Annotated in this window: 166 protein-coding genes, 1 tRNA gene, 2 rRNA genes, 1 other RNA gene and 1 pseudogene (1 of these 171 cut by a window edge); 97 read left to right on the top strand and 74 right to left on the bottom strand. The window is 65.4% G+C overall.

Annotated features, from left to right (window positions below; all coding sequences use genetic code 11):
* Positions 1-1762 (top strand): 23S ribosomal RNA (locus VZ068_RS19205) (it extends 1119 nt beyond the left edge of the window).
* Positions 1763-1889: 127 nt separating this feature from the next.
* A 5S ribosomal RNA gene (gene rrf, locus VZ068_RS19200) occupies positions 1890-2004 on the top strand.
* 697 nt (positions 2005-2701) lie between these two features.
* Here rrf and putA read toward each other — a convergent pair.
* Complete coding sequence (putA, locus tag VZ068_RS19195) at positions 2702-5902, bottom strand: bifunctional proline dehydrogenase/L-glutamate gamma-semialdehyde dehydrogenase PutA (protein WP_349656191.1); 3201 nt, start codon at positions 5900-5902, stop codon at positions 2702-2704.
* 278 nt (positions 5903-6180) lie between these two features.
* On the opposite strand from putA, the gene VZ068_RS19190 reads away from it, so the two are divergent.
* The 6 genes from VZ068_RS19190 to VZ068_RS19165 are packed head-to-tail and all read left to right on the top strand — an operon-like array spanning position 6181 to position 10927.
* Positions 6181-6657, top strand: coding sequence for a DUF2244 domain-containing protein (locus VZ068_RS19190; RefSeq protein ID WP_170068618.1), 477 nt, complete (start codon positions 6181-6183; stop codon positions 6655-6657).
* Positions 6658-6673: 16 nt separating this feature from the next.
* Positions 6674-7621, top strand: a complete 948-nt coding sequence (gene coxB / locus VZ068_RS19185; protein ID WP_259163717.1) for a cytochrome c oxidase subunit II — start codon at positions 6674-6676, stop codon at positions 7619-7621.
* Positions 7622-7662: 41 nt separating this feature from the next.
* Positions 7663-9267 (top strand): cytochrome c oxidase subunit I, encoded by a 1605-nt coding sequence (gene ctaD, locus VZ068_RS19180; protein ID WP_349656190.1) that lies wholly within the window; start codon positions 7663-7665, stop codon positions 9265-9267.
* Complete coding sequence (locus tag VZ068_RS19175; RefSeq protein ID WP_349656189.1) at positions 9248-9421, top strand: hypothetical protein; 174 nt, start codon at positions 9248-9250, stop codon at positions 9419-9421. Before ctaD ends, VZ068_RS19175 begins: the two co-directional genes overlap by 20 nt.
* Positions 9418-10014, top strand: a complete 597-nt coding sequence (locus VZ068_RS19170) for a cytochrome c oxidase assembly protein (RefSeq protein ID WP_349656188.1) — start codon at positions 9418-9420, stop codon at positions 10012-10014. The genes VZ068_RS19175 and VZ068_RS19170 overlap by 4 nt, the downstream gene beginning before the upstream one ends.
* Before the next feature lie 37 nt (positions 10015-10051).
* Positions 10052-10927: a cytochrome c oxidase subunit 3 gene (locus VZ068_RS19165; RefSeq protein WP_046964241.1), complete on the top strand. Its 876-nt coding sequence runs from the start codon at positions 10052-10054 to the stop codon at positions 10925-10927.
* 98 nt (positions 10928-11025) lie between these two features.
* Here VZ068_RS19165 and VZ068_RS19160 read toward each other — a convergent pair whose 3' ends face one another.
* Positions 11026-11244: a twin transmembrane helix small protein gene (locus tag VZ068_RS19160; protein ID WP_005996896.1), complete on the bottom strand. Its 219-nt coding sequence runs from the start codon at positions 11242-11244 to the stop codon at positions 11026-11028.
* A 60-nt stretch (positions 11245-11304) separates the two neighbouring features.
* Here VZ068_RS19160 and VZ068_RS19155 point away from each other — a divergent pair, with 60 nt between their 5' ends.
* From VZ068_RS19155 to cyoE, 4 genes are read left to right on the top strand one after another with little or no spacing between them, the layout of a single operon-like run.
* The gene (locus tag VZ068_RS19155) at positions 11305-12030 is read left to right on the top strand and encodes an SURF1 family protein (protein ID WP_259156940.1); all 726 of its coding nucleotides are present in this window, start codon (positions 11305-11307) and stop codon (positions 12028-12030) included.
* A 27-nt stretch (positions 12031-12057) separates the two neighbouring features.
* On the top strand, positions 12058-12633 hold the full coding sequence (locus VZ068_RS19150; protein ID WP_349656187.1) for a hypothetical protein: 576 nt from the start codon (positions 12058-12060) through the stop codon (positions 12631-12633).
* Between the two features lie 10 nt (positions 12634-12643).
* Positions 12644-13807, top strand: a complete 1164-nt coding sequence (locus VZ068_RS19145; protein WP_259163687.1) for a COX15/CtaA family protein — start codon at positions 12644-12646, stop codon at positions 13805-13807.
* A 2-nt stretch (positions 13808-13809) separates the two neighbouring features.
* On the top strand, positions 13810-14706 hold the full coding sequence (gene cyoE / locus VZ068_RS19140; protein ID WP_046964245.1) for a heme o synthase: 897 nt from the start codon (positions 13810-13812) through the stop codon (positions 14704-14706).
* 247 nt (positions 14707-14953) lie between these two features.
* Here cyoE and VZ068_RS19135 read toward each other — a convergent pair whose 3' ends face one another.
* From VZ068_RS19135 to rpsU, 7 genes are all read right to left on the bottom strand, one after another.
* Complete coding sequence (locus tag VZ068_RS19135; RefSeq protein WP_349656186.1) at positions 14954-16534, bottom strand: thioredoxin family protein; 1581 nt, start codon at positions 16532-16534, stop codon at positions 14954-14956.
* Positions 16535-16702: 168 nt separating this feature from the next.
* Positions 16703-17749, bottom strand: coding sequence for a bile acid:sodium symporter family protein (locus VZ068_RS19130; RefSeq protein WP_259156934.1), 1047 nt, complete (start codon positions 17747-17749; stop codon positions 16703-16705).
* Between the two features lie 64 nt (positions 17750-17813).
* Positions 17814-18311 carry a sulfur transferase domain-containing protein gene (locus tag VZ068_RS19125; RefSeq protein WP_259163685.1) on the bottom strand — a complete coding sequence of 166 codons (498 nt, stop codon included), beginning with the start codon at positions 18309-18311 and terminating at the stop codon, positions 17814-17816.
* Positions 18311-20059 carry a DNA primase gene (dnaG, locus tag VZ068_RS19120; RefSeq protein ID WP_349656185.1) on the bottom strand — a complete coding sequence of 583 codons (1749 nt, stop codon included), beginning with the start codon at positions 20057-20059 and terminating at the stop codon, positions 18311-18313. Before dnaG ends, VZ068_RS19125 begins: the two co-directional genes overlap by 1 nt.
* 82 nt (positions 20060-20141) lie before the next feature.
* Positions 20142-21185 carry a YihY/virulence factor BrkB family protein gene (locus VZ068_RS19115; RefSeq protein WP_259163673.1) on the bottom strand — a complete coding sequence of 348 codons (1044 nt, stop codon included), beginning with the start codon at positions 21183-21185 and terminating at the stop codon, positions 20142-20144.
* A gap of 311 nt (positions 21186-21496) precedes the next feature.
* Positions 21497-21943, bottom strand: a complete 447-nt coding sequence (locus VZ068_RS19110; protein ID WP_126946494.1) for a GatB/YqeY domain-containing protein — start codon at positions 21941-21943, stop codon at positions 21497-21499.
* 240 nt (positions 21944-22183) lie between these two features.
* Positions 22184-22399 (bottom strand): 30S ribosomal protein S21, encoded by a 216-nt coding sequence (rpsU, locus tag VZ068_RS19105; protein WP_002808376.1) that lies wholly within the window; start codon positions 22397-22399, stop codon positions 22184-22186.
* Between the two features lie 278 nt (positions 22400-22677).
* On the opposite strand from rpsU, the gene tsaD reads away from it, so the two are divergent.
* The 3 genes from tsaD to VZ068_RS19090 all read left to right on the top strand — a co-directional run bounded on the left by tsaD (position 22678) and on the right by VZ068_RS19090 (position 26570).
* Positions 22678-23736: a tRNA (adenosine(37)-N6)-threonylcarbamoyltransferase complex transferase subunit TsaD gene (tsaD, locus tag VZ068_RS19100; protein ID WP_349656184.1), complete on the top strand. Its 1059-nt coding sequence runs from the start codon at positions 22678-22680 to the stop codon at positions 23734-23736.
* A gap of 93 nt (positions 23737-23829) precedes the next feature.
* Complete coding sequence (folB, locus tag VZ068_RS19095; protein ID WP_259163662.1) at positions 23830-24186, top strand: dihydroneopterin aldolase; 357 nt, start codon at positions 23830-23832, stop codon at positions 24184-24186.
* A 212-nt stretch (positions 24187-24398) separates the two neighbouring features.
* Positions 24399-26570 carry a glycoside hydrolase family 3 N-terminal domain-containing protein gene (locus VZ068_RS19090; RefSeq protein ID WP_259156903.1) on the top strand — a complete coding sequence of 724 codons (2172 nt, stop codon included), beginning with the start codon at positions 24399-24401 and terminating at the stop codon, positions 26568-26570.
* 431 nt (positions 26571-27001) lie between these two features.
* Here the strand turns inward: VZ068_RS19090 and VZ068_RS19085 are convergent, their stop codons facing one another.
* A complete protein-coding gene (locus tag VZ068_RS19085; RefSeq protein ID WP_259156902.1) occupies positions 27002-28180 on the bottom strand; it encodes a PQQ-dependent sugar dehydrogenase in 1179 nt (392 codons plus the stop codon).
* 182 nt (positions 28181-28362) lie between these two features.
* Here VZ068_RS19085 and yiaA point away from each other — a divergent pair, with 182 nt between their 5' ends.
* Positions 28363-28797 carry an inner membrane protein YiaA gene (yiaA, locus tag VZ068_RS19080; RefSeq protein ID WP_349656183.1) on the top strand — a complete coding sequence of 145 codons (435 nt, stop codon included), beginning with the start codon at positions 28363-28365 and terminating at the stop codon, positions 28795-28797.
* Positions 28798-28847: 50 nt separating this feature from the next.
* Here the strand turns inward: yiaA and VZ068_RS19075 are convergent, their stop codons facing one another.
* The 6 genes from VZ068_RS19075 to VZ068_RS19050 all read right to left on the bottom strand — a co-directional run bounded on the left by VZ068_RS19075 (position 28848) and on the right by VZ068_RS19050 (position 34808).
* Positions 28848-29180 (bottom strand): hypothetical protein, encoded by a 333-nt coding sequence (locus VZ068_RS19075; RefSeq protein ID WP_259156900.1) that lies wholly within the window; start codon positions 29178-29180, stop codon positions 28848-28850.
* 162 nt (positions 29181-29342) lie between these two features.
* A complete protein-coding gene (locus VZ068_RS19070) occupies positions 29343-29840 on the bottom strand; it encodes a hypothetical protein (RefSeq protein WP_259163642.1) in 498 nt (165 codons plus the stop codon).
* A gap of 86 nt (positions 29841-29926) precedes the next feature.
* A complete protein-coding gene (locus VZ068_RS19065; RefSeq protein WP_349656182.1) occupies positions 29927-31234 on the bottom strand; it encodes an APC family permease in 1308 nt (435 codons plus the stop codon).
* Positions 31231-32007, bottom strand: coding sequence for a L,D-transpeptidase family protein (locus VZ068_RS19060; protein ID WP_349656181.1), 777 nt, complete (start codon positions 32005-32007; stop codon positions 31231-31233). The genes VZ068_RS19065 and VZ068_RS19060 overlap by 4 nt, the downstream gene beginning before the upstream one ends.
* 300 nt (positions 32008-32307) lie before the next feature.
* The gene (locus VZ068_RS19055) at positions 32308-33405 is read right to left on the bottom strand and encodes a dipeptide epimerase (protein ID WP_349656180.1); all 1098 of its coding nucleotides are present in this window, start codon (positions 33403-33405) and stop codon (positions 32308-32310) included.
* The gene (locus VZ068_RS19050) at positions 33402-34808 is read right to left on the bottom strand and encodes an SH3 domain-containing protein (protein WP_349656179.1); all 1407 of its coding nucleotides are present in this window, start codon (positions 34806-34808) and stop codon (positions 33402-33404) included. The genes VZ068_RS19055 and VZ068_RS19050 overlap by 4 nt, the downstream gene beginning before the upstream one ends.
* 478 nt (positions 34809-35286) lie before the next feature.
* On the opposite strand from VZ068_RS19050, the gene VZ068_RS19045 reads away from it, so the two are divergent.
* The 12 genes from VZ068_RS19045 to VZ068_RS18990 all read left to right on the top strand — a co-directional run bounded on the left by VZ068_RS19045 (position 35287) and on the right by VZ068_RS18990 (position 45630).
* The gene (locus tag VZ068_RS19045) at positions 35287-36087 is read left to right on the top strand and encodes an N-acetylmuramoyl-L-alanine amidase (RefSeq protein WP_349656178.1); all 801 of its coding nucleotides are present in this window, start codon (positions 35287-35289) and stop codon (positions 36085-36087) included.
* 166 nt (positions 36088-36253) lie between these two features.
* A complete protein-coding gene (locus VZ068_RS19040; protein WP_349656177.1) occupies positions 36254-37171 on the top strand; it encodes a hypothetical protein in 918 nt (305 codons plus the stop codon).
* A 108-nt stretch (positions 37172-37279) separates the two neighbouring features.
* A complete protein-coding gene (locus VZ068_RS19035; RefSeq protein WP_349656176.1) occupies positions 37280-37831 on the top strand; it encodes a lysozyme inhibitor LprI family protein in 552 nt (183 codons plus the stop codon).
* Between the two features lie 56 nt (positions 37832-37887).
* Positions 37888-39243, top strand: coding sequence for a peptidoglycan-binding domain-containing protein (locus VZ068_RS19030; protein WP_349656175.1), 1356 nt, complete (start codon positions 37888-37890; stop codon positions 39241-39243).
* Between the two features lie 588 nt (positions 39244-39831).
* Positions 39832-40503 carry a M15 family metallopeptidase gene (locus VZ068_RS19025; protein ID WP_349656174.1) on the top strand — a complete coding sequence of 224 codons (672 nt, stop codon included), beginning with the start codon at positions 39832-39834 and terminating at the stop codon, positions 40501-40503.
* 133 nt (positions 40504-40636) lie between these two features.
* Positions 40637-40831, top strand: a complete 195-nt coding sequence (locus tag VZ068_RS19020; RefSeq protein ID WP_259156890.1) for a CPXCG motif-containing cysteine-rich protein — start codon at positions 40637-40639, stop codon at positions 40829-40831.
* Positions 40832-41021: 190 nt separating this feature from the next.
* Complete coding sequence (locus VZ068_RS19015; protein WP_259156889.1) at positions 41022-41399, top strand: hypothetical protein; 378 nt, start codon at positions 41022-41024, stop codon at positions 41397-41399.
* Between the two features lie 224 nt (positions 41400-41623).
* Complete coding sequence (locus VZ068_RS19010) at positions 41624-41983, top strand: EF-hand domain-containing protein (protein ID WP_259156888.1); 360 nt, start codon at positions 41624-41626, stop codon at positions 41981-41983.
* Between the two features lie 200 nt (positions 41984-42183).
* Positions 42184-42621: an EF-hand domain-containing protein gene (locus tag VZ068_RS19005; RefSeq protein ID WP_349656173.1), complete on the top strand. Its 438-nt coding sequence runs from the start codon at positions 42184-42186 to the stop codon at positions 42619-42621.
* A gap of 36 nt (positions 42622-42657) precedes the next feature.
* Positions 42658-43413: an HAD family hydrolase gene (locus VZ068_RS19000; protein WP_349656172.1), complete on the top strand. Its 756-nt coding sequence runs from the start codon at positions 42658-42660 to the stop codon at positions 43411-43413.
* An 80-nt stretch (positions 43414-43493) separates the two neighbouring features.
* Positions 43494-44111 carry a hypothetical protein gene (locus VZ068_RS18995; protein WP_349656171.1) on the top strand — a complete coding sequence of 206 codons (618 nt, stop codon included), beginning with the start codon at positions 43494-43496 and terminating at the stop codon, positions 44109-44111.
* A 151-nt stretch (positions 44112-44262) separates the two neighbouring features.
* Positions 44263-45630 (top strand): VOC family protein, encoded by a 1368-nt coding sequence (locus VZ068_RS18990; protein WP_259156999.1) that lies wholly within the window; start codon positions 44263-44265, stop codon positions 45628-45630.
* Positions 45631-46829: 1199 nt separating this feature from the next.
* On the opposite strand, the gene VZ068_RS18985 is transcribed toward VZ068_RS18990, so the two are convergent.
* The 3 genes from VZ068_RS18985 to VZ068_RS18975 form a co-directional block, all read right to left on the bottom strand.
* Complete coding sequence (locus VZ068_RS18985) at positions 46830-49970, bottom strand: efflux RND transporter permease subunit (RefSeq protein ID WP_349656170.1); 3141 nt, start codon at positions 49968-49970, stop codon at positions 46830-46832.
* Between the two features lie 133 nt (positions 49971-50103).
* Positions 50104-53352 carry an efflux RND transporter permease subunit gene (locus VZ068_RS18980; protein WP_349656169.1) on the bottom strand — a complete coding sequence of 1083 codons (3249 nt, stop codon included), beginning with the start codon at positions 53350-53352 and terminating at the stop codon, positions 50104-50106.
* A 94-nt stretch (positions 53353-53446) separates the two neighbouring features.
* The gene (locus VZ068_RS18975) at positions 53447-54685 is read right to left on the bottom strand and encodes an efflux RND transporter periplasmic adaptor subunit (RefSeq protein WP_349656168.1); all 1239 of its coding nucleotides are present in this window, start codon (positions 54683-54685) and stop codon (positions 53447-53449) included.
* Positions 54686-54942: 257 nt separating this feature from the next.
* Here VZ068_RS18975 and VZ068_RS18970 point away from each other — a divergent pair, with 257 nt between their 5' ends.
* The 5 genes from VZ068_RS18970 (at position 54943) to VZ068_RS18950 (ending at position 60917) form a co-directional block, all read left to right on the top strand.
* On the top strand, positions 54943-56259 hold the full coding sequence (locus tag VZ068_RS18970) for a M20 family metallopeptidase (protein ID WP_349656167.1): 1317 nt from the start codon (positions 54943-54945) through the stop codon (positions 56257-56259).
* A gap of 173 nt (positions 56260-56432) precedes the next feature.
* On the top strand, positions 56433-57248 hold the full coding sequence (gene queF, locus VZ068_RS18965) for an NADPH-dependent 7-cyano-7-deazaguanine reductase QueF (protein ID WP_349656166.1): 816 nt from the start codon (positions 56433-56435) through the stop codon (positions 57246-57248).
* A 103-nt stretch (positions 57249-57351) separates the two neighbouring features.
* Positions 57352-57645: a LysM peptidoglycan-binding domain-containing protein gene (locus VZ068_RS18960; RefSeq protein ID WP_349656165.1), complete on the top strand. Its 294-nt coding sequence runs from the start codon at positions 57352-57354 to the stop codon at positions 57643-57645.
* A gap of 118 nt (positions 57646-57763) precedes the next feature.
* The gene (locus VZ068_RS18955) at positions 57764-58318 is read left to right on the top strand and encodes a hypothetical protein (protein WP_349656164.1); all 555 of its coding nucleotides are present in this window, start codon (positions 57764-57766) and stop codon (positions 58316-58318) included.
* A gap of 367 nt (positions 58319-58685) precedes the next feature.
* Positions 58686-60917: an NADP-dependent isocitrate dehydrogenase gene (locus tag VZ068_RS18950; protein WP_349656163.1), complete on the top strand. Its 2232-nt coding sequence runs from the start codon at positions 58686-58688 to the stop codon at positions 60915-60917.
* Between the two features lie 79 nt (positions 60918-60996).
* Here the strand turns inward: VZ068_RS18950 and VZ068_RS18945 are convergent, their stop codons facing one another.
* Positions 60997-61245, bottom strand: coding sequence for a hypothetical protein (locus VZ068_RS18945; RefSeq protein WP_259163555.1), 249 nt, complete (start codon positions 61243-61245; stop codon positions 60997-60999).
* 102 nt (positions 61246-61347) lie between these two features.
* Between VZ068_RS18945 and VZ068_RS18940 the strand changes: the two genes are divergently transcribed.
* The 3 genes from VZ068_RS18940 to VZ068_RS18930 are packed head-to-tail and all read left to right on the top strand — an operon-like array spanning position 61348 to position 64978.
* Positions 61348-62310 carry a LysR substrate-binding domain-containing protein gene (locus VZ068_RS18940; protein ID WP_259163553.1) on the top strand — a complete coding sequence of 321 codons (963 nt, stop codon included), beginning with the start codon at positions 61348-61350 and terminating at the stop codon, positions 62308-62310.
* Positions 62307-64046 (top strand): bifunctional isocitrate dehydrogenase kinase/phosphatase, encoded by a 1740-nt coding sequence (aceK, locus tag VZ068_RS18935; protein ID WP_349656162.1) that lies wholly within the window; start codon positions 62307-62309, stop codon positions 64044-64046. The genes VZ068_RS18940 and aceK overlap by 4 nt, the downstream gene beginning before the upstream one ends.
* Positions 64047-64105: 59 nt before the next feature.
* Positions 64106-64978, top strand: a complete 873-nt coding sequence (locus tag VZ068_RS18930) for a hypothetical protein (protein ID WP_349656161.1) — start codon at positions 64106-64108, stop codon at positions 64976-64978.
* A gap of 241 nt (positions 64979-65219) precedes the next feature.
* On the opposite strand, the gene rho is transcribed toward VZ068_RS18930, so the two are convergent.
* Both rho and trxA read right to left on the bottom strand, forming a co-directional pair.
* Positions 65220-67061 carry a transcription termination factor Rho gene (gene rho / locus VZ068_RS18925; protein ID WP_349656160.1) on the bottom strand — a complete coding sequence of 614 codons (1842 nt, stop codon included), beginning with the start codon at positions 67059-67061 and terminating at the stop codon, positions 65220-65222.
* A gap of 217 nt (positions 67062-67278) precedes the next feature.
* The gene (trxA, locus tag VZ068_RS18920; protein WP_046964286.1) at positions 67279-67620 is read right to left on the bottom strand and encodes a thioredoxin TrxA; all 342 of its coding nucleotides are present in this window, start codon (positions 67618-67620) and stop codon (positions 67279-67281) included.
* Positions 67621-67817: 197 nt separating this feature from the next.
* On the opposite strand from trxA, the gene rhlB reads away from it, so the two are divergent.
* From rhlB to rpoH, 6 genes are all read left to right on the top strand, one after another.
* Positions 67818-69533: an ATP-dependent RNA helicase RhlB gene (gene rhlB, locus VZ068_RS18915; protein ID WP_349656159.1), complete on the top strand. Its 1716-nt coding sequence runs from the start codon at positions 67818-67820 to the stop codon at positions 69531-69533.
* Positions 69534-69608: 75 nt separating this feature from the next.
* Positions 69609-70295, top strand: a complete 687-nt coding sequence (gene ftsE, locus VZ068_RS18910; RefSeq protein WP_016903688.1) for a cell division ATP-binding protein FtsE — start codon at positions 69609-69611, stop codon at positions 70293-70295.
* Positions 70292-71242, top strand: coding sequence for a permease-like cell division protein FtsX (ftsX, locus tag VZ068_RS18905; RefSeq protein WP_349656158.1), 951 nt, complete (start codon positions 70292-70294; stop codon positions 71240-71242). The genes ftsE and ftsX overlap by 4 nt, the downstream gene beginning before the upstream one ends.
* An 8-nt stretch (positions 71243-71250) precedes the next feature.
* Positions 71251-72093 (top strand): response regulator, encoded by an 843-nt coding sequence (locus VZ068_RS18900; protein WP_259156868.1) that lies wholly within the window; start codon positions 71251-71253, stop codon positions 72091-72093.
* A complete protein-coding gene (ung, locus tag VZ068_RS18895; protein WP_349656157.1) occupies positions 72090-72815 on the top strand; it encodes a uracil-DNA glycosylase in 726 nt (241 codons plus the stop codon). The genes VZ068_RS18900 and ung overlap by 4 nt, the downstream gene beginning before the upstream one ends.
* Before the next feature lie 199 nt (positions 72816-73014).
* Complete coding sequence (gene rpoH, locus VZ068_RS18890) at positions 73015-73890, top strand: RNA polymerase sigma factor RpoH (RefSeq protein ID WP_259156866.1); 876 nt, start codon at positions 73015-73017, stop codon at positions 73888-73890.
* A gap of 106 nt (positions 73891-73996) precedes the next feature.
* Here rpoH and VZ068_RS18885 read toward each other — a convergent pair.
* Both VZ068_RS18885 and VZ068_RS18880 read right to left on the bottom strand, forming a co-directional pair.
* Positions 73997-74610 (bottom strand): annotated as a pseudogene (locus tag VZ068_RS18885) (trimeric intracellular cation channel family protein).
* A gap of 52 nt (positions 74611-74662) precedes the next feature.
* On the bottom strand, positions 74663-75955 hold the full coding sequence (locus VZ068_RS18880) for an NAD(P)/FAD-dependent oxidoreductase (RefSeq protein ID WP_349656156.1): 1293 nt from the start codon (positions 75953-75955) through the stop codon (positions 74663-74665).
* Positions 75956-76074: 119 nt separating this feature from the next.
* Between VZ068_RS18880 and VZ068_RS18875 the strand changes: the two genes are divergently transcribed.
* Genes VZ068_RS18875 through VZ068_RS18865 form a run of 3 tightly spaced genes read left to right on the top strand, consistent with a single transcriptional unit; the run spans position 76075 to position 78130 of the window.
* A complete protein-coding gene (locus VZ068_RS18875) occupies positions 76075-76647 on the top strand; it encodes a hypothetical protein (RefSeq protein WP_349656155.1) in 573 nt (190 codons plus the stop codon).
* Positions 76644-77477 (top strand): NYN domain-containing protein, encoded by an 834-nt coding sequence (locus VZ068_RS18870; RefSeq protein WP_259156862.1) that lies wholly within the window; start codon positions 76644-76646, stop codon positions 77475-77477. Before VZ068_RS18875 ends, VZ068_RS18870 begins: the two co-directional genes overlap by 4 nt.
* Positions 77478-77479: 2 nt before the next feature.
* A complete protein-coding gene (locus VZ068_RS18865; protein WP_349656154.1) occupies positions 77480-78130 on the top strand; it encodes a glutathione S-transferase in 651 nt (216 codons plus the stop codon).
* A 556-nt stretch (positions 78131-78686) separates the two neighbouring features.
* Here VZ068_RS18865 and VZ068_RS18860 read toward each other — a convergent pair.
* The gene (locus VZ068_RS18860; RefSeq protein ID WP_349656153.1) at positions 78687-80909 is read right to left on the bottom strand and encodes a primosomal protein N'; all 2223 of its coding nucleotides are present in this window, start codon (positions 80907-80909) and stop codon (positions 78687-78689) included.
* A 459-nt stretch (positions 80910-81368) separates the two neighbouring features.
* On the opposite strand from VZ068_RS18860, the gene VZ068_RS18855 reads away from it, so the two are divergent.
* Complete coding sequence (locus VZ068_RS18855) at positions 81369-82400, top strand: hypothetical protein (protein WP_349656152.1); 1032 nt, start codon at positions 81369-81371, stop codon at positions 82398-82400.
* Positions 82387-82977, top strand: a complete 591-nt coding sequence (locus VZ068_RS18850) for a DUF3106 domain-containing protein (RefSeq protein WP_259156858.1) — start codon at positions 82387-82389, stop codon at positions 82975-82977. The genes VZ068_RS18855 and VZ068_RS18850 overlap by 14 nt, the downstream gene beginning before the upstream one ends.
* Before the next feature lie 124 nt (positions 82978-83101).
* Here the strand turns inward: VZ068_RS18850 and VZ068_RS18845 are convergent, their stop codons facing one another.
* The gene (locus tag VZ068_RS18845) at positions 83102-84265 is read right to left on the bottom strand and encodes a DUF3667 domain-containing protein (RefSeq protein ID WP_349656151.1); all 1164 of its coding nucleotides are present in this window, start codon (positions 84263-84265) and stop codon (positions 83102-83104) included.
* Between the two features lie 272 nt (positions 84266-84537).
* Between VZ068_RS18845 and VZ068_RS18840 the strand changes: the two genes are divergently transcribed.
* Together VZ068_RS18840 and sppA are read left to right on the top strand one after the other, a co-directional pair.
* Positions 84538-85914 carry an MATE family efflux transporter gene (locus VZ068_RS18840; protein WP_259156856.1) on the top strand — a complete coding sequence of 459 codons (1377 nt, stop codon included), beginning with the start codon at positions 84538-84540 and terminating at the stop codon, positions 85912-85914.
* A 94-nt stretch (positions 85915-86008) separates the two neighbouring features.
* Complete coding sequence (gene sppA, locus VZ068_RS18835) at positions 86009-87910, top strand: signal peptide peptidase SppA (protein WP_259156855.1); 1902 nt, start codon at positions 86009-86011, stop codon at positions 87908-87910.
* Between the two features lie 277 nt (positions 87911-88187).
* Here the strand turns inward: sppA and VZ068_RS18830 are convergent, their stop codons facing one another.
* The gene (locus tag VZ068_RS18830; protein ID WP_259156854.1) at positions 88188-88403 is read right to left on the bottom strand and encodes a hypothetical protein; all 216 of its coding nucleotides are present in this window, start codon (positions 88401-88403) and stop codon (positions 88188-88190) included.
* Between the two features lie 107 nt (positions 88404-88510).
* Here VZ068_RS18830 and VZ068_RS18825 point away from each other — a divergent pair, with 107 nt between their 5' ends.
* Complete coding sequence (locus VZ068_RS18825) at positions 88511-89287, top strand: SDR family oxidoreductase (protein ID WP_259156853.1); 777 nt, start codon at positions 88511-88513, stop codon at positions 89285-89287.
* Positions 89288-89500: 213 nt separating this feature from the next.
* On the opposite strand, the gene VZ068_RS18820 is transcribed toward VZ068_RS18825, so the two are convergent.
* The 9 genes from VZ068_RS18820 to VZ068_RS18780 all read right to left on the bottom strand — a co-directional run bounded on the left by VZ068_RS18820 (position 89501) and on the right by VZ068_RS18780 (position 99503).
* Positions 89501-90136: a DUF4124 domain-containing protein gene (locus VZ068_RS18820; protein ID WP_349657756.1), complete on the bottom strand. Its 636-nt coding sequence runs from the start codon at positions 90134-90136 to the stop codon at positions 89501-89503.
* A 14-nt stretch (positions 90137-90150) separates the two neighbouring features.
* Positions 90151-90909 carry a DUF4124 domain-containing protein gene (locus VZ068_RS18815; protein ID WP_259156851.1) on the bottom strand — a complete coding sequence of 253 codons (759 nt, stop codon included), beginning with the start codon at positions 90907-90909 and terminating at the stop codon, positions 90151-90153.
* Positions 90910-91335: 426 nt separating this feature from the next.
* Positions 91336-91899 (bottom strand): Sua5/YciO/YrdC/YwlC family protein, encoded by a 564-nt coding sequence (locus VZ068_RS18810; protein WP_349656150.1) that lies wholly within the window; start codon positions 91897-91899, stop codon positions 91336-91338.
* 8 nt (positions 91900-91907) lie between these two features.
* Positions 91908-94421, bottom strand: a complete 2514-nt coding sequence (locus VZ068_RS18805; protein WP_349656149.1) for a DNA topoisomerase I — start codon at positions 94419-94421, stop codon at positions 91908-91910.
* Positions 94422-94602: 181 nt separating this feature from the next.
* Positions 94603-95823, bottom strand: a complete 1221-nt coding sequence (locus VZ068_RS18800; protein WP_349657755.1) for an RDD family protein — start codon at positions 95821-95823, stop codon at positions 94603-94605.
* Between the two features lie 40 nt (positions 95824-95863).
* Positions 95864-96601 carry a pilin gene (locus tag VZ068_RS18795; protein ID WP_349656148.1) on the bottom strand — a complete coding sequence of 246 codons (738 nt, stop codon included), beginning with the start codon at positions 96599-96601 and terminating at the stop codon, positions 95864-95866.
* A 40-nt stretch (positions 96602-96641) separates the two neighbouring features.
* Positions 96642-97115 (bottom strand): DUF494 family protein, encoded by a 474-nt coding sequence (locus VZ068_RS18790; RefSeq protein ID WP_003484452.1) that lies wholly within the window; start codon positions 97113-97115, stop codon positions 96642-96644.
* Between the two features lie 43 nt (positions 97116-97158).
* Positions 97159-98295, bottom strand: coding sequence for a DNA-processing protein DprA (dprA, locus tag VZ068_RS18785; RefSeq protein ID WP_349656147.1), 1137 nt, complete (start codon positions 98293-98295; stop codon positions 97159-97161).
* A gap of 71 nt (positions 98296-98366) precedes the next feature.
* Positions 98367-99503, bottom strand: coding sequence for a LysM peptidoglycan-binding domain-containing protein (locus tag VZ068_RS18780; protein WP_259163426.1), 1137 nt, complete (start codon positions 99501-99503; stop codon positions 98367-98369).
* Positions 99504-99634: 131 nt separating this feature from the next.
* On the opposite strand from VZ068_RS18780, the gene def reads away from it, so the two are divergent.
* From def to VZ068_RS18755, 5 genes are all read left to right on the top strand, one after another.
* Positions 99635-100147 carry a peptide deformylase gene (gene def, locus VZ068_RS18775; RefSeq protein ID WP_259156844.1) on the top strand — a complete coding sequence of 171 codons (513 nt, stop codon included), beginning with the start codon at positions 99635-99637 and terminating at the stop codon, positions 100145-100147.
* Between the two features lie 395 nt (positions 100148-100542).
* Entirely contained in the window at positions 100543-101466 is a 924-nt protein-coding gene (gene fmt, locus VZ068_RS18770) for a methionyl-tRNA formyltransferase (RefSeq protein WP_259156843.1), read from the top strand.
* Positions 101466-102776: a 16S rRNA (cytosine(967)-C(5))-methyltransferase RsmB gene (gene rsmB, locus VZ068_RS18765; RefSeq protein WP_349656146.1), complete on the top strand. Its 1311-nt coding sequence runs from the start codon at positions 101466-101468 to the stop codon at positions 102774-102776. Before fmt ends, rsmB begins: the two co-directional genes overlap by 1 nt.
* A 49-nt stretch (positions 102777-102825) precedes the next feature.
* Positions 102826-104547: a glycosyltransferase family 39 protein gene (locus tag VZ068_RS18760; RefSeq protein WP_349656145.1), complete on the top strand. Its 1722-nt coding sequence runs from the start codon at positions 102826-102828 to the stop codon at positions 104545-104547.
* Positions 104548-104699: 152 nt separating this feature from the next.
* A complete protein-coding gene (locus tag VZ068_RS18755; protein WP_349656144.1) occupies positions 104700-105980 on the top strand; it encodes an O-antigen ligase in 1281 nt (426 codons plus the stop codon).
* Positions 105981-106153: 173 nt separating this feature from the next.
* Here the strand turns inward: VZ068_RS18755 and VZ068_RS18750 are convergent, their stop codons facing one another.
* Entirely contained in the window at positions 106154-106984 is an 831-nt protein-coding gene (locus VZ068_RS18750; protein WP_349656143.1) for a glycosyltransferase family 2 protein, read from the bottom strand.
* Between VZ068_RS18750 and VZ068_RS18745 the strand changes: the two genes are divergently transcribed.
* Positions 106985-108043, top strand: coding sequence for a CDP-glycerol glycerophosphotransferase family protein (locus VZ068_RS18745; RefSeq protein ID WP_349656142.1), 1059 nt, complete (start codon positions 106985-106987; stop codon positions 108041-108043).
* Between the two features lie 68 nt (positions 108044-108111).
* Here the strand turns inward: VZ068_RS18745 and VZ068_RS18740 are convergent, their stop codons facing one another.
* The 3 genes from VZ068_RS18740 to ribA all read right to left on the bottom strand — a co-directional run bounded on the left by VZ068_RS18740 (position 108112) and on the right by ribA (position 111645).
* Positions 108112-109614 (bottom strand): PH domain-containing protein, encoded by a 1503-nt coding sequence (locus VZ068_RS18740; protein ID WP_349656141.1) that lies wholly within the window; start codon positions 109612-109614, stop codon positions 108112-108114.
* Positions 109611-110210 carry a PH domain-containing protein gene (locus VZ068_RS18735; protein WP_349656140.1) on the bottom strand — a complete coding sequence of 200 codons (600 nt, stop codon included), beginning with the start codon at positions 110208-110210 and terminating at the stop codon, positions 109611-109613. Before VZ068_RS18735 ends, VZ068_RS18740 begins: the two co-directional genes overlap by 4 nt.
* 301 nt (positions 110211-110511) lie before the next feature.
* Positions 110512-111645 carry a GTP cyclohydrolase II RibA gene (gene ribA / locus VZ068_RS18730; RefSeq protein ID WP_349656139.1) on the bottom strand — a complete coding sequence of 378 codons (1134 nt, stop codon included), beginning with the start codon at positions 111643-111645 and terminating at the stop codon, positions 110512-110514.
* A 241-nt stretch (positions 111646-111886) separates the two neighbouring features.
* Between ribA and VZ068_RS18725 the strand changes: the two genes are divergently transcribed.
* A complete protein-coding gene (locus VZ068_RS18725) occupies positions 111887-112408 on the top strand; it encodes a GNAT family N-acetyltransferase (RefSeq protein ID WP_259156834.1) in 522 nt (173 codons plus the stop codon).
* A 48-nt stretch (positions 112409-112456) separates the two neighbouring features.
* Here the strand turns inward: VZ068_RS18725 and VZ068_RS18720 are convergent, their stop codons facing one another.
* On the bottom strand, positions 112457-113473 hold the full coding sequence (locus VZ068_RS18720; RefSeq protein WP_349656138.1) for a lauroyl acyltransferase: 1017 nt from the start codon (positions 113471-113473) through the stop codon (positions 112457-112459).
* On the opposite strand from VZ068_RS18720, the gene dtd reads away from it, so the two are divergent.
* From dtd to VZ068_RS18700, 4 genes are all read left to right on the top strand, one after another.
* Positions 113472-113912 carry a D-aminoacyl-tRNA deacylase gene (dtd, locus tag VZ068_RS18715; protein WP_349656137.1) on the top strand — a complete coding sequence of 147 codons (441 nt, stop codon included), beginning with the start codon at positions 113472-113474 and terminating at the stop codon, positions 113910-113912. The two genes, VZ068_RS18720 and dtd, sit on opposite strands and share 2 nt — an antisense overlap.
* Positions 113913-114020: 108 nt before the next feature.
* Positions 114021-115895, top strand: coding sequence for an RNA polymerase sigma factor RpoD (gene rpoD / locus VZ068_RS18710; protein ID WP_016902493.1), 1875 nt, complete (start codon positions 114021-114023; stop codon positions 115893-115895).
* 175 nt (positions 115896-116070) lie between these two features.
* The gene (locus VZ068_RS18705; RefSeq protein WP_349656136.1) at positions 116071-116394 is read left to right on the top strand and encodes a DUF6566 family protein; all 324 of its coding nucleotides are present in this window, start codon (positions 116071-116073) and stop codon (positions 116392-116394) included.
* A gap of 114 nt (positions 116395-116508) precedes the next feature.
* Positions 116509-116584: transfer RNA gene (locus VZ068_RS18700), tRNA-Ile, on the top strand.
* A gap of 127 nt (positions 116585-116711) precedes the next feature.
* Here the strand turns inward: VZ068_RS18700 and VZ068_RS18695 are convergent.
* The 4 genes from VZ068_RS18695 to VZ068_RS18680 form a co-directional block, all read right to left on the bottom strand.
* On the bottom strand, positions 116712-116930 hold the full coding sequence (locus VZ068_RS18695; protein ID WP_349656135.1) for a hypothetical protein: 219 nt from the start codon (positions 116928-116930) through the stop codon (positions 116712-116714).
* A 176-nt stretch (positions 116931-117106) separates the two neighbouring features.
* Complete coding sequence (locus tag VZ068_RS18690; RefSeq protein WP_349656134.1) at positions 117107-118627, bottom strand: protein kinase; 1521 nt, start codon at positions 118625-118627, stop codon at positions 117107-117109.
* A 93-nt stretch (positions 118628-118720) separates the two neighbouring features.
* Complete coding sequence (locus tag VZ068_RS18685; RefSeq protein WP_349656133.1) at positions 118721-121561, bottom strand: XVIPCD domain-containing protein; 2841 nt, start codon at positions 121559-121561, stop codon at positions 118721-118723.
* A gap of 44 nt (positions 121562-121605) precedes the next feature.
* Entirely contained in the window at positions 121606-122268 is a 663-nt protein-coding gene (locus tag VZ068_RS18680; RefSeq protein WP_349656132.1) for a DUF1629 domain-containing protein, read from the bottom strand.
* Between the two features lie 820 nt (positions 122269-123088).
* On the opposite strand from VZ068_RS18680, the gene VZ068_RS18675 reads away from it, so the two are divergent.
* The gene (locus VZ068_RS18675; protein ID WP_349656131.1) at positions 123089-123811 is read left to right on the top strand and encodes a DUF5677 domain-containing protein; all 723 of its coding nucleotides are present in this window, start codon (positions 123089-123091) and stop codon (positions 123809-123811) included.
* Positions 123812-124072: 261 nt separating this feature from the next.
* Here VZ068_RS18675 and VZ068_RS18670 read toward each other — a convergent pair whose 3' ends face one another.
* The 3 genes from VZ068_RS18670 to VZ068_RS18660 form a co-directional block, all read right to left on the bottom strand.
* The gene (locus tag VZ068_RS18670) at positions 124073-124351 is read right to left on the bottom strand and encodes a hypothetical protein (RefSeq protein WP_349656130.1); all 279 of its coding nucleotides are present in this window, start codon (positions 124349-124351) and stop codon (positions 124073-124075) included.
* On the bottom strand, positions 124348-124566 hold the full coding sequence (locus VZ068_RS18665; protein ID WP_349656129.1) for a hypothetical protein: 219 nt from the start codon (positions 124564-124566) through the stop codon (positions 124348-124350). Before VZ068_RS18665 ends, VZ068_RS18670 begins: the two co-directional genes overlap by 4 nt.
* A gap of 349 nt (positions 124567-124915) precedes the next feature.
* Positions 124916-125758, bottom strand: coding sequence for an NAD(P)/FAD-dependent oxidoreductase (locus VZ068_RS18660; protein WP_349657754.1), 843 nt, complete (start codon positions 125756-125758; stop codon positions 124916-124918).
* Here VZ068_RS18660 and VZ068_RS18655 point away from each other — a divergent pair.
* Both VZ068_RS18655 and VZ068_RS18650 read left to right on the top strand, forming a co-directional pair.
* Positions 125663-126601 carry a TetR/AcrR family transcriptional regulator gene (locus tag VZ068_RS18655; protein WP_349656128.1) on the top strand — a complete coding sequence of 313 codons (939 nt, stop codon included), beginning with the start codon at positions 125663-125665 and terminating at the stop codon, positions 126599-126601. The genes VZ068_RS18660 and VZ068_RS18655 overlap by 96 nt on opposite strands.
* Before the next feature lie 205 nt (positions 126602-126806).
* Positions 126807-127067, top strand: a complete 261-nt coding sequence (locus VZ068_RS18650; RefSeq protein WP_349656127.1) for a LysR substrate-binding domain-containing protein — start codon at positions 126807-126809, stop codon at positions 127065-127067.
* A 38-nt stretch (positions 127068-127105) separates the two neighbouring features.
* On the opposite strand, the gene VZ068_RS18645 is transcribed toward VZ068_RS18650, so the two are convergent.
* Positions 127106-127993: an NmrA family NAD(P)-binding protein gene (locus VZ068_RS18645; protein ID WP_349656126.1), complete on the bottom strand. Its 888-nt coding sequence runs from the start codon at positions 127991-127993 to the stop codon at positions 127106-127108.
* A gap of 119 nt (positions 127994-128112) precedes the next feature.
* Here VZ068_RS18645 and VZ068_RS18640 point away from each other — a divergent pair, with 119 nt between their 5' ends.
* The 6 genes from VZ068_RS18640 to VZ068_RS18615 all read left to right on the top strand — a co-directional run bounded on the left by VZ068_RS18640 (position 128113) and on the right by VZ068_RS18615 (position 132005).
* Entirely contained in the window at positions 128113-129105 is a 993-nt protein-coding gene (locus VZ068_RS18640; RefSeq protein ID WP_349656125.1) for a GlxA family transcriptional regulator, read from the top strand.
* A gap of 149 nt (positions 129106-129254) precedes the next feature.
* The gene (locus VZ068_RS18635; RefSeq protein WP_349656124.1) at positions 129255-129800 is read left to right on the top strand and encodes a cysteine hydrolase family protein; all 546 of its coding nucleotides are present in this window, start codon (positions 129255-129257) and stop codon (positions 129798-129800) included.
* A gap of 203 nt (positions 129801-130003) precedes the next feature.
* Positions 130004-130432 (top strand): DUF2946 family protein, encoded by a 429-nt coding sequence (locus tag VZ068_RS18630; protein ID WP_349656123.1) that lies wholly within the window; start codon positions 130004-130006, stop codon positions 130430-130432.
* A gap of 62 nt (positions 130433-130494) precedes the next feature.
* Positions 130495-130710, top strand: a complete 216-nt coding sequence (locus VZ068_RS18625; protein WP_349656122.1) for a hypothetical protein — start codon at positions 130495-130497, stop codon at positions 130708-130710.
* A gap of 44 nt (positions 130711-130754) precedes the next feature.
* Positions 130755-131357 (top strand): SCO family protein, encoded by a 603-nt coding sequence (locus VZ068_RS18620; RefSeq protein WP_259163295.1) that lies wholly within the window; start codon positions 130755-130757, stop codon positions 131355-131357.
* Between the two features lie 99 nt (positions 131358-131456).
* Positions 131457-132005, top strand: a complete 549-nt coding sequence (locus VZ068_RS18615) for a copper chaperone PCu(A)C (RefSeq protein WP_349656121.1) — start codon at positions 131457-131459, stop codon at positions 132003-132005.
* 4 nt (positions 132006-132009) lie between these two features.
* Here the strand turns inward: VZ068_RS18615 and VZ068_RS18610 are convergent.
* A non-coding RNA gene (locus tag VZ068_RS18610) (sX9 sRNA) lies at positions 132010-132085 on the bottom strand.
* Positions 132086-132310: 225 nt separating this feature from the next.
* On the opposite strand from VZ068_RS18610, the gene VZ068_RS18605 reads away from it, so the two are divergent.
* The 3 genes from VZ068_RS18605 (at position 132311) to map (ending at position 133886) form a co-directional block, all read left to right on the top strand.
* On the top strand, positions 132311-132631 hold the full coding sequence (locus VZ068_RS18605; protein WP_349656120.1) for a helix-turn-helix domain-containing protein: 321 nt from the start codon (positions 132311-132313) through the stop codon (positions 132629-132631).
* A gap of 254 nt (positions 132632-132885) precedes the next feature.
* Positions 132886-133113, top strand: coding sequence for a ParD-like family protein (locus VZ068_RS18600; RefSeq protein WP_349656119.1), 228 nt, complete (start codon positions 132886-132888; stop codon positions 133111-133113).
* Positions 133110-133886: a type I methionyl aminopeptidase gene (map, locus tag VZ068_RS18595; protein ID WP_349656118.1), complete on the top strand. Its 777-nt coding sequence runs from the start codon at positions 133110-133112 to the stop codon at positions 133884-133886. The genes VZ068_RS18600 and map overlap by 4 nt, the downstream gene beginning before the upstream one ends.
* Positions 133887-133916: 30 nt before the next feature.
* On the opposite strand, the gene VZ068_RS18590 is transcribed toward map, so the two are convergent.
* Positions 133917-134465 (bottom strand): hypothetical protein, encoded by a 549-nt coding sequence (locus VZ068_RS18590; RefSeq protein ID WP_349656117.1) that lies wholly within the window; start codon positions 134463-134465, stop codon positions 133917-133919.
* 238 nt (positions 134466-134703) lie between these two features.
* On the opposite strand from VZ068_RS18590, the gene VZ068_RS18585 reads away from it, so the two are divergent.
* Positions 134704-136503 carry a chloride channel protein gene (locus tag VZ068_RS18585; RefSeq protein WP_349656116.1) on the top strand — a complete coding sequence of 600 codons (1800 nt, stop codon included), beginning with the start codon at positions 134704-134706 and terminating at the stop codon, positions 136501-136503.
* Between the two features lie 627 nt (positions 136504-137130).
* Here the strand turns inward: VZ068_RS18585 and VZ068_RS18580 are convergent.
* Complete coding sequence (locus VZ068_RS18580) at positions 137131-137355, bottom strand: hypothetical protein (RefSeq protein WP_349656115.1); 225 nt, start codon at positions 137353-137355, stop codon at positions 137131-137133.
* A 308-nt stretch (positions 137356-137663) separates the two neighbouring features.
* On the opposite strand from VZ068_RS18580, the gene VZ068_RS18575 reads away from it, so the two are divergent.
* From VZ068_RS18575 to VZ068_RS18565, 3 genes are all read left to right on the top strand, one after another.
* Positions 137664-137828, top strand: a complete 165-nt coding sequence (locus VZ068_RS18575) for a hypothetical protein (RefSeq protein WP_259156803.1) — start codon at positions 137664-137666, stop codon at positions 137826-137828.
* A gap of 290 nt (positions 137829-138118) precedes the next feature.
* Positions 138119-138349 (top strand): DUF1653 domain-containing protein, encoded by a 231-nt coding sequence (locus VZ068_RS18570; RefSeq protein WP_349656114.1) that lies wholly within the window; start codon positions 138119-138121, stop codon positions 138347-138349.
* Between the two features lie 49 nt (positions 138350-138398).
* Positions 138399-138734, top strand: coding sequence for a hypothetical protein (locus VZ068_RS18565; protein ID WP_259156799.1), 336 nt, complete (start codon positions 138399-138401; stop codon positions 138732-138734).
* Positions 138735-138944: 210 nt separating this feature from the next.
* Here VZ068_RS18565 and VZ068_RS18560 read toward each other — a convergent pair whose 3' ends face one another.
* The 5 genes from VZ068_RS18560 to VZ068_RS18540 form a co-directional block, all read right to left on the bottom strand.
* Positions 138945-139682, bottom strand: a complete 738-nt coding sequence (locus tag VZ068_RS18560; RefSeq protein ID WP_259156798.1) for a DNA/RNA non-specific endonuclease — start codon at positions 139680-139682, stop codon at positions 138945-138947.
* A 570-nt stretch (positions 139683-140252) separates the two neighbouring features.
* Positions 140253-142385, bottom strand: coding sequence for a methyl-accepting chemotaxis protein (locus VZ068_RS18555; RefSeq protein WP_349656113.1), 2133 nt, complete (start codon positions 142383-142385; stop codon positions 140253-140255).
* Positions 142382-142810 (bottom strand): phosphate ABC transporter substrate-binding protein, encoded by a 429-nt coding sequence (locus VZ068_RS18550; protein WP_259156795.1) that lies wholly within the window; start codon positions 142808-142810, stop codon positions 142382-142384. The genes VZ068_RS18555 and VZ068_RS18550 overlap by 4 nt, the downstream gene beginning before the upstream one ends.
* A 10-nt stretch (positions 142811-142820) precedes the next feature.
* A complete protein-coding gene (locus VZ068_RS18545) occupies positions 142821-143990 on the bottom strand; it encodes a hypothetical protein (RefSeq protein ID WP_259156794.1) in 1170 nt (389 codons plus the stop codon).
* 512 nt (positions 143991-144502) lie between these two features.
* The gene (locus VZ068_RS18540) at positions 144503-144904 is read right to left on the bottom strand and encodes a Rid family hydrolase (protein WP_349656112.1); all 402 of its coding nucleotides are present in this window, start codon (positions 144902-144904) and stop codon (positions 144503-144505) included.
* Positions 144905-145028: 124 nt separating this feature from the next.
* On the opposite strand from VZ068_RS18540, the gene VZ068_RS18535 reads away from it, so the two are divergent.
* Positions 145029-145955, top strand: a complete 927-nt coding sequence (locus tag VZ068_RS18535) for a LysR family transcriptional regulator (protein ID WP_259156792.1) — start codon at positions 145029-145031, stop codon at positions 145953-145955.
* Between the two features lie 64 nt (positions 145956-146019).
* On the opposite strand, the gene VZ068_RS18530 is transcribed toward VZ068_RS18535, so the two are convergent.
* On the bottom strand, positions 146020-147882 hold the full coding sequence (locus VZ068_RS18530; protein WP_349656111.1) for a M14 family metallopeptidase: 1863 nt from the start codon (positions 147880-147882) through the stop codon (positions 146020-146022).
* Positions 147883-148187: 305 nt separating this feature from the next.
* Between VZ068_RS18530 and VZ068_RS18525 the strand changes: the two genes are divergently transcribed.
* The 4 genes from VZ068_RS18525 to VZ068_RS18510 all read left to right on the top strand — a co-directional run bounded on the left by VZ068_RS18525 (position 148188) and on the right by VZ068_RS18510 (position 152242).
* Positions 148188-148664: a hotdog fold domain-containing protein gene (locus tag VZ068_RS18525; RefSeq protein ID WP_259164096.1), complete on the top strand. Its 477-nt coding sequence runs from the start codon at positions 148188-148190 to the stop codon at positions 148662-148664.
* Between the two features lie 113 nt (positions 148665-148777).
* Positions 148778-149518, top strand: a complete 741-nt coding sequence (locus tag VZ068_RS18520) for an ATP-binding cassette domain-containing protein (RefSeq protein ID WP_259164094.1) — start codon at positions 148778-148780, stop codon at positions 149516-149518.
* Positions 149519-149528: 10 nt separating this feature from the next.
* Positions 149529-150965, top strand: coding sequence for a DUF3526 domain-containing protein (locus VZ068_RS18515; protein WP_349656110.1), 1437 nt, complete (start codon positions 149529-149531; stop codon positions 150963-150965).
* Positions 150965-152242 carry a DUF3526 domain-containing protein gene (locus tag VZ068_RS18510; RefSeq protein WP_349656109.1) on the top strand — a complete coding sequence of 426 codons (1278 nt, stop codon included), beginning with the start codon at positions 150965-150967 and terminating at the stop codon, positions 152240-152242. Before VZ068_RS18515 ends, VZ068_RS18510 begins: the two co-directional genes overlap by 1 nt.
* 345 nt (positions 152243-152587) lie before the next feature.
* Here VZ068_RS18510 and VZ068_RS18505 read toward each other — a convergent pair whose 3' ends face one another.
* From VZ068_RS18505 to VZ068_RS18490, 4 genes are read right to left on the bottom strand one after another with little or no spacing between them, the layout of a single operon-like run.
* On the bottom strand, positions 152588-153244 hold the full coding sequence (locus VZ068_RS18505) for a DUF2894 domain-containing protein (RefSeq protein ID WP_349656108.1): 657 nt from the start codon (positions 153242-153244) through the stop codon (positions 152588-152590).
* Positions 153241-153906 (bottom strand): OmpA family protein, encoded by a 666-nt coding sequence (locus VZ068_RS18500; RefSeq protein ID WP_349656107.1) that lies wholly within the window; start codon positions 153904-153906, stop codon positions 153241-153243. Before VZ068_RS18500 ends, VZ068_RS18505 begins: the two co-directional genes overlap by 4 nt.
* Complete coding sequence (locus VZ068_RS18495) at positions 153903-156560, bottom strand: DUF802 domain-containing protein (RefSeq protein ID WP_349656106.1); 2658 nt, start codon at positions 156558-156560, stop codon at positions 153903-153905. The genes VZ068_RS18500 and VZ068_RS18495 overlap by 4 nt, the downstream gene beginning before the upstream one ends.
* Before the next feature lie 10 nt (positions 156561-156570).
* A complete protein-coding gene (locus tag VZ068_RS18490) occupies positions 156571-157308 on the bottom strand; it encodes a DUF3348 domain-containing protein (protein WP_259163238.1) in 738 nt (245 codons plus the stop codon).
* Between the two features lie 417 nt (positions 157309-157725).
* Here VZ068_RS18490 and paoC point away from each other — a divergent pair, with 417 nt between their 5' ends.
* The 3 genes from paoC (at position 157726) to VZ068_RS18475 (ending at position 161254) form a co-directional block, all read left to right on the top strand.
* Positions 157726-159939, top strand: coding sequence for an aldehyde oxidoreductase molybdenum-binding subunit PaoC (gene paoC, locus VZ068_RS18485; protein ID WP_349656105.1), 2214 nt, complete (start codon positions 157726-157728; stop codon positions 159937-159939).
* A gap of 478 nt (positions 159940-160417) precedes the next feature.
* Positions 160418-160630, top strand: coding sequence for a hypothetical protein (locus tag VZ068_RS18480; protein WP_259163236.1), 213 nt, complete (start codon positions 160418-160420; stop codon positions 160628-160630).
* A 306-nt stretch (positions 160631-160936) separates the two neighbouring features.
* Positions 160937-161254 carry a hypothetical protein gene (locus tag VZ068_RS18475; protein ID WP_259156778.1) on the top strand — a complete coding sequence of 106 codons (318 nt, stop codon included), beginning with the start codon at positions 160937-160939 and terminating at the stop codon, positions 161252-161254.
* A 242-nt stretch (positions 161255-161496) separates the two neighbouring features.
* Here VZ068_RS18475 and VZ068_RS18470 read toward each other — a convergent pair whose 3' ends face one another.
* On the bottom strand, positions 161497-161712 hold the full coding sequence (locus VZ068_RS18470; RefSeq protein WP_349656104.1) for a hypothetical protein: 216 nt from the start codon (positions 161710-161712) through the stop codon (positions 161497-161499).
* A gap of 9 nt (positions 161713-161721) precedes the next feature.
* The gene (locus VZ068_RS18465; RefSeq protein WP_046965021.1) at positions 161722-161973 is read right to left on the bottom strand and encodes a YkgJ family cysteine cluster protein; all 252 of its coding nucleotides are present in this window, start codon (positions 161971-161973) and stop codon (positions 161722-161724) included.
* Between the two features lie 471 nt (positions 161974-162444).
* On the opposite strand from VZ068_RS18465, the gene VZ068_RS18460 reads away from it, so the two are divergent.
* The gene (locus tag VZ068_RS18460; protein WP_259163231.1) at positions 162445-162603 is read left to right on the top strand and encodes a hypothetical protein; all 159 of its coding nucleotides are present in this window, start codon (positions 162445-162447) and stop codon (positions 162601-162603) included.
* Between the two features lie 87 nt (positions 162604-162690).
* Here VZ068_RS18460 and VZ068_RS18455 read toward each other — a convergent pair whose 3' ends face one another.
* Positions 162691-163854 (bottom strand): zinc-dependent alcohol dehydrogenase, encoded by a 1164-nt coding sequence (locus VZ068_RS18455; protein WP_259156775.1) that lies wholly within the window; start codon positions 163852-163854, stop codon positions 162691-162693.
* 255 nt (positions 163855-164109) lie between these two features.
* Between VZ068_RS18455 and VZ068_RS18450 the strand changes: the two genes are divergently transcribed.
* On the top strand, positions 164110-164742 hold the full coding sequence (locus VZ068_RS18450; protein ID WP_349656103.1) for a DUF4142 domain-containing protein: 633 nt from the start codon (positions 164110-164112) through the stop codon (positions 164740-164742).
* 521 nt (positions 164743-165263) lie between these two features.
* Here the strand turns inward: VZ068_RS18450 and VZ068_RS18445 are convergent.
* Complete coding sequence (locus VZ068_RS18445; RefSeq protein WP_259156773.1) at positions 165264-166130, bottom strand: SDR family oxidoreductase; 867 nt, start codon at positions 166128-166130, stop codon at positions 165264-165266.
* A gap of 126 nt (positions 166131-166256) precedes the next feature.
* The gene (locus tag VZ068_RS18440; protein ID WP_349657794.1) at positions 166257-166454 is read right to left on the bottom strand and encodes a hypothetical protein; all 198 of its coding nucleotides are present in this window, start codon (positions 166452-166454) and stop codon (positions 166257-166259) included.
* A gap of 214 nt (positions 166455-166668) precedes the next feature.
* On the opposite strand from VZ068_RS18440, the gene VZ068_RS18435 reads away from it, so the two are divergent.
* Entirely contained in the window at positions 166669-166854 is a 186-nt protein-coding gene (locus VZ068_RS18435) for a hypothetical protein (RefSeq protein WP_259156772.1), read from the top strand.
* Positions 166855-166972: 118 nt separating this feature from the next.
* Here the strand turns inward: VZ068_RS18435 and cydB are convergent, their stop codons facing one another.
* From cydB to VZ068_RS18420, 3 genes are all read right to left on the bottom strand, one after another.
* Positions 166973-167995 carry a cytochrome d ubiquinol oxidase subunit II gene (gene cydB, locus VZ068_RS18430; protein WP_259156771.1) on the bottom strand — a complete coding sequence of 341 codons (1023 nt, stop codon included), beginning with the start codon at positions 167993-167995 and terminating at the stop codon, positions 166973-166975.
* Entirely contained in the window at positions 167986-169395 is a 1410-nt protein-coding gene (locus VZ068_RS18425) for a cytochrome ubiquinol oxidase subunit I (RefSeq protein WP_349656102.1), read from the bottom strand. Before VZ068_RS18425 ends, cydB begins: the two co-directional genes overlap by 10 nt.
* A 286-nt stretch (positions 169396-169681) precedes the next feature.
* Positions 169682-169963 (bottom strand): hypothetical protein, encoded by a 282-nt coding sequence (locus VZ068_RS18420; RefSeq protein WP_259156769.1) that lies wholly within the window; start codon positions 169961-169963, stop codon positions 169682-169684.
* 535 nt (positions 169964-170498) lie between these two features.
* Between VZ068_RS18420 and VZ068_RS18415 the strand changes: the two genes are divergently transcribed.
* Both VZ068_RS18415 and VZ068_RS18410 read left to right on the top strand, forming a co-directional pair.
* On the top strand, positions 170499-171779 hold the full coding sequence (locus tag VZ068_RS18415; RefSeq protein ID WP_259156768.1) for a sigma-54 dependent transcriptional regulator: 1281 nt from the start codon (positions 170499-170501) through the stop codon (positions 171777-171779).
* Entirely contained in the window at positions 171779-172024 is a 246-nt protein-coding gene (locus VZ068_RS18410) for a hypothetical protein (protein WP_349657793.1), read from the top strand. Before VZ068_RS18415 ends, VZ068_RS18410 begins: the two co-directional genes overlap by 1 nt.
* 107 nt (positions 172025-172131) lie before the next feature.
* Here VZ068_RS18410 and VZ068_RS18405 read toward each other — a convergent pair whose 3' ends face one another.
* Both VZ068_RS18405 and VZ068_RS18400 read right to left on the bottom strand, forming a co-directional pair.
* The gene (locus VZ068_RS18405) at positions 172132-173031 is read right to left on the bottom strand and encodes a manganese catalase family protein (RefSeq protein WP_259156763.1); all 900 of its coding nucleotides are present in this window, start codon (positions 173029-173031) and stop codon (positions 172132-172134) included.
* Between the two features lie 127 nt (positions 173032-173158).
* Complete coding sequence (locus VZ068_RS18400; RefSeq protein ID WP_259156760.1) at positions 173159-173665, bottom strand: ferritin-like domain-containing protein; 507 nt, start codon at positions 173663-173665, stop codon at positions 173159-173161.
* 503 nt (positions 173666-174168) lie between these two features.
* On the opposite strand from VZ068_RS18400, the gene VZ068_RS18395 reads away from it, so the two are divergent.
* Positions 174169-174363, top strand: coding sequence for a hypothetical protein (locus VZ068_RS18395; RefSeq protein WP_259163216.1), 195 nt, complete (start codon positions 174169-174171; stop codon positions 174361-174363).
* A gap of 45 nt (positions 174364-174408) precedes the next feature.
* On the opposite strand, the gene VZ068_RS18390 is transcribed toward VZ068_RS18395, so the two are convergent.
* Positions 174409-175617, bottom strand: a complete 1209-nt coding sequence (locus VZ068_RS18390; RefSeq protein ID WP_349656101.1) for an FAD-dependent oxidoreductase — start codon at positions 175615-175617, stop codon at positions 174409-174411.
* Between the two features lie 339 nt (positions 175618-175956).
* On the opposite strand from VZ068_RS18390, the gene VZ068_RS18385 reads away from it, so the two are divergent.
* The 5 genes from VZ068_RS18385 to VZ068_RS18365 all read left to right on the top strand — a co-directional run bounded on the left by VZ068_RS18385 (position 175957) and on the right by VZ068_RS18365 (position 180540).
* Positions 175957-177252, top strand: coding sequence for a histidine kinase (locus VZ068_RS18385; protein WP_349656100.1), 1296 nt, complete (start codon positions 175957-175959; stop codon positions 177250-177252).
* The gene (locus tag VZ068_RS18380; protein WP_259156754.1) at positions 177249-178025 is read left to right on the top strand and encodes a LytTR family DNA-binding domain-containing protein; all 777 of its coding nucleotides are present in this window, start codon (positions 177249-177251) and stop codon (positions 178023-178025) included. Before VZ068_RS18385 ends, VZ068_RS18380 begins: the two co-directional genes overlap by 4 nt.
* Before the next feature lie 47 nt (positions 178026-178072).
* Entirely contained in the window at positions 178073-178444 is a 372-nt protein-coding gene (locus tag VZ068_RS18375; protein ID WP_259156753.1) for a hypothetical protein, read from the top strand.
* Positions 178445-178624: 180 nt separating this feature from the next.
* Entirely contained in the window at positions 178625-180220 is a 1596-nt protein-coding gene (locus VZ068_RS18370; RefSeq protein ID WP_259156752.1) for an APC family permease, read from the top strand.
* Between the two features lie 29 nt (positions 180221-180249).
* Complete coding sequence (locus VZ068_RS18365; protein WP_349656099.1) at positions 180250-180540, top strand: hypothetical protein; 291 nt, start codon at positions 180250-180252, stop codon at positions 180538-180540.
* A 203-nt stretch (positions 180541-180743) separates the two neighbouring features.
* Here VZ068_RS18365 and VZ068_RS18360 read toward each other — a convergent pair whose 3' ends face one another.
* A complete protein-coding gene (locus VZ068_RS18360) occupies positions 180744-181343 on the bottom strand; it encodes a hypothetical protein (RefSeq protein ID WP_259156750.1) in 600 nt (199 codons plus the stop codon).
* A gap of 582 nt (positions 181344-181925) precedes the next feature.
* Between VZ068_RS18360 and VZ068_RS18355 the strand changes: the two genes are divergently transcribed.
* The gene (locus tag VZ068_RS18355) at positions 181926-182852 is read left to right on the top strand and encodes an oxygenase MpaB family protein (RefSeq protein WP_259156748.1); all 927 of its coding nucleotides are present in this window, start codon (positions 181926-181928) and stop codon (positions 182850-182852) included.
* Positions 182853-183094 lie beyond the last annotated feature (242 nt).

Below are 183094 nucleotides of genomic sequence, written 5' to 3'. Positions count from 1 at the left end.
GCTAAGCAGTGAACCGAAGCTTGGGGTGCATAAAACTTGTTTTATGCGCGGTAGAGGAGCGTTCCGTAAGCCTGCGAAGGTGGATTGAGAAGTCTGCTGGAGGTATCGGAAGTGCGAATGCTGACATGAGTAACGATAATGCGGGTGAAAAGCCCGCACGCCGAAAGCCCAAGGTTTCCTTGCGCAACGTTAATCGACGCAGGGTTAGTCGGTCCCTAAGGCGAGGGCGAAAGCCGTAGTCGATGGGAAGCAGGTTAATATTCCTGCACCTCGCGTGAGTGCGATGGAGGGACGGAGAAGGTTAGGTGTACCGGGCGTTGGTTGTCCCGGGGAAAGGCGGTAGGTTTGGATCTTTGGCAAATCCGGGATCCTTTAAGACCGAGCACCGAGACGAGCCTTTATGGCGAAGTCACTGATACCACGCTTCCAGGAAAAGCTCCTAAGCTTCAGCTCACGAAGACCGTACCGTAAACCGACACAGGTGGGTAGGATGAGAATTCTCAGGCGCTTGAGAGAACTCGGGTGAAGGAACTAGGCAACATGGCACCGTAACTTCGGGAGAAGGTGCACCCTTTTTGGTGGCTCATGCGAGCTATAGCTGAAGAGGGTCGCAGAAACCAGGCCGCTGCGACTGTTTATCAAAAACACAGCACTCTGCAAACACGAAAGTGGACGTATAGGGTGTGACGCCTGCCCGGTGCTGGAAGGTTAATTGATGGGGTCAGCCGCAAGGCGAAGCTCTTGATCGAAGCCCCAGTAAACGGCGGCCGTAACTATAACGGTCCTAAGGTAGCGAAATTCCTTGTCGGGTAAGTTCCGACCTGCACGAATGGCGTAACGACAGCGGCGCTGTCTCCACCCGAGACTCAGTGAAATTGAAATCGCTGTGAAGATGCAGCGTTCCCGTGGCAAGACGGAAAGACCCCGTGAACCTTTACTATAGCTTTACACTGAACGTTGAGTTCGTCTGTGTAGGATAGGTGGGAGGCTATGAAACTGTGGCGCTAGCTGCAGTGGAGCCATCCTTGAAATACCACCCTGTCGTGCTTGACGTTCTAACCTAGATCCGTTATCCGGATCAGGGACCGTGTATGGTGGGTAGTTTGACTGGGGCGGTCTCCTCCTAAAGAGTAACGGAGGAGCACGAAGGTACGCTCAGCGCGGTCGGACATCGCGCACTGTGTGCAAAGGCATAAGCGTGCTTGACTGCAAGATCGACGGATCAAGCAGGTACGAAAGTAGGTCTTAGTGATCCGGTGGTTCTGTATGGAAGGGCCATCGCTCAACGGATAAAAGGTACTCCGGGGATAACAGGCTGATACCGCCCAAGAGTTCATATCGACGGCGGTGTTTGGCACCTCGATGTCGGCTCATCACATCCTGGGGCTGTAGTCGGTCCCAAGGGTATGGCTGTTCGCCATTTAAAGTGGTACGCGAGCTGGGTTCAGAACGTCGTGAGACAGTTCGGTCCCTATCTGCCATGGGCGTTGGAAGTTTGAGAGGGGCTGCTCCTAGTACGAGAGGACCGGAGTGGACGAACCTCTGGTGTTCCGGTTGTCACGCCAGTGGCATTGCCGGGTAGCTATGTTCGGAAGCGATAACCGCTGAAAGCATCTAAGCGGGAAGCGCGCCTCAAGATGAGACTTCCCGGGGCACAAGCCCCCTAAAGGAACCATATAGACTATGTGGTTGATAGGTCAGGTGTGTAAGTACAGCAATGTATTGAGCTAACTGATACTAATGATCCGTGCGGCTTGACCATATAACCTCAAGTTGCCTTGGTCCCAACGAACGTTGGTAGATCACCAAACGCAAGCTACGTCACAAGTTAACTATGCGAGACTGGGCGCCTTAATCCGTTTCTTGGATGGCGACGCTCCAACCGTCTCCCTGGTGAAATTAGCGCTGTGGAACCACCCGATCCCATCCCGAACTCGGAAGTGAAACGCAGCTGCGCCGATGGTAGTGTGGCTCAAGCCATGCGAGAGTAGGTCATCGCCAGGGGCTTTACCCGAAACCCTCAGTCCAACTGGACTGAGGGTTTCTTTTGCCCAAAATTCGCTACGCAACCGCCGACAACGCAGCGCCGGATGCTTGCCACCGGATGAGCCAGGGACCATGTCAGGACGCGCGCCTCGCGCTTGCTGAAGCAGGACGCGATAGCAAAGCCGAAACGTCTGAATGTCACCGCAGAACCCGGGCCGTCAAGGCGCACGCGGAGCATGGCACCGATACCAAGACACCCGCTTCGCTGGGGGGGCCGACTTCTTTGGTGCTGCATGGGCATCCTCCTTGCACTGATGATTGCAAGACATCTGTTTATCGATTGGCTTGTGTAGTAGAAGTACCTGTGATGGTGCTGGCGTCCTGCTTATAGATCGGCACGAGGAGTTCGGGTCGCCGGCTAGTGTCGGAAGATGGACCTTGGTTGCACTCCAATGCAGGTGCCCCCCCCTGCGACCATCAGGGGGCCCTGCGGCTATCAGTTCCTACGACTCGTCAAGATCGAAGTGAACCCGGTGCCTGGCCTATTCTTCGCCATGCTGCTCACCGAGACTGCGTTCGATACGCACGTGCTTGGCCACATCACTTATCGCCTTCGCACGAGGCATTAGCAGGGCACAAGCCAACAAAAACCCCGCGTGAGCGGGGTTTTGTTGGTCCAATTGACCGCACTATGACGTCTGCATCAAAGCGAGGGTCAGTCGCCCAGTGTCAGGAGGGAGGCATTTCCGCCTGCGGCGGTCGTGTTGACGGTGACGACCTTCTCGGTGGCGAAGCGCAGCAGGTAGTGCGGACCGCCGGCTTTCGGGCCGGTGCCTGACAGGCCCTGGCCGCCGAAGGGTTGTACGCCGACGACCGCGCCGATCTGGTTACGGTTGACATAGACGTTGCCAACCGCAACGCGCGCGGTGATGCGATCGATGGTCTCGTCGATGCGCGAATGCACGCCCAGCGTCAGGCCGTAGCCAGTAGCGTTGATCTGGTCGATGACGGCGTCGAGTTGGTCGGCTTTCCAGCGAATGACATGCAGCACGGGGCCGAAGACCTCCCGTTGCAGCTGGCTCAGCGAGGTCAGTTCATAAGCGCGCGGGGCGAAGAAGCTGCCCTGCGCGGCGCCCTCTTCCAGCTGGGTGGTTCCGATCAAACGCGCTTCGCGATCCATGCGCGCTGCATGATCGTCGAGGATCTTGAGCGCATCTGCATCGATTACTGGGCCAACGTCAATCGAGAGCAGGCCAGGATCGCCAACCTTCAGCTCGCCCATTGCACCGGCGAGCATGGTCATAACCTTGTCGGCGATGTCGTCCTGGACGAACAACACGCGTGCCGCCGAGCAGCGCTGTCCGGCGGAGATGAAGGCACTGGAAATTGCATCCTTCACCACGGCTTCGGGCAGCGATGAGGAGTCGGCGATGAAGGCGTTCTGGCCACCGGTCTCGGCGATCAGCACGCCGATAGCGGCGTCGCGCGCGGCCAGGGTGCGGTTGATGATGCGTGCGGTTTCGGTGGAGCCGGTGAACGCCACACCCGCCACGCGCGGATCGTTGGTCAGTGCAGCGCCCACGGTAGCGCCATCGCCGGGCAGGAATTGCACGGCAGCCTCCGGTACGCCCGCCTCGTGCAGCAGCTTCACCGCTGCGTAGCCGATCAGATTGGTCTGCTCGGCGGGCTTGGCGATCACGCTGTTGCCGGCAGCGAGCGCGGCGGCGACCTGGCCGAGGAAAATCGCCAACGGGAAATTCCAGGGACTGATGCACACGAACACACCACGGCCATGCAGCTGCAGCTCGTTGGATTCGCCGGTCGGGCCGGGCAGGCGCTCGGGCGCGCCGAACTGGGCGCGTGCCTGGCCGGCGTAGTAGCGCAGGAAGTCGACCGCCTCGCGCACTTCGGCCACGGCGTCGGGCAGGGTCTTGCCGGCCTCCTTGACGCAGATGGCCATGAACTCGGGCATGCGCGCTTCGAGCAGGTCGGCGGCATGCTCCAGGATGGTGGCGCGGCTCGCCGCCGGAGTGCGGTTCCAGCCCGGTTGGGCTGCAGCCGCCGAGGCGAGCGCCTTCTGCACCGTCGCCGGATCGGCCGCTTGCCAATGGCCAACGGTCTCGCGGCGATCGGCCGGGTTCAGCACTGCTTGGCTCGGCGTGCCGATCACCGCACCCGGTACCAGCGGCGCCGCCTTCCATGGTTTGACGGCGGCATTGAGTTGCTCGGCCAGCTGCCGCAGATCGTTGTCGTTGGCGAGATTGGCGCCCATGGAGTTTTTCCTGTTCTGGTTCTGGCTGCGCAACAGGTCGGTCGGCAGCGGGATCTTGGGATGCGGGATGGAAGCGAACGACGACACCGCCTCGACCGGATCGCGAATCAGGTCTTCGATGGCGACGTCCTCATCGGTGATGCGATTGACGAAGCTGGAGTTGGCGCCGTTTTCGAGCAGGCGACGCACCAGGTAGGGCAGCAGATCTTCGTGCGAACCCACCGGTGCATACACGCGGCATGGCAAGCCCAGACGATCGGCGGGAATCACCTCGGCATACAGGTCATCGCCCATGCCGTGCAATTTCTGGTGCTCGTAGGTCTTGCCGGCAGAGATCGCGCGTACCGCGGCGATGGTCTGCGCGTTGTGAGTGGCGAACATCGGATACAGCGCGTCGCTGTGCGCAAACATGCGCCGTGCGCAGGCCAGGTAGGACACATCGGTGTTCTGCTTGCGCGTAAACACCGGATAGCCGGGATGACCTTCGATCTGTGCGCGTTTGATTTCCGCATCCCAGTACGCGCCCTTGACCAGGCGCACCGGGATGCGACGCCCGACGCGCCGCGCCAGGTCGGCCAGGAAATCGATCGTGTAAGGCGTGCGCTTCTGATAAGCCTGCACTGCCAGCCCGTACCCTTCCCAGCCATCGAGCGACGGATCGGAGAAGGTGGCCTCGATGATATCCAGCGACAGTTCCAGACGATCGGCTTCTTCGGCATCGACGGTGTAGCCAATGCCGTAGGACTTGGCCAGCTGCGCCAGCTCCAGCACGCCCGGCACAAGTTCGGCCATTACGCGTGCGCGCTTGGCGTGTTCGTAGCGCGGATACAACGCGGAGAGCTTGATGGAAATGCTGGGTGCGGCGAACACATCGGTGCCGACGAAGCTGCCGCTGCGGCCGATCGCGTGGATGGCGTCGCGATATGCCTGCAGATAGCGCTGCGCGTCCTTCATGGTCAATGCGCCTTCGCCGAGCATGTCGAACGAATAGCGGTAGTCGGCGTTGTCGCCCTTGCGCGAACGCGACAGCGCCTCGCCGATGGTACGGCCCATGACGAACTGGTGGCCCATGATCTTCATCGCCTGCCGCACGGCCAGGCGAATCACCGGCTCGCCAACGCGGCCGATCAGGCGCTTGAAGGCACCGGGCACATCCGCACGGGTGAGGTCGTTGAGTTGTACCAACCTGCCAGTGAGCATCAGGCCCCAGGTCGATGCATTGACCAGCACCGAGTCGCTGCCGCCCATGTGCTTTTTCCAGTCCGCATCGCCGAGCTTGTCGCGGATCAGCTTGTCTGCGGTGTCCTGATCGGGAATGCGCAGCAAGGCTTCGGCCACGCACATCAGCAGCACGCCTTCCTCGCTGCCCAGATCGTACTGGCGCATGAAGGCTTCGATCGCGCCCTGATCCTGCGCGCGGGCACGCACGCGGGTGACCAGATCGGCGGCCAGTGCCTGCACCTTGGCCTGTTCTGCGGCTGGCAAGCGTGCCTGGTCGAGCAGTTCGTGCACGTGTTCGGCTTCGTCCTTGAGCCAGGCAGCGGTGATGGCCGCGCGCAATGCACCGGGCGCGACCGGCAATTCGGGCGCGAGCAGCGGCGGCGCTGGGGCGGTAGAGGCAAGTGGGTCGAGCTGAGCGTTCATACGAGAAGTGCCTGGGAATCTTTGCGCATTCTAGAGAGACCTGGCACCGGCACACTTGTGTGGAAGCGGCAGCTTTCCCGCCGTTTTGTGCAGGTCGCCCACGCGTGTGCTGGCGTGCGGGTTCGAGGGCGCGCGCGGTCGGCCACTTCGGTGAAGTAATTGATTTCCACGCATTTTTAGCTGCACTGCAGCAAATCGTCGATCGGCGGAAACGCTTGCCGCATGCGTTCGAGCGGGTCTACCATCGGGCTGTTCCCGCAGTGCGCTGCGTGTTGCCAATGATCGAAGTGCTGCCGCTGATGTCCGAAGGGGTTGGGACGCAATTGCGGTTGCGGCCTCCGCGGGCGCTGTCGGCAAGGCAATTCGTGCTGCTGTTTGCAGTTCTGGCAGGAACGATGTGGTTGTTTGCGGGCCTGGGGTGGTGGACCGGCAATGCATTCGCGCCGGTATTCGCCCTGTTGCATAGTGGTGTGGTGGCGTTGGCGCTGCGGCAGTTATGGCGAAGTGGCGAGCGCGAAGAAGCGATCCGGGTAGGGGAGACCGCCGTTGAGGTGTTTCCGTCCGGCCATGCGCCACCAGCGTTTCAGGCACATCCGCACTGGGTGCGGCTATGCATGGAACGCGACGACAGGGTGCTGTTGGTGAGCAGCGGCAGGCAGATCGAGATCGGAAGTTTTCTCGGGCCGGCCGAACGTGTGGAACTGGCAGATACGCTGAAACGCTTGCTCGCGGCCGCCAATGGCCGTCACCGATGACGTAAGGGTCTAGGCAATGACGCAACGCAGCAGCTGGAAGTCGACGTACACAAGGTTGAGTCTGGCGCTGGCAGCGCTGGTCGGCACACCGCTCGCGTGGGCGCAATCGGCCGATCCCAAGGAATGGCAGCTCAATATGGGCCGCGGCGTCACCCAGACCGCGCGCATGGCCTATGAGGCGCACATGGTGGCGCTGTGGGTCTGCGTGGTGATCGGTGCGCTGGTGTTCGGGGCAATGGGCTATGCGATCTTCAAGTTTCGCAAGTCCAAGGGCGCGGTGGCTGCACAGTTCAGCCACAACACGCGCGCCGAGGTGCTGTGGACAGTGATTCCGGTATTGGTGCTGATTGCGATGGCATGGCCGGCGACGGCCAAGCTGATTGCGATGTACGACACCCGCGAGTCGGAAATGACCGTCAAGGTCACCGGCTACCAGTGGATGTGGAAGTACGAATATCTGGGCCAGGGGGTGGAGTTCACCAGCCGTCTGGCGCGCGAATCGGACCGCATCCGGCAAAGCGGCGAACGTCCCACCGTGGCGTCGCAGCCGCATTATCTGCTCGACGTCGATAATCGCCTGGTCTTGCCGGTCGATACCAAGATCCGTTTCGTGATCACCGCCGACGACGTGATCCATGCGTGGTGGGTGCCTGCACTGGGCTGGAAGCAGGACGCCATCCCGGGCATCGTCAACGAGGCGTGGACCAACATCGAGCAGCCGGGCGTGTATCGCGGGCAGTGCGCCGAGTTGTGCGGCAAGGATCATGGCTTCATGCCGATCGTGGTGGAGGCGCTGCCCAAGGCCGAATTCCAGCGTTGGCTGGCGTCGCGTCGCAGCGCTGCCGGTACCGCGCCCGCTGCATCGCCGGCAGCAACTCCGACGCCGGCTGCACCAGCGACAGCACCCACAGGTGAGGCTGCGCCTGCGGCAGCACAACCTGCCGCACCGACCGCCGCTCTCTAACACCGCTCGCAACCGTACCGCTTCGCAGAGGTCGTTCCGTCATGGCGCATACCCCAGTCGATCACCACGGACACCACCAGCCCGGCTTCGTCGAGCGCTGGTTCTTTTCGACCAATCACAAGGACATCGGCACGCTGTATCTGCTGTTCTCCTTCGTGATGTTCATCATCGGCGCGGCGATGAGCGTGGTGATCCGCGCTGAACTCATGCAGCCCGGGCTGCAGTTCGTCAAACCCGAATTCTTCAACCAGATGACCACCGTGCATGCGCTGGTGATGATCTTCGGTGGGGTGATGCCGGCCTTCGTCGGCCTGGCCAACTGGATGATTCCGCTGCAGATCGGCGCACCGGACATGGCGTTGCCGCGCATGAACAACTGGTCGTTCTGGTTGCTGCCGGTTGCCTTCACCTTGTTGTTGCTGACGTTGTTTTTGCCCGGCGGTGCGCCTGCCGGCGGCTGGACGCTGTACCCGCCACTGTCGCTGCAGGGCGGCTACAACGTGGCCTTCAGCGTGTTTGCGATCCACGTGGCCGGCGTCAGTTCGATCATGGGCGCGATCAATATCATCGCCACCGTGCTCAACATGCGCGCGCCCGGCATCGATCTGCTCAAGATGCCGATCTTCTGCTGGGCGTGGCTGATCACTGCCTTCCTGCTGATCGCGGTGATGCCGGTGCTGGCCGGTGCGGTCACCATGCTGCTGACCGACAAGTTCTTCGGCACCAGCTTCTTCAACGCGGCCGGCGGCGGCGATCCGGTAATGTACCAGCACATCTTCTGGTTCTTCGGGCACCCGGAGGTCTACATCATGATCCTGCCGGCGTTCGGCGTGGTCAGCGAAATCATTCCCACCTTCAGCCGCAAGCCGCTGTTCGGCTATCAGGCGATGGTCTATGCGATCGCGGCGATCGCGTTCTTGAGCTTCATCGTGTGGGCGCACCACATGTTCACCGTGGGCATGCCGCTCGGTGGCGAAATCTACTTCATGTTCGCCACGATGCTGATCTCCATCCCGACCGGGGTGAAGGTGTTCAACTGGGTCAGCACGATGTGGAAGGGCTCGCTGACGTTCGAGTCGCCGATGCTGTGGGCGGTGGCGTTCGTGATCCTTTTCAGCATTGGTGGTTTTTCCGGCCTGATGCTGGCGATCGTGCCGGCCGACTTCCAGTATCACGATACCTATTTCGTGGTGGCGCATTTCCATTACGTGCTGGTCACCGGTGCGGTGTTTGCCCTGATTGCCGCGGTGTATTACTGGTGGCCCAAGTGGACCGGGCGCATGTACAACGAAGCCTGGGCCAAGTTCCATTTCTGGTGGACGATGATCTTCGTCAACCTGTTGTTCTTCCCGCAGCACTTCCTCGGGCTGGCCGGCATGCCGCGGCGCATCCCCGACTACAACGTGGTGTTTGCCGACTGGAACCTGGTCAGCTCGATCGGTGCGTTCGGCATGTTTGCCACGCCCTTCCTGATGGCCGCCATTCTGTTGGCGTCGCTGCGTAGCGGCGCCCGTGCCGATGCGCGTGCCTGGGAAGGTGCAAAGGGGCTGGAGTGGACAGTGCCTTCGCCCGCGCCTGCGCACACCTTCACCGTGCCGCCGGTCATCAAGCCTGGAGATCTTGCGCATGAAGACATCGGCCACTGAGTCGGCGTCGGAGCCGGTGGTGACGCGTCTACTCTCCGCTGCCGAGCGGCAGGCGCAACAGCAGCGTGCGGTACGCCGCACCGCAATCACGATGGGCATCATTGCGCTGCTGATCTATGCCGGCTTCATTGCCTCGGGCGTCATCGGCCGATGACTGCGCGCGCGCCCACGCATGCGCCGACCGCTGGCTTGTTCAAGCTGCTGGGCGTGGTGCTGGGCGTCTTTGTGCTGACGTTTTCGCTGGTGCCGCTGTATCGCATCGCATGCGAAAAAGTCTTCGGTATTCGCATGGAGCGCGCACCGGGAAGCGCCCGCGAAGGTGGGTCCAATGCGGTGGGCGGTGGCAAACGCACCGTGCGCGTGGAGTTCGATGCCGGGGTCAATTCGAAACTGCCGTGGACCTTTCATCCCGAGCAGATGACGATGGACGTGGTTCCGGGCGAGCTCAACGAGGCGCTGTATTTTGCGCGCAACGACAGCAAGCGCGCAGTGGTGGGGAGCGCGGTGCCATCGGTTGCGCCGGCGCGAGCGTCCGGCTATTTCAACAAGACCGAATGCTTCTGCTTCACCGCGCAGACGCTGCAGGCCGGGGAGAAGCGCGACATGCCGCTGCGTTTCATCGTGGACCCTGCGCTGCCGGCGGAAGTCACCACAATCACGTTGTCGTACACGTTCTATCGCAATGACGCGCTGACCTCGGAACTGCAGGGCGGTGCCGTGTCCGGCACGCCGCGCGCGGCACCGTAACCTTCATCCACCCGCACCACCACACGGAAGCAACGCCATGGCCGATCACAGTCCCAACGCCGATGCGTATTTCGTCCCGACGCAGAGCAAATGGCCCTTCGTCGGGTCGATTGCGATGTTCGTGATGATGATTGGCGTGGCCAGTTGGCTCAACGACGCGGCATGGGGGCGCTGGACATTCTTTGCCGGCATGGCGATGTTGCTGGCAACCTTGTTCATGTGGTTTGGCGACGTTATTCGCGAGTCCAATGCAGGCAACTACAACCGTCAGGTGGACGGCTCGTTCCGCATGGGGATGGTGTGGTTCATTTTTTCCGAGGTGATGTTTTTCGGTGCCTTCTTCGGTGCGTTGTTCTATACGCGCGTGCTGACGCTGCCCTGGCTGGGCGGCGAAGGCGATGGTGTAATGACCAACGAGCTGCTGTGGAACGGCTATTCCGCTGCCTGGCCGACCAATGGTCCAGGCACGATCGGCGGCCAATTCCAGACCATTCCGGCCTGGGGATTGCCGCTGATCAATACGCTGATCCTGCTCAGCTCCGGCGTGACGCTGACCATCGCCCATCACGCGCTGAAGGGCGGTCGTCGCGGTGCGCTGCTGCTGTGGCTGGGGCTGACCGTGCTGCTGGGTTGCGTGTTTTTGTTCCTGCAGGCCGAGGAATACATCCACGCCTATACCGAACTCAATCTCACCCTGGGCTCGGGCATCTACGGCTCCACGTTCTTCATGCTCACCGGCTTCCATGGCATGCATGTGCTACTGGGCACGATCATGCTGGCGGTGATGTGGCTGCGTGCGGCCAAGGGCCACTTCACTCGCGACAATCACTTCGCATTCGAAGCGGCCGCGTGGTACTGGCACTTCGTCGACGTGGTGTGGCTGGCGCTGTTCCTGTTCGTGTATGTGCTTTAAGGGCAGTGATTCGGGATTCGGGATTGGTGATTTGCAAGAGCAATCCGCTTTTGCTCTTACGAATCCCTAATGCCCGATTCCCAATCCCGTCGGCCGCGTCAGCGGCCGATGCCATGTGGCTTGATCCAGCCGGTGTAGATGCCGATGATCACGATGGCGATCAATGCAACTGACAATCCAATGCGCCAGGTCAATGCATTGACGGTGCGTTTGGTCTGGCCGCGGTCGGTCAGCAGGTAGTAGAGACCGGCACCCAGGTTCCACAGGATCACGATCAGGAAGGCGACAATCAGCAGCGTCTTGAGCGAATCGTTCACAGCAGCCCCGGTGGTCGTCGACGTGGTCCGGGCATTGCACGCTTTTTTGCGCCGCTTGTCATGACGCGCAAGCACACGGCGGTCTTGGGGTGGGCGCTGGCAGTGCTGGTGAGCACGGGGTTTGCTGCGCTTGGGCAATGGCAACTGCAGCGCATGCACAGCAAACAGGCGTTGTTGGAACGCGCAGCGCATGTACGTGAGACGCCGTTGACGCTGGCGCAGGCAATGGCCGCGCGGCAGCCGCTGGCCTGGGTGAGCGGAGGTGTGCAGTTCTTGCCGCAGCAGGTGCTGCTGGACAATCAATTGCATGCCGGGCGTGCCGGCGTGCGTGTCTATCAGCTTGCCGCCGCGCAGGGCACATCGCGCACCTTGTTGGTCGACCTGGGCTGGCTGCCGTTGCCGGCAAATCGGCAACTGCCGAACATCGCTGCACTCCAAGGTGCGCGCGAGGTGCAGGGGCTGCTGAGCGCGCCGCCGTCGTCCGGCCTGGCGATCGGGCCGGCGCTGGCGCCCACCGCCACGTCCAACGCCTGGTTGGCGACGCGGCTGGATGCGCAGGCGGTGCGCAGCATGCTGGGAAGGCGCGACATTTCGTCGCAGGTATTGCGGCTGGATCCAGCCGTGCCGGTCGGTTATGCGCGAGATCTGGAGATGCTGCCGAACACGCTGCCGCCCGCGCGGCACTTGGGTTACGCGGTGCAATGGTTCGGCCTCGCGGCGGCGGTGCTGGCCACTGCGACGCTGCTGACGTGGCGTGCGCGGCGCCGTCGGCGCCGCGGGCACTGACCCGCGCGGCATGAGAAAATCGCCGGCATGACCTCTCCTACATCGGCCACGCCGCACTCGGTCAAACGCGGCCGCAGGATGCTGATTGCCCTGGCAGTGCTGTTCTTCGGCTCGATGTTGCTGGCCGGCGTGCTGCGCTTCTCCGGTTGGCAGCCGGCGTCGATGCGCAACAACGGACAACTGCTCAATCCGCCCGCCGACCTGCGTGCACTGGTGCCGGTACGCGCGGACGGCAAGCCGTACGCGTGGGCGCCTGGCGAACGCATCTGGCGGATCGCGCTGGCGCCGCCGGCAGACTGCGCGCAGCGCTGCGTGGCCTTGGCCGCAGAACTGGACAAGGTCTGGCAACTGCTTGGGCATCGCGCCGACAAGGTGGAGGTGCTGTGGATCGGAACGCCGCCCGCCGGTCTGCCGCCGATGCCGGCCTTGCGCGTGCTGCGCGACGATGCCTCGCTGCGGGGCGCACTGCCGGGTGGCAACGATGCCGCTGGCGTGCCGGTGTATGTGATCGACCCCAACGGCTTCGTGATCCTGCGCTATGCCCCGGGGTTCGACCCGGCCGGCTTGCGTGCGGATCTGGTCAAGCTGCTGAAATTGATGTGAGCCCGTCTCGATGAATCTGTTTGCGCCACCGGCATTGTTCCGCCACTTCCACCGCATGGCCTGGCTTGCGGCGCTGTTCACTGCGAGCACGATCCTGTTCGGGTCGTTCGTACGCCTGTCCGACGCCGGCATGAGCTGTCCGGACTGGCCGACCTGCTATGGCCGCGTCACCTGGCCGCAGACCACCGACGAAGCCAACACGCACGTGGCCAGCAAGATCCGCCCGCTGGAATCGCACAAGGCCTGGCGCGAGCAGGTGCACCGCTTCCTGGCCGGCGCGCTGGGCGTGGAAGTGCTGGTGCTGTCGCTGCTGGCCGCGCGTCGCCGCCGCATGGGCATTGCGCAGGTGGTGTCGGCAGCGGCGCTGGTGGCGCTCTCGATCCCCTTGTACATGTCGGGCTGGCACATGCCGGCAATGGCTGTAGCGATCGCCGGCGAGGCGATCCTGCTGCTGGCGGCGCTGCGCTGGAGCAATATCGATCTGGCGCGTGCCGCGGTGCTGACCCTGGCGGTAGTGATCTTCCAGGCGCTGCTGGGGATGTGGACGGTGACGCTGCTGCTCAAGCCCATCGTGGTGATGGGCCATCTGCTCGGCGGCATGCTGATGTTCTCTTTGCTGGTGTGGATGGCATGGCGGGCGACCCATTTGCCGATCACGCTGGCCGACGCCTCGCGGCTGAAGTGGCTGCTGCGCCTGGGTGTGGCAGTGCTGGGCCTGCAGATTGCGCTGGGCGGCTGGGTCAGTGCCAATTACGCGGCGCTGGCCTGCGGCGGCGGCAGCTGGTCTGCCGACAACTTCCCGCGTTGCGTCAGCCAGTGGTGGCCGCCGCATGACTTCCGCGAAGGCTTCACGCTGTGGCGCGGGATCGGGGTGGATTACGAAGGCGGCGTGCTCGATGGCGCAGCGCGTATCGCGATCCAGATGGCGCATCGCTTGTGGGCGATCGCGACCGCGCTGTACCTGTGGTGGCTGGCGTGGCGTCTGTCGCGTTCGCCGGGCATGCGGGTGTGGGCGACCGCGTTGGCGGTGCTGGTGGCAGTGCAGGTGACGCTGGGCATGCTCAACGTCAAGCTGGCCTTGCCGCTGGAGGTGTCGGTGCTGCACAACGGCGGCGCGGTGGCCTTGCTGTTCGTGCTGGTGTCGTTATTGGCGCGGCTGCGCGCGCCGGAGTGAGCATGGCTGTCAGCGCACGCGATTATTGGGATCTGACCAAACCAAAGGTGGTGGCACTGATCGTGTTCACTGCGCTGGTGGGCATGTTCCTGGCCATTCCCGGCGTCCCCACCTGGGCACAGGTGCGCGCGGGCACCTTGGGTTTTGTGGGGATCTGGCTGGCCGCCTCGGCGGCGGCGGCGATCAATCAGTTGCTCGATGCCAAGATCGACGCGCAGATGGCGCGTACCTCCTGGCGTCCGTTGGTGGTGGGCAAGGTGCGGCCGTGGCAGGTGATGGTGTTTGCCAGCGTATTGATTGCGATCTCCATGACCATGCTGGTGGTCTGGGTGAATGTCATCACCGCGGTGCTGACCTTCGCCTCGATGATCGGCTATGCGGTGATCTACACCGTCTACCTGAAACGGGCGACCTCGCAGAACATCGTGATCGGCGGGCTGGCCGGCGCTACGCCGCCGATGCTGGGCTGGGCGGCGGTGACCGGGTTGCCGACCACGGCCGACTGGATCAATGCCTCCATCCTGGTGCTGATCATCTTCATCTGGACGCCGCCGCATTTCTGGGCGCTGGCGATCTTCCGGCGCGCCGACTACGCCAAGGCGGCGATCCCGATGTTGCCGGTGACCCACGGTGTGCCGCATACGCGCAAGCAGATCTTCATCTACACGATCGTGCTGGCCATCGTGACCTTGCTGCCGGTGGCGGTGGGCATGAGCGGGGTGTTCTATCTGGGCGGCGCGGTGGTGCTCAACGCGGTGTTCCTCTGGTATGCGTGGCGCATGCTGGACCCGCCGGACGAACTGTTTTCGATGAAGATGTTCGGCTATTCCATCGTGTATCTGATGGCGTTGTTCGCCTTCTTGATGGTCGATCACCTGCTGTTGCCCTGGGTGCGCTAGTGGCCGCAGTGGCGCGCGCGGCAGCGCTGTAGATCAGCCGTCCAGCGCGCTTGCGCAAGCCCGCGCATCCCGTGCGATGCGTCTGCAGGCATGCGGAGCATGGCTAAGGGCGTTGAACAGACGGGCCAACTGCGCTGCGTCCAAGCCAATCGCGGTGTCAGCGTCGGCAGACGCCGCGATTTCGGGTTCGTCCAGTGCATTGATCCATCACACGTTGCCGGCAACAGCCACGCTGAGCCGGCACACCTCAGCTCAGCCAGCTGGCGCACTCGGTGGTGTTTTTGCTATCGCAGCTGGACTGCATTTTCTGTTGAAGGCGCGTCAGCACTGCGCTGCCTTCCCGGCGATGCTGCTTGCTCCAGGTCTTCAGTGCGGTGCCGAGCGTGGCGAAGCGCTGCCGGGTGCGTTGCCTGTAGCCATCCGGTTGGCCGGCCAGCTCGCCGATCACCTGCGTGGCGGCGCTCTCGATGCCGGCGGTGTCGTCCGGGCTGAGCCGGATCAGCCCATCCACGTACATCACGCCCCACTGCACCCGGGTGGCAGGGCCTTGCGCGCTTTCGTAAGCCTTCCTGAGCCAGGACAGTGCAGTCTTCTTGTCGCCCCGCTGTTCGGCCAGATCCGCCAGCTCGGGCATGTAGTAGTACGGCGTCTTGCTGCGCGACAGCTCCGCCAGCAGCAGTTGCTCGGCACCGCTGGCATCGCCGGCTTCTCCCAGCAACGCCGCGGCGGTGCTGATGGTGGACTGGCGCTCCTCATCGGTCTTGGCCGCGTCGCTGGCCCATTGCACGCGCTGGCGCACGAGATCGGCCACCTCGGTTGGAAGCGGCGGCTGCGGGCCTTTGGCTTGCGTCTCGGTGGGCTGGCCTTGCGCCAGCCGTGCCAGCTGGATGCGCGCATAGGCAGTGCCGAGCCGGTCGGAGATCGGCAGTGAGGTGTCGGCGTAGACCTTGTCCAAGGCCTGATTCAGTGCGTTGGAGAGCGTAGCGCGGACGCCAGCCTCGTTGCTGGCGGCCGTGATCAGGCGTGCGGGCACATAGCTCAGGGTACCGAGATTGGCGCGCACTTCGGCCGGGTCGGCCAGCACCGCTTCCAGCAAGGTGCGATTGGCCGGATTGGCAGCTGGCGGATCCTTTGCGGCGCTAATGGCGGCCAGGGCGAAGCTGCGTTGCAGCGCCGGCTGCGGCGCCGATTTGGAGAGCCGGGTCAGTACATTGGCGGCGTCGGCGGGCTTGACCAGCCGGTCGTCGGTGCCCCAGGCATAGTTGCCGAGCACGGCCCAGTCGTCCGCGCTGAGCTGTTGTGGCGTGTGCAGCGCCTTGTCGAGTAATTGCTGGGCGGTACTGGTGCTCTTGGCGGCGGCCCGTAGCACGTCGACCAGACGCGCGTTATCGGCATCGCCGGCCAGCCGGGTGACTTCGCTGTGATCCGGGCGCAGCACGATGATGGTGGGATAGCCCTTGACCCCGAAGCGCTCGCCCCAGGCCTGCGCGCCTTCGGAATCGCCATCCAGGTGCACGGCGACAAATTGCTGGGTACGCGCGATGAAGGCTGGGTCCTTGAACAGGGTGGCCTTCAGGCGATTGCAGGGCGGGCACCAGGCCGCGCCCCAGTACAGCAGGATCGGCTTGCCGCTTTCCTTGGCTTCGGCGAAGGCGTCTTCCACGTCGCCCTCGCGCCAGGCGATGCTGGCAGCGGGTGCTGGCGTGGATGCAGCCTTGGTCTGCGCGGGAGCCGCGGGCGGGGCGGGCTTGTTGCAGGCAGTCAGCGTCGCCAGCGTCGCCAGCAGCGCGATCAAGGACGGGGAGGGGCATCGAAACGACAGCGTCATGACAGTCACCGTGGGGCGGCAGGAGGTCGATCGAGCACTCTAGCGAGCGCTGGCGCGCGCATGCGGACATGCGTGATAACCGTTGTATATCTGCTTACAACCCGGACCTCCCGGCGATGCGAACTGCTGTCACGCGATGCGCAGCGTCTGAGCGCCGACGGCGCACCGTCAATGCGACCCGGACGCGCCTTGCGGCTGGTCTGGTGCATTGCGCGCATAGCGCGCGGCCACGAACGCGCACACGATCAGCTGCAACTGGTGATACAGCATGATCGGCAACACGATCGCGCCCAGGCCGCCACCGGCAAACATCACCTTGGCCATCGGCACGCCGGTGGCCAGGCTCTTCTTCGAGCCGCAAAACACGATGGCGATCTCGTCGGCGCGGTTGAAGCCAAGCCGGCGCGCAATGAAGGTGATCGACAGCATGGCCACTGCCAGCAACAGCGCCGCAGCGCCCAGCACTGCGAGCAATGCCGGCAGTGGCGTCTTCTGCCACAGCCCTTCGTTCACCGACGCGCTGAAGGCGGTGTAGACCACCAGCAGGATGGTGCCCTGGTCGGTATAGCGCAGCACCGCGCGATGGCGCTCCACCCAACCGCCGATCCACGGACGCATGAAATGCCCCGCCAGAAATGGCACCAGCAGCTGCAGCAGGATCTTGCCGATGGCCTCGGCCGGGTGCGCCATTGCGCCCTGGCTGCCGACCATGGCGCCCATCAGCAACGGGGTGAAAAACACGCCCAGCAGGCTGGAAAGCGAGGCCGCGCACACTGCGGCCGGCACGTTGCCGCGCGCCATCGAGGTAAAGGCGATCGACGACTGCACCGTGGACGGCAACGCGCACAGGAACAGTACGCCGATGTAGAGCTCCGGCGTCAGTGCGATATGCGCCAGCGGCTTGAACAACAGGCCCAGCAGCGGAAACAGCACGAACGTGCAGGCCAGGATCACCAGATGCAGGCGCCAATGCAGCGCGCCGGCCTTGACCGCTTCGCGCGACAGCCGTGCGCCGTGCAGGAAGAACAGCGCGGCGATCGCCACATCGGTGACATCGTCCATGATAGCGGCGGCAGCGCCGGAAACCGGCAACAACGAGGCGAGCGTGACCGTGCACAGCAGCGCGAGGGTGAAGGGGTCAATGCGCAACCGCGCCAGCAGCTTCTTCATCGAGATCCGACGGTATCGCGCGATTGTGCGCCTGGAGCGGACCATTCTACGACGCGTGCGGGCGCTGCCTAAGCCTGTGTCGTCGTGGCTGCCCGGCTTGCACAGCCTCTCAGCGCTGCGGTTGGACACCTAGTTGCTTGCGCACCGCCGCTTCCAGCGACGGCTGCATGCCGGCATCGCGTCCGACCTGCAAGGCCTGTTCGCTGCTGGCCCCCTCGCGTGCGGCGAGCAGGGCCAGCAGCGCGCCCGCACGATTGCCGGTGGCGCAGTGCAGTAATACCGCGCCGCGCTGCTGTTGATCGAGCACCCGCTGCAACGTGCGGACGGTCTCCGGCGTGAGTGCATCGGCATTGCGGATCGGCAGGCGGACATAGCGCAGGCCCAGTGCGTGGGTGGCTGCGCTCTCGTCGTAGCCGCGTGGCTCGTCCGGGGCACGCAGATCGATCACGGTGGTGACGCCCTGGGCCGCGGCATCGCGCAGGTGCGCCGGCGTGGGCTGGCCGGAACTGAGCAGATCGCGGGCCGTGCCTGTGGGCCTTGCCTGCGCCAGCGCAGCGCCGCTGAGTAGCGCGGCGCACCAAGCCGCATGGCGCAGGCGGTGGTGCATCACAACGCTGCGAGCGCCTTGAGCAACTCGCGCATTTCGTATTTGTCGGTGTTGTCCAGGCCCTGTGCGCGCTGTTTGGCCTGCAGTTCTTCCACGCGCTGACGCAGCAATTGCTTGTCGAGTTGGGCGACGACGTCGTGCAGCTCGATCGCCCAGCTATGCTCGTCGCCGGGAAGCTCCTGCGCGGCCAGCTTCTGCAGCGCGACCAGTTCCTCGCGCTCGGCGAAGTGCTCCAGCAGCGCGCCGGTGCTGATTTCCGGCCGTTGCCTCACCAGCGCCAGCAGCTCCATCAACAACTCGATACCGGGCAGGCGCAGGCCGGAAAAATCGTGGTCGCCTTCCAGGCTCATCGCCAGCGAGGGTTGTTGCAACAGGATGGCGATCGATGCGCGCACCAGGCTGCGTTTCTGCGTGGGTGCACCCATGCGCGCGGGCGGCCGTGCCTTTGGCGAGAACTGTGGCGCGGACGTGCTCGCGCCCACGCCGGTCATGCGCGCCAGCTCCTGCTTCATCAGATCGCCGAACGCGCCCTCGGGAATCTGCGCCAGCATCGGCTTGGCACGCTCGGCCAGGCGCGCCTTGCCGTCCAGTGTGTGCAGGTTGATCTCGCGCGACATCTCGTCGAAAAAGAACTGCGACAGCGGCGTTGCCTGCTTCAGGCGTTGATCGAAGGCCTGCGCGCCTTCCTTGCGCACGATGGTGTCGGGATCCTCGCCATCGGGCAGGAACAGGAAGAACGCCTGGCGGCCATCCTTCATGCGCGGCAGCACCGATTCGAGCGCGCGCCAGCCTGCCTTGCGCCCGGCGTTGTCGCCATCGAAGCAGAAGTACACATCCGGCGCATTGCGGAACAGCAGTTCGGCATGCTCGGGCGTGGTTGCGGTACCCAGCGTGGCCACCGCCTGGGTCACGCCGAACTGGAACAGCGAGACCACGTCCATGTAGCCCTCGACCACGATCAGCCGCTCGATCTTCTGATTGGCCTGGCGCACCTGCCACAGGCCGTACAACTCGCGGCCCTTATGGAACAGCGCGGTTTCCGGCGAATTGAGGTACTTCGGCCCCGGGTCGCGGCCATCGGCCGGCGCACCCATGATGCGACCGCCGAAGGCGATCACCCGGCCACGGCGATCGAAGATCGGAAACATCACCCGGTCGCGGAACTTGTCGTAGACGTGGCCGCGATCGTTCTTGGAAAACAGCCCGGCGCGTTCGAGCACGCTCATGCGGCGGGCATCGGTGCCCAGGGTGTCCTTCAATGCGCTGTAGCCATCGGGCGCATAGCCGATCTGGAAACGCGCACGGTTCTCCGCATCCACGCCGCGTCCATCCAGATACTCGACCGCACGCGCGCTGCCTTCGAGCTGACGCTGGAAGAACTTGGTGGCCGCTTCCAGTGCCGAATACAGTTCGCGGCTGTCGTCCTGTTGCTGCGGCGTACGCTGCTGGGTATCGCGCGGGATCTCCATGCCGGCGCGCTTGGCCAGCTCGTCGACCGCATCGAGAAACTCGAGGCGGTCGTAATTCATCAGGAAGCTGATCGCCGTGCCATGCGCGCCGCAGCCGAAGCAGTGATAGAACTGTTTGGTCGGCGAGACCGTGAACGAGGCCGAGCGCTCGTCGTGGAACGGGCAACGTGCCGAATATTCCTTGCCCTGGCGCTTGAGCGGCACGCGGCCGCCCACCACCTCGACGATGTCGGTACGTGCGAGCAGTTCGTCGATGAATGCGTCGGGGATGCGGGCCATCCCGCTAGGATATCGCAGCGGCCGGCGACCGCCTTGCTTTAGAGGGCGCGCCTGGGTTGCCGATGCCCGCATCGGCTCACGCTCAGCTGTGTGGCGGGGACGTCGGCTGCGGGGCTGCCGAAGCGGCCGGCGCATCGGCTGCCGGCGCGAGCACCGGCGGGTGCTCCGGATCCACGCCCGCCTCGCGCAACTTGCGGTGCGAGCGCACCCGTTCGTCGATCACCGCGGTGATCAATGCACCGACGAAGAACACGACCGAGGCGTAATACATCCATACCAGCAGAATGACCAACGTGCCCATCGAACCGTATGCGCTGCCGGGCGCGGCGGTGGCGATGTACACGCCAATGGCATAGCGGCCCAGCGCAAACAACAGCGCGGTGATGACGCCACCCAGAAACGCCTGGCGCCAATCCACGGTGCGGTCGGGCAGATAGCGATACAGGAATGCAAACGCCAGCGAATACAGGGCCAGCGTGGTGACATAGCCCACGGCCGGCAGCACCGACGGCAGGCGCGCAAACACCACCTGCAACGCGGTGGTGGCGATCATCGACACGATCAGCAAAAAGCCCAGCGCCAGGATCACGCCGAACGAGAACACGCGCTTTTTCAGCCACGCCATCAACCCGTCCAGGCGTTGCTTGTCGGTACGAAAAATCAGGTTCAAGGCGTTCTGCAGCTGGGCAAACACCGCCGTGGCGCCGATGAACAGCAGCAGCGTGCTCCACAAACCTGCCAGCGAGCCAACGCCGGGCTGATCGGTGGCGTTGCGAATGATGGTCTGGGCGACTTCGGCAGCGCTGCCGCCCGCCAGTTGTGCAACCTGCTGCACCAACGCGTCCTGCGCAGGCGGATACAGCGAGGCCGTCAGCCATAACAGCAGGACCAGCAGCGGTGCCAGCGACAAGAGTGCGTAAAACGACAACGACGCAGCCTGCGTCATGACGTCGATTTCGATAAAGCGGTTCAGCAGCGCCATCGGCACGCTGCGCTGCAGACGGCTCACGTGCTTATGCAGATAGGCGGTTGAAAGCGTCGTCACCGTCGGGAACATCCTTGGCGCATACCGTTGTGCGCGCAGGAGGGTCGCAGCAAGGTCGGTATGCGGGAAGACCTTGCCCACGCCTGCGCTGGCGTACCCGTTCTAGCAGGGCCAAATCGAAGGAGGGGTGAAAGCGCGTGCGTGCGGCGCTCTGTGCATCTGTCAATCGGCGGACACCGCGCCTGGGCAGTGCGAGACAGCGGCGTGCAAGCGTCTTTGAAGGTCTTGCGTACGGCGGCCTTGCACTAAGGCATGAGCACGCACTCCGGCAACACGAACCGCCCAGCATCTACAACGAAGGCGGCGCCGATGACGACTCACCGACGCACTGCAGTCATGCACCCCCGCTGCCCGCAGTGCCCTGGCGTTTGGTGCAGGGCAGGGCGGACCGATCAGCCTGCCAGGTGCTGCTTGACCAGGGTCGAGACCAGGCCCATGTCGGCCTGACCGGCCAGCTTGGGCTTGAGCGCGCCCATCAGCTTGCCGATATCGGCCGGGCTGCTGGCGCCGGTCTGCGCGATGGCAGCCTGGATGGCGGCGACGATCTCGGCTTCGCCCATCTTGGCCGGCAGGTAGCGCTCGATCACCACGATCTCCTCGCGCTCGATCTGCGCCAGGTCCTCGCGTGCGGCGGCCTCGTACTGGGTGACCGAGTCCTTGCGCTGCTTGACCATCTTGTCGAGCACGGCGATCACCGCGGCATCGTCCATCTCGATGCGCTCGTCCACTTCCTTCTGCTTGATCGCGGCGTTGATCAGCCGGATCACGCCCAGGCTGTGCTTGTCGCCGGACTTCATGGCGGCCTTCATGTCATCGGTAAGCTGCTGCTTGAGGGGCATGCGGTAACTCCTGGTTACATAGTGGGGAGGCCGGCGCGCTGCGGTGGCAACGTGCATCGGCTGAATGGACGGGATGGCGATGCGCGGCGGGAGCCGGCGGCGTCGCATCGCCCAACAGGTCGTTCGATCCGGTCGGCGGACCAATACAAAAAGCCGGCGACGCTTGCGCGTGCCGGCTCTTGGGCTCTCTTCGATGGGCCGCGCCTACAGCGCAGACCCACCGGCAAGAACCGCGTTCGATCAGTACAAGCGCTGGCGCTTGGTGACGTCGCGCGAGGAACGACGCAACTGACGCTTCACAGCAGCGGCAGCCTTGCGCTTACGCTCCTGGGTCGGCTTTTCATAGAACTCGCGCTTGCGGGTTTCGGCCAGCACGCCGGCCTTTTCGCAGGTGCGCTTGAAACGGCGGAGCGCAAATTCGAAGGGCTCGTTCTCGCGGACTTTAACGCTGGGCATGGGTTCTCCAGATAATGGGATTTCCGTCCGGGAGCCCCGGGCGGGTGCGAGCGGACTCGCGTGACGGAATTTCCGGGTTGCCCCGGCGAGCCGCGCATTATAACGACTTGCAGGCGGCCTGCAAGCCCTTGCCGATATTTACCTCGACAAGCCCGTCAGGGCGTGCGTTTGCGCCCGATCCGGCGCTGCGGATGCGGGCGCGCAGCATATCGCCGCCGGCGCATCTGCGCAGTACAAAAGCTGCGAAAATAGGCGCCTGTTCTCTCTGCCGAGCTGCCGTGAAAGTCCTTGGGATCGAATCATCGTGCGATGAGACTGGCGTAGCGGTCTACGACACCGCCTTGTCCGGGGTGTCGGCGCTGCGTGCCCATGCGGTCTATAGCCAGATCGCGCTGCATGCCGAGTACGGCGGGGTGGTGCCGGAACTGGCCAGCCGCGACCACGTACGCAAGCTGTTGCCGCTGATCCGCCAGACCCTGGGCGAGGCCGGTTTGGGTATCGACGAACTCGACGGAGTGGCCTATACCGCCGGCCCGGGCCTGGTCGGCGCGCTGCTTGTCGGTGCCGGTGTGGCGCGGTCGCTGGCCTGGGCACTGGACGTGCCGGCGATCGGGGTGCACCACATGGAAGGCCATCTATTGGCGCCGTTGATGGAAGACGACCCGCCGCAGCCGCCGTTCGTGGCGCTGCTGGTCTCCGGCGGGCACACCCAATTGGTGTCGGTGAAGGCCCTGGGCGAGTACGTCGTGCTCGGTGAGACCCTGGACGATGCGGCCGGCGAGGCCTTCGATAAGACCGCCAAGATGATGGGCCTGCCGTATCCGGGCGGCCCGCAGCTGGCGGCGCTGGCCGAAACAGGCACGCCGGGACGCTACAAGTTTTCGCGACCGATGACCGACCGGCCGGGCCTGGATTTCAGTTTCAGCGGGCTCAAGACCCAGGTGCTGCTGGCGTGGCGCGCCAGCGACCAGTCCGACACCACGCGGGCGGACATCGCGCGCGGCTTCGAGGATGCGGTGGTGGAGACGCTGGCGATCAAATGCCTGCGCGCGCTGGATGCGGCCGGCTGCAACACGCTGGTCGTGGCCGGGGGGGTGGGCGCCAACAAGCGCTTGCGCGCGCAGCTGCACGAGGCCGCGCAGCGTCGGGGCGGCCGGGTCTGCTTCCCGCGACCGGCCCTGTGCACCGATAACGGCGCCATGATCGCCTTCGCCGGCGCGCTGCGGCTGGAAGCCGGCGAGCGCGCCGGTGCGCAGGTGCATGTGACGCCGCGCTGGGATATGGCTGGCTTGCCGCCATTGGCGGCGCGGGAATCGGGAATCGGGAGTCGGGAATAGGGAATCGTAAAAGCGCTACTTCGATTCCGTTCTCGCTGCCGTGCAGTTAGCTTGTGCTCTTCACCATTCCCTATTCCCGACTGCCTATTCCCCATGGACAAAGTTTTTATCGAAGGCCTGGAAATCGATGCGCTGATCGGCATCTACGACTGGGAGCGGCGGATTCGCCAGACGCTGCGGTTCGATCTGGAGATGGGCTTCGACAACCGCATTCCGGCCGCCAGCGACGAGATTGCCGATACCTTGAACTACAAGGCGGTGAGCAAGCGGTTGATCGAGTTCGTGCAGGCCTCCGACTTCGGGCTGGTCGAAACCCTGGCCGAGCGCTGCGCGGCGATCGTGCTGGACGAGTTCGGCGTGCACTGGCTGCGGTTGAAGCTGAGCAAGCCTGGCGCGGTGCGCGGCGCGCAGGCGGTGGGGGTGATCATCGAGCGTGAGCGGACGGGCTGAAGGCCGCCGTCCGCTGCGGCCATGGCCAGCCCCGGAGATCCGACCGGCGCTGGCCCAGCGATCCACAACCACCTACAGATCCACACCACCAACGCGCGTTTCAACCGGACTCTACAAACCCCGAATCTCGAATTCCGTCTCCCGACACTTGCCCCCTCGCGGTCGCGTCAGGCTAGAATTGACGGCCATGTAAACGTTTTCTCAAGGATCTCATGGCTGCTGATCGCATCGAAACCCTGATTGCTCGGATGACCGTCGAAGAGAAGGTCGGCCAATTGGGTGTGTTCGCCGACATGGTGCGTCCGTTCGCACCGGACGTGAATCCCGAAGCCAACGTGCGCAATGCCGACGAGGTGCTGCAGCAGGTGCGCGAAGGCCGGGTCGGCTCGCTGTTCAACGGCGTGGGCGCCGCGTTGGGTGTGCAAATCCAGAAGGTGGCGGTGGAAGAGAGCCGCCTGGGCATCCCGGTGATCCTGGCGGCCGACGTGATCCATGGCATGCGCACGGTGTTCCCGATCCCGCTGGGCGAAGCGGCCAGCTTCGAGCCGGAGCTGGCCGAGCGCACCGCGCGCGCCACCGCGATCGAGGCCACCGCCGCCGGCCTGCACTGGACCTACGCACCGGCCGTGGACATCGCCCGCGACCAGCGCTGGGGCCGTGGCGCCGAGGGCGCCGGCGAAGACGTGGTGCTGGGCGCGGCGTTTGCCGCCGCGCGCGTGCGTGGCTTCCAGGGCAGCGATCTGAAGGCCGACGACGCGTTGCTGGCCACCCCCAAGCACTTCGCCGCCTACGGCGCGGTGGCGGCGGGCATGGAGTACAACACCGTGGACATCGCGCCGCAGACATTGCGCGATGTGCACCTGCCGCCGTTCAAGGCCGCCTTCGATGCCGGCGCATTGAGCGTGATGTCCTCGTTCAACGACATCAACGGCGTGCCGGCCAGTGCCAATCACGAATTGCTGACGCAGATCCTGCGCGGCGAATGGCAATTCCCCGGCGTGGTGATTTCCGACTACACCGCCGACATGGAGTTGATCGCGCACGGCTACGCGGCCGACGAGCGCGATGCGACCAAGAAGGCGTTCCTGGCTGGCCTGGATCTGAGCATGCAGAGCGGCTTTTACGCCGCGCATCTGCCGTCGCTGGTGGAAAGCGGCGAGGTGCCGATGGCCACGCTGGATGCCAGCGTGCGTCGCATCCTGCAGCTGAAGGAGGCGATCGGCCTGTTCGACAACCCGTATCGCTCGCTGGACCCGGCGCGCGAAGCCGATAACGCTCACCTGCCTGCACACGATGCATTGTCGCGCGATGCGGCGCGGCGTTCGATCGTGTTGCTGAAGAACGACGGCGCGGTGCTGCCGCTGCGCAAGAGCGGTCAGCGGATCGCGCTGATCGGCCCGTTCGTGCAGGACCGCGAGAACATCGAAGGGTGCTGGACGTTGTTCGGCGACAAGGCGCGCTACGTGACCCTGGAGCAGGGCGTGCGTGCCGTGGTCGGCTCCGACTATTTGAGCGTTGTACAGGGCTGTGGTCTGGAAGAGGCGCTGCCGGGCGGTATTTCCGCGGCCATCGATGCCGCGCAGGCTGCCGACGTGGTGGTGCTGGCGCTCGGCGAGCCGCAGCGTTTCAGTGGCGAGGCGCAGTCGCGCACCGAGATTACCTTGCCGCCTGCGCAGCAGGCGCTGGCCGAAGCGGTTGCCGCCACCGGCACGCCCATCGTGGTGCTGCTGCGTAACGGTCGCGCGCTGGCGCTGCATGGCGCTGTGCGCGATGCGCAGGCGATTGCGGTGACCTGGTATCTGGGGACTCAGACCGGTACCGGTGTGGCCGATGTGCTGTTCGGCGACTACAACCCGTCCGCGCGCCTGCCGATCAGCTTTCCGCAGGTCACCGGGCAGCAGCCGTACTTCTACAATCATCTGCGCACCGGCCGTCCCGAGCTGCCGACGTTGTCCGAATACAAGGCGCGTTGGCGCGAAATGCCCAACGAGCCGCTGTATCCGTTCGGGCACGGTCTGAGCTACACCACGTTCGCATATGCGCAGCCGCAATTGAGCGCCGCGCAACTTGGCTGGGATGACACGCTGACCATCACCACGCGCGTGACCAATACCGGAACCGTTGCCGGCGAAGAAGTGGTGCAGTTGTATCTGCACGATCGCGTGGCAAGCCGGGTGCGTCCGGTGCGCGAACTCAAGGGGTTCCGCAAGGTCTTGTTGCAGCCTGGCCAGCACATGGATGTGGTGTTCACGCTGACGCGCGAGGCGCTGGCGTTCACCAATCCAAAGGGCGTGTTCGGTGCCGAGCCTGGTCTGTTCGACCTATGGGTGTGTGCATCGGCCAAGAGTGGCGAAGCGGCGACGTTCGAATTGCTTGGCGTCTGAGTGCGCTTGCCAAGACGGTGGAGCACCATCGCGGCGATAGGTCGTCGTCTGCGATGCGATCATGTGCAAGACCTGATCAAGACGCCGCTGGCTGCCGCTTGTGATGGCAGGGCCGTTGTCGCGTGAGGTGGCAGGGTGAGCGGGCCTTGCCTGCTGCCGCAGCGCAGGTGCGTGCCGACATCGGTGCACGCGCACCTTGATGCCATCGTTTTGATGCCATCATTGCTGCAAGCGGATATGCGCGACAGCGCGCAGGCCTCCGCTGCCAGCAATAGATCGTGCCCGTGCTGAGTGCGAAGCGCCGGCCAGAGAAAATCGCCGGCATGGGATGCACATGGTGATGCAAGACAGAGCGCGTCCCCCTCTGCCTCCGGCACTGTCTGCGCATCGAGACGCGCAGACAGTGCCGGCAATGGCCTAGATCGCGCCGCTCACGCGTCGTTTTCCACCGCGGCCTTGCTCTTGGGCGTGAGCTTGAGCAGACGGCCGGTGCTGCCGCTGGCCTCGTCTTCCAGCAGCCACAGCGCGCCATCGGGGCCTTGCTCCACTTCGCGGATGCGTGCGCCCATGTCGTACCGGGCCACTTCGCGTGGCTGATCGCCCAGCGAGACCTGCACCAGCGCCATCGACGACAGGCCGCCGATGAAGCCCTGGCCGCGCCAGGCCGGGAATTGCGTGCCGTTATAGATCACAAAACCCGCCGGCGAGATCACCGGCGTCCAGCTGATCTTGGGGGCGGCAAATTCCGGGCGCGTGTTGTGGTCGGGAATCGGCCTGCCGTCGTAGTGGTCACCGTTGGAAACGATCGGGTAGCCATAATTGGCGCCGCGCTGGATCAGGTTGAGCTCATCGCCGCCTGCCGGGCCCATTTCGTGCTCCCACAACCGGCCCTTGCCGTCGAACGCAATACCCAGGATGTTGCGATGGCCCAGCGACCACACCTGCGCGGCCACGCCACCTTGCGCGGCGAACGGGTTATCGGCCGGCACGCTGCCGTCGTCGTTGAGACGGATCAACTTGCCGAGATTGGCTTTCATGTCCTGCGCCGGATCGAACTTCTGGCGCTCGCTGGAGGTGATCCACAGCTTGCCGTCCGGGCCGAACGCGAGCCGATGGCCGAAGTGGCCATTGCCGGAGACCTTGGGGGTCTGACGCCAGATCACCTTGAGCTCGGACAAGGTGCCGCCTCCGGTGGCATCCAGCGTGAGCTTGGCGCGCGCGACTGCCGCGCCGCGGGTGTCGCCCTGGCCGGGTTCGGCGTAGCTCACATAGACCAGGCCGTTCTTGGCAAAGCGCGGATGGGCCAGGACATCGCCAAACCCACCCTGGCCACCGTAAGCGACTGCCGGAACACCGGTCACCGCGCTCTTGCGCTGGGTCTTGGGGTCCAGACGCATCAGCGCGCCGCGCTTTTCGCTGACCAGCAGCGTGCCGTCGGGCAGGAAGGTCATTGCCCAGGGCTCATCGAAGTCGGCGACGGTGGCGGCCTGAAAGGGCCATTGCGCCTTGGGGATGGAGGCCGCGGGAGCGGCCGCAGGTGCGGCCAGGGCGGCACCGGTGGTGAACAGGGTGGCCGAACAGGCCAGGGCGAGCAGACGACGGATAGACATAAGGTCCTCCAGGGGATGGGCACGGTCACGCTGCAGCCCTCCCGCAACGTGTTCCGCGTCGGGTTTTCAAGTACCTTACACGACGCTACCGGGGCCGCCCTTGTCGCAGGTCACTCTCCGCAGGCCGGCCGCGTCTCACATCGTTGTTTCATCATGCAGTTTCACCATGAAAAGGAGTTTCCATGGCCATGCAAAAAACCTCGTTTGCCTTTATCGCCGCGTCGTGGGCCGCTTTGCTGGCGGGCGGCGCTGCGTATTTGATCGGTCTATGGAACGCGCAGATGCTGCTCAACGAGAAGGGTTACTACTTCACGCTGCTGTTGTTTGGCCTGTTCGCATCGGTATCGTTGCAGAAGAGCGTGCGTGACCGCGCGGATGGAATCCCGGTGACAGGCCTTTACTACGCCATCTGCTGGTTTTCGCTGATTATCGCGCTGGTGCTGCTGGCAATCGGCTTGTTCAACGCCACCTTGCTGCTGAGCGAAAAAGGCTTCTATGCAATGGCGTATGCATTGAGCCTGTTTGGCGCAGTGGCCGTGCAGAAGAACACCCGCGATGCGATGGAAGCGGATGCGACTGCATACACCTCGCGCGTCGCGCCGCCGCCATTGGACTGACAGGCACCGCCGCTGAGACGACAACGCCACCGTGACGGTGGCGTTGTTGGTTACGGCTTGGATTTGCTGTCGCCAGAGACGAAATCGGTAGCGTTTTCCCACGCGCGCTTGACGGCGTGGCGCGCCTTGCTCCAGCTCAGGCCATCGGTGCCGCGCTTGGCTTCCCAGTCGCGATGCAATTCGGCCTCGACCTGATCGTAGGCGCGCGCATTTTCGCGGATGCGTGCTTCATGTCCTACGAGATAGGCGCCTTCGTAGTCTTCGTAACGGTCGCCTTCGGTGTAGTACGGCTCTTCGGTGAAACGCTCACGCCAGTAATTGGATACGTTTTGGCTGCGGTCCTCGTCCGGTGCGCGGCCCGGGATCTGGTACGGCACGTTCATGCTCGTCTCCGTCGTTGCGAATGTGCGAACCAAGCTAAGCAGCGAGGTGTTAACAGCGCGGCACGCGAGGTGATGGTTGGGTCAAGACCCACCGCAAGTGCAGTTGCATATCGCCCGGCGATCGCGAACAGGTGTGCTGTGCTCACCTGCAGCCCATGCGTTTCATACCGCCGCCGAGGCTGACTGGTATGGCAGCGGTTTGGCGCCAGCGGCGGCCACTGACGACTCCGCCGCCTGCAGCGCCTGTTCGTCGGCATCGATGACGACCAGGACGCGGCCGGCCTCGATTTCGTCTTCGAACTGACGCCGCACCGGGTCGGGCACGGTGGCGCCGACCAGGGCCGACGACCAGCTGCCCACCAGGGCGCCGGCCAGGGCCATCACGCCCACGCCAGCCAGGGTCAGGCCGATCGGCGGTACCGCCACTGCCACCAGGCCTGCCACCAACCCGGCTGCGCCACCGGTGGCTGCACCGCGCGCTGCGGCGGGCACGAAATCGGTCTTGGCATCCTTGCGCTCGTCCGGCACATCGTGCAATTCGATATCCGAGCGTGCGATCAGCGACAACGCCTCATTGTCGATGCCGGCGCTGCGCGCGGCCTGCAGCACACGCTGCGCGCTTGCAAGATCGGGTGTGCTATAGACGCGGCGCAGTTTCATCGCAAGCTCCCATGCAGGTGAGAGCGCAGCGTTGGGCGTGCCCGGTTAGAGGTGCGTGAGCGCGGCGCGAGCGCGTTGCGAAGCCGCTAGACCGGCCCGCGCGGAAACAGGTAAAACGCCCAGCCCACCAGCAATGCCACGCCTGCCGCAGCCAGATTCTGCCAGCTGACACTGGCCAGCAAGCCGAGCGACAGCAGCAATGCCGCGATGGGAATAAGCGGGCCTCCCGGCAACCGCAACGTATCGGTGCGTTGCCGATAGCGGCGCGCCAGCACGATCACCGCCGCCGCCGTGCCGATGTAGGCGAACAGGCGCGTGACCATCGACAGCAGCGCCAGCTGGGTGAACGAACCCGACAATGCGAGCGCCAGCGACAACACGCCCTGGGTGAGCACCGCTGCTGCGGGGGTATGAAAACGCGGATGCACGCGCGCCAGAAACGCTGGTCCGTAACCGTCCTGCGCAAGCGCAAACAAAAAGCGCGGCCCGAGCATCACCGTGTTGCTGGTCGTGCCGAGGATGGAAATGGTGGCGCCCACGGTGAGAATCAGCGCCAGCGCTTCGCCGCCGAATCCGCTGGCTGCATCCGCCAACGGTGTCGGCGAGTCCGCGAGATTGGGCAGCGTGCCTTGTGCGACAACCTGCACCGCGGCATAGATCAAGGTCACCGTCACGATCATGGTGATGAGCGCAAATGGCACGTCGCGGCGCGGATTGCGGTATTCGCCGGCAGCTGCGGGAATGTTTTCGAAACCCGCGTATGCAAACAGCAGCAGCAGTGCGGCTTCGCCGAGATTGCCCAGGTCGCGCAGGTCCGGGGACGTGCCGGCAAACGCCCACGACCAGTCCACATAGAACAGCCCGATCGCCACGAACAACAGCAACGGCACCAGTTTGCCGATCACCAGCGCGATGCCGGTACGCGCGGCCGACTTCACGCCGATCACGTTGATCGCGGTCAGCACACCCAGCGAGCCGACCACCACCAAGGTACGCGCCCAGGCATCGGTGGAGGCGGTGGGCCAGAACCGCGCCACCGCATCGGCCAGTCCGTTGCTCAAGGCCGCCGCCGAGCTGATGCGGGTGAGCCAGATCATCCAGCCGATCTGGAACCCAACAAACGGGCCAAACGCCTCGCGCGTGTAGAGATAACTGCCGCCGGGCGTGTCGAAATAACTTGCTGCCTGCGCGTAACACAGCACCAGCAAGGCCACTGCCAGCCCGGCCAGCATCACCGCCCACAGACTCATCGGCCCCAGCAATGCAGCGGTGGCCGCAGGCAAGAGATAGATGCCGCTGCCGATGACATCGTTGATCGACAAGCCGACGATCTGCCAGCGGCTGACGACACGCATCAGGCCGGTGCTATCGGGCGGCGGCGTCGGCGTGCTCATGGGGCGGCCTCGCCCAGCTCGGGCAGCTGCCATTGCGCTTGCAGGCGCGCATAGTCGGCACGCGGCAACAACACGAATAGCGGCTTGTCGGCAGGTTTCAACCACGCCAGCAGACGCTGCATGTCGGCAGGCTCCATCGCCGTGCAGCCAGCGGTGAACTGCCCCGGCGTGCGCCACAGATGCGCAAAGATGCAGCTGCCGCGCCCGGCGATGTTGTTGGGGTTATGCGCGATGACGAAACCTTCGCGGTAACGCGCATCGCCGGGATGGCGCAGATCCAGGCGCATCGGCTCGGTGGAGCCGGCCACCGCCGCTTCACCGACCTGCACGGCATCGACGATGCGGTTGTACAGCGGCGAGCTGGGCACATCCATGCAGTAATGCGTGGCGCTCATCGCCTGATACGGCATGGCGCTGTCGATGCTGGTGGAATACCCAAATGCCGGGCCGATGGCGAACACCCCGGCCGGACTGCGGCCATCGCCTTCGCGTTTGTGCGGACCTTGCGACTGTGCCGGGTGCAGGCCTTCGCCCCAGGCGCTGCCGTGACGGCCGAGTGCCACGGCAAATCCCGGTGCGGCCGGTACCCATGTGCCATCCACACGCGCAAAGGTCTGCAGTCGTGCCTGGGTGCTGTTCCAGTCCGGCGTGGTCACCACGATCAACGCGCGTGCCTGCCGCAGCGCCTGGATCGGCTCGCCTGCTTGGACGCCGTTGCTGCACAGTGCGAGCGCCAGCAGCAGGGTGGATCGCAACAGGATGGCAAGGCGCATGCGGACTCCGGACGGCAGGGGACGAGCTGGTGAGGAATGCGGTGTCTCGGTGTGGACGACGGCACGCGTGCCGCACCCGATGGCATCGGGGCGGGCAGGCCTACTGTACCCAGCAATGCGGGTGTGTGGCGCATGGCGATGACGACTGCATGTGCGGACCATGGCGATGCCCTGGAATCGCCATCGTTGCGTGCATGGTTTTTGCCGTGCGGATCACGCAGGCAGGCGGCGAGGGCATGCCTGCGTGCCAGTCGAGCGCTCCGTCGCTTGACGCCCGATATGCCGCCTGCGATGGCCAGGTCAGTCGGGCAACAGTTCCAACCCGCAGATGCGGCGGATGCCCAGGCCTGGCGAATCATCGATATGGATCTGCGCCTCATCGAACTGCACGCCGCCCTCGGTGGGATCGAACTGCCCCAACGCCGGTGCATCCAGGTCGGCCAGGGTGATGCTGTCGGCCTTGGCCACCGCCAGATGCACGGCAGCGGCGACGCTGATGCTGGATTCGATCATGCACCCGATCATGCACGGGACGCCGTACAGCGCTGCGCTATCGGCGATGCGGATGGCATTGGACAGGCCGCCGGTCTTCATCAGCTTGATGTTGACGATGTCGGCCGCGCGGCGCTGAATGATGTCGATCACCTGTATTGGCGAGAACACGCTTTCGTCGGCCATCACCGGGGTGTCGATGCGCGCGGTGACGAAGGCCAGGCCATCGATATCGGCGGCCTTGACCGGCTGTTCGAGCAATTCCAGTACGATGCCGGCGTCTTCCAGCATGCGCATGCTGCGCACGGCCTGTTTGGGTGTCCAGCCCTGGTTGGCATCCAGGCGCAGCGATGCACGCCCATCGACGGCTGCGTGGATCGCCTTGACGCGTTCGACATCCGACGCGCTGTCCTTACCCACTTTGATCTTCAGCGACCGATAGCCGCGCCCCAATGCCGACTGCGCCTGCGCCACCATGATGTCGATGGTATCGGCACTGATGGTGAGGTCAGTGGTGATGCGCGGGGTGCCGCCCCCAAGCAGCTGATAGAGCGGCGCGCCGAAGGTCTGCGCCCACAGATCGTAGAGTGCGATCTCCACTGCGGCCTTGGCGCTGGTATTGCGTTCCAGCGCATGTTGCACCAGCCCGCACAGTCGATTGAGTTCAGCCACGTCCTGGCCGATCAACCGCGGTGCGATGCAGTGACCGATCGCGGCGATGATACTGCCGTGCGTATCGCCGGTGATCGGCGCGGTGGCCGGCGCGGCGCCATAACCGATATGGCCGCTATCGGTTTGCAGCAGCACCACCACGTCCTCGATCGCCTGCACGGTGCGTACCGCGGTCTTGAACGGAGTTTTCAACGGCACGCGCAGCATGCCAAGGCGGAAGCCGGTGATCTTCATGGGGAGCCAATTGGCGCGATGCGCTGGATGCGGGTGATGCGATCGACGAAGGGCGTGCCATCGGTGGTCAGCAACGGCAACAGCGGCGTCACCGAGACGCCGTTCAGGCGCGCACGCTGCACGCTGCCATCGGCAGCGCGATAGTTGACGCCGGCGACGTCGTGGATCACCCAGGGCGCGCCACGCTCATGCCCGATCACCAGCATCACGTGGCCAGGGATATAGATCAGGTCGCCGATGCGCAGCTGCGCCAGCTGCTGCAGACGTTGCGACTGCGGTGCGCGTGCATCGAACGCAATCGTGCGCAAAGCCGGGCTGCGTGCCTGATCGCCGGTATTGCGTGGCAGCGCAATCCCCAGGCTGCGGTAGATATCCAGCACAAAGCCGCTGCAATCGCGCGCATCGTAATCGTTGCCCCAGCCATAGCGTTCGCCGAGGAACTTGAAGGCCTGCCGCAGCAACGCGGCATCGGTTGCCGGCAAGGGACCGGCGTGCACATCCGCGCCGCGCGGGACCAGGGCCGGCACCAGCTGCAAGCGACCATCGACATCGCGTAGCGGCAGTTGCACCACGTGGGCAGCCAGTGGCAGTTGTCCGTTGACCGGCTGCTGCGATGGCCAGTCGACATCCAGGGGCAGGCTGGTGCCCATGTCCAGCGACAGTGCCGAGACGGCGGGTAGCTCCGGGGTGTATGCAGTCTGCACGCGGGCACCGGTCACCAGCATGCGTGGACCGCGTTGTGCGTACCGCAACACCTGCTCGCGGCTGCCTTCAGCGATCCGGTCGCCAGCGATCCACGCTGCATAATTGGCTGCAAGCACGAACCGCCAAGCACCATCGGCACTGGTGTGCAGCACCGCGACCGGCGTGCCTGGATACAGGGCCGATTCCTGAAAGCGGTCGATATCGAGATCGTCGGGACTGGTGAATACGCGCTGGGTGGTGGGGAAGGTGCGCAATGCCGCACGCTGGACCACCAGCGCAAACTGCACTGCCACCGTTGCGGGGAGCGCATCCAATGCCAGCGTGCGGCGCAACTCCGACAGGCGCACTGGGTCGATGACATGTCCATCGGCGCCGTAGAGCGCACGCGTCGGCGGCGCCGACAGTGCTTCGATTCGCGCACGTACCGCGTCGCCGGGCATGACCTCGGGCAGCTGCGACAGATCGTGCATGGACGCATCGTCGCGCAACAGGCGGGCATTGAAGGCGGCGATCTGTGCCGCGTTCAAACGCGGCAACCGTGCATTGCCGCTGCGCTGGATCCAGTAGTCCGCTGTCAGTTGCGCCTGGCTGACCGCAAAGGGGGCCACAGGTGAAGCTGAAGTGCTGCCGGGCGCTGCGCTACCGGGCAGCGCAAGTGACATCAACAGCAACGTCAGCAGGCGGCGCGACAAGGGCATGAACATCTCGGAGTGAGTGCATGTGGGGCTGCAATGCAGCGTGGAGGGAAGCACGGCGCGCCGACCTTCACCTCCTTGCCGCTGCAAGCGTGATGATGAGTGTACGCGGGACGCCTCGGGGTGCGCAGACCGCAAGCGGTGATCGCTCCTCCACAGGCATGCGATTTGCGGTGGTCTGTTGACGTGCTGCCGCCATGGGGTGCTTCGATCGATGGGGCGTTGCTGCGGAGATCGCGTTGGGGCCAAGGTTGGCGCGTCGCTTTGCCATCCGCATGGTCTGCAGCCAGGCGGACTCGCCGGAGCCCGTTCACGCGGCGAACCACCTGCGACCGGTCACCAGCCACCGCAGTCACCGTCAGCGGACGTGACCCGGTGTCGGCGTTTGCTCTCGTACACTGCAGCCGTCAGCATCTGCATCGCGCCGGCGTCGATTTGTCAGATGGAGTCAGCCGCTCTGAGTGCCTTCAAGAGAAATGCGATGCCGCCTACTCCCCATCCGTGTTCATTGGCCTGGCTGCGGGCCATGGTCTGCATGGCCGCGCTGTCGCTGGGTGCCTGCGCGCACGCGCCGCAACGCAACCCGCTTGCGCAGTGGGTGCCGTCGCCCAATTACGACGCGCGACGGCCGATCCTGATCGTGCTGCACTTCACCGACCAGCACTCGGTGCAGCAGAGCCTGAGCACGTTGCGTGGGCGCAACAGCGGCGGCCGCGTCAGTGCGCATTACCTGATCGGCGAGGATGGGCAGCGCTACCAGTTGGTCAGCGACGCGCAGCGCGCCTGGCATGGCGGTGCCGGCCGCTGGGGCACCATCACCGACATCAATTCAGCCTCGATCGGCATTGAACTGGACAACGACGGCAACGAACCGTTCGCGCCAGCGCAGATCGACAGTCTGCTGGTATTGCTGGAAGACCTGTGCATGCGTTTGCGCATCCCGCGCACCCAGATCGTCGGTCATGAGGACGTCGCTCCTGCACGCAAGAACGACCCGGGGCCGCTATTCCCGTGGAAACGCCTGGCCGATGCTGGCTTCGGCCGCTGGCCCGCATCCGATACGCTACCCGCACCGGCGGATTTCGATCCCTGGCAGGCGCTGGCCCTGCTGGGCTACAGCCTCGACGACCCCGCCGCCACGCTGCAGGCCTTCCATCACCACTATCGCGGCAACAGCGCCACTACGCTGGATGCCGAGGATCTGCGGATATTGCATGCGTTGACGCGACCAACGAATTCGCCGGCTGTGCCGCTTACTCCCGGCGCGCTCCGAGCCAAGTGACACGGTGCATCGCGTTGAGCGGGTTCAATCGGCGGCAGTGCGGGCCGCGTTCTGTGCGGGAGGGGGCGCTGCCTTCCTGGACTGAGGTGCTTTCGGTCAATCCACTGGACCTGCATCGCATTCTTGATAGGATTTTCTCCTGACAAGAATGGAAGGCTGTCGCGTGATGAATCTCGGGAAGACAGCGCTGTGGGTGGCAGCGATGCTAGTCCTTGCTGGTTGCTCGGATAAGGCCATCGACACCGGGCAGGCCGGCGCGCCGCCGGCGCCCACCGAGACGACACCCGCAACGCCGGCGACACCGCCCGCGGCGCAGCCTCGGCAGATCGCCGCCGAAGTACCGGCCCCGGGGCAGGTGCTGAATGACATTTATGGAATGAAGGGCGATGGGTCAGCGTCCTACACCGTCGATAACGGTGCGCTGGCCGCCTTCTGGTATGGCTATCGCTTCGACTTGGGCGGCAAGCACTACTACACCGGCTTCGCCAATGCCGGGCCGGGAACGTATGGCAAGGCAGAGGAACGCGACGGCCCAGACCCCGGCGTTGGCGTCGCCATCAGCCAGGCGACGTATGTGCTCGACGACGTTGCTGGCAAGCCGGCATGGACACTGTTTCACGCGCAGCAGTGGGCTGGCGATTTCGGCGCAAACGAAAACGCCGATCCGCTCGATGAAAAGCGCGAGCCGCAAAGTACCGAAAGCAAGGACGGTCACCTGCTTCTGGCGGTGCCCACCACACGGTTTGCACCCGGCGTCAGCAGCCTGGGCTTTGCCATCTTCAGCTTCGATCCGAACAAAAACGACCTGGGCGATTACAAGGGCTGGGTTTACCTGGGTACTGTTGTGACCGGTGGAGACAACAGCGCAGCGTGCGACGACAGCGGGACGATGAAATGTGCCTCCAGCGCCGGAACGCTGAGCTTTGAGCCGGGCAAGACCGGTTCGATGCCGACACTGCGGGTTGTCATGAAAGGCACCGCCGTCTCCGGTCCAGGCAAGGTCCGTGTCCTGGACGCCTCCGATACGGTGACCTACACCTTCGATGCTTCCAGGCAGCAGTACACCCCGCCGCTGGATCAGTGAGCACTATTCGAGCACCTTCGTGCTTTTTCACTCATTTCCCGTTGCGTGGCGCTAGGCGTTCAAGTGCTTTGCGTCAGTATCCATCCCTCTCAAGGAACAGTCTCAACGATGCCAGCTCTCAAAACTCTGCCTCTTTTGTGTGTGATGACGATTTGCGTGCTGACCGCTGCCTGTGGCGGGCAATCGCAGTCGGCCGATCAATCCCTCGACTCCGCTGCCGCGACCTCCACTGATGCGTCGGAGACCTCAGCGGACGGCATGGAGTCCAGGGCTACCTCAAAACAACCAACATCCAGCTCGTCCGCTGGCCAAGCTCAGAAGTCCACACCTTCACCATCAACAGGAGATTCCCCCGTGCTACGCCCTTCTTATGATGACTGTATTACTGCTGCTGCAGGTGCGACTCCCGCAATGCAGGACTGTATTGCGGCCGAACATGCGTACCAGGATGAAAAACTCAACAAGGTCTATAAGGCCTTGATCGAGCGGCTTGGTGATGAGGACAAGAGCAAGCTGCGCGACCAGCAGCGTCAGTGGATCGCAGATCGCGACGAGAAATGTTTCTACGATCCTGATAGCGGACAGGCGGGCATCGTGGATGCGGCGCAGTGCCGCCTCGAAATGACAGCGGAACGGGCTGCGCAGCTGGAGTCGCGCTGAGTCGTGAAGTTGCCGGTCAATTCTATTGGTAATTTCTATATCAGGGAGATAAGGCGATGAGCGGCAAGGATTGGGAATTAGGGCAAACTTCGAAGCACTATGAAACAGGCGGCCGGGGCGCGAGTACCGTGTCGTCAGGTATCGACGATCCTGGTGGCGTCTCATACGGTTCGTATCAGATGACCTCTCAGGTCAAGACCAAGGAAGGGGCGGTGATCGTTGGCGGAACCGTTGCGGCCTTTGTGAAGAGCAGTAAGTATGCAGACGATTTCGCCGGGCTGACCCCCGGCTCTGCCGACTTCAGTGCCAAGTGGAAAGAATTGGCAAAGAGCGACACATCTTTCGCACAAGAGCAGCACGATTACATCAAGCGCACCCATTACGACAAGCTTGTAGACCGACTGGAAGGCAAGGGGCTGGATTTGACGAGTCGCGGTCCGGCTGTACAGGACGCGCTGTGGAGCACCGCCGTCCAGTATGGTCCCGGCAGCGATAAGCGGCCGGGCGGGTCTGGCGTCTTCCTTAAAGGACTCGAAGAAAAATTCGGTAAGGGCTACGACGTTTCCAAGCTTTCGGACAAGGAGATTGTCAGTGCCGTCCAGGACTACAAGGCGGCGCACGTCAAGGAACTCTTCCCGCGTGTGGAAAAGCAGAAGACGCTGGATTCATTGAAAAACCGCGCAGAAAACGAAAAGGCGGATTTGGTCAAGTTGGCTGACCTGGACAAGACGGTGACGCAGTCAGAGGCTACACCGTCCAGTCGGGATAAAGCGCCAGCCGATAAGGCTCCGTCCGATTTGCATGCCCAAGATGGCGGGATATTGAAGCGGCATGAGCACGGTCCAGCGGTGAAAGAACTTCAAGACAAGCTTGCGTCGCTTGGCTATATGGAAGGCAAGGACGCCATTGGTACCTATGGGCCCAAGACAGAGGCCGCAGTCGAGAAGTACCAGAGGGATAGCGGATTGAAAAGTGTCGATGGCAAAGCCGGTTCAGAGACGCTTGCATCGATCAATGGAGCAATGCAACGTCAACAAGGCGTCGATCAGCTTCGCCGTGCCGATCCGTTGTTTGACCAGGCGGTGACCCAGCTGGAGAAGCACGGCCCCAACGGTGGCTTCAAGAATCGCGATGAGATGCAGCGTGCGGCCGGCCAGGTGGCGTTCGAAGCCAAGGTCAGCGGCATGTCGCGAATCGATGACCTGGTGGCAAGCACCGACGGCAAGGGTCTGATTGCGGTACAGCGCAATCCGAACAATCCCCTGGACGTCAATCGTGCATACGTGGACAGGCATCAGGCCGCAACCGTGCCGCTGGAGCAAAGCCAGCAGCAACTGGCGTCCGAGACGCAGCGGCAAAGTCAGGATGAGCAGCGGACCCAGGCGGCAACGCAAGCTGCCCCGTCGCGGTAAACGCCGGGATACCGGCCGTGCTTCACCGGGCGCGGCCGGTAGCGGTGAGTCCTGGCAGGTTGCACTGCTGCACGCGCGATCGCGTCACAATATGGCTGCCGTGCAAACGCGGCGGTGCCCCTTGCAGTTGCAGTGTGCGAAGCGTTGTTTGATGCATGCGTCTCTGCGGCATGGCCATTGTCAGAAATGCTAGTGACGCATTCGAGCAATGCGAGATATCCGACTCGAGCTCAGCATCGCGAATTCCCAATTCCCAATTCCCAATCCCCAATTCCCAATCCCCAATCCCCAATCCCCAATCCCCAATCCCCAATCCCCAATCCCCAATCCCCAATCCCCAATCCCGGCGCGGCGCGGCAAGGCCCAGCTCGGACCATCCAGGCGAGATGCCGCATCCCACACATGAGTTCCGTGGTCCAGCTGGCAATTGGTCTGCATAGAGCGCCTCGGCAAAGGATTGATCTGGCGTTTCTTGCTGCGCCGATCGCCTATGCTTTGCAGATGACGGATCCACGCCCAGCCCACATTCCCGCAGTGCCTTCGGGCCGCCAGAAGCCTACGCTGCCCTGGCTGTTACTTGCAGCGGCGTTGGCAAGCACATGCTTTGTTGCCACCGCAGCGCCGGTCATTTCGCCGGCGACCACTGCTGCCGACGTGGGTCTGATCGACGTGGGCACGCTCGCGCCGGAGATCGCCGTCGACATGCGCTATGCAGGCAGCAATAACTTCACCGGGCGCGTGGTGCCCGGGTATCTCGCATCACGGTGTTATCTGTTGCGGCCGGCAGCCGAGGCATTGACACGGGTGGCGCGTACGCTCAACGCAGCAGGCTATCGCCTGCAGGTGTTCGATTGTTACCGGCCGGTGCGGGCGGTGCATGCATTTGTGGCGTGGGCGGCGGACCTGCAGGATCAGGTGACCAAGCCGCAGTACTACCCGCGTGTGGACAAGCAGGCATTGTTGGGCGACTACATCGCCGAGACCTCGGGACATAGCCGCGGCGCCACCCTGGACCTGGGATTGCTGGATTGCCGTCACGGTGCATGCCGCGCGGTTGATATGGGTACCGACTTCGATTTCTTCGATCCGCGTGCGCATACCGATGCAGCCGATCTCAGCGGTGCGCAGCGTGCGAATCGTCAGCACCTGTTGCGCGCCATGGCGGCCGAAGGCTTTGCCAACTACCCGATGGAGTGGTGGCATTTCACCTTCCGCCCCGAGCCCACACCACAGACCGCCTACGATGTGCCGGTGGAGTGAGCGCGGCCATGTGCAAGCTGCGCCGGTTTTAGGCGTGCAGTGGCTGGAACGCTCGTACACTGCACCCCTTGGCGTCGCGCTTGCCGCTTCGCCGGCTACTGGCCACGCTGCGGCCGCTGCCTGAGGAATCGTCATGTCCGACCCGGAACGCTTTTTGGATATCGCCTGCCCGTACTGCGGGGAGTGGATCACGCTGACGCTGGATCTCACCGGTGGCGATCAGCAGTACATCGAAGATTGCCAGGTGTGCTGCAAGCCGATCTCGGTCAGCGTGCAATGGGACGAGGATGGCGAGGCGCAGGTGACCGCGCGCGGTCAGGACGATTGAGGCGGACTTGCGGACACGGTGCTTGTGCAGCGCTGCAGCAGGCCGCGCAACATGCCGGCCCCAGTCAGGCGCGTGCCTGACTCGCCATCGCCGCTGCCATGTTCGCGTGCTCGTCCACCGATTCGGCGACGCCTGCGGATCCCTTGCCCTTAGCCGCTAGACTGGCACGCCTGCTGCCTGGATTGTCACGATGAATCTGCCCCTGCACTTCGGCCTGCTCGGTTCGCTGGAGGCCGGCCTGATTGCGCTGGTGCTTGGGGTGCTGTTGTTTGCCGCTGTCGAGTACATCGGCCGACGTCTGCAGTTCACCCACGGCCACACCCTGGGAATCGCCTGCCTGCTCGCGGTGGCCATCGGTGCCGGCTACGACATCTGGAACCTCGTCTACACCAGCATCGTGCGGCTGGAGTCGCCGCTGTATGCGCGGCTGGCGCTGGCAAAGATTCACGACCCCAACGAATTAGGTTCGCGCGTCATCCTGCAAGTGGCCGGTGCACTTGCGGGCGTCGTCCTGGGTTGGAAACTGTTCAGCTCCGGAAGCTGGGATGACGAGGCCCCGGGCCCGTAAACGACGGTGGAAAAACGCGTCCTGGTTCTCAAAAACCGCGCTGTTGAATGCGCTGCTTCTGTTTGGCTCACCAGCCGCTAACAGGCGGCTAAACACAACGTTCCGCGCGATGGTTAAGAGGACGTTTTGCGCGAAATTACGCCGGGTTGGGCGTTCATTTGCGATGGGTAGGGTGGTGCCATGTGCGGCGACACCGCGCATTCCCAAGCCAAGGAGACCACCCAATGAAGAATCGCAACCGCACCTCGCTGCTTGCCGCCACCGCCGCTCTTGCCGCCGCTCTTGCGCTGCCGGCCATGGCGCAAAGCACCTCCCAGGATGCTGCAGCGCAGTCGGGAAGTTCGGCCACCGGTGCCCAGAGCGGTAGCTCCAGTTCCAGTGGCGGCGGGCAGACCTGGGCCAGTGTCGATACCGATAGTGACGGCGCAATCAGCAAGCCCGAAGCCCAGGTCAACGCCGGGCTGGCGCAGATCTTCGACCAGGCCGACGGCGATCACGACGGCAAGCTGACCCCGGATGAGTACAAAGCCTTTGTCGCCACCCAGCAGAGCGGCGGCGGTGCCAGCGGCTCGCAGGGGAACTGACCGGTATCGTGCCGAGATGACCAGGCGGTGCCGCTACAGACCGCTTTCAATGATCGAAGAGGAGCTTTGTAGGTAGGCAAGCCGACCACGCCTTGCGCGTTGGGTCGGGATGGGTCCACGGGGGCGGCCTGCCAAGGCCGCTCCCGTTTTCTTTACGTGGGGCACGCTACGGTGAAGTGCTACAACTCCGGCCTTCTTCCATGGTGCAACTGTGCATTATCTTACTGGCGGGTCTATCTGGCCCACTGCTGGCGTTTGCCGCGCCCCCGGAGTTGCCGCCGGCGTCTACGCAGCAACCGCTTGCGCCGCCTGGCTCCAGTGCCCCGGCGATGTCGCCTCTGCCGATCGAGCCGCCACCACCTGCAACGACGCCACTGCTTCCCACCGATCCCGCCGGCCCGGTCCGCCCCAGGAGCGGCGCCGACTCCTCGGTGGCCGCGCCGGCCGGGACGCTGGTACCGCGCAGCTTCCGCAGTCTGGATAGCGATGCAGACGGCTCGCTGACGCGGGAAGAAGCCGGAGCCGACCCGATCCTGCGCGAGAACTTCGCCGACTTCGACGGCAACGGCGATGGGCGCCTGTCGCGCGACGAATTCGCCAGCTACCAGCCCGGCCCGGGCGACGCTGCGGGCGACTGACGCAGCAGCGCATCCACGCGCTGCTAGACTTGCGCGATGACAGCTCTGACACAGCGCGACGGCCAGGCGATCCAACTGGTTGGCTTCGATGGCGACGATACCCTCTGGAAAAGCGAGGACTATTACCGCAGCGCCGAAGCGGATTTCGAAGCGATCCTGGCCGGTTATCTGGACCTGGGCGACAGCCGCATGCAGCGGCATCTGCTGGCGGTGGAACGACGCAACCTCAAGGTGTTCGGCTACGGCGCCAAGGGCATGACGTTATCGATGATCGAGACAGCCATCGAACTGACCGACGCCCGCATCGACGCCCGCGACATCCAGCGCATCGTCGAGATTGGGCGGGCCACGCTGCAACATCCGGTGGAAGTGATTGCCGGAGTGCGTGAGGCCGTCAGCGCCATCGCCGCCGACTATGCGGTGGTGTTGATCACCAAGGGCGATCTGTTCCATCAGGAGCAGAAGATCGCCCAGTCCGGCCTGACCGACCTGTTCCCGCGGGTCGAGGTGGTGTCCGAGAAAGATCCCGATACCTACGCGCGCGTACTCGGCGAATTCGACCTGCCGGCGCAGCGCTTCGTCATGATCGGCAACTCGTTGCGCTCGGACGTGGAGCCGGTGCTGGCGATCGGCGGCTGGGGCATCCATACCCCCTACGCGGTGACCTGGGCGCACGAACAGGACCACGGTGTCGCCGCCGACGAACCGCGCATGCGCGAAGTGTCCGATGCCGCAGGCTGGCCGGCCGCCGTGCATGCGCTGGATGCACTGGCCAGGCACAGACAGGCCTGAGCTGGTCGTGCTCGCGAAGTGCATTTGATCGGCTTTTACGATCTGCGTTGACACGCGTGTGGCCTGACACCGGCGCGGGTATGCGGCATCATCGGGACATGCCCGTCTTACGCTCACCTCGGTTGCGATCGCTGCCATTGCTGGTTGCCGTGCTGGTTCCGGTACTGGCGGTGGCGCAGGGCGTGCCTGCGCCGGCTGCCGGCACCCGGACGCAGGAGGCCGCACCGGCGGTGACGCCCGGCACCGGCGATGCGTGGGTGGACCAGCATCTGGCCGACATGGGCAGCTATGCGCAGCGCTACCCCGACAGTTTCATCGATGAGGTTGCCCGCTATACCGAAACCCCGCGTGGCTACGTGCAGGCGCTGCTGCAGGTGCATGGCTGGCATGCCGGCGACATCTACTTCGCCTGCGCGTGGGCGCACACGGTGCAGCTGTCGTGCCGCGACAGCGTGCGCGCCTACACGCGCGATCATCGCGATGGATGGGAGGGCGTGATCACGCGGCTGCCGGTGGCGCCGGACAACGCGCATCTGCGCGCGCTGCGGCACGCCATCGTCGCCAGCTACGACCGCTGGGAACGGCCGATCACCCTCGATGCGCTGCTGCGCCGCCAGCTTGGCGATCACGCGCAGCGGCTGGAGGCCGCGCGCGAGGCCAGCGAAGCGGCCGACGCTGCAGCCCAGGCGGGGTTGTAACGCGCAAGGCATGTCGCAGGTCCGCAGGCGCAGCCGGCTGTCTGCGCGCCAACGCGCGGGCGCGATGCTGCCGTGCAGCTGGTCGCTAAGGGGCGTGGTCGGCGAGAATGCGGTAACGCTGGCATCGGCCGGCCTCTGCCAAGACCACGCCATGCGCGATACCGTGTTTGTTTCTTCCGACCACATCCGCAGCCTGTTTGCGCAGGCGATGTCGGACATGTATCGCGCCGAGGTGCCGTTGTACGGCGACCTGATGACGCTGGTGGCGCAGGTCAATGCGCAGACGCTGGAAGCCGATCCGGCATTGGCAGCGCGGCTGCAGCGCAACGACGAGCGCGCACGACTGGATCTGGAGCGGCACGGCGCAATCCGGGTCGGCACGGCGGCGGAACTGGCCACCTTGGGGCGCCTGTTTGCGGTGATGGGCATGCACCCGGTGGGTTATTACGATCTCTCGGTGGCGGGGGTGCCGGTGCATTCCACCGCGTTCCGCCCGATCGACGAGGCAGCGCTGTCGGCCAATCCGTTCCGCGTGTTCACCTCGTTGCTGCGGCTGGAACTGATCGAGGATGCCGCGCTACGTGCGCAGGCTGCGCAGATCCTGGAGCAGCGGCAGATCTTCACCGATGCTGTCGTGGAGTTGATCGAACACTACGAGCGTGTCGGCGGGCTCGATGCCGGGCAGGCGCAGCGCTTCGTGGCCGAAGCGCTGGAAACCTTCCGCTGGCATGGCGATGCAACGGTGTCGCTGCCCACTTACCGCGCGCTGAGCGATGCGCACAAGTTGATCGCCGATGTGGTGAGCTTCCACGGCCCGCATATCAACCATCTGACCCCGCGCACGCTGGATATCGACGCGGCGCAGGCGCAGATGCAGCGCGCCGGCATCGATGCGAAGGCGGTGATCGAAGGGCCGCCGCGTCGGCGCGTGCCGATCCTGCTGCGCCAGACCAGTTTCAAGGCGCTGGAAGAGCCGGTGCGCTTTGTCGGCGACGGCGGGCAGCCCGAACACGGCACGCATACCGCGCGCTTCGGCGAGATCGAACAGCGCGGGCTCGCACTGACGCCCAAGGGCCGCGCGCTGTACGACGCACTGCTGGCGCAGGCGCGCGACGCCGATGGCGCCGGCAGCACCGGCACCGATTACGCCACGCGGCTGCAGACCGCGTTCGTGGCCTTTCCAGACGACGAGGCGCTGCTGCGTCAGGAAGGGCTGGGCTACTTCCGCTATGCGTTGACCGATGCCGGCCGCGCCGATCCGGCGCAGGTGGCCGCACTGCCTGCAGAAACGGCGATCGCGCTCGGCCTGCTCAGTGCCGATCCGATCATCTACGAAGACTTCCTGCCGGTCAGCGCAGCCGGCATCTTCCAGTCCAACCTCGGCGGCGCCGAGCAACGCGCCTACGCCGCACATTCGAGCAAGCGCAGTTTCGAGCAGGCGTTGGGCGCACAGGTGCACGACGAGTTCGCGTTGTATGCGCAGCTGGAGCGGGAGTCGCTGCAGGCGTTGCTGGTGTAGCAGTCACGGCGCGGCGTGCGCGTTTGCACGCCTGCTGTCTGCCGGCTTTGTCGCGCATGGCGTGTCGTGATCGCGCAGTGCACATTGCCAGAATGTGCGCCGCTGCGGAGTCGGATGGCGCGTACCTTGAAGCATCGGAACAAAGAAGCAATCGAGGTTTTGGCTAGTCTCGGCATCTGGACGCGGTCGGGCGCTTTGGCTTAGGTCAAAAGCCCAGTGGGTCGAGCGTGCGGTGCCCTCACCGCTTGCGGGACACGCTGTGAATCCGTCCGTGGAGGCTCCTTGGCGGCATCCATGCCGCCAAAGCGTCCCGCAAGCGGCGAGGACACCGCACCAGAAAATTGGTTGGTTGTTGGATCGAACAACTATCGCTACGTGCGCCTTGGGGACGCCAGGAAGGTTGTCGATTACTCAGGGAAAGCCTGCTTATGCTCTGCTCGTCTTGGAAAGCTTACTGGGCGCGCCGTCGCCCGAACAACGCATGTAACGCACTGCTTGCATCTTGCACACCGACCATCTCGACAGGTCATTGCCCGCCTACCGTCGCGGGACCTTACGCGGCATGGATGCCGCGTAAGAGCTTACAAGGACGTACTTGCAGCGTGTCCCGCGATGGTAGGCGGGCAAGGGCACTGCAGCAAACTTACGGCGTCCAACGCTCTACACCGGATCTATCCACGCGACCCAATCCCGCAAGTCCCAAGATAGAAAGACAACCGAGATTCCGAGTCGCAGTGTCGTTGTTAGGTGTAGTCAAAAGCCTGGCTAGTCGAGTGCGCGGTGCCCTCACCGCTTGCGGGACACGCCGTTAACCCGTCCATGGGGACCGTGTGGCGGCATCCATGCCGCCACACGGTCCCGCAACCGGTGAGGGCACCGCACCAGACAGTGTGCTGGTTGCTTTGTCGAAAAAGCATGCGCACCGACCATCTCGACCGGGCCCTGCAGCCAGGCCGCAGGGCCGTCGCTCCGCACATGATCTGCCCGGCACCGTCCAAGCGCGCCAAGGCAACCGAGATTCCCGCTTTGCAGACCCATGTATCTGCAGCCTGGCCAGCGTGCCGGGCTTATGCGTTGCCAGCAGAGATGCCCCGGCGTCACGTCGGCAATCGACAGGTGACTGCCGAGCGGCGCTGACCAACCAACATGCCGGCCGGCACGCGTCGGTCTAAGCAGGCCGGCGCGTGTGCGGCGTCGCCTCAGTGCGCCGACGCCGCCGGGCGCCGTGCCGCCGCGCGCTCTGCCCGGCGTGCACGCGCACGTGCGCGCCGCGCCTTCCAGCGTTCGCTCAGGCAGGAGAAGATCACATACAGCGCGGGGGTGCTGAGCAGGGTCAGGCTCTGCGAGAACACCAGCCCGCCGATCATCGCGATACCCAGCGGGCGGCGCAGCTCAGAGCCTTCGCCCAGGCCTACCGCCAGCGGAACCGCCGCCAGGATCGCCACCATCGTGGTCATCATGATCGGGCGGAAGCGCACGATCGAGGCCTCGCGCGCAGCCGCACGTGCATCCATGCCGTGCACGCGCTGCGCCACCAGCGCGAAGTCGATCATCATGATCGCGTTCTTCTTGACGATGCCGATCAGCAGCACCAGCGCGATCATCGAGATCACCGACAACTCGGTGTTGGTCAGGAACAACGCCAGCAGCGCGCCGACGCCGGCGGCCGGCAGCGTGGACAGGATGGTCACCGGGTGGATCAGGCTCTCGTAGAGCATGCCCAGCACGATGTAGACGGTGAGCACCGCGGCCAGCAGCAACACGCCCATCGAGTTGGGGCTGAGCTGCACGTTGAAGCTGTCGTCGCCGCTGAGACGGATGCCGTCGGGCATGCGCAAGCCCTCCACGGTGGACTTGATGATCAGGTCCGCCTCGCCGGTGCTGACGCCCGGTGCGAGGTTGTAGCTCAGATCCATCGTGGTGTACTGGTTTTCATGGATGATCTGCGGCGGCGCCAGGCCGGGGGTCTGGGTGGCGACCGCGGTGATCGGCACCATCTGCCCGGCGCGGTTGGGCACGAAGATCTGGTCCAGCGCCTTGGGCGTGGCGGTCTGCGAGGGCAGCGCATTGACCACCACGCTGTATTGGTTGAGATCCGAATAGATGGTGGAGATGGAGCGCTGGCCGAAGGCGCCATACAGCGCGCCATCGATGGCACCGACCGTGATTCCCAGGCGCGCGGCCTTGGCGCGGTCGATCACGATGTTCTGGCGCAGGCCGGCGGTATCCACGTCGGTGCCGACATCGCGCAGGCGTGGGTTCTTCTTCAGCGCGGCCTGCAGCTTGGGCAGCCATTCCTGCAGCTGCGCCAGGTCGTTTCCCTGCAGCGACACGCGATACTGCGCGCCCTGGCTGGTGCCGCCGCCGCCGTCGCTGGGCAGGTCCTGGATCGCGCGCAGGCGCAGGTCAAGGTCCGGGTAGCGGTCGGCCTTGGCACTCAGGCGTGCGACCACTTGCGCGGTGGTATCGCGGCGGCCTTCGTCGCGCTTTTTCAATTCGATATTGAACGAGGCGCTGGAGCCCTGGCGGCCGGAGCCCAGCCGTGCGCCGACGGTCTTCACCGCCGGGTCGGCCATCAGCATGTCGGTGATGCGGCGCTGGCGGCTGACCATGTCGGCGAACGACACCGTGGCGCTGGAATTGGCGCGGCCCCAGATCAGGCCGGTGTCCTGCGCGGGGAACGAGCCCTTCTTGACTGCACCGCCGAGGAAAACGGTGGCGGCGATCAATAGCAAGGGCGTCAGCGACAGCAGCAATGCGTGGCGCAACGAAAAGTCCAGCGCCACGGTGTAAACGGCGAGCATGCGCTCGTGCATGCGGTCCAGCCAGGCACCGAAACGGCCGGGCTTTTCCGGCTCGCTATGCGCCGACAGGAAGCGGCTGCACAGCGCCGGCGTCAAGGTCAGCGACACCAGCATCGAGACCACGATCGCCGCCACCAGGGTCACGGTGAACTCGCGGAAAAACGCGCCGACCATGCCGCTGGCGAACAGCATCGGAATGAACACCGCCACCAGCGAAGCGGTGATCGACACGATGGTGAAGCCGATCTCGCGCGCACCGGTCAGGGCGGCTTCCAGCCGCGGCATGCCTTCGTCCAGATGCCGCATGACGTTCTCGATCACCACGATCGCATCGTCGACCACAAAACCAATCGCGATCACCAGCGCCAGCAGGCTCAGGTTGTTCAAGGTGAAGCCCAGCACGTACATCACCAGCGCCGAGCCGGCCAGCGACAGCGGCACGGTGACCGCGGCGATCAGCGTGGGTGCCAGGCGACGCAGGAACAGCGCCATGGTCAGCACCACCATCGCCAGGCTGATCATCAGCGTGGCCTGCACCTCGTGCAGCGAGGCGCGAATGGTGGGGGTGCGGTCGAAGTAGGGCGTGAGCGTGGTGCCGGGTTGCAGGTAGGCGCGCAGCTCGGGAATCTGCGCCTTCACCTGGTCCACGGTTTCGACGATGTTGGCGCCGGCGCGGGTGAAGGCATACATCACCACTGCGGGTTTGCCATCGAACCAGGCCGCTTGATACGCATCCTGCTGGCCGTCGTAGACGGTGGCCACATCGCCCAGCCGCACGATGCGTCCGTTGGATTGGGTGGAGATCGCCAGCTGCGCAAAATCCGCCGCCTTGGCCACCGAATCGTTGGCGATGATGGCCATGGTGGTGTTGCCGTCGGACAGGAAGCCGGTCGGCGAGGTCACGTTGGCCGCGCGCACCGCGTTGCGCAGATCGTCCGGGGTCAGGCCCAATGCATTGAGCGCGCGCAGGTCCACGTCCACGCGTACCGCCGGCGTGGAAGCGCCGGCGATGTCCACCGAGCTGATACCGGTGATCTGGCGCAGGCGCTGCGCCAGCAGCGAGTCGGCCACGTTGTAGAGCTCATCGGCCGATTGCGTGTCCGAGGTCAGCGCGATGGCGATGACCGGGTCGTCGTTCGGATTAGCCTTGGAGTAGATCGGCGTGCCGAGCCCGGAGGGCAGGTCCGATTGCGAGGCATTGATCGCGGTCTGGATGTCCTGTGCGGCCGAATCGATGTTGCGATTGCTCTGGAACACCAGCACCACCAGACTGCTGCTCTCCGAGCTGGACGAGCGCATGCGGTCGATGCCGGGCAGCTGGCCCAGATGCCGTTCCAGCGGCGCGGTGACGGTGGAGGCCATGGTGCTGGCATCGGCGCCGGACTGCGTGGCGTGCACGAAGATCACCGGGATCTGGATGTTCGGCAACGCCGCCACGCCCAGCCGCAGATAGCACATCAATCCGATCACGAACAGACCGATCGCCAGCAGCGAAGTGCCGATCGGGCGCTTGATGAAGGGCGCGGAGATGTTCATGGCTGTGGTGCCGGGATTTGGGAATCGGGATTGGGGAATCGGGAAAGGCAACCGCCAGCGCAGTTGCCATACGCGCGTGCGGGAAGGCGATGCAGTGAGCAGGCAGGCCGATCAGCCATCGCTGCGCCGGTCATCATGCCGGGCGCTCCGAGGTGGAGGCCGGGGGTACGCCGTCGCGGCGGGCGGCACGCCGCGCGCGCCAGTCGCGTAGCCGCTCGCCGGCGCGTTCCATGTACAGGTAGATCACCGGGGTGGTGTACAGCGTGACCAGCTGCGACAGCAACAGGCCACCCACAATCGCGATGCCGAGCGGGCGACGCAGTTCCGAGCCGATGCCGGTGCCCAGCGCCAGCGGCAACGCGCCCAGCATCGCGGCGGCGGTGGTCATCATGATCGGGCGGAAGCGCAGCAGGCAGGCGCGCCGGATCGCTTCGTGCGCGTTGGCGCCTTCGCGGCGGGCGTCGATGGCGAAGTCGATCATCATGATCGCGTTCTTCTTGACGATGCCGATCAGCAGCACGATGCCGACGATGCCGTCCACCGACAGGCTGAGCCCGCACATCATCAACGCCAGCAACGCACCGACGCCGGCCGGCGGCAGCGTGGAGATGATCGTCAGCGGGTGGATGTAGCTTTCGTACAGCACGCCCAGCACGATGTAGATCACCACGATCGAGGCCAGCAGCAGCCACACGATATCGGTCTGGCTGCCGGTGAATTCGGCGGCCTTGCCGACGAACTGCGCATGCACCTGGGTCGGAATCTTCAGGTCTTCGCGCGCCTTCTCGATCGCCGCCACCGCCTGCGACAACGAGTGCCCCGGCGCCAGATTGAACGAGATGGTCACCGCCGGCAGCTGCTGCTGGTGGCTCACCACCAACGGCGTATTGGTGACCTTGGCTTCGGCCAGCGAGGCCAGCGGAATGATGCTGCCGGCGCCGACCACGATGCCGGTGTTCTGGTTGCCCACGCCGGTGGCGGTGGACGAGTTGGACGAAGTCACCTGGCCGAAGCTGGTGGCATTGGTGCCGGTCAGCGCGCCGCTGCCGTTGCTGGCCACCGCCAGCTGATTCATCAGCGCGGTGCTGCTGCGGAATTCCGGCGCCACTTCCAGCACCACGCGGTACTGATTGAGCTCGGTGAAGATGGTGGAGATCTGGCGTTGGCCGAAGGCGTCGTACAGCGTGTCGTCGATGGTCTGCATCGGCACGCCCAGCATGCTTGCCTTGTCGCGGTCGATGCTCAGCTCCAGCGCACGTCCCTGGTTGGCCAGGTTGTTGTCCACATCGGCCAGCTCGGGCAGCTTGCGCATCGCCTCGGTCATGCGCCCGGCCCAGGTGGCCAGCTCGGTGCTGTCCACATCCGAGATCGAATACTGGTATTCAGTGGCCGCCACGCGGGTGTCCAGGGTGACGTCCTGCACCGGCTTGAGGAACAGCGCCACGCCCGGAATGCCGGCCACGGCTTTCTGCAGGCGCGGCAGCACCTCGTCCAGGCCATCGCGGTCGCCACGGGTCTTCAGCACGATTGCGAGCTGACCCTGGTTGAGCGTCGGGTTCATGGTGCCGGCGCCGATGAAGGCGGCCACGCCGGTCACCGCCGGGTCCTTCTTCAGCGCTGCTGCCACCGCCTGGGTGCGCTGCTCCATCTGCGGGAAGGCCACGTTCTGGTCGGCCTGCACCACGCCGGTGATCAGGCCGGTGTCCTGCTCGGGCAGCAGGCCCTTGGGGATCGCCACGTACAGCACCACGGTCAGCGCCACTGCGCCGATCGCCACCGCCAGGGTCAGCGGCTGGTGCGCCAGCACCCAGTCCAGGCTGCGCTCGTAGGCGCCCACGGTGCGCGTCCACAGGTTGGTCTTGCCGGCGGCGGCGGCGCGTTCGTGCGCGTCCTCGCCTTCGGGCAGGGCGTCGGGCTTGAGCAGGTAGGCGCACATCATCGGCGTCAGCGTCAGCGACACCAGCATCGAGATCACCACCGCGATCGACAGCACCCACGCAAACTCATGGAACAGCCGCCCGGTCACGCCCGGCATCAGCAGCAGTGGCAGGAACACCGCCACCAGCGACACGGTCAGCGACAACACGGTGAAGCCGATCTGCTTGGCGCCGATTTCGGCCGCCTCCGGCCCGCTCTTGCCCTGTTCGATGTAGCGCACGATGTTTTCGATCATCACGATCGCATCGTCGACCACGAACCCGGTCGCCACCACCAGCGCCATCAGCGACAGGTTGTCCAGCGACATGCCGGCGAACGCCATCACCCCGAAGGTGCCGGCCAGTGACAACGGCACCGCCACCGAGGGAATGATGGTGGCCCACAGCCGGCGCAGGAACACGAAGATCACCGCCACCACCAGCGCGATGGTCAGCACCAGGGTGAACTTCACCTCGTGCACCGAGGCGCGGATGGTTTCGGTGCGGTCGGAGAACACCTCCAGGTGCACGTCGGCCGGCAGCACCGACTGCAGTTGCGGCAGGATGCTGCGGATCTGCTCCACCGTCTGCACGATGTTGGCGCCGGGCTGGCGGCGGATCTCCAGCAGCACCGCCGGCTTGCCATCGGCCCAGGCGGCGAGCTGGTCGTTTTCCACCCCGTCGACCACGTTGGCCACATCGGCCAGGCGCACCGGGCGGCCGTTGGCGAAGCTGATGATGGTCTCGCGGTATTGCGCCGCGTCGGTGAGCTGGTCGTTGGTGCCGATGCTGTAGGACTGGGTCTTGCCGTTGAGCGAACCCTTGGGCGCGCTGACATTGGTCTGGGTCAGCGCGCTGCGCAGCGACTCCATGGTCAGGCCCATGTTCGACAGCTGCGCCGGGTTGACCTGGATGCGCACGGCCGGGCGCACGTTGCCGGCGATCGACACCAGACCCACGCCCGGCACCTGCGACAGGCGCTGGGCCAGGATCGCATCGGCGTAGCGGTTGACCTCGCGCAGCGGTAGCGAGTCGGAGGTGAGCTTGAGCGTGAGGATCGCCGCATCGGCCGGATTGACCCGGTTGTAGACCGGCTGGTACGGCAGCGACGAGGGCAGGGTGGCCTGGCGGATCGCCGCCTGCACGTCCTGCGAAGCGATGTCGATGTCGCGGTCCATCGAGAACTGCAGAATGATGGTGGACAGGCCCGCCGACGAGTCGGAGGTCATCATCTGCAACCCGGAGATCTGCCCGAACTGGCGCTCCAGCGGCGTGGTCACCAGCGAGGCCATGGTGGTCGCGTTGGCGCCGGGGTATTGGGTGGTCACGACCAGGCTGGGCGCGTCGATTTCCGGCAGCGCCGACACCGGCAATTGCCGATAGCCCAGGATGCCCAGCAGCAGGACGCCCGCCATCAACAACGAGGTGGCGATGGGGCGGCGGATGAAGATGGTCGAAAAGCCCACGGGGGGAATCCTTGCTGAAGACGTCAATCGGTGCCGGCGCACAGGGCGCCGACGCGCACTGGCGGCGGGGTGTCCCGTCGCCAGTGGTCAGGCATTAGCGCGGGCCGCCGCCGCGACGGCCGCCGCCGCCGCCCTTCTGCTTGTCCTGCGCTGCCTTGAGTTCGGCCTCGGTCGGCTCGGGCGGGGTTTCGCCCGGCTTGAGCGCGCTGACCTTGCTGCCCGGCTTGAGCCGGAACTGGCCTTCGGTGACCACGCGCTCGCCGGGCTTGAGGCCCTTGGTGACCTGCACATGGCTGTCGTCCACTTCCACGCCCTGCACCACGGTGCGCATCTGCGCGGTGTTGTCGTTGCCCACCACGTAGACGTAATCGCCGTCCGGGCCGCGCTGCACCGCCTGGGTGGGCACCACGGTGCCGCCGGAGATGGTGCGCAGCTGCAGCCGCACGTTGACGAACTGCCCCGGCCACAAGGCGTTGTCGGTGTTGTCGAAGATCGCACGCGCGCCGAAGGTGCCGCTGTCGGCGGCGATGCGGTTGTCGATCACCTCCAGCTTGCCGTCGCCGCTGATCACGTGCGCATCGCCGCGATCCAGCGCCGCCACGCCCAGTGGCGACGCCGCCTGGCCGCTGCGCACGGCCTGCAGCTCGCGCTCGGGCAGGTTGAAGGACACATAGATCGGGCGGATCTGGGTCAGGGTGACGATGGTGGAGCTGGCGCTGACGATATTGCCCACGTCCACCCAGCGGATGCCGGCGATGCCGTCAATCGGCGCGGTGACGCGGGTGAACTGCAATTGCACCTGCGCCGAGCGCATCTGCGCATCGTTGGCCGACACCGCCGCCTCGTACTGCGCCACCTGGTTACGCTGGGTATCCAGGTCTGTGCGCGAGACGTACTGCTTGTAGGCCGGGTCGTTGGAGCGCTGGTAGTTCACCCGCGAGGTCGCCAGCAGCGCCTGGTTCTGGCGCTTGGCCGCCAGCGCCTGGTCGTAGCTGGCCTGCAGCGTGCGCGGGTCGATCTGCGCCAGCAGCTCGCCCTTCTTCACTTCCTGGCCTTCCTTGAAATTCAGGCTCATCAGCTGGCCGCCGACCTGCGGGCTGACCGTGACCGTGTTGAGCGCGGTGACCGTGCCCAGCGCGCTGGCATAGACCGGCACGTCCTGGGTGGTGGCAGCCACCACCGTGACCGGCACCGGGCCGCTGTTTTCGGTGCCATTGCCGTCCGGCGCGTCCGCCCGCTTGCCGTGATCGCCCCCGCCCATCATGCGCATTGCGACAAACACCACGACGAGCACCGCTACGACCAGCAGTGTGATCTTCCAAAAACGCGACATGCGACAACTCCTGAGGGCGGGCCGGGCGCCTGGGGCGACCGTGGGGCGGCTATGCGAAGCATATCGCCGCGCCTGACGGATTGAACGTTACTGAAGTAACGGGCCATCGGGCGCGACATCTGCGCCATTCATGGGCGCAGTGCAGCGGCAACGTACCACTGCGACTGCGGTTGACCGCTGGACTGAATCGGGCCCCACCGCAACCCGCCAGCTGCGCGGGTGCACTACATTAAGCAATCATCTTTAGAGGATTGCCAATGCGCCACTCCCGCCTGCTGACCAGCGCGCTACTGCTCGCCCTGCCCACGCTCGCCGCCGCCCAGGCCACGCCCCGGCCCGAAGTGCAGGCCGCTGCCGCGCCGTTGCAGACCAAGCTGGTGCAGTGGCGCCGCGACTTCCACCAGCACCCGGAACTGTCCAACCGCGAGGAGCGCACCGCCGCCACCGTGGCCGCGCAGCTGCGCAAGCTCGGCCTCAAGCCGCGCACCGGCATCGCCCATCACGGCGTGGTGGCCATCATCAAGGGTGGCAAGCCGGGGCCGAAGATCGCCTTGCGCGCCGACATGGATGCCTTGCCGGTCAAGGAGCAGACCGGCCTGCCGTTCGCCTCCAAGGTCACCGCCGAGTACCGCGGCGAGCAGGTCGGGGTGATGCACGCCTGCGGCCACGACGCCCACACCGCGATCCTGCTCGGCGTGGCCGAAGCGCTGGTCGGCATGCGCGAGCAGCTGCCCGGCGAGGTGATGCTGATCTTCCAGCCCTCCGAGGAAGGCGCACCGGGCAACGAAGAGGGCGGCGCGTCGCTGATGCTGAAGGAAGGCCTGTTCGCCGACTTCAAGCCGCAGGCGGTGTTCGGCCTGCATGTGTTCTCCAGCGTGCAGGCCGGCAAGATCGCGGTGCGCAGCGGCCCGCTGATGGCGGCCTCGGACCGTTTCGCGATCAAGATGATCGGCCGCCAGACGCATGGCTCGGCGCCGTGGAACGGCATCGACCCGATCGTGGCCAGCGCCGACATGATCGGCGCCGCGCAGACCGTGATCAGCCGCCGTGCCAACCTGTCCAAGCAGCCGGCAGTGTTGAGCTTCGGCGCGATCAAGGGCGGCATCCGCTACAACATCATCCCCGACGACGTGGAAATGGTCGGCACCATCCGCACCTTCGACGAAGCCATGCGCCAGCAGATCTTCGCCGACCTCAAGACGGTGGCCGAGCACACCGCTGCCGCCCACGGGGCCAAGGTCGAGGCGCAGGTACCGGACCAGCCCGGCAACCCGGCCACCGTCAACGACCCTGCATTGACCGCAAAGATGCTGCCCAGCCTGCAGGCCGTGGTGGGCGCCGACAATGTCTACGAGCCGCCGTTGCAGATGGGCGCCGAAGACTTTTCGTTCTACGCCCAGCAGGTGCCGTCGATGTTCTTCTTCGTCGGCTCCACCGCCAAGGGCATCGACCCGGCGACCGCGCCCAGCAATCACTCGCCGCAGTTCCTGCTCGACGAATCGTCGCTGGATGTGGGCTTGCGCGCGTTGTTGCAGGTGTCGCTGGATTACCTGCACCAGGGTGAGGCTGGCTGAATCGGGAGTCGGGAATGGGGAATGGGGAATCGTGCGCAGTTGCGCGGTTTCCGCTGAGCGTTGGTGATCGTGTGGGGTGGCGGGCCGCTTGACGGCCCGCTGCTTCTGTCGCCAGCTCGCTCCAGCATCCGCCATATAGCTCACGGCCAGCCCGCCCGGCCTAAAATGGCGGGATGAATACCCCAGAAGATTCCACCCTCGGTCGTGAGGTCGCCTATCCCAGTGGCTACGATCCGTCGCTGCTGTTTCCAATTCCGCGCGCGGCCGGGCGCGAGGCGATCGGCCTGACCGGCGCCTTGCCCTTCATCGGGCGCGATCGCTGGCATGCCTATGAACTCAGCTGGCTCGATGCACAGGGCAAGCCCTGCGTGGCCACGGCCACCTTGAACGTCCCCTGCGAGTCGCCGTCGTTGATCGAATCCAAGTCGCTCAAGCTGTATCTCAATTCGCTCAATGCCACCCGCTTCAACAGTGCCGAAGCGGTGCGCACCCGCATCGCCACCGACCTGTCCACACGCGCCGGTGCCGATGTGACGGTGGACTTCGGTCTGCCGCCGATCGATGCGGTCGGCGAGGGCGAATCGATCGACGCGCTGGACGTCAGCATCGACGACTACGGCCCGCCCAATGCCGCGTACCTGTCGGCGCACGCGCAACCGCTCACCGAAGAAGTGCTGACCTCGGCCCTGCTCAAATCCAATTGCCCGGTCACCGGCCAACCGGATTGGGCCAGCGTCACGCTGCGCTACCGCGGCGCGCCGATCGACCGCGAAGGCCTGCTGCGCTATCTGGTGAGTTTCCGCGACCACGCCGAGTTTCATGAGCAATGCGTGGAGCGGATCTTCAACGACGTGCTGCTCCGCTGCGCGCCGCAGTGGCTGGTGGTCGAGGCGCGCTACACCCGCCGTGGCGGGCTGGACATCAACCCCTTGCGCAGCTCGCCCAGCGTGCCGACACCGCTGTCGATCTTTCGCGACCTGCGCCAGTAACCATGCCCGTTCCGGGATCGCGCCAGCTTCACGGTGGCGCGATCCATGCTTAACAGCGCTGCACGCACCCTGCAAGCTTCGTGATGCACGAAGGAATGCAGCAATGAGTGCCGATAAGAAACCAGATTTCTCCAATGTGACGTCGACGGTCGATAGCACCGCCGAAGTGACGCCCGCTCCGGATTTTTCCAACGTGCGCACCAGCGTGCAGAGCACCGCAGAGCTGGTCGAGGAATCGGTCACTGTGCAGGCAGGCGACAGTCTGTCCAGCATCGCCAAACGTCACCTCGGCGACGGCGCATTGTGGCCGCGTATTTTCGAAGCCAACCGCGAAACGCTCAAGGACCCGGACAAGATCTTTCCGGGGCAGATGCTGCGGTTGCCGCACAAAGCGTAGCGGCCGGCGAGTCACCGCATTGCATGGTTCGTGGCGCGCTGCCGGGAATCGCGCAAGACACACCAGAAACCAAGACACTCCAGAAACCCTGTTCTTTTCGATATTCGGAGATTGATCCATGCGTACTAAATCCGTTTCAGGCACGCTCGTGATTGCCCTTGCCGGCGTGCTTGCACTGTCCGGCTGCAAGAAGAATGACGACGCCAGCGTTTCGAAGGATCCCACTTCCGGGGCTGCCACGGAGGCGATGCCAGGCCCGGCCGCCACGCCGCCGGCCAGCGATCAGGCTGGCCAGAGCACGGCGACCGGCGCGGCCAGCACCGACACCGCAGCGGCGACGGGTTCCGCCGTCAGCGTGTCCAGCGTTGCAGTCGGGACCACTGCCGCCGCCGACAAGACAGTGACCCCGTCTGCCACCATCGGCACCAAGGACACCATCATCGTGTCGGTCAAGACCGATGGCAGCGCGAGCAATGTGCCCGTATCGGCCAAGCTCACCTATCAGGATGGCCAGGTTGCCGGCGAGCAGAACGCCACGCTGACCACCACTGGCGCAGAAACCACCAACCTCAGCTTCAGCAAGCCCGATGGCTGGCCGGCCGGGACATACACCGCGCAGGCCATGGTCGACGGCAAGCCTGCGGGCAATCCGCAGACCATTACGGTGAAGTAGCTGACATAGGCGGTCGGTGGCGACGGCGTCGCGTCCCGGCATCGTCCCATCTGCAGCCGGTGACGTCTGCTTGCATCACGTTGCAGCAAAAGGCGCGATCGCGTGATTGCGCCTTTTTGCTGTGCGTCGATTCGGCAATGGATTCGTTACAGCTGCATCCATGTCGATTGGCCGTGTGGCGGGATGAAGCGTCCGCCTGTGGTCGCTTTACCCGGGCGCGGCTCAGACGCGACAATGCCGTGCTGATCCAATGCCGCGTCCATCGCGCTGGCCGATCGGCGTGCCGCCAGCGACCCCCGTCGCGCACGCCAACGTCAACGTCGCTGGGCATCGGCGCTCCTCCCGACCACAAGAGCCATCGCACCTCATGTCGAAGACACCGAAGATCCTCTACACGCTCACCGACGAAGCTCCCTTCCTGGCCACGCAGTCGCTGCTGCCGATCATCGATGCCTACACCGATACCGCAGGGATCGTGGTCGAAACGCGCGATATCTCGCTCGCCGGACGCATCCTGGCGCTGTTTCCCGACAGCCTGAGCGCGGAGCAGAAAATCGCCGACGACCTCGCCGAACTGGGCGAGCTGGCCACCACGCCGGAAGCCAACATCATCAAGCTGCCCAACATCAGCGCCTCGGTGCCGCAGCTCAAGGCTGCCATCAAGGAACTGCAGGGCCAGGGCTACGCGCTGCCGGCCTATCCGGACGAGCCCAAGGATGCCGCCGAAAAAGACATCAAGGCGCGCTACGACAAGGTCAAGGGCAGTGCAGTGAATCCGGTGCTGCGCGAAGGCAATTCCGATCGCCGCGCACCGCTGTCGGTCAAGAACTACGCACGCAAGCATCCGCACCGCATGGGCAAGTGGAGCAGCGATTCCAAGTCGCACGTGGCGCACATGGACGCCGGCGATTTCTTCGGTAGCGAGCAGTCCACCACGCTGGCCGACGCCGGTACGCTGACGATCGAATTCGTCGGTACCGATGGCAGCAGCAGCGTGCTCAAGGACAAGGTCGCGGTGAAGGCCGGCGAGATCGTCGACGCCGCCGTGCTGAGCAAGCGTGCGTTGGCCAGCTTCATCGACGCGCAGATCGCCGATGCCAAGGCCTCCGGCGTGCTGTTTTCGGTGCACCTGAAAGCCACCATGATGAAGGTCTCCGACCCGGTGTTGTTCGGTGTGGTGGTCGGGGAATTCTACAAGGACACGCTGAGCAAGCATGCCGAGGCATTGAAGTCGGTGGGCTTTGACCCGAACAACGGCATCGGCGACCTGTACGCCCGCATCGGCACCTTGCCGGAAGCGCAGCAGGCGCAGATCAAGGCCGATATCCAGGCCGAATACGCGCAGCGTCCGGGCCTGGCCATGGTCAATTCGGACAAGGGCATCACCAGCCTGCATGTGCCCAGCGACGTGATCGTCGACGCCTCGATGCCGGCGATGATCCGCGACTCCGGTCAGATGTGGAATGCCGACGGCAAGCTGCAGGACACCAAGGCGGTGATTCCGGACCGTTGCTATGCCGGCGTGTATCAGGCGGTGATCGACGACTGCCGCACGCATGGTGCGTTCGACCCGGCCACCATGGGCTCGGTGCCCAATGTCGGCCTGATGGCGCAGAAGGCCGAAGAATACGGCTCGCACGACAAGACCTTCCAGCTGTCGGCGGCCGGTACCGTCAAGGTCACCGATGCCAATGGCAAGACGGTGTTCGAACACGCGGTGGAAGCTGGCGATCTGTGGCGCATGTGCCAGGTCAAGGACGCGCCGATCCAGGACTGGGTGAAGCTGGCGGTCGAGCGCGCACGTCTGAGCGATACCCCGGCCGTGTTCTGGCTGGACAAGGCACGCGCGCATGACGCGCAGGTGATCGCCAAGGTCGAGAAATACCTGAAGGATCACGACACCAGCGGTCTGGATATCCGCATCCTGCCGCCGGTGGAGGCCACCACCTTCTCGCTGGAGCGCATCCGCAAGGGCCAGGACACCATCTCGGTCACCGGCAACGTGCTGCGCGACTACCTCACCGACCTGTTCCCGATCATGGAGCTGGGCACCAGCGCCAAGATGCTCTCCATCGTGCCGCTGATGGCCGGCGGCGGCCTGTTCGAAACCGGTGCCGGCGGCTCGGCGCCCAAGCACGTGCAGCAGTTCGTCGAAGAGAACTGCCTGCGCTGGGATTCGCTTGGCGAATTCCTGGCGCTGGCCGCATCACTGGAGCATCTGGGCAACCGCTACAACAATCCGTCGGCCACGGTGCTGGCCAAGGCGCTGGACGTGGCCAACGGCCAGTTCCTGGACAACAACAAGTCGCCGGCGCGCAAGGTCGGTGAACTCGACAACCGCGGCAGCCACTTCTATCTGGCCATGTACTGGGCACAGGCGCTGGCTGCGCAGACCGAGGACACTGCCCTGCAGGCCAAGTTCGCACCGCTGGCCAAGGCGCTGACCGAGAACGAAGCCGCCATCGTGGCCGAGCTCAACGGGGCGCAGGGCAAGCCGGTCGAGATCGGTGGCTACTACCACCCGGACCTGGCCAAGGTCAGCGAGGCGATGCGCCCGAGCAAGACCTTCAATGACGTGCTGGCCACGTTGAAGGCCTGAGCCCGCGCACCGCGTGCCGGTGCGTCCAGTCCAGTACCATCGTCAGGGCCCGCCTCGCCACCAGGCGGGCCCCGTCGTTTCAGCGAAAGGGCGACAGTGCGGTCATCGCCCGCACCAGCTGGCGCGCACGTCGCGCCATCCTTTTTTCGGCGTTCCTGCGAGGCGCAGGCTCGGCCGCGACCGGTGCGCTCTGCGCGGTCTGTGCTGCCGGTTCGGCGCTGGCGTCCGTTGCCACGTCCATCGCGATCTCCGCCTCCGCCAACTGCCTTGCAAGCGCCACGTCGGCAATGTGCCCGTGCTGGAACAGCAACTCGGTAAAGATGCGCATGATCCTGCTCCCACTTGAGTGGAAGCCACAGTAGGCGCAGGCTTGGCTATGCAAAAGCGAGGCTTTTGCAAGTCAGCGTTGAATTCCATTCAAGGGTGAGCCATGTCGCGTCCGCCGCTTCACGCATTGCAGGGCTTCGTCAGTGCGGTGCGTCTGGGCAATCTCTCGCGCGCTGCCGCGTCGATGCATCTGACCGTCAGTGCGCTCAGTCACCAGGTGCGTGCACTCGAACAACGCCTGGGCTATCGGTTGCTGCAGCGGCACGCGCGCGGCGTCAGCGCCACGCCGCAGGGGCAGCAATTGCTCGATCGCATCGCTCCGCATCTGGATGCGATCGCCGACGCATTCCAGCCGTTCGCTGCACGCCGCGAGGACACGCTTACCCTGAGCATTACGCCGTCGATGGCCTCGGCGTGGCTGGTGCCGCGCCTGAGCAATTTTCTGGCCGCCCATCCCACCATCGAGATCAATCTGTTTTCCAGCGAGCGATTGGTGGACTTCGAACGCCAGCCGCAGGTGGATGCGGCCATGCGCATCGGTGCCGGACAGTGGCCGGGCGTGATCGCCGAACCGTTGTTCGACGAATGGCTGGTGCCGATGGCGAGCCCGTCGCTGATCGCACGCATGGGCGGCATCGATGCGCAGCCGCTGCAGCGATGGCCGCTGCTGGGCGACCCGGATGGCGACTGGCCGCGCTGGTTTGCGACCTTCGGGGGCGAGCCGCCGCGACGGTATGCCGCGGTGCTCGACGAATCCGAGTCCCATCACCGTGCCGCGCTGGATGGCGTCGGGGTTGCGATGGGGCGGGTGACCCGCGCACGCCTGTTGCTGGCATCCGGCCAGCTGGTGGCGCTGTCAGCGCAACGGCTCAAGACCACCTGGTCGCATTACCTGGTATACCCGCAGCGTTCGGCCACGCACACCGGTTTTCTGGCATTTCGCCAGTGGCTCAAGGCACAGGCGCGCGAACATGCCGAGCACGCGCAGCAGGCAATGGCCGCACCGTCTGCCGTGCTGCCGCCCACCACGCATCGCCGCAAGCGCGCAAGGACACTGCCGCCATGAACCAGCTGCCGTTACCGCCCCAATCCGAACGCCGCGCGCTGGCGATCGCCCACGCGGTGTACGAAGCGTTCGAGGATTACCACGCGCGGTTTTCCGAGATCACCGCACGCGCCAAGCAGCGCTTCGAAATGCGCGACTGGAGCGGCGCGCGCGACGATGCCGTCGCTCGTATCGCGCTCTACGATCAGTACATCAGCGAATGCATGCTGCGCCTGCGTGCCGTGCTGCTGGGGCAGGCGCACGACCGCGCGTTGTGGATGCGCGCACGCAGTCATTACGCCGCGTTGCTGGCCGGGTTGATCGACCAGGAGTTGTACAAGACCTTCTACAACACGCTGACGCGGCGTTACTTCGGCACCCACGGCGTGGATGCCGATATCGAATTCATCGCGCTGGATATCGAACCCACCGACGCCATCACCGTGCCGGTGGCGCGGCATACCTACGCCGTGTCGCCAGGTCGGCTGACCGACATGCTGGTGCGCGTGCTGGGCGATTACGCATTCGCGGTGCCGTATGCGCACCGCACCCGCTGTGCGGCGGCCATTGCGGTGCGTCTGCTCGACGACCTGGCGCATTGGGGCGAGCACCCGGTGCGCAGCGTCGAGCTGCTCGAGACGGTGTTCTATCGCGAGCGTCGCGCGTATCTGGTCGGGCGTGTATTCGGCGAGCACCGGTTTTCACCATGCGTCATCGCATTGGTCAACGACGATGCCGGCTTGCGCGCCGAAGCGGTGTTGACCAGGCGCAGCGATGTCGCCCAACTGTTCAGCAATTCGCGCAGTTATTTTCAAGCCGACCTGTCCACGGTTGGCGATGCGGTGGTCTTCCTGCGCAGCCTGCTTACTCACAAGCCGGTCGACGAGCTGTACACCATGCTCGGCCGCGCCAAGCAGGGCAAGACCGAGCGCTATCGCACGTTCTTCAGCCATTTCCAGGCCCAGCCGTCCGAGCAGCTGGTGCATGCCGATGGCACGCCCGGCATGGTCATGGTGGTGTTTACGCTGCCCAGCTATCCGCTGGTGTTCAAGCTCATTCGCGACCGTTTTGCCTACCCCAAGACCATGAGTCGCGCGCAGGTGGAAGGCAAATACGAACTGGTGTTCCAGCTCGATCGCATCGGCCGCCTGCTCGACGCGCAGCCGTATCGTTTCCTGCGCTTTCCCAGATCGCGCTTCTCGCCCACGCTGCTGGAAGAGCTGCAGACCAGCTGCGCGATGAGCCTGAGCGAAGACGGCGACGATGTACTGATTGCGCTGTGCTACGTGCAACGGCGCTTGCGCCCGCTCAATCTGTACCTGCGCGAACAACTGCCCGAGGCTGCGCATGCCGCCGCGCTGGACTATGGCCAGGCGATCAAGGACATGGCGCGCAACAACATTTTTCCCGGCGACATGCTGCTGAAGAACTTCGGTATCACCCGACATCAGCGTGCGGTGTTCTACGACTACGACGAGCTGTGCCTGATCACCGAGTGCACCTTTCGCGACTGGCCCACGCCCACCACCTACGAAGAACAGATGGCCGCCGAACCCTGGTTCCATGTCGGCCCACGCGACGTCTTCCCCGAGCGCTTCGCGCTGTTCATGGGCTTGCCATCCTCGCAACTGGAAGCGGTCAAGCACATCCACCCGGAACTGTTCGACCCGCAGTGGTGGCGCGACCTGCAGGCAAGGCTGCGCGAGGACGATTATCCGGACACACCGCCCTACGCAGAATCGCGCCGGCTTGCCTAGGCCGTTCCGTTTGCAGCGGCAGGCTGGTAAAACGTGCCTTCAACCAATGGAGTACGGCAATGCAGTGGAAGCAACGTGTAGGTCTGGGCATCCTCCTTTCGCTGGCAGCGATGGGCGTTGCGCACGCCAAGCCGGACACTACGCGTCTGCAGATCGAGGTGAGCATGAATGTCACCGGCGAGTTGACGCTGACGCCGGACGGCACCGTGACGGCAGTAACGCTCGCCGACGAGGAGCGTTTGCCTGTCGCGGTTCGCGAGCGGATCAAGCATTCGGTGGCGGCGTGGCGGTTCGATCCGGTCAAGGACGACGGCAATGCCTTGCCGGCGCGGCTGCCGATGAGCTTGCTGCTGGTCGCCAAGCCTGCCGAAGACAATCAGTACCAGGTGTCGATCCGTAGCGCGCATTTCGGCGGTCAGGCCGAGCAAGGGGATGGCGCACAGGCCAAGGACATGGCGCCGCCGCCCTATCCGGTCAATGCCTTCAGGGGCGGGGCGACCGGCGTGGTCTATCTGCTGCTCAAGATCGGACGCGATGGCAAGGTGGAGGATGTGGCTGCCGAACAGGTCAACCTCACCGCACTGGTTCCCGAGTCCAAGCGTGCGCGCTGGCGCAAGGAATTTGCCGATGCCTCGATGGCCAAGGCGCGCAGCTGGACGTTTACCCCGCCCACGGCCGGGCCCGAGCGCAATGCGCCGTTCTGGGAGATGCGCGTGCCGGTGACATTCGACATCGCCGCGTCGGAGAAGGACCTGGATGCCAAGCAGAAAAAATGGCAGTCGTATCTGCCGGGTCCGCGCCAGAGCGCGTCCTGGCGAGCGCAGAGCGAGACGACCGCAGCGACCGACAGCCCGGACGCACTGCCAGGCTCGGGATTGTTTTCCGTACGCGGCGAAGGCGTGCGCCTGATCACGCCGCTGCAGGAAGGCTGAGGGTCCGCCCGGAGTCCTTCTGGCGAGTCGGATCGCTGTGGCCGGTGTCGCGGATCCGTTTTTCCGGGAGTCAACCATCCGACGGCCACCGGCATGGCGCGCAACCAGGGCGCAGTCGCTCGGCATCGACCGCACAATCGCGATCGAATGCGGAAAACCAAGCGCATGGGCTGACGCAAATACCGCCCACAAAAAAGCCCCGCAATGCGGGGCTTTTTTTTGGCGCTGACGCAAACCGACCTCAGCGCTTCATCGAACTGAAGAACTCGTCGTTGGACTTGGTGGTCTTCATCTTGTCCAGCAGGAATTCCATCGCTGCGATTTCGTCCATCGGGTGCAGCAGCTTGCGCAGGATCCAGATCTTCTGCAGCAGCTCCGGCTCGATCAACAGATCTTCGCGACGCGTGCCCGAGCGGTTGATGTCGATCGCCGGGTAAACGCGCTTTTCGGTGATGCGACGGTTCAAATGCACTTCGCTGTTGCCGGTGCCCTTGAACTCTTCGTAGATCACCTCGTCCATCTTGCTGCCGGTCTCGACCAGCGCGGTGGCGATGATGGTCAGCGAGCCGCCTTCCTCCACGTTACGCGCCGCGCCGAAGAAGCGCTTCGGACGGTGCAGCGCATTGGCGTCCACACCACCGGTGAGCACCTTGCCGGAGCTGGGCACCACGTTGTTGTAGGCGCGTGCCAGGCGGGTGATCGAGTCGAGCAGGATCACCACGTCCTTCTTGTGCTCGACCAGGCGCTTGGCCCGTTCGATCACCATCTCGGCGACCTGCACGTGGCGCGCGGCCGGCTCGTCGAACGTGGAGGAGATGACCTCGCCGCGCACGGTGCGCTGCATTTCGGTCACTTCTTCCGGGCGCTCGTCGATCAGCAGCACGATCATGTGCACTTCGGGATGATTGGTGGTGATGGCCGTGGCCACCTGCTGCATCATCATCGTTTTACCGGCCTTGGGCGGGGAGACGATCAGCGCGCGCTGACCCTTGCCCTGCGGCGCCATCAGATCCAGGATGCGGCCGGTGATGTCCTCGGTGGACCCATCGCCACGTTCCAGACGGAACCGGCGACGCGGGAACAGCGGGGTCAGGTTCTCGAACAGCACCTTGTTCTTGCTGGCTTCCAGCGGCTCACCGTTGATGGTGTCCACGATCGACAGCGCGAAATAGCGTTCGCCGTCCTTGGGGAAGCGGATGCGGCCGGACAGGTGGTCGCCGGTGCGCAGGTTGAAGCGGCGGATCTGGCTGGGCGAGATGTAGGTATCGTCCGGGCCGGCCAGGTAGCTGGCTTCGGCGGCACGCAGGAAGCCGAAGCCGTCGGGCAGGATTTCCAGCACGCCGTCGGCGGCAACGCCTTCGCCGTGACGGGTCAGCACCTTGAGCAGGGCGAAGATCACGTCCTGCTTGCGCGCGCGTGCCACGCCTTCCTGGATGTTGAGCTGATCGGCGATGTCCAGCAGCTTTTGCGCCGGCATCCGCTTGAGATCGCTCAGCGAATAGACCGGGAAGCCCTCCGGAACGGCCGGATGCGGACGCGCGATGAACGGCTCGTTGCTGCCGTCGGAGGACGGCATGCCGCCGCCTTCGTTACCGAACCGATCGCGCGGACCGCGGTCGCGGCGGTTGCGGAACCGGTCGCGGCGATTGCCCTGCTGGTTCTGCCCCTGGCCTTGCTGGTTCTGGCCCTGGCCCTGGCCCTGGTTTTGTCCCTGGCCCTGACCTTGGCTTTGCGCCTGATTCTGGTTCTGCTGTTGCTGCGCCTGATTGAAGCGCTGCTGCTGCGACTGGCCGCCTTCGCGGGGCTCGCCGTGATTGTCGCCGCCCTGGCTGGAGCCAGAGGCGTTGCCTGCGCCTGCGCCATCGCCGGACGTCTGCGCCGGTGCCGAGTCGGCAGCGTGCGACGGTGCCTGCGGGGCGCGTGGAGCGTCGGGTGCGGGGCTGGCGGGCAAGGGCAGGTTGGGCTGCTGTGCGCCGGCATCGTCATGGGCGATGGCGGTCTTGCTCACGCGCGGCTTGCGCGCGCGCTTCTCGACGGGAGCGTCGACGCTGCTCCCGGTATCGGAGGAAGGATGATCGGACAAGTGCGTGATTCCTCGCTAAGGTGCGAGCGCCCGGCTGGGGGGCGAACTATTGGTAGATGGGAGTCTAGAAGAGGTTTCTAGAGGGGTACGGCGGCGCACGAACGTGTGCCGGACCAACTGACACTATCACCGCAGCGCGCAACCGCGCAAGCGTCGGCCATGGCAGGGTTTAACTGCCGGCGAACCGCGGGGCGCCCATCGCTGGACGCCCATTCACTCAGGCAGCCGCGCCGCCCAGGGTCTTGTCGATCATCTGGGTCAGCTGGCCCTTGCCGACCGCCCCGATCTGGCTCGCCTGCACCTGCCCGTCCTTGAACAGCAGCAGCATCGGGATCGAGCGCACGTGGTACTTGATGGCCAGGGCGCGGTTCTGGTCCACATTGACCTTGGCAACCTTGAGCCTGCCCTGGTATGTATCGGCCAGATCGTCCAGCACCGGTGCGATCATCTTACACGGGCCACACCACTCGGCCCAGAAATCCACCAGAACCGGTTCGCCGGATTGCAGTACTGCGGTATCGAAGTCGGCATCGCCGACATGTTGAACCTTGTCGCTCACGTTGGGTCTCCTGGAAACCAAACGGCCCACCCGATCGGGCAGGCCGCCACATTGCGTTAAACTGGGGCATTGCGCGACTGAATCAAGTGTCAGTCCTGAAGCCGCGCTGTCCGCCACAAGAGCCGCAGTTTGCGACGCTGTCGGCATCGATGCAAGCCGCGCCCGGGCTGCCCAGGGCGCCTCACGAAGACGGAATAATGAGCGACAAACCGCTGACCGATTTGACTTTTTCCTCGTTCGACCTGCATCCGGCGTTGGTTGCCGGGCTGGAGAGCGCCGGGTTTACCCGCTGTACCCCGATCCAGGCGCTGACCCTGCCGGTCGCGTTGCCGGGCGGCGATGTCGCCGGCCAGGCCCAGACCGGCACCGGCAAGACGCTGGCGTTCCTGGTGGCGGTGATGAACCGCCTGCTGATCCGCCCGGCGCTGGCCGACCGCAAGCCGGAGGATCCGCGCGCGCTGATCCTGGCGCCCACCCGCGAGCTGGCGATCCAGATCCACAAGGACTCGGTCAAGTTCGGCGCCGACCTGGGCCTGCGCTTTGCGCTGGTCTATGGCGGGGTGGACTACGACAAGCAGCGCGAGCTGCTGCAGCAGGGCGTGGACGTGATCATTGCCACCCCCGGGCGGCTGATCGACTACGTCAAGCAGCACAAGGTGGTCTCGCTGCATGCCTGCGAGATCTGCGTGCTGGACGAAGCCGACCGCATGTTCGACCTGGGCTTCATCAAGGACATCCGCTTCCTGCTGCGGCGCATGCCCGAGCGCGGTACCCGGCAGACGCTGCTGTTCTCGGCCACGCTCAGTCACCGCGTGCTGGAGCTGGCCTACGAGCACATGAACGAGCCGGAAAAGCTAGTGGTCGAGACCGAGACCATCACCGCCGCACGCGTGCGCCAACGCATCTACTTCCCGTCCGACGAAGAGAAGCAGACGCTGCTGCTGGGCCTGCTGTCGCGCAGCGAAGGCGCGCGCACCATGGTGTTCGTCAATACCAAGGCGTTCGTGGAGCGGGTGGCGCGCACCCTGGAGCGCCACGGTTACCGGGTCGGTGTGCTGTCCGGCGACGTGCCGCAGAAAAAGCGCGAGTCGCTGCTCAACCGCTTCCAGAAGGGCCAGCTCGAAATTCTGGTCGCCACCGACGTGGCCGCGCGCGGTCTGCATATCGACGGGGTCAAGTACGTCTACAACTACGACCTGCCGTTCGACGCCGAAGATTACGTGCACCGCATCGGCCGCACTGCGCGGCTGGGCGAAGAGGGCGATGCGATCAGCTTCGCCTGCGAGCGCTACGCGATGAGCCTGCCGGACATCGAGGCATACATTGAGCAGAAGATCCCGGTCGAGCCGGTGACCACCGAACTGCTGACCCCGTTGCCGCGCACGCCGCGCACGCCGGTGGAAGGTGAAGAGGCCGACGATGACGCTGGCGACAGCGTGGGCACGATCTTCCGCGAAGCGCGCGAGCAGCGTGCGGCCGAAGAGCAGCGCCGTGGTGGTGGTCGCAGCGGTCCGGGCGGTGCATCGCGCAGCGGCAGTGGCGGCGGTCGTCGCGACGGTGGCAGTGCCGATGGCAAGCCGCGTCCGCGTCGCAAGCCGCGTGTGGAAGGCGAGACGGCCGCGACGCCGGCCGCCGCTGCCGTGCCCGCAGTGACGGCAGCGGCGGAACAGGCGCCATCGACGGTGGTGGCCGATGGCGAGCGCGCACCGCGCAAGCGCCGCCGCCGTCGCAACGGCCGTCCGGTCGACGGTGCCGAGCCGGTCGCGTCCACGCCGGTGCCTGCACCCGCCGCGCCGCGCAAGCCGACCCAGGTGGTCGCCAAGCCGGTGCGTGCCGCCGCCAAGCCGGGCGGCAGCCCGTCGCTGCTGAGCAGGATCGGTCGCCGCCTGCGTTCGCTGGTCTCGGGCAACTGACCGCTGGCGGCATCAATCGCATCGCCGGTCTTCGGCGATGCGACGCAAGCGCTGGCGCTCCGGCATAATCGCTGGATGACCGTTCTGCGTTTCGACAACGTCAGCAAGCACTACGCCGGGGGCCACCAGGCGCTGACCGATGTCAGCTTCGAAGTGGCCGATGGCGAGATGCTGTTCGTGACCGGCCACTCCGGCGCCGGCAAAAGTACGTTGCTCAAGTTGATCCATCTCAGCGAGCGCCCCAGCCAGGGCGCCGTGTTGCTGGGCGAGCGCAATCTGCTCAAGGTGCGTGGCCGGCAGATTCCGCTGCATCGTCGCCAGGTGGGTGCGGTCTATCAGGACCATCGCTTGCTCAACGACCGCAGCATCGCCGAGAACGTGGCGTTGCCGTTGATCCTGCGCGGCACCCGTCGCGCCGAGATCGGCAAGCGCGTGCGCTCTGCACTGGAACGCATCGGCCTGGCCCATCGCGAAAGAGCCTTGCCGTCGCAGCTGTCGGCAGGCGAGCAGCAACGCGTCGGCATTGCGCGCGCCATCGTCGGTGAGCCGCGTCTGCTGGTGGCCGACGAACCCACCGGCAATCTCGACCCGGCACTGGCCGCCGAAATCATGCAGCTGTTTGCCGAACTGCCCGCGCGCGGCACCAGCGTGCTGGTGGTCAGCCACGACCTGGCGCTGCTTAAGCAGATGCGCAAGCGCGTGCTGATCCTGGATCACGGCCGGCTGGTCGACGACATCTCGCCGCAGGATCTGGCCGAATGAGCAAGCTCGCCAATACCGAAGCCGTGGCGCCGTCGCGCGTTGGCGTGTGGGTCGACCACCACCTGCACAGCATCGCCTTCAGCCTGGGCCGCGCCATGCGCAAGCCATGGGCAACGCTGCTGACCATCGTGGTGATGGCACTGGCGCTGGCGCTGCCACTGGGGCTGTCGATTGCGCTGGACAACGTCAAGCTGCTGGCCGGCAGCGTGCAGCAGTCGCGCGAAATCAATCTGTTCCTCAAGGTCGACGTCGCCACCGACGCCGCACAGGCGCTTGCCGGCCAGTTGCGTGCGCGCCCCGACGTGGCACAGGTGACCCTGCGCACGCCCGAGCAGGGGCTGGCTGCACTGCGCGAAAGCGCAAAACTCGATGAAGCCGCCGATGCCCTGGGCGAGAACCCGCTGCCGACCCTGTTGATCGTCACCCCCACCGATGCGGCCGACGATGCGCAACTGGCCGGCGCATTGCAGGCCCTGCCGCAGAGCGACCAGGTGCAGCACGACGCGTTATGGCGCAAGCGCCTGGATGGCTGGCTGCAGTTCGGCGAACGCCTGGTGCAGGTGCTCTCGGCGCTGCTCGGCATCGGTGCGGTGCTGGTGGTCGGCAACACCGTGCGGCTGGATATCCAGTCGCGGCGGGAAGAGATCGGCGTGCTGCAATTGCTCGGCGCCAGCGACGGCTTCATCCGTCGCCCGTTCCTGTATCTGGGCGCGTGGTACGGGCTGGGCGCCGGCGCCGTGGCGCTCGCCTTGATCGCCGCCTCGGGCTTGGCTTTGCGCGCGCCATTGGCCACATTGGCCGATAGCTACGGCAGTTCCTTTACCCTGCACGGGCTGGATCTGCTGCATTCTGCAATGGTGCTGGTCGGCACCCTGGTGCTGGGTTGGCTGGGCGCCTGGCTGGTGACCGGCCATTTCCTCCGTCAGACCCGTCCCACCGAGACCTGAGGCCTGCCATGCATCCACCAGATCTCAAACACCTGATCAGCGACGCACCGCGCGTGATGGTCGTCGATGGTTCGAAGCTGGTACGCAAGCTCATTGCCGACGTGCTCAAGCGCGACCTGCCCAATGTGCAGGTGATCGGCTGCGCCAGCATCGCCGAAGCGCGCGATGCGCTGGAGGCTGGCGCGGTGGATCTTGTGACCACCTCGCTGTCCCTGCCCGATGGCGATGGCCTGACCCTGGCGCGCAGCGTGCGCGAAGCGGCCGGGCAGGCGTATGTGCCGGTGATCGTGGTGTCCGGCGATGCGCAGCAGCATCTGGTCGAGCGCCGTTTCACCGAGTACGTCACCGATTACTTCGACAAGGCGCTGGGCCATGAAGCGCTGGCGACCTTCATCCGCGGCTATGTGCAGCCCGAGCCGGTGGTGGGTGCGACCGTGCTCTACATCGAAGACAGCCGCGTGGTGGCCGAGGCGACCAAGCGCATGCTCGAGCGCCAGAGCCTGAAGGTGGTGCATGTGCTCACCGCCGAAGACGCCTTTGCGCTGCTCACCGCCGAATCGCTGGGCCGCACCGAGCGTCGCATCGACGTGGTGCTGACCGACGTGACCCTCAAGGGCGAGCTCAACGGCCGCGACGTGGTCGAGCGCATCCGTATCGACTTTGCCTACGGCAAGCGCCGCCTGCCGGTGCTGGTGATGACCGGCGACACCAATCCGCGCAACCAGTCCGAACTGCTGCGCGCCGGTGCAAACGACCTGGTGCAAAAACCGATCGAAGAGCGCCTGCTGGTGACCAAGGTGCTGTTCCAGTTGCGGCTGGCACGCCTGGAAGACCAGGCCATCACCCTATGACCGAAGTGGAAGGGCGTATCCAGCTGGAACCGTCGTGGAAGGCAAAGGTGGGCGACTGGTTGCTGCGCCCGGAGATGCAGGAACTGTCTGCCTTCCTGCGCCAGCGCAAGGCGGCCGGCGCTCGGGTATTCCCGCCCGGTCCGCAGATCTTCGCCGCGTTCGACGCCACGCCGTTCGAGCAGGTCAAGGTGGTGATCCTGGGCCAGGACCCGTATCACGGCGAAGGTCAGGCGCACGGGCTGTGCTTTTCGGTGTTGCCCGGCGTCCCGGTGCCGCCGTCGCTGCTCAACATCTACAAGGAGATCCAGGACGACCTGGGCATCGCGCGGCCGGACCATGGCTATCTGATGCCGTGGGCGCGCCAGGGCGTGCTGCTGCTCAATGCGGTGCTGACGGTGGAGCAGGGGCGTGCCGGCGCGCACCAGAACAAGGGCTGGGAAGGTTTTACCGATCACGTGGTCGAGATGCTCAACCGCGAGCGTGAAGGCCTGGTGTTCCTGCTCTGGGGCAGCTACGCGCAGTCCAAGGGCAAGGTGATCGACCAGGCCCGCCATCGCGTGTTCAAGGCCCCGCATCCTTCACCGTTGTCGGCGCATCGCGGCTTTCTGGGTTGCAAGCACTTCTCCAGGACCAACGAGCATCTGCAACGCCGCGGTCTCCAGCCGATCGATTGGTCGTTGCCGTCGCGCAACGCATTGGACACAACGTCGGCCGCCGGCTGAACAAGCGCGGGGACAGGCGCGGTTCGCCGCAGGTTTGTCACGGTCTGAGCGAGGGCGCGGTGCTAACGTAGCGGCTGAATTCGGGGAACTGTACGGTAGAACGCCGGCAAGGCTGGAAGCCCGAATGTCCTATAAATGGAACGCTGGGAACTCTTTCTGTACCCGGCAGTCCAATAGTTCGACTGCTAAGATGGTGCCTATGAACCAGACTACCTCGACTGCCCTTGTGGCAAACAATCTCCCGATTCCCAGTGCGCTCGGTTCGCTGGACGCCTACATCGGTGCCGTGCACCAGATTCCGGTGCTGTCGGTCGATGAGGAACAGGATCTGGCCCGCCGCTTCCGCGACGAGCTGGACCTGGACGCAGCGCGCGAATTGGTCCATTCCCACCTGCGCTTCGTGGTGCATGTGGCCCGCGGCTACAACGGCTACGGCCTGCCGCTGGGCGACCTGATCCAGGAAGGCAATATCGGCCTGATGAAGGCGGTCAAGCGCTTCGACCCGGAAATGGGCGTGCGCCTGGTCAGCTTCGCAGTGCACTGGATCCGTGCCGAAATGCACGAGTTCATCCTGAAGAACTGGCGCATCGTCAAGGTCGCCACGACCAAGGCGCAGCGCAAGCTGTTCTTCAACCTGCGCAAGTCCAAGACCCGTCTGGGCTGGCTCAATGCGTCCGAGGTGACTGCGGTCGCCAAGGATCTGAACGTCTCCGAGCGTGAAGTGATGGAGATGGAGTCGCGTCTGTCCGGTCGCGATATCGGCTTCGACGCGTCGTCCGACGAAGACGACGATCACGGCCCGCCGTCGCCGGTCAGCTACCTGGTGGCCAACGAGGAAGATCCGTCGCAGGCCTACGAGCGGCACGACAGCGAAGACAATCAGCTGCAGTTGCTGCGCGAAGGCATGGCCGGTCTGGATACGCGCTCGCGCGACATCGTCAAGCGACGTTGGCTGGATTCGGAGTCCAAGGTGACGCTGCAGGAGCTGGCCGACGAATACGGCGTGTCGGCCGAGCGCATCCGCCAGATCGAGGCGAACGCGCTGAAGAAGATGAAGGCACTGTTCGTCGCCTGACGCTTTCGATCACGCGGCAGGTGTTGCACAAACGGCCCGGTGATCCGGGCCGTTTGCATTTGTAGCGCTGTGCGCTGCGTGCGCTACAGGCGTGTCGGCAGCATCGCTATTCCGGCAAGCGCGCGACCGGTAGATGCCAGCCGTAGCGGATGGCCATGAAGCGCAGCCCGAAACAGACGAGTGCGCCGGTCGTCAGCGACCAGGCCTGCGGCACTGCGAGCATGTGCCCGATCGCCACCAGGCCGCCACCGGCAAGCGCGGCCACCGCATACAGTTCGGCCTGCAACACCACCGGCGTGCGTGCGACCAGCAGGTCGCGCGCGATGCCGCCGCCGATGCCGCTGAGCATGCCCAGCAAGGTGGCGCTCAGCGGGCTGAGTTGTAGTCCAGCGCCTTGCTGGTGCCGTAGACCGCAAACAGCGCCAACCCCGCCGCGTCGAAGATCTGCACCGGGTTGCGCAGCCGTTCCACTGCAGTGTGCCAATAAAAACCGGCAACGCCGGCCAGGCAGGCGACCAGCAGGTACTGCGGGTGGACCAGCGCGGCCGGCGGGGTGGCGCCGATCAGCACATCGCGCACGATGCCGCCGGAGACCGCGGCCGCGCACGACAGCACCAGCACACCGAACAGGTCCAGGCGATTGCGCACCGCCACAGTCGCGCCGCTCAGGGCGAACACGAAGGTGCCGAGCAGATCCAGCAGGAACAGGACAGTCGTCACGATCAGCGCATCGAATCAGGCCGCACAGCATTGCGCACGGCCTGCGGCGCTGTCATCCGTCCTGGCTGCTGGGCGGCGGGTCGTCGGTGGCGCCGCCGAAGATGATGCGCGCGGCGCGCTGGTAGCTCCAGTACGCCATCGCCCAGTTCACCAGCACCACGAAGCGGTTGCGGAAGCCGATCAGGAAGTAGACGTGCGCGGCCAGCCAGAACCACCACGCCACGATGCCGGACAGCTTGAGCTTGCCCACGTGCACGATGGCGGCCATGCGGCCGATGGTCGCCAGGTTGCCGAAGTCCTGATAGCGGAACGCGGCCGCAGCCTGACCGCGCTGACGTGCGCGGATCGCCTTGGCGATGTGCTTGCCCATCTGCTTGGCCGCCGGCGCCACGCCCGGCACCGGGCGACCGTCCTGCTGCACCGACGCCAGATCGCCGCCGACGAAGATCTCCGGGTGGCCGGGCACGCTCAGGTCCGGCTCCACCAGTACGCGGCCGGCACGATCCAGCGGCACGCCCAGCGTGCGCGCCAGCGGTGAGGCCGCCACGCCGGCGGCCCAGACCACGGTGCGCGCCGGCACGAAGGTGTCGCCAAGCTGGTAGCCCAGTGCGTCGATATGCGTCACCGGGGTGCCGGTGTGCACTTCCACGCCCAGCCGCTCCAGCTGCTTGCGCGCCTTGTCGGTGAGATCGTTCGGGAACGACGGCAGCACGCGCGGGCCGGCTTCGACCAGGCGCACGCGCGCCTGTTGAGGGTCGATATGACGGAATTCGTTCTTGAGCGTGTGGCGGGCGATTTCGGCCAGGGTGCCGGCGAGCTCGACACCGGTGGGGCCACCGCCGACCACAGCAAAGCTCAGCCAGGCCGCGCGGGCGGCCGGATCGGATTCGGCCTCGGCGCGCTCGAAGGCCAGCAGCAGCTTGCGGCGCAGGACCAGCGCGTCGTAGAGGGTTTTCAGGCCGGGCGCATGTTCGGCCCACTGGTCGTTGCCGAAGTAGGCATGGGTGGCGCCGGTGGCCAGCAGCAGCATGTCGTAGTCGAGCGTCTTGCCATCGGCGAGCAGCACTTGACGACGTGTTGGGACGATTTCGGCCACATCGCCAAGCAGGACTTCGACATTGCGCTGCTCGCGCAGGATGTGGCGCAGCGGTGCGGCGATATCCGGTGCCGACAGCCCGGCGGTGGCCACCTGGTACAGCAACGGCTGGAACAGGTGATGGTTCTGGCGGTCGATCAGGGTGATGCGGATGCCGGGATCGTCGAGCGCGCGGGTCGCCCACAAACCGGCGAAGCCGCCGCCCACCACGACCAGATGCAGTGGAGCAGGGGAGGGGGAAGAGGTCATCGTAGAAGTCCGATGGAACGCGACGCGGGCTCGACAGCATGCCAAATTGCCAATGAACATGATGCGTGGGCGCAGCGCGCCTGCGGCATCATGTCGCATCCATCTTTGACGGCCTTCGCATGTCTTCGTTCCCACCGCCCCTGCCCCCGCTGCCGACCGCGCCAGCGCCCACTGAAGCACCGGTCGCCTCTGCGGTGCCTGCGGCCAGGAAGCCGCTCAGCGGCGTGGCCATCGGCCTGATCGGCATCCTGGCCTGCGCGAGTCTGTTCGGGGTGGTGGTGCTGGCCGCGGCCATGTGGCTGGTCAATACGGGCTGGACGGTGTTTACCGACCAGGCGCGCAGCGCGCTGCAGGACGATGCGGTGGTGCAGGAACATATCGGCCAGATCCGCAGCATGCGGGTGGATCTGGTGCGCACCGGAATGGCGCCGGGCGGCGAAGAGTTCGTGTTCGCTGTGGAAGGCGACCGCGGCGCCGGGCGCGTCAAGGCGACCTGGATCAGCGCCGGCGCCGATCAGGAGATCCTGAGCGATGGCGTGCTCACCCTGCGCGATGGCACCGAGTACACCTTGCCGGCTGCAGAGACGGCAGAAGAGGCCACGCTCGATGCCGATGCCGAGACAGAATCAGATCCGGAAATGGACACCGGGGCCGCAACCGAAACCGTCACCGACGCTGCACTGGAGCATTGAGCATGACCGACAATCCCGACAAGCGGATCGCCTTGCTGATCGACGCAGACAACGCGCCGGCCGGCAAGATCGATGTGGTGCTGGCGGAAGTGGCACGCTACGGCGTAGCCAACGTGCGCCGCGCCTACGGCAACTGGAAGAGCCCGCACCTGAAAGGCTGGGAAGCGGCGCTGCACGATTATGCGATTCGGCCGATCCAGCAGTTTGCCTACAGCTCCGGCAAGAACGCCTCGGACATGGCGATGGTGATCGATGCGATGGACCTGTTGTATGCGCGCAATCTGGATGGGTTTGCGATCGTCTCCAGCGATGCGGATTTCACCCCGCTGGTGATGCGTCTGCTGACCGATGGCATGAAGGTCTATGGTTTTGGCGAGAAAAAGACGCCGGCACCGTTCGTCAATGCATGCTCCAAATTCACCTACGTGGAAGCGCTGGGCGAGCAGGCCGCCGCGGCCAGCGACACCGCTGCCGGGCGCAAGGATGCGACCGCGCTGCGCAGCGATACGCGGCTGGTGCAGATGCTGCGCAACGCCATCGTCAGCGCGTGCGAGGACGACGGCTGGGCGTTGCTGAGCGCGGTAGGCAAGCAGGTGGCCAACCAGGCCTCGTTCGATCCGCGCAATTACGGCTATCGCAAACTCAGCGATCTGGTGCGTGCGATCGGCCTGTTCGAGCTCAAGCTCGACGAGCAGGCCTTATGGGTGCGCGACACGCCCAAGGGCAGCGGCAACCGTGCGAAAACCGCGGCGCCTGCGGTTGCACCGGGCCCGCAAGCCAGCCCCAAGCGCGCGGCGCGCGCAACAGCCAAACCTGTCGCAGCAAAATGACCATGACCGAGGATGCAATGGCACCCGCTCAGCCGACGATCACCCTCTGGGGGCGCCGCAATTCCAGCAATGTGCGCAAGGTACTGTGGTGCGCCGAAGAAGCCGGTGTGGCGTATACGTCGATCGAAGTGGGCGGCGCCTTCGGCGGCAACGACACGCCCGCTTATCGAGCGCTGAACCCCAACGCGGTGGTGCCGACGTTGCAGGATGGTGCATTGGTGGTGTGGGAGTCCAATGCGATCGTGCGCTATCTCGCCGCGCAATACGCGCCGGCGCTGTATCCGTCATCGCCAGCCGAGCGCGCAGTGGGCGACCGCTGGATGGACTGGACCACCTCGACCTTTGCCAGCGTGTTTCGCGATCTGTTCTGGGGCGTGCTGCGCACACCTGAGGCCGAACGCGATCCTGCACGCATCGCCGCGGCACTGGCGCAATCGGGCGAGCTGCTGGCACGCGCCGATATGGCGTTGGCGCAGCAGCCGTTTCTGTCCGGCGAGCGCTTGGCGATGGGGGATATTCCGCTGGGCAGCTTCATCTACGCCTGGTTCGAAATGCCGATCGCGCGGCCCGAGCTGCCGCATCTGCAGGCGTGGTATCAACGTCTGCGCGCGCGTCCTGCATACCAGCGTGGCGTGATGACCGCGCTGACCTGAGTTTCGGGTCTGCGCTGAAGCGGTCCATGGCAGACAGCACGTGCCGCCGACCTCACACGCTGTCGGCCTCGTGCACCGCGCGTCCCGGCAGCTCGCGTTGTCTGTAGGAGCGCACTTGTGCGAGGGCCTTCCCGACAACGCCACATCGCGCGCAAGCGCGCTCCTACAACGCCCGACCCGCCACGCGTCTCGCTGGCCTCGCGGTGTGTGTAGGAGCGCACTTGTGCGCGAGGGCGTTCCCGATAACGCCACATCGCGCGCAAGCGCGCTCCTACAACGCACGATCCCACCGTGCGGCTGGATCGACTCGCGGTGTGTGTAGGAGCGCACTTGTGCGCGAGGGCGTTCCCGATAACGCCACATCGCGCGCAAGCGCGCTCCTACGACGCACGATCCCATCGCGTGGCTTGCTGGCCTCGCGGTGTGTGTAGGAGCGCACCTGGGCGCGATGGCATTGCCGGTAACGCCTTGTCGCGCCCGGGTGCGCTCCTACGGAACGTGGGCGCACTGGCCACAATGTGAGTCTGGCGGCAGCGCGGTGTGCGATACGCCGGCATTAATACAGATCGATCGGGTCCACATCCAGCGACCAGCGCACGCGCCGCGCCTGCGGTAGCGCATAGATGGCCGGCAGCTGCGCATCGAGCAGCCGATGCAAGGCCGAGCGCTGCTGCGCAGACAGCAACAACTGGGTGCGCTGGAAACCGGCGCGGCGCGGCATCGGCGCGGGCATCGGGCCGTAGCACTCCACGTCCGCAAATGCGGGCGATTGCATGCTGGTATCTGCGGTGGCCAGGCCGCGTACCGCCATCAGGAACTGGTTGGCCGCCGCGACATCCTTGGCTTCGGCGCGGAACAGCGCCAGATGCGCAAATGGGGGAAATCCTGCCGCTTCGCGCTGCTGCAGTTCGGCATCGGCGAAGGCGTGGTAGCCGCCGTTGACCAGGGTCTGCAACAGGGGGTGTTCGGGATGGTGGGTCTGCAACCAGACCTCGCCGGGGCGGTCGGCGCGCCCGGCGCGTCCTGCCACCTGGATCAGCTGCTGGGAGAGTTTTTCGGCAGCGCGGAAGTCGGCCGAGAACAGGCCTTCATCGATGCCGACCACCACCACCATGGTCAGCCGCGGCAGGTCGTGGCCCTTGGCCAGGATCTGGGTGCCGACCAGGATGCCCGCCTCGGTTCCCAGCCGGGCCAGCTGGGTTTCCAGGGCGTCGCGGCGTTGGGTTGTGCTGCGGTCGATGCGCACCACCGGGAAGTCGGAAAACGCCTCGGTCAGCCGTTCTTCCAGCCGCTCGGTGCCGATGCCCTGCGGCTGCAGGGCCAGGCTGGCGCAGGCCGGGCAGGCCAGCGGCGCCTGCTGGCGCGCGCCGCAGTGGTGGCACTGCAGGCGGCGGCCGCCTGCGTGCACGGTCATCGGGGTCTGGTGCAGCGGGGTGCTGCAACGCTGGCAGGCGGCGGTCCAGCCGCAGTCGTGGCACAGCAGCACTGGCGCATAGCCGCGGCGGTTCTTGAACACCAGCACCTGCTCGCCGCGCGCCAGGGTGGCGCCGATGCCGGCCAGCACCTCCGGCGACAAGCCGTCCTTGAGCGGGCGCTTGCGCACGTCCAGCACGCGCACCCGCGGCGGGCGGGCGTCGCCGGCGCGCTGCGACAGCCGCAGGTGCTGATAGCGGCCGGAGTAGGCGTTGTGCAGGCTTTCCAGCGACGGGGTCGCGCTGCCCAGGATCACCGGCACATCCAGCGCCTTGCCGCGCACCAGGGCGAAGTCGCGGGCGTGGTAGCGGATGCCATCCTGTTGCTTGTAGCTGCCGTCGTGTTCCTCGTCGATCACGATCAGCCCGGCGTTGGGTAGCGGGGTGAACACCGCCGAGCGCGTGCCCACGATCAGCTTGGCCTCGCCGCGCCAGGCCGCCGCCCAGACCCGGGCGCGCTCGCCATCGGACAGGCCCGAATGCAGCGCATGCACCGGCACGCCCAGGCGGGCGCGGAAGCGGCCCAGCGTCTGCGGGGTCAGGCCGATCTCCGGCACCAGCACCAGCGCCTGGCGACCGGCCGCCAGGCAGTCGGCGATTGCCTGCAGGTAGACCTCGGTCTTGCCGCTGCCGGTGACGCCGTCCAGCAGATAGGTGGCAAAGCCGGTGTGCGCGCGGATCGCGGTGGCAGCAGCAAGTTGTTCTTCGTTGAGTGCCGGGCCGGTGCCGGGGCGTGGCGCGATGGCATCGGCCGGTACCGCCACGCGCTCGGCATGGCCGCGCTTGGCCAGGCTGCGTGCGGCGTCGCGCCACTGCGGCAGCAGCGGGTCCAGCTGCTCCTCGCCCACCGCACCGGTCAGCAGCAGGGCGGCCAGCAAGGCGGGCCGGCTGCCTGCGCGCAGGCCGGCAGCGCCTGTGCGCCCGGACTCGGTCAGTTGCCAGGCCCAGGCGTGGGTGTCGGCCAGCGGCTCGCCGCGGCGCAGCGGTCCGGGCAGCGCGCTGGCCTGAGCCTCGCCCAGAGGGGCATGGGTATAACGGGCCAGCCAGTGCAGCGAGCGCGCCAGTTCATCCACCAGCAGCGGCGCCTGGTCGCACCAGGCCAGTGCCGGGCGCAGTCCATCGGCCGACGGCTGCTGGCCGATCTCCACCACCACCCCGACCAGCTCGCGCGACCCGAACGGCACCCGCACACGGCAGCCGACCTGCGCCGGCTCGGTCAGCGGGGCCTCGGCAGGGGGCAGATAGTCGAACAGTTGGGGGAGCGGCACCGGCAAGGCGACGCGCAAGGTGGGGACGGTGGGAGGCATGCACCCAGTTTACCGACACTGTCCAGTGGCCCCGACTTGCGCAGTTTCGGTCGTGAGGGCGGTGTGATCAGTTGCGGGGCCTTTCTGTGACCCAGGTGATAAATACGACGTAAACCTATGTGAGGCCTGAGGAAACGGGTTTATCCACATCGCCTGTGGATAAGCCTGTGAATTAGTCGCGTGCTCCACGCGGTGAAGGCGGATTCACCTGCCTTGGCAACCTCTTGGACATTTTTTCGCCATCCATCGAAAATAGATATAGATCAATCACTTAGGCGTGAAACACGATTGCAACAAAGAAAAAACAACAGTTGACAGACGCCGGCGTATCGGTATGTCTGCCGCTGTGCACAACGTCTGTGGGCAGCGCTCGCGACCGGAGCGAGGGTCGCGCGATCTGTCAAGCGGTCGGCGGGGCGGACTTGCGTCGGTATCATGCCGGCCGATGCTGGAGTTCACATGACCGTAGTCCCCGACGCCCCTGTCACCCCCGCCGCCTTGTCAGCCTTCCTGCGGGGTGTGGAACGCCGGGGCCTGGTGTTGGCGCAGTTGCAATGCGGCGATGTGACGGCCGCCGAGCGGGCCTTGGCCGCTGCGCTGCGTGCCTTCAGCAGCCAGGCTGCGGGACGGCCGATGGCTGGCTGGCCGATGCGCTTCTGGAGCCTGCTGGCTACCGCGCCGCCACTGCGCCGCGAGCCGATGCCCGGCACCTGGCTGCCGCCGTTCACCGTGCTGGGGCGGATGCAGACCCCCGACCGGCTGGCGCTGCTGCTGCGGATCGTGGCCGGGCTGGAAGAAGAGGCTGCCGGCGAAGTGCAGGGCATCGCGGTGGCGGACTATCGGCAGTCGCTTGCGCGTGCCTGTCCGCGCGATGCCGCCGGCAATCCCGATGCACAGGCCTGGCGGGCACTGGCCGAAGCGGCGCAAATGGAGCTGCGCGATCTGACCCCGTCCCAGCTGACCCGGCTTGGCCAGTTGCGTGACGCGTCGCTGGCCGGCGTTGCATTGCAGCCTGCCATCCCGGCACACGCGCCGCCCGCGCCACGCCGTGCCGCCCCGGCACGCGTCCGCCCCAGGCGGCAGTGGCAATGGCCACAGCTGGGTCGCCGCCACGCCGGCATTGCCCTGGGGGTGTTCGCGCTGGCCTTGCTGTTGACGGTCCTGGCCTGGTGGTGGACGCACCGACGGCCCACCCTGCCGCCCGAGCCGGTCTCGCAGGCGCCGGCCGGCGTGTTGCACGTCACCGATGCGGCGCCCGTGCTGGTGGAAGAACTGCCGGCATCGGACCTGCAGGAGGCTCCGGCAGCCCCGGCCATGGATCCGCGCGACCAGACGATGCTGGCCGACCCGGATCTGGAGCTGGCGCGCGCAGCGGACTTTTACGCCTGGTACGCCGCCGGCCACCCGGTGCCGGCGGACGAGTCCGGCGCGCATGCCACCGCGGCCGAGCAGCCCTCCGCCCCCCTGGAGACGGTCGATGACGACAATTAAGTGGTCTGGCCTGCTGGTGCTCGCCGTTACCGGTATCGCCGGCGCGCAGGCCTTGCCGACGGCGCTGGACGAAAGCGGTCATAACGGACCCGTCAGCGCTCCTGCCGCGTCGGCAGCGCCGAGCGCCGCACAGCAACGCGCGCGCTGGGCTGCACTGACGCCGGTACAGCAGGCCGACCTGCGCGCGCGCTATGCCGCGTGGAAAGACCTGACCGCCACCGACCGCGTGGTGTTGCGGCAGGCGCGCGAACGGCTGCACAGCCTGCCCGACGACCAGCAACGCGCCTTGCGCACCCAGTTCACCGCAATGGATCGCCTGCACCGCGATGGCTGGCGCCTGGGGTCGCAAGTGGGCGCGTTCTACCCGCAGCTGCAGCCGCTGATCGGCTACGTGCCGGTCGACCAGCGCGAGCGCCTGCTGGCCGTGTTGCGCAGCCTGGATGCGGGCCAGCTGGAGCAGCTGGCGGTGCTCGCTCAACGCACCCCGCCGCAGGACCGCGATGGATTGCGCGATGCCCTGCTGGCCGAAACCCCGGCCACCCGCAGCGCCTGGCTGAAGCGGCAACTGGCACGCTGATTTCCGCCGCATGTCGGCCTGGCAGGTGGCCGGCGACTTGCATGGTGCGATCGACGCCGCAATCCGTCGCTCACCGCGCGCTGCTACGCGCGCGCCTGCAGCGCTGCAGGCGCAGGGTGCAGCGTCAAAGGCGCGCCAGACTTGCCACCATCAGGAAGGCGGCAGCAAACGTGACCACCACGAAATACACGCTGCCCAGGCCGAGGTATTTCAGCACCGTGACCGACCATGACTGGCGGTAGACATGGCGCTGCATCCCCAGCAAATACAGCGGCATCCAGAGTGCCAGCCCGAACTGCAGCAGGCCCAGGCTCCAGGCGATCGGGGGAGCCAGCTGCAGCACCCATTCCCTGAGCAACGACAGCAGCAGCATCGCCAGCAGGTTCAGGCAGAGAAATGCATGGCTGTAGAGCGCCACCACCAGATGCTCCAGATACACCCACCCGCTGCGCAGGTAGAACACGCGCAACAGCAGCGCAAACAACGGCACCAGCACCAGCAAGGTGGACGGCACCGCCGCGAAGAACGCGTTGTAGAGCAGCTGCGGATTGCTGCGCAGGCGCGGCAGGTTGCTGCGGATATGCGCGAGCTGCAGGTTGAGCCAGCGGTTGGCCCATTGCGGTAACGGTGCGACCGTCAGTGGGTTGCTCACCGGGTCCCAGGGTTTGCCTCCCAGCGAGAAGAACGTGCCGTTGTCGGGGGCATCGACCACCGGTGCGGCGCTTTCCAGCCGCGCGCCCTGGTGCAGTTGCGCCAGCCGCTTGCGCGCCTCGCTCTCGGTGCGGGCGATGCCGGCATCCACACCATCGCGCGCGATGCCCGCAGGCACCACCTTGCGGCTCTGGGTGAGCGTGCCGACGATTTGCGCACGTACCGCTTCCACCTGCGCCGGCGTGCGCGCCTGCGCAAAATCCTTCGGCACCGCACTCTGCGGCGCGCCAGGCGCGGCGACATCGGAGTCTTCGTCGGAGGCATGCACCGCGATGCGTGCGATGAAGAAGGTCAACAGGCTCACCACCAGGAGCAGCCGCATCGGCGCGACGTAGCGCACGCGCTGCCCGCCCAGAAATCGCAGCGCCACGCGGCCCGGCACCAGCAGGTCGCGCAAGGTGCGGAAGATCCGCCCGTCCAGGTGCCAGAACGATTCGAAGACTTCTTCCACCGCATGCGTGACGCTGCGCACCGGGCTATGCGCGCTTTGCCCGCAGGCGTGGCAAAACGCGCCTTGCAACGCAGTGGAGCAGTTCTCACAGTCCGATGGATGCAATGCGGTCGGGTGCAGGGACATGAGCCAGGTCCGGTTGGCGGCGATGGAGGGCCGCGTGCCCGATGCGATCACCCGAGGGCGCGTGCCTGGCACACGGTACAGCGTCATCATGCGGCTACCTGCAAAGATCGGCAGCCGTTTTTCGTTGCCGCACACGCAGCAGCGAGCGCGGCGGGAGCTGCCCAAGCGCGCGTCAGGCCGCAGTCGGAAAGTACGCGTAAGATAGCGGCCCCACGCGACCCGGTGCCAGCGCCTCCCGGCACGGCCGTAGTCCGCGCAGCAATCGGTGTGTCATGTCTGTTTCTCCTGCCTCGGCGTCTGCGACGCCAGGCTTCGCATCGGAAGTGCGTACCACCGGCCTGTTGGCCTTGCCGCTGGTGCTCGGTCACGTCTCCACCGGCTTGATCGGGTTTGTCGACAACGTCATCGCCGGCCATCACGGCACTGCGACGCTGGCGGCGGTGACCATCGGCACCTCGCTGCTGTGGCTGCCGATGCTGGTGCCGATCGGTACGTTGATTTCCTTGACCGCCTCGGTGTCGCAACTGCGCGGCGCCGGGCGCGAGCGCGAGATCGGCCCATTGTTTCGCCAGGCGTTGTGGCTGTCGCTGGGGCTGAGCGCGTTGATGTTCGCGTTCCTGAGCCTGGTGCCGCCGCTGCTGCCCACCTTCGGGATTGCGCCGGACATCGTGCCCGGTGCCACCGACTTCCTGCATGCGGTGCGCTGGGGCGTGCCGGCGCTGACGTTCTACTTCTGCATGCGCTACCTCAGCGAAGGCATGCACTGGACGCTGCCGACCATGCTGCTGGGGTTTGGCGGCTTGCTGGTGCTGGCACCGCTGGGCTATGCGCTGACCTACGGCAAGTTCGGGTTTGCCGAGCATGGCGCCGAAGGCCTGGGCATGGCCTCGGCCATCACCATGTGGGTGCAGGCCAGCGTGTTCGCGCTGTACCTCTGGCGCGCACGGCGTTTTGCGCATCTGGAGTTGTTCACCCATCTGGAAGGACCGCGCTGGCACGCCATCGGCGATCTGCTGCGCACGGGGCTGCCGATCGGCATCACCGTGCTGATGGAAGGCGGCCTGTTCATCGTCACTGCGCTGCTGATCGGCCGGCTGGGCTCGACCGAAGCCGCCGCGCACCAGATCGCCATCAACGTGGGGCAGCTGTGTTTCATGGTGCCGATGGGCGTGGCCGAGGCCACCACCGTGCGCGTCGGCCATGCGGCGGGGCGGGGCGATCCGCTGGCCGTGCGGCGTGCGGCCTGGGCGGGCTACGCCATCGTGCTGGGCACGCAGGCGCTGTCGGCCAGCACGTTGCTGCTTGGCCACGACGCCATTGTCGGTGTGTATACCAACGATGCGGCAGTGGCCGCGCTGGCGTCGGGATTGCTGTTGTTTGCCGCCACCTTCCAGTTTCCCGATGGCATCCAGGTGCTCTCTGCCGGTGCGCTGCGCGGGCTCAAGGACACCCGCGTGCCGATGTTCCTGGCGATGTTTTCGTACTGGGGCGTAGGCATGCCGATCGGCGCCGGGCTCGGCCTGGGGCTGGGCTGGGGGCCGCGCGGCATGTGGATCGGCCTGATTCTGGGTCTGACCACCGCCGCGATCCTGATGGGCCTGCGCTTCCGGCACACCAGCCGGCGGCTGACTGCCAACGCGACCCCCTGACTTTCAGCGCATGCCGCGCGCCCGGCGCAGCCGGTATGCTGGACACCATTGATTCGTACGTTTCGTACGCAGCGTCTTTTCGACGGAGTTTTCCATGAACCACCCCGTGCGTCGCAGTCCCATCGCCAGTTTCTTCGTCGGCCTGTGGGACGTGATGAATTTCACCCGGCGCCTGATCTTCAACCTGGTGTTCTTCGGTTTCCTGTTGCTGTTGCTGCTGCTGATCGTAGTGGCGATGGCGCGCGGCGACGGGACCAAGCCGCTGGCCGAGCGCACCACGCTGGTCATCAACCCCGAAGGCACGCTGGTCGAGCAGTTCAGCGCCGACCCGGTGAGCCGGTCGCTGGCCAAGGCGGTGGGCGACAAGAGCGCCGAAGAGGTGCAGTTGCGCGACCTGGTGCGGGTGATCGAGGCGGCCGGCAAGGACCGCAAGATCGAACGGGTGCTGTTGAATCTGGACAAGCTGCAGCCGGCCGGCTTCGCCTCGCAACGCGAGGTGGCTGCCGCGCTGCAAAAGCTGCGCGCTTCCGGCAAGCAGATCGTGGCCTTCAGCGAGAGCATGAGCCAGGGCCAGTACCTGCTCGCCGCGCAGGCCAACGAGGTGTATCTGGACCCGATGGGCAGCGTGCTGCTGGAAGGCCTTGGCCGTTATCGCCAGTACTTCCGCGAAGGCCTGCAGGACAAACTCGGCGTGGACGTGCACCTGTTCCGCGTGGGCGAATACAAGTCCGCGGCCGAGCCCTACATCCTGGACGCGGCCTCGGCCGATGCCAAGGAAGCGGATCTGTTCTGGATGAACGACGTGTGGCAGCGCTACCTGGCCGACGTCGGCACCGCGCGCAAGCTCACCCCGGCGCAGCTGACCGCCGGCATCGACACCTTGCCCGAAGGCGTGGTGGCGGCAGGCGGCGATCTGGCCAAGTTCGCGCTGCAGCAGAAACTGGTCGACGGGCTCAAGACCCGCGAAGACGTCGATGCGCTGCTGACCAAGCGCGGCGTGGCCGACAGCGATGCCGACAGCGGTTTCCGCAATATTGGCTTCAACGATTACCTGAGCCAGTTGCAGGCGCAGCGCTCGCCGATGGACAGCCGTCCGCAGGTGGCGGTGGTGGTGGCGGCCGGCGAGATCAGTGGTGGCGAACAGCCGGCAGGCCGTGTCGGTGGCGAGTCGACTGCCGCGTTGCTGCGTCAGGCGCGCGACGACGACAAGGTCAAGGCGGTGGTGCTGCGCGTGGATTCGCCCGGCGGCGAGGTGTTCGCCTCCGAGCAGATCCGCCGCGAAGTGGTCGCGCTCAAGCAGGCCGGCAAGCCGGTGGTGGTGTCGATGGGCGACCTGGCCGCCTCCGGCGGCTACTGGATCAGCATGAACGCCGATCGCATCTATGCCGACCCGTCGACCATCAGCGGCTCGATCGGCATCTTCGGCATGGTGCCCAACCTGACCCGCGCGCTGGACAAGATCGGCGTGCACACCGACGGCGTGGGCACCACGCGCTTCGCCGGTGCGTTCGACATCACCCGTCCGCTGGACCCGTCCGCCGGCCAGGTCATCCAGGCGGTGATCAACAAGGGCTATGCCGACTTCACCGGCAAGGTAGCGCAGGCGCGTCACCAGTCGGTGGAGGCCATCGACAAGGTCGCCCGCGGCCGCGTGTGGAGCGGTGCGCAGGCCAGGCAGCATGGCCTGGTGGATGCATTCGGCGGCATGTCCGAAGCGGTGGCCGACGCGGCCAATCGCGCCAAGTTGAACAAGGGCAAGTTCCGCGTGCGCTACGTGGAAAAGCCGGCCACCCCGTTCTCGCAGTTCATGAGCGGATTTGCCGGCAGCCGCATGGGGGCGTGGATGTTGAGCGACTCGGGCATGGCGCGCGCCATGCTGGCGCGCTCGCTGCCGGAAGTGGACACGCAGCTGCGCTTTGTCGAAAGCGCGGTGCACGACAGCAAGGCCGGCGGCACGCCGGTCAAGGCCTTGGCTTACTGCTTCTGCGGGTTCTGAGGCGGCAAACCAGGCCCTCGACTACAGCGACGACGCCGGCCTTGTGCCGGCGTTGTCGTCTGTACCGCATGACGCTGCGGGCTTGCCGCATGCGGACGGCTCGGCGATGACGCTGCGTTGTTGAACTGTTGAACGCGCTTCTCCCGGCTCGCACTTAGAGCCGCTGACAAGACGACTGTGCTCACCGCCGTGCTGTGCTAGGTGTGGCAGGTACCACTCTTACGCCCTGGTTCCTCCGTGCCGTCCACATGACGGCTCGCGCAGTGTGCTGGCCGCTCTATTGCGTGGCGGCATCGATCGCCTTGCGCTGATCCTCAGCAGCCTGGTCGGTGGCGGTCTGTACCGCGTGCGCCTTGTTCAACGGCTGCTGGATGTGATCGCGCAGGGCGGTGGCCTGCGGGTCGGGCTTCTGGTCGGTGGGCGCCGGTTGCGGGCGTTGACACGCAGCCAGCGGCAACATCGCAACGGCGGCAAGCATCCAGTGAAGTTTCATCGTCGTGACCTCGCGAGCGGTGGCGGTATCCTAACGCCGGCACTGCTGCCGCGCGTCAACTGCGCTGCGGCGGCCGTTTTCTCGCGTTTTGAAAGAGGATCACCCACGTGACAACGCACCGTTGGCGGCTGGATGGACAGACCGCCCTCATCACCGGCGCCAGTGCCGGCATCGGCCTGGCCATCGCACGCGAACTGCTCGGCTTCGGAGCGGATCTGCTGATGGTGGCGCGCGATGCCGATGCGTTGGCGCAGGCACGCGACGAACTGGCCGAAGAATTTCCCGAGCGCGAACTGCATGGGCTGGCGGCCGATGTGTCCGACGATGAAGAGCGCCGCGCGATCCTGGACTGGGTGGAGGACCACGCCGACGGCCTGCATCTGCTGATCAACAACGCCGGCGGCAACATCAGCCGGGCAGCCATCGACTACACCGAAGACGAGTGGCGCGGCATCTTCGAAACCAATGTGTTTTCCGCGTTCGAATTGTCGCGGTATGCGCATCCACTGCTGACCCGGCATGCCGCCTCGGCCATTGTCAATGTCGGCAGCGTCTCGGGCATCACCCATGTGCGCAGCGGCGCGCCGTACGGTATGACCAAGGCCGCACTGCAGCAGATGACGCGCAACCTGGCGGTGGAATGGGCCGAAGACGGCATCCGCGTCAATGCGGTGGCGCCGTGGTACATCCGTACGCGTCGTACCTCCGGCCCGTTGTCGGACCCGGATTACTACGAACAGGTGATCGACCGCACCCCGATGCGCCGCATCGGCGAACCGGAAGAAGTCGCCGCTGCGGTGGGTTTTCTGTGTCTGCCGGCCGCCAGTTACATCACCGGCGAGTGCATCGCGGTGGATGGCGGATTCTTGCGCTACGGCTTCTGACGCGACTGCGCGCAACGCACGCGGATAGCGGCTTGTGCATGGCATCGGAAGATGCGCATGCATGCGCAAAACCGCCGTTGCGCCTGTTTTGTCGGCGGCGCCTGTGCGCGAGGCAGGTGACTGCACAGCGGGCAGGCGCGCGTGCGGCTCGTGCAACGCGCAGGCGCCGCGCTGGCACACCGGCGGCACGGCGCTGCAACGCCGGTTGCAGCATTACGGCGTGATGGACGGATTGGCGCAGCGGCTTTCGTCCAGCACCCGGCGCATCTGGTCGTAGCGCTGCTTGCGTTCGGCCGATTGCGCCTCGTCGGAGAAGCGCCAGGTCGCCTCGGCCTGCTCGGCGCGCTTGCGCCAGGCCTCGCACAGGCTCTGGTCCGGCACCGGTGCGCAGCGGTCGGTGACCACTTCGCAGGCGCTGCCGCCGCCGGTCGCCGGCCCACCGGCCAGGTTGGTGGTCTGCATCGGCAGGCAGCGCGTGGCCGGCTCGCGGTCTTCGGTGAAGTAGCGGCCATTGTCGTGCGCGGTGCATTCGAACAACGGCGGCGGAGGCAGGGTGGAGGTGGAGGTCATCGGCGCTGGCGTCGATGCGGCTGTCGGCGCTGGCGGCGCGGCCGCAGGTGCGGCGGGCGCTGGCTGCGCAGGATGTGCAGGACGCATTGGCGCAGGGGCAGGCGTGCCGCTTGGTGCGAATGGCACCGCCGCCGGTGCGGTCATCATTTTCTTCTGTTGCTGCATGCCCTTCGGGCACGGCATGTTCTGCACGGTAAGCGCGCCGGTGGGATCGGTGCAGCGGTAGATGGCCACGTCCTGGGCATTGGCGCCCGGCACCCAGCTCAGCAGCAGCGCCAGCAGCAGGGTGCGGCTCATGCGCCGCCGCAGTCGCGTTGCTGGCGCGCTTCGATGCCGCGTTGTTCGCGGCTGAGCTCCTGGCGTTCGCTCTGCAGCGCGCTGTTGTAGCGGCGGATCAGCTCCCAGCGGCGGTCTGCCAGCCGCGCGCAGACTTCCTGCTCGGGCAGGGCATGGCATTGGTCGCGGATTTGCACGTTGCCGTAGGGCACGATCACCGTGCCGCCGTAGCCGCCGTGGTAACCGTCCTGATAGCCGCCTGCGCCGAAGCTGGCACTGCCGCGGATGCTGCCCCGCCCGGCGCCACCCTGCACGGCAATCGCCGGACGCGGGCTGACCGAGATCGGCGGACGCTGGATGCCGCCGCCGCTGATCGGCGGGCCAACCGCATTGCCCACATAGGCCGGCCCCCAGGTCGGCACCCAGCGCGGATTGCCTTCCGGGCTGTCGCTGGTATAGCGCTCGCCGTCCTCGGTGGTGCACTCGTACATCGGCTGCGGCGGTTGCACGGTGACGATGCGAACCTCGCGCGATGGCGCGGCCGGGGGCGGGGCGGGTGCCTGCAGACGTTGCGGTCGCGGCGGCGGGTCCTGCGGGCGCTGCATGTCCAGCACCTGCTGGCGGCCGCTGCTGCATGGTGCATCCTGCAGGGCCACGGTCCCGGTGCTGCTGACGCAGCGGTAGACCCGCACGTTCGGGTCCGGCTTGGCGGCCGTGCTTGCCGCCAGGGCGGGCAGCGCGCAGGCCAGCAACAACAAGGTTGGAAGAGTGCGCATGTGGCGAGTGTGCGCGTTTGGCGGCCGCGCCGCCAAGGGGATGGTCGCTGCGCGCGCAGACGCGGTGGCGGCGGCATGGCCGGATCGGCCGGGAGCGCCGGCCTGCGCCGAACGCCGCTGTTGGGGGATGGGGCGTGGTCAGGCCGCGTTAGGGCTGGCCACCGCGCAGCCTGACGCTGCCAAGCCGCCGCGACGCGTGACGCGTGACGCGTGACGCGCAGTCCCCGCTCGCGGCCGCTGTCGGTTGCCTGGGCCGCCAGCCGTGGCGCCGTGGCCGTGGCTGGAGCGGAGGATGCCGGCGGGTCGAGGTCGTGTGTCGCGCCGATGCGCCAGGCCGCTCTGGGATAGGCGGGCAGCGGGGCTAGCGGTTGATCGTCTTCCGGACGCCGCGCCTTGTCTGTGGCGCTGGCTGGATCCAGCTCGGCGTCAGTCGCGCAGGACCTGGCCGGTGCGTGCGTCGCGGATCGGGGTGGGCTGCGCCAGCCCACCGACATCGCCCGCCACCACGCCGTCGATGGTCGCCAGCAGTGCCGGGTCCAGGGCCTCGCGGCTGCGCGCCGGCGGCTCGCCGGCCAGGTTGGCGCTGGTGGACACCAGCGGCGCCCCCCAGGCCGCGCACAGCGCTACCACGACCGGGTGCGCGCTGATGCGCACGGCCAGCCCATCGTGCGTGCCGGTGACCCAGTGCGGCGCGCGGGAGGTGACCGGCAGGATCCAGGTATGCGGGCCTGGCCAGCTGGCCAGTACTTCATCCCGGCGTGCCGGTTCCAGCGCGTCGATGTCGACCCAGTCGCGCAGCACCTCGATGCCGGACGCCACCACGATCACTCCCTTGTCGACAGGGCGCCGCTTGATCTGCAGCAGGCGCAGCACGGCTGCCTGCTGCGCCGGGTCGCAGCCCAGCCCCCAGACCGCTTCGGTCGGGTAAGCGATCACGCCGCCCGTTTGCAGGGTGGCGATGGCGCTGTCCAGGCTCAGCGTGTGGTCCATGCGCTGCCTCAGCCCGCCGCCTTGCTCACGGTTTTCTTGACCACGCGCTTGGCGGCTTTCTTGGCCGCAGTCTTCTTGGCCGGCGCCTTCTTCGCGGCGGTCTTGGTTGCCGCTTTCTTCACCGCGGTCTTCTTGGCTGCCGCATCCTTCGCCGCGGCGTCCTTGGCCTCCTTGGCCGAATCCTTCACCGCATTCTTCTTGAGCGTGGCCTTCTTGGCGCCGAAGCCCTTGCGCACCGGCTTGCCGGTGTCGGCCAGCAGCTGCTGCACTTCTTCGAAGGTCAACGACGCCGGCTCGCGATCCTTGGGGATCTTGCCGTTGAGTTTGCCGTCGCTGATGTACGGACCAAAGCGGCCGTTGAGCACCTGGATGTCGCTGCCGTCGAATTCCTTGATCACCCGGTTGCGCGCGATTTCTTCTTTCTCTTCGATCAGGAACACCGCGCGTGCCAGGTCGATGGTGTACGGGTCGTCTTCCTTCTTCAGCGACGCATACACGCTGCCACGGCGTGCAAACGGCCCGAAGCGGCCGATGCCCACGCTGACGTCCTGCTCCTTGTCCTGGCCCAGCGCGCGCGGCATCTTGAACAGTTCCAGTGCATCCTCGATCGAGATCGAATAGATGCTCTGGCCCGGACGCAGCGAGGCGAAGGTGGGCTTTTCTTCGTCTTCCACGGTGCCGATCTGCACCATCGGGCCGAAACGGCCGATGCGCGCGCTGACTTCCTTGCCACTGACCGGGTCGGCGCCGAGCACGCGCACGCTACCGGCGTCGGTCTTGTCCAGCGAATCCTTCTTGTCCTCGACCAATTCCTTGAACGGGCCCCAGAACTTCTCCATCAACGGAATCCACTCGGCTTCGCCGCGCGAGACCGCATCCAGATCGTCTTCAAGATTGGCGGTGAAGTCGTAATCCACGTAGCGGGTGAAATGCCCGGACAGGAACTTGGACACGGCGCGGCCCACGTCGGTGGGACGGAAGCTGCGGCCTTCCATTTCCACGTACTTGCGGAACTGCAGGGTCTGGATGATCGAGGCGTAGGTGGACGGCCGACCGATGCCGTATTCCTCCAGCGCCTTGACCAGCGCCGCTTCGGTGAAGCGCGGCGGCGGCTGGGTGAAATGCTGGTCGGTGACGATGCGGTCCAGCGGGATGTTGTCGCCGGCCTTCATCAGCGGCAGCTTGCGGCCTTCGTCCTCGTCCTCGCTGCTCTTGGTGTCCTTGCCTTCCTCGTAGACCGCCAGGAAGCCCGCCACCACCACGGTGGTGCCGCTGGCGCGGAACACGTGCTCGCTGCCGGCCGACAGATCGACGCTGACGGTGTTGAGCGTGGCCGGGATCATCTGGCAGGCCACTGCGCGGCGCCAGATCAATTCGTACAGGCGGCGCTCGTCGTCGGACAAAAAGCGCGCCACCTGCGCAGGCGTGCGCAACGCGGAGGTCGGGCGCACCGCTTCATGCGCTTCCTGCGCGTTCTTGGATTTGGTGGTGTAGGCGTTGGGCTGGTCCGGCAACGAGGCGGTGCCGAAATCGCGCGCGATCACATCGCGGATTTCCGACAGCGCATCCTGCGACAGGTTCACCGAGTCGGTACGCATATAGCTGATCAGACCGACCGAGCCTTCGTCGCCGAGTGCCACGCCTTCGTACAACTTCTGTGCCACCTGCATGGTCTTGCGGGTGGTGAAGCCAAGCTTGCGCGAGGCTTCCTGCTGCAGCGTGGAGGTGGTGAACGGCGGGGCAGGGCGGCGCTTGCGCTCCTTGCTGGCCACGTCGGTAACGTGCAGCACGCCTTGCGCGGCCTGCTGGATGCGCAGCCGCGCCGCTTCGGCGGTGTCGCCATCGGTCACGGTGAACTGCTCGAACTTCTGCCCGTCCAGCTTGATCAGGCGCGCATTGAACGGCTGCGACGGATGCCGGCAATGCGCATCGATGGACCAGTACTCGCGCGCGATGAAGGCTTCGATCTCTTCTTCGCGCTCGACGATCATGCGCAGCGCCGGCGACTGCACGCGTCCGGCCGACAGGCCGCGCTGCACCTTGCGCCACAGCACCGGCGACAGGTTGAAGCCCACCAGGTAGTCCAGTGCGCGACGGGCCTGCTGCGCATCCACCAGGTCGGCGGCAATCGCGCGCGGCTTGAGCATGGCTTCCTTGATCGCACGCGGCGTGATCTCGGTGAACACCACGCGCTGCATGGTCTTGTCCTTCAACAAGCCGCGCTCTTTCAGGATCTCGGCGATGTGCCAGCTGATCGCTTCCCCCTCGCGGTCCGGGTCGGTCGCCAGATAGATGTCGTCAGCGCTCTTGGCCGCGCGCGCGATGGCTTCGACATGCTTCTCGTTTTTCTCGATCAGGTCGTAGCGCATCGCAAAGCCGTTGTCCGGGTCGACCGCGCCCTCCTTGGGGACGAGATCGCGCACGTGCCCATACGAGGCCAGGACGGTGAAGTCCTTGCCGAGGTATTTATTGATCGTCTTGGCCTTGGCGGGCGATTCGACGATGAGCAGGTGCTTGGGCATGGTGGCAAATTCTTGGGGCAGAGCCCGGGGGGCGGGTAGCGTGGCCTAATTGGCCGGTCGAGGGAAGCAGATCGGCCGTTTCCCACACGTTAACGCCCGGGAATGCTCCCGGGCGTTCAGTTGTATTATTAGAAAGATCACGGCGGACGCCGCCGTGTCAAGCGGCCGGCGCCGCGAACTGCTAGCTCTGGCTCATTCCGATCGTCGCCAGCATGATCACCACGACCACGATCGACAGCACCAGCATCACCCCGTAGATGGCCAGCACCACGATCGACACCGTGTCCAGGCCGCGCGACTGCAGCTCCGGACGGTCGGTGAAGGCCCAGCGGTCCACGACCAGGGTGTCGCAGATCTTGTCGTGCGGCGTCTGCTTGCGTTGCGACATGCCGGCCATGAACGCCGCCACCACTGCGCCGATGCCCAGCGTGAGTACGCTGATCAGCATATAGGCCAGATAGCGCAGCACATTGCGCCAGAACCCGACCCGCGCCCCGTTGCTGTCCGCTCGCACCACCTTGATGCCGCAGGCGAGCTTGCCCAGGCTGGCCTGAAGCCGGCTGGACTGCATCCAGGCGAAATACAGCGTGGGGATGGCCAGACCGATGCCGTAGGACATCACCACGATGGCGATGCCCAGCGCGCTGCCGTCGTCCAGCGTCGAGGCCGAATCGCCGAGGCTGCTGCCGAACGCCACCACAAACACCAGCGGGATGACGATCAGGTAGACCGCGAAGGTGGTCACCAGGCTGTCCAGGATGCTGGCCGCCACACGCCGCCATAGCCCTGCGTACACCACCGGCGCGTCATGGGCGATGGCAGCAGCAGCCGGCGATGCGGCTACCGGGGTCTCCCAGGCGCTCGGCAACGGCGCTGCAGCAGCTGGCGGCACCGTCTCGGTCGGCGCCGGAGCCGGCGTTGTCGGGGCGGGCTGCGCGGAAACGTCCGCGGCGTTGGTTGGCGAACCGGACCAGGACGTGGTTTCCGTGGGTGCAGCCGGCGCGCCGGAGGAATCCGGGTCATAGTCGGCCGTTGTGTGGTGGTCCCGCAGCGCGGGGTCAGCCAGTTCAGCTGAGGCCGGCATCACGGTTGTCCCAAACGGCGTGTCGGTTGCCGGCGTCGCTGCCTGGGGCGACGGTTCGGCAGCAGCAGCGGCCCATTGCGCGGAGTCGGCGGGTGCGGCCACCGGCGAATACACTGGCGGCTCCGTGGTGGCAAGGCCTGCCGCGTCGACACCCAGTTCGGACGCGACCTCGCTCAGGGTGACCCACTGCGGCAGGCCTTCGCGCCAGACCAGGCTGGTACGGTCGATGATGCCCTGCGACAGGCGTGCGGCCAGGGTTTCCGTGTCGACCGGGCCCTGGCGTTGCCGCTGTGCGTCGGCGTAATACCACTGCGTCATGATGTCCCCTTGGGTGATGCGTTGTGCGTGCGGCGACCGGTCAGCCGCGGCAATTTTGCGGAAGTTGGTTGTCGTCGATCTCGGAACTGCACTGCCAGGTGCCGGCATCCGCATCCAGATCCAGCCACAGTGCCTTGCCATCGATCCTGGGCGAGCCCGGCGCATGCAGCAGCGCCTCGATGCCGCAGGCGCTTGTATCGAAACGACCGATCTGCACGCTGGCCAGGATGCCGGTTGCGTAGTGCTCAGGTGTCTGGAAGCCGGTATCGCCGTTCTCCGGGCAGCGGCCTTGGCTCGCGAGAAACTCGGCGATCTGTGGCTTCAGCGGCGCCAATGCGGCAACCGCCTCGGCCACCTTGGCGCGGTTCTGATAATCCTTGTAGGCCGGTAGTGCGATCGCCGCGAGGATGCCGATCATCGCTACGACGACGAACAGGCCGGCCACCGCGCCCAGCACCAACAGCAGCGGCCACGCCGGCGCCTTGGCCGGCTGGTGCAGGTGCGGTGCAGGTGGTGTGGCGAGTGGGGTCCCTGCTGCCACTGGGGTCCCTGCTGCCACCGGCAATGGCGGCGGGGCCGCCGCCGCGTGCAGATCGGTGGAAATTGGCGGGCCCAGCGTGTCGGCGCAGGCCGACAACGGCAGCCACTGGTCCAGGCCTTCGCGCCAGACCAGCGTGTCCAGGGCGATCTGCCGATCGCGATACAGGCCCAGCAGGACCGCATCGGTCACCGGGCCACGCCGCTGGCGGTTGCCCTCGGCGTAATACCAACTGCTCATCCCCGTCCCCTCGCACGCACGTCCGTGGCGGCTTCAGCCCTCAGTGTACGGGTTCAGGCTCGTCCAGGAACATCTGGGTTTCCATCCAGGCATAGGCCGCTTCTGCGCCCGGCTGATTGAACAACACCATCAGCACCACCCATTTGAGGTCGTCCAGATCCAGCTCGTCCTGGTCCAACGCCATGGCGCGGTCCAGTACCAACTCGCGCTGGTCGGCATCGAGAATGCGGTGTTGCTCGAGGAACAGCAGAAATCCACGGCAATCGACATCGAGCTTGTCCAGCTCCGGGCCATGATAGATGCGCACGGGGCCATCGACATGCGGGCGCGCGACACTGGGACGCTGCTCGGAGAGCGCATCCAGCCAGTCGAACGCCTTGCTGATTTCTGCGGGACTGAAGCCGGCCTGGATCAGGCCATTCTGAAGCGAGTCACGGTCACGGACCAGGTCCGCGTCTTCGCTGAAATAATGTTCAAACAGGTACAGCAGTACATCGAGAATGCTCTCTTTCATTGCCCCTCGGCCTGCGTCGCGCGACGCTGTGGAGGTGAAGAAACTAGGGATTGCGGGTATAGCGACCGTGCTCGGTGACCACGTCTCCCTCCAGTTCCATGATGAGCAGCATGGAGGACAGCGCGGCGGCCGTCAATCCGGTGCGTTCGACCAGGGAATCCATAGGGGTTGGGTCGTGGCCCAGCGCCTGCCACAAGCGCTGGTAGTCGGGGTCCGGGCGCGTGGAGGTGGTGGTGCGCGTCGTCCTGGGCATCTGAGTGGGGGCGGCCAGGCGCTCGCGCAAGGCAGTGGCCAATTCGCCCGACAGCAGTTGCAGTCCTTCGGTGACCTGGGCCGGCTCCTGCGCCAGCGTCGCGCCCTGGCGGATCAGGTGGTGGCAGCCGCGCGCGAGCGGGTTGTGCAGCGAGCCGGGCAGGGCGAATACCTCGCGCCCGGCCTCGGCCGCCAGGCGCGCGGTGATCAGCGCGCCCGAGCGCATCGCTGCCTCGACCACCAGGGTACCCAGCGCCAGCCCGGCAATGATCCGGTTGCGGGCCGGGAAATGCGCAGCGACCGGCCCGGTGCCAGGCAGATATTCGCTGACCACCGCACCACGTGCGGCGATGCGATCGCGTAATGCCCGGTGATGCGCGGGATAGGCCACGTCGGCCCCGGTGCCCACCACCGCCACAGTGATGCCGCCAGGCTGGGCAAGTGCGGCTTCATGCGCGATCGCGTCCACGCCGGCGGCCATGCCGCTGACGATGCCCAGCCCTGCAGCTGCCAGGCTCGATGCGAAGGCGCGGGTGTGATCGCGTCCGCCGGCGGTGGCGGAGCGGCTGCCGACCACCGCCACGCCGGGATGCCACGGCGCATTGGGGTCGCCGTCCACGAACAGCGCCAGCGGCGGGTTGACGATGTGGCGCAGCAGCGCCGGATAGTCCGGGTCTTGCCAGCCGATCAGATGGTGGTTGGGCTGTTCGCACCAGCGCAGCGCGGCATCCATCGTTTGCGGGTCAGGCGACTGCAGCCGTTCCGATTGCAGCTCGTCGCAGCCGGCTGCGCGCCAGGCGGCGGGCCCGGCAGTCAGGATGTCGGACGCGGTGGCACAGGCGCTCATCAGTGCGCGACGCGGCGGACTGCGGCCGCCCGCCAGCAGCAATATGAGCAATGCGCGCAGATCGGGAGAAGTGGGGGCCATGCGCACAGCCTGGGCCGCAAACGACGACGGCGCCCTCAGGCGCCGTCGCGTTGGACCATCGGAGTTTCCGATTACTGCGCGTCAGGATGCTTGACGAAGTAACCCAGGCCGGTCGGCTTGACGCTTTCCATCACCAGCGCATAGCTGACCTTGTCGAAGGTGCGGAACACCATCGCGTGTGAGGCATATTCGTCGGGCAGGCCGACAGTGGAGCCGGACGGGCCGCTGAAATCGTCATCGGCGCGCGAGAAGCGCGAATGCTTGACGCGGTCGCTGACGGTGCGGCCCTTGCGCCAGATCGAGAACACCGTGCCGTTGTTGATGCCCTCGCGCGCGCCACCGGAAATGGCGATCACATCGCGGGTGCCGCCAACGGTGAAGGCGTCGGAAATGGCCAGCACCCGCAGCTCGGTCTGCAACGCCTGTTCGGACGGCGGATGCGGGATGAACTGCAGATCGTAAGGCTGCGCTTCCACGGCCACGATCCGGTCGCCGGCGCGCACTTCGCGGCCGCTGTCCTGCAGCAGCAGGGTCGCCGCCTTGGAGTTGCCGCCTGCCGCGCTGCGGGTGATGGTGCCGATGTTGACCTGGGTCAGCTCGTAGCCGAGGAATTCACGGCGCGTGCTCGGTGCCGCGTAGAACTTCCACAGCGAACCCGACCCTGGCAGCGTGTCGCCGGCGGCATCCAGGTCTTCGTTGTGCTTGGGCAGGCTGAACTTCACGGTCGGGCGCACCACCGCAAAGCGCTGGCCTGGCTGTGCATCGTCCAGGCCGACCACATACGCGATCTGCTCGGCAGATGCGCGCAGGCGATTGCCTTCCAGGCCGACCACATAGGGCAGTTGATCGAAGTCTTCCACCACGCGCAGGTTCTTCAGGAACGGCTCGACATCGGCCAGCGGAATCGCATTGATCGGCGCTTCCTGACGCGGGCCGGGCTGGATCGTGCCCTTGCCGACGCGGTCCAGGTAGGCCAGGCTGATCACGTCACCCGGATAGATCAGGTGCGGATTCTGGATCTGTGGATTGGCCTGCCAGATTTCCGGCCACAGCCATGGTTTTTGCAGGAAACGCCCAGCAATGTCCCAAAGGGTGTCCCCCTTGCGGACCACATAGGTGTCTGGATGCTCGCCCACCGCTTGCGCGGCAGCGTAGGTCGCGACGGTCAGCATCGCCGCAGCGACGACCGTACGAAGTCGGTTCAACATGAGTGCCTTCTTGCCTGATTCCCCAACAGGTCTGCGCACTATAGTCCAGAAACCGGGGCGCCACGCAAGCATTGCGCTAGAATGACACCGTCTTGCCGGCGCCGCGCCGGTGTTCCCAGTCGGGTAACCCCATGGCTTTGCTCCCTATTCTCGAATTTCCCGATCCGCGGCTGCGCACCAAGGCCGTGCCGGTCGATGCGGCCGACGTCGCCAGCCCGGCGTTCCAGACGCTGCTGGACGACATGTTCCAGACCATGTACGAGGCGCCCGGCATTGGCCTGGCCGCCAGTCAGGTGGACGTGCACAAGCGCTTCATGGTGATCGACGTCAGCGAGGAAAAAAACGCCCCGCAGGTGTTCATCAACCCGGAAATCGTCACCAGGCAGGGCGAGCAGGTGTATCAGGAAGGCTGCCTGTCGGTGCCTGGCATCTTTGCCGATGTCAGCCGCGCCGATGCGATCACCGTGCGCTACCTGGACCGCCAGGGCAAGCCGCAGGAACTGAGTACCGAGGGCCTGCTGGCGGTGTGCATCCAGCACGAGATGGACCACCTGGACGGCAAGCTGTTCGTGGATTACCTGTCCCCGCTCAAGCGCGAAATGGTGCGCAAGAAGCTGGCCAAGATGCGCAAGCATGTGGCTTGAGGGCGGGGATTGGGGATTTGTGATTCGGGATTGGCGAAAGCGGGTTCTTGCTGGTCTTTGAGTCTGCCGTTTCAAATCTCCGGGCGCGGATCCTGGTGTGATCTGTTTCTTGGCGCGAGTCGTCCAATCGCCATCGCCCCAGTCCGCGTGCGCAGAGTCTTGAGACCCGGGATTTTGGACTGGATAAGCCGCTGCCCGTCGCGGTTATCGAAGTGCTGTTTGCAACCCCCGCGTCTCACCGCGCCTATCGATGCCGGGCAATGCCGCTTTCGGCGCCAGTGGCCAAACCTGCCCACGCAATTGTCCACCCCATCTATCGGTTCCACGCCGCTACCGTCCCGGCCAGCACATCCGCCGTTGCGAATCCCCAATCCCTACTCCCAAATCCCAGCCCTATGAGAATTGTCTTCGCCGGTACGCCCGACTTCGCTGTCGCCTCGTTGCGCGCTGCTGCGCAGCGGCATGAAGTGGTGGCGGTCTACACCCAGCCGGACCGGCCAGCCGGCCGCGGTCGCGGGCTGACGCCCTCGCCGGTGAAGCTGGAGGCGATCGCGCGCGGCATTCCCGTGTACCAGCCGCAGACGCTGCGCTCGCCCGAGGCCCTGGCCACGCTGCGCGGGCTCAATGCCGATCTGATGGTGGTGGTGGCTTACGGGTTGATCCTGCCCAAGGCGGTGCTGGCCGCGCCGACCCACGGCTGCTGGAACGTGCATGCCTCGTTGCTGCCGCGCTGGCGTGGCGCCGCCCCGATCCAGCGCGCGATCGAGGCCGGCGATGCCGAGACCGGCGTGTGCCTGATGCAGATGGAAGCCGGGCTGGACACCGGCCCGGTGCTGCTGTCCCAGCGCATCGAGATCGGCGAGCAGGAAACCGGCGGCCAACTGCATGACCGCCTGGCCGCGCTCGGCGCGCAGGTGCTGTCCGATGGCCTGGGGCTGCTGCGCGCCGGCATCCGCCCGGTGGCGCAGCCGCAGCCGGCGGAGGGCGTGACCTACGCGCACAAGCTGGACAAGGCACAGGCGCGGCTGGACTGGGCGCAGCCGGCGCAGGAGCTGGCGCGTCGCGTGCGTGCGTTCAATCCGTGGCCGGTGGCCGAAGCCACGCTGGCCGGCGAGCGGGTGCGTCTGCATGGCGCCGTTGCGCTCGACCTCGCCCATCAACAGCCGCCGGGTACCTTGCTGGCCGCCAGCAAGCAGGGCATCGACATCGCCTGCGGGCAGGGCGCGCTGCGGGTGCGCGTGTTGCAGCGTGAGGGCGGCAAGGCGATCACCGCCGCCGATTACCTCAACGCGCGCCGCGACCTGCCGGCGTTGCGCTGATGGCCGCCGACACGACGGCGGCCGGCGTCGCCTCGCGGCTAGTGGCAGCAAACGTACTCACGGCGGTGTTCGACCAGGGGCGTTCGTTGAAGGCCGAGCTGGCCGCGGCGCTGCCCGGCGTTGCCGATCCACGCGACCGCGCGCTGGTGGAGGCGATCTGCTTTGCGGTGCTGCGCCGCCGTCCGGCCTATGAGGTGGCATTGCGGCAATGGCTGGAACGCCCGTTGCCGCCGCGCGATGCCGAACTGAAAGCGCTGCTGATGGCCGGCTTCGCCCAGCTCGACGTGCTGCAACTGCCCGCGCATGCGGCGTTGTCGGCCACCGTGGAGGCATGCCGTGCGCTGGGCCGGCCGCGGCAGGCCGGCATGGTCAACGCGATCCTGCGGCGTGCGCAGCGCGAGGGCTTTCCGGCGGTGTCCGACGATGCGGGTTGGCCGTCGTGGTTGCGCAAGCAGCTGCGTGCCGATTGGGGCGCGCAGGCCGAGGCGATCTTCGTCGCAAGCGCGCAGATGGCCCCGATGTGGCTGCGCGTGCATCGCGGGCGTACCGATCCCGCCGCCTACGTGGCGCGGCTGGCAGAGGCGGGCATTGGTGCACAGACCGACACGGTGCTGCCCGATGCCGTTCGGTTGCAGGAGGCGGTGCCGGTCAGCCAGTTGCCCGGCTTTGCCGGCGGCGATGTCTCGGTGCAGGATGGCTCCGCGCAGCAGGTCGCCGATGCGCTGACGCTGGCGCCCTCGGCACGCGTGCTCGATGCCTGCGCTGCACCCGGCGGCAAGGCGGCGCATCTGCTCGAGCGCCATCACCGATTGCAGCTCACCGCGCTGGATGTGGATGCACGCCGCCTGGAGCGCGTGCAGCAGACCTTGCAGCGCACCGTGCCGGAGGCGCAGGTCGCGTTGCATGCGGCCGATGCCGCCGACACCGCGGCATGGTGGGACGACCAGCCGTTCGATGCAGTGCTGCTGGATGCGCCATGTTCAGCGACCGGCGTGGTGCGGCGTCAGCCGGATGTGCTGTTGCATCGCCGCGCCGACGATATCGATGCCTTGTGCGCGCTGCAGGCGCGGCTGCTGGATGCGAGCTGGCGCACGTTGCGTCCGGGCGGCCAGCTGCTCTACACCACCTGCTCGCTGCTGGCGCGCGAGAACCAGGCGCAGGTCCAGGCCTTCCTGCAGCGCACGCCCGATGCGCAGGCGCAGCCCCTGGGTGCGCACTTCGGCCATGCGGCAGGCCCGGGACGGCAGCGTTTTCCCGGCGAGCAGCACTGCGACGGTTTCTTCTACGCGCTTTTGCTAAAAGCCTCCTGACCGCGCGCCGCGTCCGCCGCGCCCCTCTCGCGTCCCATTGCCACCCGCCATGCTCAAGACCCGTGCCTCGAAGGATGTTTGGTTGCTGGCCATCACTGCAGTGCTGGTGATCGGCGCCGGGCTGGGCCTGCGCGACCCCTGGCCCTCGGACGAGCCGCGCTTTGCGCTGGTCGCCAAGCAGATGGTGCTGAGCGGGGACTGGTTGTTCCCGCATCGCGGCAACGAGCTGTATTCGGACAAGCCGCCGATGCTGATGTGGCTGCAGGCGCTGTTCTATACGCTGCTGGGCAACTGGCGTGTCGCGTTCCTGCTGCCGTCGCTGCTGGCGGCGCTGGGCACGCTGGCCTGCGTCTATGACCTGGGCCGGCGGCTGTGGACCCCGCGGGTGGGGGCGTATGCCGCGTGGATGCTGCTGTTCACCCTGCACTTCACCTTCCAGGCCAAGAAGGCGCAGATCGATCCGCTGGTGGTGTTCTGGATCACCCTGGCCAATTACGGGCTGCTGCGGCATCTGTTGACGGGCCCGGCCTGGCGCTGGTGGACGTTGGGATGGTTTGCCGCCGGGCTGGGCGTGATCACCAAGGGCGTGGGCATCATCGCGCTGTTGATGCTGATCCCGGCCGGCATTGCCGCCGCACGCGGCTGGCCGGGTGTGCGCATGCATGTGCGCGACCGCCGCTTCTGGCTCGGGCCGCTGTTCTTCTTCGTCGCGATCGCGCTGTGGTTCGTGCCGATGATGATCACCGCGCTCACCGCCGGCCAGCCCGAATACCGCGTGTATCTCAACGACATCCTGCTGCGCCAGACCGCCAAGCGCTACGCCAGTTCCTGGGACCACGCGCAGCCGGTCTGGTACCACCTGCAAAGCATGGCCACGATGTGGATGCCCACCATCCTGCTGTTGCCGTGGGCGATTCCGGCGTGGCGGCGGCGGTTGCGCCGGCGCGATGCGCGCTATCTGCTGCCGTTGGCGTGGTGGCTGCTGGTACTGGTGTTCTTCACCATCCCCAACGGCAAGCGCGATGTCTACATCCTGCCGGCGCTGCCGATGTTCTGCCTGGCGCTGGCGCCGCTGGCTGCGGGCCTGCTGCGCCGGGCCGGGGTGCAGCGGGTGCTGTTCGGTTTTGCGCTGCTGTTGACCGTTGCATTTGCCGCAGGCGGGGCGGCGATGCTGATCGGCCACCCGGGATTCGAGCAGAAGATCATGGACAGCCGCGGCGTCGGCAGCGAAGCCACCGACCCGCTGGGCTGGCTGCTGCTGGCGGTGGGCACCTGGGGCGTGGCCAGCCTGCTGCTGTTGCGCGTGCGCCGCTCCGCGCTGGCGGTGGTGTCGCTGCTGGGCGCGTGGTGGGTGGCGTTCGGGCTGGTCTGCTACCCGATCTTCAACGAGTCCAGTTCGGCCGGCGCGGTGATGCGCGAGGCCGGGCGCCGTATCGGCCCGGAGGCCCAGCTCGGCCTGGTGGCCTGGAAGGAGCAGAACCTGCTGATGGCCGACCGCCCGGCGCAGACCTTTGGCTTCAAGGTGCCATGGGAAGAACAGTTGCGACGTGGCGTGGCCTGGCAGTCAGCGCAACCGGGCCAGCGTTGGCTGCTTGCTCAGGAGACGGCGCTGCTGGGCTGCTTGGACCGCAGCCGCAGCCAGCTGGTCGGTGTGGCCAACCGGCGGCGCTGGTGGCTGGTGCCGGCCGATGCCGTTCAGGGCGACTGCGTGGCCAGTTCCACGGAGAAGGCGGTCGAGGAAAAGGAGCAGGGCAACCTGGACGTCGAATGAGTCCTTCACGCGCGCAGTTCAGGTCCTGCCCGCATCACCCCAAAGCAGTGGCCGGCTGTTGTCTAGCAGGCATTCATGCGGGACATCGTTAGCTTGGCCCGCGTCGCCGACGCGCCGTGCCTGTCCTGTCTCCTTTCGCCACCGATCTTTCGATGAATTCATTGCGCACCCAGCCCGCATCGCTTCCGCAATCCGTACCCGTCGCATCGCGCGCGGGCGTGGGCATTGCCGAGCTGGGCGTGTTTACGCTGACCGCGCTGGTGGTGAGCATGCCCAGCGGGTTGCTGCCGTTCGGCGTGTGCCTGTTGCTTGGCTCGCTGGTCGGCTGGCGTAGCCTGCGTGCCGGTATCTCGGCTCGCAGCGGCGCGTTGCGCGCGGTGGGCTGGCTGACGGTGGCGGTGATTGCGATGTCGCTGCTGTCGATCGTCTTGTTCGAGCACGGCCTGCGCGATGTGGGCAACCGCTCGCGGTTTCTGGTGCTGCCCTGGGCGGCGCTATGGGCCTATGCGTTGCAGCCGCGCCAGGTCTGGCTGTGGCGAGGTGCATTGACCGGTGTGTTTGCAGCCATGCTGATCGCATTGCTGCAGGTGGTGAAGGGTGCCGACCGTGCGGAAGGCTTTACCAACGCGATTGTCTTCGCCGATATCGCAATGATGTTGCTGGTGGTGGTGGCGTTCTGCCGGCCAACCGGCGGCGTGCGCTGGCTGGTGGGCGCGGCGCTCGCCACGCTGCTGGTCATCGTGCTGAGCGGCAGTCGCGGCGTGTGGCTGGCGTTGCTGGCCACCGTGGGCGTGCTGGCCTGGGGCGCGCCGTGGCATAGCGCGCGCATGCGGCTGCTGACCTTCGTCGGCGGTGCGGTACTGGCGGTGGGCGTGGTCGCCAGCGTGCCTGCGTTGACCGATCAAATGCGCCTGGGCGAATTGCAAAGCGATCTGCAGCGCTACGAAGTCGGCGACAGCGATTCGTCCGCCGGTGCCCGTATCGAGCGTCTGCATGTGGCCTGGGACACCGTGCTTGCGCATCCTTTGACCGGCGTCGGCGTAGGCCGTTTCGACGATGCGATGCATGAGCTGCCGGTGTGTGCTGCGGATAACGCGCTGCTCCGCTGTCATCTGGGCCACGCGCACAACGATGTGGCCGAATGGGCCGCAACCCAGGGCGTGCCGGGCCTGTTGCTGCTGATTGCGGTGTATGGGGTGCCGCTGTGGGTATTCGTGCGCTTGCATCGGCGTAGCGGGCACGTGCAGTTCCGCGGGCCGGCGGCGGCCGGGGTGATGCTGGTGATCAGTTATGCCCTGTGCGGGTTGACCCAGTCGATGTTCGCGCACCAGGTGTCGGCGAGCTTCTATTCGGCGCTGGTGGGTGTTCTGGTAGGTCTGGCAGCGCGCCAGGCGCAGCCAGCGATGCCGAAGGCGGTCAGCAACCCGTCATGAGCGGTCGGGTGGGCGCTTAGCGAATTGCGAGCCTGGTTGCCTGGTAGCGGCCCATATCCCTGGCAAGCGGTCGAGCAACTGGCCGCCCATGCGAAGTGCCCCATGCGTAGTACGGGCATGCCAATTGGCACCACCGGTCGCCCCGCCTGACAGTGGCGCAGTTGTAGTGCCGGCTAAGCCCGGTCGCTGCGTCGATCCACGGCGCGTGGCGGGTCCTGCACCGGCTGGTTGCGCTGCAGCAGCCACAGCATGATGGTCTTCTGGCGCACGTAATTGGCGCGCACATAGGCGTAGATCAGCCCATGCCAGCCATCGCGAAACCCGCCGCGCAGCAGATAGCCGCGCCAGAAGCGCCAGGCCGGCGCCAACACCAGCTTGCTCCAGGTCGCACGCTTGCCGCGGGCGTAGTCGTGCTCGGCCATCATCTGCGCGTAGCGCTGGGTCTTGGCCAGCTGCTGCATCAGCGATCGGTAGGGGTAGTGGATCAGGTCGCCGCGCAAGGTGGCCACAGCACCATCGACACTGGCCGCCTCATGGATCTCGCGCTTGCCGCGCCAGCCGCCGCGGCGTCGGTCGAACAGGCGCAGCACGCGGTCCGGGTACGCATTGCCGTGGCGCAGGAAGCGGCCGAAATACTCGGAGAGCCGCGCAAAACGGTAGCCGGCCGCGTCGGCAAAGCCGGCATCGCGCGCGGCGAGGATCGCTGCACGCAGGCCGTCGCTGATGCGCTCGTCCGCATCCAGGCACAGCACCCAGTCGTGGCTGGCCTGCGCCACGCAATACGCCTTCTGGCTGCGGTAGCCGTCGAAGACGCGTTGCAGCACGCGCGCGCCGTGCGCGCCGGCGATGTCTGCAGTGGCGTCGGTGGAACCGGAGTCCACCACCACGATCTCATCGCAGAACGCCAGCGAAGTCAGGCAGTCGCGTAGGCGATCGGCCTCGTTGAACGCGATAATGCAGGCGCTGATGCAAGGCCGTTCGTCGGGTGCGGTCGAAGAGGACATGTGATGGCCGATTACCTGCTGTTCGCAACGGAACGTTACGCGTTGCCTATTCTGGCGCCATTGGCGCAGGCATTACAGGCCCGCGGCGACACCGTTGCCGCCTGGTACGAGGGCGGCGCGCGCGGGCTGGTGCTGCCGGACGTGCGCGAAGTGGGGTTGCGCGAGGCGCTGGCGCTGCGTCCGCGCGCGGTATTCAGTGCGGCCAACTGGGTGCCGCCGTTTGTCTCCGGCGCCAAGGTGCAGCTCTTCCACGGCTTCAACGTGCAAAAGCGCGAGGACAATCGTGGCCACTTTCGCGTGCGCGGCTTGTTCGATCTGTACTGCACGCAAGGCCCGGCCACCACTGCGCCGTTTCGTGCGCTGGCGACGCGCGAAGGCCATTTTGCGGTGGTGGAAACCGGCTGGCCCAAGCTCGACCCGGTGTTCCGCGATGACGGCGGGCACAGCGCCGCACTGCGTACGCCCGCCAACGGGCGGCCGGTGATCCTGTTCGGTTCCACCTTTACCGAGCGGCTCAGCGCGGCACCTGCGTTGTACGAGGAAATCGCTGCCGATATCGCCCGCGGTGCGCACTACTGGCTGCTCACCCTGCATCCCAAATGTGCGCCGGAGCTGTTCGACCGCTATCGCGCGCTGGCCGGTGCCAATGCGCGGTTTGTCGAGTCCGAAGAGGTCGTGGCGGCGCAGCGTGCGGCCGATGTGCTGGTCTCCGATACCTCATCGATCGTCTCCGAGTTCGTGGTGCAGCACAAACCGGTGGTGACCTTCCGCAACCGCGTGCCGCAGCCGCATATGCTCGACTTTCAGCAGCCGGCGCAGTTGCCGCAGCAGCTGGCGCGCGCGCTGGCGCCGGATGCCGCGTTGCACAGCGCACTGGCCGCCTATGCCGATGCGATCCACCCGTATCGCGACGGGCATTCGTCCGAACGGGTGATCGCCGCCACCGAAGCGTTCATTGCCGGCAAGCTCGGCACGCTGCGACGCAAGCCGCTGGGCGCCTTGTGGCGAGGCCTTCAGATTCGCCGCGAGCTTGGATACTGGGGCCCGGCGCAGCATTGATCGCTGCTGGTCGATCGCTGACGAGATAGCGCTGCCAACAGCAACGTCCACCCAATCCCGATTCCCGATCACCAGCGCAGCTTGCGCCGTGCCAGTGCGGCGCCCAGTTGCGTCTGCAGCGCCTGCGCTTGCGCCAATGGCACAAAGCGCAGGCGCAGCGCCGGGCCGGTGGTGCTGGCACCGGCGGTGTCCAGCCACAGCGTGGCGGTGCCGGTCAGGCGATCCAGCGGCGAGCGTTGCAGCTGCAGCGCCTGCAGCTTGTCCAGTTCGGCCAGTCGCCACCAGCGCTTCCACCAGCCGCCGCGCACCGCCACGTAGCGCGCATCCACTGCATAGCCCATGCGCTGCACCTGGCGATGCGCCTTGAAGGCGCTCCACGGCAGCCACAGCAGCAACCACGCCGCCTGGCTGCCGAACTGCCACGCCAGCCCGGCAACCAGCGGCAGCAACATCAGCAGCGTCGGCAGGCTCAGCCGCCACCAGCAATGCGTTGCGATCGCCTGCCACTGCGCCGGCGGCCAGGCAATGCCGGGCAGCAGATGCTGCAGCAAGGCATCGCAGCGCTGCGGCTCTGCGATCGGTGCCAGCTCCTTCAACGCGCTGTCGCGGTTGTCGCCGGCGCTGGCCACGGCGGTGTCCACGCGCAGCTGGCGGCGGCCGAACAGGCGATGCAGGCGGCTTTCGTACACCGTCCACGACTGGATCCGCCGCAGCGCCACGCTGCTGCGGATCCGCGTCAGCAGACCGCGCTCCACGGTGAGGCGTCGCTCCGATTCGCTGAGATGAAAGCCGTGGTATTGCGCCACCGCCAGGGCCACCGACAGCGCACGCATGGCCAGCAGCACCGCCATGGCAGCGATCGCCACCAGGACCGTGGTCACCGCCGCGCCCGGATGGACCTGGCTGACATAGCGGTAGGCGAGCTCGCCATTGGTCTCGATAAAGCTGGATGCCACGCGGCGCGGAATCATCTGATAGATCACGCCGAAACTGGCAGCCACCACCACCATGCCGCGGTTGGAGATCAGGCCCAGCCGGATCACTTCGCCCAGCGGAAGACGCAGCAAGGTGGTGCGGTCGTCGTCCTGCACCACCGCCGCATCGACGTGGTGGGCGCGGCGCCGTATCAGATCTTCCAGCGCCAGGGCCTGGTCCAGCCGCAGCACGCGCATTTCCGCCTCGGGCTTGTGCCCGCCGGCCGACTCCAGCCGCACTTCCGCCACGCCGGCCAGCCGGTGCAGCAGCGATTGATGCACCACCACGTTGTGGATACGCGCGAACGGAATATCGCGTCGGCTGCGCTCCAGCAGGCCGCTGCGGATCGCCACGCTGTCTTGCCCGATCCGATAGCGGTAGGTGAAGTAACGCAGCACCGAAATCGCGACCAGCATTGCGATCACCGCTGCGGTGGCGATGTGGTCGGTGAAATCGCGGCTGCCGTCGCGGCTGCCGAACACGGCCAGGGCGACCAACGGGATCAGGAACTGGCGGATCTGCTGCAGCAGCACGAACACCCACGACAGCGGGTGCAGGCGCTGCTCGTCGTGGCCGGGGTGTTCGATGACGCTCACAGCGCGTCGTCGTGGTGATCGAGCTGGCGGGCCAGGCGGTCGCGCAGATGCTCGGCATCGGCCTGGTCCAGCCCGGACAGCGCTACCGCGTTGAGACGGCTACCGGCGGTGTGCACCACCAGCGTGGTCAGGTGCGTGGCGCGTTCGATCGGGCCGCGGCGCAGATCCACGTGCTGCACACGCGAGATCGGCACGCGGGTGTCGCTCTGCCACAGGTGCCCGCGTTGCAGCGCCAGGCCGTGCTGGTCGAGTTTCCACAGCGTGAGCCGGTGCCGTTTGACTGCCAGCCATGCGCACAGCACCGCCATCGCCACTGTCACCCCCAGCACCGCCGGCCAGTAGTGCCAGGCGTGCAGCACGGTGACAGTGACGCCGGCCGCGATCAGGCCGGCACAGCCACCGCCAAGTGCGCCGTTGACCGCCGCCACATAGGCGCCCCGGCGTGGCAACTGCTGCCAGTGCGCGTGGTCCACGGGCAGTGGCTGGGCAGGCGCGGCGCGGACCAGGATGTCGGGGTGCGGCGGTGGAGCGTCGTGCACGAGGCGGGCCTGCAGAAGCGGTGCGCAAGCATAGCCGGGCACCCGGTCAGGACGCATCCGGCATGGCCGTGGGTCGCGAGGAGCCGGATTGGACGGCTGACAGCTGTCGCCGCAGTGCCTGGGCGGACACGTTGTGTGGTCGAAGGCGGTCTTCATCACCGCGCGCGGTTGCGCCACGCATTGGAATACCCGGACCGACGGCCACGCCGATGGCGCGCAGCGATGGCCGTCGACACCAAACCTTGGCCGGGAAGCCCCCCCGCAGTGGTCAGCTCCAGGCATCGTTAGCGGATGCGCCGACGCCACACAGCGCGCCTGCGTGCCGCCGCCGTCGATCAGGCAGCCCCGCTGCCCGCGCTTACTGCGCAGCCAGAATCAGCGCATCCACATCCAGCGCATGCCCGGCGCGCGCGGCCTTGGTGCGCAGATACTGCTCGTTTTCGGGGGTGATATCGCCGGTGACCGGGATGCGGTCTTCCACCGCGATCCCGGCGGCACGCAAGCGTTCGGCCTTGGCCGGGTTGTTGGTCAGCAGCCGGATGCGACCGATCCCCAAGCCGCGCAACATCGCCACCGCGCTGCCGTAGCGGCGCTCGTCCGGGCCGAAGCCCAGCTGCGCATCGGCATCGATGGTATCCAGCCCCGCATGTTGATACCCGTAGGCGCGCATCTTGGCGGCGATGCCGGTGCCGCGGCCTTCCTGATCCAGATACAGCAGCACGCCGCCGCCCAGGTCCTTCAACTTGGCCAGGCCGTGCCGCAGCTGGTCGCCGCAGTCGCACTTGAGCGAGCCGAACAGGTCGCCGGTCAGGCAGGACGAGTGCACGCGCACCGGCACCGCGGCCGACAGGTCGGGCTGTCCCACCACGATCGCCACCTGGTCGCGCTGCGCGACGCCGCCACGGAACACCACGAATTCGCTCATGCCCAGGCCGCGCAGCGGCACCGGCGTGCGGGTAACCAGCTCGTAGCCGGCTGCGGCCGACTTGGCGCAACCGCTGCCCAGGTCGTCCAGCGCCAGCGATTGGCAGCCCGCGAAGGCGGCATGGTCGTGCACATCGCGCAGGTCCACCGCCAGCAGCGCCGGCAGCAGCAGCCCCAGCCGCGCAATCTCCACGCCGCCGGCATCCAGCGCGTCGCCAGCGGCCCAGTGCGCCGGCACCGGGGTGTCGCGCAGATAGGCCAGGGCGGCGAGCTGGTCGTAGCTGTAGTCGGCCAGCGCGACGCGTGCGCCCTGCGGCGCGGTCAGCCCCAGCACCTGCGCGCGCGTGGGCGTGACGAACAGATAGTGGCGGCCCTGCGCCGCGCGCGCGAACGCGGCATACGACTGCGCCGTGCTGCTATCGAGCGCCAGCACGGCGCGCGACTGCCCGCCCGCGGCGGTGAGCAGCACCGGCCGGCCAGCACGCAACTCGGAGGCGGCGCGCTCACAGCGGATGGCTGCCGGATCGCCGAAGGCCTGTGCGCTGGGGGAGGGGATGGGGCTGCTCATGCACGACTCCAGATGGGGATTGCCACGGCCGCTTCAAGGCGGCCGCCACCGCGCCAGTGCCGGCCGCATGCCGCCATTGTCGCGTGCTTGGCAACGGCCGGTTGCCTGCAGCGGGTGGAACGCTGCATCCAGTGGCTGCGTTTGAGTGACAGCACAGGCGCCGATTGGTTGTGCGCCGCCCGCGTTGTTCAGCGCCCGGCAATGCTTTCTAATCAGGCGATCTTTCCGTTCAGCAGACCCCATGCGCCTTATCGACTGCAATGAGTCGCGTCACGCCAGCGCGATCCTGGACATCTTCAACGAGGCCATCGCCAACTCGACCGCGTTGTACGACTACCGGCCGCGTCAGCCGGAGAGCATGGTCGGCTGGTTTGCCACCAAGCGCGCGGGCGGATTTCCGGTGATCGGCGTCGAAGATGCCGATGGCACGCTGATGGGTTTTGCCAGTTACGGCACCTTTCGCGCCTGGCCGGCGTTCAAGTACAGCGTCGAGCATTCGATCTATGTGCATCAGGACCATCGCGGCAAAGGCCTGGGGCGGGTATTGCTGCAGGCGCTGATCGCTGCGGCAGAGCAGCGTGGCGTGCACGTGCTGGTCGGTGGCATCGACGCCAGCAACCAGGCCAGCATCGCGCTGCACGAACAGTTCGGCTTCACCCATGCCGGCACCGTGCGCGAGGCCGGCTTCAAGTTCGGTCGCTGGCTGGATCTGGCGTTCTATCAACGCATTCTGGCGACGCCTGCAGACCCGCACGACGATTGATGCCCCGACCTGGCTGCCGCGCGCGATCAGGCCTGCGCGGTGTGGCGATCAGTGCGGATGCCGCTCGGTGGCGTACGGGTTGGCCTCACCGCTGCCCGGCGGGCGCAGCGTGTAGCGCTTGTAGGTCCACTGGTATTGCGCCGGGTCGCGCCGGGCGATCTGTTCGATGCCCGCGTTGAGTGCGCTGGCTGCACGTACCGGATCGGGGTCGGCCACTGCCGGGTCGGCCGGCTGCACGTGCAAGGCAAATTGCAGGTCGCCACCGGCGCGCTCGCACCAGCCGTACAGCACGATCGCGCCGGTGCGCTCGGCAAGTCGGTTGACCAGAGTCATGGTCAAGGCCGGGATGCCGAAGAACGGCGCAAACACGCCATCGCCCATCTTCGGTTGCTGGTCGGGCAGGATGCCGACCGCGCCACCGTCCTTGAGTACCTTGAACAACTGCCGCACCGCCGGGCCTTCGGCACGCACCTGGCGCACGTTGTCGCCGCCGCGCGCCAGTTGCAGAAACCCGTCTACCGCTTCGGACTCGGGCGGCCGGTACACGATGGCGATCGGGCCACGTTCGGACAGCCACTGGTTGAGCAATTCCCAGTTGCCGAAGTGCGGCGCCGCCACGATCACGCCACGCCCGGAGGCCAGCGCCGCGTCGTAGAGGTCCTGGCCATTGCGCTGCAGGCGGGCCAGATTTTCGGCCGGCGGACGGGTCCAGGTTCGCAGCACTTCCAGCGTCTGCCGCGCGGTCGAGCGCAGGATCTGTGCGTGCAACTGCGCGCGCTGCTCTGCCGGCAATTCCGGGTAGGCCAGTTCCAGGTTGCGGCGTGCCACGCGGGCTTCGCGCGCGTTGAGCTTGCGCCAGCTCCAGGCCAGCGCATCGGCCATGCGTTTGAGCAGCGGCCACGGCAGGCGGCCCACGGTGGCCGCGGTGGCATAGAGCAGGCGAGCGCGAAGATCAGGTGTCATCCGCGCAATTCTAAACAGCGTGGCCGGCGAAGGCCCGCAGGTGACAGGGCGGGCAGCGCTGGGCATGCTGCGCGGCACACTTTGCTGCCCAGGACTTTGCATGCTCGCCCTGATCCAGCGCGTCACCCGGGCCTCGGTCACCGTCGATGACCGGATCGTCGGGCAGATCGGTCCCGGGCTGCTGGCGCTGGTCGGCGTGGAGCCCGGCGACAGCGATGCGCAGATCCGGCGCCTGGCCGAGCGCCTGCTCAGCTACCGGGTATTCGGCGACGACGCCGGCAAGATGAATCGCTCACTCACCGATACCGGCGGCGGTCTGCTGCTGGTCAGCCAGTTCACGCTCGCGGCCGACACCAGCTCCGGCAACCGCCCGGGCTTCAGCACTGCGGCGCCACCGCAGGAGGCTGAACGGGCGTTCAATCAATTGGTGGCGATCTGCCGCGAAAAACATCGCGGAGGGGTGGAAACCGGGCGCTTCGGTGCCCATATGGTTGTCGACCTGGTCAACGACGGCCCGGTGACCTTCCTTCTCAGACCCTAGCCAGCGCAGTTCTACCAGCGGTCCCGTCTTGATTCCGGCAGACCGGGCTTCACGCTGGTATAATGCTAGGTTCTCTTTCCAATCTCAAAGCCGGTGGCGCGAGCACTCATGGCCAACGAACGTCCTGCCCAGCAATCCGACATCAAGCTACTGATCAGCAAGGGCCTGGAACAGGGCTATCTGACCTACGCCGAAGTCAATGACCATCTGCCCGACGACCTAGTCGACCCGGAGCAGATCGAAGACATCATCAGCATGATCAACGGCATGGGCATCGATGTCCATGAAGTTGCGCCCGATGCTGAAACCCTGTTGCTCAACGATGGCAACACCGGCAACCGCGAGGTTGACGACACCGCAGCCGAAGAAGCTGCCGCCGCGCTGACCGCGCTCGACACCGAAGGTGGCCGCACCACCGACCCGGTGCGCATGTACATGCGCGAAATGGGCACGGTCGAGTTGCTGACCCGCGAAGGCGAAATCGCCATCGCCAAGCGTATCGAAGAAGGCCTGAGCCAGGTCCAGGCAGCACTGGGTGTGTTCCCGCTGTCGACCGAAATGCTGCTGGCCGATTACGAAGCGCACAAGGAAGGCAAGAAGCGTCTGGCCGAGATCGTGGTCGGCTTCAACGACCTGATCGAAGAAGCCGACGCTGCCGCCGCTGCACTGGCCGCCGCCGGCCCGGTGGCCGTAGACGAAGACGCCGTCGATGAAGACGACGACGAAGACGGCGATGACGACGCTGCCGAGGAAGAGGCCGGCCCGACCGGTCCAGACCCGGTGGAAGTGGCCACGCGCATGGAGAACCTGGCCAACGAATACGCCAAGTTCAAGAAGATCTATGCCAAGAACGGCGCCGAGCACAAGCTGGTGGTCAAGGCGCGCGAAGACATGGCCGCCATCTTCACCACGCTCAAGCTGCCGCTGCCGCTGACCGATGCGCTGGTCACCCAGCTGCGTGGCGTGGTCAACGGCATCAAGGATCACGAGCGCAAGGTGCTGCACCTGGCCACCACCGTGGCACGCATGCCGCGCAAGGATTTCATCCGCTCCTGGGAAGGCAACCAGACCAACCTGGAATGGGTGGAAGACGCACTCAAGCGCAAGCAGAAGTGGTCGTCGGCGCTGCGCGACGTCAAGGACCAGATCGTCTCCGAGCAGCAGGGCTCGATCGAGATGGAGAAGGCCAACTACCTGACCCTGGGCGAGATCAAGGAAATCAGCCGCGCGATGGCCTATGGCGAAGCCAAGGCACGCAAGGCCAAGAAGGAAATGGTCGAGGCCAACCTGCGCCTGGTCATCTCCATCGCCAAGAAGTACACCAACCGCGGCCTGCAGTTCCTCGACCTGATCCAGGAAGGCAACATCGGCCTGATGAAGGCCGTGGACAAGTTCGAATACCGTCGTGGTTACAAGTTCTCGACGTATGCAACGTGGTGGATCCGTCAGGCCATCACCCGTTCGATCGCCGATCAGGCGCGCACCATCCGTATTCCGGTGCACATGATCGAAACGATCAACAAGTTGAACCGCATTTCCCGCCAGATGCTCCAGCAGTTCGGCCGCGAGGCCACGCCGGAGGAGCTGGCCAAGGAAATGGACATGCCCGAGGACAAGATCCGCAAGGTGATGAAGATCGCCAAGGAGCCGATCTCGATGGAAACCCCGATCGGCGACGACGAGGATTCGCATCTGGGCGACTTCATCGAGGACACCAACGTGGAGTCCCCGATCGACAACACCACCAACATCAATCTCTCCGAGACGGTGCGTGACGTGTTGGCCGGGCTGACCCCGCGCGAGGCCAAGGTGCTGCGGATGCGCTTCGGTATCGACATGAATACCGATCACACGCTGGAAGAAGTGGGCAAGCAGTTCGACGTCACCCGCGAGCGGATTCGTCAGATAGAGGCCAAGGCGTTGCGCAAGCTGCGTCACCCGAGCCGTTCGGAACAGCTGCGCTCGTTCCTGGACATCGACTGATTTGTCGGTCGCCATGCTCACCTGATCACACAATAGCCCCGCACATGCGGGGCTGTTGCGTTGTGGGGCCCGGTAGGGCGACGCTTGCCGCATGCGCTGCCGGGAATGGCGCAGGCCAGGCCGCGCAGCTTCACGTTCCGGTGACGAAACCGGACCGCGACGCACTATTAAGTGGATGTTTCCTTCAATCTCACCTGATGTTCCAACCGGCACTTCTACGTTGGTGCCCGAATGGAAACGAGACTGTCCGATGAGTAGGCAAAGCCGCTTCGAGACCACCACCTACCGCGATCACGAGATCCGCGTACGCGCCGAGCAGGCGTCACCGACCGCCAGGTGGACGCTGTGGGTCGATGTCTATGCCAACAACGGCAGCACGCGGCTGCCGCGCATCAGCGACCAGCACCAGACCTGGGAGACCTATCAGGACGCCATCGCGCAGGGCTTCCGTGCGGGCCGCCTGCTGATCGACAGGCAACGACAGACTGCCGATGCGTGAGGCGTGGTTGGTGTGCCTGACATGCAGCAGACAAGCTCGCTGACAGACAGGTAAACTTGCCTCACTCCTGCGGGCCCGACGTATCCATGCGGCACCAGCGAGCGCTGTGCAGCAGGGCCTATAGCTCAACGGTTAGAGCAGAGGACTCATAATCCTTTGGTTCCAGGTTCGAATCCTGGTGGGCCCACCACGCGCATCCATGAAGGCGATTGGATGTTGTGCGTGCTTGGCGATGAGCAGATGCCAGAAGTGAACCTGACCCCTTCGGGCTCCGCGGGCAACGACGCAGGGGACCTGCCACCTTGCGTTCGTTGAAACTAGTAGTTCGGCAGCGCCTCGTTGAGCCAGTCGAACGTAGCCCCATTGGCCCTCCAAGTCGTGTCCTGAACACCCTTCGCTTCAATCACCACCAGGTCGGTCCCGTCACCCCGAGTGGTGGAACTAAGGGCATCAAAGAAGTCACGCGAGCTGCCTTCATGGGTGGCGAAGATGACGTTGTCTGCGAAGCGATGATGGCTCTGGGACTTGGATTCCAACTCGTGCTGGGACCCCTTAGAGCTCGTCTCGTAAAAGTCGCTTTGTCTTTAAGCTCCTGCCGTACTAACTAGGTGCGGCAGGTGGATAACCGTTGCCTAAATGAACTGATGCGCTATTCGCAAAAAGAAAGTAAGCCAATTAACCTCATAGCGACCTATGGGCATTTAAGAGGATTCTAAAGCCTATCAGTGATATCGCTACTCGTGTAACGAGTCGTGGCATCAAGAAGTTTAATAATCTTGTTCTTATCGGTGGATTTTGAATTCACTACTTCTCGCAAAAAAAATTTTATGGGAGTCCTGTCACTACATCCCGCTATTCCTGACCCGTGAGGTATAATTAACAGCGCGTCATCTTTAAGGAAGCGGTGTCGTTGTTCAGCTTTCGAGTAGTCAATTTCAATCATCTCATCTCCGTTAAGGAAATAGCCGTTTTCGGCATCTGCTACTTCCATATATCTCCCGTCGTATAACGTTGCTGCATCCTCGGTCCAATTTTCTACATTCTTACGCATTGCTTTCTTTCCTGATGAGTCGGTTATTTCAAACGGACTGTCTGCTGCAATGAGTAATACAAAAAAGCTTTGCCATTCGCCAGGATATTTGTAAAAAATAATCTTTTCTATGTGGCATTCATAAATTTTTGCCACTAACCAGCGCCGTCCCTCCAATTCTGAAATCGCGTCTAGCTTATTGTCGCCGCCATCGGAGCGGGCGTACCAATAGTCATGCGGGTCGCACCGGGTCGCAAAATTTTTAAGAAATCTATTTATAACTTTTTGATCGGTTGTCTCGTAGAGCTCAGGGATTTGCGGGACTGATGATCTGAAAGCTTGGTCTAAGTTGCGTATAGGAGCCCACGCATCCTTTGGTGGATTTCTAAATTCGGCAGCAAATTCATGCATTTTTCCAACATGCTGAAATCTGTCGTCCGGATTGTCTTTTATACAGCGATCAATAATTCTATCGAGTAATTCTAAATCTTTATTTGCACCGTGGTAAGGTTGGCGGCCGCCGCCACGAATAAAGCTTCCGCGTATATACCAGTTCAAAACTTGCCCTAGAGCAAAAATATCCATTGTTCGTGCGGCAACAGTTCCGGGAATTAATTGTTCCGGAGCACAGCATGCAAAATTTGCCAGCCTATCAGCATGCTTTGTAGCAGCTTCGCGTGCGTATAGATCATCAGAAAAATGTGCTATTCCAAGATCGCCGACAACAAAAGTATCTTCTTTTTTGTCAAGAAAAATATTATGCGGCTTTATATCGCGATGAATTATTTCATGCGTGTGAAGGTGGTCTACTCCACTGCAAAGTGCCGTCAAGAGCATCCATCCTCGCTGTGCTTTGGCCCCATCTTCCTCGCTTGAAATGGTTCCGATTCTATGAAGATTTTCTTGGTAGCGCTTCATAATAATCAGTGAATATTTTTTTCCTTCAATCTCAGTCTGATCTAAATGGAATGCACGTGCTACGTTTGGATGGCTCGGAATCTGTGCCGCACAGAAGAACTCGTCTCTGAAGCGTGCCAATGAGCTGGTTTGCCCATGTGGTAGAAATTTAACTGCGTAAAGAAGATTGCCTTTTTTAAAAGCAAGCACTTTAGCGTTGCCACCTTCTCCAATATCTTCAGCATAAGTGAAATTTCCGACTGAAGTGTACAGAGGATTTTTCTGAAAAAACTTGATTATTGACATTTTCTGCAGAAACCTCGATTAGCGAATTCTCAGATCTACTCGGAGCGGTCTTCGATTTTTTAAAATTTCCGGCTTGATGATGGGGGAGCGTAATTAGTGGTTTGGCCCCGACATTTTCGGTCCGGTCCTGCTCGGGTCGTCCTGGCCATGGTCGCGTATTTGCGTGAGCTCTTGCTGTCGTATTTGCTCTTGCTTATCACGTGCTTGATTAGCTGCAAGATATTGTTGTTCCGGAGCTGCCGCTAGCGCCTCGCTAGTCGGCAAATTTGCCCGATTGGCGAAAGGATCCGGGGAGGCGCCTGGGCCTGCGCGCATCACGAACATCGTCACCCCGCCTGGAAGCTTGTCCGTCGGTACGTTCAGTGCAACGTCGACCTTATCGTCGGGCTTGAATCCTGCCTCCACAGCCATCCTGTAGGCGCTCGCAACCATGCGATCGCTACGCTCATCCCACGGTTTGTTGGCGCTCTCATCGAGCCTTGCGATTGATGAGCGTAGTTGCTCCACCAGCGCAGCGTCTTGCGGTTTTGGGCCAACGACGCTCTGACGATTCACCGATGGCTGCTCGTGTTCATGAGGATTGTGCGATGCGATAGAGTGCGCACCCATCTGCATTCCCGGTGCGGCAACCTGTTCTGTTTTGCCCGTGGACGCGGTGCGCCCCCGCGCATGATCGTCGTCCAGCGAAGACGAATGTCCCGGCGCTGTCTGCGGCGACGGTGCGCTGGGTAATGGGGTTTGAGTAGGCGGCGCTGCGGGCAGCTGTGTTTGAGGCGATTGCGTGGAGGGATTGGGTTGAGGGACGTTGGCAGGCATCGTCTGCTGCCGCTCTACTTGCAATATCTCTGCTGCCGTCGTGGTCGCCCTGATCTCCATGCGGTCGTCATTCTGGCCAACCACAGTGGCGATTGAGCCATCCTTCTGCAGCTGCAGGAAGAAGGGCATCTGCTTGCCCGTATCGCGTGCATGGTCTTGTGCAACTGCCGCCGTGGCGGCATCAATCTGCGCGTCAGTGCGCGTAATGCCAGCTCGGGCATACATCCCGGCCACCTGGCTATGCAAGTCGCTCTGCGTCGGCGTGGGATGCGTGCGCGCTATTTCCGCCATCGAAGCCATGTCTTGAAGGCCGGCCTGCTGACTCTGCCAAGTACGGTTCAATTCCTCGCGCGTGTTGCCGGTCGCTGGATTGGTGCCATAGAACGTGCCGGGCGTGGTCCATTCGCCGCTAGCGGCGCGAGTATAGGAGTGGCCGTCAGAAGCCTGTAAGGGCTGCGGTTGCGTGCGCGCGTTGGTGATGGCCTGCGGCACCGGTTCGCGATTGGCGAACTCATTCCAGCCGAACTGGTTGTAGGCAATCTGGTAGCGGGCCGCTGTTGCTTCCGGAGTGTTGGCGGCGTTCTGCGCAATGATGGTTTTCGACTGCTGCTCCAACTCAGTCGCACGCTCGGCGCTGATCGATGCACCACGGGTAATAGGTATCTTGCCGTCGATACTTTCTCTAATTTCAAGCTGCCACTGCCCGGTCTGCGCATTGCGCACATAGTCGCGGCCAGTTTCAAACGGCTCGCGCGGCGGATGCGTTTCGTTCTTGGCATCCAGACGATATGGATCCTGCGGTTTGGGTGGATTTGCCAGCCCGAGCGAGTACGAGTCGTTTGCTGCCCGGTAATTCAGTTCGTCAGCAAGGCGGCCAGCGGCAACCAGGCGGGTCTCCTGATAGCCGCCGCTTGGCAACGGGGCGCTGACCGAACGCGTCCACGTGCCTTGCGGATCTTCTGGGTTGCGTGTCCACTCGTTGCCACTGCGGTCTGGCTGTGTGTAGATCCGGTTGATGTCCTGCTTCTCGGCCCAACGTTCGCCAAGGTAGGCGCCCGCCACGCCGCCAACCAAGCCAGTAGCCAGCGCGCCAGGCCCCGTCCACGACCCTGTGACGGCACCGTAGCCTGCACCAAGCAGGAAGCCGCCTGCGATGCCGCCTGCATTGCGGCCAACGAAGTGCGCGGCTGCGGACTCGGCGCCGGTGTTGTTGCCCTGCGTACTTAGCTGGACGACGCGATGGCCGGTTACGGCAAAGTCGTAGGCCATGAGCGCTACGCCGGCCGCACCCGCGACACGAGCACCAGAAAGCCCCCGTGTTCCGGCAGCCTCCGCTGCAAGCCCTTCGCTTGCCACGATGCTGCCTTCGCCCGGGGTGCCAGGAAGCCGCGGCCCAGCCGGTGACCGTGCGAGAACCGGGGGCATCTCCTGGGCAAAGGCAAGGCGCAGGCGCGCCCCCACTGGTTCGGTGATTGGCAAGCGACCGGCTTGGTTTGCTTCGGCAATCGCTGTGCCGAGAGATTGACGGCCGCCCCATCTATCACTGAGGGTGGATGTTCCCGGTTGATCGATCGCGTCCAACGCCAGTTGGACGTTGCCTTCAGACCGCGTCACGCCGGCCCAGCGCGCCTCTGCTGCGGCCATCTTCCCCACATCGGCAATCTGCCCAGCATGACTTTGTTGGTAAGCCGCGAGATCGCCATAAAAAGCCCGAATCTTTGCGTTCGCCTGCTGTGGGGTCATGCCCTGCGGCGTGTTGCTTACAAGGTCGCCATTGACCAGGCCCACCTTGAGTGTGTCGGTCAGGCCGTTGACTCTAGCCGCGATGCGCTGTGCTGCGGCTTGATCGCCGCGCAGCGTTGCTTGCCCGTCGGGGGACAGTTCCAATCTTTCAAGCCGATTCGCAAGTTCCTCTGAGTACGCCCCAAGCGGTCCACCGGGGTGAGGCGACAAACCCATCCTCGCGGCCAGTGCTTGGTCCGCAGGAAGATTGAGGATGTTGCGTGGGCCATGCAGCTCGAACAGGCCGCTTCTGGAAAGCGACTGCAGCAAGCGGCTTTCACTGAAAGCCGCTTGCTCAATGACATGGTGCCCTTGGAAAGCCGGTGTATCAGCCATCGGTGCAACTCTCGCTCAGAAATCCGTATCGAGGGTTTGACGCGTCAGAGGTCTGCGGCGTCTCGCAGCGACGGGCCGCTAAGTTGGGCTGCGCTCAAGGCATCGAACAGAGCGCGGTCACAAATGGCCTCAGTTCCTAGGCGTGACTGACGGAAGATGTGGGCGTTACCAACGACCTCGCGCTTGAATACAAGGCTTGCACCGCCGGATACGCTGTAGAAGTTAAGATCTTGCCCGGTCTCGTAATCGTGTTCGATCTCGATCTGGACCCGCGATTCACTCTCGTCAATCGCATCAAGCCAACGCGTCACGCTGCAGAGGTAGTACTGAGGACCCTGCGTGCCGTCGGCAAGGGTGAAGTCGCAAGCCGCAAAGGCGAAGCCTTCCGGGTCGACGGCGTCGAACACCCGCTTCAATGCTTCCGAGACGATCCAGATGCCCGCCAGCTTTTCGAAATCACGGGGCATCTCTTGCTGTCCCGGTACCTGCACTAGGTGCGGCTTCACCGGATACTGGCTTGGATCACCATTGGGTGGATCCATGGTGTTCATGCCAGGGGGCAGAAGCAGTTCTTCGTTGGCAATCTTCAAGCCAGCACTCTGACCATTGCCCCGGAAGCTTGGCCGGAGAACAAAAAATTCTCCCAGATGGGAGTCGCTCGCGACAGTGACGGGGATTGCTGCCTCATCGTTCATGGTGATTTCCATCGTGGACGGGTGCGCCGCAGATCGCGGCTGATTCCTTTGGTTCGAGGATTCTATGGCAATGGGCGGCATGCCTGTGAAACGGATTACTAGGCGTACGCTCGAAGAGCTTCACCTATGCCGTCCAGTTACCCATGTTACGACCTGTTACCAGCCACCTCGGACGCGGGTCATGAGCGTAGCTCTTTGATATTTAAGAATTTTAGCCGTGCGGTTACCGACGTTGCCCGCGTTACCAGCAAAAACGGCACACCACAAACAGGGCCAAGTGGCTGGGAGGTGCAGGCCGTTGGACATAGCCTGTAGCACGAGCCAGCAGGGATGTTCACCACAGCTCAGCCCGCCGGGTGATTAGAGTGTGCGTTACCGCAATATTGATACTGATCCTCCATCCATAGCGATCCTCAAACCTAGTAAGTAGTGAAGGTTTTTTCTTGCTGGACGCGTCTGGATTGGCGTTTTCAGGTCTGCCGGGCTGCTGCCCACTTGGCATCTATTTGCGGGCTGGATCTGGCGGCCCGCGCGACTCGTTGGTGCAGGGATCCGCAGGGATATCGTTGCCCTAGGCACACGACTCACAGCGTTGCTGCTGTTGCGTCTGCGCGCGTGCAGGTGGTGCAGGAAAAGCACCACATGAAGTGCGCAGGCGTGGCGGGGCGACGATTGCGCGCGCCCGGGAGAGGCCCTTGCAAGCTAATGACGGCTCAAGCACGCAGCTGGTGATGCCAAACGTAAGCGCAGTCCGTTGGACTACTTATGAAAGCCTTGCAAACACCGGCGAATGAGCGACGTAAGATGTTGCCAAGCCACCTGATTTGATGACATGTCCAAGAGAAAGCAGATCTTCAAGCTATCTAATCGTCAGCTCGAAGCTGCGGTGGATATGGCTGGCTGTATGCGCCCACCCCTAGTCGCTCCGGGACGGCCGCAATGCGCCATCTTCCTCACGATGATTGAGCAGTTCGAAGCAGCCTTGCGGCTCGCAGAAGTTGGCCTAGCTACGCATGGCGCTTCGCACGCGCGCGCCATGCTCGAGTCCCTGGCGACATTCAGATTGCTTGGCCATAAGCCCGAGCAGATAACCCAGATGCAGTACGAGCAGCTTCGAGGTGAAAAAAAACTTTACGAAACGGTTCTACAGTTTCCAGAACTGGTAGGGGAGGAGCGAAAGCATATCGAGTTGAGACTGGAAAATTGCCTGGTGACGTACAGGGATCTGCACGCAAGGAATGTGCGGCCTTCCAAGCTAATTGAAAATTTTGAGGCTGCAGGGATAGCTGCATTAGCTGCGCCTTACACCATGCTGTGCAGCTTTGCGCACAACGACCTGGCCGCGCTGGCTCTACGTCACCAAGGAGAGGCCGGCATGACGTTGCGAGCAGGCGATTCAGACGACGTGGTGTTCTTAGTCATGTCTATCGTGAGCTACGCACTTTTGGATTCGGTGGCCGGCATAGGAAAAATCGCGTTGTTCCCGGACGGCCGCTTTGAGCAACATTATTCTGTTATGGGCGACGCATACATAGCCATGATGAAGTTGAGGTAGGAGCTGGCATCTGCTTGTTTGCATCGAGGAGAATTTGGCGGTAACTATGGAGGTAGGTATTCATTAGGTAAAAAATAATTTTTATAAAACAATAGCTTAGGTTTGTTGTGCGGTAGATGGTGGGCCACCAATTGAAAGTAGGCACTTGGGATGAGCGCCCAAGTGCCTTTTTTGCGGCTTCGACAAGCTATCGGGAAACGTCTTCTTCATCGCTGATCGCGCAGTCCGCGTTTTCTGGATAAGCGATTGCATGCGCCGTAATCATCGCTGCGCTCCGTTACGGTGCGCTTGCCTGCGCAACCAAGTGAGGACATCAACGGCCGGGTCCTCATGCATGCATACATGCAGCCGGCCCAACACCACGCTCTGCGCATCGCCGCCTGGCAAGACGTCATCAAAGCCAGTGGCTTCGCAGGCGATCAGGATCGGCGGAAGGTTGGGCTGCGCGTCGGAATGCAGCATGGCCAGCACATAGCCCTGCATGATCTCGAAGCTGAGGGTGACGCCTGTGCAGACGCGGAACTGTTTGCGCGTGCTCATCGCCGCACCTGCGCATGCAAGGCGTCGATTGCAGCGAGCGCTGCTTCGCAGTCTGCAAACGTGAGGCCGTGGACGGCCTTGCCTGTATTTGCGGGGCGTGCCAACCGGCTCAGCCACGCGGTATGGCTGCATTCGAAGGTATTGGCGATCAGGCCGACATGCTGGGCAATCTGACGCGCCACAGACGCGGGTACTTGTTGGGTGTTGTAGAACATGGTGCTGACTCCAGCTCGATGAGCGAACCATCCACCACGCCGCCAAGCAGGGTGGACGACCGAACGGGGTTGGCGGACCGGGTCAGCGCCGGCAGGCTTTGCAGCCTCCCCGTCCGACCGTCCATAAAAATAGACAAAGCCGGGCACGAAAAAGCCGCAGAGCATGCTCAATGCGGCTTTCGCCGCTGACAGTCAGGCCGCCAAGCCCGGTCGCCGAATATGCGGCGACGCACGCATCCTCGCTCTGGCTCCTGGTGCGTGTCAACGGGAAGCGCGGGCGTCGGCCGAGCTCATTTCGAGAATCTCCGGCACTGCGTGTCGTGATGTGCTCGAAGTTTGTCGACGCGGCTTAAACCAGCATCGATTGCTGGGCGGAGATAGCCGCCGTCGCGCCTTGCCATGATGCGGTGGTGACCGAGGCTATTCCGGGGTTGGCGAGGTCGCCTGCGGCGTAGATGCCGGGCATGCTGGTTTCGCGGCGCTCGTCGACCTTGAGGGCGATGCCGGTTGGCGTGTTGACCGTGGCCAGGCCCAGCGATTCATGCAGGCTTGCCGACGGCGTGGTGCGCGGATGCGCAAACAGGATGTCGACCGCAACGTCGGAGCCGTCATCGAGGCTGATGGTGGCACCGTGGTCCCCGTGACGGGCAATCCCGGTCATCCGGCCATCGGCCACAGGCACGTTGCGGTTTGCCAGATCGGCGCGTAGATCGGGTGCGATGGCATGGCCATCGGCAAAGACCGTCAGCCTGTCAGTCCAATCGTGGAACAACCGGACCTGGTTCATCGACTGCGGGCCGGACCAGACCAGGCCCCAGTGTTGCGAGGCGACTTCGAAGCCATCGCAATAGGGGCAGGGCACGATGGATGTCCCCCAGCTTTCGGCATAGCCCGGCACCGCCGGCATCTGGTCGACAACGCCATAGCTCAGGATCAGGCGACGTGCCTTCAGGCGTTCGTGATCGTCAGTGACAACGCAGAAATCGTCGATTGCACCTGACACACGCTCGGCCCGCGCATTGATCAGCCTGATGGTCGGATAGCGCGCAAGTTGCTGCCGCGCCTCGGCCAGTATGTCCAGCGGTGGCTTGTGATCGTGGCCGAGCACGCCATGCGAATGTCCGGCAAAGCGGTTACGCGGCCGGCCGGTGTCCAGGACAGTGACCTTGCGGCGGGCACGGCCGAGCTGCAGGGCGGCGGCAAGACCTGCAAAGCTGCCGCCGATGATGATGACGTCATCCATAGGATAGGTACCGAGTTGAAGGAGAGAGGCACGTGCGTGGCGAGGCGCCGCAGCAAGGACCTGTTGAGTCCGCGGCTTGCGCTTTTTGGTACTGGTGAGTATCCTAAATACAGAATTAGGATACTGTCAAGGACTCAAATTACAGTGGCCCAAAACAGCCGAAGCCGGCGCGGCCGGCCAACCAATGCGGCGCTTGGTCAAACGATCGTCGACGCGGCCTATGCGCTTTTTGTGGAACTGGGCTTCCAGGCGACCACATTGGACAAGGTCGCCCAGCGGGCGAAGATCTCCAAGCTCAGCATCTACCGGCACTTCGAGAGCAAGGAGGCGCTGTTCAGCGCGGCCATCGCGGACCGCTGCCATCAATTTGCCCCGCAGATGTTCTCTGAAAGCCTCGACGGCTCCGTTGAAGATCAACTGATGGCCGTTGGATCATCGCTGCTGCGCACCCTGTTGAGCCCGGATGTCCGCAGCGTTGAAGCCATGGTCATGGCCGACAAGACGAACCAGCAATCCTTGAGCAGGCTCCATTACGAGGGCGGCCCCGCCTATGTCATTGCCCAAATCGAGGCGTTGTTACGTCAGTTGCATGAGCGGGCAATGCTGGACGTGCCCGATCCTCACGGGTCCGCGCGCTTGTTTGCGGCGCTTTTCAAAGGAGCCGACCTGCTGATCATCGCGCGCTTCGATGCGCCGAGAGCGGAGGACAGCAAGGAAATCGAGTCCTATTGCAGGTCGGCTGTCGCGTTGTTCATCGCTGCGCATGGTGGCAAGAACCACGCGCCTGGATAGCGTGATGCTCTACAACCGGCTCAGCGATCTGTAGGTCTTCGACTTGAGGTTGCCGGGAAACCGCCGGGAGGTTGGCTGCGTGTTGGCGATGTTGCCGCCGTCAGTGCATGGCCATGGCGGTCGTCGTTGCCAGGGTCATGAGCCACCCAGCGTTTTCGCCCATTGCCCACTAGTTGTGCACGCGTTAGTGCAGGGCGATAACGACATGCCGTCGTCTTTCGGCCGCCAGGTCATGTTGCCGATCCTGCTTCGTATCGGCGCAGCGCATCCCGACCTCCACTACACGCTCCCCTTCAACGACCATCTGATCGACCCGGCCCAGGAAGGCACCGACCTGACGATCCGGTTTGGCGGACTCGAACGTTCGGGTGGCCTGGTGGCGCGCAAACTGGGACGCCAGCGTCGACGGGCCTCCTTGGGCCTGAGTGTCGCCGAAGGTTCTGGTTCTGGCGGGGCCACGTCATAGGGATGAGGTCAGTTCCGTTGCGATCGATGAGCGGGATCTCACCCAGGGATTGGCGCTGCAGCGCCGGATCCGCTGATGGCCAGATCCTTCAGCCACTGCTCAACGCTGCGCGGTGTGCTGCCGAGCAATTGCTGGGCGCTGGTGGCGAAGTGGATGGTATTGGCAGGGGTTTGCCAAAGGGCCTGGTAGAACCCGGCGACGGCCATGGCGGCGGGGCCGAGCAAGGGTTGCAGTTGCTTGCCGAAGGCTTCGGGTTGCATGCGCTGAAACTGGACATCGCGCTTGAAGTGGTTGGTCATTGCAGCGGCGAGGTCTGCGCCCAGCAGGCCCGGTAACTGGCCGACGCCGACCACGCCGGTGATGGCCGGTCGATCGAACAGCTGCGCAGCGACGTCGGCGATATCCAGGTGCGAGCTCCAGGACACCGGGAAATCTTCCCGGACCGGGTAACCGAGGACGCCATCGCCGTGCACGCCGCCGATGACCATGGGCAACAGCAGGTTTTCCAGATACAGACGCGGAGCGATGACAGCGCTGGAAACGCCACTGCGCTGCACGCCATCGATCAGCAGGGCGATGGCCGAGTCGGGTGCTGCCTGCAGCGGGTTGCCCGGGTCGTCGACGATGCTGCCGCTGGTGGAAATCAGCACGCGCGCTGGCCTTGCGGCGTCGATGGCCTGGACGATGTTGGTGGCGTAGGCCACGCGCAGGTCTTCGGGCGCCTGAGGCAGGTGCACGAAGACGCCATGCGCGCCGCGATAGGCGTCGATCAACGACTGGACCGAGCCGTTATCGATCTGCACCGAGGGGCCGGTGGCTCCATCGGCGTTGCGGACTGCGGCCACGGCGTGCTTGCCGGCCTGCAACAGCACGTTGAGCAGCGGGGCGCCTTGTGCGCCGGTGGCACCATGGATGATGTAAGTCATTGGCATACTCCTGTGGAGGTAAGGGGGAAGCTGAGGCGCAGGAGCATGGGCGGCGTGCTTCGGTTACTTCAACTGCACTAATGGCATGTCGCTGAATGCAGATCGGCGTGGAGAACGAGATGACGTGCGGGCAGGGGATCGAGGTGGGCGTGGTGCTGTATGCCGATGCGCAGCAGGCGGCCGTGCTTGGACTGACCGATCTGTTTGCGGTGGCCAACCGGCTCGCGGACGCCAGCGGTGCAGCGGAGGGCGCGGCGATCCGGGTCACGCATTGGCGGCAGGCAACGCCCACCGCCGTGCCGTCGCGTGTGTTCGAGAGCGTTACGCATGCCGGTGCGCGCCTGTGTGCGTTGATCCTGCCGCCAAGCCTGGGCGATGCGCCGGCCCACGAGCGCAACGCCAGCCTGATCGACTGGCTGCGCGTACAGCACGCGCAGGGCGCGATGCTGTGCTCGGTATGCGCGGGGGCGTTTCTGCTGGCCGGCACCGGCATCATGGACGGACGTCGCATGACCACCCACTGGCTGCATGCAGCGGCGCTGCAGCAGCGCTTTCCGGCGATCCAGGTGGACTCGGACCAGATGCTGATCGACGAGGGCGATGTCATGTCCGCCGGTGGCGTGATGTCGTGGACCGATCTGGGCCTGCGGCTGGTGGACCGCCTGCTGGGGCCGGCGATCATGCTGGAAACCGCGCGGGTGCTGCTGGTCGACCCGCCGGGCCGGCAGCAGCGCCACTACAGCGTGTTTTCGCCGCGATTGACGCATGGCGATGCGGCCATCCTGCGGGTACAGCACTGGCTGCAGGAGACCGGTGCGCAGGAGGTGGCGCTGAGCAGTCTGGCGGCACTGGCGGGGTTGGAAGCACGCACCTTTTTGCGTCGCTTCCAGAAAGCCACCGGCATGACCAGCACCGAGTATGGCCAGCGGCTTCGTGTCGGCCGGGCGCGTGCGTTGCTGGAAGCCGATGCCATGACCATCGACGCGATTGCCTGGGAGGTCGGCTACCAGGATGCGGCGGCATTTCGCAAGGTATTCAAGCGCATTCTTGGGCTGTCGCCCAGCGACTATCGGCAGCGCTTTGCGGGTGCAAGCCGTGCCGTGGGGAGCTGAACTTGCCGGTCATCTTCTTCTCCGGGGCGCGGCCAACACGCCTAGCGGTGGTGAAATGTCGCTGCAGGACCGGTGATGTCGGCGGCGCCACTCGTCGTGACGACAGTGCCGGCGCATGCTGATGCATGGCATTCAACACGAGAAGCACCATGCGCAAGGCGGTCATCGTCATCGATCTGCAGAACGACTATTTCCCCGGCGGCAAGCTGCCGTTGAGCGGCATCGAGGCCGCCGCAGCGAATGCATTGGCGGTGATCGCCAATGCGCGCGACACGGGCGTTGCGGTACTGCATGTGCGTCACGAGGCGGCTGCGGATGCCCCGTTCCTGGTGGCCGGTTCGCAAGGCGCGCAGCTCCATGATGCGGTTGCGCCACAGGACGGCGAAGCGGTCATCGTCAAGCGGCACGTCAACGCCTTTCGCGAGACGCCGCTTGCGCAGCAGCTGCAGCAGCACGGCGTGACGGACGTGGTGATTGTTGGTGCGATGAGCCACATGTGCGTGGATGCCTGCGTGCGCGCTGCCGCCGACCTGGGCTATACGGTGACGGTGCTGCACGATGCCTGCGCCACGATGGATCTGCACTTCGATTGCACCAAGGTGCCGGCGGCCCACGTGCACGCGGCGATGATGGCCGCGTTTGAGTTTGGCTATGCGGCGGTGCGATCCACGCGGGAGTACCTGCAGGGTCAGTGAGCCAGCGGCGCGCATCTGGCGACAGGTACCGATGGTGCAGGCCGATTGCTGCGCGGGTTGCGCCGGGCCCGGATGCGTGCGCACTACATGCAGCGCAACCCCGCGCGAACCCGGGTGTCCGGCTGCGACGAAGCGTCGCAGGTGGCGTGGCGTTTTTTCATTACACTTTGCCGGTGCGCTTACCTTCCTCGCCCTTGTTCCGCATGATGCAGCGCCTGGCTTGCCTGGCGCTGCTGCTGTTGCTGATCGCGCCGTTGGTAAGCCGTACGCTCGAGAACGCCGCCAGCGTTCTGGACGGGCCGCTTTGTCATAGCCAGACCCGGCAAGCTGGCGAGGCGCTCGATGCCGTGGGTGACAAGGCACACGCGGCGCAGCGCTCGGCAGACGTGCAGGCCGCGACAGCCGATCGATGGCTGGGCGACAGGCAGGACCTGCGCCATGCCGACGGTGGCCATGGGTTCGCCTGCGATTACTGCCTGCTGGCCGCGCGGCTGCTGCCCTGGCTGCTGATGGCCTGCCTGCTCTGGGCGCTGAGTCGAAGCCGGCTTGCGGTCGAGCGCCTTGCCGTTGCGCCTCCCATCGCGGCACGCTGGTGGGCACACGCGCCACGCGGTCCACCGCGATTGGCCTGAAACATAGTATGTGGAGCCGCATCCGTCAGCGGGTGTGACGTCAGATGTTCTGGAGCGTGTAGATGACGTACTTAGCCTTGCCGCCCCGCGCGGCGGCGATGCCTTGCCTTGCCCTTGTGACGCTGGTGCCGACACTGGCGCTGATGACCCCCGCGCAGATGCACAGGCTTGCGGCGGGCGAACCGCAATACCGGTGTCGAGCCGTTTCGAGCGATGACGCATCGAACCGGGACAGCTGCGATCCTGTAGTTGGCGTACAACTGCAGGATCAGCGGTGAACGGCATGCGCAATGCCGCTCCGCGCGGAAGGATGGGAGTCCGCATGCAAACGCTGCGATCGGTGTGGAAGCGAGGACTGTCGCAGGTGATGCTGGGGTGCCTGGTCTGCGTGCTGGCGGGCTGTGGGCAACGGGGCAGCGGGTTCGCTCCCGATGGTGCAGACCTCAGCCCGATGGCGCGCGGAATGGATTTTTACCTCTACGACACCGAAGGCGCGCCGCGGCCGTTACGCAGTTTCCGTGGCAAGGCCCTGGTGCTGTTCTTCGGTTTCACCCATTGCCCGGATGTGTGCCCGACGACGCTGGCGCGTGCGGCGCAGGTCAAGCGCAAGCTGGGTGCGGATGCCGCCAAGGTGCAGTTCGCGTTCGCCACGCTGGACCCGCAACGCGATACACCCAACGTGCTCAGGACCTACGTGAAGGCGTTCGATCCGGACTTTATCGGCTTGACCGGTAGCGAAGGCGATATCCGGGTGGCGGCGGGCAATTTGAAAGTGAGCTATGCGAAAGTGCCGATGGGGCCGACGTACACCATCGATCACTCCACGCGCAGTTTTCTCTTCGATCGCGATGGACAACTGCGCGTGGGCCTGGCCCACGAGCAGACGGTGGACTCGGTTGTGCACGATATCCGGCAGGTGCTCTGACTGACCTCAGAGCGCGCTGCCGGCTTCCCGATGATCAACGTCGATGACCGCTATGCACGGCGCCGTGGCGCCCGCACGGCTCGACCCAAGGAGAACGACATGAAATTGCATCTGCTGCTGGTGAGTGCGTTGTCTGCCTTGTCGATGGTGGCTTGTGAGCGCAGCACGCCTGCGCCCGAGGCCAACCCGGCACCGGCGGCTGCGGCCTCTGTTTCGACCGTGGCGCCGGCGGCTGCTCCTGTGGTGGTGGCGAGCGGGGCGTGGTCGCGCGCAACGCCGCCGGGCGCGCCGGTGGCGGGCGGCTACCTCACCTTGCGCAACCAGGCGGCAACGCCGGATCGTCTGGTGGCGGTGGAATCGCCGGCCAGCGCACAGGTCGAAATCCATGAGATGACGATGGATGCTGGCGTCATGAAGATGCGCCATCTCGAGCAGGGGCTGGTCTTGCCGCCGGGCAAGGACGTGGTGCTGGGGACAGGCGGGACGCATTTGATGTTCATCGCGCCGGCTGCGCCATTCGAACAAGGCAAGCCGGTGGTGGCCACGCTGGTGTTCGAGCATGCGCCGCGCGTCGAGGTGCATTTCGACGTTCGTCCGATGGGCGCATCGGCGCCCGATGCGCAATCGCATGACCGGCATATGCACTGAAAGCGGCTAACAAAGCGTCGCGCGCAGTCGTCCGGTGGCTGTGGACGGCGTGGCGGAACCGGCGTGTACGCGTGGTACATGCCGCACCGAGCACCGGCCGCGCCCACCTGGCGGTGAGCACAGTCGTGTTGTCGGTTTCTCCAAATCGCCTCAGTGGAAAATCAATGCGCCAGCACCACCACGTTCGATGCGGCCACCGGCCGTTCACTGCCAGGATCAGCTAGCCAATGGAAACGTCAAACGCTCCGTGTTGTGGTGTCGCGCGTTTTTTCCAGCTGCTGGAGGGGCCATGGGCGTCGCTGATCGTGCGCGAGCTGCTTGCGGGGCCGCGCCGGTTCAGCGAACTTCGGCAGGCATTGCAGGGCATCAGCGCCCATACGTTGACCAGCCGCCTGCGGCAGTTTGAGGCTTCCGGTCTGGTGGTGCGCACCGCGTATGCGCAGACGCCGCCGCGCGTGGTCTATGAACTCACGCCATTGGGTGAAGGGCTGCGCGGCGTCTTCGATGCCTTGCGCGAATGGGGCGAGTCGGTGCCAGTGGAAACCGTCGCGGTGACGCAACCCAAGGATGGCGTTGCAATGAGCATGCGGGAGATTGCGGCTGGCTGCCCGCTCGCCAAGTCCTGAGTCGGCGTTGTGCGTCGCGCCAGGGCGCCGTGCGCAGGTGCGGGCGATGGCTGGCGCGGTTGCAACGATTGAGGCACCGATGGCTGCAAGCCTGAAACAGCCAGCAGTGCGCACATCGACCAATCTGCCAGCGGGCAGTGTGTGGCCGGAGCGGCGCCAGCAAGCTGCACCGCCTGCGTGTGCTACCGGCCGCTTGTTGTCGAATATACGGTTCGTATACGATGTGTATATCCCGCAACACACCAGGAGCCACCATGGGCATCGTCAATATCGATGACGACCTGCACGATCAACTGCGGCGCGCCTGTACCGTCACCAGCCGGTCGATCAATGCGCAGGCCAACTTCTGGATCAAGGTGGGCATGTTGTGCGAGATGCATCCGGACTGCTCGTTCCAGGACCTCGTGGCGCAGGAACTGCGAGCGGCGGGGGTGAGGCCGCAAGCCTTGAAACCGCACACCGCAAAACCAGGGCGCGCATGATCAAGCACCCGGATGAGATCGCATTGATGGCGGTCTCCGGGCAGCTTCTTGCGCAGGTGTTCCATGCGCTGGATCGGCTGCCGCTGGAAGGGCGCAGCACGCTGGAGCTCAATGCCTTTGTCGAACGCATGATTGTCGATGAGCTCGCCGCACGGCCTGCAAGCAAGGGGCAATACGGGTTCGAGTTCGTGCTCAATGCCTCGATCGACGATGTGGTCTGCCACGGTGTGCCGTCGGCGGACGATGTGTTGCGCAGCGGGCAGATCGTCAATCTGGATATCACGCTGGAAAAGAATGGCTTTATCGCCGACTCCAGCACGACGTATCTGGTGGGCGAGGTGACCTACCCGGCGCGACGGCTGGTGCAGACCGCGTATCAGGCAATGTGGAAAGGCATTGCCGCAGTACGGCCGGGTGCGCGGCTGGGCGATATCGGGCATGCGATTGCGCGGCATGCGCGCGACCACGGCTACAGCGTGGTCAAGGAGTACTGCGGCCACGGGATCGGCCGTGAGATGCATGAAGATCCGCAGATCCTGCACTACGGCCATGCCGGCACCGGCCTGGCGCTGCAGGAAGGCATGGTGTTCACCATCGAACCGATGATCAATCAGGGCCGTGCGGCGATCCGTTCGCAGCCTGATCAGTGGCCGGTATACACCCGCGATGGCAAGTTGTCGGCGCAGTTCGAGCACACGGTGGCGGTGACCCGCAGCGGCGTGCGTGTGCTCACGCTACGGCCCGACGAAACGCCGCTGTGCCCGGTGGAGTGATGCACGGCAAGGCGCTGCGCGCGGCAGCTGTCATTGCCGCGATGCGCGCCTGGACGCGTCGGGTGCGCGTGGGATGAGCGCAGTGGTGCTGTTCTGCAGCAGCGTCCGTACGGCGGTTTCGACATCGATGAAACGTCTGCGTTGGAGCAGATACGCCACCCCGAGCAGGGCCACGAACATCAGTGTCACGCCCGGCATGACGATGGCTGCGGGAACCAGGATTCCAACCGCCGCATACACCACGGTCCAGCTGCAGTCGCCGGTGATCGTGATTTCGCGCTGTCTGCGGTCGACCGCGATGCGCCCGCGCATGATCGGTGGGTACACCGGGCCGACGATGACCAGAAACGTCTCGCGAAACGCGTAGACCTGCTCGGATAACGGATGGAATCTCAGCTCCGGCCAGCGCGACTGCTCGAGCGCATGTTCCACCTGCGCCAGTGAAAAACAGTCCAGCGCCTGACGGCTTGCCGGAATCCGGCGCCGGAACACCGGCAGTCCCCATCCGAAGTACAGGCGGTTCCAGCTGATCGACAGAACGCCTTCGATCACCATCACGACCAGCAGCAGCTTGAACATCGAGGCTCCTTGTTGTCTGGCGAACACTGCTGCAGGGCGTCGGCATGATCGTCGCCACGCGCTGCCAGCGCCGACTCTAGCAATCCAGCGTGCGGCGCAGGGCCGTCACGCATCCAGGACGCCGCAGACGGCGGCGCTGTCGCTGGCGGATTGGATCAGGTCAGCAGAGCTGATGCACACTAGCTTACACAGCCGACGTCGCCACTTCCGGCGTGCTGATCCAGTCCCGCTTAGCGCCATGCAGCCACTGTCTCACCATGTCCTTCCTGCGCAGCCGTCCACTGCCGCGCAGCTGCGTCGCCCCGTCGACTGGTTGCGTCGGCAGTTGCGTGCCAACGACCTGTGGTTTATCGGTCTGGCTGCGCTGGTCGGGTTGGTCGCCGCCGCATTGATGGTGTTGCAGGCCGGCATCGCGCACGGGTTGCAGGCCTGGCTGTACCGGTTGGGGCCGGATGCGCGGCTCAGCACGGCAACCTCGATCACTCCCACGCAATTGCTGGTGCTGCCGCTGGGTGGGCTGTTGGTAGGTCTGGTGGCGTTGATGGCGCGACGGCGCAAGCGGCCCCTGGTGGACGCGGTGGAAGCCAATGCGTTGCACGGCGGGCGCATGTCGATGCGCGACAACCTGATCGTTGCGGTGCAGACCTTGCTGTCCAACGGCTTCGGCGCATCGGTCGGGTTGGAGGCGACGTATACGCAGATGGGGTCCGGTGCCGGCTCGCAGCTCGGTCGCATCCTGCGGGTGCGCCGTGCGGACATGCGCACGCTGGTCGGCGCCGGTGCGGCGGGCGCCATCGCCAGCGCCTTCGGTGCACCGCTGGCGGGTGCGTTCTACGCGTTCGAGATCGTGATCGGCGCCTACACGCCGTCGGCGTTGGCGCCGGTGGCGGCTGCGGCCTTGGCCGGCGCGTTCATGGCCAGCGCGCTTGGCGCAGCGCCGTACTCGTTGCCGGCGGCGGTGGCCTACCAGTTGCAGCCACGCGACTACGCGATCTACGTCGCGCTGGGGCTGGTGTGTGCGTTGATCGGCATCGCCGTGATGCGCCTGGTGGCCGGCATCGAACGCGGCGTGGGGCGCATCAATCTGCCGCTATGGGGCCGCCCGGTCATCGGCGGGTTGCTGCTGATTCCGTTGGCGATGTATTCGCCGCAGGTGCTGTCGTCCGGCCATGGCGCCCTGCACCTGGATATGACCAGCAGCACCACCGTGCAGGTGCTGGCCACCCTGTTGGTGCTCAAGTGCATTGCCTCGGGCATTTCGCTGGGTTTCGGCTTCCGCGGCGGGCTGTTCTTCGCGTCCCTGTTCATGGGCTCGTTGGTCGGCAGCCTGTTCGCCGTGTGCGTGAACCTGTTGCTGGGTGCGGCGGTGGTGGATGCCACCAGTGCATCGCTGGTGGGTATGGCCGCACTGGCGGCGGCGATCGTGGGCGCACCGATGACCATGGCGATGCTGATCCTGGAGGGCACGCACGACTTTGTACTGGCCAGCGCGGTGATGGTGGCAGTGTTGGTGGCTAATACCGTGGTGCGGCAGGTGTTCGGCTATTCGTTCTCGACCTGGCGGCTGCATCTGCGTGGCGAAAACATCCGCAGCGCACGCGATGTGGGCTGGGTGCGCAATCTGTCGGCCGGCAAGATGATGCGCAAGGATGCCAACCACACCGCGCAGGACATCAGCGTGGGCGAGTTCCGGCGCCGTTTCCCGCTAGGGTCGACCCAGCGCGTGGTGCTGGAGGATGCGGCCGGTCACTACGCCGGCGTGGTGCCGCTGGCAGTGCTGTATGCCGACAACGTGCAGCCGGATGCGCCGGTGAGCGAATACGCCAGACATCGCGACGCGGCATTGCTGGCAGACACCGACATCGTGGCGATCATGAAGGTGTTCGATGCGACGCAGGCCGACGAGCTGGCGGTGATCGATACCGACCGCCGGGTACTGGGCGTGTTGTCCGAAGGGTTCGTGCGCAAGCGCTACGCCGAAGAGCTGGAAAAGCGCGAGCGCGAACTGATGGGCGAGCGGGCCAGCGGCGACGACTGAGGCCGTCTATCCGGATGCGGTATGCCACAGGTTGCCGGCGTGCGCGCAACCGTGGAGCGATACACGGTATCGCCGGCTGCGCGGCATACGCCGAGCAGCGATTTCACCGTTACACAAGTGCGACGACGTGTGTGCGACGATGAGCGTCTGACAAAACTCCTTCATGCCGATCTACTGCGGGGCGGCTGGTCTGCGGCTTGGTTGCAGGGCTATAGGGCTACAGGCTGCTGAGTTGCGGCTTGATCTGTGGCTTGGCTGCAGGGTCCTTGCCCGCCCACCGTCGCGGGACACGCTGCAAGTACGTCCTTGTAAGCTCTTACGCGGCATCCATGCCGCGTAAGGTCCCGCGACGGTTGGCGGGCAAGGACCAGTCGAGATGGTCGGTGTGCATGCTTCGAAAAACAGTCCGCAAACTGTCTGTTGTGTTGTCCTCGCCGCTTGCGGGAGCGATGGCGGCATCGGTGCGGCAATCGCTCCTGGGGGTGGGTTCACGGCGTGTCCCGCTAGCGGTGAGGGCACCGCGCCCTCGACCCACTCAGCGTTTGACCTGGACGGCTGACCGTATCCACCAAGATGCGGCTGACACAAAAACGACGCTCATCGCAGGTGACCGTTCGCTGCGCTCTGCTAGCCGCTCTCAACGGCAGCGCCCGAGCCGGCGTTCTCGTTGCCGGTCGCGGCGGTGCTTGATGCGCTTGGTGCAAGCGCATGCGCGCCTACCAGGGCGGTGAGCCGTCGGTGGCAATCGCGCACGGCAAGCGCGGACGCCGGCATGTTGCAGGCGTCGAAGGTGTGCGCTTCCGCCTTCCAGGCGACGAGCAGGTCTTCCAGATCGCAGAGCAGGCTCGGCATAGGCGTTTCTCGATGGGCTTGGCGTACTTACGGCGGCAGACAGCGTTCGGATGCAAGGCCGCTATGCTGCAGGCTGACTCAGTTACCTAACGACCAGCCTGGCAAGTCGCCGCCAAATGTGCCGGTCGCCGTCGCCACCCGGCGGGGGTTCCTTTGGCCGTGTCTCCCGCCAGACATCCGCAACCAACCGCAGCTTCAGCGTGTCCGTGCGGTGATGACGCTGCACGCCGCCATGCGCCAAGCCACACATGCATATCACGGCACCGGGAGGAGGGTGACAAGGCGGCCTTCTGCCGCAGGAGACGAGCATGCGCACCCAGGAAAACGGCAACGAGCGGATCGACGACTCCCGCCCGCCCAACGGGGTCAAGGCCCCCGGCAAGAACGAGGACCTGCTGCAGGATGGCCCGGCGCAGGACAGCGAGATCGATGACGACGACAGCATCGAAGGCGACATCGACGAAGACGAGTAGCCCGGGCGGGCCAGCCGCACGGCATCGTGAGCACGCGCAGCGCGATGCGTGAGCAAGCGCAATGCCGCGCCGCGCTGGGGGCATGCTGCCGTGGCGGGATATCGCGCCGATCATCCAGCCGCGGCGATTGGTCGGCATGCCCGTCTGTCTTGCGTCTGCCGTCTTCCGAGTGGCACGGCGTTGTTCTACAAGGTGCGGGAGCGCAGATACGGCACATCCATGCGTGCCCCCGGCTCGTCCGCAGGCAGCGCCCATCCTAAACTGCACAGCCACCAATACCGTTGAATGCCATGGATACGCTGCCACCATTACCGACCATTGCGCTGGGCGAGTATCGCCACTTCAAGGGCGGCCGTTACGAGGTGCTGGGCGTCGTGCGCAACAGCGAAACCCTGGAGCCGCTGGTGTTGTATCGGCCGCTGGACAGCGAGATCGGCCTGTGGGTGCGGCCTTTGGCGATGTTCATGGAACAGGTGGACGTGGATGGCGTGATGCGGCCGCGTTTCGCGCCTGTGGCGTGATCGGCGCGTGCCGTGTCGCATCCGCTTTCAGTTGTCCGGTAAGACGGCCGTGAGCACCGCCAACGCGCCGCTCACCACGCCCGATGGGCGCTACCTCATCGTACGTGGCCGGCTGTGGCGCACGTCCAATCCGCATCTGAGTGCAGAGGTCCGCCTGGCCCTGGTCGGCGAGCTGATGGATGCACGCCGTGCGGTCAAGGCGGCCAAGCGCCTCGACGATGCGCGGCAGCTGGCGAGCGCACGCGCCAAGGTCGATGCAGCAAAGATCGCGTTGGGAGAACGCGGCCCGGTGTGGTGGACCGACGGTGCCGACGATCTCAATCGGCATCTGGTCAAGAACACGCCATATGCCGACTGGTTTGCTGGTCTGGACGCTGCGCATTAGCGTGCGTGCAGCAGCATGCTGCAGCGAACGATCAACACCAGATGCGGCGAAACCGCCGCGATGCGGCGCCGCAAGGCAGTGCGCACATCCCGCGTGGCGGGCTTCTCAAGAGCCCATGGGCATGCAAGCGCCCGGACGGATGACCGCGACCAGTTGCATCGGCCCAGCGCGACGCTGCCGGGCTGGGCCGTTGCTGTCTGCCTAGGCGACTCAGCCCAGGTCGCAGTTGCTCGGCTGCGGCCAGGTGGTGGCGGGCAGCATCGCCTTGACGGCGGCCGGTGCGGTGATGCCGATGGTGCTGGCGCCGTACAGGTCTTCAAGCTCGTCGATGCTGACGATGTAGCTGTCCAGCGAACCCAGGTTGGCGCTGTTGGGAATCAGCCAGCTGATGGCGCGGGTGCCGCCGCCCGGGTTGGCGGTGATGATGGTCTTCCAGAAGAAGTCCGGCGTACGAATGCCGTGGCTGCTCAGGAAATAGTCGTTGCTGGTGTCGCTGTAGATCACGCCGCCATACACCTGCACGCTGGCGATATCGCGGTAGCACTCGGCCACGTTTTCTGCGCGCACCCAGATGCCCTGGTTGAAGCTGGAGACCTGCGGCACGATGTTGGACATCAGGTTGGCGCGACGGATATAGGTCGCGTTGTAATCCATGTGGTTGGAGGTCACCAGGTGGCCGCGGTCGTAGCCGCTGCGCACGCTGGCATACGAGGCGGTGGAGGTCTGGCCGCCGCAGCCGCTGGGCAGCTCGGTGTCCAGGTTGAAGCTGGAGGGGCGCGCAGCCGATCCGGTGTCGGCCTGCAGTACGTACTCGTAGCGCAGCGCGGTGTGGTTGGTGCAGTCGTAGCGCAGCGTGTAGCCGCCCTTGTTGAGGGTGACGACCTGGGCATTGGCAGTGGCACTGACAGCGGCAAGAAGCAGAACGACAAACAAGGTCCGGAAGCGCATGGGAGTGAATCTCCTGGAAATCAATCGGACGCACGACGCCACCGCCGGCTGCGGGTAAGCAGACCGACGCTCAGCGGAACGCGCGCTGGAAGGGGGACAGTTGGCTCGGTGTGTAGCGAGCGCGACAGCTATCGCACGCAAATGTTGCGTGTTGGTGACGTATGCGTGAGGAATGTGCGGTCGCACCATTTTTTTCGATAAAAATGTGGTGTGTTTCGCAGATTCATTGTGTGTAGCTACTGCGCGATAAGCGCGAGGTTATGCCTGGCGCGCGCGAATGCGGCTGCAGCTCACGCCTGTTGCGAGCGTGCGCGGCGGTATCGGCAGCGTGGGAGTCGCTGCTGCCGGAAATCACCATCGTTGGTGGTCGGGGGGACGCCAGCATCCGCCTGCACGGTGGGCCTGCGACCGGGAGCGGCTTGGGAATGGCCGTCGATGCCAGTCTCGCGCATCACGCCCGCACATCGCTGCTCGATGTCCGCTACGCTCGCCGACAGCGGATACAAAAAACCCCCATCCGCAGTCCGTGCGGAAGGGGGGCAAGCGGTTGGCGATGAGCCGATCGCTCGACTATGCGACGTCTCTGTCCAGCTGCTGCACGCTTGCAGGCTCCAGCTGGAACAGCGACACCAGCTGGGTCAGGGTGCTGGACTGCTTTTCCATCGCACGCGCTGCGGCCATGGCTTCTTCCACCAACGCGGCGTTTTGCTGGGTGGTTTCGTCCATCTGGATGACCGTCTGGTTGACCTGCTCGATGCCGGCCGACTGCTCGGTGGAGGCGGCGGTGATCTGGCCCATGATGTCGGTGACCCGGTTCACGCTGGCCACGATCTCGGTCATGGTGGTGCCGGCCTTGTGCACCAGCACCGAGCCTTCGGCAACCTTGCCCACCGAGGCATCGATCAATTCCTTGATCTCCTTGGCCGCACCGGACGAGCGCTGCGCCAGCGTGCGCACCTCCGAGGCCACCACGGCGAATCCGCGGCCCTGCTCGCCGGCACGCGCCGCTTCCACCGCCGCATTCAATGCAAGGATATTGGTCTGGAACGCAATGCCGTCGATGACGCTGATGATCTCGGCGATCTTCCTGGAGGAGGCTTCGATGCCGCTCATGGTGCCGACCACCTGGCTGACCACCTCGCCGCCCTTGGACGCCACATCGGCGGCGCTGCGCGCCAGTGCATTGGCCTGCAGGGCGTGTTCGGCATTCTGCTTGACGGTGGAGGTGAGTTCTTCCATCGATGCAGCGGTTTCTTCCAGATTGGCTGCCTGCTGCTCGGTACGCCGCGACAGATCCTGATTGCCGGCGGCGATTTCGCCGGCAGCGGTATCGATCTCCGCCGACGAGTACTGGATGCGCCCGACGATGTCGGTCAGACGGTCCACCGTGGTGTTGGCATCCTCGCGCATGCGGGCGAACACGCCTGCCGCGTGTCCGTGCATGCGTGTGGTCAGGTCGCCGCCGGCAATGGCGCGCAGCAACTGCGATAACTCGCCCAGGTTCTTGTCGGCGGTGCTCATCAGCTGATTGAGGTCGACCACGATCTGGCGGAAGTCGTGCTCGTACGCGGTTTCGTCGCCACGCGCGCTGAAGTCGCCCGCCGCTGCGGCTGCGGCCAGGCGCTTGATCTCGCCATTGACCGACAACAGGCTGGCGCGCACATCGTTGATCGACTGGCTGATCACCACTTTTTCGCCCGGCAAGGGCGCCAGCTGCTGCGACAGATCGCCGGCGGCGTAGCGCTCGGTCAAGGCCACGATCTGCATGGTCACCGCGATATGGCTGGACACCAGCGTGTTGCTGGCACGCACCATGGTGCCGAACTCGCCCGGGAACTCCTGCTCGGCGATGCGGTGGCTGACGATGCCGGCCTCGTGCTTGTCGCCCATCTCGGTCTGCGCCTGGATCACCCGACGCAGCTGACGCTGCATGCTGTCCATTGCCTGCAGCAACTGGCCGACCTCGTCGTTGCGGTCGATCGAGATGGCATTGTCCAGTTTGCCCGACGACACCGCATGTGCGATGCCCACGGCGCGATTGAGCGGCTGGGTGATGGCGCGTGCCACGATCCAGCCGAACCCGATGCACACCACCGCACCGACCAGGCCCAGCACCAGGCCACCGATGCTGGCGGCGACCGAGCTGTCCACCGCTTCCTGCACGGTGCCGCGGAAACGCGCGTCGGCGCGCTTCTGCATCGCGGTCAGCGTGGTGCGATAGGTCTCCAGCGCCGGTGCCATGGCGCTCATCTGTTGCGCATCGGGTTCGCGCTGCTCCACGAAGGCTGCCGCCACGCCATGGGCCAGGCGGTAGTAATCGTCGAACTGCTTGCCCAGCTGCGCCAGCTCCTTCGCATTGGCCGGGTCGGCCTTCTGCAATTTCACGTAGGAATTGTGTATGTCGTCGGCCACCGGTTTGGTGGCCGCCAACATGTCGGCATCGCCTGCGGCGGCCGCGCCGTTGAGCCCATTGATTAGCTTGTCCAGCGCGGCCACATTACGGGTCATCGCGTCGAGCATCGGAAAATGCACGTCGCGCACCGCTTCCAGACGATCGTTGTTGCGATGAAACACCAGCGTGCTGAAAGCCACATAGCCCGATAGGCAAATGATTGCCACCGCTGCCGGCATCAGGATTTTCCAGAACAACGGTAACGACAGAATGCGGCGCATGATGTGGCTCTCGAGCAGGGGGCGGATCACGGCTTCAGGACGACCTTGACGCTGGCATCCACGGCGGCGGCACTGATGTAACCGATCGCGCCAGGCGTGGCGGTCACGGCTTTCTTGACTGCATCGTCGCCGCTCACACGCTTCGGACGCTGCGCCTTGCCGGTGAACATCAACTGCGACCAGTACGACTTCAGCTGCGCCGAGTCGCGCGAGGCGACCTTCTTGTAGAACTCATCGCGCACTGCAACGCCTTCTTCCTGATCGATCGGCACGGCTGCACCGCCGCCGGGCAGGCTGTTGGACTTGGCCAGAAAGATCTGCGACACCTGCGCCGCGCTCAGGCTGTCGGGCCCGCCCTTGGCAGACATCACCACCACCACATCGGCATTGGCCGAGAACGCAAGCGACGACAGCAGCGCAAGCAGGCAAGCTGCGGAACATTTGGAAAGTTTCATGGGGGCTCTCTTAGAACACGAAGTCGACGGACGCCGACAGCAGGTTGTAGCTGCCGCCCGGACGGAAGCCCGGCTGGATGTTGTTCAACGACCCGAACGAACCGGCGTTGTTGTCGATATGGCTGGCCTGCAACTTGACCGCCACGCTCTCGCGCGCGTCCCAACGCAGCGATGCGGTGAAGCTGTGACGGCCGCTTTCGGCCTGCGCCAGCGCACGCGTCATGATGCCGACCGGGTCCTGGCCGCGCGCGATGGTCGGGCCCTTGCGATCGACGCTGCCGTAGGTGACCGACGGGGTCAGGGTGCCGAACCGGCCGCCGACGCTGAGGTAACCGGAGGTGGTCTTGCCGTTGAGCGAGGGCGAGTAATCGGCCTGGATCACCTCGGTGCGCAGGAACCAGTTGCCCGGATCGTAGGCGTAGCCGACGCTGGCGAAGCTGCCGTCCACGTCATAGGTGGTCAGGCGATTGGCCAGTGCCGGATTGATGCGCTGGTAGGCGGTGAACAGGCGGTCCAGCGACGGGGTATCGAAGGTGCTGGTGCCGACGATGTAGGCCGCGCGGAACGTCGATGCGCCCGATTCCAGACCCAATGCCAGGCCGCGCATCGCATTGACGTCGGCTTTCTTGGAGTCGATGCGGCCGTAGAAACCCTGCACGCTGACCACGCTTTCGCCGGCATTGATGGTGTACACGCCTTCGATGCCGTCCATCGGCAACAGGTAGTTGTAGACCTCGTACGGCGGGCGCACCCACGGGGTGGCATAACCCACGCGCTGGTACTCGGAGAGCATGTACAGCGGTGCGGTGATGCGGCCCAGGCGGGCAGAGAACTGCGGGCCGAACTGGTACTTCACATGCGCCAGGGTCACCTTGGGCGCGTAGTCGGCGCGCTCGGCGTATTCGCTGGTCACCTGCAACACGCCGGTAAAGGCGTCGGTGAACTTGGCATTGACCTGGCCGGCGATGCGCGAATCCGGACGCGCCGAGGTGGAGTGGCTTGCGCCTGCACCTTCCACGGTCTGGATGTCGGGGGTGAAATCGGCTTGGTCTTCGGTCGAGTGGACCACGCCCAGCGTGCCGAAGCCGCTGAAGGTGAACATCGAATCCTCCTGCGCGTAGGCGCAGGTCGACGAGGCCAGGGCGATGGCGCCACTGAGCAGTTTGACGGTCAATTTCATTGCGGTCTCGACTAAAAAGAGGATGGACGCAGCGCCAAGGGCGCAGCGGGCAGAACGGTGATGCGCGTCGCGTTGCGCTGATCCCCGGTAGCGGCCGCCTGTGTCCCCGCTTTAGCGAGATTTTTACAAACCGGTGAAACGGTTAAGTTGCCAGGAAAATATGTAAATGAACGATAGATGGGCGCTATCGTGCCGGTTCACGGACTCGTGCCAGCATCACTTCCGGATTGCATCGGACAGTCGTGTCCGATGGTTTGGCCGATGACCGTACGCTGCAATAAGCGCATGCAAAACAACCAAATTGCGCTTGCGATGCAGTACAAGAGCGCTGCCTCCGCGTCACGGGGCTGGAGGCAGCCAGCAACATCGCCACGTCCAGGCAAGCCGGACGTGGCGATTCGGTCCGGCGAAGCGACCAACGGTACTAAGACGTTTTCGCTAGCGTTACCGGGGCCGGCGATCGAGCGCGATGGCTGCGGACCCGGCGCGCACGGGGCCCCCCGATGGCGCGATCACCGATCGGCGCCGGGCAGTTTGACCACCACCTTGATCTCGAAGCGGAAGCCGGCCAGCCAGGTCACGCCGACGGCGGTGACGGCGGGGTAGGGCGCCGGGCCCCAGTAGCCGGCCCACCGCTCCCACGCAGCGTCGAACACGACTTCGGGGTTGACCATGAACAAGGTGACATCGACCACGTCCTGCGAGGTGCAGCCAGCGGCGCTGAGGACGGCATCGAGGTTGGCGAAGGCTCGGGCGATCTCCGCGTCCAGTTCCGGCTCGGGCGAGCCGTCGTCGCGGCTGCCGACCTGGCCGGCGACAAACATCAAGCCATCGGCACGCACCGCCGGTGAATAACGATGACGTTCGTACAGCGCATGGCGGGCCGGCGGGAAAACGACATCACGTGTGGCCATGGGACTCTCCTTCGAAGTGCGACAGAACGGACGTCCACCCTAAGCGCCCGGCCGTGCGCGATAAATCCGCAGGCGCGACCAACACTATTTGTAGAATCCAAACAATCTTGGTGCAGGAGGGGCGATGGACCGGTTCGATGCGATGCAGGCATTTGCGCGTGTGGTTGAGACCGGCAGCTTCACCAGGGCGGCCGACACGCTGCAGATGAGCCGCGCCAGCGTGACGCAACTGGTGCAGCAACTCGAAGCGCGGCTGCGGGTGAGGCTGCTCAACCGCACCACCCGCCGGGTGCACGTGACCGCCGACGGCGCTGCCTATTACGAACGCGTGGTGCGCCTGCTGGCGGACATGGACGATGCCGAAACCAGCCTGTCGGCTGCGGCGTCGTTGCCGCGCGGACGCTTGCGTGTGGATGTGCCCAGCCCGTTTGCGCGCTTGATCCTGATGCCGGCGGTGCCGGCGTTTCATGCGCGGTATCCGGATATCCAGCTGGATATGGGCGTCAGCGACCGGCGCGTGGATCTGATCGGCGAAAACGTGGATTGCGTGGTGCGCGGCGGCACCATCGCCGACCAAGCGTTGATCGCGCGCCGGGTGGGCGACCTGAAGACCGGTGTGTATGCGGCGCCGAGCTACCTGCAACGGCTCGGCACGCCTTCGCACCCGTCGGAGCTGGAAAATACCCGGCACCGCTGCGTCGGTTTCATGCGTTGGGGCACCACCACCACGGTGCCCTACGCGATGCGGCGTGGCGCCGACGCGGTGACCGTGCACGGCCGACATGTGGTCGCCGCCGACGACGGCAATGCCTATCTTGCCGCGGGGCTGGCCGGCATGGGCGTGTTGTGGCTGCCGGTGTACATGGCCGCCGCGCACGTGGCCAGCGGCGAGCTGGTACCGGTGTTCGAAGACTGGCAGCTGGAGCCGATACCCTTGTCGATCGTGTTTGCGCCCAATCGCCATGTCAGCGCCAAACTGCGCGTCTTCATCGATTGGGTGATCGAGCTGATGGCCGCGCATGTGCATGTGGTGCGCCCGACGCCGCGTTGACCGGCGCGCGCTGGGTTCGGCGCGCGCGCTGCGACGCGTTCAGTGCACGGCCGATCCCATCGCCTCACTCTGCCGGTTCGCGCCGGACCGGATAGCGCCAGCCGCTGATCGCCGCGAACGGCGAGCGCGCGTAGATCCATTGCAGGCGGGCGTCGCCGTCGGCGCGGAAAGCGTCATCGCTGGCGAGCTTGCGTTCGAACTCGGCACGCAGTGCGGCATCGTGTTGCAGCAAGCCTTCGGTGAAGGTCACCAGCTCGGTGCCGTATAAGCCGCTGTCGGGACTGCCGGCAGTGCGGAAGCGTCCGCTGGCGAGCAGCGAGTCGCTGCTGCGCGGTTCGAGCAATGCGGCCGCCAGCATGCGCATCGGTTGATCTGCCGGCACGCGGATGCTCCCGGCCGGGAAGGTTTCTTCCACACGGTAGGCATGCGGCTGCTGCGTGCCGGCGTCGGTGACGATACGGATCTGCTGCACCAGACGCGTACGCGGCTGCGACAGACGTTCGTAAGCGATGCCATGCGCCTTGAGCAGGTCCACCACGTCGTCGTTGCCCGGTGGAATCCACCATGCCAGCGGATACTGCACTGCCTGCGTTTGCCGGTATCCGATCACCGGCATCGTCCAGGTTTCGTCGCGGCCTTCCCAGCGCAGCTCCTGGCGACCGGACACCGGCGACAGCGCACGGGTGTAGGTCACGCCCTTGAACGGCACCTGCGCGATCGGCTGCGGCAGGCGTTCCCACGCCACCATCAGCGAATGCGGCCGTGCCGCGCGATCTGCCCGCTTGGCTGCGTCGATGGTGTGCGCATCGCGGCCGACCAACTGCAGCGCTGCTTCCAGCAGCACGTAGTCGCCGAGCACACGTTGCCGGTACGACTTCAGATGGTGATTTTCCACCAGCACGGTGGGGATGCCGGCAAAGTCGCCGTAGCCGGTGGAGTAGCGCGGGCCTTCCGGCGCGTAGCGTAGCCCGGAGCGCGGGTCGTCCTTGTCGATCAGGCTGGGATAGATCGCAGGGGAGTGGCCCTGCTTGCGCAGTGCGTCGCTGACGACCGGCGTAAAACGCTGCTGCAACCAGTCGGCGGTGGCGCGCGAGCGCGCATAGGTGCCCCAACCGGCGTAGGTAAAGGTGATGTCGTATTGATGATCCAGCCCGTCGCTGACATGCAGATCCAGATACAGCGCCGGATCGAGCGCGTGCAGCAGCGCCACCATCGCGCGGGTTTCCGGCGCTTCCAGAGCGAGGTAATCGCGATTGAGGTTGATGCCGCGCGTCGTGCTGTTCCAGCCCATCTGCTGCGGGCCGCGCAATGCCGCGCCGATCAGTGGGCCGCGTTGTTCGTGCCCGTCGATGTTGAGGATCGGCACGAAGACAAAATCCACCTCGTCGAGCAGACGGTCCTTGCCATGCTGTGCGATATCCCGCAACAGCATCAGCCCGGCATCCTTGCCGTCGATCTCGCCGCCGTGGATGCCTGCCTGCGCCAACACCACCGGCTTGCCGGGCCTGCCCTTGTGCGCACGGACCAGCAGCAATTCGCGTCCTTCGCCGGTCGTGCCGAACACTTCCAGCGACAACACCGGCGAGGCGGCGACCAGGCGCTCCAGCCATGCGCGTGTCTGCGCATAGCTGGGCGTGCTGGCAAAATCGCTGCGTTCCACCGGCGTGCGCCACGGGTCGCCCGGCGCGGCGATCGCTGCCTCGCTCGCGCCGTGCCATGCGCGTACCGGCGGCAGCAGCGCGGCGGTGTCGATGGGCTGCGCGCCGAGCGGTGTGGCGCTCAACAGCATTGCGGCCAGCAAGGTGGTGGCAGCGCGTCGGGCGCTGCGCGATGTGCTGCAGGCGTTGGTGTTGGCATTGTCGGGAGCGTATCGGTGGAACGCGTGCAGCGTGTCGTGCGGGAGAACGTGGCGCGTAACGGAAGTCATGTGGGGCGTGAGGATCTCGAATGGGGGCAGTGGTCTGGGCCGATACCGGAGTACAGCGCCAGCGCACCGGGCGCGGATGGGGCACGGATGCGACGGAGGCGCTGAGCACCGGTGCGCAGGGGCGGCGTGAGCGGAACATCGGCCCGCAGGGTCGCCACAAATGCGGAAGTGGATACGTAATAGAATAACATTTGCACGAGGGTGCTTCGGTCGGCACGACGTAGCACCTTGCCGGGAGACAGTCGTTGGTGTCGTCCATACCTGGTGGTATGGTCATGCTTCCAGAACTCAGCGGACAACGGCGCATGGCCGGCAAGCGGCGGACGATCGACATCTGGAACCGTCTCCAGGACAAGCCCGGTGGCAAGTGGCTGTTTTCGCGGCTGCTGTGCCTGAAGGCACCGTACTTCGGAACGATCGCGCCGCAGTTCGTTGCCCTGCGGCCGGGATTTTGCGAAGTCGCATTGCGCAAGCGCAGGCGCGTTCTGAACCACATCGGCACCGTGCATGCGATCGCCATGTGCAACCTGGCCGAGCTGGCCGGCGGCACGATGACGGAAGTGACGGTTCCGGCCACCCATCGCTGGATTCCGCGCGGCATGCAGGTCGAGTATCTGAAAAAGGCCGAGCGCTCGGTGGTCGCGGTTGCGCAGCCAGTGGTGGCAAACCCCAGCTTCGACCAGGCCGGTGAGTACCAGGTGGACGTGCTGGTCAGCGACGTCGCGGGCACGCTGGTGCTACGCGCACGCATCTCAATGTGGGTGTCGCCGAAAAAGGCCTGACGCAAGCCAGTACGCGCATCGCCACTGCGCCTTGGGCACTGCTGTCTGGCTCACCGGATCCGGGCTGCTTGAGCAATGTGATAACGTATCAATTGGTCATCATCTGCGCCTTCATGTCCAGCAGCGTTCCCACGCCTTGCGCGATCGCAATTTCCGACCTGCATGTGGCCTACCACGGCCGCGCCGTGTTGAAGGGGCTGAGCCTGCACATCGCGCCCGGCAGCGTGTACGCGCTGCTCGGTGGCAACGGCGCGGGCAAATCCTCCACGCTGTCGGCGCTGCTGGGCTTCGTCAAACCTACTTCAGGCAGCGTGCGGGTCGACGCCATCGATCCGGTCGCCGCGCCCGGCAGGGCACGCGCACGATTGGCATATTTGCCGGAAAACGTCGCGCTCTACGAGCATCTGAGCGCGCTGGAAAATGCCGACTACCTGCTTGCGCTGGCCGGGCAGCGCTGCAGCCAGGCCGACATCGGCCACGCCTTCGCCGCTGCAGGGTTGCAGCGCGAGGCATGGAGCCAGCGCCTTGCCGGCTTTTCCAAGGGGATGCGCCAGAAGGTGGCCATTGCCGTGGCGACGCTGCGCCAGGTGCCGGTGCTGCTGCTGGATGAGCCCACCTCCGGACTCGACCCGCGCGCCATTGCCGACTTCAACCAGTTGGTCAACGGCGTGCGCGAGCGCGGCGGCGCGGTGCTGATGGTCACCCACGATCTGCTGGGCGCCGTGGACGTGGCCGACCGGATCGGGTTTCTCGAAGACGGGCGCATCGTCGAAGACATCGGCGCTGGCGACGGCGGCTTCGATGTGCGCAGCCTGCACGCGCGCTTTGCCCGACCGCCCGAGCGCGCCGCATGAGCGTGCATGCATGAGTGCTGTGTGGCTGGTCGCGCGCGAGGAACTGCGCTTCATGGCACGCAGTCGCTCCGCCGCCATCGGCGTGGTGTTGCTGATGCTGCTGACCCTGGCGGCTGCGTTGACCGCCGCGCATCACCAGCGTGAGGTCACCGCGTTCCGTGCGCGCCAGCAACAGGCTGCCCAGCAGGCGTTCGATGCGCAGCCGGACCGTCATCCGCATCGGGTGGTGCATTACGGGCATTTCATCTATCGCCCGTTGCCGGCCCTGGCTGCATTCGATTCGGGCGTGGATGCCTTCACCGGCAACAGCATGTTTCTGGAAGGCCATCGTCAGAACACCGCCAATTTTGGCGATGTCCGTCAGAGCTCGCTGCTGGTGCGTTTCGGTCAACTGACACCGGCCTTCGTGCTGCAGGTGCTGGCACCGCTGATGCTGGTGTTTCTGGGCTATGGCGCCGTGGCCCGCGAACAGGAGACCGGCACGCTGCGCGTGTTGCTGCTGCAGGGCGCCACGCGCCGGCAACTGCTCGGCGGCAAATATCTCGCGCTGGCCGCCGTGGCCGGCGCGTGTCTGTTACCGGCCTTGGTCGGCCTGATACCGATCGCGCTGTCGCCGGGCCAGGCAGTGCTGGTGGCGTTGCTGGTGCTGGCGTATGGCATCTATCTGCTGGTGTGGTGTGGCCTGGTGCTGGTGGTGTCGATGCTGTGCCGGCGCGGCCGCGATGCGTTGCTGGTGTCGCTGGCGTTATGGGTGTGGCTGGCCCTGCTGGTGCCGCGCGTGGCGCCGGATGTGGCCAGTGCGGCGTACCGGCTGCCCACGCGGCTGGAGACCGACGTGGCCATCCAGCGCGATCTGCGCACGCTAGGCGACAGCCACAATCCGGACGACCCGCACTTTGCGCAGTTCAAGCAACAGGTGCTGGCGCGTTACCGCGTGCAACGCGTGGAAGACCTGCCGGTCAATTACAAGGGGCTGCTGGCGCTGGAAGGCGAGCGACTCACTGCCAGCCTGTTCGAGCGCTATGCGGGGCGCGATGCACGCATCCAGCAGCGCCAGAATCTGCTGGTGCGCATGTTTGCCGTGCTGAGCCCGACCGTGGCATTGCGCGAGGTGTCGATGAGCTTGGCAGAAACCGACCTGCGCGCGCACGAACGCTTCCTGGCGCAGGCAGAGCGATACCGGTACATGCTGGTGCAACGGCTCAACCAGTTGCAGGCCGATGCGGTAAGCATGGCCGACGACACCGCGCAGGATGCCGGTGCCGACCAGCGCAAGCGCATCTCTGCGGCGCATTGGCAGCGCATCCCGGTGTTTACCTTTACTCCGGCGTCCAATGCCGAGGTCGTACGCGCGGCAGCTGTGCCGCTGGGTCTGATTGCGGCGTGGATGTTGGCCGCCTGGTGCATGTTGCTGGCCGCCGGGCGGCGCGTGGGAGTGGCACGCTGATGGTGCTGTGGAAATACGAACTGCTGTTGTTGCTACGCGCACGCGCGGCCGTGGCGGGGTTGCTGCTGCTCACCCTGTTGACGGTGTGCAGCCTGGTCTCGGGGCAGCACGTCATCGACGCGCAACGCGCCAACATCGCGCGCATCGCCCCGCTGCAGCAGGAAGACAATGCGGCCGTGCAAGCCTATGTCGCGCGCTCCAACGATGCCGGCAGCGCGGCGTACTACAGTTTCCACCCGACCTGGGATGCGCCGTCGTCACTGGCTTTTGCCGCAGTGGGGATGCGCGATGTGGCGCCCTACATCCTGCGGATACGCGCGCTGGGCCTGGAGGCGCAAATCTACGATGGCGACAGCTATAACCCCGAGCTGGCGCTGGCCGGACGCTTCGACTACGCCTTCGTGCTGGTGTTCCTGCTGCCGCTGTTCGTGATCGCGTTGCTGTTCGACCTGCGCTCCGGCGAGCGCGAGGCCGGGCGTGCGCGCATGCTGGCCTCGCTACCAGGTGCCGGCACCGCATTGCTGGTGCGGCGCGTGGTGGTGCGCGCGGTTGCGGTGCTGGTCTGTCTGAGCGTGCCGTTCGCGCTGGCCGCAACATTCAACGCGGTACCGTTGCTGCAGCAACTGGCGGTGCTGGCGCTGACGGGCCTGTATCTGCTGTTCTGGGTGCTGCTGGCAGTGGCGGTGGGCCGCCTCCATTGGCGACCTGCCGCGCATGCCACCGCGTTGGCCACCTGTTGGGTGGTGCTGGCACTGGTGGCGCCGGCCCTGGCACATGTGGCGATCAATCAGGCCGTGCCGGTCAATCAGGGCGCCGAGATCGCCCGGCTGCAACGTGAGGCGGTGAACCACGCCTGGGATATTCCGCGCCAGGCCACCATGCAGCGGTTCTACGCGAGCAATCCGCAGTGGGCAGATTCGCCTGCGCTGACCGATGCGTTTCACTACAAGTGGTATTTCGCCTTCCATGAAAACGGCGATCAGCAGGTCGCCCCGCAGGTGGCGGCCTATCGCCAGGGTTTGCTGCGCCGGGAAAGGTTCGCCTGGCGCGTGGCCAGTGTGTTGCCGCCGGTGGCAGTGCAGGCCGCGCTCACGCGCCTGGCACGCACCGACCTGCAGGCGCAGCTGGCCTATCAGGATCGCATTCGCGCCTATCACCAGGCATTGCGTGCGTTCTACTACGGGTACCTGTTCCGCGACCGGCCGTTTACAGGCGACGACTTCCAGCGTGCGCCACGTTTCGATGCTGCCGCAACGCCGGTGCCGCAGCGCAGCTAAGCGCGGCTGACGAAACGACTGCACCCACCATCGGGCGGGTGCAGCCGCTGCTCGGCGCGGCGTGCCTCACTGGTACGCTCTGGTTCCGAACGCACCGCCCACACCGAGCCGAGGACGGCGCACCATGTTCAGCCGCTCTGTGAGGTCGCTGCGATGTGTGCGTGCGTTGTGCGTTGCGCAACGATGCGGTTGGTTCCGGTCTTTCGATCGGCCGGCGTCTCTATCAGCCATACACGTCGAAGGGTCAGCGCATCGAGCAACAGCTTCTGGCGCTGAGTCATATGCATCGCATGACGCGCTGCGGTCGCAAGTATCGCCTGCAACGACTGCTACGCGCGCCCGCAATCACCCAGTGCCACGCCGCTTCGATGTGCCGCTACGGCTGCGCTTCTTGCCGGCGGCCAGCGGTGCGGCCGTTTCGTCGGCCAGTACGCCGCCGTGCTGCATCTGCTCCAGCCACGACAACGCATCGACATAGCCGAGGAAGTGCTGCAGATAGCCGGGCGAGCGCTCGCGCATCAAGGAGATGCAGCGATGCACCAGCACGCTGGAATTGAGTGGCCCGGCATCCTTGGGCGCGTCCTGCAGCGACTGACGCACCTGGCTGGCGGTGCGTACGGTGGTCCAGGTACGACGAAAATCGTCAAGCGCCGGCAGCTCCGGAAACAGCTGCGTATCGGCGGCCGCGGTCTTTCTGCTGTCCACTTCCATCAGCGCGGCGTGGCCTGCCAGCTGATCGGTCAGGGCGCCGAGCGGGCTGCGCTGCACTGCGGGCGATGCGACGCCGGCACGCGTACCACGCGCAGTTTTCTTGATGGTGGCCGCATACGCATCGACCAGGCCGGCAAGCTTTTCTTCCAGCACCGCACGTACCGCGTCGGCCTGCGTTTCGGCACGCGTCGCCAGCGTCTGCATCAGATGGAAGCGCACCGGGTCCAGCCGGTCGGCGCCCTGGCTGCGCCAACGTTCCAGGCGCGCGCGTGCGGAAGCCGGGGTGCTCATCGTGTGGCGGCGGCCTGCGCGGGGGCCGTGCGCTGCGCGCCGGACGGGCGTGCGATCGGTGCGATTTCCACCCGGCGATTCTTGGCGCGGCGCGCCTCGTCAGCGTTGGAATCCACCGGTTGCTGCGAGCCGAACGCCGCAGCGAACACCGATGCGGCCGGCACGCCCTCGGCGATCAGCGCGCGGGTCACGGTGAGCGCGCGCTGCGCGGACAGCTCCCAGTTGTCGGCATAACGACGGTTGCCGCCCAGCACCGGGCGGTCGTCGGTAAACCCGCTGACCATCAGCAGTTCCTCGCGTGCGCTCAGGTACTGCGCCAAAGGCGCAGCGAGCGACTTCAACACCTCGCGTCCTTCCGGCTGCAGCTCATCTGAATTGAATGCAAACAGCACGTTGCCGCGAATGCCGATGCGGCCATCGACCAACGTCACGCGGCCGGCGGCCAGCGGTGCGGCCAGCGCCTGTTCCAGCGTCTTGCGGCGCTGCGCCTCTGCCTGGCGTTGTTTGACCTCATGGTCCAGACGGCTGGACAGCTGCAGCTGCACGCCGATCACCCCGACCAGGATCAGCACGAATGCGCCCAGCAGCACCGACATCAGGTCGCCGAATGCGGCCCAGATCGGCGTGCCCGATTCGCCGTCGCTTTCGATCTCGTCGCTCATGCCGGCTCCGCTGCGCCAGCATCGCGACGCTGGCCATCGAGCTGACGCAGTTCTTCGATGATCTGCTTCTGCGACAGCATGCTGAGGTCGACCACTTCACGCGCCTGCGCCACGTAATACGCCAGCTGGTCGTCGCTGCGTGCCAGCGACGCATCCAGCGCGGTGGCCACGTGTTGCAGGCGTTCGTTGAGCTCGCCGGTGGAGCTGCTGAACATCTGCACCGCCATGCCGAAGGCTTCGCCCAGGCTGGCCACTTCCACCGCGCTGCCGCTGACGTGCGCGGCCACCGCGCCGAGCTTGCCGGTTTCGCTGCCGATCTGTTCGGTGAGCTGGCTGCCCACACGTTGCAGCAGGTCCGCCGAGGTGGTGACCAGTGCGTCGACGGCTTGGCGTTGTTCGGTGGAGGCGTGATTGACCGCGTTGAGCAAGGTATCCAGCGTGGCCAGCAGGCGGCTGCGTTCTTCCAGCATGGCGGTGTCGCGCACCATGCTTTCGGACAGGTTCTGGCGCAGCTCGGCCACCACATCGGCCGCGGCCTTGGGAGCTTCGGAGGCGATCTGCATCAGGCGCGAGATCTCGGCAATCGTGGCGCTGGTCTGCGCCTGCGCCTGGGTGGACAGTTCGCCGGCCGTCGTGGCCAGGGTGTCGCAGATGGCCTGTTGTTGCCGGGTGACGCGTTCGCCGGTCTGTTCCCATTGCGCGGCCAAGGTGGCGCTCATCGCGGCAAAGCGCTCGCTCCACAGGGCAAGACGCTGTGCATCGCGCGCTTCCAGTGCGGCCTGCAGCTCGGCATGCGATTGCTGTAGGGTGTCGACCAGGCCTGCGGCATGCGTGTCGAAGCTGGCGGTTGCCGCGGCCAGCGCATCCTGGTGCTGGGTGGCCAACGCGGCGCTGGCGTGTTGCTGCTGTGCGAGCGCGTCGCTCCAGGCAGTGGCGGTTTCGCTGCTGGATTGCTCCATGCGCCTGGACACCGCATCCACCAGCGCGTTGGAGCGCGCATCGAAGGTGCTGGCGAACTGTGTCAGTGCGTTCTGCAGGTCGTGGGTGAGGGTGTGGTTGGCGCGTTGCTGTTCGGCCACCGCAGCGGTCCAGCTGGCGGCGGTGGCGGCGGTGCTGGCCTCCAATCCGCTGGTCACCCCGTCCAGCTGCTGTTGCACGGCCTCTTGCACGCCGTGCTGCAAGGCGGTGGTCTGCTGGGCCAGCTGTTCCAGCGTGGCCTGCAACTGCGTGCCGAGCGAGTGGGTGGCGCGTTGTTGTTCGGCAAGCACCGATGCCCAGGTCTCGGCGTTGGCGGCGGTGCTGCGCGCAAAGCCGTCATCCAGTGCATGCAATTGCTGCTGCACGGCGGTGCCGACGCTGTCCTGCAGGGCGCTGCTGCGTTGCTCGACCTGCGCCAGCATGGCCTGTATCTGCTCGCTGAGCGCCTGCTGCGCGCGCTCCTGTGCGGCCAGCGCCGCCTGCCAGTGCTCGGCCGCAAGGCGTGCGCTGTCCTTGAAGCCGGCGTCGAGCCCATGCAGTTGCTGCTGCACCGCGGTGCTCACGCGCTCCTGCAATCCAGCGGTGTGCTGGGCGATCTGCTCCAGCGTGGTTTGCAGCTGCGTGCTGAGCGCCTGCTGTGCGTGTTCCTGCGCGGTGAGTGCGGTGGTCCATTGTTGCGCGGCGCTGCTGGCACTGCGATCGAACCCGCTGCTGATGCCGTCCAGCTGCTGCTGCAGGGCCTGGGTGAGCTGTGCGTGCAGCGCGGCGGTGTCGCGCGCGATGCTGGCCATGGTGGCCTCCATCGCCGGCTGCAACGCCGCGCCAACCGCGCGCGCGCTCTCTGCGACGCCGGCCTGCAGCGATTGCTCCATCGAGGTGGCCAGCCGCGCATACGCCGCTTCGGTCCTGGCGTGGAACTCGGCCTGCTGCGTGGCCAGACGTGCGTCGGCGGCGATGCTCTGCTGCTCGATGCTGCCCATCAAGGCCTGCAGGCGATCGATCAGCGCCGGCATCAATGTGCTTTGTTGCTGCTGCAGCTTGAACGCCTCGCTGCGTTGGTGCGCATCCGAGTGCGTGTGCAACTCGGATGCGATCTTCAGATCCAGCCGCTGCACGGCTTGCAGCCGTTCGCGGCGGCACAGCGCCGACAACAGGCCCAGCATGGCCGAGGTGGCGACGCCGGCGATGGAGGTGCCGAAGGCGAATGCCAGCCCTTCCACCGGTGCGGCCAGCGAACCGCGAATGGCCTGCAGGTCGGTGGCGCTCTGCAGCGCAAACCCGGTGCCCTTGAGCGTGGCCATCATGCCGAGCAGGGTGCCGAGCATGCCCAGCAGCACCAGCAGACCGACCAGATACGGCGTCAGCACAGGGGCCGGCAGCGCCACACGCGCACCCTGGATGCGCAGACGCACCGCATTGCGCAGGCTCGGGTGCAACTGCTCCAGCCACGCGTCCAGTGCCGATGGCGCAGCGGTGAGCCCGGTCACTGCGCTGTCCAGGGTGGCGCTGGCCTGGCGGTAGCGATACAGCTCCAGCGCACCGGCGAGGTAACACGCGCCGATCACCGCTGAGACGCACGCGCCCAGCGGGTTGTTGCCCAGATAGCCGAACCCGACCCAGCAAACCGCCAACAGGCCGACGAGAAACACACACACGTGTACAAGAGTTTTGAACATGACGTCCCAGTTAGCGGGTACGAAGCGCTGCAAGCAGGCCTTCGATCGGGTGAAAACGAACATCCAGTTCGGCGAGCAACACGCTCTGCATGTCTTTGCGAAATACATCCAGCCAACCATCGGACACCGCGCGCGGCGCGATCTCCTGCTCGGTTGGCGCGCCGTGCGCGTACGCGGCCTCGCGCAGGCGTTCGAAATGCGTGCCCAGCAGGCCTGGCACGGTGTTCAACAAGCTTTGCTCGCGTGGGCTCAGGGTCAGCTCCATCACTGCATCCACTTCGGCCAGCCGTGCCATGTCGCCGGACGCCAGCGTCAGCAGGTCGCGCAGCCGCCCGCGCAGATCGCCGGTGGCAGTGCGCATGGCACGCTGCATCGCCAGGTAATGCTGCCGAAACGGTGCGTAGTCGGGCACCGGCGGCGCTGCATCCGTGTCGGTGGCGTCACCTGCCTGACTGCGCAGCCGCGCGACCAGCGCATCCAGATCGGCCACGCTGCTGGTCGCCAGGCCGGCGCGCACGCGGGCGCAGGCTTCGGCATCGAGCGGACGCGGTTCTGGAAGGTCGTCGATGTCGGGCAACTTGCCATCCAGCGCCTTGGACACGGCCACCGCGCGTGTCCAGTCGATCCACTGGCTCAGCCGGTCGGCCAGCGCATGGTTGGACTGGGCGACGCGGACATCGCTGAGGCGTGCGAGCAGGCGAATGAACGCCGGGCCCGAGAGGGGCGCCCGTGGAGCAGACTTCGCCATTGTTCCGGTCAAAGACCGCGCATTTTACACGGGAATGACAGCGGGTCTGCCGGTGCGGCGGGGCGGGCGCTGCGGTGGCTGGTGACGTTCATGGTGGGGCGGGACTGGTGGAGCCTGGGGCAGTCGGGGGCGGGACGGTTGGCGAGCCGGAGCGTTGGCAGCGAGGCGGCCCGCGGCAAGGTCGCGCAGGTGCGGCAAGCAGGTGCGGCAAGGTGAATCGCCCGCGGTGCCTGCGCTTGCGCCGATTCGTGAGCAGGTTTCATGAGCGCATGCCGCCTGCGTGGCATCGCACGGCACCGGGGTTTGCTACAACCGATACGCACCGCCGGCATGGGCGATCGCCGGGGCCGGGTGTGGCGTCACGGCCGAGATGCCCCACACGCGTCGTCCGCCCGCATTCTTCGAGGAGGCATCCGCATGAAGTTCGACACCCCCGCAGGCAGCAACCCCAGCGACCGACTCAAGGTGCTTGGCCAGCCGGTCGACCGCGTGGACGGGCCGCTCAAGGTGACCGGGCAGGCGCGCTACGCATACGAATGGCACGACCAGCCCGGGCGGATGGCGTATGGCTATCTGGTCGGCGCGGCGATCGGCAAGGGCCGCATCACCGCGCTGGATACCGCCGCCGCCCTGGCGGCAGCCGGGGTGATCGCCGTGCTCACCTACCAGAACGTGCCCACGCTGGGCACCGGCGAGTTCTATGTGCAGCGGTTTCTGGCCGCGCCGCAGGTGGACCACTACCACCAGGCGGTGGCAGTGGTGGTGGCGGAGACCTTCGAGCAGGCCCGTGCCGGCGCGGCGCTGGTGCGGGTGCGCTATGCGCGCGAGCGTGGGCAGTACGACCTGGCCGCCCAGCAGGCCAGCGCTCCGGTGGCGCCGCAGGCCCCGTTCGGTGGACCGCCACAGACTGCGCAAGGCGATTTCGCCGCCGCCTATGCCGCCGCACCGTTCACCGTGGATGCCACTTACCGCACCCCCGACCAGGCGCACGCGATGCTGGAGCCGCACGCCACCATCGCGCGCTGGGAAGGCGATCAGCTGATCTGCCACACCGCCATCCAGCAGATGAACTGGGGCACACGCGACCTGGGCAAGGCGCTCGGCGTGCCGAAGGAGCGTATCCGGCTGCTATCGCCGTTCATTGGCGGCGGCTTCGGCGGCAAGGGCACCGCGCAGGCGGACCTGGTACTGGCTGCGCTGGCCGCACGCATCACCGCGCGACCGGTCAAGCTGGCCCTGCAGCGCCCGTTGATGTTCAACAGCACCATCCACCGGCCCGCCACCATCCAGCGCCTGCGCCTGGGGGCCACGGCCGACGGGCGGCTGACCGCGATCGGCCATGAGAGCTGGTCGGGCAATCTGCGTGGCGGTCGCAGCGAGCCGACCACCTTGTCCACCCGCGCGCTGTATGCCGGTGCCAACCGGATGACCTGCGTGCGGTTGGCAGTGCTGGATCTGGCCGAAGGCAACGCCATGCGCGCGCCCGGCGAAGCGCCGGGGATGATGGCGCTGGAAGTGGCCATGGACGAACTGGCCGAACGCCTGGGCATGGACCCGGTGCAGCTGCGCATCGTCAACGACACCCAGGTGGACCCGGAGCAACCGCAGCGCCGGTTCTCCACGCGGCCGTTCGTGGCCTGCCTGCGCAGCGGCGCGCAACGCTTCGGTTGGTCGCAACGCAATCCCGCCCCGGCCAGCGTGCGCGACGGGCGTTGGCTGATCGGCATGGGCATGGCCGGCGCCATTCGCGGCGCGCCGATTGCCAAGGCCGGTGCGCGTGCGCGGCTGGACCGCAGCGGCACGCTGACGATCGAAACCGACATGACCGATATCGGTACCGGCAGCTACACCATCGTGGCGCAGACCGCGGCCGAACTGCTCGGTGTGCCGCTGCAGCAGGTGGTGGTGCGGCTGGGCGATTCCAGCTTTCCGCAGACGCCCGGCTCGGGCGGGCAGCAGGGCGCCGCCTCGGTGACCGCCGGCGTGTATGCCGCCTGCATGCAGCTGCGCGAGACGGTGGCGCAGCGCCTGGGCATTGCCGCCGACCAGGCCCGCTTTGCCGATGGGATGGTGCAGGTGGGCGCGCGCGCCATCCCGCTGGCGCAGGCGGCCGAGCACGGCGAGCTGGTGGCCGAGGACGCCATGGAGTACGGCACGCTCAAGCAGCGCTACGCGCAGCAGACCTTCGGCGCGCACTTTGCGCAGGTGGCGGTAGACGCCGATACCGGAGAAATTCGCGTGCGCCGGTTGCTGGCGGTCTGCGCGGCCGGGCGCATCCTCAACCCCAAGACCGCGCGCAGTCAGGTGATCGGCGGCATGGTGATGGGCGTGGGTGCGGCGTTGATGGAAGAGATGGCGGTGGACACGCGGCTGGGCCTGTTCGTCAATCACGATCTGGCCGGGTACGAGGTGCCGGTGCATGCGGATATCCCGCACCTGGAAGCGCATTTCATCGACGAGGTGGACCCCACCATGTCGCCGCTGAAGGCCAAGGGCGTGGGCGAGCTGGGGTTGACCGGCGTGGCGCCGGCGCTGGCCAATGCGGTCTACAACGCCACCGGCATCCGCGTGCGCGACTATCCGATCACCCTGGACAAGCTGCTGGCGCGGCTGCCACGCAGGGCGGTGTAGGCGCCGGAAACGCCGGCGGTACGGCCCGGGCCATTGCGTCCAGCGGGGCCAGCGACGTCGGCAAGCGGGTCGCATGCCGGGCTGACGATGCTGGCGATGGATCAGGCTGCGGCCAATGCGTCCATGCGGCAGAGGGTGTGCGTGCGCCGTGGGCGCAGCTGACATTGATCGGCAGTTTCCGTATCGACACCCATGCAGTCCGGCCAACGCCAGATCGGACGGCATACGCGCCTCTGACAGCACGCCGATGGTCGCGCGCTGCCGAGCGCGACCAGAAGAGGGCGCGGTGCAGCGATATCTGCAGTACAAGACAGCGGTAGTCGAATGGCCCGGATGCGTTGGGCGCACCGATCCAACTGCTTGTGCGGGCGGCTCTCTAACCAGTTCAGGTGACCGGCCGCTGTCGCCGAATCGCCGCTGTTCTGTAAGGTGAACGGGTATAAGCTGCCCGCCGGGAAAATCCCCAACGAGGAACCCGATGGACCACTCCGACATGCAAGTGTCCGATCTGCTGGTCTTGGAGCTGCAAGGGTTCCACGATGCCTACGGCAGTGGACCGGACTTCTGGGACGCCTACCAGCGCATCATGGGCGTGGCGGCTCAGGCCGGCGGCAACCTGATCAATCTGGCCAACGAAATGGCCTCGCTGGCACAGGGATTGGGCGCAATCGATCGCGCGCAGCTGCTGTAACCGCCTTGCGCAGTCTGTGCTGGCATGCGGCTGCCGCGCGCTGCGTTCCACGTCGCCGTCGCATGCGCGAGGACTGCGCGCTCACCCAATCTTTCTGGTGTTTTCACGCACATCTGCTGCGCGTACTTTACGGTTGGCGCATCGATGGCACGGCGTGATCTTCGCCGATCAGGCAGTGTCGGTCGGGGCGCTATCGCAATGCGCTGGGCAGTGGAGATGCGAGGCACCTGCGTTGCCCGCCATTGCAGCGGCGCCCCCAACCCCGTGCCGGATGCGTTGATCCGGCACCTCGTTGAGGAGCTAGGTGTGAGCGAAACAGTCGAAGGCGTGCGTGTGCATCTGATCGGTGGCCCGCACGATGGGCAGATGCTGTGTGGCACGTCATTGCCTGGCGTGATGCTGCCGGCGGGGTATCGCATGACGCCCTGGCCGGGCGGCCAATCCGGCATTCACTGGCACCGTGAGCTCAACCTGGCGTGCGTGTATGGGTCGCTGGCGGCCGATGCGCTGTGTGCCGCGCTGGGTGCGCAATGGCGTGCCTATCTGGCGACACGTCGGCAGCAAGCGGCAACCGGCGAGGGCGGTGATGTGCACGACGGCTGCGCCCAAGCGGCGCTTGCCTGACGCGGTACATGCGGTCGAATCGCGATGTCCTGCGTCAGTGGACCCATGCGATCAACTTCTGGCGCGTGGCACGGCACAGCGGATGGCCATCGATCGATTGCGCGCAGCGGGCAACGCGAACTACGCAGGAGGCGGGCGATGCATGAGGTCAGAAGTGGCCTGATGCCGCTCGCAACGCGGCTGCCGCATTCAGGGCAAACGCAAGCGCAGGCTGAGAGCCCGGCGCGCGTGCCAGCAGCGGTTTACTCCGCGACGTCGGGCGCCTTGGCGGGCGTCACCACGGCAGTGTCGGGCGCACCGCGTTTCTTGTCGCGACGCAGCGGTGTATCGCCCAGGCGTTCGATCGCGCCACCGGATTGCTGAAACGCTTCCAGGTCGGCGGCCAGGCGCTGTTCGGACAAACGCGGCTTGCCTGGTTGATTGCTGACGGTCATCGACTGGCGGCGGGAGTTATTCATCGCGAATCCTCATGCGTTGTAGAGCGTCAAGGGGATGCCCCGCCGGCGTTGATCGTCGTAGGTGGCACGCACGTCGCGGCAATACGGCCCGGACATGACGAAACGCCGACAAATCGCCGGACGCGTTTCATAGATCGAGCAGCACATGCGTGCCGAATCGAGGGCCACGCACCAGCCTTCCTCGTCGCGCGCCATCACGTGCCAGCCTTGCGGCGTCACGCTGGTGAGGTGCTGGGGGATGCGGTCGGATGGATCGACCATGACGGTGAGCCGGCAACAGACGGCGTCGCAGCGTTCGCAGAGAGTCTTGATGGAAAAGGCCAGATGGGAGTGAAGGCGACACCGGTCTCCGGCCGCGACTCCACCATACACCCTGCGCGCGCGCGGATGTGAACCGGCGGCCGCAGCCCTGTCCCGATCACGTGCGGTGGCAATTGCAGGCGGCGTCATGGCATGGCCGGCCTGTCTGCCGACAGCAATGCCCCTGCCCAGCTCGCAGCAACGCGCGGATGCGCCGGGAGCGCGGGAGGCCTGCGTCCCGGGCGAGGCAGCTTGATCGATACAGGAGCCTCACCGTGGCGGCCTGTGTCGCAAGGCTCGCTGAGCGCCTGCCTGCAGACACGGCCACGCTGCGTTGCCTTTGTCGCGCTGGCGCGAAGACGGGTTTCACCTCCGCCATCGATGGCGCGCCGTAGCGTGGCGATGTCCGTCGCACGCATCAGGAGCACCGCCATGAATACATCCAAGCCCATGCACGAGCAGGTTGCAGGTCACGACCAGGAGCACCGCGACAAGCAGAAGCAGGACGCGCTACAGGACGAGGCGGTGGAAGAAACCTTCCCCGCCAGCGACCCGGTGTCGCCATTCGTGCCGGCCAAACCGCTCGACTGAGTGTGGCGATGAACGCTTGGCCGCGATAAAGCAACAAGGCCCGGTTGACAGCCGGGCCTTGTCGATCACCCTCGTGGGATGCGACGGTTACGGCGTCAATACGACCTTGCGGCAGTCGTCCTGCTTCTTGTCGAACAATGCGTAGCCCTGGGCTGCATCGGCCAGCGGCATTCGGTGCGAAATGATGGCATTGGGCTTGAGTTCGCCGTTGCCGATGCGCTCCAGCAGATACGGCATGTGTTTCTGCACATGCGTCTGACCCATCTTGAAGCTCAGCCCCTTGTCGAAGGCATCGCCCAGCATAAACGCATGAATAAAGCCGGCATACACGCCCGGCACGCTGACCACACCGCAGCGCCGCGTGGCGGCGATGCACTGGCGAATGGCCACACCGCTGCTGCCTTCCAGCTTGAGGTTGGTGAGTGCGGTTTCAATCGCGCTGCCTTCGGCTTCGAAGCCCACCGCCTCGATGCTGGCATCCACGCCGCGGCCGTCGGTCTGCGAGACGATTACATCGGCCGGGTCGTCGATCTCATCGAAATTGATCGGAATCACGCCGTAGGTCCTGGATGCGAAGTCGAGACGGTACGCATGCCGATCGACCATGAAGATGCGTTCTGCGCCCAGCATGCGGCAGCATGCCGCGGCCATCAGGCCCACCGGGCCGGCGCCGAAGATCGCCACGGTGGAGCCCTGCTTGACGCCGGCATCGATCACCGCCTGGTACCCGGTAGGCAGGATGTCGGACAGGAACAGCACCTGTTCGTCATGCAGCGCGTCCGGCACCACCAGCGGCCCGACGTTGGCCTTGGGCACGCGAACAAATTCGGCCTGTCCGCCGGACAGGCCGCCATAGAGATGGCTGAAACCAAACAGGGCCGCCGGCGGACGCATGTCCTTGTGGTTCAGCGCAGCGCCCTTGCCGGTGTTGGTGGTCTCGCATGCAGAAAATTCCTGGAGCATGCAATGGAAGCAACGCCCGCATGCCACCACGAATGGAATCACCACGCGGTCGCCCGGCTTGACCGCCGTCACGTCCGGGCCAACCTCTTCGACGATGCCCATGAACTCATGGCCGAGAATATCGCCCTGACGCAGGTCCGGAATCTTGCCGCGATACAGATGTAGATCCGAACCACAGATGGCGGTGGCAGTAACGCGCAGGATCAGGTCGTCGCGTTCGACCAGGAGCGGGTCCGGCACAGTTTCGACCCGCACATCGCGTGAGCCGTGGTAATTGAGGGCAAGCATGTCGATCTCCTGAAGGCCGGCGGTCTGCGGCAACGCAGCGCAGTGTTTGCATCGGTGCGTTAAGCCAGTCAGCACGGTGCGTGCGTGCGGCGTGCACGCGCTCGGCCCACGACATCGCGTTGATGCGCATGTCACGTGTGGATAACCCCTGCGCTCGCAGGCTCACTCCACGCGCAGCACCTCGCATGCGGTCAGATGCGGAGATGCAACCTCGACAACCGACGATCGCCATGTGCGATCACGCAGGAGACAGGCATGGGACTTTTCAAGATGGTGACCGCAGGCGCGGTGGGTTATGTGGCATATAAGGCTTGGCAGCGCAGTCAAGGCTCGGCAGGCGAGACGCAGCCCGTTCGGGGCGCGCTGCAGGACCGCCAGAGCGCGGAGGCCGCCATCGGTAGCACACCACCGCATGGCGACCCACTACGCGATAGCAGTGGCGGTACGCGCGATCGCAAGCAGTCGCTTGGAGCCCTGGCCATTTTCAACGAGCAGGAGCGCACGCTGGCGCAACTGGCCGTGGTCAAAGGCGTCGAGGGCGATCTGCTGGCTTTTGCCCGCAAGATGGACGAGGCGCATAGCGCGGCATTGACCGACCTCAGCCGGTTCGCACCGGACCGCAGCGGACCGCTGGGGCAGGCCGCGCTTGCGCGTTCGAAGAGCGCACGCGACCAGCTGGAAGCATTGCATGGGCAGGCATTCGAAAAGCAGTACCTGCAAACCGCCGTGCGTAGCCATGAGCAGGCCCTGGCGCTGCTGGACATGCAATTGCGTAGCGAGCCGGGATCCAGCGACCTGGGCAAGGAGCTGCAGCGCACGCGCGACACGATTGCCGAGCATCTGGACCACGCCAAGGCGCTCAGCGCGAAGCAGACCCAGCCACACTAAGGTCGGCGCACAAAAGGACGTGCGGTTGCCAGGATGGCTGACCATTGCTCAAGGCGATATCTGCCATGTCGTGCACGCTGATTCTGGGCGTACCGATTCAGACGTTGTCTCCACTCTCGTCTGACAGATGCTGCCGACGATGTCTGGGCAGCTGCAGCGCTAGCATTATCGTGATACCAAGCGACGCTTGAGGATGGTGGTTGGAGCGACGGGAACAGGTTGGCTGAGTACGACAACTGCGGTCGAACCATTATCGTGCAGCACAGACAGGACAGGTAGCGAAAGCTACCTGTCTTTTTGCTTGAGATATGGCATTGGTTGCAGCGGTGCGCGCAACTGTGCACTGCAGCGATCTGCCCGACCGCCACAGTGCAGTCGTATGGGGGATTGCACTGCCAGGCGAAACCGCTAGCCTCGTTTACCACCTGCATGTGCCGGGATGGTTCGAAGCAAGCGGCAGCCATCACCGGCCAGGGAGAAGTCCGCGTCATCGTCCAGACGGCGCGGACGTCACACACGTGCTACAGCGTGACAGCGCCGCCGGAGATCGTCAGCAGCGTGCCCGAGGTGTAGCTGGCGGTGTCGGCCGCCAGCATGACGTAGGCAGAGGCCAATTCCACCGGTTGGCCAGGGCGCCCCATCGGTGTTTGCGCTCCGAAGTTCTCCACCGATTCTTCGTCCATGCCCGAGGGAATGAAGGGCGTCCAGATCGGGCCGGGGAGCACCGCGTTGACGCGAATGTTCTTCTCGGCCAGTACGCCGGCCAACCCGATGGTGAGATTGGCCAGGGCACCCTTGGTGGCCGCATAAGGCAGGATATTGGGCGTCGGCTTCTTCGATTGCACCGATGCGGTGTTGATGATGGAGCCACCATCGGTCATCAGCGGTGCAGACAGCCGCACCAGATTGAAGACGGCATGTACGTTGGTGTCGAACGTCTTGCGCCACTCGTCCAGCGTGATGTCTTCGAAGCGTTCGAAATACTTCTGATAGCCGGCGTTGTTGACCAGGATATCCAGGCCGCCGAACGTACTGTTGACCGTTTCGATCAACGCTGCGGCCTGGCTCGGGTCGCTGATGTCGCATCCGACCAGCAGCGCCTTGACCCCGGCTTTTTCGATCAGCGCGCCGATCTTGGCCGCGTCTTCCTGCTCATCCGGCAGGAAGGCGATCGCCACATCGGCACCTTCGCGTGCATAGGCGATGGCAACGGCCGCGCCGATGCCGCTGTCGCCACCAGTGATCAGTGCGCGCTTGCCTTTCAATTGCCCGTGGCCGACATAGCTGTCTTCGCCGTGGTCCGGGCGCGGGTCCATCTTTTCGGTGCGACCAGGGAAGCCCTGCTGCTGCGGCTTGAAGGGCGGGCGCGGGTAATTGGGTACGGGCATGGTCGTCTCCTGACGTTGGATTGGCGGACGTACAAAGCGCGAGTGCCGCGCTGAAAAACAGTGTGGGCGCGCGTGCGTAAACATCCAGGCTAGGCGATGTCGGCAGCGCGTGTTCCGGCAGCCGACTCATCGCTGGCTCAGCCGCCTGCTCGGTGAGCGTGTTGCGTTGATCGGCACGCGCGTCATTGCGAACTTCATGTGCTTCTGCGCGATCGATTCGACACCCAGCGTAGCGTCGCGATGCCTTGCATGTTCCTGCGTCGTCACCGGCGGTCGTTGTGTCTGCTTGCGCTGACCTTGTTCTGTATCGGCCGTCAGATCCATGCCGGGCTCCGCGCGCACAACGCGCAGCTGCGCGAGCAGGGACCGCCGACGCTGCAGCTGGCTAGCTATCTGCACAGCCGGCGAACGGTGGATGAGCGCTGGTGGCAGGCGTGGTGCGCGATGCTGACACTTCACGCAATCACGCGGCTTCCTTCACCCCGCTGCAATACGCATCTGCCTAGCGTGACCTCATCCTTCGACGCAGGAGATGCACATGGGTAGCGAAGCCAAAAAGCCGTGGGGACCCGATTCCGATCAGAGCAAGCCGTTTACACCGCAGGAAAGACGCAACGAGGATGCGCACGGGAAGGCGCACGACATGCCCGACGAGGACCGGGACGTCAACCAGGCCGACCCGGAACGCGATTACGAACGTCCGGATGGGTCGGAAAAGCGCTGAGATCCACAAGTCATCGATATGGCAACGCCCGTAGCTGCGCGCGTCATGCGTTGTGTTCTGCCGCGTTGCGAGCCCGTGCCTGCACACCATGCGGCGCAGTGTTGGGTTTGGGTTAGGCTCAATGGTGATGGTGGTAGCCCACATCCGCGGCGATCTTGCCGCGGAACACGCGATACGACCACACCGTATACCCCAGCACCAGCGGCAACAGCACGACCAGGCCGACCAGCGGGAAGATCTGCGACGAAGGCGGCGCGGCCGCCTGCCAGATGGTGTAGCTCGGCGGTACCAGGTAGGGCCACATGCCCAGCACCAATCCGGCAAAACCCAACACGAAGATCGCCAGCGTCAACAGAAATGGCGAGGCATCGCTGCGTGAACTGTCGCTGCTGCGCCACAACGCCAGTGCTACTGCCGCGGTCACTACCGGAATGGGCGACAACCACCAGAAGTTGCCATCGGCGAACCAGCGCGCCATCACGTGCGAACTCAGGAACGGCAGCCACGCGCTGACCAGCACCAGGAAGGTCACCACCACACCCACCAGCGGCCTGGTCAGCTGACGCGCCAGGGTGTGCGTGCGCCCCTCGGTCTTGAGGATCAACCAGGTGCTGCCGAGCAGTGCATAGCCGAACACCAGGGCTGCACCGGTGAGCATGGTAAACGGGCTGAACCAGCCGAACACCCCGCCCACGTAGCGCCCATTCTCCAGTGCCATGCCTTCCACCAGCGCGCCCAGGATGGTGCCCTGCGCGAATGCGGTGAGGATCGAGCCTGCGATGAACGACAGCGTCCACAGCCGCCGCGAGCGTTGCGCCTTGAAGCGGAACTCGAAGGCCACGCCGCGGAAGACCAAGGCCATCACCATCAGCAGTACCGGCAGATACAGCCCCGACAGGATCACCGCGTACGCAGTCGGAAACGCCGCAAACAGCCCTGCGCCACCGAGTACCAGCCAGGTTTCGTTGCCGTCCCAGATCGGCGCTGCGGTGTTCATCATCAGGTCCACTTCCTGTTCGTCGCGTGCGAACGGCGCGAGCATGCCCAATCCCAGGACAAAGCCATCCAGCACCACGTACATCAGCACGCCAAAGCCGATGACGCCAAACCACACCACCGGCAGCCAGTGGCTCAGTTCCATGGTGTGTTCTCCTGTTCCAGTGCGGTGTCTGCGGCCGACAACGGGCGTGCAGGAGTGTGTTCGCCGCCGGCCACATCCGGGCCGTCGCGGCTGGTGTGCGGGCCGGCGCGGACCAGTTTGGTGAGGTAGAAAATGCCGAAGCCAAACACGAACGCGTAGCCCAGCACATACACCAGCAACGACACTGCCACGGTCGCGGTCGACTGCGGGCCCATCGCGTCGGCGGTGCGCAGCAGCCCATATACCACCCACGGCTGTCGCCCGATCTCGGTCACGAACCACCCGGCGACCAAGGCGATGAACCCGGCCGGCAGCATCAGGTTCCAGGCCAGGATCAGCGCTTTCGAATGCAGCCGGCCGCGCCACCATGCAATGGCGGATATCCACGACAGCGCCAGCATCGCCATGCCCAGGCCGACCATGATGCGGAACGCAAAGAACACCGGGGCCACCGGCGGACGCTGATCGCGCGGCACCGAGGTCAGCGGGGTGATCTCGCCATCGGTGCTGTGGGTCAGGATCAGGCTGCCCAGCCGCGGGATCGCCACTTCATAGTCATTGCGCTCGGCCTCGGCATTGGGCACCGCAAACACCACCAGCGGCACGCCGGTACCGGCGTGCTCGCTGCGCCAGTGCGCTTCCATCGCCGCCACCTTGAGCGGCTGATGTTCAAGCGTGTTGAGGCCATGCTGATCGCCAACCAGGACCTGGATGGGCAGCACGATGGCCGCAAAGGCCACCGACAGCCGCAACATGCGCGCAGCGTCGGGAAGATGCACGCCCTTGCGCAGGTAGTACGCCGCCACGCCGCCCACCACGAAGCAGGTGGTGATGAACGAGCCCAGCGCCATGTGTGCCAGACGATAGGGGAACGACGGATTGAAGATGATCTGCGTCCAGCTCACCGGATGCACGATGCCGTTGACCATCGCATAGCCCTGCGGCGTATGCAGCCAACTGTTGGACGACAGGATCCAGAACGTGGACACCAGCGTACCGATGGCCACCATGCAGGTCGCAAAGAAGTGCAGTCTCTCCGATACGCGGCCCCAGCCGAACAGCATCACGCCAAGGAAGCTCGCCTCCAGAAAGAATGCGGTGAGCACTTCGTAACTCAGCAGCGGCCCGATCACCCCGCCGGCGATGCGGCTGAGCTCCGGCCAGTTGGCGCCGAACTGGAAGGCCATCACGATGCCGCTGACCACCCCCATGCCGAAGGACACGGCAAAGATGCGCAACCAGAAAAAATACAGCCGCTTCCATCCCTCATCGTGCGTACGCAGCCAGCGCCATTCCAGAAAGCCCAGCAGATTCGCCAGGCCAATGGTGAAGGCGGGGAACAGCACATGAAAGGAAATGACGAAGGCGAACTGGATGCGGGACAGCAGCAGCGCTTCCACAGCAATCTCCCTGGTGCCGAACGCGCGAGGATGCGTCTACGGCGACACTGGCGTGGCGATGGGAATGACGATCGTAGGGTGATCTTAGGATCGAGGCGAATGTGCGAGTACGGGGAGGCGAGACACCTCAGGTTTTCGCTTAACGCTTCACGATGATGTCAGCCGCAAGCGTGGGCGCATGCGGCAGCAGGACTCAACTCGACGGGTCGCTGCGCTGCCGCGGAAGCGTTGCGTTGTTGCGTCCGGCATCCGTGCCTGCGCCCGGACACCCGTCTCGGCGCGCTGGCTACGCGCTACGCAGGTGTCGCAGGCAGCGTGGCGCCAGCCAGTCGGCAAGGGCGGCATTGGTCGAACCCGGCGTCAGGCACAGCGCCTCGCGCACTGCCTTGATCGCTTGTGGTTCGGTCAGATCCGGCTGCGCGTTGTAGGCCTCGCAGACCGCGCGCACCGTGCCTTCGGGGATACCATCGAAGGGGTGATAGCCGAGCTGGCCACGCCGGTGCTGGTCCCGCCAATACGTCAACTCACCTTGCACATCGGCGCTGCGATGTACCGAAACTGCATGCATGAGACACCTCGCGCGGCTAAGTCGGGAGAGCAATGTTTGCGCGTCGAAAGTAGGTTGCTGTGAGGATGACCTGCACGCCTTCTCCACACGGCAGGCCTCGGGTCATGGATAATGCCTCAGGCCGCTCCAGTCACTTGTCGAGTGGTCTGATGCATCACTGGGCATCGGCTCGCGCCGGTGCAGGACACTCCGGCTGCGGCGCAACAGCACAAGCGAACTGATCCATTGCGTGGGGCCCGACGACGCGCATCAAGAATGCGCGGCAACAGCGTCTACAAACCTTGCACTGTTTGGCGTTTCGGCATGCCCGGCACGGCGACCGACCCCGACCATGACGCTTGGCACTGGCAAATTCCGGGCCAGCCGTGCGTACTGCGCGCATGACACGGCGAGCTCGACTTGGGGGAAGGGCGCCGTTGGCTCACGATGGTCGTGACTGCAGCGTGCAATCTCGTGGTGATGCGCAGGCGCGTTTTCGCGCCGCCGTCACAATTATCAACTGAACATGTACTAGTCATTGCGGACAGAAGCGCTCATGGACCGTCTTTCCTGCGCCATCATCGACGACGACGTGGAGTTCTGCGATCAGGTGGTTGAACTGGCCACCGATAGCGGCTTCCGTGCCAAGGGTATCCACACCCTTGGCGAAGCCAGCCGTTGGCTGGACAGCAACTTCCCGGACCTGCTGGTCGTGGATGTCGGACTGCCCGACGGCAGCGGTTTCGATCTGATCGAACGCTTGGACCCGGATCACACCCCGCAGATCGTGGTGGTGTCGGGCGACTATGCCCATGAAACCCAGGGCCGTGCGCAGCAGTTCGGCGTCAGCGAGTTCCTGACCAAGCCATTTGCGCCGGAGCGGCTGGAGCGTGTGCTCGGCGGCCTGCGCGAAGCGCAGCAGGGCAACCTGGGCATCATCGGCAACAGCGACAGCATCGTGATGCTGCGCAAGGACATCGTGCGCGTGGCGCCGACCGATCTGAATGTCCTGGTGACCGGCGAAACCGGCACCGGCAAGGATCTGGTCGCACGCGCCATCCACCGGGTATCCGGCCGTCGCGGTCGCTTCGTGTCGGTCAACTGCGGCGCAATCCCGGAAGAGTTGCTGGCCAGCCAGCTGTTCGGCCACGAACGCGGCAGCTTCACCGGCGCCGATCGTCGGCACGCCGGGTTTCTGGAACAGGCCGCCGACGGCACGCTGTTTCTGGATGAGATCGGCGAGATGCCCAAGCGGCTGCAGGTCTATCTGCTGCGGGCGATCGAGTCGCGCAGTTTCATGCGCGTCGGCGGCAACGAAGAGATTCCGCTGGATGCGCGCGTCGTCGCCGCCACGCATCAGCACGTGCAGCGCGAGCATGCCGTGCTGCGCGAGGATTTGTTCTACCGCCTCAACGAGTATCCGATCCAGGTACCGGCGCTGCGCGAACGCCGCGGCGATGCGCGGGTGCTGGGGCTGCGCGTGATCGACGAGCTCAACGTCAAGTACGGAAAGCGCAAGCTGCCGACCAAGTCGCTGCTGCGCTATCTGGCGTATCACACCTGGCCCGGGAATGTGCGCGAGCTGCGCTCGTTCATCCACTACCTGTATCTGCGCTCGGACGGCGACTTGCTGACCGCGCCGGATGTGGAGCAGACCGTGCCGCAGGCCGCTGAAGACGGCTTGCTGATTCCGGCCGGCTGGACCATGCGGCAGGCCGAGGACGCCATGATCGAATCGGCCCTGGCCCGGACGCGCTTCAACAAGAAGGCGGCGGCACGCGAGTTGGGGATCAGCGTGCGCACACTGCACAACCGACTGAGCGACAAGGACGCGTAGTGAACGATGCTGCATCGCAGGGGCGGCAGCGCGAGCTGCTGCATCAGCTGCGCAACCGTCTCAACGTGATGGGCTTTGCGCTGTATGCCTTGCGTGGCGACACCTCCAAGCCGATGGAGACGCTGCGCACGGCGCATCAGTCGGCGACCGCCCTGCTCAATCAGTTGGGCGAGCAGGAGCGTGCGCAGGAGCAGGCGCGTCAGGCGCCGGACGATGCGCCGCCGCAGGACACCGTGGATCGATAACGCCGGATGCCAGATGCCGGAACCGGATCCCGCTATCGGTGCAGCGGACAGCCTCCATTGTCGCGCCGGTGGCTACCCGAAGATGGGCGCCGTGGCGCCCACCCGATTCAGCGCTGGATGTCGCCGGTCGTCGAACCGGCACCCGGGCCCGCGCCCAGATCCGCACCGGTGACGCGGTCCAACTCTGGATTGGACATCAGCCGTTGCGACATGGCCGCCACCGCCCTGGCCTGGGTTGCATCCAGCTCCACCGAGGCGGTGCCGTCGCCGCCATCCACGCAAGCCTGTTCGTCGCGGTCGGCCACCATCTCCCACTGCTCGCCGGAATTCCATGGGCCGACCATGTCGCCTTCGCCTTGGGACATGTTGTAGTAGATATCGGTGAAACGCGGATCGCCCGGCAGCTTGCCCGGCGGGAAGTTCGGCTCGATCGCATACAGCGCCTTTTCGAACGACTTCTGATGCGCCACTTCGCGTGTCATCAGAAAGCGCAAGGCATCGACAATGCCGGGGTCGCTGGTGACGGTGATCAGGCGCTCGTAGACCAGCTTGGCACGCGCCTCGGCGGCGATGTTGGAGCGCATGTCGGCGGTCGGACAGCCGATCGAATCCACATACGCAGCCGTCCACGGCGTGCCGGCCGAGTTCACCAGCGCCGGCCCGCCGCCATACAGGATCTGCTGGGTATGGCTGGTACTGTTCTGGGTCATGCTGCGCATGTCCATGGCCTCTTCCATGCCCTCGGACAGCACCGCTTTCGGTCCCTGATTGAGCATGGCGATGATCGAACCGATGATCTCCAGATGGCTGAGTTCTTCGGTGGCGATATCGAACAACAAGTCCTTGCGGCCAGGATCGCTTTCGCCCAACGCCTGGGTGAAGTAGCGCATCGCGGCGGCAAGCTCGCCTTGCGGGCCGCCGAACTGCTCGAGCATCAGCGTCGCCAGCTCCGGATTGGGCGCGGCGACGCGGACGGTGTACATCAAACGCTTGTTATGCATGAACATGAAGTAGTCCTTGGCTGGCGCCCTGCGACTACGCCGCCTTTGCGGGCGTGCAGACATGAGGCGTTGGCTTAAAAAAAGGCCCGCATGGCTGCGGGCCTGTGCTGGGCGGTACGTGCTGCGCAGTGGATCAGGCAGCCTTGCTGGCCTTGGCCGCCTTCTGGTTGCCGCCTTGCTCTGCCAGCAGGGTCAGTTTTTCATCGGTGGCTTTTTCTTCTTCAAGCGTTGCCAGCAGCAGCGGCAGTGCATCGGCATAGCCGAGTTGCCTGGCCATCGCCGCGATGGTGCCGTAGGAGGCGATTTCGTAATGCTCCACCTTCTGCGCCCCGCCGATCAGCGCGGCATCGCGGACCGGGCCGGCTTCGATTTCTTCGATGACCTCGCGGCTTTCCTCGACCAGGCCTTCCATTGCCGCGCATTTGATGCGCTTGAGCTTGATGCCCAGCACATCGACCACCTGGTCGATGCGTTCGATCTGGCCCAGGGTTTCTTCCAGATGGGTTTCGAAGGCGCTTTTCAATTTCGGTTCGGTCGCCGCACGTGCCAGGCGCGGCAGCGACTTGGTCAGCTGCTTTTCGGCGCTGTAGATATCCGACAGCTCGTGGATGAAGAGTTCTTCGACAGTCTTGATCGGCATGGGTGGTTCCTGGTGTTGGTCAGAGGTTTGAAACGTGGCGATCACCGCTGGGCGGCGACGCGTTCTGGTTGTTCGCGTTCGATACAACGCGAGCACGATTCTTCCTGGCGCGCGATCTCCCGGTGGGATGGCGAGCTTGCGTCAGGCCGTTACCGCGTGATCGCCAAGCTAGTCCTGCGAGTGTTAGCGCTATCGGTGGGTAGGGTGATCCCGGTGCGAGAACGACCTGTGCCATAAGGCCCTGCGTACACGCATCGCTCACGCGAGCGCCAGTCCGCGTGCACCGCGCCGGCTGGCAGTGGTTGCTGCGTGGGAGAGCGCCGCGTTCGCCTGCGCCGGGTCGCGCGGATACGCAGCGGCGTTACCAGGGATCCGGTCTTGCCGAGATACCGATGGCCGCGCGCGGGCAGCACACCGCGGTGGCAGACATGTGGGCACGGCGTGTGCATGCGGTGCAGACCGATGCGCTACAACGCAGTTCGTACGCCCGCATGAGAGGTCATATGACGCCGCTGGATAAACCGTTACGTCGCGAACTGCAGATCGGCGACCAGGCCTATACGTTGATCATCGACCCCGACGGCCTGAAGCTGGTGGAGAAAGGCAAGCGCAAGGGCGTGAGTCTGCGGTGGGACGCGCTGGTCAATGGCGATGCCGCATTGGCCGTTGCCTTGAACGCCTCACTCGGCGATGGGTGAGCGTTTGGGGGGCGCAACGCATGGCGCTGCGACAACCCGCCTTGCTCAGGTGGTCGGAAACAACTGCGCCAGCGTGCGCACTGCCGCTTCCGATGCCGCACGATCGGGCGCGGCATCGGCGTTGTTGAAGTCGTTGCTGCCCTGCGCCTGCACCAGCAAGCCATCGCGACGCGGCACCACATTGAGATTGTGGCCGCGCCAGACCAGCCCGTAGGTCACCTCCGGCTGCGGGATCAGACGTGCGGTCTGGCCGCGCACCGGAATCACGCTGTCGTCGCCCAGGAGCGCACGCGCACCGTAGCCGGTGGCATTGACCACGATTTTCTCGCGCAGGTCGGCGAACTGACGTGGGTGGTCGAAGTCGCGCGTATGGAGTTCGCCGCCGGCCTGCAGAAAATCCTGCAGCAAGAGCCGCGAATACGCGCTGATGTTGAAAGTCAGTTGGCCGTAGCGACGCACGAACGGCACCGGGAATGGATGGCTGCCGGCGGCCAGCGCTTGCGAGCGCGGGCCAAGGTCACGCAGCAGCGTGCGCTCCAGTGGCGGGTAGTCCGGCTCGTGCGCTTCTGCCGAGGCGACCGCCTGATCGAACGGCACATCCGACAGCGCGTAGCCATCGCGCCACTCGATCGGCTCGCCGGGCAAGCCAAGCAGGGTCTGATACCGGCGAAAGGAGATCCGCGCCATTTCTTCCCAGCGCGTCTTGAAGTCGGCGCTGGCGTGATCGCTGGTGCAGACGCGCGAGTCCGGCGACCACACGCCGGTGGCATAGAACGAGCGCACGTCCGGCAGCCGCTCGCGCGCATAGATGCGTACGCGCAGGCCGGCACGCTGGGCAGCCACCGCCGTGGTCAGCCCGATTGCGCCACAGCCGATCACCGCCAGCTCGCGCACGGTGGCATCGGCCGCGCGCACCAGTCGCAATGCGTGTTCGGCTGCGCCCCACGACAACGACCAGCCGCTGCCGCCGTGCCCGTAGTTGTGCACCACCGTCTTGCGCCCGATGCGTTCTGCCTCGATGCGCGGGCCTTGCGCACGGAACGGACGGGTGCAGCCATCGATGGCGATGATGCGATCGACCGCTGCGCGGATCGGCGCCAGTGCAGGCGCGGTAGCGAACGGCAGTGGCAGCGCGTCGGATGCCGGCAACGCGGTGGACGGCGCGATGGCAGCCTTGCCGGTGGCAGCCCAACTGCCGGTCGAAGCGGCCGCAAGCGCAAGGCCTGCGCTGTGCAGAAAATGACGGCGATGCATGCGACTCCTGCGAGGTGATGTGGAGGTGGGGCGACCCGTTGCGATGGGAGCGGCGCCGGCGTCCCGCGGCAACACGGCGGTGCCGGCCGAGGCTAACGCATCGCCGCTGGCAGCACAGCGTGCTCGGCCGCATGGCGCACGGCCACCAGGTGAGCGTCCGGTTGCCTGGCTCTGGCGAGCATACCGCGCAGGACCCACCCTGCCGACCGGCCAGGTCGGGTTTCGTCCTGCGATCCCGGCATTTGAGGTGGCGCTGGGGGCCATTCGTCGCCAGGGGCTTTCGCAGTGGCGTGCGGCGGCTATGCTCGCTCCCGTCCCATCTCCGACGAGTTGCCGCCTGTGTCTGCCAGCGTCTTTCTGATCGTGCGTATCGTGTTCGCCTGGGCCGCCGCGTTGGTGGTGGCCAGCATCATGTGGGCGCAGCTGTTCGACTCGGTCGGTGCGTTCTTCAGCCTGATCAGCATCGTGCTGCTGGCGCTGGCCTTGATGAGTGCAATCACGCATGTACGGCGGGTTCGGTTGATCGCCGGGCGGCTGGATCACGCCACCTTGTCCACCCGCCAGCGTCGGCAGATCGAGGTGCCGCTGGAGGTGCAGGCCAGCTTTGCGGTGGTGGAAGAGGCGGTGCGCGCATTGCCGCGCGTACAGGACATCGAAAGCGCGCCCGGCAGCCTGCTGATCCGCGCCAAGATCCGCCGCATCGATCCGTATGCAGGCCGCAAGCCCTCGCGCTGGAATCTGTTTGCGCGCTTTGCCATCACCCACAACCAGGTGCTGGTGACGATTGCGCCGGGGCAGGGCACCAGCAGCGTCACCGTGTTGTGCGAGCCCGATGCCGGCGCCTGGGTGGACCTGTTTGCGGTGGACGAAGGCAGCAACTTCGAAAACGCCGAGGCGATCAATCGCGCGGTGGTGCGCCGGGTCGGCGAGCAACGTCGCGACGAGCAGGCCGCCGCCGAGCAATCGGTGATGGAGAAGGAGCTGGCCGTGGCGCGCTTGAACCTGCTGCATGCGCAGGTCGAACCGCACTTTCTCTACAACACGCTGGCCAGCGCCCAGGTACTGGCGCGCACCGACCCGCCGCGCGCCGACATCATGATCGGGCACTTGATCCAGTACCTGCGCCGCTCGCTGCCCAGTGCGGACGATGCCACCTCTACCTTGGGCGAAGAACTCGAACGTACCCAGGCCTATCTGGAAATCCTGCGCATCCGCATGGGCGCGCGGTTGGCATTGCAGGTCGAAGTGCCCTACGAACTGCGCAGCCTGCAGCTGCCGTCGATGATGTTGCAGACGCTGGTGGAAAACGCCATCAAACATGGGCTCGAACCCAAGCCCGGTGGTGGCACGGTGTGGATCCTGGCGCGCCGCCTGGACGAGCGCCAGGCCACGCTGACCGTGGCCGACGACGGCCAGGGCTTCAACACCCACAGCCATGGCACCGGCATCGGCCTGAAGAACCTGCGCGAACGGCTGCAGTTGATCTACGCCGGCGCCGCCAGCTTTGCCATCGTGTCCAATTTCCCCAGCGGCGTGGCTGCCACGATCACGCTGCCCTTGCCGGCGCAACCGGACGGGCCGCGCCCGCCGCCGCTGCCCGCCGCCGCCGCCACGGCCGTGCAGGTGCAGGCATGAGCGCGCTGCGTGCGGTGATTGCCGAGGACGAAGCGTTGCTGCGGCAGTCCTTGCTCGCGCTGCTGGCCGAGGTGTGTCCGCAGCTGCAAGTGGTGGGCGAATGCGAAGACGGGGCCAGCGCGCTGGACACCATCGCCACCCAGCAACCGGATGTGGTGTTTCTGGATATCCGCATGCCCGGCCTCACCGGTATCGAGGTGGCACGTGCGATGCGCGAGGTCAGCCCGCGCACGCAGGTGGTCTTCGTCACCGCCTACGATCAGTACGCCATCGATGCGTTCGAACACGGTGCGGTGGATTACCTGCTCAAGCCCATCAACCGCGACCGCCTGCAGGCCACCTGGCAACGCGTGCAGCAACGCGCCGCCGCCGGTCAGCCGGACAGCGGCCTGCTGGAGACGCTCCTGCAGCGCCTGTCCGCACGCCCGGCAGCGCCCGGTGCCGCGCCGCCACTGGCCTGGCTCACCGCCAGCAGCGGCCGCGAGACGCGCCTGATCGCAGTGGATGAGGTGGCGTATTTCCAGGCCGATCAGAAATACACCACGGTAATGACGGCCGCCGGCGAGGCGATCCTGCGCACGCCGCTGCGCGAGTTGCTCGACGTGCTGGACCCGCAGGTGTTCAAGCAGATCCATCGCTCCACCATCGTCAACATGAAGGCGGTCGCCTCGGTGGTGCGCGAGGACACCGGCAAGGGCCGGCTGGCACTGCGCGGGCGCAGCGAAACGCTCACCGTCAGCCAGCCGTTCATGACCTTGTTCCGCGGCATGTAATCCCCCTGATCTCCCCCATCCCGCATCGACACGAAAGGACTGCCTCCATGCGCCTGATCGCCTCCCTGGTCTACTGCCTGCTCGCCCTGGCCGGCTGCCACGAACGCAACGGCACCACCTCGATCACCCGCGCCACCAGCGATGGCCGCGACCTGCTCTTCAGCAAGACCCAGGTCACCGATGCCGAGACCAATGTGCATTGCCTGGCCAGCAGCAGCGGCCAGTGCCATTACCTGATCTATGAAGAACGCTGCCCGGCTGCCAGCGCCAGCGGCGGCACGCCGGCGCCGGTGTGTGCGCGCAAGACCTTGGACAGCTTCGCGCTGCTGCCCGGCCAGGTCCGTGCGCTGCACGGCCTTCCGGCGGCGGCGCACACCTGCGTGGGCCGCGATGCGCCCACTGCCCGGTGCCAGGGTTAGTCCATGCCCGCTGTCGTCGCGGATCGCGGCGGCCGGAAGATCTGCGGCAGCCGCACCGAGAGGCGCGTCGCCGCCCGGTAGCGTCGCGCTGAGACTGAATACGCACTGACGGCAAGCGGTCGCTTCTGCGATCATTGCCGGCTTGTTGCCGGTTCACGGCGCCCTCACTGCCAGGCTCTCATGTCCGAACATTCGTTGCGCCGCGACGTCGGCCCCTTTGCGCTCATGCTCACCGGGCTGGGCTCGATCATTGGCTCCGGCTGGCTGTTCGGCGCCTGGCGCGCAGCCGGCCTGGCAGGTCCGGGTGCGATCTGGGCCTGGATCCTGGGCGCGGCGATCATCACCACCATCGCGCTGTCCTATGCCGAGCTGGGCGCCATGTTTCCCGAATCCGGCGGCATGGTGCGCTACAGCCATTACTCGCACGGCTCGCTGGTGGGCTTCATCGCCGGCTGGGCGAACTGGATCGCGATCGTCTCGGTCATTCCCGTCGAAGCCGAGGCCTCGGTGCAGTACATGGCGTCCTGGCCATGGGCCTGGGCGCAGGGCCTGTATGTGCAGGCACCCGGCGGGGCGGGGGAATTGTCGGTGCCCGGCCTGCTGATCTCGGCGGTGCTGGTGCTGGTGTATTTCTTCCTCAATTTCTGGAGCGTCAAGCTGTTCGCGCGCTCCAATACGCTGATCACCGTGTTCAAGCTGGTGGTGCCGGCGGCGACCGGCGTGGCCTTGATCGCCAGCGGCTTCCACAGCGAGAACTTCAGCGTCGGCATCCATGGCGATGCGCACGTGATCGACCTGGCCGCGGTGCTCACCGCGGTGGCCACTGCCGGCATCGTCTTCAGCTTCAACGGCTTCCAGAGCCCGGTAAACCTGGCCGGCGAGGCGCGCAACCCGGGCCGCAGCATTCCGTTCGCGGTGTTGGGTTCGATCGCGCTGGCCACGGTGGTCTACGTGATCCTGCAGGTGGCCTACATCGGCGCGGTGCCGCCGGATCTGCTGGCCAAGGCTGGCTGGCACGGCATCGATTTCCGTTCGCCGTTCGCCGAGCTGGCCATCATCGTCAACCTGCACTGGCTGGCGATGCTGCTGTACATCGATGCCTTCGTCAGCCCCAGCGGCACCGGCATCACCTATACCGCGACCACCGCACGCATGGTCTACGGCATGGAAAAGAACGGCACCATGCCGGCCGTGCTGGGCAAGCTGCACCCGGTCTGGGGCGTGCCGCGCATGGCGATGTTCTTCAACCTGGCGGTGTCGTTCGTGTTCCTGTTCTTCTTCCGCGGCTGGGGCACGCTGGCGGCGGTGATCTCGGTGGCGACGATCATTTCCTACCTCACCGGCCCGATCAGCGCGATGGCGCTGCGTCGCCACGCACCGGAGCTGCATCGCCCGCTGCGCATCGCCGCGCTGCCGGTGCTGGCCGGGGTGGCCTTCGTGATGGCCACCGAGCTGCTGTACTGGGCGCGCTGGCCGCTGACCGGCGAGATCATCCTGCTGATGGTCGTGGCGCTGCCGGTGTACTGCTACTACCAGGCCAAGCAGGGCTGGCCGGACCTGCGCCGCAACTTGAAGGGCGCGGCCTGGATGATCTGCTACCTGCCGGTGATCGCGCTGCTGTCCTGGGCCGGCAGCAGCGATTTCGGCGGCCATGGCTACCTGAGCTATGGCACCGACCTGGCGGTGGTCGCTGCAGTCGGCGCGGTGTTCTACATCTGGGGCGTGCGCAGCGGCTGGCGTACCCCGTCGGTGGAACAGGCGGTTGCGCGGGCCTGAGTGGGGCTGCGCAGCTGGCTTAAACCGCAATGCCGAATCCGCGCAAGATCGTTCTGCATTCACTGCACGACGAACAGCCAGGGCTGGCCGCCCTGGTCGCCGACTGGATCGCGGAAGGGGTCACCTACGTCGGTGTGGTCGGCGTCGATGCCGAGCGCATCGAGGACCGGATCGATGACCTGTGCGTGGGAGATGGCTCGGCACCGTACTTCATGCTTACAGCGGCGCATGGTCCCGACGAGTCTCTGGAGGATGCGGTGTTCTTGGCGGAGCTTCTGTCCGATGAGTTTGCAGGCCCTGTCCGTGTGATTGCGTTCTAGTCGTTCGAACACGCTGGCGCCGCCGCGTCATTCGATTCCTGCCTAAACGGCTCACGCAAGGCGATGACACAGCGACGCGACGGACCCAGCGTGCGTCCGGATCAGAGTGAGGTGTCGGTGTTGAGATGCAAACGGCCGATTGAACTCCATCGGCCGTTTGCATTCGAAGCGGGCATCCTGGTAAGTGATCCGTGTCCACGGCTTCAGGAGTTGGCCACCAGCCGTGGCGCGCCATCGAAACGGTCCAGATCGCGCAGCAGTTCGGTGTAGCGGCGCAAGCGGCCCATCTCGCGCATGTTGACGATGTCCTCGTGGCGCAGCTCGCGCCTGGAGGTCACTTCCTGCTTGTAGCGCAGCACTTCCGGGTAGCGGCGCGTCATGTCCAGCGCGTCGGCAACGCACTCGACCGAGTCGGCATCCGGGGTCACCCGCGCGCGGCTGTTAAAGGCGCGCAACCACCGCTCGAAACCGGCGCTGTGGTCGAACAGGTCGGCGATGTACCACATGACGAACAGGATCGACGCCCACGAGGTGAAGATGATCACCACCCGGCTGAAAGTCAGGTGATAGTCGTTTTGCCACAGCTGGTGGGTGATCACGCCCAGCAGTACCAGGGAAATGGCCTGCCAGCCGATGATCGAGGCGATCACCCACTGTTTCTTGGCCACCTTGAGCAGGTCGAGTTCTTCGTCGAGCTGGGTGTCGGTCTTGTCGCGCCAGTAGACGACCTGTTCGTCGAAGGAGCGCCGATGGAGTGCGTTGTCCTGCAATAGCAGGCCTAAACCCTGGAACAAAGCGATCATGACAAGCTCCTGACGGATGGCTGGTACGAACGACTTGCTGCACCGGCGGTGGCCGGGGCCCTTGGAGCGACCGACGTGCCGTGCAATGCATGGCCGATATCGGACGGCTCTAGTTCTAGCACTTTCGCCGTGCATGGCAATGCCTGATGCGAACCTGTCGCCGCGCAAAGTTGCGCAACCGTGCACAAAACGCTGAATTCAGCTGGTTTGGGCGCGATGGCGCCAGATCGCGCGTGCGTCGGGTGGCCAGTCTTGCTGCACTGCACACCTGGGAGTGCGGTGGTCACGTGCACGACCGACTTGGGTGGCGATGGGTTGGACCCTGGCGTCCGTGCGGATGAGATCGGCCAGCGAAGCGCCGGCGCCACCGCCGTGCCATTCGTGTGTCGGCATCCTTTCGCTTCAGCTCCTCCACGCTGGCGATTGTTCAGCGCCCTGCCGGCGCTTCGATCGCATAGACGCGCCGGCCGGCCCGACTGCGAGAAACGCGGTGGCCTGCCTGCGCGGATCGGCGGATGAAGCGCCTGCGCCAACCGCAGCTGCGCTGACATGGTCGTACAGGCGCACCCGTATCATCGCCGCATGTCTGCCGTCCTGCGTACCCTCACTGCCCCCGCCGCCGAACAGATCCGCCGCTGGGTGCTGGGCGCGTTTCCGCGTGGCCAGAGCACCATCGAATACGATCGGCCGCTGGGCGACCCCGGGATCTTCGGGCCCGACAGCGTCACCTGGCGCGTGCACTCCGAATTTCCCGGCATGCTGTCCGGCGGTTTGTGCGCCTTGATGCTGCAACTGCTGCACCCGCGCGCGCTGGCCGGGGTCTACGACCATTCCAACTTCCGCGCCGACCTGGTCGGCCGGCTGCGGCGCACCACCAACTTCGTGGCCGGCACGACCTACGCGCCGCAGGCCGAAGCCGAGCAGCTGATCGCGCGCGTGCGGCGCATTCACGCGCATATCCGTGGTCACACCGCCGACGGCGTGCCTTACGAAGCCAACGATCCGGCGCTGCTGACCTGGGTGCATGTGACCGAAGCCTACGGTTTTCTGCAGGGCTGCCGGCGCTATTGCCGCGATGTGCCTGGCGCGATCGCCGACCGCTATTACGACGAAGCGCGACGCGTGGCCGAAGCGCTGGGCGCCGCCGACGTGCCCGCCAGCGAAGCCGCGGTGGACGCGTATTTTGCGTCGCTGCGTGGCGAGTTGCGCATGGACGCACGCTCGCGCGAAGTGCTTGATGTTCTCACCGGCATCGAGCTGCCTGTGCCTGCGGCAGGGCTGTCGCGCGGCGTCTTCCTCGGCGCCGGCACTGCGTTGCTGCCGGGCTGGGCCAGCGACATGCTGGGCCGCAGCACCACCCAGCGCGTGCAGGCACGGGCATCGGCCCGGCTGCTGCGCAGCTTGTCGCCGTTGTTCCGCACCGCATTGCGCGATGGGCTATCGGCCCGTGCCTGCAGGCGCATGCAGTTGCCACCGGCGATGTTGCTGCAGTGGCCTGGAGAGCGATGAGTGGGGGTGCCTGCCTGGTGTGCAGGGCGGTGGCGTGGCGCGCGGAATAGTGCGCGATGTGGCCGTACCCTCACCCCAGGCCCTCTCACGGCTGGAGAGGGGCCAGCCCGCTGCGTGCGTCGAGACCCTCGCCAAATCCTGCTCTCAAGCCCCTCTCCCGGCGCGAGAGGTGGGGTGAGGGTACGGTAGAGAAAGTACTCCAGCCCATGGATCCCGCTGTGCGTCACACGCGCCAGCCATCA

It is taken from the genome of Xanthomonas sp. 10-10 (assembly GCF_040182365.1).
In the GTDB taxonomy this organism is placed as follows: Bacteria; Pseudomonadota; Gammaproteobacteria; order Xanthomonadales; family Xanthomonadaceae; genus Xanthomonas; species Xanthomonas arboricola_F.
This window is presented reverse-complemented; position numbering and strand designations above follow the sequence as displayed.

Bases quoted from the DNA above. Each gene is read 5' to 3' on its own strand.
- VZ068_RS18415 (WP_259156768.1), top strand. From the start codon at position 170,499: ATGGACCGTCTTTCCTGCGCCATCATCGACGACGACGTGGAGTTCTGC.
- VZ068_RS19090 (WP_259156903.1), top strand. From the start codon at position 24,399: ATGGCTGCTGATCGCATCGAAACCCTGATTGCTCGGATGACCGTCGAA.
- VZ068_RS18780 (WP_259163426.1), bottom strand. From the start codon at position 99,503: ATGTTGAACCGACTTCGTACGGTCGTCGCTGCGGCGATGCTGACCGTC.
- map (WP_349656118.1), top strand. From the start codon at position 133,110: ATGATCAAGCACCCGGATGAGATCGCATTGATGGCGGTCTCCGGGCAG.
- VZ068_RS18420 (WP_259156769.1), bottom strand. From the start codon at position 169,963: ATGCATGCAGTTTCGGTACATCGCAGCGCCGATGTGCAAGGTGAGTTG.
- VZ068_RS18875 (WP_349656155.1), top strand. From the start codon at position 76,075: ATGTCTTCGTTCCCACCGCCCCTGCCCCCGCTGCCGACCGCGCCAGCG.
- VZ068_RS18635 (WP_349656124.1), top strand. From the start codon at position 129,255: ATGCGCAAGGCGGTCATCGTCATCGATCTGCAGAACGACTATTTCCCC.
- VZ068_RS19175 (WP_349656189.1), top strand. From the start codon at position 9,248: ATGAAGACATCGGCCACTGAGTCGGCGTCGGAGCCGGTGGTGACGCGT.
- fmt (WP_259156843.1), top strand. From the start codon at position 100,543: ATGAGAATTGTCTTCGCCGGTACGCCCGACTTCGCTGTCGCCTCGTTG.
- VZ068_RS18365 (WP_349656099.1), top strand. From the start codon at position 180,250: ATGCCGAATCCGCGCAAGATCGTTCTGCATTCACTGCACGACGAACAG.
- rpoH (WP_259156866.1), top strand. From the start codon at position 73,015: ATGAACCAGACTACCTCGACTGCCCTTGTGGCAAACAATCTCCCGATT.
- VZ068_RS18880 (WP_349656156.1), bottom strand. From the start codon at position 75,955: ATGACCTCTTCCCCCTCCCCTGCTCCACTGCATCTGGTCGTGGTGGGC.
- VZ068_RS19190 (WP_170068618.1), top strand. From the start codon at position 6,181: ATGATCGAAGTGCTGCCGCTGATGTCCGAAGGGGTTGGGACGCAATTG.
- VZ068_RS18900 (WP_259156868.1), top strand. From the start codon at position 71,251: ATGCATCCACCAGATCTCAAACACCTGATCAGCGACGCACCGCGCGTG.
- VZ068_RS19060 (WP_349656181.1), bottom strand. From the start codon at position 32,007: ATGCGCCTTGCCATCCTGTTGCGATCCACCCTGCTGCTGGCGCTCGCA.
- VZ068_RS18865 (WP_349656154.1), top strand. From the start codon at position 77,480: ATGACCGAGGATGCAATGGCACCCGCTCAGCCGACGATCACCCTCTGG.
- putA (WP_349656191.1), bottom strand. From the start codon at position 5,902: ATGAACGCTCAGCTCGACCCACTTGCCTCTACCGCCCCAGCGCCGCCG.
- VZ068_RS18615 (WP_349656121.1), top strand. From the start codon at position 131,457: ATGAAATTGCATCTGCTGCTGGTGAGTGCGTTGTCTGCCTTGTCGATG.
- VZ068_RS18850 (WP_259156858.1), top strand. From the start codon at position 82,387: ATGACGACAATTAAGTGGTCTGGCCTGCTGGTGCTCGCCGTTACCGGT.
- VZ068_RS18550 (WP_259156795.1), bottom strand. From the start codon at position 142,810: ATGAAACTTTCCAAATGTTCCGCAGCTTGCCTGCTTGCGCTGCTGTCG.
- VZ068_RS18570 (WP_349656114.1), top strand. From the start codon at position 138,119: ATGGATACGCTGCCACCATTACCGACCATTGCGCTGGGCGAGTATCGC.
- VZ068_RS18375 (WP_259156753.1), top strand. From the start codon at position 178,073: ATGCGCCTGATCGCCTCCCTGGTCTACTGCCTGCTCGCCCTGGCCGGC.
- VZ068_RS19040 (WP_349656177.1), top strand. From the start codon at position 36,254: ATGAATCTCGGGAAGACAGCGCTGTGGGTGGCAGCGATGCTAGTCCTT.
- VZ068_RS18800 (WP_349657755.1), bottom strand. From the start codon at position 95,823: ATGACGCAGTGGTATTACGCCGACGCACAGCGGCAACGCCAGGGCCCG.
- VZ068_RS18960 (WP_349656165.1), top strand. From the start codon at position 57,352: ATGAGTGCCGATAAGAAACCAGATTTCTCCAATGTGACGTCGACGGTC.
- folB (WP_259163662.1), top strand. From the start codon at position 23,830: ATGGACAAAGTTTTTATCGAAGGCCTGGAAATCGATGCGCTGATCGGC.
- VZ068_RS18970 (WP_349656167.1), top strand. From the start codon at position 54,943: ATGCGCCACTCCCGCCTGCTGACCAGCGCGCTACTGCTCGCCCTGCCC.
- def (WP_259156844.1), top strand. From the start codon at position 99,635: ATGGCTTTGCTCCCTATTCTCGAATTTCCCGATCCGCGGCTGCGCACC.
- VZ068_RS18795 (WP_349656148.1), bottom strand. From the start codon at position 96,601: ATGAGCAGTTGGTATTACGCCGAGGGCAACCGCCAGCGGCGTGGCCCG.
- VZ068_RS18815 (WP_259156851.1), bottom strand. From the start codon at position 90,909: ATGCGCACTCTTCCAACCTTGTTGTTGCTGGCCTGCGCGCTGCCCGCC.
- cyoE (WP_046964245.1), top strand. From the start codon at position 13,810: ATGGCTGTCAGCGCACGCGATTATTGGGATCTGACCAAACCAAAGGTG.
- VZ068_RS18380 (WP_259156754.1), top strand. From the start codon at position 177,249: ATGAGCGCGCTGCGTGCGGTGATTGCCGAGGACGAAGCGTTGCTGCGG.
- VZ068_RS18625 (WP_349656122.1), top strand. From the start codon at position 130,495: ATGACGTACTTAGCCTTGCCGCCCCGCGCGGCGGCGATGCCTTGCCTT.
- rsmB (WP_349656146.1), top strand. From the start codon at position 101,466: ATGGCCGCCGACACGACGGCGGCCGGCGTCGCCTCGCGGCTAGTGGCA.
- coxB (WP_259163717.1), top strand. From the start codon at position 6,674: ATGACGCAACGCAGCAGCTGGAAGTCGACGTACACAAGGTTGAGTCTG.
- rpsU (WP_002808376.1), bottom strand. From the start codon at position 22,399: ATGCCCAGCGTTAAAGTCCGCGAGAACGAGCCCTTCGAATTTGCGCTC.
- ribA (WP_349656139.1), bottom strand. From the start codon at position 111,645: ATGAGCAGCCCCATCCCCTCCCCCAGCGCACAGGCCTTCGGCGATCCG.
- VZ068_RS18585 (WP_349656116.1), top strand. From the start codon at position 134,704: ATGCAGCCACTGTCTCACCATGTCCTTCCTGCGCAGCCGTCCACTGCC.
- VZ068_RS18630 (WP_349656123.1), top strand. From the start codon at position 130,004: ATGATGCAGCGCCTGGCTTGCCTGGCGCTGCTGCTGTTGCTGATCGCG.
- VZ068_RS19000 (WP_349656172.1), top strand. From the start codon at position 42,658: ATGACAGCTCTGACACAGCGCGACGGCCAGGCGATCCAACTGGTTGGC.
- VZ068_RS19035 (WP_349656176.1), top strand. From the start codon at position 37,280: ATGCCAGCTCTCAAAACTCTGCCTCTTTTGTGTGTGATGACGATTTGC.
- VZ068_RS18670 (WP_349656130.1), bottom strand. From the start codon at position 124,351: ATGAGCACGCGCAAACAGTTCCGCGTCTGCACAGGCGTCACCCTCAGC.
- VZ068_RS18945 (WP_259163555.1), bottom strand. From the start codon at position 61,245: ATGCGCATCTTTACCGAGTTGCTGTTCCAGCACGGGCACATTGCCGAC.
- ung (WP_349656157.1), top strand. From the start codon at position 72,090: ATGACCGAAGTGGAAGGGCGTATCCAGCTGGAACCGTCGTGGAAGGCA.
- VZ068_RS18360 (WP_259156750.1), bottom strand. From the start codon at position 181,343: ATGATCGCTTTGTTCCAGGGTTTAGGCCTGCTATTGCAGGACAACGCA.
- VZ068_RS18950 (WP_349656163.1), top strand. From the start codon at position 58,686: ATGTCGAAGACACCGAAGATCCTCTACACGCTCACCGACGAAGCTCCC.
- VZ068_RS19075 (WP_259156900.1), bottom strand. From the start codon at position 29,180: ATGAACGTGCCGTACCAGATCCCGGGCCGCGCACCGGACGAGGACCGC.
- VZ068_RS18790 (WP_003484452.1), bottom strand. From the start codon at position 97,115: ATGAAAGAGAGCATTCTCGATGTACTGCTGTACCTGTTTGAACATTAT.
- VZ068_RS18955 (WP_349656164.1), top strand. From the start codon at position 57,764: ATGCGTACTAAATCCGTTTCAGGCACGCTCGTGATTGCCCTTGCCGGC.
- VZ068_RS19015 (WP_259156889.1), top strand. From the start codon at position 41,022: ATGAATCTGCCCCTGCACTTCGGCCTGCTCGGTTCGCTGGAGGCCGGC.
- VZ068_RS18725 (WP_259156834.1), top strand. From the start codon at position 111,887: ATGCGCCTTATCGACTGCAATGAGTCGCGTCACGCCAGCGCGATCCTG.
- aceK (WP_349656162.1), top strand. From the start codon at position 62,307: ATGAACCAGCTGCCGTTACCGCCCCAATCCGAACGCCGCGCGCTGGCG.
- VZ068_RS18560 (WP_259156798.1), bottom strand. From the start codon at position 139,682: ATGCGCTTCCGGACCTTGTTTGTCGTTCTGCTTCTTGCCGCTGTCAGT.
- VZ068_RS19030 (WP_349656175.1), top strand. From the start codon at position 37,888: ATGAGCGGCAAGGATTGGGAATTAGGGCAAACTTCGAAGCACTATGAA.
- VZ068_RS18490 (WP_259163238.1), bottom strand. From the start codon at position 157,308: ATGGCGAAGTCTGCTCCACGGGCGCCCCTCTCGGGCCCGGCGTTCATT.
- ftsX (WP_349656158.1), top strand. From the start codon at position 70,292: ATGAGCAAGCTCGCCAATACCGAAGCCGTGGCGCCGTCGCGCGTTGGC.
- VZ068_RS18510 (WP_349656109.1), top strand. From the start codon at position 150,965: ATGGTGCTGTGGAAATACGAACTGCTGTTGTTGCTACGCGCACGCGCG.
- VZ068_RS18930 (WP_349656161.1), top strand. From the start codon at position 64,106: ATGCAGTGGAAGCAACGTGTAGGTCTGGGCATCCTCCTTTCGCTGGCA.
- VZ068_RS18755 (WP_349656144.1), top strand. From the start codon at position 104,700: ATGAATTCATTGCGCACCCAGCCCGCATCGCTTCCGCAATCCGTACCC.
- VZ068_RS19110 (WP_126946494.1), bottom strand. From the start codon at position 21,943: ATGCCCCTCAAGCAGCAGCTTACCGATGACATGAAGGCCGCCATGAAG.
- VZ068_RS19010 (WP_259156888.1), top strand. From the start codon at position 41,624: ATGAAGAATCGCAACCGCACCTCGCTGCTTGCCGCCACCGCCGCTCTT.
- VZ068_RS18590 (WP_349656117.1), bottom strand. From the start codon at position 134,465: ATGTTCAAGCTGCTGCTGGTCGTGATGGTGATCGAAGGCGTTCTGTCG.
- VZ068_RS19125 (WP_259163685.1), bottom strand. From the start codon at position 18,311: ATGCACCACCGCCTGCGCCATGCGGCTTGGTGCGCCGCGCTACTCAGC.
- VZ068_RS18720 (WP_349656138.1), bottom strand. From the start codon at position 113,473: ATGCAAAGTCCTGGGCAGCAAAGTGTGCCGCGCAGCATGCCCAGCGCT.
- rhlB (WP_349656159.1), top strand. From the start codon at position 67,818: ATGAGCGACAAACCGCTGACCGATTTGACTTTTTCCTCGTTCGACCTG.
- VZ068_RS19155 (WP_259156940.1), top strand. From the start codon at position 11,305: ATGACGCGCAAGCACACGGCGGTCTTGGGGTGGGCGCTGGCAGTGCTG.
- VZ068_RS18515 (WP_349656110.1), top strand. From the start codon at position 149,529: ATGAGTGCTGTGTGGCTGGTCGCGCGCGAGGAACTGCGCTTCATGGCA.
- VZ068_RS18450 (WP_349656103.1), top strand. From the start codon at position 164,110: ATGGGACTTTTCAAGATGGTGACCGCAGGCGCGGTGGGTTATGTGGCA.
- VZ068_RS18460 (WP_259163231.1), top strand. From the start codon at position 162,445: ATGAATACATCCAAGCCCATGCACGAGCAGGTTGCAGGTCACGACCAG.
- ftsE (WP_016903688.1), top strand. From the start codon at position 69,609: ATGACCGTTCTGCGTTTCGACAACGTCAGCAAGCACTACGCCGGGGGC.
- VZ068_RS18690 (WP_349656134.1), bottom strand. From the start codon at position 118,627: ATGTCAATAATCAAGTTTTTTCAGAAAAATCCTCTGTACACTTCAGTC.
- VZ068_RS18465 (WP_046965021.1), bottom strand. From the start codon at position 161,973: ATGGTCGATCCATCCGACCGCATCCCCCAGCACCTCACCAGCGTGACG.
- cydB (WP_259156771.1), bottom strand. From the start codon at position 167,995: ATGGAACTGAGCCACTGGCTGCCGGTGGTGTGGTTTGGCGTCATCGGC.
- queF (WP_349656166.1), top strand. From the start codon at position 56,433: ATGAATACCCCAGAAGATTCCACCCTCGGTCGTGAGGTCGCCTATCCC.
- VZ068_RS19070 (WP_259163642.1), bottom strand. From the start codon at position 29,840: ATGAAACTGCGCCGCGTCTATAGCACACCCGATCTTGCAAGCGCGCAG.
- ctaD (WP_349656190.1), top strand. From the start codon at position 7,663: ATGGCGCATACCCCAGTCGATCACCACGGACACCACCAGCCCGGCTTC.
- VZ068_RS18735 (WP_349656140.1), bottom strand. From the start codon at position 110,210: ATGCGTCCTGACCGGGTGCCCGGCTATGCTTGCGCACCGCTTCTGCAG.
- VZ068_RS18445 (WP_259156773.1), bottom strand. From the start codon at position 166,130: ATGCCCGTACCCAATTACCCGCGCCCGCCCTTCAAGCCGCAGCAGCAG.
- VZ068_RS18540 (WP_349656112.1), bottom strand. From the start codon at position 144,904: ATGGCCACACGTGATGTCGTTTTCCCGCCGGCCCGCCATGCGCTGTAC.
- VZ068_RS18810 (WP_349656150.1), bottom strand. From the start codon at position 91,899: ATGGACCACACGCTGAGCCTGGACAGCGCCATCGCCACCCTGCAAACG.
- VZ068_RS18855 (WP_349656152.1), top strand. From the start codon at position 81,369: ATGACCGTAGTCCCCGACGCCCCTGTCACCCCCGCCGCCTTGTCAGCC.
- dprA (WP_349656147.1), bottom strand. From the start codon at position 98,295: ATGGCCCCCACTTCTCCCGATCTGCGCGCATTGCTCATATTGCTGCTG.
- VZ068_RS18525 (WP_259164096.1), top strand. From the start codon at position 148,188: ATGGCCGGCAAGCGGCGGACGATCGACATCTGGAACCGTCTCCAGGAC.
- VZ068_RS19020 (WP_259156890.1), top strand. From the start codon at position 40,637: ATGTCCGACCCGGAACGCTTTTTGGATATCGCCTGCCCGTACTGCGGG.
- VZ068_RS18990 (WP_259156999.1), top strand. From the start codon at position 44,263: ATGCGCGATACCGTGTTTGTTTCTTCCGACCACATCCGCAGCCTGTTT.
- VZ068_RS18665 (WP_349656129.1), bottom strand. From the start codon at position 124,566: ATGTTCTACAACACCCAACAAGTACCCGCGTCTGTGGCGCGTCAGATT.
- VZ068_RS18845 (WP_349656151.1), bottom strand. From the start codon at position 84,265: ATGTCCCTGCACCCGACCGCATTGCATCCATCGGACTGTGAGAACTGC.
- VZ068_RS18600 (WP_349656119.1), top strand. From the start codon at position 132,886: ATGGGCATCGTCAATATCGATGACGACCTGCACGATCAACTGCGGCGC.
- VZ068_RS18620 (WP_259163295.1), top strand. From the start codon at position 130,755: ATGCAAACGCTGCGATCGGTGTGGAAGCGAGGACTGTCGCAGGTGATG.
- VZ068_RS18860 (WP_349656153.1), bottom strand. From the start codon at position 80,909: ATGCCTCCCACCGTCCCCACCTTGCGCGTCGCCTTGCCGGTGCCGCTC.
- yiaA (WP_349656183.1), top strand. From the start codon at position 28,363: ATGGCCATGCAAAAAACCTCGTTTGCCTTTATCGCCGCGTCGTGGGCC.
- VZ068_RS19165 (WP_046964241.1), top strand. From the start codon at position 10,052: ATGGCCGATCACAGTCCCAACGCCGATGCGTATTTCGTCCCGACGCAG.
- VZ068_RS19065 (WP_349656182.1), bottom strand. From the start codon at position 31,234: ATGAGCACGCCGACGCCGCCGCCCGATAGCACCGGCCTGATGCGTGTC.
- VZ068_RS18495 (WP_349656106.1), bottom strand. From the start codon at position 156,560: ATGTTCAAAACTCTTGTACACGTGTGTGTGTTTCTCGTCGGCCTGTTG.
- VZ068_RS18530 (WP_349656111.1), bottom strand. From the start codon at position 147,882: ATGACTTCCGTTACGCGCCACGTTCTCCCGCACGACACGCTGCACGCG.
- VZ068_RS18405 (WP_259156763.1), bottom strand. From the start codon at position 173,031: ATGTTCATGCATAACAAGCGTTTGATGTACACCGTCCGCGTCGCCGCG.
- VZ068_RS19135 (WP_349656186.1), bottom strand. From the start codon at position 16,534: ATGACGCTGTCGTTTCGATGCCCCTCCCCGTCCTTGATCGCGCTGCTG.
- VZ068_RS19005 (WP_349656173.1), top strand. From the start codon at position 42,184: ATGGTGCAACTGTGCATTATCTTACTGGCGGGTCTATCTGGCCCACTG.
- dtd (WP_349656137.1), top strand. From the start codon at position 113,472: ATGCTCGCCCTGATCCAGCGCGTCACCCGGGCCTCGGTCACCGTCGAT.
- VZ068_RS18995 (WP_349656171.1), top strand. From the start codon at position 43,494: ATGCGGCATCATCGGGACATGCCCGTCTTACGCTCACCTCGGTTGCGA.
- VZ068_RS18500 (WP_349656107.1), bottom strand. From the start codon at position 153,906: ATGAGCGACGAGATCGAAAGCGACGGCGAATCGGGCACGCCGATCTGG.
- VZ068_RS18520 (WP_259164094.1), top strand. From the start codon at position 148,778: ATGTCCAGCAGCGTTCCCACGCCTTGCGCGATCGCAATTTCCGACCTG.
- VZ068_RS18535 (WP_259156792.1), top strand. From the start codon at position 145,029: ATGGACCGGTTCGATGCGATGCAGGCATTTGCGCGTGTGGTTGAGACC.
- VZ068_RS18480 (WP_259163236.1), top strand. From the start codon at position 160,418: ATGGACCACTCCGACATGCAAGTGTCCGATCTGCTGGTCTTGGAGCTG.
- VZ068_RS18395 (WP_259163216.1), top strand. From the start codon at position 174,169: ATGACGCCGCTGGATAAACCGTTACGTCGCGAACTGCAGATCGGCGAC.
- VZ068_RS18705 (WP_349656136.1), top strand. From the start codon at position 116,071: ATGTTTCCTTCAATCTCACCTGATGTTCCAACCGGCACTTCTACGTTG.
- rpoD (WP_016902493.1), top strand. From the start codon at position 114,021: ATGGCCAACGAACGTCCTGCCCAGCAATCCGACATCAAGCTACTGATC.
- VZ068_RS18505 (WP_349656108.1), bottom strand. From the start codon at position 153,244: ATGAGCACCCCGGCTTCCGCACGCGCGCGCCTGGAACGTTGGCGCAGC.
- VZ068_RS19085 (WP_259156902.1), bottom strand. From the start codon at position 28,180: ATGTCTATCCGTCGTCTGCTCGCCCTGGCCTGTTCGGCCACCCTGTTC.
- VZ068_RS18940 (WP_259163553.1), top strand. From the start codon at position 61,348: ATGTCGCGTCCGCCGCTTCACGCATTGCAGGGCTTCGTCAGTGCGGTG.
- VZ068_RS18685 (WP_349656133.1), bottom strand. From the start codon at position 121,561: ATGGCTGATACACCGGCTTTCCAAGGGCACCATGTCATTGAGCAAGCG.
- VZ068_RS18370 (WP_259156752.1), top strand. From the start codon at position 178,625: ATGTCCGAACATTCGTTGCGCCGCGACGTCGGCCCCTTTGCGCTCATG.
- VZ068_RS18400 (WP_259156760.1), bottom strand. From the start codon at position 173,665: ATGCCGATCAAGACTGTCGAAGAACTCTTCATCCACGAGCTGTCGGAT.
- VZ068_RS18680 (WP_349656132.1), bottom strand. From the start codon at position 122,268: ATGGAAATCACCATGAACGATGAGGCAGCAATCCCCGTCACTGTCGCG.
- VZ068_RS18760 (WP_349656145.1), top strand. From the start codon at position 102,826: ATGCTCAAGACCCGTGCCTCGAAGGATGTTTGGTTGCTGGCCATCACT.
- VZ068_RS18675 (WP_349656131.1), top strand. From the start codon at position 123,089: ATGTCCAAGAGAAAGCAGATCTTCAAGCTATCTAATCGTCAGCTCGAA.
- VZ068_RS18470 (WP_349656104.1), bottom strand. From the start codon at position 161,712: ATGAATAACTCCCGCCGCCAGTCGATGACCGTCAGCAATCAACCAGGC.
- VZ068_RS19150 (WP_349656187.1), top strand. From the start codon at position 12,058: ATGACCTCTCCTACATCGGCCACGCCGCACTCGGTCAAACGCGGCCGC.
- VZ068_RS18830 (WP_259156854.1), bottom strand. From the start codon at position 88,403: ATGAAACTTCACTGGATGCTTGCCGCCGTTGCGATGTTGCCGCTGGCT.
- VZ068_RS19050 (WP_349656179.1), bottom strand. From the start codon at position 34,808: ATGCCCTTGTCGCGCCGCCTGCTGACGTTGCTGTTGATGTCACTTGCG.
- VZ068_RS18435 (WP_259156772.1), top strand. From the start codon at position 166,669: ATGGGTAGCGAAGCCAAAAAGCCGTGGGGACCCGATTCCGATCAGAGC.
- VZ068_RS19170 (WP_349656188.1), top strand. From the start codon at position 9,418: ATGACTGCGCGCGCGCCCACGCATGCGCCGACCGCTGGCTTGTTCAAG.
- dnaG (WP_349656185.1), bottom strand. From the start codon at position 20,059: ATGGCCCGCATCCCCGACGCATTCATCGACGAACTGCTCGCACGTACC.
- VZ068_RS18640 (WP_349656125.1), top strand. From the start codon at position 128,113: ATGACGTGCGGGCAGGGGATCGAGGTGGGCGTGGTGCTGTATGCCGAT.
- VZ068_RS18545 (WP_259156794.1), bottom strand. From the start codon at position 143,990: ATGAAATTGACCGTCAAACTGCTCAGTGGCGCCATCGCCCTGGCCTCG.
- VZ068_RS18455 (WP_259156775.1), bottom strand. From the start codon at position 163,854: ATGCTTGCCCTCAATTACCACGGCTCACGCGATGTGCGGGTCGAAACT.
- VZ068_RS18580 (WP_349656115.1), bottom strand. From the start codon at position 137,355: ATGCCGAGCCTGCTCTGCGATCTGGAAGACCTGCTCGTCGCCTGGAAG.
- sppA (WP_259156855.1), top strand. From the start codon at position 86,009: ATGAACCACCCCGTGCGTCGCAGTCCCATCGCCAGTTTCTTCGTCGGC.
- VZ068_RS18390 (WP_349656101.1), bottom strand. From the start codon at position 175,617: ATGCATCGCCGTCATTTTCTGCACAGCGCAGGCCTTGCGCTTGCGGCC.
- VZ068_RS19145 (WP_259163687.1), top strand. From the start codon at position 12,644: ATGAATCTGTTTGCGCCACCGGCATTGTTCCGCCACTTCCACCGCATG.
- VZ068_RS18985 (WP_349656170.1), bottom strand. From the start codon at position 49,970: ATGAACATCTCCGCGCCCTTCATCAAGCGCCCGATCGGCACTTCGCTG.
- VZ068_RS18750 (WP_349656143.1), bottom strand. From the start codon at position 106,984: ATGTCCTCTTCGACCGCACCCGACGAACGGCCTTGCATCAGCGCCTGC.
- VZ068_RS18645 (WP_349656126.1), bottom strand. From the start codon at position 127,993: ATGACTTACATCATCCATGGTGCCACCGGCGCACAAGGCGCCCCGCTG.
- VZ068_RS18975 (WP_349656168.1), bottom strand. From the start codon at position 54,685: ATGTCGCGTTTTTGGAAGATCACACTGCTGGTCGTAGCGGTGCTCGTC.
- VZ068_RS19055 (WP_349656180.1), bottom strand. From the start codon at position 33,405: ATGAAGATCACCGGCTTCCGCCTTGGCATGCTGCGCGTGCCGTTGAAA.
- VZ068_RS18440 (WP_349657794.1), bottom strand. From the start codon at position 166,454: ATGGATCTGACGGCCGATACAGAACAAGGTCAGCGCAAGCAGACACAA.
- VZ068_RS19130 (WP_259156934.1), bottom strand. From the start codon at position 17,749: ATGGTCCGCTCCAGGCGCACAATCGCGCGATACCGTCGGATCTCGATG.
- VZ068_RS18575 (WP_259156803.1), top strand. From the start codon at position 137,664: ATGCGCACCCAGGAAAACGGCAACGAGCGGATCGACGACTCCCGCCCG.
- VZ068_RS18840 (WP_259156856.1), top strand. From the start codon at position 84,538: ATGTCTGTTTCTCCTGCCTCGGCGTCTGCGACGCCAGGCTTCGCATCG.
- VZ068_RS19045 (WP_349656178.1), top strand. From the start codon at position 35,287: ATGCCGCCTACTCCCCATCCGTGTTCATTGGCCTGGCTGCGGGCCATG.
- paoC (WP_349656105.1), top strand. From the start codon at position 157,726: ATGAAGTTCGACACCCCCGCAGGCAGCAACCCCAGCGACCGACTCAAG.
- VZ068_RS18355 (WP_259156748.1), top strand. From the start codon at position 181,926: ATGTCTGCCGTCCTGCGTACCCTCACTGCCCCCGCCGCCGAACAGATC.
- VZ068_RS18805 (WP_349656149.1), bottom strand. From the start codon at position 94,421: ATGCCCAAGCACCTGCTCATCGTCGAATCGCCCGCCAAGGCCAAGACG.
- VZ068_RS18650 (WP_349656127.1), top strand. From the start codon at position 126,807: ATGCCGTCGTCTTTCGGCCGCCAGGTCATGTTGCCGATCCTGCTTCGT.